The 230,686-nt window shown below is 68.5% G+C and carries 173 protein-coding genes and 7 pseudogenes (2 of these 180 running past the window's edge); 66 read left to right on the forward strand and 114 right to left on the reverse strand.

The window, feature by feature from the left end; all coding sequences use genetic code 11:
* Both BTH_RS08980 and BTH_RS08985 read left to right on the forward strand, forming a co-directional pair.
* Nucleotides 1–1,233, forward strand: the 3' portion of a protein-coding gene (locus BTH_RS08980) for an MFS transporter (protein ID WP_009897814.1). Its footprint begins 165 nt before the window's first position; only the last 1,233 of its 1,398 coding nucleotides appear in the window; its start codon lies off the left edge, out of view; the stop codon is at nt 1,231–1,233.
* A 456-nt stretch (nt 1,234–1,689) separates the two neighbouring features.
* On the forward strand, nt 1,690–2,901 hold the full coding sequence (locus BTH_RS08985) for a winged helix-turn-helix domain-containing protein (RefSeq protein WP_025404200.1): 1,212 nt from the start codon (nt 1,690–1,692) through the stop codon (nt 2,899–2,901).
* Nucleotides 2,902–3,148: 247 nt separating this feature from the next.
* Here BTH_RS08985 and BTH_RS08990 read toward each other — a convergent pair whose 3' ends face one another.
* The 6 genes from BTH_RS08990 to ftrA all read right to left on the reverse strand — a co-directional run bounded on the left by BTH_RS08990 (nt 3,149) and on the right by ftrA (nt 8,877).
* Nucleotides 3,149–3,367: a DUF1653 domain-containing protein gene (locus BTH_RS08990; RefSeq protein ID WP_009897817.1), complete on the reverse strand. Its 219-nt coding sequence runs from the start codon at nt 3,365–3,367 to the stop codon at nt 3,149–3,151.
* Nucleotides 3,368–3,457: 90 nt separating this feature from the next.
* On the reverse strand, nt 3,458–3,916 hold the full coding sequence (locus tag BTH_RS08995) for a GNAT family N-acetyltransferase (RefSeq protein ID WP_025369905.1): 459 nt from the start codon (nt 3,914–3,916) through the stop codon (nt 3,458–3,460).
* Between the two features lie 385 nt (nt 3,917–4,301).
* The gene (locus BTH_RS09000; RefSeq protein WP_009897821.1) at nt 4,302–4,886 is read right to left on the reverse strand and encodes an NnrU family protein; all 585 of its coding nucleotides are present in this window, start codon (nt 4,884–4,886) and stop codon (nt 4,302–4,304) included.
* Between the two features lie 433 nt (nt 4,887–5,319).
* Nucleotides 5,320–5,685 carry a TfoX/Sxy family protein gene (locus BTH_RS09005; RefSeq protein WP_009900842.1) on the reverse strand — a complete coding sequence of 122 codons (366 nt, stop codon included), beginning with the start codon at nt 5,683–5,685 and terminating at the stop codon, nt 5,320–5,322.
* Between the two features lie 109 nt (nt 5,686–5,794).
* On the reverse strand, nt 5,795–7,234 hold the full coding sequence (locus BTH_RS09010) for a M20 family metallopeptidase (RefSeq protein WP_009897826.1): 1,440 nt from the start codon (nt 7,232–7,234) through the stop codon (nt 5,795–5,797).
* Between the two features lie 686 nt (nt 7,235–7,920).
* Nucleotides 7,921–8,877 carry a transcriptional regulator FtrA gene (ftrA, locus tag BTH_RS09020; RefSeq protein WP_009897830.1) on the reverse strand — a complete coding sequence of 319 codons (957 nt, stop codon included), beginning with the start codon at nt 8,875–8,877 and terminating at the stop codon, nt 7,921–7,923.
* Nucleotides 8,878–8,998: 121 nt separating this feature from the next.
* On the opposite strand from ftrA, the gene BTH_RS09025 reads away from it, so the two are divergent.
* Both BTH_RS09025 and BTH_RS09030 read left to right on the forward strand, forming a co-directional pair.
* Nucleotides 8,999–9,400, forward strand: coding sequence for a rhodanese-like domain-containing protein (locus BTH_RS09025; protein WP_009897831.1), 402 nt, complete (start codon nt 8,999–9,001; stop codon nt 9,398–9,400).
* 155 nt (nt 9,401–9,555) lie between these two features.
* The gene (locus BTH_RS09030) at nt 9,556–9,882 is read left to right on the forward strand and encodes a superinfection immunity protein (protein ID WP_009897832.1); all 327 of its coding nucleotides are present in this window, start codon (nt 9,556–9,558) and stop codon (nt 9,880–9,882) included.
* 172 nt (nt 9,883–10,054) lie between these two features.
* Here the strand turns inward: BTH_RS09030 and BTH_RS09035 are convergent, their stop codons facing one another.
* Nucleotides 10,055–10,324, reverse strand: a complete 270-nt coding sequence (locus BTH_RS09035) for a YodC family protein (protein WP_009897833.1) — start codon at nt 10,322–10,324, stop codon at nt 10,055–10,057.
* Between BTH_RS09035 and BTH_RS35055 the strand changes: the two genes are divergently transcribed.
* A complete protein-coding gene (locus BTH_RS35055) occupies nt 10,301–10,573 on the forward strand; it encodes a hypothetical protein (protein ID WP_099005217.1) in 273 nt (90 codons plus the stop codon). The two genes, BTH_RS09035 and BTH_RS35055, sit on opposite strands and share 24 nt — an antisense overlap.
* A 134-nt stretch (nt 10,574–10,707) precedes the next feature.
* On the opposite strand, the gene BTH_RS09040 is transcribed toward BTH_RS35055, so the two are convergent.
* Nucleotides 10,708–11,568 (reverse strand): MurR/RpiR family transcriptional regulator, encoded by an 861-nt coding sequence (locus BTH_RS09040; protein WP_009897835.1) that lies wholly within the window; start codon nt 11,566–11,568, stop codon nt 10,708–10,710.
* 158 nt (nt 11,569–11,726) lie between these two features.
* Between BTH_RS09040 and BTH_RS09045 the strand changes: the two genes are divergently transcribed.
* Entirely contained in the window at nt 11,727–12,389 is a 663-nt protein-coding gene (locus BTH_RS09045) for a response regulator (RefSeq protein WP_009897837.1), read from the forward strand.
* Nucleotides 12,386–13,765, forward strand: coding sequence for an ATP-binding protein (locus BTH_RS09050; RefSeq protein WP_009897840.1), 1,380 nt, complete (start codon nt 12,386–12,388; stop codon nt 13,763–13,765). The genes BTH_RS09045 and BTH_RS09050 overlap by 4 nt, the downstream gene beginning before the upstream one ends.
* On the opposite strand, the gene BTH_RS09055 is transcribed toward BTH_RS09050, so the two are convergent.
* The 8 genes from BTH_RS09055 to BTH_RS09095 all read right to left on the reverse strand — a co-directional run bounded on the left by BTH_RS09055 (nt 13,731) and on the right by BTH_RS09095 (nt 25,934).
* Nucleotides 13,731–13,943, reverse strand: coding sequence for a hypothetical protein (locus tag BTH_RS09055; protein ID WP_009897842.1), 213 nt, complete (start codon nt 13,941–13,943; stop codon nt 13,731–13,733). The two genes, BTH_RS09050 and BTH_RS09055, sit on opposite strands and share 35 nt — an antisense overlap.
* Nucleotides 13,944–15,301: 1,358 nt before the next feature.
* Nucleotides 15,302–16,012 carry a DUF899 family protein gene (locus BTH_RS09060; RefSeq protein ID WP_009897845.1) on the reverse strand — a complete coding sequence of 237 codons (711 nt, stop codon included), beginning with the start codon at nt 16,010–16,012 and terminating at the stop codon, nt 15,302–15,304.
* Nucleotides 16,013–16,052: 40 nt separating this feature from the next.
* Nucleotides 16,053–16,712 (reverse strand): glutathione S-transferase family protein, encoded by a 660-nt coding sequence (locus BTH_RS09065; protein ID WP_009897847.1) that lies wholly within the window; start codon nt 16,710–16,712, stop codon nt 16,053–16,055.
* A 185-nt stretch (nt 16,713–16,897) separates the two neighbouring features.
* Nucleotides 16,898–17,374, reverse strand: a complete 477-nt coding sequence (locus tag BTH_RS09070) for a VOC family protein (protein ID WP_009897848.1) — start codon at nt 17,372–17,374, stop codon at nt 16,898–16,900.
* Nucleotides 17,375–17,816: 442 nt separating this feature from the next.
* Nucleotides 17,817–18,080 carry a hypothetical protein gene (locus tag BTH_RS09075; RefSeq protein ID WP_009897849.1) on the reverse strand — a complete coding sequence of 88 codons (264 nt, stop codon included), beginning with the start codon at nt 18,078–18,080 and terminating at the stop codon, nt 17,817–17,819.
* Between the two features lie 95 nt (nt 18,081–18,175).
* Entirely contained in the window at nt 18,176–20,452 is a 2,277-nt protein-coding gene (locus BTH_RS09080) for an amylo-alpha-1,6-glucosidase (protein WP_009897850.1), read from the reverse strand.
* A 93-nt stretch (nt 20,453–20,545) separates the two neighbouring features.
* A complete protein-coding gene (locus BTH_RS09085; RefSeq protein ID WP_009897851.1) occupies nt 20,546–20,713 on the reverse strand; it encodes a hypothetical protein in 168 nt (55 codons plus the stop codon).
* Nucleotides 20,714–21,407: 694 nt separating this feature from the next.
* Nucleotides 21,408–25,934 (reverse strand): autotransporter domain-containing protein, encoded by a 4,527-nt coding sequence (locus BTH_RS09095; RefSeq protein WP_011401383.1) that lies wholly within the window; start codon nt 25,932–25,934, stop codon nt 21,408–21,410.
* Nucleotides 25,935–26,682: 748 nt separating this feature from the next.
* On the opposite strand from BTH_RS09095, the gene BTH_RS09100 reads away from it, so the two are divergent.
* The 4 genes from BTH_RS09100 to BTH_RS09115 all read left to right on the forward strand — a co-directional run bounded on the left by BTH_RS09100 (nt 26,683) and on the right by BTH_RS09115 (nt 30,016).
* Complete coding sequence (locus BTH_RS09100) at nt 26,683–27,237, forward strand: hypothetical protein (protein ID WP_223297122.1); 555 nt, start codon at nt 26,683–26,685, stop codon at nt 27,235–27,237.
* A complete protein-coding gene (locus BTH_RS09105) occupies nt 27,234–27,662 on the forward strand; it encodes a hypothetical protein (protein WP_009897864.1) in 429 nt (142 codons plus the stop codon). The genes BTH_RS09100 and BTH_RS09105 overlap by 4 nt, the downstream gene beginning before the upstream one ends.
* Nucleotides 27,663–28,140: 478 nt before the next feature.
* Nucleotides 28,141–29,349: a hypothetical protein gene (locus tag BTH_RS09110; RefSeq protein WP_009897865.1), complete on the forward strand. Its 1,209-nt coding sequence runs from the start codon at nt 28,141–28,143 to the stop codon at nt 29,347–29,349.
* A gap of 49 nt (nt 29,350–29,398) precedes the next feature.
* Complete coding sequence (locus BTH_RS09115) at nt 29,399–30,016, forward strand: c-type cytochrome (RefSeq protein WP_009907921.1); 618 nt, start codon at nt 29,399–29,401, stop codon at nt 30,014–30,016.
* A gap of 41 nt (nt 30,017–30,057) precedes the next feature.
* Here the strand turns inward: BTH_RS09115 and BTH_RS09120 are convergent, their stop codons facing one another.
* Complete coding sequence (locus tag BTH_RS09120; protein WP_009897868.1) at nt 30,058–31,122, reverse strand: rod shape-determining protein; 1,065 nt, start codon at nt 31,120–31,122, stop codon at nt 30,058–30,060.
* A 294-nt stretch (nt 31,123–31,416) separates the two neighbouring features.
* On the opposite strand from BTH_RS09120, the gene BTH_RS09125 reads away from it, so the two are divergent.
* Nucleotides 31,417–33,975: a patatin-like phospholipase family protein gene (locus BTH_RS09125; RefSeq protein WP_011401388.1), complete on the forward strand. Its 2,559-nt coding sequence runs from the start codon at nt 31,417–31,419 to the stop codon at nt 33,973–33,975.
* Nucleotides 33,976–34,332: 357 nt separating this feature from the next.
* On the opposite strand, the gene BTH_RS09130 is transcribed toward BTH_RS09125, so the two are convergent.
* Nucleotides 34,333–35,448: an ATP-binding protein gene (locus tag BTH_RS09130; RefSeq protein WP_009897873.1), complete on the reverse strand. Its 1,116-nt coding sequence runs from the start codon at nt 35,446–35,448 to the stop codon at nt 34,333–34,335.
* Between the two features lie 343 nt (nt 35,449–35,791).
* The gene (locus BTH_RS09135) at nt 35,792–36,502 is read right to left on the reverse strand and encodes a response regulator (RefSeq protein WP_009897875.1); all 711 of its coding nucleotides are present in this window, start codon (nt 36,500–36,502) and stop codon (nt 35,792–35,794) included.
* A 339-nt stretch (nt 36,503–36,841) separates the two neighbouring features.
* Here BTH_RS09135 and BTH_RS35065 point away from each other — a divergent pair.
* The 3 genes and pseudogenes from BTH_RS35065 to BTH_RS34390 all read left to right on the forward strand — a co-directional run.
* Nucleotides 36,842–37,084, forward strand: a pseudogene (locus tag BTH_RS35065) (glutaminase); the annotation flags it as partial.
* 291 nt (nt 37,085–37,375) lie between these two features.
* Nucleotides 37,376–37,582, forward strand: a pseudogene (locus BTH_RS09145) (transposase); the annotation flags it as partial.
* A gap of 228 nt (nt 37,583–37,810) precedes the next feature.
* Complete coding sequence (locus BTH_RS34390) at nt 37,811–38,542, forward strand: immunity 52 family protein (RefSeq protein ID WP_041190066.1); 732 nt, start codon at nt 37,811–37,813, stop codon at nt 38,540–38,542.
* Between the two features lie 68 nt (nt 38,543–38,610).
* Here the strand turns inward: BTH_RS34390 and BTH_RS09155 are convergent.
* Nucleotides 38,611–38,883: pseudogene (locus BTH_RS09155) on the reverse strand (hypothetical protein); the annotation flags it as partial.
* Nucleotides 38,884–39,038: 155 nt separating this feature from the next.
* On the opposite strand from BTH_RS09155, the gene BTH_RS09160 reads away from it, so the two are divergent.
* Complete coding sequence (locus BTH_RS09160; protein ID WP_025369908.1) at nt 39,039–39,962, forward strand: glutaminase; 924 nt, start codon at nt 39,039–39,041, stop codon at nt 39,960–39,962.
* Nucleotides 39,963–40,146: 184 nt separating this feature from the next.
* Here the strand turns inward: BTH_RS09160 and BTH_RS09165 are convergent, their stop codons facing one another.
* From BTH_RS09165 to sfnG, 3 genes are all read right to left on the reverse strand, one after another.
* Nucleotides 40,147–40,593 carry a CysS/YqeB C-terminal domain-containing protein gene (locus BTH_RS09165; RefSeq protein ID WP_009897889.1) on the reverse strand — a complete coding sequence of 149 codons (447 nt, stop codon included), beginning with the start codon at nt 40,591–40,593 and terminating at the stop codon, nt 40,147–40,149.
* Nucleotides 40,594–40,746: 153 nt separating this feature from the next.
* Nucleotides 40,747–41,469 (reverse strand): ribonuclease T2, encoded by a 723-nt coding sequence (locus BTH_RS09170; RefSeq protein WP_009897892.1) that lies wholly within the window; start codon nt 41,467–41,469, stop codon nt 40,747–40,749.
* A gap of 347 nt (nt 41,470–41,816) precedes the next feature.
* A complete protein-coding gene (gene sfnG, locus BTH_RS09175) occupies nt 41,817–42,911 on the reverse strand; it encodes a dimethylsulfone monooxygenase SfnG (RefSeq protein ID WP_009897894.1) in 1,095 nt (364 codons plus the stop codon).
* A gap of 369 nt (nt 42,912–43,280) precedes the next feature.
* Here sfnG and BTH_RS09180 point away from each other — a divergent pair, with 369 nt between their 5' ends.
* The 6 genes and pseudogenes from BTH_RS09180 (at nt 43,281) to BTH_RS35075 (ending at nt 50,637) form a co-directional block, all read left to right on the forward strand.
* Complete coding sequence (locus tag BTH_RS09180; protein WP_009897899.1) at nt 43,281–44,483, forward strand: efflux RND transporter periplasmic adaptor subunit; 1,203 nt, start codon at nt 43,281–43,283, stop codon at nt 44,481–44,483.
* 2 nt (nt 44,484–44,485) lie between these two features.
* Nucleotides 44,486–46,447: a macrolide ABC transporter ATP-binding protein/permease MacB gene (gene macB / locus BTH_RS09185; RefSeq protein ID WP_009897901.1), complete on the forward strand. Its 1,962-nt coding sequence runs from the start codon at nt 44,486–44,488 to the stop codon at nt 46,445–46,447.
* 9 nt (nt 46,448–46,456) lie between these two features.
* Entirely contained in the window at nt 46,457–47,848 is a 1,392-nt protein-coding gene (locus BTH_RS09190; protein WP_009897903.1) for an efflux transporter outer membrane subunit, read from the forward strand.
* Between the two features lie 198 nt (nt 47,849–48,046).
* Nucleotides 48,047–48,592 carry a TetR/AcrR family transcriptional regulator gene (locus BTH_RS09195; RefSeq protein ID WP_196484522.1) on the forward strand — a complete coding sequence of 182 codons (546 nt, stop codon included), beginning with the start codon at nt 48,047–48,049 and terminating at the stop codon, nt 48,590–48,592.
* 42 nt (nt 48,593–48,634) lie between these two features.
* Nucleotides 48,635–48,886 (forward strand): annotated as a pseudogene (locus tag BTH_RS35460) (oxygenase MpaB family protein); the annotation flags it as partial.
* An 81-nt stretch (nt 48,887–48,967) separates the two neighbouring features.
* Nucleotides 48,968–50,637 (forward strand): annotated as a pseudogene (locus BTH_RS35075) (long-chain-fatty-acid--CoA ligase).
* Between the two features lie 114 nt (nt 50,638–50,751).
* On the opposite strand, the gene BTH_RS09215 reads toward BTH_RS35075, so the two are convergent.
* The 6 genes from BTH_RS09215 to BTH_RS09240 all read right to left on the reverse strand — a co-directional run bounded on the left by BTH_RS09215 (nt 50,752) and on the right by BTH_RS09240 (nt 58,344).
* Nucleotides 50,752–51,894, reverse strand: coding sequence for an enoyl-CoA hydratase/isomerase family protein (locus BTH_RS09215; RefSeq protein WP_009897913.1), 1,143 nt, complete (start codon nt 51,892–51,894; stop codon nt 50,752–50,754).
* Nucleotides 51,891–52,685, reverse strand: coding sequence for an enoyl-CoA hydratase (locus tag BTH_RS09220; RefSeq protein ID WP_009897915.1), 795 nt, complete (start codon nt 52,683–52,685; stop codon nt 51,891–51,893). The genes BTH_RS09215 and BTH_RS09220 overlap by 4 nt, the downstream gene beginning before the upstream one ends.
* Nucleotides 52,685–53,581, reverse strand: a complete 897-nt coding sequence (mmsB, locus tag BTH_RS09225; protein WP_009897916.1) for a 3-hydroxyisobutyrate dehydrogenase — start codon at nt 53,579–53,581, stop codon at nt 52,685–52,687. Before mmsB ends, BTH_RS09220 begins: the two co-directional genes overlap by 1 nt.
* Nucleotides 53,582–53,593: 12 nt before the next feature.
* Nucleotides 53,594–55,123 (reverse strand): CoA-acylating methylmalonate-semialdehyde dehydrogenase, encoded by a 1,530-nt coding sequence (locus BTH_RS09230; protein ID WP_009897918.1) that lies wholly within the window; start codon nt 55,121–55,123, stop codon nt 53,594–53,596.
* 78 nt (nt 55,124–55,201) lie between these two features.
* Nucleotides 55,202–56,905, reverse strand: coding sequence for an AMP-binding protein (locus BTH_RS09235; RefSeq protein WP_009897919.1), 1,704 nt, complete (start codon nt 56,903–56,905; stop codon nt 55,202–55,204).
* A 305-nt stretch (nt 56,906–57,210) separates the two neighbouring features.
* Nucleotides 57,211–58,344: an acyl-CoA dehydrogenase family protein gene (locus BTH_RS09240; RefSeq protein ID WP_009897921.1), complete on the reverse strand. Its 1,134-nt coding sequence runs from the start codon at nt 58,342–58,344 to the stop codon at nt 57,211–57,213.
* Nucleotides 58,345–58,443: 99 nt separating this feature from the next.
* Here BTH_RS09240 and BTH_RS09245 point away from each other — a divergent pair, with 99 nt between their 5' ends.
* The 7 genes from BTH_RS09245 to BTH_RS09275 all read left to right on the forward strand — a co-directional run bounded on the left by BTH_RS09245 (nt 58,444) and on the right by BTH_RS09275 (nt 66,896).
* Complete coding sequence (locus BTH_RS09245) at nt 58,444–59,571, forward strand: AraC family transcriptional regulator (protein ID WP_009897923.1); 1,128 nt, start codon at nt 58,444–58,446, stop codon at nt 59,569–59,571.
* 77 nt (nt 59,572–59,648) lie between these two features.
* On the forward strand, nt 59,649–61,151 hold the full coding sequence (locus BTH_RS09250) for an NfeD family protein (RefSeq protein ID WP_025988609.1): 1,503 nt from the start codon (nt 59,649–59,651) through the stop codon (nt 61,149–61,151).
* Entirely contained in the window at nt 61,148–61,918 is a 771-nt protein-coding gene (locus BTH_RS09255) for a slipin family protein (RefSeq protein WP_011401398.1), read from the forward strand. Before BTH_RS09250 ends, BTH_RS09255 begins: the two co-directional genes overlap by 4 nt.
* A 485-nt stretch (nt 61,919–62,403) precedes the next feature.
* Nucleotides 62,404–63,291, forward strand: a complete 888-nt coding sequence (locus BTH_RS09260) for a M24 family metallopeptidase (RefSeq protein ID WP_009897927.1) — start codon at nt 62,404–62,406, stop codon at nt 63,289–63,291.
* A 50-nt stretch (nt 63,292–63,341) separates the two neighbouring features.
* Nucleotides 63,342–65,132, forward strand: a complete 1,791-nt coding sequence (locus tag BTH_RS09265; protein ID WP_009897929.1) for an SDR family oxidoreductase — start codon at nt 63,342–63,344, stop codon at nt 65,130–65,132.
* A gap of 36 nt (nt 65,133–65,168) precedes the next feature.
* On the forward strand, nt 65,169–66,077 hold the full coding sequence (locus BTH_RS09270; protein WP_009897931.1) for a metal-dependent hydrolase: 909 nt from the start codon (nt 65,169–65,171) through the stop codon (nt 66,075–66,077).
* A gap of 432 nt (nt 66,078–66,509) precedes the next feature.
* Complete coding sequence (locus BTH_RS09275) at nt 66,510–66,896, forward strand: DUF2917 domain-containing protein (protein ID WP_009897932.1); 387 nt, start codon at nt 66,510–66,512, stop codon at nt 66,894–66,896.
* A gap of 588 nt (nt 66,897–67,484) precedes the next feature.
* Here BTH_RS09275 and BTH_RS09285 read toward each other — a convergent pair.
* The 3 genes from BTH_RS09285 to BTH_RS09290 form a co-directional block, all read right to left on the reverse strand.
* Complete coding sequence (locus BTH_RS09285) at nt 67,485–67,769, reverse strand: hypothetical protein (RefSeq protein WP_009897936.1); 285 nt, start codon at nt 67,767–67,769, stop codon at nt 67,485–67,487.
* A gap of 198 nt (nt 67,770–67,967) precedes the next feature.
* Entirely contained in the window at nt 67,968–68,165 is a 198-nt protein-coding gene (locus BTH_RS33430; protein WP_127446377.1) for a hypothetical protein, read from the reverse strand.
* 486 nt (nt 68,166–68,651) lie between these two features.
* On the reverse strand, nt 68,652–69,071 hold the full coding sequence (locus tag BTH_RS09290; protein ID WP_009897938.1) for a TIGR02594 family protein: 420 nt from the start codon (nt 69,069–69,071) through the stop codon (nt 68,652–68,654).
* A gap of 442 nt (nt 69,072–69,513) precedes the next feature.
* Between BTH_RS09290 and BTH_RS09295 the strand changes: the two genes are divergently transcribed.
* Nucleotides 69,514–70,815 carry an NCS2 family permease gene (locus tag BTH_RS09295; protein WP_009897941.1) on the forward strand — a complete coding sequence of 434 codons (1,302 nt, stop codon included), beginning with the start codon at nt 69,514–69,516 and terminating at the stop codon, nt 70,813–70,815.
* A gap of 406 nt (nt 70,816–71,221) precedes the next feature.
* Here the strand turns inward: BTH_RS09295 and BTH_RS09300 are convergent, their stop codons facing one another.
* The 3 genes from BTH_RS09300 to BTH_RS09310 form a co-directional block, all read right to left on the reverse strand.
* Nucleotides 71,222–71,509 carry a DUF1488 domain-containing protein gene (locus BTH_RS09300; protein WP_009897946.1) on the reverse strand — a complete coding sequence of 96 codons (288 nt, stop codon included), beginning with the start codon at nt 71,507–71,509 and terminating at the stop codon, nt 71,222–71,224.
* 144 nt (nt 71,510–71,653) lie between these two features.
* Nucleotides 71,654–71,947: a hypothetical protein gene (locus BTH_RS34395; RefSeq protein ID WP_009897947.1), complete on the reverse strand. Its 294-nt coding sequence runs from the start codon at nt 71,945–71,947 to the stop codon at nt 71,654–71,656.
* Nucleotides 71,948–72,098: 151 nt separating this feature from the next.
* Entirely contained in the window at nt 72,099–72,293 is a 195-nt protein-coding gene (locus tag BTH_RS09310) for a DUF2964 domain-containing protein (protein WP_009897949.1), read from the reverse strand.
* 269 nt (nt 72,294–72,562) lie between these two features.
* Here BTH_RS09310 and BTH_RS09315 point away from each other — a divergent pair, with 269 nt between their 5' ends.
* Both BTH_RS09315 and BTH_RS09325 read left to right on the forward strand, forming a co-directional pair.
* Nucleotides 72,563–74,518 (forward strand): sigma-54-dependent Fis family transcriptional regulator, encoded by a 1,956-nt coding sequence (locus BTH_RS09315; RefSeq protein ID WP_011401400.1) that lies wholly within the window; start codon nt 72,563–72,565, stop codon nt 74,516–74,518.
* A 484-nt stretch (nt 74,519–75,002) separates the two neighbouring features.
* Entirely contained in the window at nt 75,003–75,293 is a 291-nt protein-coding gene (locus BTH_RS09325; protein WP_009897957.1) for a 2Fe-2S iron-sulfur cluster-binding protein, read from the forward strand.
* A 64-nt stretch (nt 75,294–75,357) separates the two neighbouring features.
* Here BTH_RS09325 and BTH_RS09330 read toward each other — a convergent pair whose 3' ends face one another.
* The 11 genes from BTH_RS09330 to BTH_RS09380 all read right to left on the reverse strand — a co-directional run bounded on the left by BTH_RS09330 (nt 75,358) and on the right by BTH_RS09380 (nt 96,903).
* Complete coding sequence (locus BTH_RS09330; protein WP_009897958.1) at nt 75,358–76,605, reverse strand: RhtX/FptX family siderophore transporter; 1,248 nt, start codon at nt 76,603–76,605, stop codon at nt 75,358–75,360.
* Nucleotides 76,606–76,621: 16 nt separating this feature from the next.
* Nucleotides 76,622–78,136, reverse strand: a complete 1,515-nt coding sequence (locus BTH_RS09335) for a PepSY-associated TM helix domain-containing protein (RefSeq protein WP_009897959.1) — start codon at nt 78,134–78,136, stop codon at nt 76,622–76,624.
* A gap of 1 nt (nt 78,137) precedes the next feature.
* Nucleotides 78,138–78,401 carry a hypothetical protein gene (locus tag BTH_RS09340; RefSeq protein ID WP_009897961.1) on the reverse strand — a complete coding sequence of 88 codons (264 nt, stop codon included), beginning with the start codon at nt 78,399–78,401 and terminating at the stop codon, nt 78,138–78,140.
* Entirely contained in the window at nt 78,401–80,545 is a 2,145-nt protein-coding gene (locus tag BTH_RS09345) for a TonB-dependent siderophore receptor (RefSeq protein WP_009897963.1), read from the reverse strand. The genes BTH_RS09340 and BTH_RS09345 overlap by 1 nt, the downstream gene beginning before the upstream one ends.
* A gap of 175 nt (nt 80,546–80,720) precedes the next feature.
* Nucleotides 80,721–82,493, reverse strand: coding sequence for an ABC transporter ATP-binding protein (locus tag BTH_RS09350; protein WP_009897965.1), 1,773 nt, complete (start codon nt 82,491–82,493; stop codon nt 80,721–80,723).
* Complete coding sequence (locus tag BTH_RS09355) at nt 82,490–84,220, reverse strand: ABC transporter ATP-binding protein (RefSeq protein ID WP_011401403.1); 1,731 nt, start codon at nt 84,218–84,220, stop codon at nt 82,490–82,492. Before BTH_RS09355 ends, BTH_RS09350 begins: the two co-directional genes overlap by 4 nt.
* A complete protein-coding gene (locus tag BTH_RS09360) occupies nt 84,217–85,272 on the reverse strand; it encodes a Gfo/Idh/MocA family oxidoreductase (RefSeq protein WP_009897977.1) in 1,056 nt (351 codons plus the stop codon). The genes BTH_RS09355 and BTH_RS09360 overlap by 4 nt, the downstream gene beginning before the upstream one ends.
* Nucleotides 85,269–90,953 (reverse strand): non-ribosomal peptide synthetase, encoded by a 5,685-nt coding sequence (locus tag BTH_RS09365; protein WP_009897980.1) that lies wholly within the window; start codon nt 90,951–90,953, stop codon nt 85,269–85,271. The genes BTH_RS09360 and BTH_RS09365 overlap by 4 nt, the downstream gene beginning before the upstream one ends.
* Nucleotides 90,950–95,341: a non-ribosomal peptide synthetase gene (locus tag BTH_RS09370; RefSeq protein ID WP_011401404.1), complete on the reverse strand. Its 4,392-nt coding sequence runs from the start codon at nt 95,339–95,341 to the stop codon at nt 90,950–90,952. The genes BTH_RS09365 and BTH_RS09370 overlap by 4 nt, the downstream gene beginning before the upstream one ends.
* A 126-nt stretch (nt 95,342–95,467) precedes the next feature.
* A complete protein-coding gene (locus BTH_RS09375; protein ID WP_009897983.1) occupies nt 95,468–96,409 on the reverse strand; it encodes a helix-turn-helix domain-containing protein in 942 nt (313 codons plus the stop codon).
* A 296-nt stretch (nt 96,410–96,705) separates the two neighbouring features.
* On the reverse strand, nt 96,706–96,903 hold the full coding sequence (locus BTH_RS09380) for a hypothetical protein (protein ID WP_009897985.1): 198 nt from the start codon (nt 96,901–96,903) through the stop codon (nt 96,706–96,708).
* On the opposite strand from BTH_RS09380, the gene BTH_RS09385 reads away from it, so the two are divergent.
* Genes BTH_RS09385 through BTH_RS09400 form a run of 4 tightly spaced genes read left to right on the forward strand, consistent with a single transcriptional unit; the run spans nt 96,902 to nt 101,071 of the window.
* Complete coding sequence (locus BTH_RS09385) at nt 96,902–98,557, forward strand: (2,3-dihydroxybenzoyl)adenylate synthase (RefSeq protein WP_009897986.1); 1,656 nt, start codon at nt 96,902–96,904, stop codon at nt 98,555–98,557. The two genes, BTH_RS09380 and BTH_RS09385, sit on opposite strands and share 2 nt — an antisense overlap.
* Nucleotides 98,554–99,327 carry a thioesterase II family protein gene (locus tag BTH_RS09390; protein ID WP_009897988.1) on the forward strand — a complete coding sequence of 258 codons (774 nt, stop codon included), beginning with the start codon at nt 98,554–98,556 and terminating at the stop codon, nt 99,325–99,327. Before BTH_RS09385 ends, BTH_RS09390 begins: the two co-directional genes overlap by 4 nt.
* Nucleotides 99,324–99,629, forward strand: a complete 306-nt coding sequence (locus tag BTH_RS09395) for an isochorismate lyase (RefSeq protein ID WP_009897990.1) — start codon at nt 99,324–99,326, stop codon at nt 99,627–99,629. The genes BTH_RS09390 and BTH_RS09395 overlap by 4 nt, the downstream gene beginning before the upstream one ends.
* The gene (locus BTH_RS09400) at nt 99,626–101,071 is read left to right on the forward strand and encodes an isochorismate synthase (RefSeq protein ID WP_009897992.1); all 1,446 of its coding nucleotides are present in this window, start codon (nt 99,626–99,628) and stop codon (nt 101,069–101,071) included. Before BTH_RS09395 ends, BTH_RS09400 begins: the two co-directional genes overlap by 4 nt.
* Nucleotides 101,072–101,298: 227 nt before the next feature.
* Here BTH_RS09400 and BTH_RS09405 read toward each other — a convergent pair whose 3' ends face one another.
* From BTH_RS09405 to BTH_RS09430, 6 genes are all read right to left on the reverse strand, one after another.
* Nucleotides 101,299–102,573 carry a peptidoglycan DD-metalloendopeptidase family protein gene (locus BTH_RS09405; protein ID WP_025404201.1) on the reverse strand — a complete coding sequence of 425 codons (1,275 nt, stop codon included), beginning with the start codon at nt 102,571–102,573 and terminating at the stop codon, nt 101,299–101,301.
* A gap of 699 nt (nt 102,574–103,272) precedes the next feature.
* A complete protein-coding gene (locus BTH_RS09410) occupies nt 103,273–103,974 on the reverse strand; it encodes an ABC transporter ATP-binding protein (RefSeq protein WP_009897997.1) in 702 nt (233 codons plus the stop codon).
* Nucleotides 103,974–104,747 carry a high-affinity branched-chain amino acid ABC transporter ATP-binding protein LivG gene (livG, locus tag BTH_RS09415; protein WP_009897999.1) on the reverse strand — a complete coding sequence of 258 codons (774 nt, stop codon included), beginning with the start codon at nt 104,745–104,747 and terminating at the stop codon, nt 103,974–103,976. Before livG ends, BTH_RS09410 begins: the two co-directional genes overlap by 1 nt.
* A complete protein-coding gene (locus BTH_RS09420) occupies nt 104,744–106,015 on the reverse strand; it encodes a high-affinity branched-chain amino acid ABC transporter permease LivM (RefSeq protein ID WP_009898001.1) in 1,272 nt (423 codons plus the stop codon). The genes livG and BTH_RS09420 overlap by 4 nt, the downstream gene beginning before the upstream one ends.
* Nucleotides 106,016–106,023: 8 nt before the next feature.
* Nucleotides 106,024–106,950: a high-affinity branched-chain amino acid ABC transporter permease LivH gene (gene livH / locus BTH_RS09425; RefSeq protein ID WP_009907960.1), complete on the reverse strand. Its 927-nt coding sequence runs from the start codon at nt 106,948–106,950 to the stop codon at nt 106,024–106,026.
* Between the two features lie 190 nt (nt 106,951–107,140).
* Nucleotides 107,141–108,256: a branched-chain amino acid ABC transporter substrate-binding protein gene (locus tag BTH_RS09430; RefSeq protein ID WP_009907961.1), complete on the reverse strand. Its 1,116-nt coding sequence runs from the start codon at nt 108,254–108,256 to the stop codon at nt 107,141–107,143.
* Between the two features lie 438 nt (nt 108,257–108,694).
* Between BTH_RS09430 and BTH_RS33435 the strand changes: the two genes are divergently transcribed.
* The 5 genes from BTH_RS33435 to BTH_RS09450 all read left to right on the forward strand — a co-directional run bounded on the left by BTH_RS33435 (nt 108,695) and on the right by BTH_RS09450 (nt 113,130).
* Nucleotides 108,695–108,979 carry a hypothetical protein gene (locus BTH_RS33435; RefSeq protein WP_127446378.1) on the forward strand — a complete coding sequence of 95 codons (285 nt, stop codon included), beginning with the start codon at nt 108,695–108,697 and terminating at the stop codon, nt 108,977–108,979.
* A gap of 113 nt (nt 108,980–109,092) precedes the next feature.
* Nucleotides 109,093–110,337, forward strand: a complete 1,245-nt coding sequence (locus BTH_RS09435; protein ID WP_009898006.1) for an NAD(P)/FAD-dependent oxidoreductase — start codon at nt 109,093–109,095, stop codon at nt 110,335–110,337.
* Nucleotides 110,338–111,052: 715 nt separating this feature from the next.
* Nucleotides 111,053–111,343 carry a DUF3331 domain-containing protein gene (locus BTH_RS09440; RefSeq protein WP_011401409.1) on the forward strand — a complete coding sequence of 97 codons (291 nt, stop codon included), beginning with the start codon at nt 111,053–111,055 and terminating at the stop codon, nt 111,341–111,343.
* A 257-nt stretch (nt 111,344–111,600) separates the two neighbouring features.
* Entirely contained in the window at nt 111,601–112,587 is a 987-nt protein-coding gene (locus BTH_RS09445) for an oxidoreductase (RefSeq protein WP_009898009.1), read from the forward strand.
* Between the two features lie 231 nt (nt 112,588–112,818).
* On the forward strand, nt 112,819–113,130 hold the full coding sequence (locus BTH_RS09450) for a DUF4148 domain-containing protein (protein ID WP_009898012.1): 312 nt from the start codon (nt 112,819–112,821) through the stop codon (nt 113,128–113,130).
* 252 nt (nt 113,131–113,382) lie between these two features.
* Here BTH_RS09450 and BTH_RS33440 read toward each other — a convergent pair whose 3' ends face one another.
* From BTH_RS33440 to BTH_RS09475, 6 genes are all read right to left on the reverse strand, one after another.
* Nucleotides 113,383–113,634: a hypothetical protein gene (locus BTH_RS33440; RefSeq protein ID WP_127446379.1), complete on the reverse strand. Its 252-nt coding sequence runs from the start codon at nt 113,632–113,634 to the stop codon at nt 113,383–113,385.
* 98 nt (nt 113,635–113,732) lie between these two features.
* On the reverse strand, nt 113,733–114,689 hold the full coding sequence (locus tag BTH_RS09455) for an alpha/beta hydrolase (protein WP_009898015.1): 957 nt from the start codon (nt 114,687–114,689) through the stop codon (nt 113,733–113,735).
* A 36-nt stretch (nt 114,690–114,725) separates the two neighbouring features.
* Nucleotides 114,726–115,223 carry a thioesterase family protein gene (locus tag BTH_RS09460; protein WP_009898017.1) on the reverse strand — a complete coding sequence of 166 codons (498 nt, stop codon included), beginning with the start codon at nt 115,221–115,223 and terminating at the stop codon, nt 114,726–114,728.
* Nucleotides 115,224–115,225: 2 nt separating this feature from the next.
* Nucleotides 115,226–116,191, reverse strand: a complete 966-nt coding sequence (locus tag BTH_RS09465; RefSeq protein WP_009898019.1) for an L-carnitine dehydrogenase — start codon at nt 116,189–116,191, stop codon at nt 115,226–115,228.
* Between the two features lie 116 nt (nt 116,192–116,307).
* Nucleotides 116,308–117,237 carry a 3-keto-5-aminohexanoate cleavage protein gene (locus tag BTH_RS09470; RefSeq protein ID WP_011401411.1) on the reverse strand — a complete coding sequence of 310 codons (930 nt, stop codon included), beginning with the start codon at nt 117,235–117,237 and terminating at the stop codon, nt 116,308–116,310.
* Between the two features lie 87 nt (nt 117,238–117,324).
* The gene (locus BTH_RS09475; protein WP_009898022.1) at nt 117,325–118,275 is read right to left on the reverse strand and encodes a choline ABC transporter substrate-binding protein; all 951 of its coding nucleotides are present in this window, start codon (nt 118,273–118,275) and stop codon (nt 117,325–117,327) included.
* A 267-nt stretch (nt 118,276–118,542) separates the two neighbouring features.
* Here BTH_RS09475 and BTH_RS09480 point away from each other — a divergent pair, with 267 nt between their 5' ends.
* The 3 genes from BTH_RS09480 to BTH_RS09490 all read left to right on the forward strand — a co-directional run bounded on the left by BTH_RS09480 (nt 118,543) and on the right by BTH_RS09490 (nt 123,009).
* Complete coding sequence (locus BTH_RS09480; RefSeq protein ID WP_009898024.1) at nt 118,543–119,487, forward strand: GlxA family transcriptional regulator; 945 nt, start codon at nt 118,543–118,545, stop codon at nt 119,485–119,487.
* 473 nt (nt 119,488–119,960) lie between these two features.
* Nucleotides 119,961–121,664 carry a M36 family metallopeptidase gene (locus BTH_RS09485; RefSeq protein WP_009898026.1) on the forward strand — a complete coding sequence of 568 codons (1,704 nt, stop codon included), beginning with the start codon at nt 119,961–119,963 and terminating at the stop codon, nt 121,662–121,664.
* Between the two features lie 118 nt (nt 121,665–121,782).
* A complete protein-coding gene (locus tag BTH_RS09490; RefSeq protein ID WP_009898028.1) occupies nt 121,783–123,009 on the forward strand; it encodes a M28 family metallopeptidase in 1,227 nt (408 codons plus the stop codon).
* 58 nt (nt 123,010–123,067) lie between these two features.
* Here BTH_RS09490 and BTH_RS09495 read toward each other — a convergent pair whose 3' ends face one another.
* The 3 genes from BTH_RS09495 to betC form a co-directional block, all read right to left on the reverse strand.
* Nucleotides 123,068–124,210: a porin gene (locus tag BTH_RS09495; protein ID WP_009907969.1), complete on the reverse strand. Its 1,143-nt coding sequence runs from the start codon at nt 124,208–124,210 to the stop codon at nt 123,068–123,070.
* 227 nt (nt 124,211–124,437) lie between these two features.
* On the reverse strand, nt 124,438–125,436 hold the full coding sequence (gene choX, locus BTH_RS09500) for a choline ABC transporter substrate-binding protein (protein WP_009898032.1): 999 nt from the start codon (nt 125,434–125,436) through the stop codon (nt 124,438–124,440).
* A gap of 35 nt (nt 125,437–125,471) precedes the next feature.
* Nucleotides 125,472–127,025, reverse strand: a complete 1,554-nt coding sequence (betC, locus tag BTH_RS09505) for a choline-sulfatase (protein WP_009898034.1) — start codon at nt 127,023–127,025, stop codon at nt 125,472–125,474.
* A 162-nt stretch (nt 127,026–127,187) separates the two neighbouring features.
* Between betC and BTH_RS09510 the strand changes: the two genes are divergently transcribed.
* Nucleotides 127,188–128,060 carry a choline sulfate utilization transcriptional regulator gene (locus BTH_RS09510; protein WP_009898036.1) on the forward strand — a complete coding sequence of 291 codons (873 nt, stop codon included), beginning with the start codon at nt 127,188–127,190 and terminating at the stop codon, nt 128,058–128,060.
* A 143-nt stretch (nt 128,061–128,203) separates the two neighbouring features.
* Nucleotides 128,204–129,079, forward strand: coding sequence for a formyltetrahydrofolate deformylase (purU, locus tag BTH_RS09515; protein WP_009898038.1), 876 nt, complete (start codon nt 128,204–128,206; stop codon nt 129,077–129,079).
* 86 nt (nt 129,080–129,165) lie between these two features.
* On the opposite strand, the gene BTH_RS09520 is transcribed toward purU, so the two are convergent.
* The 11 genes from BTH_RS09520 to BTH_RS09570 all read right to left on the reverse strand — a co-directional run bounded on the left by BTH_RS09520 (nt 129,166) and on the right by BTH_RS09570 (nt 143,445).
* Entirely contained in the window at nt 129,166–130,821 is a 1,656-nt protein-coding gene (locus tag BTH_RS09520; protein WP_009898039.1) for an APC family permease, read from the reverse strand.
* A 179-nt stretch (nt 130,822–131,000) separates the two neighbouring features.
* Nucleotides 131,001–131,864 (reverse strand): glycine betaine ABC transporter substrate-binding protein, encoded by an 864-nt coding sequence (locus tag BTH_RS09525; RefSeq protein WP_009898041.1) that lies wholly within the window; start codon nt 131,862–131,864, stop codon nt 131,001–131,003.
* 109 nt (nt 131,865–131,973) lie between these two features.
* Nucleotides 131,974–133,113: a hybrid-cluster NAD(P)-dependent oxidoreductase gene (locus BTH_RS09530; RefSeq protein WP_009898043.1), complete on the reverse strand. Its 1,140-nt coding sequence runs from the start codon at nt 133,111–133,113 to the stop codon at nt 131,974–131,976.
* A gap of 20 nt (nt 133,114–133,133) precedes the next feature.
* On the reverse strand, nt 133,134–134,402 hold the full coding sequence (locus BTH_RS09535) for an aromatic ring-hydroxylating oxygenase subunit alpha (RefSeq protein ID WP_171462515.1): 1,269 nt from the start codon (nt 134,400–134,402) through the stop codon (nt 133,134–133,136).
* A 24-nt stretch (nt 134,403–134,426) separates the two neighbouring features.
* Nucleotides 134,427–135,212 (reverse strand): drug:proton antiporter, encoded by a 786-nt coding sequence (locus BTH_RS09540; RefSeq protein WP_009898046.1) that lies wholly within the window; start codon nt 135,210–135,212, stop codon nt 134,427–134,429.
* Entirely contained in the window at nt 135,209–136,390 is a 1,182-nt protein-coding gene (locus BTH_RS09545; RefSeq protein ID WP_009898048.1) for an electron transfer flavoprotein subunit alpha/FixB family protein, read from the reverse strand. The genes BTH_RS09540 and BTH_RS09545 overlap by 4 nt, the downstream gene beginning before the upstream one ends.
* A 4-nt stretch (nt 136,391–136,394) precedes the next feature.
* Nucleotides 136,395–138,320 carry a (Fe-S)-binding protein gene (locus BTH_RS09550; protein WP_009898050.1) on the reverse strand — a complete coding sequence of 642 codons (1,926 nt, stop codon included), beginning with the start codon at nt 138,318–138,320 and terminating at the stop codon, nt 136,395–136,397.
* A gap of 2 nt (nt 138,321–138,322) precedes the next feature.
* Nucleotides 138,323–140,386 (reverse strand): NADH:flavin oxidoreductase, encoded by a 2,064-nt coding sequence (locus BTH_RS09555; RefSeq protein WP_009898052.1) that lies wholly within the window; start codon nt 140,384–140,386, stop codon nt 138,323–138,325.
* 60 nt (nt 140,387–140,446) lie between these two features.
* Nucleotides 140,447–140,980, reverse strand: coding sequence for a DUF5943 domain-containing protein (locus BTH_RS09560; protein ID WP_009898053.1), 534 nt, complete (start codon nt 140,978–140,980; stop codon nt 140,447–140,449).
* 147 nt (nt 140,981–141,127) lie between these two features.
* The gene (locus BTH_RS09565; protein ID WP_009898055.1) at nt 141,128–142,099 is read right to left on the reverse strand and encodes a dipeptidase; all 972 of its coding nucleotides are present in this window, start codon (nt 142,097–142,099) and stop codon (nt 141,128–141,130) included.
* A 71-nt stretch (nt 142,100–142,170) separates the two neighbouring features.
* Nucleotides 142,171–143,445, reverse strand: coding sequence for a serine hydroxymethyltransferase (locus BTH_RS09570; protein WP_009898057.1), 1,275 nt, complete (start codon nt 143,443–143,445; stop codon nt 142,171–142,173).
* A gap of 408 nt (nt 143,446–143,853) precedes the next feature.
* Between BTH_RS09570 and BTH_RS09575 the strand changes: the two genes are divergently transcribed.
* Entirely contained in the window at nt 143,854–144,879 is a 1,026-nt protein-coding gene (locus tag BTH_RS09575; RefSeq protein WP_009898058.1) for a GlxA family transcriptional regulator, read from the forward strand.
* 185 nt (nt 144,880–145,064) lie between these two features.
* On the opposite strand, the gene fdhA is transcribed toward BTH_RS09575, so the two are convergent.
* Nucleotides 145,065–146,264, reverse strand: a complete 1,200-nt coding sequence (gene fdhA, locus BTH_RS09580; protein ID WP_009898059.1) for a formaldehyde dehydrogenase, glutathione-independent — start codon at nt 146,262–146,264, stop codon at nt 145,065–145,067.
* A gap of 345 nt (nt 146,265–146,609) precedes the next feature.
* The gene (locus tag BTH_RS09585) at nt 146,610–147,626 is read right to left on the reverse strand and encodes a substrate-binding domain-containing protein (protein WP_009900983.1); all 1,017 of its coding nucleotides are present in this window, start codon (nt 147,624–147,626) and stop codon (nt 146,610–146,612) included.
* A 273-nt stretch (nt 147,627–147,899) separates the two neighbouring features.
* Between BTH_RS09585 and BTH_RS09590 the strand changes: the two genes are divergently transcribed.
* A complete protein-coding gene (locus tag BTH_RS09590) occupies nt 147,900–149,384 on the forward strand; it encodes a glycoside hydrolase family 68 protein (protein ID WP_025404203.1) in 1,485 nt (494 codons plus the stop codon).
* 142 nt (nt 149,385–149,526) lie between these two features.
* Complete coding sequence (locus BTH_RS09595) at nt 149,527–151,176, forward strand: glycoside hydrolase family 32 protein (RefSeq protein ID WP_373365265.1); 1,650 nt, start codon at nt 149,527–149,529, stop codon at nt 151,174–151,176.
* A 451-nt stretch (nt 151,177–151,627) separates the two neighbouring features.
* Here the strand turns inward: BTH_RS09595 and BTH_RS09605 are convergent, their stop codons facing one another.
* The 5 genes from BTH_RS09605 to BTH_RS09625 form a co-directional block, all read right to left on the reverse strand.
* Nucleotides 151,628–152,896, reverse strand: a complete 1,269-nt coding sequence (locus BTH_RS09605; protein ID WP_025404204.1) for an efflux RND transporter periplasmic adaptor subunit — start codon at nt 152,894–152,896, stop codon at nt 151,628–151,630.
* A 194-nt stretch (nt 152,897–153,090) separates the two neighbouring features.
* Nucleotides 153,091–154,653, reverse strand: a complete 1,563-nt coding sequence (locus BTH_RS09610; RefSeq protein WP_025404178.1) for an efflux transporter outer membrane subunit — start codon at nt 154,651–154,653, stop codon at nt 153,091–153,093.
* 52 nt (nt 154,654–154,705) lie between these two features.
* Entirely contained in the window at nt 154,706–155,671 is a 966-nt protein-coding gene (locus BTH_RS09615; protein WP_009896566.1) for a glycosyltransferase family 2 protein, read from the reverse strand.
* Nucleotides 155,672–155,803: 132 nt separating this feature from the next.
* A complete protein-coding gene (locus BTH_RS09620) occupies nt 155,804–157,375 on the reverse strand; it encodes a DHA2 family efflux MFS transporter permease subunit (protein ID WP_009896564.1) in 1,572 nt (523 codons plus the stop codon).
* Nucleotides 157,372–158,649, reverse strand: a complete 1,278-nt coding sequence (locus tag BTH_RS09625) for a glycosyltransferase (protein WP_009896562.1) — start codon at nt 158,647–158,649, stop codon at nt 157,372–157,374. The genes BTH_RS09620 and BTH_RS09625 overlap by 4 nt, the downstream gene beginning before the upstream one ends.
* On the opposite strand from BTH_RS09625, the pseudogene BTH_RS35875 reads away from it, so the two are divergent.
* Nucleotides 158,539–158,869 (forward strand): annotated as a pseudogene (locus tag BTH_RS35875) (hypothetical protein). The gene BTH_RS09625 and the pseudogene BTH_RS35875 overlap by 111 nt on opposite strands.
* A 59-nt stretch (nt 158,870–158,928) precedes the next feature.
* On the opposite strand, the gene BTH_RS09630 reads toward BTH_RS35875, so the two are convergent.
* The 23 genes from BTH_RS09630 to BTH_RS09740 all read right to left on the reverse strand — a co-directional run bounded on the left by BTH_RS09630 (nt 158,929) and on the right by BTH_RS09740 (nt 191,355).
* Complete coding sequence (locus tag BTH_RS09630; protein WP_009896560.1) at nt 158,929–159,828, reverse strand: alpha/beta fold hydrolase; 900 nt, start codon at nt 159,826–159,828, stop codon at nt 158,929–158,931.
* A gap of 572 nt (nt 159,829–160,400) precedes the next feature.
* Nucleotides 160,401–160,676 carry a hypothetical protein gene (locus BTH_RS09635; RefSeq protein ID WP_009907980.1) on the reverse strand — a complete coding sequence of 92 codons (276 nt, stop codon included), beginning with the start codon at nt 160,674–160,676 and terminating at the stop codon, nt 160,401–160,403.
* 316 nt (nt 160,677–160,992) lie between these two features.
* On the reverse strand, nt 160,993–161,418 hold the full coding sequence (locus tag BTH_RS09640) for a hypothetical protein (protein ID WP_011401419.1): 426 nt from the start codon (nt 161,416–161,418) through the stop codon (nt 160,993–160,995).
* 22 nt (nt 161,419–161,440) lie between these two features.
* The gene (locus tag BTH_RS09645) at nt 161,441–161,800 is read right to left on the reverse strand and encodes a DUF6277 family protein (RefSeq protein WP_009893756.1); all 360 of its coding nucleotides are present in this window, start codon (nt 161,798–161,800) and stop codon (nt 161,441–161,443) included.
* 58 nt (nt 161,801–161,858) lie between these two features.
* Nucleotides 161,859–165,353, reverse strand: coding sequence for a type VI secretion system membrane subunit TssM (gene tssM, locus BTH_RS09650; protein WP_009893757.1), 3,495 nt, complete (start codon nt 165,351–165,353; stop codon nt 161,859–161,861).
* Nucleotides 165,350–167,077, reverse strand: a complete 1,728-nt coding sequence (gene icmH, locus BTH_RS09655; RefSeq protein ID WP_009893758.1) for a type IVB secretion system protein IcmH/DotU — start codon at nt 167,075–167,077, stop codon at nt 165,350–165,352. The genes tssM and icmH overlap by 4 nt, the downstream gene beginning before the upstream one ends.
* An 82-nt stretch (nt 167,078–167,159) precedes the next feature.
* Nucleotides 167,160–168,521 carry a type VI secretion system baseplate subunit TssK gene (tssK, locus tag BTH_RS09660; RefSeq protein ID WP_009893759.1) on the reverse strand — a complete coding sequence of 454 codons (1,362 nt, stop codon included), beginning with the start codon at nt 168,519–168,521 and terminating at the stop codon, nt 167,160–167,162.
* Nucleotides 168,518–169,111, reverse strand: coding sequence for a type VI secretion lipoprotein TssJ (locus BTH_RS09665; RefSeq protein ID WP_009893760.1), 594 nt, complete (start codon nt 169,109–169,111; stop codon nt 168,518–168,520). Before BTH_RS09665 ends, tssK begins: the two co-directional genes overlap by 4 nt.
* Before the next feature lie 5 nt (nt 169,112–169,116).
* Entirely contained in the window at nt 169,117–169,506 is a 390-nt protein-coding gene (locus tag BTH_RS09670; protein WP_009893761.1) for a DUF4150 domain-containing protein, read from the reverse strand.
* Between the two features lie 39 nt (nt 169,507–169,545).
* Entirely contained in the window at nt 169,546–170,262 is a 717-nt protein-coding gene (locus tag BTH_RS09675) for a DUF3540 domain-containing protein (RefSeq protein WP_009893763.1), read from the reverse strand.
* A 2-nt stretch (nt 170,263–170,264) separates the two neighbouring features.
* Nucleotides 170,265–171,335, reverse strand: a complete 1,071-nt coding sequence (locus BTH_RS09680) for a pentapeptide repeat-containing protein (protein ID WP_009893765.1) — start codon at nt 171,333–171,335, stop codon at nt 170,265–170,267.
* The gene (locus BTH_RS09685) at nt 171,335–173,551 is read right to left on the reverse strand and encodes a DUF2169 domain-containing protein (RefSeq protein WP_009893766.1); all 2,217 of its coding nucleotides are present in this window, start codon (nt 173,549–173,551) and stop codon (nt 171,335–171,337) included. The genes BTH_RS09680 and BTH_RS09685 overlap by 1 nt, the downstream gene beginning before the upstream one ends.
* Before the next feature lie 3 nt (nt 173,552–173,554).
* Nucleotides 173,555–175,843, reverse strand: a complete 2,289-nt coding sequence (locus tag BTH_RS09690; protein WP_009893768.1) for a type VI secretion system Vgr family protein — start codon at nt 175,841–175,843, stop codon at nt 173,555–173,557.
* Nucleotides 175,844–176,011: 168 nt separating this feature from the next.
* Entirely contained in the window at nt 176,012–178,303 is a 2,292-nt protein-coding gene (locus BTH_RS09695) for a type VI secretion system Vgr family protein (protein ID WP_011401423.1), read from the reverse strand.
* Nucleotides 178,294–181,137, reverse strand: coding sequence for a type VI secretion system ATPase TssH (tssH, locus tag BTH_RS09700; protein WP_009893771.1), 2,844 nt, complete (start codon nt 181,135–181,137; stop codon nt 178,294–178,296). The genes BTH_RS09695 and tssH overlap by 10 nt, the downstream gene beginning before the upstream one ends.
* Before the next feature lie 2 nt (nt 181,138–181,139).
* Nucleotides 181,140–182,129: a type VI secretion system baseplate subunit TssG gene (gene tssG / locus BTH_RS09705; RefSeq protein ID WP_009893772.1), complete on the reverse strand. Its 990-nt coding sequence runs from the start codon at nt 182,127–182,129 to the stop codon at nt 181,140–181,142.
* Entirely contained in the window at nt 182,126–183,988 is a 1,863-nt protein-coding gene (gene tssF, locus BTH_RS09710) for a type VI secretion system baseplate subunit TssF (RefSeq protein WP_009901011.1), read from the reverse strand. Before tssF ends, tssG begins: the two co-directional genes overlap by 4 nt.
* Before the next feature lie 13 nt (nt 183,989–184,001).
* Nucleotides 184,002–184,433: a GPW/gp25 family protein gene (locus BTH_RS09715; protein ID WP_009901012.1), complete on the reverse strand. Its 432-nt coding sequence runs from the start codon at nt 184,431–184,433 to the stop codon at nt 184,002–184,004.
* A 78-nt stretch (nt 184,434–184,511) separates the two neighbouring features.
* Complete coding sequence (locus tag BTH_RS09720) at nt 184,512–185,039, reverse strand: Hcp family type VI secretion system effector (RefSeq protein WP_009901013.1); 528 nt, start codon at nt 185,037–185,039, stop codon at nt 184,512–184,514.
* A 143-nt stretch (nt 185,040–185,182) separates the two neighbouring features.
* Nucleotides 185,183–186,688, reverse strand: a complete 1,506-nt coding sequence (gene tssC / locus BTH_RS09725) for a type VI secretion system contractile sheath large subunit (protein WP_009901014.1) — start codon at nt 186,686–186,688, stop codon at nt 185,183–185,185.
* A 2-nt stretch (nt 186,689–186,690) separates the two neighbouring features.
* On the reverse strand, nt 186,691–187,242 hold the full coding sequence (tssB, locus tag BTH_RS09730) for a type VI secretion system contractile sheath small subunit (protein ID WP_009901015.1): 552 nt from the start codon (nt 187,240–187,242) through the stop codon (nt 186,691–186,693).
* A 33-nt stretch (nt 187,243–187,275) separates the two neighbouring features.
* Nucleotides 187,276–188,220: an ImpA family type VI secretion system protein gene (locus tag BTH_RS09735; RefSeq protein ID WP_009907984.1), complete on the reverse strand. Its 945-nt coding sequence runs from the start codon at nt 188,218–188,220 to the stop codon at nt 187,276–187,278.
* 1,620 nt (nt 188,221–189,840) lie between these two features.
* Nucleotides 189,841–191,355: an acetyl-CoA hydrolase/transferase family protein gene (locus BTH_RS09740; protein ID WP_009893778.1), complete on the reverse strand. Its 1,515-nt coding sequence runs from the start codon at nt 191,353–191,355 to the stop codon at nt 189,841–189,843.
* Between the two features lie 362 nt (nt 191,356–191,717).
* On the opposite strand from BTH_RS09740, the gene BTH_RS09745 reads away from it, so the two are divergent.
* Genes BTH_RS09745 through BTH_RS09775 form a run of 7 tightly spaced genes read left to right on the forward strand, consistent with a single transcriptional unit; the run spans nt 191,718 to nt 198,932 of the window.
* Complete coding sequence (locus tag BTH_RS09745) at nt 191,718–192,413, forward strand: CDP-alcohol phosphatidyltransferase family protein (RefSeq protein ID WP_009893780.1); 696 nt, start codon at nt 191,718–191,720, stop codon at nt 192,411–192,413.
* Entirely contained in the window at nt 192,410–193,183 is a 774-nt protein-coding gene (locus tag BTH_RS09750) for a 2OG-Fe(II) oxygenase family protein (RefSeq protein WP_009893782.1), read from the forward strand. The genes BTH_RS09745 and BTH_RS09750 overlap by 4 nt, the downstream gene beginning before the upstream one ends.
* The gene (locus BTH_RS09755; RefSeq protein ID WP_009893783.1) at nt 193,180–194,181 is read left to right on the forward strand and encodes an HpnL family protein; all 1,002 of its coding nucleotides are present in this window, start codon (nt 193,180–193,182) and stop codon (nt 194,179–194,181) included. The genes BTH_RS09750 and BTH_RS09755 overlap by 4 nt, the downstream gene beginning before the upstream one ends.
* A 38-nt stretch (nt 194,182–194,219) precedes the next feature.
* Entirely contained in the window at nt 194,220–194,987 is a 768-nt protein-coding gene (locus tag BTH_RS09760; RefSeq protein WP_009893784.1) for an NTP transferase domain-containing protein, read from the forward strand.
* A complete protein-coding gene (aepX, locus tag BTH_RS09765; protein WP_009893785.1) occupies nt 194,984–196,672 on the forward strand; it encodes a phosphoenolpyruvate mutase in 1,689 nt (562 codons plus the stop codon). Before BTH_RS09760 ends, aepX begins: the two co-directional genes overlap by 4 nt.
* The gene (aepY, locus tag BTH_RS09770; protein WP_009893786.1) at nt 196,669–197,850 is read left to right on the forward strand and encodes a phosphonopyruvate decarboxylase; all 1,182 of its coding nucleotides are present in this window, start codon (nt 196,669–196,671) and stop codon (nt 197,848–197,850) included. Before aepX ends, aepY begins: the two co-directional genes overlap by 4 nt.
* A 14-nt stretch (nt 197,851–197,864) precedes the next feature.
* Complete coding sequence (locus BTH_RS09775; RefSeq protein ID WP_009893788.1) at nt 197,865–198,932, forward strand: 2-aminoethylphosphonate aminotransferase; 1,068 nt, start codon at nt 197,865–197,867, stop codon at nt 198,930–198,932.
* 129 nt (nt 198,933–199,061) lie between these two features.
* Here the strand turns inward: BTH_RS09775 and BTH_RS34775 are convergent, their stop codons facing one another.
* A complete protein-coding gene (locus tag BTH_RS34775; RefSeq protein ID WP_011401426.1) occupies nt 199,062–199,652 on the reverse strand; it encodes a DJ-1/PfpI family protein in 591 nt (196 codons plus the stop codon).
* On the opposite strand from BTH_RS34775, the pseudogene BTH_RS09785 reads away from it, so the two are divergent.
* The 3 genes and pseudogenes from BTH_RS09785 to BTH_RS09795 form a co-directional block, all read left to right on the forward strand.
* Nucleotides 199,570–200,229, forward strand: a pseudogene (locus BTH_RS09785) (GlxA family transcriptional regulator); the annotation flags it as partial. The gene BTH_RS34775 and the pseudogene BTH_RS09785 overlap by 83 nt on opposite strands.
* Before the next feature lie 247 nt (nt 200,230–200,476).
* Nucleotides 200,477–201,550 carry an FUSC family protein gene (locus BTH_RS09790; protein WP_009893792.1) on the forward strand — a complete coding sequence of 358 codons (1,074 nt, stop codon included), beginning with the start codon at nt 200,477–200,479 and terminating at the stop codon, nt 201,548–201,550.
* Nucleotides 201,551–201,904: 354 nt separating this feature from the next.
* Nucleotides 201,905–202,636: an alpha/beta fold hydrolase gene (locus BTH_RS09795; RefSeq protein WP_011401427.1), complete on the forward strand. Its 732-nt coding sequence runs from the start codon at nt 201,905–201,907 to the stop codon at nt 202,634–202,636.
* Nucleotides 202,637–202,822: 186 nt separating this feature from the next.
* Here BTH_RS09795 and BTH_RS09800 read toward each other — a convergent pair whose 3' ends face one another.
* A complete protein-coding gene (locus BTH_RS09800) occupies nt 202,823–204,058 on the reverse strand; it encodes a multidrug effflux MFS transporter (protein WP_011401428.1) in 1,236 nt (411 codons plus the stop codon).
* Between the two features lie 105 nt (nt 204,059–204,163).
* Here BTH_RS09800 and BTH_RS09805 point away from each other — a divergent pair, with 105 nt between their 5' ends.
* Nucleotides 204,164–205,666, forward strand: a complete 1,503-nt coding sequence (locus tag BTH_RS09805) for a PLP-dependent aminotransferase family protein (RefSeq protein ID WP_009893799.1) — start codon at nt 204,164–204,166, stop codon at nt 205,664–205,666.
* 133 nt (nt 205,667–205,799) lie between these two features.
* Here the strand turns inward: BTH_RS09805 and BTH_RS09810 are convergent, their stop codons facing one another.
* The 6 genes from BTH_RS09810 to BTH_RS09835 all read right to left on the reverse strand — a co-directional run bounded on the left by BTH_RS09810 (nt 205,800) and on the right by BTH_RS09835 (nt 216,704).
* Complete coding sequence (locus BTH_RS09810) at nt 205,800–206,837, reverse strand: transglutaminase family protein (protein ID WP_011401429.1); 1,038 nt, start codon at nt 206,835–206,837, stop codon at nt 205,800–205,802.
* A complete protein-coding gene (locus BTH_RS09815; RefSeq protein WP_009893802.1) occupies nt 206,828–209,434 on the reverse strand; it encodes a circularly permuted type 2 ATP-grasp protein in 2,607 nt (868 codons plus the stop codon). Before BTH_RS09815 ends, BTH_RS09810 begins: the two co-directional genes overlap by 10 nt.
* Before the next feature lie 291 nt (nt 209,435–209,725).
* On the reverse strand, nt 209,726–213,163 hold the full coding sequence (locus BTH_RS09820; RefSeq protein WP_009893803.1) for a DUF2126 domain-containing protein: 3,438 nt from the start codon (nt 213,161–213,163) through the stop codon (nt 209,726–209,728).
* A gap of 124 nt (nt 213,164–213,287) precedes the next feature.
* Nucleotides 213,288–214,244, reverse strand: a complete 957-nt coding sequence (locus BTH_RS09825; protein WP_009893804.1) for a transglutaminase family protein — start codon at nt 214,242–214,244, stop codon at nt 213,288–213,290.
* Nucleotides 214,245–214,252: 8 nt separating this feature from the next.
* Nucleotides 214,253–215,194: an alpha-E domain-containing protein gene (locus BTH_RS09830; RefSeq protein WP_009893805.1), complete on the reverse strand. Its 942-nt coding sequence runs from the start codon at nt 215,192–215,194 to the stop codon at nt 214,253–214,255.
* Nucleotides 215,195–215,288: 94 nt separating this feature from the next.
* Nucleotides 215,289–216,704: a circularly permuted type 2 ATP-grasp protein gene (locus tag BTH_RS09835; protein WP_011401430.1), complete on the reverse strand. Its 1,416-nt coding sequence runs from the start codon at nt 216,702–216,704 to the stop codon at nt 215,289–215,291.
* A gap of 729 nt (nt 216,705–217,433) precedes the next feature.
* On the opposite strand from BTH_RS09835, the gene BTH_RS09840 reads away from it, so the two are divergent.
* The 5 genes from BTH_RS09840 (at nt 217,434) to ahpF (ending at nt 222,624) form a co-directional block, all read left to right on the forward strand.
* Nucleotides 217,434–218,057: a nitroreductase family protein gene (locus BTH_RS09840; protein ID WP_009893809.1), complete on the forward strand. Its 624-nt coding sequence runs from the start codon at nt 217,434–217,436 to the stop codon at nt 218,055–218,057.
* A gap of 64 nt (nt 218,058–218,121) precedes the next feature.
* Nucleotides 218,122–218,607: a hypothetical protein gene (locus BTH_RS09845; RefSeq protein ID WP_009893811.1), complete on the forward strand. Its 486-nt coding sequence runs from the start codon at nt 218,122–218,124 to the stop codon at nt 218,605–218,607.
* A 352-nt stretch (nt 218,608–218,959) separates the two neighbouring features.
* A complete protein-coding gene (locus BTH_RS09850) occupies nt 218,960–220,057 on the forward strand; it encodes a lytic polysaccharide monooxygenase (protein WP_009901054.1) in 1,098 nt (365 codons plus the stop codon).
* A 255-nt stretch (nt 220,058–220,312) separates the two neighbouring features.
* Entirely contained in the window at nt 220,313–220,876 is a 564-nt protein-coding gene (ahpC, locus tag BTH_RS09855) for an alkyl hydroperoxide reductase subunit C (protein ID WP_009893815.1), read from the forward strand.
* A 140-nt stretch (nt 220,877–221,016) separates the two neighbouring features.
* Complete coding sequence (ahpF, locus tag BTH_RS09860) at nt 221,017–222,624, forward strand: alkyl hydroperoxide reductase subunit F (RefSeq protein WP_009893817.1); 1,608 nt, start codon at nt 221,017–221,019, stop codon at nt 222,622–222,624.
* Nucleotides 222,625–222,904: 280 nt separating this feature from the next.
* On the opposite strand, the gene BTH_RS09865 is transcribed toward ahpF, so the two are convergent.
* The 4 genes from BTH_RS09865 to BTH_RS09880 form a co-directional block, all read right to left on the reverse strand.
* Nucleotides 222,905–223,276 carry an MAPEG family protein gene (locus tag BTH_RS09865; RefSeq protein ID WP_011401433.1) on the reverse strand — a complete coding sequence of 124 codons (372 nt, stop codon included), beginning with the start codon at nt 223,274–223,276 and terminating at the stop codon, nt 222,905–222,907.
* 349 nt (nt 223,277–223,625) lie between these two features.
* Nucleotides 223,626–225,761 (reverse strand): hypothetical protein, encoded by a 2,136-nt coding sequence (locus BTH_RS09870; RefSeq protein ID WP_009893822.1) that lies wholly within the window; start codon nt 225,759–225,761, stop codon nt 223,626–223,628.
* Nucleotides 225,762–225,774: 13 nt separating this feature from the next.
* On the reverse strand, nt 225,775–229,674 hold the full coding sequence (locus BTH_RS09875) for an AMP-binding protein (protein WP_009893824.1): 3,900 nt from the start codon (nt 229,672–229,674) through the stop codon (nt 225,775–225,777).
* Between the two features lie 128 nt (nt 229,675–229,802).
* A protein-coding gene (locus BTH_RS09880; protein ID WP_009893825.1) for an MBL fold metallo-hydrolase crosses the window boundary here: on the reverse strand, nt 229,803–230,686 show its 3' portion. Its footprint extends 13 nt past the window's final position; only the last 884 of its 897 coding nucleotides appear in the window; its start codon lies beyond the right edge, outside the window; its stop codon occupies nt 229,803–229,805.

Raw genomic sequence — 230,686 nt, forward strand, 5'->3', positions numbered from 1 at the left:
GGCCTCGGCGTGTTCATCCCGATCTGCGGATGGCTCGCCGACCGCTTCGGCGCGCGCACCGTGTTCCGCACCGCGATCGGCATCTTCGTCGCCGGCTCGCTGCTGTGCGCGGCGTCGAACAATCTCGAGCTCTTCACGTTCGCGCGCTTCGTGCAAGGCGTCGGCGGCGCGATGATGGTGCCCGTCGGGCGCATCATCATCTTCCGCGCGGTGCCGCGCTCGGAGCTCGTGCGCGCGATGAACTACCTGAGCGTGCCCGCGCTCTTCGGGCCCGCGGCAGGGCCGCTCCTCGGCGGCTTCATCACGACGTACCTGCACTGGCGGCTGATCTTCTTCATCAACGTGCCGATCGGCATCCTCGGCATCTACCTCGCGAACAAGCACATCGCGAACACGCACGAACTCGATCCCGGCCCGCTCGACTGGTTCGGCTTCGTTCTGTCCGCCGCCGGTGCGGCGCTCCTGCTGATGGGCCTCACGCTGCTCGACGGCGCGCTCGTCACGCGCGGCGCCGCGCTCGCGATGGGCGCGACGGGCGCAGCGCTGCTCGGCGGCTACGTGCTGTATGCGCGGCGCGTCGAGCGGCCGGTGCTCGATCTGCGCTTCCTGCGCATCCCAACCTATCACGCGAGCGTCGTCGGCGGCTCGCTGTTCCGGATCGGCCTCGGCGCGGTGCCGTTCCTGCTGCCGCTCGCGCTGCAGGAAGGGCTCGGCATGAGCGCATTCCATTCCGGCGCGATCACCTGCGCGTCGGCCGTCGGCGGCGCGTTCACGCGGCTGCTCGCGCCGCGCACGCTCAAGCGTTTCGGCTTTCGCACGGTGCTGATGTACAACGCGGCGTTCGCCGGGCTCGCGATCGCCGCATACGGCGTGTTCCATCCCGGCATGCCGACGCTCGCGATCTGGCTCATCGTGCTGGTCGGCGGCGTGTTCCCCGCGCTGCAGTTCACGAGCCTCAATTCGATGATCTACGCGGAGATCGCGTCGCGCGACGCGGGCCGCGCAACGAGCCTCGGCAGCGTCGTCCAGCAGATGTCGCTCGGCCTCGGCGTGACGGTCGCGGCGCTCGTGCTGCACGTGTCGCATTGGGCGCAGGGGCATCCGACGATGGTCTGGTCGGACTTCTGGCCGGCGTTCGTCGTGGTCGGACTGTGCTCGTTCGCGTCGATTCCGATCACGCGCCGGCTGCCGCCGAACGCGGGCGACGAGGTGGCGCGCGGCAAGCGCGGCTGAAGCGAGCGGCGCGGCCGAAGCGCTCAGGAAAACGAAGCAAGTGGGAAAGCGTGCGGAAGTGATGCGCGGCGACGGACGGAATTGCCGGCTGGAATTGGGCCGCCGAAAATCCGTCGCCCCAAAAAAATCGGCGGACATCCACTCGGGGCCGGCTGAAAGCCGCATGGATGTCCGCTTGAACGGCTCCGGCCGCCTCGACGGGGGTGAGGCGCCCGGACTCGCTTCCTGCGTGCCATAGAGGTATCGTGCGTCGGAAGCAGAGTGCTGTGTCGATGAGACTATAAGGAAACTTCCGAAAGACTTCTGTCAACGATTGTCAGACGCCCGCGCGACAATGCTTCGCCGCGCACGGCGGCGCTTGGCGGCGCTTGGCGGCGCTTGGCGGCGCGCAGCGCGATGCGCCGATTCGCGCTACAGTGGCGCATCCGTTTCCACCCGCCCTTTCCTGCGCCGCTCGTGACCGCCCCGCTCTCGATCGCCTCCGCCCGCGCGCTGCACCTCGCCGCGCAGGGGCTCCTGACGCCGCCTCGCCGCAAGGCGGTCAAGGCCGACGTGCTCGCCGCCATCCGGCGGATGGCCCAGTTGCAGATCGACACGATCCACGTCGTCGCGCGCAGCCCGTATCTCGTGCTGTTCAGCCGGCTCGGCGCGTATGCGCCGCAATGGCTCGACGAGCATCTCGCCGATGCGAGACTGTTCGAATACTGGTCGCACGAAGCGTGCTTCCTGCCGATCGAGGATTTCGGGCTGATGCGCCACAAGATGCTCAACCCCGTCGGCATGGGTTGGAAATACGCGGCCGAGTGGCACGCGAAGCATCGCGACGCGATCGACGCGCTGCTCGCGCACGTCCGCGCGAGCAGCCCCGTGCGCTCCGCCGATTTCGCGCGCGGCGCCGGCAAGGGCAACGGCTGGTGGGACTGGAAGCCCGAGAAGCGGCATCTCGAAGTGCTGTTCTCGACCGGGCAATTGATGGTTGCCGAGCGGCGCAACTTCCAGCGCGTCTACGACGTCGCCGAGCGCGTGCTGCCGCACTGGGACGACGCGCGCGACCTGCCGCCGCGCGAAACGGTGCTGCCGCGCCTCGTCGGGAACACCTGCCGCGCGCTCGGCATCGTGCGCGCGGACTGGGTCGCCGATTATTACCGGCTGCCGAAGCGCTCGTATCGCGACGAATTGCATGCGCTCGCGAACGCGGGCGAGCTGCTGCCTGTCGCGGTCGAAGGCTGGAGCGCGGACGCGTTCGTGCATCGCGAGTTCGCGCCGCTCGTCGACGCCGCGCGCGACGGCGCGCTGCACCCGACGGTCACGACGCTGCTGTCGCCGTTCGATCCGGTCGTCTGGGACCGGCGGCGCGCGTCGGCGCTGTTCGGCTTCGACTACACGATCGAGTGCTACACACCCGCGCACAAGCGCCGCTACGGTTACTTCTGCCTGCCGATCCTGCACCGCGGGCGGCTCGTCGGGCGCATCGACGCGAAGGCGCATCGCGCGCAACGCGTGTTCGAGCTGAAGGCGGTGCACATCGAGCCGGGCGTGCGGGTCGGCGCGGGACTCGCGGCCGACGTCGGGCGCGCGATCCGCAAGCTCGCCGACTGGCACGAGACGCCCGTCGTCGAGGCCGGCAACGCACCGAAGGAGATCGCGCGGGCGATCGGTGCGGATTGAGTCATCGGGCTCAGGCAAGGACCGCGTGCGGCGAGCAGGCGTGAAGTCGCGCGCCGCCGCAGCAGCCACGCGAAGCGAAATGCGCGACGCAAGCGGCCGCGCGCGGCGACACGCAAATGAACGAGGCCCGGCGTGCCGCTACCGCCCCGGCTGCGCACGAACGCGCACGATCCGGCGCAGCGCGCGACATGCGTGCGCCGGCGGGCGCGTCGCGAATGCGCCGCAACGCACATGCCGATCCGCTCGCTCAGTCGCCCAACTTGCGAAAACGCGGCGTGCCGTCGGCGAGCGTCTCGTTGAACATCGCCTCGGGACGCACCCAGAGGCTGTGCTCCTTCGGCCACAGCTGTTCGTAGACGACGAGCCGCTCTTCCGTCTCCGAATGCCGCGCGACGCCGATCACGCGATACAGCCCGCCCTTGTAATGACGATGCGTCGCGATGCGCTCGGCTTCCTGCTCGGTCATGATGCGCTCCATGAAAATCAACGAGCGCGTATTGTATGCGCGGCGCGCCCGGCGCGGCGGCACGACGGCCGCGGCGCCCGACAGCCTCGCTCAGCGCGCGCACGCATGCGGCTGCGCATAGACGCCGGGCCGATGCAGCTCCATCCAGCGCTCAGGATGTGCGGGCGCGGTGAAACCGACCGTGCGATACAGCGCGTGCGCGTCGCTCGTGACGAGCGCGACGCGGCGCAGCGCGCGCACCGCGTCCTGCGCGAACACGTGGTCGATCAGCGCGCGGCCGTAGCCCTTGCCGCGATGCTCGCTTAGCACGAATACGTCGCACAGGTACGCGAACGTCGCGTGATCGGTGACGAGACGCGCGAAGCCGACGAGCCGTGCGTCGAGATACGCGCCGAAGCACAGCGATCCGGCGATCGCCCGCTCCACCACATCGCGCGGAATGCCCTTCGACCAGTGCGCCTCGTCGCGCAGGAATGCATGGATCGTGTCGATGTCGAGTTCGGCCTTGTCGGCCGAAAAGCGCAGCGCGGACGTCGATGAGGTGGACACGGCGGAGCTCCGAACGCAAAACGTCGATGGCGAATGTTTCCGACGATAGCGCGAAGCGGCCGCGTTCAACAAGAGGCGCCGCAACGCCATGCGTTTCGCGGCACGCCTCGCATGCGAAAACGCGCGGATGACGGGCCGCGCGCGATGCAGGCGCGCGGGCAGCGCGACGAGCACGACGAACACGACGATCCGCCGGGCCTGCGGCGAATCCCGCGAGAAGCCGGTCGCGCAACAGGCATGCCCGCGGGCCGCGGCGCCCGGCGACTCTCAGGCCTGCGTTGCGGACTGCGACTATCCGGGCAACCGCCATGCGGCCGATATCCCGTGCATCGGTCAGGGAACCGGCCACCACCTCGTCGCGCTTCGGCAGCCGCCGCCCGCGCCGTCATGCGAACGGGCGCACGCCGATCAGCCATCCGTGCAGCACGAACGCGAACAGCGCCCACGCGGCAAGGCCCACGACGATCGCGATGCCGTCGCGCACCGGCGAGCCGGCCGGATAGCGCACGCCGTCGCGCCGATCGCGCGCGCGCGACGCGATGAAATCGACGAACGCCCACACGAAGAACACGGCGAACAGCAGCTCCGCATGCAGCGTGCCGTTCGCGAGCAGATGCGCGCCCGCCCACACCATCACGCCCGCGAGCATCGGATGGCCGACGAGCGCCTTGATGCGCGTGCCCGGCACGTAAGCCGCCACGAGCAGCACGAATGCGATCGCGGTCAGGAGCGCCGTCAGATGCCGGATGCCGATCGGCGGAAACCACAGCGACGCCGTGTCCGCGCGCGCGAGCCCGTAGCCCCAGACGATCAGCGCGAATCCGACCACCGACGCGAGCGCATACATCCCCTTCCAGCGCGGCTCGCCGAGCGCCGCAATTTGCGCGGCGCGCCAATCGCCCGCGACCAGCCGAATCGAATGCGTACCCAGGAAGATCACCAAACCGAGAATCAGGACGAGCATGAACATGTCTCCAGGTGGGGAAATCTTGTTGTCGGTCGAACCGGCATATGCCGCCGTGCATCGTACACCGCATGCCGCACGCGTTTGCATCCTCCGTACCGTCGTGCGCCGTGTGCGCGGCGGCGCGGGCATCGCGCCCTTTGCGATCGATCGGCGCGCTCGACTGCGCGCTTGCGTCGCTCGCCCGCGCATGCCGCCGCCGGCTGCGCCGGCTTCGCGCGCGACCTGACGGCGGCGCTTGCATGCGCCGAAGCGGCTTGCGCACGCCCATCGAGACGCGGCGCGACGGCCGATGCCTGCGGTCTCGCGCTCAAGCGATCTCACGCGCGATCACGATGCCGTCCCGGCCGAGCCCGCGGCTTCGCCGCCTCGCCATCGCGCACACCGTACACCATTGCGCGCGCGGGCGCGCGTCGCGCGGCGGCGTGCCGCAGCCTCGCTACTTCCGCTTCGCGCGACGCGCGCCCGCGCCCGCGCGAACCGCCGCGCGATACGCGTCGCGACACCAGTCGCGCAGCATGCCGACGTCTTCGAGCACGTCGGCGGGCGTTTCGTAATAGCCGCCGACGACGACCGTGCGCGTGCGCCCCGGATACGAGAACGGCCGCATGCCCGCGCGCTCGAACGCCGCGCGAGTGTCGTCGTCGACGCGCAGAAACAGCGATCCTGCATGAACGAAGCCGAACAGCACGCCGTCGAGCCTGAGCGACGCGCCGCTGAAGAAACGCGCGACCCCGATCGGCCCGAGCGCGTCGAGCTGCTCGGCAAGCTCGTCCGCGCGCAGCTTTTCCGCTTTCCAGTTCATCGCAATCCGCGTCGCCGCGCCGCGCGCGAGCGAACGTCCATCGTCGCGCCGCCCGCCGTGCGCGACGATGCGACCGTCATCGGAAGAGGAAAAAGAATCGGCACGCGCGTCAACGCGCGGCGGCGATCACGTCGGCCACCGCGGCCGTCAGCTTCTTCGCGTACGGCACGTGCAGGAACTCGTTCGGCCCGTGCGCGTTCGATTTCGGGCCGAGCACGCCGCACACCATGAATTGAGCGGACGGAAAACCTTCGTGCAGCACGTTCATCAGCGGGATCGTGCCGCCGAGGCCCATGTACGCGCAGTCGGCGCCGAAGTGCCGGCGCGACGCGTCGTCGAGCGCCGCGCCGAGCCACGGCGCGACGTCCGGCGCATTCCAGCCGGTCGCCGCGCCCGCGTCGGGCTTGAACGTGACCTTCGCGTTGTACGGCGGATCGAGCTCGAGCAACGCCTTCAGGTGCTGCACCGCCTGCGCGGCGTCGACGAGCGGCGGCAGCCGCAGCGACAGCTTGAACGCGGTGCGCGGCCGCAGCACGTTGCCCGCGTTCTCGAGCGCAAGCAACCCCTGCGCGCCCGTGACGGACAGCGACGGCCGCCACGTCGAATTCAGAAGCGCCTCGCGCGGATCGGCCGTGGTCGGCAACACCGGCTTGCCGTCCTGCCCGCACGCCCACGGCAGCCCCTTCCACACGGCGTCGCCGAGAATCGACGCGGCCGCTTCGGTCTCGCGCAAGCGGCTCGCCGGCACCTCGCAGTGAAACGACGACGGCAGCAGATTGCCGGTCGCCGCGTCCTCGAGCCGCTCGAACAGTTGACGCATCACGCGGAAGCTCGACGGCGCGACCCCGCCGTACACGCCCGAATGCACACCCTCTTCGAGCACCTCGACCTGCAGATCGCCCGACACGAGCCCGCGCAGCGACGTCGTGAGCCAAAGCTGATCGTAATTGCCGGCGCCCGAATCGAGGCACACGACAAGGCTCACGTCGCCGAGCCGTGTGCGCAGCGCGTCGACGTACGGCAGCAGATCGTAGCTGCCCGACTCCTCGCAGGTCTCGATGAGGCCGACGCAGCGCGGCCGCCCGATGCCCTGCGCGTCGAGCGCGCCGAGCGCCGCGAGGCTCGCGTAGATCGCATAGCCGTCGTCCGCGCCGCCGCGGCCGTACAGCTTGCCGCCCTCGAACTTCGGCGTCCACGGGCCGAGATCCGCGCGCCAGCCGTCGAATTCGGGCTGCTTGTCGAGATGGCCGTACAGCAGGATCGTGTCGGTGCTGCCCGCGCGCGTCGCCGGCGTCTCGAAGAAGATCACCGGCGTGCGGCCGGCAAGCCGCACGATCTCGACCTTCAGCCCCTTCACCGGCTGCCGCTCGGCCCATTGCGCGGCGTCGACGACGACGCGCTCGATGTAGCCGTGCTTCGCCCAGCCGGGATCGAACGCGGGGCTTTTCGCGGGCACCGCGATGTAGTCGGTCAGCGCGTGCAGGATCTCGTCGTTCCATTTGCGCTCGATGAAATCGGCGAGGCGGTCGTGGTCGATGGCGGTGGTCATGGCGCGGAGCAGACGAACGGTCTGACGGATGTGAAGTGGCGATAATAGCGCCGATGCGCCCGGTTACGCACGCGTCGAGAAAGCGACCGGCGTTGTGCGATGCAACTCGAGCGGGCACCCGTCGCGCCGGGACGCGCGCCGATCTCGTGGAAGACGGCGTGATCGACTGCCAAGGCATCGCCGATCATCGCCGGGAACCCGTCGTGGCGATGCGTCGGGATTGCGTGAGATCGCGATAGCGTGTTCGGGGCGGGCGCGGTTGCAATCGGCGCCTGCCGCGCGAGCGCTTGCGACGCGCGCTCACCAAGTCCGTATTGACGGCGCGCGTGCCTGCGACATGCGTGTCTCGTGAAGTGCATTTGCGACGTGCGCGTTTGCGACGTGCGCGTTCGCGACGTGCGCGTTCGTGAAGCGTGCGTGCGCGACGCGAGCGTTCGGCATGCGTGCCCGCGATGACGCACTCGCAACGCACCTGTTTGCGACTTGCGAGCCTGCAACGCCCTCGCATGCCGGCAACGCGCTCAGGACGCCCGCGGCGCCGTCACGATGCCCTCCGCATTGCGCGCCACATACCGCGCGCCGCGCATCGAACGGCGCAGGCCGATCGCGCGGAATCAAGCGTGCCGCGCTCGTCGCCTGATCGCATCGGCCGCCACACACGTGCGCCCGCCACGCGCCGATGCGCATCAACCCGCATCGAAACTGCGGCGATACGCGGCCGGACTCGTCGCCGCGATGCGCCGGAAATGCCGGCGCATCGACTCCTCCGAGCCGAACCCCGCGAGCGCGACGACGCGCGCGATGGGCAGCGCGGGATCGCGCTCGATCATCTCCTTCGCGAGCCCGACCCGCTCGCGGATCAGCCACTCGTACGGGCCGAGCCCCGTCGCGTCGCGAAACTGCCGCTGCAACGTGCGCGGACTCATCGCCGCGCGCGCGGCGAGCGCGGCGAGCGTGTGCGGCTGCCCCGCATGCTCGCGCATCCAGTCGATCAGCTTCGCCAGCCGGTCGCCGCCGACGCTCGGCAGCGGCCGCGGCACGAACTGCGCCTGGCCGCCGTCGCGATGCGGCGGCAGCACGAGCCGCTGCGCGACGCGATTCGCGATCGCGCCGCCGTGATCGCGGCGCACGAGGTGCATCAGCATGTCGAGGCCCGCCGCCGAGCCCGCCGACGTGACGATCTGCCCTTCGTCGACGTAGAGCGCATCGGGATTCACGCGCAGCGACGGATAGCGCGCCCGCAGACGCTCGGCGTAACGCCAGTGCGTCGTGACGGTCACGCCGTCGAGCACGCCCGCCGCGGCGAGCACGAACACGCCCGAGCAGATCGAGCACAGCCGAGCGCCGCGCCGGTGGGCCGCGCGAATCTTCTTGAGCAGCGGCTCGGGCGGCGTTTCGTCCGGATCGCGCCAGCCGGGAATCACGATCGTATCCGCGCGATCCATCAGCGCGAGCCGATACGGCGCCTCGACCTTGATGCCGCCCGCCGCGCGCACGGGCCCCGGCTCGCTCGTGCAGACCGCGAAGCGATACCAGTCGACGCCGAGCTCCGGCCGCGCAAGCGCGAACAGTTCGACGACGCAGCCGAATTCGAAGGTGCAGAGCCGATCGTAGGCGAGCGCGACGACGAGATGATTGTGCATGGCGCGATGTTACCGCAAGTTGTCGATCGCGCCACTGTCGCGCTGCGCGGGCGCGCCGGATACTGAGGGCTCGTTCGCGGCCGTTGCCCAACCGCCGACTTTCACCCCGAGGAAAACAGGCATGTCCCACGTCACCGAGATTCCCGCCGCCGACAGCGCCGCCGCCGTCGCCCACTTCGCCGCATCGCTCGCCTTCGAGACCGATTGCTGGGACGTGCACGACGCGCTTGCGTCCGGCGCGCCCGACTTCGTGCTGCTCGACGTGCGCAGCCCCGAGCACTACGCGGCCGCGCACGTGCCCGGCGCACTCAACCTGCCGCACCGAAAAATCATTGAAAGCAGGCTATCCGAATTTGCGCGCGACGCGTGCTTCGTCGTCTATTGCGCCGGCCCGCATTGCAACGGCGCGGCCCGCGCGGCGCTCAGGCTCGCGCGCCTCGGCCGGCCGGTGAAGCTGATGCTCGGCGGCGTGACGGGCTGGCTCGACGAAGGATTCGCGCTCGCGCGCGGCAACGGCGCGTAATCGCGGCAAGACGGCGTAAGGCAATGTAAGGCGGGGAACGATCCGTTACGAAACCGCAATAATTTGTTGTCAGCACGACAGGCGAAAAAGCGCGACAATCAGTCCCATCGCACGTGCGACGTCAAGTCGCACCGCAGCACGGACGGAGAAGCACCATGCAGATGGAAATCCTGATCCAGATTGTTGGCTCGGTCGTCGCGATCGCGCTCTACTTTTTTCCGGCGGTCGTTGCCGATCGCCGCCGTCGCGACGACAGGCTGACGATCGCGCTGTTCAACGCGCTGTTCGGCTGGACAGGAATCGGCTGGCTGCTGACGCTGTACTGGGCGCTGCAGCCGAATGCGGCCGGCGACTTCGCCAGCGATGTGCGGCTCAAGCGCCGTGCGATCAGCATGAAAACGTTCTCGACGGGCCTGGTCGAACGCGTGCAGCGGCGAATCGCCGCGCAGGAGCAGTGGGCCGAAAAGCAAGGCACTCGCTGAGCTGCCCCCGCCGCGCCATGTCGCGCGGCGCTGCCGGCCGGCATGAGCGGCGGCGCGCATCGTCCCGGAAAACGCCGACGCCGCGCACCCGTTCGGGCCGCGGTGCCTTGTCCGGCGATCACACGCTCGCCGTCTTCCTGACAAATCCTTTACATTGAAAGCGCGCTTGGCGTCACGCCTGCATGCCGCCGCGCACCGACAGCGAGCGCATCCGCGCGAGCCCCGCCGAAATCGTCCGCGGCTCGAGCACGACCGTCTCGTTCGGGAACATCTCCTGGCGAAACTCGCCGTGCTCGTCGAACCATTGGCAGATCACCCACTCGCCCGTGTCGAACACGACCGGGCCGGCATACGTCACCGTCATTCGCGGACCGCCTGTCTTGAGCGTCACGACATCGCCGATCCGGAACGAAGTGGCATGCGTATCACGGTAAGTCGTCATGGTGGCCTTTTCTCGGAAATGATTTATTTATTCATTTTTCCGGATCTTCGATCCGGCTATTTGTTCATCTCCCGCAGATTAGCAATCGACAGAATAACCGGCAAGTCGCCATTAAAATTTTTTCGGATTCGAGTTAATAAGTCGCGGCATCGTTACGGCCCCTTGGCCGTTCCCGGACGCGGCGAATCCGCCTCCGAAGCGGCGCGCGGCGCCATTTCATTTGCGCCGCAACAATCGCCGCCGAGCTAAATCGGCGCATCGACATCTGGAAACGTTTCCAATTGTGGAGCGATTTTATATTCGAATTCGCCGCGAAAAATCGGCGCGCTCCGGATATTGCGGGGCGAAAGACATTCGCCATCCGCGCGCACGCGGATCGCGCGTCAGGCGACGTAGGCGCCCTTCGCGTGCAGTTCGGCCTCGGCTTGCTCGAGTGCCGCGATCGCGTCGCCGCCCTCGAGCGCGAGCAACTGTGCGACGAGCGCCTCCACGAGCGCGTGCGCGGCAACGAGCGACGGGAAGAACGACGGGCTGTCGTGCGTGAAGATCAGCTGCGCGTCCGCGTGCAACGCGATCGGCGACACCGCGCTGTCGGTGATCGCGACGATCTTGCCGCCGTGCGCGCGCGCCGCCTGCGCGACGCGCGTCGCCTCGGCCGAATACGGCGCGAAGCTGACGACCACGGTCACGCTGTTCTTCGCGATCGTCCGCAGTTCCATGTCGAGCGAGCCCGCGACGCCCGTGAGCAGCGACACTGTCGGCCGGAACAGCCGATAGCCGTAGACGAACCCGAACGCGACCGGGTAGCACGAGCGAAAACCGGCGACGTGCACGTGCGCGGCCTTGCGGATCAGCTTCGCCGCATCGGCGAGCGCCTGCGCATTCTGCGCGGCGCTCGCCTCGAGATTGTGCCGCTGCGCGGCGAGCAGATCGGCCGCGAGCGACGCCTTCGCATTCGGCTTCACCAGCGAGCGCGCGCGCTGCGTGAGCGGCTGCGGCCGCGTGCGCACGCGCGCGACGAACAGGTCGCGCAACTCGTTCCAGCCCGGAAAACCGAATTGCTGCGCGAGCCGCACGAGCGACGCCGGCTGCACGTTCGCGCGCTGCGCGACCTTGCGCATCGACGACACGGCCACCTCGTCGGGATGATCGAGCAGGAAGGCCGCGCCCACCTGGAACTGCGGGCTCAGCTCGGAGAATTGCGCCCGAATCAGGGACGCGAGTTCGTCGAAATCGGCGGGCATCGTCATCGCTAGAAAAATCGATCGGACATGGTATCACCCGCCTCGCGCGGGCGATGGCTCCGAAGCCGCGCTTTAAGCCCCCGCTAAGCCTCCACCGCTTATCATTCCCGCAAGCGGCCCGCACACGCACGCGCCGCACTCTGACGGAACCACCAAACATGCGCGTATTGCTCGTCGAAGACGATCCGCTCATCGGCAGCGGACTTGAACAAGGGCTGAAGCAGGAAGGCTTCGCGGTCGACTGGGTGCAAAACGGCGACGCGGCGACGCTCGCGCTGCGCACGACGTCGTACGGGCTGCTGCTGCTCGATCTCGGCCTGCCGGACAAGGACGGCCTCGCGGTGCTCGCCGCGCTGCGCCGGCGCGACGACGCGCTGCCCGTGATCGTCGTCACCGCGCGCGACGCGCTGCCCGACCGGATCGCCGGCCTCGACTGCGGCGCCGACGACTACCTCGTCAAGCCGTTCGCGCTCGAAGAGCTGCTCGCGCGCATCCGCGCGGTGAACCGCCGCCAGACCGGCCGCGCGCAGACAGTGCTCACGGTCGGCGCGCTGCGGCTCGATCCGGCGCGCCATCAGGTGTGGCGCGGCGGCGACGAAGTCGCGCTGTCGCCGAAGGAATTCGTGCTGCTGCACGAGCTGATGCGCGAGCCGGGCGCGGTGATCTCGCGCGAGCAGTTCGAAGAGCGGCTGTACAGCTGGGGCGAGGAAATCGAAAGCAACGCGGTGCAGGTTCACATTCACAACCTGCGCAAGAAGCTCGGCCACGACACGATTCTCACGGTGCGCGGCGTCGGCTACCGGATCGGAGACGGCGCATGACGGGCGCGCGCGGCTTCGCGCGGCGCATGACCGCGTCGCTGCGCGGGCGGCTGCTGATGTGGCTACTGCCCGCCGCGTGCGTCGTCGGCGTGCTCGCGAGCACGGGCACCTATTGGGGCGCGCTGCGCGAGCTCGACGATCTGCTCGACGATCAGATGCGCAGCATGTCGAAGCAGATTCAGGTCGACGACGCCGGCAAGCTGTCGATCGAAGGACGCGACAAGCTCGCCAAGCGCCATCCGGCCGACTACGATTCCGACGACGTGCTGCTGCAGGTATGGCGCGGCAGCAAGCTCGAATTCACGACCGATCCGGCCACGCAACTGCCGCCGCCCGATGCCGCCGGCTTCGTGACGCTCGATGCGGGCGGCCAGCGCTGGCACACGTACGTGCGCGAGAGCGCGGGCACGACGATCCGCGTCGCGCAGCCGCGCCAGGCGCGCTGGGAAGCGATCGCGGGCATCGCCGTGCATCTGCTGTGGCCGGTGCTGTCGCTGCTGCCGCTGCTCGCGATCGGGCTGTGGCTCGGCATCGGCTACGGGCTGCGGCCGCTCGGCGCGATCGCCGCGGGCCTGAAGCGCCGCCACGCGAACCGCCTCGATCCGCTCGACATCACGACCGTGCCGACCGAAGCGCAGCCGCTCGCCTCCGAGATCAACGATCTGCTCGAGCGGCTCGATCGCTCGTTCACGCTGCAGCGCGATTTCATCGCGGACGCCGCGCACGAGCTGCGCACGCCGATCATGGGGCTGTCGATCCAGACGCAACTGCTGCAACGCACGGCGAGCGCCGACGAGCGCGCGCGCATCCTCGCGCAGATCCAGGCCGGCACGACGCGCCTGTCGCATCTCGCCGAGCAGTTGCTGACGCTCGCGCGCCTCGAGCCCGAAACGCAATCGGCGCCGTTCGCCGAACTCGACCTCGCCGCGCTCGGCCGCTCGGTCGTCGCCGAGCGCGCGCGCATCGCGCTCGCGCAGCACGTCGATCTCGGCGCGGTCGGCACGGCCCCCGTTCGCGTGGCGGGCAACGCGGACACGCTGCGCGTGCTGCTCAACAATCTCGTCGACAACGCGATCCGTTATGCGGGAGCGGGCACGCGCGTCGACGTCGAAGCGCGCATCGACGCCGACGGCGCGCCGGTGCTAGAAGTGCGCGACAACGGCCCCGGCATTCCGCCCGCCGACCGCGAGCGCGTGTGGGAGCGCTTCTATCGCGGCGGCGGCGCGCAACTCGCGTCGGCGTCGGGCAGCGGGCTTGGGTTGTCGATCGTCAAGCGCATCGCCGAGCAGCATCACGCGCACGTGTTGCTCGGGACCGGCGCCGACGGGCGCGGGCTGACGGTCACGGTGCGCTTCGCGGCGGCGCGGGGGGCGTGATCCGGGCGGCGGCGCGGCGCATGCCGCGCATGCCGTTCGCGATCGACCGCGCGCCGGTGGGTGGCGCGCGGCGTTCCTGTCGTTCGCGCTGGCTGTGCGCGCCGCTCATGTCGCTCGGCGCCACCAGGCCGACTGCGCCGATCGAGCCAAGCGTACCGAGCCGTTCGTTGCGCGACATCCGCCGCGCTTGTCCACATTTTTTGTTGGCAAACTTGTGGACATCCTGCGCATCTCGCGATCAACGTCTTGATGCGACAGCGTTTTCTCATCGGTGTCACGAATGCGTCAATCGATGCCCGCATGCGCATCGCACGCGCGGCACGATACCGAATGCGGCGATCAGTTCGCATCGACGACTCGGATCGCACGCGCCGCGCATCGCCGATCGCGCTCGGCGAGCGCCGTCGTTATCCACATTTTTTGTTGGCAAGCTTGTGGAGATCCTGGGTGTGCCGCGCTCAAGCCGTTGATCCGCCGGGCTTTTTCCGGGCGTGTCAGGCGAGCGGCAATTGACGTCGAACGATGCCCCACCAGCACACCCCGGCGCGCTCACGCAAATCGGCCGAATGACGCTTGCCGCATTCCGCGCCGTCGGCGCGGCCGTTCGCCGAAGCGCTTGTCCACATTTTTTGTGGCCAAGCTTGTGGACATCCTGCGCATTCGGTGCGCAAGCCATTGATCCGGCGACATTTTCGTTGCCGGATCGATCAAGCGGCACATGACGTCGGCAAGCCCGCTTGCGCCGATGTCCACGCGCCGCGACGCTCGATATCCGGCGCCCGCCGCAGCGGCGCGCCGGCGGCAGACGACCGCCGCCTCCGCCGCCCTTCTTCGCCCCGCCCGAGCGCCGCCGTCTTTTCCACAAATTTTGTTGGCAAGCTTGTGGATAGGCTGAGCATCCGACACTCAACCCATTGATCCTTCGGCCATTTCCCGAACGCATCAAACAAGCGGCAACAGCCGGCATCGCGCGCGCGTCGCGCGCCCCGCCGACGATCGAACTCCGGACGCCGCGGGCCGCGCCGCGCGTCACATGCCGCGCATCCCGGCGATGCATCGGGCATCGCGCTCGCGCGCGACGTTTTCCACACTTTTTGTTGGCAAGCTTGTGGACATCCTGAGCATCCGTCATCCAACACATTGATCCGGCGGCATTTTCCCGGGACCGTCAGAAATGCGGCATCGCAGCGAAAATCGGTTCGCCGGGCGCACGCCGGATCTCGTCCGCCATCGAATCGGCCGGCATCGACGATCACAACGGCAACAATCCACAACGTCTTTGCGATGCAAGGGTTTTCCACAGTTTTTGTGCGCAAGCTTGTGGATATCTCGCGCCGCCGCGCGCCAAGCGATTGATCCGCCGAGACTTTTCCGAAATCCTCGTACCCTCGGCACAAAGCTCGTCCAGGCGTCGGCGATGCGATTCGATGCGCCGGCAAACGGCACGCGCGGCGCGCGGCGCGAATGGGCGCAGCGCGTGCCGGCCCGCCTGCGCGGCGCGCCGGCCGCCCACATCGCCGACGACGCACGCCGCCGTCAATCCGGATAGTCGAGCGACGGATACCAGTCGACACCGCGCCCTTCGGGCGTCATGTCGAGAATCGTCCACAGCGGCATCGGGTCGGGCGCGCCGCGCGGGTCCTGCCCGGGGTCGGCGCTCCAGCCGCCCATCTCGCCGCTCCAGAAGTGGCGGATCGTGCCGTCGCGGCGCGTGAACACGTTGATCGCCGGATCTTCGCCGCCGTCGGCGCCGATCGCGTGATAGTCGCGGCTGTAGCGGCCGTCGAGATCGCAATACAGCTTCAGGTCGCGCCAGCCGCGCTCGCGCTTGAACGCGACGAGCCGCTCGAGCGGCGAGCGCGCGACGACCGCGAGCGCGACGCGCTGCTCGATATCGCGCGCCTCGCCGTTCCACGCGCCGAGCAGCGACGTGCACATCGGACACGGCCGCTCGCGCTGCGGCCCGAACATGTAGCTGTAGACGACGAGCGTCTGCCTGTCGCCGAACAGCTGCGCGAAATCGCACGGGCCGCGCTCGCCCTCGAAACGATAATCGCCCGTCACCTCGCCGCCCGGCGGCAGCGCGCGCCGCAGCACGGCAACCCGCTCGACGCGCCGGCGCAGCTCGATCTCCTCGACGAGCAGCGCGTCGCGCGCACGGCGATAGGCATCGCTTTCGTTCGGCCACCGGGTCGTATTGCGCTTCACGAGCTCGGCGGCCGAAACCGGCATCGAATGCTCCGTCATGTCCATCTCCTGTCGATTGAACGCTCAGGGCCCGCTTCCGCTAATCCCGGTCGGGCGCGCCGAGCGGGAACAGATGCCGGTACGGACGCGCTTCGTCGACAGCCCGCGCGAACGACGCACGCGCGAGCAGCCGCTTGCGATACGCGATCACGCGCTGCAGCGACGGATCGATCGGATGCGCCCAGTCCGCATAGAACAGCGAAGGCGCGGCCGAGCAGTCGGCCAGGCTGAACGCTTCGCCCGCCGCCCAGCCGCGGCCATCGAGCGTGCGCTCGAGCCACGCATACGACGTGTCGAGCATCCGCCGCGCATCGGCCACGCCGCGCGCGTCGCGCTCGGCCTGCGGCCGCAGCGCATCGAACACGATCTTCTGCAACGGCGTCGACACATAGCAGTCGAAGAAGCGGTCCATCATCCGCACGTCGAGCGCCGCGCCCGCGTCGGCGGGCAGCAGCCGCACGGACGCCGGACGACGCAGGCCGAGGTATTCGATGAGGATCGTCGACTCGACGATCGTGCGATCGCCGTCGACGATCATCGGCATGTGCTTGAGCGGCCAACGCTCGGCGAACTCGGCGCTCGCCTGCGGCGTGTCGCCCGCGAGCAGGCGCCATTCGAACGGCACGTCGTACTCGTAAAGCGCGATCAGCACCTTCTGGCAATACAGCGAAAACGGATGCCCGTAGAACTTCAGGCTCATGACGTTCCTCCTCGATCGACGCGGCGCGCGCGACACGCGCACGCCGCTGGCCGCAGATCAAACGGCGGACGGCGAGTCTCGCCTCGCCGCTTCATCGCGCCGCCCCGCCGCCGCCGCCGACGACGACGCACGAGCACGCGCACCGTGCCCGCCGCGCACGCCGGCCACGGCCGCGCTCGTCGGGCTCATTGCCCGGGCGGCACGCAGTTCTCCATCCCTTCGCGAATCTGCTCGGGCGTCAAGTCCCGCTTGTGCGTCGCAACCGACCAGCGATGACCGAACGGGTCCTCGAGCTGGCCGTAGCGGTCGCCCCAGAACATGTCGGCGGGCGGCATCGTCAGCTTCGCGCCCGCTTCCACCGCGCGCGCGACAACCGCGTCGACGTCCGGCACGTACAGATGGATGAACACGGGCGAGCCCTTCAGCGCCCTCGGGCCGAGCGCGCCGCACTGCGCCGATTCGTCGACGAGCATCAGCGTCGAATCGCCGATCCTGACGGCCGCATGCATCAGCCTGCCGGCATCGCGCGACGGCAGCCGCGTGATCTCGACGGCGTCGAACGCTTTCTTGTAGAACTCGATCGCGGCGGCGGCGCCGTCGCAAATCAGATGAGGGGTCAGCGAATGCATCCCCTCGGGGATCGGTTTGACTGCGGTAGGCATGATCGCGGCTCCTTGGCTCCGAATGGGTTCATCGACCGAGCGCGCCGCTCGCGCGGCGTCGCTCTATCGCCACGACGAACGAGTCCCGCGGAAATCGACATGCGTCGCAAAATTATTTTTTGAAGAGGGCGACGTGCGACGGCTGCCATCGTCACCGCGCGTCGCGTCGCGGCGCGGCGAGGCGAGGCGAGGCGGGCCGAATCTTGCCGCCTCTTGCCGCACCGCGTCGCGCCGCGAAGTTCGTCGACCGTCCCCGCTTGCTCCACCGGGTCGCGCAAGCATCGGGCGGCGAACCGAAAGAAGGCGGGCACCCGAGCGCCGGTTATCAACAATTTCTGTCGACAAACGTGTGGATATCCTGCGCACGCACGCGCCAAGCCTTTGAAACCACGGCGCTTTCCGCACCGCGGCAAGGAACGGGCAGCGCGCCGGGCGCGCCGCGTCAGCGATTTTCGAGATTCGCCTTCAGCTCGTTCGCCTTGTCGCGCAGCGCCTCGTAGCCGGAGCGCGCGTGCTCGGGCAGGTCCGGATCGCCGACGAGCGCGCCGAGCGTCTCGATCAGGCTGAACAGGATGCCCTTCGCCGCGCCGACCGCGATGCTCCGCGACTGGATCGATTCGTGCAGATGGTCGACGGCCGCCTCGAGCTGTTCGAGCTTCGGCTCGTCGTCGTGCGGGCGGACGTCGTCAGGCTTCTGGTTCGTCATGGTGATGGCCTCCGATATCGGTTCGTTGCGAATCGTTGATCGATGCCGTCATTGTATGGCGCGCCGCGCGAAGCGCACGCGAGCGAGCGCAATCTTTACAGCACCGCGACGACGCGCGCGCCGCCCGGCTGGGCCGCCGCGACCACCTGCCCGTCGACGCGCCGGAACGTGAGCGACACGCTGTCGTCGCCGACGCGCAGATCGTCGACGCGCAGCCAGTCGACGCCCTCCGGCAGTTCCGGCCGCTCGACGCGCACCTCGCCGCGCGCCGCGTCGACCGAGATGCCGAGACACGCCTGCAGCATCATGAACGGCGCGCCCGCCGCCCACGCCTGCGGCAGGCACGCGACCGGGTATGCGGTCGGCGGCTCGCCGCGCCGGCGCGGGAAGCCGCAGAAGAGCTCGGGCAGCCGCATGTCGAAGCTCACGGCCGCCTCGAACAGCGCGCGCAACAGGTCGAGCACCGCGCGCTTGTCTCCGTAGCGCGCGAGGCCGCGCGCGGCAAGCGCATTGTCGTGCGGCCAGATCGAGCCGTTGTGATACGCCATCGGATTGAAGCGCGGCTGCCCGGCCGCGAGCGTGCGCACGCCCCAGCCGGTGCGAAACAGCGTCGAGCCGAGCACGCGCGCGACCGATTCGCCGCGGCTCTGCTCCGGCAAGCCGAACGCGAGCAGATGCGCGGCGTTCGACGCGAGCACGCGGCACAGCTCGCCGCGGCCGTCCACCGCGATGCCGTAGAAGCCCGCCTCCGGCATCCAGAACAGCGCCTCGACCTGCTCGCGCAGCAGCTTCGCGCGCTGCGCGTAGCGCACGGTGTCGGCCGCGTGGCCGCGCCGGCGGGAGAACGTCGCCATCGCGTCGAACGCCGCGCACGCGTACGCCTGCACTTCGACGAGCGCGATCGGGCCGACCGGAAAGCGGCCGTCCGCATGGAACACCGAATCCTGGCTGTCCTTCCAGCCCTGGTTCGCGAGCCCGCGCGCGGACGTGCGCTGGTAGTCGAGCAGCCCGCGCGGGTTGCGCTCGCACACGCTCGTCACCCACTGCGCGGCGCGCTCGAGCGCGGGCCACAGCTCGTCGATCAGCGATTCGTCGCCGGTGTGCTCGAGATACGCGCCCGCGAGCACGACGAACAGCGGCGTGGTGTCGACGCCGCCGTAGTACAGCGCGAACGGCACCTCGCCCGTGGCCGCCATCTCGCTCTTGCGGAACTCGTGCATGATCTTGCCCGGCTCCGCGTCGCGAAACGCCGACGTCTCGCGCGCCTGGTGCTCGGCGAGAAAACGCAGCACGCCGCGCGCGAGCGACGGCTGCAGCCACAGCATCTGCAGCGACGTGATCACCGCGTCGCGGCCGAACGGCGTCGAGAACCACGGGATTCCCGCGTACGGATACGGGCCGGTTTCGAGCGCCGTCGTGAGCAGGCCCAGGTCCGCGAGCGAGCGGTCGAGCCATGCGTTGAAGAGCGGATTGCTCGTGTGCACGCGCGCGATCGTGCGGCGACGCTCGCGCATCGCGCGGTGCACGTCGGCGAGCGCCTTGCGCAGCGCGCCGCGCCCCGGGGCGACGCACGGCCGCTGCGCGAACGCGTCGCCGCCGGCGGGCGCGGCGGCGACGCACGCCTCCACCGTCAGATACAGCGACACGCACGCCTGCGCGGCGATCGTCAACGTATAGTCGGCGCGATCGACGGCGAGCGTGTCGGGCGTCGGCTCGAAGCCGATCCGCACGCTGCGCTCGACCGCGTCGAGCCCGTCGTAGCGCAGCCTGACCGCCCCCGCCTCGACGCACGGCGGCGCGATCGTGCCGCGCCGCTCGCGCCGCGCGCCGCGCACTTCGAACATGTCCTTGAAGTCCGCGCCGAACGAGATCGACAACGGCACCTCGGCGTCGCTCGTGCCGTAGTTCGTCAGCGTGAGCGCCTCGTGCAGCACGTTGTCGGCAAGCACGCGCATCCGCTCGATGTGGATCACGCCCTCGGGCGTCTCGCGGCCGCCGAGCGGCGGCAGCGGGCGGTTCGTCAGGTGCGCGGTGAACGACGCGTTGTCCGCGCTCGTCGCGCCCGACAGCAGCGACGGCGCGCGGCCGCCGAACGTGAGCCGCCACTGCGACAGCACGCGCATGTCGTCGACGAACAGGCCGTCGTCGCGCCCGCCGATGTCGCCGAGCGCGTCGCTCACGACGAACGCGTCGCCCGCCTTCAGCACGAACTGGCTGCCGCGCACGGCCTTCTGCGCGTCGGGCTCGGGCGCGATGAACGCGGGCGCGGGCGGCGCCGGTTGCGGCGTCGCGGCGGGCGCGGACGAACGCGCGGATGCGGGCGCGTCGGCGTGCGGCGCGCGCGGGGAAGAAGGGTCGGCTTGCCTCGACATCGGAACTCCTGGGCTGGGCGCGGCGCGCCGGGTGCGCCGCGTTTTCCGCACAGGATAGGACAGAAAGCGCGACGCGCGCAGCGGGCGCGCCCGCTATCGCGCCGGCGGCTGCCCGCCGCGCGCGTCGATCCGGCTTCGCGTCTGCATGTCGACGATCTCGCGCGCCGCGCGCTCGCATTCGCCCCGCGGCGACAGGATCTCGTCGCGCAGCGGCGCTTCGAGCATGCGCGTGAGCGTCAGCGGATCGGCGCGCTCATGCACGCTTGTCGCGATGCGCGTCGGGACGGATCGCCGGCACGTCGCCGTGCGACGCTGCGCGGAAATCGCGGATCACGCGCATCTTCAGCACCTTCGGCAGGCCGGATGCGGGCGGCGCGCCGGCAAACGCAGCGGGCGATCGTGCACAGCCGCCGGCCGTGCACGGCGGCATCGGCGATGCGCTCGGCGCGGCCCGCCGGCGTATGCCCGCGCCTCAGCGCGCTTCAGGCGCTGCGCTTCACGCCGGAAATCGAGCCTCGCTTCGATCTGCCGAATGTCGATGTGATTGGATTGGGCGGCGCGCGTTTCGATGCGGCGGCGCGCGCGACATGCCCGCCAGGCGCGGCCGCGCGCGCCGGTTCGGGCACGGCGGGTTCGCGTCCCGTCGCGCGTTATGGCGCGTGGGTCCGGTGTTCGATGCGGCGAGTCGATAGCGCGCGCCGGCGCATCGAACGCGCAGAAGTCATGCGCGCGGCGGGAGCGTGCGCGCGTGCGATCAGCATGCAATCGGCATGCAATCGGCGGGCGGGCGGCCGCATCGCCGCCGACGCTTCTCGTGCGCGTCACGTCACGTCGCGTCACGTCGCCTCGCCCAGACGCGCGGCGGTGCCGTCCGGGAGCAGCATGCGTGTCCGGCGGCAGCGGCTCGCGCGGCCCCACCGCATTTCGCGCCAAGCCGCCGCCCATCACGCGCGAATCAGAACCGCCACAGCGCGTTGCCGAGCACCGCGTTGTCGCGCACGCCGCTGCCGTACTGCCCGCTGTACGACACGCCGAGCGTCAGGTTCTTCGTGACGCTCGCGTCGATGCCGAGCTCGAGCACCGCGCTGTCGCGCGCGATCGGCACGCCCGCGACCTGGAACGACGCGCCGCCGCGCGCGAACGCGAGCGTCGACGTCGGCCGCGCGCTGCCGAACGCATGCCGCCAGCCGGCCATCGCGTGCGCGCTCAGCGTGCCCTTCGCGAGCACGTCGAGCGCCGTCGCCGCGCGCACGCCGAGCGTCGAGAACGCGACGTTGCTCGTCTGCGCGCCGCTCTTCAGCGCGGCCGCGCCGCCGCTTTCCTGATAGCCGTCGGTGTGCAGGCTCACGTACGCGAGCCCGGCGAACGGCTCGAGCGCGAAGCGTCCGACCGGAATCGCATAGCCGACTTCGCCGAACACCTGGCCCGAGTTCGCGTCGTAGCCGGCCGAATCGTGATCGCGGAAGTTCGCGAACGCGGGCGAGCGGTCGGCGTTGATCCGGTACCACGTGTACACCGCGCCGCCGCGCACGCCCCACGCGCCGTACTGCGCGCCGCCGTAGAGCGCGACGTAGTAGCTGTTCAGCGATGCCGACGCATTCAGGTCGTTGTCGAGCGAGCTGTGCGTGACGCCCGCCGCGGCGCCCGCGCGCCAGCGGTCGTTCAGCGCGACGTCGGCACCGGCGATGAAGCCCGTCATGCTGCGATTGAGCGTCGACGCGTTGCCGTCGCTCGCGAGCCGGCTGCGGCCGCCGTACGCCTGCCCCCAGACGACGGGCCGATACGGCGTGCGGCCGACGCAACTGTCGCGCGAGCCGAGCCGCCGCTCGGGCGGCATCGCATCGTGACGCGCCGCGCCGCCGCCCGCGTCGTCGCACAGCGCGGCTCCGCCCGCGGACAGCGCCGCGAGCGGCCCCGAACCCGGCGCGAGCCCCTGGCGCACGCGGTCCGTCACCGCGTCGCGCACATAGCGGCTGTCGCTCAAGAGCATGCTCTGCAGGCTCGCGTTCAGTTCGCCGTCGAGCTGCGAGAACGCGCCGCGCGCGGTGGGCGCATCGGAGACGAGCACGGTGTCGAACAGCGGATTGCCCGCGCCGAGCGTGCCGAGCGCGCCCGCCACGGCCGTCTGGTTCTGCGTCGTCGCGACCGACGTGAACGCGTTGCCGTTTGGCGCGAGCCGCAGGAACACGTGGTTCGCGTCGTAGCCGAGCGTCGGCGTGACGAACGCGTACGTCGAATTCACGCCGGCGAACTGGCCCGCGACGCCCGCGTTCGCGCTCAGGATCGTGTACGTCGTGTTCGCCTGATAGCTCGCCTGGCTCGCGAGCACCTGCACGGTGCCGCCGTTCAGCGTCGCCGAGCCGGTTGCCGCGAGGCTGCCGCTTTGCTGCGGATTCGCGGCGACCTGCAGCGTCGAGCCCGCCTCGAACGTCACGTTGCCCGCGACGTTGAGCGCCTGCCCGGGCTGCGGCAGCGACGCGGTGCCGCCGCTCGCGACGATGAGCCCGCCGAGCGTGCCCGTGCCGGTGACCGTCGCGCCGTTTTGCACGGTCACCGTCGAATTCGCGAGCGAGCCGTCGACAGCGAGCGTGCCCGCCGCCACCGTCGTCGGCCCGGCGAGCGTGCTCGCGCCCGTGAGCGTCAGCACGCCGCTGCCCGCCTGCGTGAGCAAGCCCGAGCCCGAGATCGCGCCGCCATACGCGAGATTGGCCGCCTCGTTGAACACGAGCGCGCCGTTGTCGGCGACGTTGCCGGCGAGGCTGCCCGTCGTCCCGCCGTTGCCGATCTGCAGCGCGCCGCCGCTCGCGATCGTCGTGCCGCCCGTAAACGTGTTCGCGCCCGTCAACGTGAGCGGCGCGCCGCCCGACACGGCGAGCGAGCCGCCCCCCGTCAGCGCGCCGCCGAAGCTGCCGCCGCCCGTCACGGCGAGACTGCCGGCGCCGGTGTCGATCGTGCCGCCCGCCGCGCCGTTCAGCGTCGGCAGCGTCACACTCGAGCCGCCCAGCGACACGCCGCCGCCGTTCACCGTGAGGCCGCCCGTGCCGAGCGCGCTGCCGTTGCCGACGACGACCATGCCCGCGTTGACCGTCGTGCCGCCCGCATAGGTGTTCGCGCCGCCGAGCGTCAGCGTCGACGAGCCGTTCATCACGACGCCGCCCGGGCCGGACACGGCGCCCGACAGCGTCAGGCTCTGCGTGCCGCCAACCGTCGCGGTCGCGTTCAACGCAACCGCATTCGACAGGTTCACCGCGGAAGTCGTGTCGATCGTCGTCGGCGCGGCAACCGTCACCGCGCCCGTGCCCAGCGCGCCGCCGCTGCCGAGCGCGACGGTGCCGCCCGCGAGCGTCGTGCCGCCCGAGTAAGTGTTGTTGCCAGTGAGCGCCTGCGTGCCCGTGCCAGCGAACGTCAACCCACCCGTGCCGCCGATCGTGCCGCCGAACGTCGCGCTGCCGCTGCCGGCGAGCGTCAGCGAATTGCCGCCCAGCGCAACCGTCGTGCCCGCCGCGCCGGACAGCCCGCCGATCGTCTGGTTGCCCGTCGCGCCGCTGATGTCGAAGCCCGCGCCCGCGGCCGCGAGATTCACCGTCGTCGAGCCGGACAGGCCGCCGCCCGCGCCGAGCGCGAGCGTACCGGCGTTGACCGTCGTGCCGCCCGTGTACGTGTTCGCGCCCGTCAGCGTCTCGGTGCCCGTACCGTTCTTCACGATCCCGCCCGTGCCCGCGATGCTGCCGCCGAACGTCTGGTTCGCCGCACTGCCGAAGCCGAGCGTGTTCGCGCCGAGCGATATCGTCGTGCCCGCCACGCCCGATAGCGCGCCGATCGTCTGATTCGCGCCGGCCGCGCTGATATCGAGCGCCGCACCCGCGCCGGCGAGATTCACCGCGCCCGTCGCCGCGAGGCTGCCGCCCGCGCCGATCGCGAGCGTGCCTGCGTTGATCGTCGTGCCGCCCGTGTACGTGTTCGCGCCCGTCAGCGTCTCGACGCCCGCACCTTGCTTCGTCACGCCGCCCGTGCCGCCGATCGCGCCGGCGAACGTCTGGTTCGTGCCGTCGCCGAACGTCAGCCCGTTCGCGCCGAGGTTCACGTTCGTTCCCGCCACGCCCGACAACGCGCCGATCGTCTGATTCGCGCCGGCCGCGCTGATATCGAGCGCCGCACCCGCGCCGGCGAGATTCACCGCGCCCGTCGCCGCGAGGCTGCCGCCCGCGCCGATCGCGAGCGTGCCCGCGTTGATCGTCGTGCCGCCCGTGTATGTGTTCGCGCCCGTCAGCGTCAGCGTGCCGGTGTCATTCTTCGTCAACGCGCCGCTACCCGAGATCGCGCCCGACAGCGTGAGCCCCGTCGCGCCCTGCACCGTCAGCCCGCCCGCGCCGAGCGCGACGTTGTTGCTCACGTCGAGCCCTGCCGCGCCTGCCTGCAATGCGCCGCCATTGCCGGTGATCGCGCCCGTGCCGAGCGACGCGTTGTTGCCGATGATCGCAACGCCGCCCGACAGCGTCGCGTCCTGCGCGCTCGACGCACCGCTGATCGTCCACGCGCCGCTCGTCACGTCGAGGTGGTTGAAGTTGATGTAATTGTCGACGGCGATCGCGCCCGTCGCCGGACCGCCTGTCGCCTGCTGCAGCACGAGCGTATTGTTGCCGCCAGCGCCGCCGTCGACGATGCCCGTCGCCGCGAAACCGAGCGTCAGCGAGCCGACGCCGATGTTCAGCGACAGCCCGGTGCCGCCTGCCGCGCTGACGGTCGAGCCAGTCATCGCGGTGAACGTGTTCGTGCTGTTCGTGCCCATCGACACGCTGCCGTCGATCGTCCCCGAGTTGACGAACGTGTTGCCCTGCCCGGCCGTGCCGTTCGACTGGAACGCGACCCGGCCGGTGATCGTGCCGCTGTTGCTGAAGTTGACCTGCCCGCCGCCGTATGCGGCGACGACGGGAGAATCCGGCCCGAGCAGCGTCGCGCCGGCGAGCGGCGTCGAGCCGATCGTTCCCGTGTTCGTGATGTTCGATACGCCGCCCGTGCCGTTCTCGACCGCGAGCGCCATGCCGGTCAGCCCGCTGATCGACACGCCGGTCGAACCGTTCATCGTGCCGTTGTTCGTCACGGTGGTCGTGCTCGGCGACGCGTTGCCGACGACGGCGCCGCTCGACAGGACGCCGAGCCCGAAGCCCAGCACCGTCGGATCGATCGTGCCGTTGTTGGTGAGCGTGACGCCGCTGCCCGTCAGCGACAGGGCGGTGCCGCCGACGCCGAGCAGCACGCCGAGGCTTGCGCCGCTGTTGACCGTCACGCCGAGATTGTTGCCGCTGTTCGCGTAGCTCGGCGCGAGTGGGTCGGCGGCGCCCGAGCAGGTGACGGTCGTGCCCGCCGCCGTGCAGGTCGCGTGCGCCGGGACGATGCCGGCGCCGACGAGCGCGACGAGCACGCCCATCGACTGCGCGAGTTTCGGATGATCGTTGTTTTTTCTGTAACGCGTGCAGCTCATGTTGCCTCCTTCCTTGCTATCGAAAAACAGATGTCGAAGGAAAACTGCTTGGCATGACATGGAATGCAGCGACGAGCGGCAAATCGTCGAAACGAAGCAACGCTTCCGGCTGCTTCGGAAAACGAAAATCGGAAACAGGAACACCTCATGAAGACGCGAACGCTGATCGATCAGGCGAACGGCATGGCGACTCCCCCTTATGGCAGCGACGTCTCGAATTAGTCTAGTTAATGAAGATGACGACTTGACGAAAGGCTATATCAAACCATCGCGATACGCAAAAAATACGGAACGATCGCCGTCAATGTCCGCACTTCGGCATTCGAAGAAAAAACGCCTTCGGCCTTCATCGAAAACACCGCTGAAAATTCCATAAAACGAGAATCGTTCCGGCTGCGATCTCACCATCGCCGTAAGCAAAATATAAGTTCCCAAAACAAATCCGCATGGCCGGCATGTCGGGTAAAACGCGTCAAGCCCGTATCGGACGCCCCTGATTCGATCCGGCAACATGCAATCGCTTTGCCTCTATCATTTCCGGCGATTCATCCTATCATTTCATTCAAACCACTCTCAGGCTGACAAACTTCCAACTCCTTCACTTCTTAATTTTTTTGAGTTCATTTCGCATATCGAACAAATCCTCAGTACGCCGTTCCGATTGATCTGCCTCAACTTGGAAGGTCCGCCGTCCGACACGATGAAAGCGAAACCCGCCACACGAACGGAGGCCATGATGGAAATTTCAATGAGAGATTTGCTGACCGTGCTGCACGGCATGGGATTCGGTGCGTTGTTCATGCTCGCGTTTTCCGGCGCGATCGCCGAGTTCTACCGGATGTCCGCGCCGGGCGCGCCCGCCGTGCCCACGCCGCGCGAACATCGGCTGTTGATGATCTACCTGTCCACGATGGTGGTCCTCGCGTGGGCAACCGTGTTCTCCGGCGCATACGTCATCTATCCGTGGTATCGCGCCGTGCCGCCCGCCGGCCTGACCGATCTCGCGAACTACCCGCAGCGCCTGTTGATGTCGAGCCGCAACACGTCGGGCTGGCACAGTCTCGGAATGGAGTGGAAGGAACACGTCGCATGGCTCGCGCCGATCGCGATGACGATGGTCGCGTACGTGTTCGCCAAGTATGGCCCGGCGCTCAGCCGACAACGGCAGATTCGCAACGCCGTGCTGGCGTTCACCGTCGTCGCGTTCGTCGCGACCGGCATCGCGGGCGCATTCGGCGCGTTCCTGAACAAGTATGCGCCGGTGCGCGGCGGCACCGCCATCCACCTCATGACGGGAGAATGAACATGCATACCTCGCATCCGCGCACGGCCGGCGTCGAACAACATCAGTCATCCGTATCAAGCGAGCCAACAGCCGCATCGCGCACGAGCGAGCCCGCCTCATCCGGCGCGCCGCCGAACGGCGCGGCCGCCGCCGCGATTCTCGCGGCGGGCATCGGCTGCTTCGCCGTCGGACTCTTCGCGCTCGCCGGCGATGCGTTCGGCTCGATTGCGCATTTCTTCACGTTCTACACGCCCACCGGGCCGCTCTCGGGCGTGACGACGAGCGCGATCGTCGTCTGGCTGCTGTCGTGGGCGGTGCTGTCGCGCCGGTGGAACGCAATCTCGGTCGCACTCGGCCGAGTCTCGACCATCGCTTTCGTCCTGCTGGCGCTGGGCATCCTGCTGACCTTCCCGCCGTTCATGGATCTGCTGCAAGGCAAGTAGGCGCTCGCACGCCGAAGGCAGCGCGATGCGCCCTTCGGCGTGCGCAACGCTTCGAGCCGGGCGTTGCGCGGACGACGAATCGCGCACGCGGCGCCCTTCGTTGCTGATCCAAATCAATTTTCGAAATTATGGCGATCCTAGACTCGAATAATCGATATCGATCGATGCGTAAAAAGATTAATTAGCGTAACGACTCATTTCGAAAATTCGAAATGAAATCGAAAGAAATAAGGTTGCCTTAAACGTAAATCGGTATAAACACCAGCTTCAATACGCTATAAAAAAGCGGTTTCTTAGCGGAAACCAGATAGACGAGCCCTGACGACAAATCAAGAAGGGGGACGGTATGCTCGATCGTATCCGTCGTGGTCTCATTGCAATGCTTGCATGCGTAACCGGGGTACTCTGCCTGTCGAACGACGCCGCCGCGGTTCCGGCGTTCGCGAGACAAACCGGGCTCGCCTGCATCGCCTGTCACGTGAGCTTTCCCGAGCTCACGCCGTTCGGCCGCTTCTTCAAGCTGACGGGCTACACGCTATCGAACAAGTTCACGATTCCGCTCGCGGGCATGGTGCAGTTGTCGCAAACCAACACCCGCTCGATCGACAATCGCAATTACGACTTCGTCCGCAATCAGGATGTCGTGCTGCAGCAGGCCAGCCTCTTTTACGGCGGGCGCATCGCGGGCCCGGTCGGCGCGTTCGCGCAGTGGACATACGACGGCGTCGCGCACCACAGCGGCATCGACAACACCGACATCCGCGCGGCCGGGCACTTCACCCGCAACGACATCGACTTCATCTACGGCGTGACGGTCAACAACAACCCGACCGTCTCCGACGTCTGGAACAGCACACCGGCATTCGGCTATCCGTACGCGTCGAGCAGCGTGTCGCTCACGCCGGCGGCGAGCACGCTGATCGACGGCGGCCTCGCGCAGCAGGTCGCAGGCGCCGCGGCCTATGCGTTCTGGCAGCGCAGCCTCTACGCGGAAGTCGGTTTCTATCGGACAGCCGACGAGATGTTCTCGGTGTTCCGCACCGGCCAGGACATCAGCACGCCGGGCGGCGTGAAGCGCCTCAAGGGCGCGAATCCGTACTGGCGCGTCGCGTACAACCGCGAATGGGGCCCGCACTCGCTGATGCTCGGCACGTTCGGCATGATCGCCGACGTGTATCCGGACAACACGCTGCCCGCGACGCCGACCGATCGCTTCACCGATCTCGCGCTCGACGCGCAGTATCAATATCTGACGCTGTCGCACGCGTTCACCACGCAATTCACGTTCATCCACGAAAAGCAGAACTGGAGCGCGAGCTTCCCGAGCGGCGGCATCGGCGCGGGGCCGACGCCCGCCAACCCGACCGACCGGCTGAACACGTTCAAGGCGAAAGCTTCGTACTACTACCAGCGCAAGTACGGCGCGACGCTCGCGTACTTCTCGACGACGGGTACGACCGACGCCGGACTGTACGGGCCGACGCCCGTGACGGGCAGCGCGAACGGCAGCCCCGACTCGCGCGGCATCATCGCGGAGCTCGACTATCTGCCGCTCCCGCAAGTGAAGCTGTCGCTGCAGTACACATGGTTCCTCAAGTTCAACGGAGCGCGCTTCAACTATGACGGCAACGGCCGAAACGCGAGCGACAACAACACGCTGTACCTGCTCGCGTGGTTCGTGTTCTGACGTCGCCCGGACATTGACTCGCCCACCCGCCAGCCCCGCGAGAACGATCATGAGAAAGCTGCTTGCAGTACCGATGTCGGCCGCGGCGCTCGCCGCGGCGCTCGCCGGCTGGCCCGCCGGCTCCGCGCACGCGCAGGACGGCGCCCGGCTCGCCGCGCAGCTCTGCGCCGCTTGCCACGGCGCGCACGGCCGCAGCGAATCGCCGATGTTTCCGCGGCTCAACGCGCAGACGAAGGAATATCTGAGCGCGCAATTGAAGGGCTTTCGCGAGCACGCGCGCGGCGAGACCGACGCGCGCGCCTACATGTGGGCTATCGCATCGCAGCTCGACGACGCGACGATCGCATCGATCGCCGACTATTACTCGCACCAGGAACCGACGCACGGCGAGGCCGGCGACCCGGCGCTCATGGCGAAAGGACAGGACATCTTCGAGCACGGCGTGCCGGAGCAAGGCACGCCGGCGTGCGCGTCCTGCCACGGGCAGAACGGCCAAGGCGCGGGCACGTTCCCGCGGCTCGCGGGGCAGCACGCCGATTACTTGCTGCGGCAGATCGACGTCTTCAAGAACGGCACGCGCGGGAACGCGCCGGTGATGAGCGCCGTCGCGCATACGCTCAATAGCGACCAGGCAAAGGCCGTCGCGGCCTGGCTGCAGTCGCGCTAGCGCTCGCGGCGCGCGCACGGTCGCTCGACGGCGCGGGCGGATCAGCGATTCAAACCGAAATCGCCCGCGTCTTCGTCGCCTGCGTCGAACCCGCCCCGCCCCATCGCCTCGCCGGCGCCCCGCACCGCGCAGGTGAGCGGATCGTCGGCGACCCGCGCGGCGAGCCCCGTCTCGTCGTGAAGCCGCTTGCCGAGATCCGCGAGCAGCGCGCCGCCGCCCGTCAGCACGATCCCGCGATCCGCGATGTCGGTGATCAGCTCGGGCGGCGCGTTCTCGAGCGCGCTCTTCACCGCGCTCACCACCTGGTTCAGCGGCGCGGCGAGCGCGTCGGCGATGTCGTGATTGCTGAGCTCGATGGTGCGCGGCAGGCCGTCCGCGACGCTGCGCCCGACCGCGTGGATCGATTCCCGCGGCACCCGGCAGCTCGCGGTGCCGATCGCCTTCTTCACGTGCTCGGCCGTGTGCTCGCCGAGCAGCACGCCGTACAGGTTGCGGACGTGATTGACGATCGCCGCGTCGAACTGGTCGCCGCCGACGCGAATCGCCTCGCGATAGACGATCCCGCCGAGCGCGATCACCGCGACCTCGGTCGTGCCGCCGCCGATATCGACGACCATCGACCCGACCGCTTCCGATACCGGCAGGCCCGCGCCGAGCGCGGCCGCGAGCGGCTCGCTGATCAGGCTGACCCGCGACGCGCCCGCCGCGAGCGCCGCTTCGCGGATCGCGCGCTGCTCGACCGCCGTCGCGTTCGACGGCACGCAGATCGTGAACTCGATGCGCCGCCCGAACAGCGAGCGCGCATGCGACATGTCGACGAACTGCCGCATCATCTGCTCGGCCGCGTGATAGTTCGCGACGACGCCGTGCCTGAGCGGCCTGACGGCTTCCAGATGCTCGGGCGAGCGGCCGAGGAGCGCCTTCGCCTGCTCGCCGACCGCCTCGACGCGCGCCTTGTCGGCCGCGCCGCCCCGCTTGCGGAAGCAGACCACCGACGGCTGATTCAGCACGACGCCGCGATCGCGGACGTAGATCTGCGTGCTCGCCGTGCCGGGATCGACCGCGACGTTGTGCGCAAAGAACCTTCCGAGAAAGGGTGCCGCCATCGTGAAGCCTCTACTGAATCGGGTGGAAGGGTTCTGCGGATGCGTCGCCGGCCGCCCCCGGGCCGGTTGCCGGCGATGAGCACAATCCACTCAGTCGCTTAGCGGCAGGATGCCTGAATACTTTAGGAGATTTCATGAATTTTCTATAGCGCGGCAGATCGCTTTGCACCGCCCGGCCGGCGCGAATCGCGGCGGCGCTTGGTCGCGGCCCGACAAAAGCGGTACTCTCTCGCTTTTGCCGATTCCGGATCGACGCTTCCGACCGTTCAGTCCGACCACACCCAAGCAACGATGATGACGGCGCTCGCCTCTTCCGCCCGTCCGGGCCTTCGCGTTCCCGGCCTCGTGGCCGCCCTGCTGTTCGTCTGCATCGCGACGGGCCGGCCCGCGACCGCCGCGGCCGGCTCCGTGGCCACAACGGGCGCAACGAGCGCCTTGGCGGCGGCATCGGCAGTCGCCACCGCATCGGCGGCGGGCGTCGCTGCGTCGGCCGCGGCCGCTTCGTCCGCCGCCTCCGAAGCCACGCCCGACGCGGCCGCAGCGCCGGCGCCCGCCCTCGCGACGTCGGATGCGGCAGGCGCTACGGCATCCGCGCAAGCCGCGCCGGCGTCGGCCGCCACGGACGCGCCCGTTTGCACGCCGGACGGCGGCCGGCCGGGCCGGCCCGCGATCGGCCTCGTATTGTCGGGGGGCGGCGCGCGCGGCTACGCGCATCTCGGCGTGCTGAAGGTGCTCGAGGCGAACCGGATTCCGGTCGACTGCATCGCGGCGACGAGCATGGGCGCCGTCGTCGGCGGACTGTACGCGACCGGGATGACCGCGCAGGAGATGCAGCGGCGGCTGTCGCAGGTGAACCTCGCCGACATCGCGTTCGACGTGACCGAGCGCGCGGACCTGCCTCAGAAGAAGCGCGAGGACGAACGCCTCTACATCGACAGCCTCACGATCGGCTTCGATTCGAAGGGCTTCAAGGCGCCCGTCGGGCTCGTGCAGGGCAACCGGCTGCAGGCGCTCCTCGCGAACTGGACGGCCGCCGTGCCGACGAACCAGCCGTTCGACCGGCTGCCGATCCCGTTCCGCGCGATCGCGACCGATCTGCAGACCGGCCAGAAGGTCATGCTCGACCATGGCTCGCTGCCGCTCGCGATCCGCGCGAGCATGGCGCTGCCGGGCCTATTCTCGCCCGCCGAGATCGACGGCCGCGCGCTTGTGGACGGCGGGCTCGTCGGCAATCTGCCCGTCGACGCCGCGCGCAGGATGGGCGCGGACATCGTGATCGCGGTCGACATCGGCTCGCCGTTGCGCCCGCTGAATGCGCTCGCGTCGCCCGCCGACGTGATGCAGCAGATGATCGGCATCCTGATCCGGCAGAACGTCGCCGAGCAGCGCAAGCAGTTGACGCCGAACGACATCCTGCTGCAGCCGGACCTCGGCAAGCAGACATTCACCGATTTCCAGACCGCGAACCAGGCGATCGCCGCGGGCGAGGCGGCCGCCGTCGCCGCGCTGCCGCGGCTTGCGCGCTACGCGCTGTCGCCCGAGCAATACGACGCGTATCGGGCCGCGCACCGGCGGCCGCCACTGCAGCCAATCCGCATCACGTCGATCGACATCCACACCAACGGCGCGTCGGTGCCGAAGCGGGTCGTGCGCAACGCGCTGCACGTGAAGCCGGGCGACGTCTACGATCCGCAGGCGGTCAGCGCCGATCTGCTGTCGCTCACGACAAGCGGCAATTTCGAGAACGTCACGCAGCAGATCGTCAACGAAGGCGACGAGCACCGGCTCGTGATCGACGCGCAGGAGAAGTACTGGGGGCCGAACTTCCTGCTGTTCGGGCTCGGGATGTCGAGCAGCTCGACGGACGAAGGCGGCTTCCGATTGCATCTCGGCTACCGGCGGCCGTGGCTCACGCCGTCCGGCCTCGAGTTCCGCGCGGACACGACGCTCGGCAGCGATCTGCAGTCGGCGCACGTCGAACTGCGGCAGCCGCTGTCGAACAAGATCGGCTATTACATCGCGCCGTACGCGGATTACAAGCGGCGCTTCACGAACATCTACGATAGCGACACGGACATCAAGATCACGCAATACCGCTTCCAGACCAGCCGTGTCGGCCTTGATTTCGGGCTGCCGCTTGCGCGGCTCGGCGATTTCCGCATCGGTCTCGCTTATACGCACCTCTCGGCGTCGCCAACGTATAACATGCCGCTCGAGTGGTTCCTTCCGGACAACGTGTCGCTGCCCGGCACGCTGTTCCCGTCCGCCTACGGACACCAGGTGAGCGCGCGCGCCCGGCTCGTCATCGATCAGCTCGACGATCCGACTTTCCCGCGCAAGGGCTATTTCGTGGAAGCGCGCGCCGAGCGCTCGCTGTCGAAGAGCAGTGACACGTTGTTCGAAAGCGATGCGCCGTTCACCGACGTCTATGGGAAAGTGATGGTCGCTCAGCGGTTCGGCAGGCACAGCGTGAATGCGAGCATCGAAGCCGGCAAGAGCTTCGGCGGCACGAACTTCGGCAATCCGCTCGGCTACACGCTCGGCGGCTTCCAGCATCTGTCCGCGTACGCGGCCGATCAATTGAGCGGCAATGCGCTCCTCTATGGCCAGGTCACGTACATGAACCAACTGGCGACCTTCAACGCGTCGCCCATCAAGGCGCTTTACGTGGGTGCGAGCGCAGAAGCCGGTAACGTGTGGACACCCGGCACGCGAATCGGCAGCGGGTCGCTCAAACAAAGCTACACGTTCTTCACCAGTCTCACGACTGCGTTCGGGCCGGTATACGTCGGCGTTGCGCTCGCGCCCGGCGGCCGACGCAACATTTACTTCCAGCTCGGCCGCACGTATTGATTCGGGATTCGGGATTCGGGATTCGGGATTCGGGATTCGGGATTCGGGCATGATGCCGCGGCGCGGGCGCCGTCGGGGCGACGCGGCACGACGCGGCCGCCCCGGCGTGAATCTCGATCCGGCGTGCCGGCTCGGCCAGACGAATGCGCCTGCGGCGCGCCGGCTCGAAGACGAGTGCGCGGCGCGAGGTCGGGCCATGCGGTGACAACGCGGCGCGGGCTCCGGCCGCCGTCGCCCCCGGCCGCCGGCGCACGGCCTCCCGGCGGTGCGAATTGACGGCCGCGGATTGAAAGCGCGAATCGGAGCCGCGCATCCGTTCGCGCGCGATGCGCGACGAACGCGCGCCCTCGACGCGCGTCAGACCGGCCAGCTCATCTCGAAGCGCGCACCGGGCAGCAGCAGCGGATCGACGACGGCCACGCGCCCGTTGTGCGCCTGCAGCACCAGCCGCGTGATCGCGAGCCCCAGCCCGTAGCCGGCCGTATGGCGATCGAGCCGCACGAACGCCTCGAAGATCCGCTCGCGCTCGTCGGGCGGCACGCCGGGCCCGTCATCCTCGACATCGATCTCGATGTTGCCGTGGCGCATCCGCAGGCCGACGGCGATCCGGCCGCGCGCGTGCTTGCTCGCGTTGCGCAGCAGGTTGCGCATCGCATACGACATCAGCCGCTTGTCCATCTTCACGCGCAAGTCGGCGGGCAGCGCGACGCGCGCGTCGATCGTCTTGCTCGGATACAGCAGCGCGGCGTCGGCGACCTGCTTGTCGAACCATGCGACAAGCGCCGTCTGCTCGAGATTCGACTGCAGCGAACTGTACTCGAGCCGCGCGTACGTGAGGCTCATGTCGATCAGCTCGTCGAGCTCGGTCACGTCCTGCTCGATGCTGTCGATCGCGTTCTGATACTCGGCGGCCGACCCTGGCTCGCGCAGGCTCTCGAGCGCGAAGCGCACACGCGCGAGCGGCGTGCGCAACTCGTGCGAGATGCCGTTCGTCAGGTCGCGCTGCGCGGCGATCAGCCGTTCCATTCGCATCGCGAGCGCGTTCAGCGTGCGTGCGAGCGGCCCGATGATCACGCTGCGCGATTCGCGCGCGCGCGTGTTGAAGCGGCCGCCCGTGAAATCGATCGCGCGCTCGCGCACCATCACGAGATCCGACCACACGGGCCGCATCCACCGATAGCCGGCGAGCGCCGGCACCGCGAGCACGAACGCGGCGAGCGGCAGCGCGCCGCCCGGCAGCGCATCGAGCGCGCGCCACACCGCGCGTGGCCCGAGCGCCGAGCACAGCGCGGCGATCGTCCCGCCGACCGTCACCAGCACGAGGCCGACGAGATGCAGATAGGTCCGCAGATAAAGGCGCGACCAGCTCGGGACCCGGTCGGCGCGCGTGTCGGTCCACGAGCGCCGGAAATGCAGCCAGCGCCATTTGCAGTAGCGGAACGGGGATAATCGGTGCGCTTGCGTGCTGTTCATTTTCGAGTCGGGAATGTCGGAATTCGGTGCGTTGAATCATCGAGCGAAATCCGGCCGTGCCGGCGACGGACGCTCGCGGCGAGCCGACGGCGGGCGCGCGGCCGGCTCGTCGGCGACGCGGGCGGCGCGGCACGAACGCGGCGGCGTTTCATCACGTCGAACCGCGGGGAAAGTCGCATTGCGTCACGTCGCCCGGTGTCGTGTTGCATCGCGCATCGCCGCCGAGCATCACGGCGCGGCGGCGCACGGACGCACACATGGTCCGGCATCGACGGCGCGGCACACGCCGTTTCGAACCATGGAACGCGCGGCCGGCGCGACGCCGCGAATCTCGACGCGCAGCTTACTCCCAAGCGTTCTTGCTGAACTGATAACCCTTGCTGCGAATGGTCTTGATCCGCTGCGGGCTGCTCGCGTCGTCGCGCAACTTGCGGCGCAGCTTCGAGATCCGCCCGTCGATCGTCCGGTCGAGTCCGTCGAACTCGACGCCGCGCAACTGCAGCATCAGATCGTCGCGGCTCACGACCTCGCCCGCATGGCAGACGAGCACCCACAGCAGGTCGAACTCCGCCGACGTCAGCTCGGGCGCCGTGCCGTCGGGCAGATTGACGGTGCGGTTCGCGCGGTCGATCGTGAACTTGCCGAACGTGTAGCTCTCCGGCTGCCCGGGCGCGCCGTCCGTTTGCCGCACCGGCGCGCGGCGCAGTTGCGCCTTGATTCGCGCGAGCAGGATGCGCGGCTCGACCGGCTTGTGCACGTAGTCGTCCGCGCCGAATTCGAGGCCGAGCAGCTCGTCGAACGGCTCGTCGCGAGCCGTCACCATGATGATGACGCCGTCATAGTGCTCGCGCGCCTCACGACAGATCTCGAAGCCGTCCTTGCCGGGCAGGTTCACGTCGAGGATCACGAGATCGGGGCGCCCCGTCAGAATCGCGTCAACGGCGTCGTCGCCGTTCAGCACGGTATCGACGACGTATTCGTGCTTGCGCAGGTAGCCCGCGATCAGCGTGGAAAGGCGATTGTCGTCCTCGACGAGGAGAATCCGGAAAGGCATGGGCAAATCAGTCGATATGGAAGCCAAATGTTCTTTTGAAACAATCACTTAACGCGAACAGACGAAACTGACGCGCCTACTTTGTAAAATCCTGAAACATTTGGAATGATACTGCGACACGCGCCGGCAGACGAACCTCTTGCGTCGACGGCCCCGAGACGCCCGGCGCGACAGCCGTCGCGGATGCGGCGCGCGACACGCATCGCTAGGCGATCGGCCGCGGTCCGCGCGATCGTTCCCGCGCATGCATGACGCGCGCCACCGGTGCTTGACGAATTGGCGCCGAGAAGGTTCCGTACGGGCGCGCTTCACTCCCGCGGCGCGGCACGTACCGATTCGATGAAATACCAGCTCTCGAACGCAATCCACACCGAACTCGCGCCCTGAATCGGCGCAGGCCGCGTCGCAGACGACATCCCCGAATACATCCCCGAACTCGCGAAAGTGTCCGCCGAACGCTTCGGCATGGCCGTCGTCGCGATCAATCGCGGCATCCACACGGTCGGCGACGCGCGCGAGCGCGTCTCGGTCCAGAGGATATCGAAGCTGTTCGCGTGCACGCTCGCGTTCCAGCTGCTCGGCAGTATCAGTTGACCGCTCAGCGTCGGTACGACGTTGCGAAGCGTGTGCTTACGGTGGCGGGAAAAGCCTCCCAAGCTCCGCCATATCCGTCAAGCAGAGGCCAGCGTGGAAGTGGTGAAGCGGCTAAGTCCGCAGGGCCCATTTCCAGAACCATGGCTAGTCCGGCAGACGCGCATTCAAAAAAGCTCAGAAGCGCTCTTGGCGCTTGAGGCGGCTTCGAAACTGGTTGCGATGATCTGGGCGAGCCTGCTGCAACAGCGTTGCGCGCTCTAGCGGCGGTCTACACGACCAAACGCTATCGAGAGCATGCACATGCAGTTGCGCAAGATCGTCAAGAACCGCGGCCACTTCCCGAGCGACGAAGCCGCCAGCAAACTGCTGTATCTGGCCTTGCGCAACATCGAAAAGGATTGGAAGATGCCGCCTATCACTTGGCGGCAAGCAGTTAATCAGTTCGCCATTCTGTTCGGCGAGCGATTCACCTCCGCCATCAACTGAGACCTTTAACCGGCCTCAGCACACGAAATTCCTGACACGTCCACCGAAGCGCTTCTTCGCGGGTTTCTTCGATATGAGCGAGCAGATTTTGAATCAATCGATAGTCGTCAATTCGAATCCGCCGGCGCGGCTAATGTGGTACTTCGCAACTCCGAAGGCACGCACGTACATGCTGCCGACGCTGACCAGCGCCCGCGTGCAATCTGTCTATCAACCATGACGACGAACATGCAAATTGTCACCCTGTTTCGCGATGCCCCCGATTTTGCCGAGCCAGGCAATTTCGAGGCGCATCTTGTACGGTTGTGGTCCGTTATCGAGGCACTATCGGGCAAAGACGACCGACTCGGCCAGTGGTACTTGACGGGATCTACCGAGGAAGAAGCACTGCTCTACCCCGCCTTCGAAGCCTCGGGCGCACCGTCGACCGCACTGCTGGCGGTACTCAAAACCAAGTATCAAGGCAAACGGAATCGGGCAAAGGTAGTCGGGTTATGGAACGGGCATAACAACCCGACCGATGGCGCGACGTTGAAGCTCTCTATCGATACCGGCCCGCTACCGTCCGAGGTAGCAATCGATCCGCCCAAGCCACGTGACGCGGAAACGGGACTGGCACCGCTCGCAGCCATTCAGGGCATCGTTTCTTTGCTGGTAGCGACCTACGCCCCCGCCGTCGTCTCGGTCGCACCGATGGATTATTTCGAGAAAAAGGTGTTCGACGACAAGCCCGGCGTCGGCTGGATGCTCTACTTGCCGAAGGTCATTACGCAACAGCAGGTTCCGGAGGCCCGAGCGCTGATTCCCGTACCCGCCAAAGGCAAACAGACCGGCACGATCATCGTCAGCGTGACGGACGCCCCGTTCTCGGTCGACAATCCCGAGCACGTCGCGATCGCGAACCGCATCGAGATCCGGCTCGTCGATCAAGACCTGCTCCCCGCCTACGTCGATATCTGAGCAAGCCGGCGCGATTACCGCGCCGGGAGCGTTCGTCAAAACAACCCGGCCGGCTCCGCCCCATCGTCTCAACCGAGAATAATCAGTTCCCGACGCGCAACGCCCTTTCCGCCGCCTACCGTGCGCTGAATCGGCACGCTCTCGATATGCAAGCCGGCGACCACACACCGGCTCTCAGGGTGGTCGTTGAAGCCGACGATCGCGCGCCCCGCGATCGACCGCAGCCGCTCGGCCATCTTCTCGTTCTCCGCAAACGGAAACGCAACGCCGTACCCTTCGGTCTCGAAGCACGGCGGATCGAGGCAGAACAGCCCGTGCGGCCGATCGTAGCGATCGATGCAGGCTCCCATCTACGCCGGAACCCCGCCCGACGGCAAGCATGCGCCACCGTATCGCGGAAAGAGCCTCCATGCCGGAAATGCAGATGCGCAGCTTGAACGCCGATCTGCTGCGGTATCATCGCGGGCCGCGCTCAAGAGTTCTCGGACACGCATCCATGACCGAAACCAACTATCAGGAAATCCTCGAACGAATTCATTGCGACATCGAGCCGTTACGCACGGCGGGCCGCGTCGCCGACTACATCCCGGAGCTTGCCAGCGTGCCTGCCGAGCGCTTCGGCATGGCCGTCGTCACCCTCGACGGCCGCGTGTTCTCCGTCGGCGATGCGCGCGAACGGTTCTCGATCCAGAGCATCTCGAAACTCTTTGCGTGTACCCTCGCCTTTCAGTTGCTTGGCGACTCGCTTTGGAAACGGGTAGGCCGAGAGCCGTCGGGAACCGCTTTTAACTCGCTCGTCCAGCTTGAGAGCGAGCGCGGCATACCGCGCAATCCGTTCATCAATGCCGGGGCGCTCATCGTCACCGACGTCTTGTGCCGCCGGTTCGTCGGTGCTGAAACTGCGCTCGTCCAGTTCATGCGACGGCTGACCGGTGTCACAGACCTCGACTATAACCTCCGAGTCGCGAATTCCGAGCTTGCCCACGCCGAACGCAATCGCGCGATGGCACACTTCATGGCGAGCTTTGGCAATCTGCATATGCCGCCCGAGACGGTCATCGACGCCTATTGCCGCCAGTGCGCGATCGAAATGAACTGCATCGAGCTGGCGACCGCGGCCCTCTTTCTCGCCAATGCCGGCGTTGCCCCCGTTTCCGGCGAGCGCATTCTCGACGCCAGCTCAGCCAAACGCCTATCCGCCCTCATGCTGACGTGTGGCACATACGACGCGGCCGGCGACTTCGTATATCGCGTCGGCCTGCCCGCGAAAAGCGGCGTGGGCGGCGGTATCGTCGCCGTGCTACCGGGCGAGATGGCGGTGTGCGTCTGGTCGCCCGGACTCGACGCGAACGGCAACTCCGTCGCCGGCGTTCACGCGCTCGAACAGCTGACCACGCTTACCGGCCAGTCGATTTTTTGACGCCGGCCTCCTGCGTCATCGTCGGTTGATTTTCCCGAGCGCCGGCACGCTGGCCCTGCAATGGTTGGCGACCTATTCGGGGCAGCCGATCTTTTGAAGCTTCGGCAGCTTCCGCAGCTGCCGCAGCTTCCGAAGCGCCGAGATCGAGCGCGGCTGATCCGGCGCAACGCGCCGCCGGTTCATGTCAACGCGCGCAGCACGCCGAATGGAGCGCGCCTCGTTCGGCAGCAACCGAACCTGAATGGCCCGTGGAACTCGTCGAGAGCGGACGCTCGGTTCGGCACACATGCGAAGCGCATCCATCGCGCATACCTGTCGGATCGGCGGCAACGCCGATCAGGCGTTGCCCTTCCTTGCTGCCCTCGACCCGCCAGCCTCGCGCGCTCAACGTCCGCCGAATGTCATCGGCTTTTGCCCAGTTCCCTTCCGCCCTGTCCTGCTCGCGCTCGCCAAGCAATGCCCGGACGCTTTCCGGAATGTCGAACATCACCGGCTGCCAATCGCGCAACCCGAGGCTCGGCACAGTATCGAAGCCGTCCACGGTCGCCCTCAAGGTCGACGGCGGCAGGCTGCTCTTGACGAGTTCCCGGAGCACCGCAAGCGCCCTGGGCAGATTCAGGTCCTCGTTCACGTCGGCGTCGAATCGCGCGACGAAATCGGGATCGACGCGACCTCCGTCGGCCCGCCTGAATCCAGATGCCGCAGCCGGTTCAAGGCCGCCAGCGCCATTCGCATCGCCCGTCCGAACCGTCCTTCGCTCCGGACCGGGCGCGCGCAGCCGAGCCTACTTCGCGATATAAATCCCGGACGTCGGGCAGGTGCCCTGCGTGCCGGCATCGGTCACGAGCGACGCCGCGCTCGGGAACTGCGACGTCGCATCCGTCTTCACCGAAATCCACGCCTCGGTGAAATAGCTGACGTAGTTGACTTTCACGCACTTGAGCGAAACCGCGCCGCGCGTGTTGCTGCCGAACGCGCCTTCGAACGCGTTCAGCAATTGCGTGCGCGTCACGGTGCTGCCGGCGTTCGACTGGAGAAACGTGTTGAACGACGTCGTCGACAGGCGGCTCACCATCCCCGTCGCGCCATTCCAGTATGCGTCGGCCGACGGCGCCTGCGCGCAGGTGCCGTGCTTGTACCACTCGTGCTTGTCGAGGCACGACGCGACGCCCGGCATGTACGTCGACAGCGTCGCGAGCGTCGACGAGCCGACCGGGTACGCATCCATGCTGCACCACTGATGATTGTTGTCGAGGTCGATCTCGTTTTGCGGCACGCCGCAATAGAACGGCTGGTTGCCGTCGTAATTATTCGGCCACAGGCCGTGCAGCGACAGGTTCGTCGACGCGTACGAACCCGACAGCGCGCTGCATTCGGTCGCGCTGTGCGTTGCGCAGAAGCCCGGCTCCCACGACGTCGCGAGCAGCAGATAATCGTATGCGTTGGCGGTGTCGCAAGCCGACGCGACAGCAAGCGCGCACGCGGCGCGCGCGAAGGTACGAAGCATACCGGCCCCCCTCAGTATGAACGCGGCGGCCTCGCAGGAGACGCCGCGATGTTGGTGAACTGTCGGGTGCCTATTGTGCTTTCGCCAATATTGCAGCGGTGTGACTTCGTCAGCGAGCGCGCGATGAAGCCCGACGCGCGACGAAAACGCCGGCTCGGACCGGGACAAGCGATGGCGACGAGCACGCCCGTGATCGCTCGCACCGGCGCGAACGTTTCAAACGCCGAATTCAAACGGCCTGCGCCGGCTCGGCGCCGGCACATGCGTCGCCATCGACGGCGACATTCGTCGCATGCCTAACGATCGCGCGACCCGCCGCGCGCCGCATGGCCGAGCCGTTGCCCGCGTCAGGCCGGCTGTGCGTCGTGCCGCCGCTCCAGTTCGCGCACGAGCGGCAGCACGCGCTTGCCGAAATACTCGACGTCCTCCAGATAATGCAGGAATCCGCCAAGCACGAGATCGACGCCGATCGCCTTCAGCGCGACGATGCGCTCGGCGATCTGCTCGGGCGTGCCGATCAGGTTGGTCCTGAAGCCGTCGTTGTACTGAACGAGATCGGCGAACTTCGAATCGGCCCACATCCCTTGCCCTTCGGGCGCGGCCTTGCCCGCCTGCTTGACCGCGTGGCCGAACGCGTTGACCGCGTCGACATCCGCGTGGCGCACGATCTCGTCGAGCACGTCGCGCGCCTCGCGCTCGGTGTCGCGCGCGATGATGAACGCGTTGACGCCGAACTTCACCCGCCGCCCCTGCGCGGCCGCCGCCGCGCGGATCTCGTCGATCTGCGCGCGGTGGCCGTCGAGCGTGTTGCCGTTCATGAAGTACCAGTCGGACACGGCGGCCGCCATCCGGCGCGCGGCCGCCGAATTGCCGCCCTGGAAGACTTCCGGGTGCGGCTGCTGCAACGGCTTCGGCTTGAGCGTGTAGTCGTTGAACCGATAGAAGTCGCCCTTGAACGTGAAGCTGTCCTGCGTCCAGACGCCCTTCACCGCGCGAATGAATTCCTCGGAGCGGCGGTAGCGCTCGTCGTGCTCGAGCCACGGCTCGCCGATCGCGGTGAACTCGCCCTTGAACCAGCCGCTCACGACGTTGATCGCGACGCGCCCCTGGTTCAACTGGTCGATCGTCGCGAGCTGCTTCGCGACGACGGCCGGATGCCACGGCCCCGGCAGGATCGCGGCGATCACCTTCAGACGCTCGGTCGCCGCAAGCAGCGCATGGCTGAACGCGACGGACTCGTGCTGATACTCGGCGCCGTAGCCGGCCGTGAAGCGGATCTGCGACAACGCATAGTCGAAGCCGTTCTGCTCCGCGATGCGCGCGAGGCGGCGGTTGTAGTCGATATCCCAGCTCGTGCGCTGCTCGATCTTGCTGACGACGAGGCCGCCGCTGACGTTGGGCACCCAGTAGGCGAACTTGAGGGGGTCCGGCTCGTGACTCATCGGATCGTTCCTTGATGCGTGAAGGGGACGGTGAAAACCCGGCGGCGCGCGGCCGGCCGGTCGGCAATGGCCCTCGGACGCGCCGCTGCGCGCGGCGTTTGTCCCGGCGCATCGTAGGGCGGGCCGGCATGCCGGCCAACCAATGAATTCAGCTATCGATGCCCGCCGCCGCGAGATATGCAAATGACGCACGCGCGGCGTGCGCGGCGGCGGCGCGACGCCCGGCATGCCCGCGCGCCTGTGTCGAACTGTCGAAATATTGAGGAAATTTGTCGCTGCATTGAACCCGGCACACCTTTCCATATTCCAATGTCCAGTTTCATTTTCATTACAATTGCTCGCCTGCCACGCGTTACCGTTCCGTTTCCCATGAAAAAAACCCAACGCCGCTGGATCGCCGCAGCGGCCGGCGTCGTCGCGCTCGTCTCGCTCGCCGTGCTCTACCAACGCTTCGCCTCGAAAGACAAGGCGCCGCATTACCTCACCGCGAACGTCGCCCGCGCCGATCTCGAGAACGCTGTGCTCGCCACGGGCACGCTGCACGCGTTCAAGCAGGTCGACGTCGGCGCGCAAGTGTCCGGCCAACTGAAGTCGCTGAAGGTGAAGCTCGGCGACAAGGTGAAGAAGGATCAGTGGCTCGCCGAGATCGATCCGGTGATCTCCCAGAACGAGCTGCGCCAGGCCGAGGCGAACGTCGAGAACCTCGTCGCGCAGAAGCGCTCGACCACCGCGCAACTGAAGCAGGCCGAGCTCGCATTCAGGCGGCAGCAGCAGATGCTGCCCGACGACGCGACGTCGCGCCAGGACTACGAGGCCGCGGCCGCTTCGCTCGACGTGCAGCGCGCGAGCCTCGTCGCGCTCGATGCGCAGATCCGCGCGGCGCGCATCAAGATCGAGACCGCGCGCGCGAACCTCGGCTATACGCGCATCGTCGCGCCGATGGACGGCGAAGTGGTCGCGATCGTCACGCAGGAAGGCCAGACGGTGATCGCGCAGCAGCAGGCACCCGTGATCCTGAAACTCGCCCAACTCGACACGATGACGGTCAAGGCGCAGGTGTCGGAGGCGGACGTGATCCGCGTCCGCCCCGACCAGAGCGCGTATTTCACGATCCTCGGCGAGCCCGACAAGCGCTACTACGGCAAGCTGCGCGCAATCGAGCCCGCGCCGCAGAACTTCCTCGACACGCAAGGCGGCCTCGGCGGCATGGGCGGCGGCGGCTCGTCGAAAACGAACACCGCGGTCTTCTACAACGCGCTGTTCGAAGTGCCGAATCCCGGCCACCGGCTGCGCATCTCGATGACCGCTCAGGTGAACATCCTGCTCGACACCGCCCGCAACGCGCTCAATATCCCTGTCGCCGCGCTCGGCGCGAAGGACAAGGACGGCGCGTATGCGGTACGCGTCGTCGGCGCGGACGGCAAAGTCTCGACGCGCAAGGTGCGCACCGGCATCAACAACAACGTGAAGGTCGAAGTGCGCTCGGGCCTCGCCGACGGCGAGCGCGTGATCATCGGCGATGCGGCCGAGTCCGCCGGCGCCGGCGCGGCCGCGTCCGACGCGAGGAATTGACGATGGCCGAACCGCTGCTTCAACTCACGCGCGTCACGCGCCGCTTTCCCGCGGGCGACAAGGACGTCGTCGTGCTCGACGACGTGAGCCTGTCGATCGACGCGGGCGAGATCGTCGCCATCGTCGGCGCGTCCGGCTCGGGCAAATCGACACTGATGAACATCCTCGGCTGCCTCGACCATCCGAGCTCGGGCAGCTACCGGGTCGGCGCACGCGAGACGAGCGAGCTCGAAAGCGACGAGCTCGCGCGCCTGCGCCGCGAGCACTTCGGCTTCATCTTCCAGCGCTATCACCTGCTGCCGCATCTGTCCGCGGCCGAAAACGTCGAAATGCCCGCCGTCTACGCGGGCAGCGCGCAGGCGCAGCGCCGCGAGCGCGCGCTGATGCTGCTCGCGCGCCTGGGCCTGTCCGATCGCGCCGGCCACCGGCCGAGCCAGTTGTCGGGCGGCCAGCAGCAGCGCGTGAGCATCGCGCGCGCGCTGATGAACGGCGGCGAGGTGATCCTCGCCGACGAGCCGACGGGCGCGCTCGATTCGAAGAGCGGCCACGACGTGATCCGGGTCCTGCGCGAGCTGAACGCGCTCGGCCACACCGTCATCATCGTCACGCACGACGAAAACGTCGCCGCGCACGCGCGCCGCATCATCGAGATCAGCGACGGGCGCATCGTCGGCGACCGCCTCAATCCGCACGCGGACGGCGCCGACGCCGCGTCCGGCGCGAGCGGCGATGCGGGGCCGCAGCGCGCGCGCCGACTGTCGGCAGGCGTCGGCCGCTTCGCGGAAGCGTTCCGGATGGCATGGATCGCGCTCGTATCGCATCGGCTGCGCACACTGCTCACGATGCTCGGAATCATCATCGGGATCACGTCGGTCGTGTCGATCGTCGCGATCGGCGAAGGCGCGAAGCGCTACATGCTCGACGAGATCGGCAGCATCGGCACAAACACGATCAACGTCTACCCGGGCGCCGACTGGGGCGACAGCCGCGCGGACGCGATCCAGACGCTCGTGCCCGCCGACGCCGCCGCGCTCGCCGATCAGATCTACGTCGACAGCGCGACGCCCGAGACGTCGCGCAGCCTGCTGCTGCGCTATCGGAACATCGACGTCAACGCGCTCGTGAGCGGCGTCGGCGAGCGCTTCTTCCAGGTTCGCGGGATGAAGATGGCGCAAGGCATCGCATTCGGCCCCGACGAGGTGCGCCGCCAGGCGCAAGTCGCGGTGATCGACGAGAACACGCGCCGCAAGCTGTTCGGCGCGAACCCGAATCCGCTCGGCGAAGTGATCCTGATCGACAATCTGCCGTGCATCGTGATCGGCGTGACCGCGGCAAAGAAAAGCGCGTTCGGGGACACGAAGAATCTGAACGTCTGGGTGCCCTACACGACGGCGTCCGGACGCCTGTTCGGCCAGCGGCATCTCGACAGCATCACCGTGCGCGTGCGCGACGGCCAGCCGAGCGCCGCGGCCGAGCAAAGCCTGACGAAGCTGATGCTGCAGCGGCACGGCCGCAAAGATTTCTTCACGTACAACATGGACAGCGTCGTCAAGACGGTCGAGAAGACCGGGCAGTCGCTCACGCTGCTGCTGTCGCTGATCGCGGTGATCTCGCTCGTCGTGGGCGGAATCGGCGTGATGAACATCATGCTCGTGTCGGTGACCGAGCGCACGCGCGAGATCGGCATCCGGATGGCGGTCGGCGCGCGGCAGGCCGACATCATGCAGCAGTTCCTCGTCGAAGCCGTGACCGTCTGCCTGATGGGCGGCGCGATCGGCATCGTGCTGTCGTTGGGCATGAGTTTCGTGTTCTCGCTATTCGTCGACCAATGGAAAATGGTGTTCTCGGCCGGCTCGATCGTGTCGGCGTTCCTGTGCTCGACGCTGATCGGCGTCGTGTTCGGCTTCATGCCCGCGCGCAACGCGTCGCGGCTCGATCCGATCGATGCGCTCGCGCGCGATTGAGGTGACGCGATGACGATTCTCCCGACTCATCGTTTCGCCCGGCGCGCCGCCGCGCTCGCGTGCGCGGGCGCGCTGCTGTCCGCCTGCGCGACGCCGTCGCGCAACGCGCCGCCGCCCGCGGTCGAGCTGCCCGCGCAATGGGCCGCGCCCGTCGCGGGGCAGGCGAGCGCCACGCCCGACGGCTGGTGGCGCCGCTTCGGCGACCCGACGCTCGATCGCCTGATCGACGACGCGCTGCGCACGAACAACGATCTCGCGGCCGCCGCGATCCGCGTCTATCGCGCGCAATTGCAGGCCGGGCTCGCGGACACGAACCTGACGCCGAACGTGACGCTCGGCGCGACGGGCAACGTATCGCGCACGCTCGACACGCACCGGATGGGCCGCACGAGCGGCGTCACGGCTACGCTCGGCTACGAGCTCGACCTGTGGGGCAAGCTTGCCGCGCAGCGCGACGCCGCGCGCTGGGAACTCGAAGCAACGCAGGCCGACCGCGATGCGGCGCGGCTCTCGCTGATCGGCACGACGGCGGCACTGTACTGGCAGATCGCCTATCTGAATCAACTGATCGCGATCGGCGATGCGAACATCGCGTACGCGCGGCGCACGCTCGAGCTCGTGCAGTCGCGTCACGCGGCGGGCGCGACGTCCGGGCTCGACCTCGCGCAAGCCGAGCGCAACCTGTCCGCGCTGCGCGCGGACCAGACGCAACTGATCCAGCAACGCACCGAGAACCGCAACGCGCTTGCGATCCTGTTCGACCGTCCGCCGCAACGGCAAGCGGCCGAGCGCGACGCACTGCCCGCGGCGCCGCTTCCGGACATCGCCGCAGGCGTGCCGGCCGAGCTGCTCGGCCGCCGGCCCGATTTGCGCGCGGCCGAGTTCCGGCTGCGCGAATCGCTCGCGAACGTCGACGTGACGCGCACGAGCTTCTATCCGACATTCACGCTGACGGGCAACGTCGGCACCGCGAGCACGAGCCTCGAGCGCGTGCTGCAGAATCCCGTCGCGACGCTCGGCCTCGGGCTCGCGCTGCCGTTCATCCAGTGGAACACGATGCAGTTGCAGATCAAGGTGTCGAAATCGCAGTACGAGGAAGCCGTCGTCAATTTCCGGCAGAGCCTGTATCGCGCGCTCGGCGAAGTCGAGAACGCGCTGTCGGCGCGTGCGCAGCTCGAGGCCGAGGCCGACGAGCGCGCGCACGCGCTCGCGCAGGCGCAGCGCGCCGAAACGCTCGCGAAGGCGCGCTTCGCGGCCGGCGCGACGGGCGTGCAGCCATGGCTCGACGAACAGCAACGGCTGCGCGATGCGCAAAGCGCGCTCGCGCGCAATCAATTGGGACGGCTCAACAACCGGATGAGCCTGTACAAGGCGCTGGGCGGCGAGGACCGCCCCGCCTGAGCGCCTTCGACGGGCGGCCGCCTGCCGGCCCCCGCCGCCCGCCTGCGTTTTGAGTCCGCACTCGAATGAAACCGCTTGCCGAATTCCTACACCCTTGCATATCTTTCCTACGAACCTGAAGGAAATACGATGCAGGAACGCACTCGCGCCGCCCATTTGGGCCCCGAACGCAGACGGCCACTGGCACTGGACGCCGCCTTGCGCATTGCCGTCACGCGCGGATTGGCGAGCGTGTCGATGGAAGCGATCGCGCAGGCGCTCGGCGTCACGCGGCCGGTGGTCTACGCGTGCTTCGCGTCGCGCGAAGAACTGATCGACGCGCGGCTCGAACGCGAGGAGCGGCGTTTGTTCGACGGCGTGATTGCCGCATTGCCGCGCGAGCCGCAGTTCGGCGATCCGAAGCAATGGATGACGGCCGGATTCCAGGCGCTGCTGAAAGTCGTCGCCGCGCACGCCGATTCGTGGCGGCTCGTGCTCGCGGCGGATCACGATCGGGACACGGTCGAACGCTACGGCCACGCGCGCCGCCGCGTCGCCCAGCAGGTGCGCGCGCTGATGGGGCCGATGATGAAGAAAGCCGGCGTCCGGCAGATCGACAAGAAGCTGCCCGTTCTCGTCGAGATCTTCATGTCGCTCGGCGACGGCGCCGTGCGCGCGATGCTCGACGACGCGCAGCAATGGACGCCGGACGAACTCGGCGCATACGTGGGGCGGATCGTGCTGGGCGGCTTCATGAAAGCCTGACGATCGATTCTTCGATGGCGGATGCAAGCAGGAAGCGTTGCGATGAATTCGATTAGGAATATTGATCGTCAGGAACGAAAGCGTCGGGAGGACTACGGCTTCTTCGGCCCCGATTCCCCAACCTGGCGTGTCTGGACCTACCCCACCGCGCTCACGATCGGCTTTCAGCGCTCCGTCGTCATCGAGGAGCTCGATCCGTTCCTGCTCGCGGCCGTCCATTCACGGCGCGGCATCTACACGAATCCGAAGCTGCGCTACGACCGCACGATCCGGTATTTCGCGACGGTCGCGGTGGGCGACGCGCGCAGTGCGCTCGACGCGGCCGCCGCGACATCGCCGCGCGCCCATCGCGAAGATCACGGAGGAGACACGACAATGAACAGGATCTGGCTCACGGCCTATCCGCCCGGCGTGCCGGCCGACATCGACACGTCCCGCTATGCCTCGCTCGTCGCGCTGATGGAGGAGAGCTTCAGCAACTATCGCGCGCGCGGCGCATTCGCCTGCATGGGCAAATCGATCACGTACGGCGAGCTCGACACACTGTCGCGCAAGCTCGGCGCATAGTTCCAGTCGCGCGGCCTCGCGCGCGGCGCGCGGATCGCGATCATGCTGCCGAACGTGCTGCAGTACCCGGTGACGCTCGCGGCGAGCCTGCGCGCGGGCTACGTGGTCGTCAACGCGAACCCGCTCTATACGCCGCGCGAGCTCGAGCATCAGTTGAAGGACAGCGGCGCCGAGGCGATCGTGATCCTCGAGAATTTCGCGGCGACGCTGCAAGCGGTGATCGCGAGGACATCGGTCAGGCACGTCGTCGTCGCGGCGATGGGCGACCTGCTCGGCATGAAAGGCGTCGCCGTCAACTACGTCGTGCGCCGCGTGAAGAAGCGGGTGTCGGCATGGCGCCTGCCGTCATGCACGCGCTTCAACGCGGCACTCGCGCACGGCGCCCGGCATGCGCTTCGGCGCACCCCGATCGCGCCGGACGACATCGCGTTTCTGCAATACACGGGCGGCACCACCGGCGTGTCTAAAGGCGCGACGCTGCTGCACCGGAACATCGTCGCGAACGTGCTGCAGTCCGAAGCATGGCGCGCGCCCCTCCTCGCCGGCCGGCCGACGCGCAGTTCGTGACCGCGATCGCGCTGCCGTTCTATCACGTGTTCGCGCTGACCGTGTGCGGCTTCATGACGATTCACGCCGGCGGCCTCGGCGTGCTGATCCCGAATCCGCGCGACATCGGCGGCATGATCGCGGCGCTCGCGGGCTATCCGATTTCCGCGTTTCCGGCCGTCAACACGCTCTACAACGCGGTGCTGCATCATCCGGATTTCGGCAAGCTCGACTTCTCCAAGCTCGTGGTCGCGAACGGCGGCGGCATGGCGATTCAGGACGGCGTCGCGAAGCGCTGGCACGAACGCACGCGCGTGCCGATCGTCGAGGGCTACGGCCTGTCGGAAACCTCGCCGAGCGCGACCTGCAACCCGGTGACGATCGCCGAGCACACCGGCACCGTCGGCGTGCCCCTGCCTTCGACCGACATCGCGATCCGCGACGACGCCGGCCGCGACGTGCCGCTCGGTCAGCCCGGCGAGATCTGCATTCGCGGCCCGCAGGCGATGGCGGGCTACTGGAGGCGGCCGGACGAGACCGCGAAGGTGATGACGCAGGACGGCTTCTTCAAGTCCGGCGACATCGGCGTGTTGGACGAGCGCGGCTTCGTGAAGATCGTCGACCGCAAGAAGGACATGATTCTCGTATCGGGCTTCAACGTCTATCCGATCGAGATCGAAGACGTCGTCGCGTCGCATCCGGGCGTGTACGAAGTCGCGGCGGTCGGCGTGCCGGACGAGCGCTCCGGCGAGGCGGTGAAGCTCTTCGTCGTCAGGAAGGACCCGGCACTCACCGCCGGCGACGTGCTCGCGCACTGCAAGGAGCGCCTCACCCACGACAAGCGCCCGAAATACGTCGAGTTTCGCGACGATCTGCCGAAGAGCAACGTCGGCAAGATCTTGCGACGCGAGCTACGCGACACGGCGCGCTGAGCGCCGCATCCCGCATCCCGCATCCTTCGTCATCGCTTCGCCGCCGCTCGATGCGAGGCGGATCGGCCGGGCGCCGATCCGGGCGCGCCGGCCATCATGTCACGCCGCGCCGCGTCACGCCACGCCGAGATCGGCAAGCGGATGCGCTTCGCGCTTCCACGGCGACGTCAGGAAATGCAGCACGCGCTCTCGCTGCACCTCGACGAGCGTCGCGGGCGCCCAGCCCGGCTTGCGATCCTTGTCGACGAGATGCGCACGCACGCCTTCGCAGAAATCGCCTTCCTCGATCGCATGCGCGACGATGCCGAGCTCCATCCGGAACGCCTCGGCAAGCGTCGTCTGCCGGCCGCGCAACAACGCGTCGCGCGTGACCTCGAGCATCGTCGGCGAATGGCTCGTCAATGCCTCGAGCGTCGCCTGCAGCCATTGCCGATGCTCGCGCGACAGCTCGTCGCGCGTCAGGTCCTGCCGCAGCGTCGCGACGATTCGCTCGACGCCGGAGCGCTTGTCGAAGTGGCGAACGATCCACGGCATCTGGCTGTCGAGCGCCGCATGCGGGACGACGTTGCACGGCGGCGCGAACACCGCGCGCAATGCGCGCAACACGTCGCCCGACCAGTCGGCGCGTTCGAGCCGCGTCTCGAACGTATCGAGCCACGACGACGGCACCGACAGATCGGCGAGCTTCGCCGCGAGCGCGTCCGCGCCCGACAGCGTCACGCCCGTGAGGCCGACGTACAGCGACAGCTCGACCGGCAGCCGCGCGAGAAAATGCGTCGCGCCGACGTCGGGCACGAAGCCGATCCGCGTCTCGGGCATCGCGATCTTGCTGCGCTCGGTCGACACGCGCAACGCGGCGCCCTGCGCGAGCCCCATTCCGCCGCCCATCGTGACGCCGTCCATCAGCGCGACAACGGGCTTCGGGAACGTGTGGATCGCATAGTCGAGCCGGTATTCGTCGACGAAGAACGGCAGCCAGTCTCGGCCGCGCACCTTCGCCATTCCGTACAGCGCACGCACGTCGCCGCCCGCGCAGAAGCCCTTGTCGCCCGCGCCGCGCAGCACGACCGCAACGATCGAGCGATCGTCGCGGCAGCGTTCGAGCAAGGCGGCGAGCTCGCGCACCATGTCGTGCGACAGCGCGTTGAGCGCGGCCGGCCGGTTCAGCGTGATCAGCGCGACGCGGTTCACGACGCGCATCAGCACGTCGCGTGCGGCCGCCTCATGCGTGAGGTCGTGCATCATCGGCGTGCTCATCGCGGCCGCCCTCCGTCATCGGCTCGCCACTGCGGCTTGCGCTTGCCGAGAAACGCGGCGACGCCTTCGCGCGGCTCGCCGCCGTCGAACAGATCGACGAAGCGCTCGCGCTCGAGCGCGAGCGCCGCGCCGCGCGGCACGCCCTGCCGCGCGAGGCCGATCAGTTCCTTCGCGACGCCGACCGCGCGCGGGCCGAGCGCCACCGCGCCGCGCGCGAGCTCGAGCGCGGCGTCGCGCGCGCGGCCGGTATCGACGACATCCTCGACGAGACCGATGCGCAGCGCGGTTTGCGCGTCGACGCGCACGCCCGCGAGGATCATCCGCTTCGCCCAGCCCTCGCCGACGAGCCAGGGCAGCGTCTGCGTGCCGAGCCCGCACGGCGTGAGGCCGACCGACGGTTCGGGCAGCGCCATTTGCGCGTGCCGCTCGGCGATGCGCATGTCGCACGCGAGCGCGCATTCGAGGCCGCCGCCCATCGCATAGCCGTTGATCGCGGCGATCGTCGGAAAGCGCGCGTCGTGCAGCGCCTCGAACGCGGCGCCGAAGCGCGACGCCATCGTGCGCGCCATCGCGTGATCGCCGTCGGCGAACGCGTTCAGATCCGCGCCCGCGCTGAAGAACTTCGGGCCGTCGCCCGTGACGACGAGCGCGCGCACGCGGGAATCCGCTTCGAGCCGCTCGAGCGTGCGCTGCAATTCGAGAAGCCCGTCCGCGCTGAACGTGTTCGCGGACGGGCGCTTGAGCGTGACGAGCGCGATCGCGCCGTCGTCGGCGTAGTCGAGCTCGATCATCAGGCATCCTTCCCGAGCGGTCGGTACAGGCGGATCACCGCCGAGAAATCGAGCTTGCCGTCGCCGCGGCTGCTCATCGTCTGATACAGCTGCTGCGCGAGCGCGCCGAGGTAGACCGGCTGCCGCACCTGCTTCGCCGCGTCGTTCGCGAGGCCGAGATCCTTCAGCATCAGATCGGTGCCGAAGCCGCCCGTGTAGCCGCGCGACGACGGCGCCGTCTCGATCACGCCCGGATACGGGTTGTACGTGTCCGAGCTCCAGCAGCGGCCCGTCGACGTGTTGATGATGCCCGCGAGCACCTTCGGATCGATGCCGAGCGACGCGCCGAGCGCCATCGCCTCGGACACGCCCGCCATCGTGATCCCGAGCACGAGGTTGTTGCAGACCTTCGCGACCTGCCCCATCCCGGTCGCGCCGCAGTGCACGATGTTCTTGCCCATCGCCGCGAGCACGGGCTTCACGCGCGCGTAGTCGGCGTCGCTGCCGCCAACCATGAAGGTCAGCGTGCCCGCCGCCGCGCCGCCCGTGCCGCCCGACACCGGCGCGTCGACGAACGCGCCGCCGCCGCCGCGCACGAGCTCGCCGAACGCCTGCGCGCTCGCCGGATCGATGGTGCTCGAATCGATCACCATCGCGCCCGCGGCGAGGCCTGCGAGCACCCCGTTCTCCTGCGTGAGCACGCCGCGCACGTGCGCGGCCGCGGGCAGCATCGTGACGACGAACTCGGCGCCCGCCGCCGCCTCGCGCGGCGAGGCAGCAACCTGCGCGCCGCCGTCCTTCACGAGCCGCAGCGCATCCTCGCTCAGATCGAACGCGCGCACTTCATGGCCTGCCTTCAGCAGGTTGAGCGCCATCGGCGCGCCCATGTGCCCCAAGCCGATAAAACCGATCTTCATCGCGCCCTCCAGTCAGTGCAGACGAATCGTCGTGTTGACGGCGCCCGCCGTCGCGTCGTCGTCGAACCAGCGCGCGGTGACGGTCTTCGTCTGCGTGTAGAACTGCACGACCTGCTTGCCGTACGGGCCGAGATCGCCGAGCTTCGAGCCGCGCGAGCCCGTGAAGCTGAAGAACGGCACCGGCACCGGAATCGGGATGTTGATGCCGACCTGGCCGATGTCGATCTCGCTCTGGAACTTGCGCGCGGCCGCGCCGCTTTGCGTGAAGAGGCCGACGCCGTTGCCGAACGGATTCGCGTTGACGAGCGCGATCGCTTCGTCGAGCGTGTCGACCGACATCACGCACAGCACCGGGCCGAAGATCTCGTGCGTATAGACCGACATCTCCGGCTTCACGTCCGCAAAGATCGTCGGGCCGATGAAGTTGCCGTGCTCGTAGCCGGGCACGCTCACGTCGCGGCCGTCGAGCACGAGCTTCGCGCCCTCCTTCGCGCCGGTTTCGATGAGGCCGAGAATTCGCTGCTTCGCCGCGCGCGACACGACGGGGCCCACGTCGGTGCCCGCTTCCGCGCCCGCGTTGACCTTCAGCGTCTTCGCCTTCGCGACAATGTCGGGCAGCCAGTCGCGCGCCGCGCCGACGAGCACCGCGACCGACGTCGCCATGCAGCGCTGGCCCGCCGCGCCGAACGCCGCGCCGACGAGCGCGTTCACCGTCTGCTCGCGGTTCGCGTCGGGCAGGATCACCGCGTGGTTCTTCGCACCCATCATCGATTGCACGCGCTTGCCGTGCTCGCTGCCGAGCCGGTACACGTGCGTGCCGACGGCCGTCGAGCCGACGAACGAAATCGCCTTCACGAGCGGATGCGAGCACAGCGCGTCGACGACTTCCTTGCCGCCGTGCACGACGTTGAGCACGCCCTTCGGCACGCCCGCCTCGATCGCGAGCTCGACGAGCAGCATCGTCGACAGCGGGTCCTGCTCGGACGGCTTCAGCACGAACGTGTTGCCGCAGACGATCGCCATCGGGAACATCCACAGCGGAATCATCGCGGGGAAGTTGAACGGCGTGATGCCGACGCACACGCCAAGCGGCTGGCGCAGCGTGTACGTATCGACGCCGCCCGCGACGTTCTCCGCGAACTCGCCCAGCTGCAGCGTGCCGATCGAGCACGCGTGCTCGACCACCTCGAGGCCGCGGAACACGTCGCCCTCGGCGTCGGGCAGCGTCTTGCCCTGCTCGGCCGTCAGCGTCTTCGCGATCTGCGGCAGGTTCGCGCGCACGAGATCCTGGAACTTCAGCATGATGCGCATGCGCGCGGAGAGCGGCGTGCTCTTCCATTTCGCGAACGCGGCCTGCGCGGCTTCGACGGCCGCGTCGACCTCGGCCGCGGTCGCGAACGGCACGCGCGCGAGCAGTTCCTGCGTCGCCGGATTGACGATGTCACGCCACTCGGTCGCATGGGATTCGACGAATTCGCCGGCGATCAACAGCTTCACGGTCGGCACGTGATGTCCCTTCTGGGACGACGGAGTTGCGTTCATCGTGAGATTCTCCTGGCTATGGCCGGCGGCGCGCCGCGCGCGTCTGCGGCCGGTTGATGCAAGGCGGCATGCCGGGCGTCACTTGCCCTCGGCCGCGAAATCCTCTTCCCAATACTCGCCGGGCATCCGGCTCGACGTGTCGTCGCCGCGCTCGAGCTCGCGGCGGCGCAGCTCGACGCGGCGGATCTTGCCGGAGATCGTCTTCGGCAGCTCGGCGAACTGCAACCTCCGAATCCGCTTGTACGGCGCGAGCTTTTCGCGCGAGAAGCGAAAGATCTCGCGCGCGAGCGCCTCGCTCGGCTCATAGCCCGCGCGCAGCGTGACGAACGTCTTCGGCACCGACAGCCGCACCGGGTCCGGGCTCGGCACGACGGCCGCCTCGGCGATCGCCTCGTGCTCGATCAGCACGCTCTCGAGCTCGAACGGGCTCAGCCGGTAGTCGGACGACTTGAACACGTCGTCCGCGCGGCCGATGTAGACGAAGTAGCCGTCGTCGCGGCGCAGCGCGATGTCGGACGTGCGGTAATAGCCGTCGCGCATCGCGTGCGCGGTCGCGTCCGGATTGTTCGCGTAGCCCTTCATCAGGCCGACCGGACGCGCGACGTCCGGGCCGACCGGCAGCGCGATCTCGCCTTCGGTCGCGCTCGCGCCGTCCGGATCGAGCAGCTCGATCGCGTAGCCCGGCAGCGGCCGGCCCATGGAGCCCGGCACGACCGGCTGGCCCGGCGAGTTGCCGATCAGGCATGTCGTTTCGGTCTGCCCGTAGCCGTCGCGGATCGTCACGCCCCACGCCTTCTTCACGCGCTCGATGATCTCGGGATTGAGCGGCTCGCCCGCGCCGACGATCTCGCGCAGCTTCACCGCGAACGTCGAAAGCGGCTGCTGGACGAGCATCCGCCAGACGGTCGGCGGCGCGCACATCGTCGTCACTTCGTATTTGACGAGCGCGTCGAGCACCCCCTTCGGCTCGAAGCGCGCATAGTTGAACGCGAACACGCACGCCTGCGCGTTCCACGGCGCGTAGAAGCAGCTCCACGCGTGCTTCGCCCAGCCGGGCGAGCTGATGTTCCAGTGGACGTCGCCCGGCTGCAGGCCGACCCAGTACATCGTCGACAGACTGCCGACCGGATAGGTGCGGTGCGTGTGCTCGACGAGCTTCGGCTTCGACGTCGTGCCCGACGTGAAGTACAGCAGCATCGGATCGCTCGCGCGGGTGGCGCCGTCGGGCGCGAAGTCGGCCGGCGCCGCATAGCCGTCGGCGAGCGCGAGCCATCCGTCGCGCGGCGCGCCCGCGACGATCTTCGTCACGTCGAGCCCCGGCTGCTCGAACTTCGCGGCCTCGTTCTCGTCGACGATCGCATAGCGCGCGCCGCCGATCTGCACGCGCTCGCGCACGTCGTCGGCGGACAGTTGCGTCGTCGCGGGCAGCACGACCGCGCCCAGCTTCATCGCCGCGAGCATCGCGTCCCACAGCTCGACGCGATTCGGCAGCATCAGCAGAATCCGCTCGCCGCGCGCGACGCCGATTCCGCGCAGCCAGTTCGCGATCCGCGCGGAGCGCTCGGACATCTGCGTGAACGTGTACCGCGCGCCGTCGCCTGTCGCGGCATCGACGATCCATAGCGCGGGCTTGTCGTTGCCGCGCGCGATCGCGTCGAAGTAGTCGAGCGCCCAGTTGAATTCGTCGAGCGCCGGCCACTTGAAATCGCGATATGCGGTGTCGTAGTCGGTGCGGTGGCGCAGCAGGAAATCGCGTGCGTCGAGGAACGCCTGTGCCGTCATCGTGTCGTCTCCTGTCGATCGGAGTTAGCGCTTTAGCGCTTACTCCGATCCCATGCAAAGCTGTCGATCGGAGTTAGCGCTTTAGCGCTTACTCCGATCCCATGCAAAGCTGTCGATCGGCGTTGGCGCTTCAGCGCCTACCCCGATCCCATGCAAAGCTGTCGATCGGCGTTGACGCTTCAGCGCCTACCCCGATCCCATGCAAAGCCGTCGATCGGCGTTGGCGCTTCAGCGCCTTTCCCGATCCCATGCAAAGCCATTCATATTGCGAGCGAGCGCGCTTGCGGCGATTCGCGCGGCAGCGCTCACAGCTGCCGCGCGATCACCATTCTTTGCACTTCGCTGGTCCCCTCGTAGATCTGCGTGATCCGCGCATCGCGGTAATGGCGCTCGACCTCGTAATCGACGAGGAAACCGTAGCCGCCATGAATCTGGATCGCATCCGAGCACACCGCCTCGGCCATCTCGGACGCGAAGAGCTTCGCCTGCGACGCCTCCGACAGGCACGGCAGCCCCGCCGTGCGAAGCCGCGCCGCGTGATGCGTGAGCAGGCGCGCGGCGTTGATCTGCGTCGCCATGTTCGCGAGCTTCTCGGCGATCGCCTGATGCTCGGCGATCGGCTTGCCGAACTGGACGCGCTCGCGCGCATAGCGGCGCGCGCGGTCGAACGCGGCGCGCGCGATGCCCGTCGCCTGCGCGGCGATGCCGATGCGCCCGCCCTCGAGATTCGACAGTGCGATCTTCAGCCCCTCGCCGCGCTTGCCGAGCAGATTCTCCTGGGGAATCGCGCAGTTCTCGAGGGTGATCGGGCACGTGTCCGACGCGCGAATGCCCATCTTCTTCTCGGGCTTGCCGACGATGAAGCCCGGCGTATCGGTCGGCACGACGAACGCGGACAGCCCGCGCTTGCCCTCGTCCGGATCGGTCATGGCAAAAACGATCGCCAGGCCCGCGCGCGCGCCGTTCGTGACGAACTGCTTGCTGCCGTTCAGAATCCACTTGCCGTCGCGCAGCTCCGCGCGGGTGCGCAGGTTGTGCGCCTCGGAGCCCGCGTGCGGCTCGGTGAGGCTGAACGCGCCAACCGTCTTGCCGCTCGCGAGATCGCGCAGCCAGCGCTCCTTTTGCTCGGTCGTGCCGTAGTTCAGCACCGGGCCGCAGCCGACCGAGTTGTGCACGCTCACGAGCGTCGCGCACGACGCGCAGCCCGCCGCGATCTCCTCGAGCGCGAGCGCGTAGGCGACGTAATCCGTATACGATCCGCCCCAGTCGGCGGGCACGATCATGCCGAGGAAACCGAGCTCGCCCATCTGCGCGACGACCTCGTCGGGCAGATGCGATTCGCGGTCCCACTGGGCGGCGTTCGGCGCGAGCACCTCGGCGCAGAAGGCGCGCGCGGCGTCGAGGATCATCCGTTGATCTTCGGTGTAGAGATCGTCCATGGCTGCGTGTCTCCTGGGCGCCGCCGCGTCGCTCGCGCAGCGCGCCTCGTTCGTTCCGTGTCGATCAGTCAAGTGTAGGCAACGCGCGGCATCTGTTCGATGCTCGCTCCGCTCAATTACACTGATCGTTTTTGCCATACCGCACCGCGGCACGCTCCTGCGATGAAGCACGAAGAAAAGAAAGGCACCGTTTCGATCGAACTCGTCGAGTCGAGCCTCGCGCTGTCGCGGCGGCGCGGCGTCGACGACGCGCCGCTCCTCGCGCAGGCGGGCATTGCGGCCGCGTTGCTCGCGCAGCGCAACGCACGCGTGTCCGCGCGGCAGTACGGCGCGCTGTGGAACGCGATCGCGCGCGCGCTCGACGACGAATTCTTCGGCCAGGACTCGCACCCGATGCGCTGCGGCAGCTTCATCGCGATGAGCCAGGCGGCGCTCGGCGCGCGCAACGGGCTGCGCGCGCTCGCCCGCGCGGTCAACTTCATGCACTGCGTGCTCGACGATCTGCACGCCGAGATCGACGCGAACGCCGAGCGCGTGCGCCTGCGCTTCGTGCACCGCAACAGCGCGAATCCGCCGGAGATGTTCGCGTACGCAACCTATTTCATCATCGTCTACGGCCTCACGTGCTGGCTCATCGGACGGCGCATTCCGCTGCTGCACGCGGGCTTTCGCTGCGGCGAGCCTCGCGCGGTCCACGAATATCAGTTGATGTTCTGCGACGACATGCGCTTCGGCGAATCCGAATCGTATGTCGATTTCGATCCGGCGTTCGCCGCGCTGCCCGTCGTGCAGACGGCGAAGACGCTCAAGCCGTTCCTGCGCGACGCGCCCGCGAGCTTCATCGTCAAGTACCGCAACCCGCACGCGCTCGGCGGGCGCGTGCGCGCGGCGCTGCGCGCGCTGCCGCCCGCCGCTTGGCCCACCGCGCGGGCGCTCGCCGCGCGGCTGCATGTAGCCGAGGCGACGCTGCGCCGCAAGCTGAAGCAGGAAGGCCACTCGTACCAGACGATCAAGGACGCGCTGCGCCTCGATCTCGCGTGCGAGGCGCTCGCCGACCCGGCCCGCACGGTCGCCGACGTCGCCGCGGCGACCGGCTTCGCCGAGCCGAGCGCGTTCTACCGCGCGTTCCGCAAGTGGCGCGGGATGAGCCCCGCCGACTACCGCGACGCCGCGCTCGCCGCGCGCGCGGCCGCTTCGCGCTTTCGCCGGAAACCGCCTACTCTTTAAGCACCGGGCGCACGCCCTTCTCACGGCCCGGCTGCGGCGCCGCACCATGCGGCCGCGCGCCGCCGGCCGACACCGCGATGCAAACGCCCCATCCCTCGCCACGCCCGCCGCCGCGGCACGGCAGGCTTGCCGCTCGGCTCGCGCGCGCGGCCGTGCTGATCGGCCTGCTGCTTGCATGCGCGGCCGCCGCAGCGGCAACGCGCGCGCCCGTCGTCGTGATTCCGGTCACGGGCGCGATCGGCCCGGCGAGCGCCGATTTCATCGTCCGCGGCCTCGAGCGCGCCGCACGCGAGCGCGCGCAGCTCGCGATCGTCCAGCTCGACACGCCGGGCGGCCTCGATACGTCGATGCGGCAGATCATCAAGGCGATCGTCGGCTCGGGCGTGCCCGTCGCCGCGTTCGTCGCGCCGGGCGGCGCGCGCGCGGCGAGCGCCGGCACCTACATCGTCTACGCGAGCCATATCGCGGCGATGGCGCCCGGCACGAACCTCGGCGCGGCCTCGCCCGTGCAGCTCGGCATCGGCGGGCGGGCGCCGCCCGCCGCGCGGCGCGAACCCGGCGCCGCATCCGGCGCATCCGGCGCAGGCGCGGCCGACGCCGAATCGACCGAAACCCGCAAGGCGATGCAAGACGCGGCCGCGTACATCCGCGGCCTCGCGCAGTTGCGCGGGCGCAACGCCGACTGGGCGGAGCGCGCGGTGCGCGAGGCGGTGAGCCTGCCCGCGAGCGACGCGCTCGCGCAGCACGTCGTCGACCTGATCGCGAACGATCCGGCCGATCTCGCCGCGAAGCTCGACGGCCGCAAGGTCGTCACCGCAACGGGCGCGCACTGGCTCGACACCGCGCACGCGCCGATCGAGACGATCGAGCCCGACTGGCGCAGCCGGCTGCTCGCGACCGTCGCCGATCCGAGCGTCGCGCTCGTGCTCGTCACGCTCGGCATGTACGGGCTCTTCTTCGAATTCGCGAATCCCGGCTTCGTGCTGCCTGGCGTCGCGGGCGCGATCAGCCTGCTCGTCGGCCTGTTCGCGCTGCAGATGCTGCCGATCAGCTACGCGGGCCTCGCGCTCGTGCTGCTCGGCATCGCGTTCCTGATCGCCGAAGCGTTCCTGCCGACGTTCGGCACGCTCGGCGTGGGCGGCATCGTCGCGTTCGCGATCGGCGCGCTGATGCTGATCGACACCGACGTGCCCGGCTACGGCGTGCCGTGGCCCGTGATCGCGTCGCTCGCGGCCGCGGGCACGATCCTCGTGTTCGGCGTGTCGGGCTTCGCGCTGCGCGCGCGGCGGCGGCCCGTCGTCACCGGCGCGGAGGCGATCGTCGGCAGCATCGGCGAAGTGCTCGACGACGGTCTCGTTCCCGATCAGCCGCCGCAGGTCGGCCCGAGCGCGGACCCGGCCGCGCCGCTCGCGCCGTCCGCGGCCGGCTGGGCGCGCGTGCACGGCGAGCGCTGGCGCGTCGCGAGCGCGACGCCGATCGCGGCCGGCCGCCGCGTGCGCGTGACGGGCAGAAGCGGCCTCACGCTGACCGTCGCCCCGCTGTACGACCACACCGCCCCGACACAAGGAGAACCATCATGATGGGCTTCACGTTCGGCTTCAGCAGCCTGCTGTTCGTGCTCGCGCTGTTCGTGATCGCGTCGGCGATCCGCATCTTCCGCGAATACGAGCGCGGCGTCGTGTTCCTGCTCGGCCGCTTCTGGAAGGTCAAGGGGCCAGGGCTCGTGTTGATCGTGCCCGTCGTCCAGCAGGTGGTGCGGATCGATCTGCGCACCGTCGTGTTCGACGTGCCCGCGCAGGACGTGATCACGCGCGACAACGTGTCGGTGAAGGTCAGCGCGGTCGTGTATTTTCGCGTGGTCGATCCGGAAAAGGCGGTGATCCAGGTCCAGCGCTACTTCGACGCGACGAGCCAGCTCGCGCAGACGACGCTGCGCTCCGTGCTCGGCAAGCACGAGCTCGATGCGCTGCTCGCCGAGCGCGAGCAATTGAACGCCGACATCCAGAAGACGCTCGACGCGCAGACGGACGCGTGGGGGATCAAGGTGTCGGTGGTCGAGATCAAGCACGTCGACCTGAACGAGACGATGATCCGCGCGATCGCGCGCCAGGCGGAGGCCGAGCGCGAGCGGCGCGCGAAGGTGATCCACGCGGAAGGCGAGCTGCAGGCGTCCGAGCAGTTGCTGCAGGCCGCGCAGCGGCTCGCGCTGCAGCCGCAGGCGATGCAGCTGCGCTATCTGCAGACGCTCACGACGATCGCCGCGGACAAGAACTCGACGATCGTGTTCCCGCTGCCGATCGATCTGCTCAGCTCGGTGCTCGAACGCTTCGGGCGCACGCCGCAGTGATCCGCGGCGCCGGTTCCTGCGCGATGGCTGCATAGCGGTTCGACGAATCGACGACACGCCCGCACGCCGAATCGCCGAATCGGCAACTCGCGGGGCCGGCCGTCGGCCGACATGCGAACGCGCCGGGCCAACGACCCAGCGACACCCAATGGCCCGACGGCCCGTTGGCCCAATGGCCCGTTGGCCCGGCCGCGCAATCGTGCCGGGCGCCGCCGCTTCGCGTGCCCGATCTCCCGAGCCTGATCTCCCGCCGAGCCCGACGGCCTGCCGGATCATGCCCCGTTTCCTCCGATGCCGCCCGAGCGAAGCCCCTTCCCGCCGACGAATTAGGAGAAGTACTCATCACAAACGCACGCCCGGGCACGATTCATTGATATAAGATATTTACATTGACCAATGTCACATTTTCCGACGCGGTGCGCCGCCGGTCGAGCATCCGCGGCCGGCACCACCGTTCAGAACGACGAAGAAAGGGAGACGACGCCATGGCCGAGCATCCGCTGCCGGAAGTCCACATCGACGAGCTGAACCAGTTCCGCTCCGTCCAACAGCTCGCATACCGCTGCGTCGAGACCGTCGGCGACATGCTGTACCCGGGCATCACCGAGAAGCAGGCCGCGCGGCTGATGATCGAATGGGCGCAGGATCACGGCGTGCAGGACTGGCTGCACAAGCCGTTCGCGTGGTTCGGCGATCGCACCGCGTTCGAGGGCTTCTCGGGCCTCAAGCACCTGGGCGGCTTCAATCTCGCGTTCTTCCCGAGCAACCGCACGCTCGAGCCCGACATGCCGGTGATTCTCGACGTCGCGCCCGTCGTCGACGGCATCGTCGCCGACGTCGGCTACGCGACCTGCCTCGGCCACAATCCGATCCTCGAGCAATTGCAGGACGACCTGATCGCGCACCGCGACATGATCGTGAAGCTCGTCAAGGAGCGCCGCACGCTTGCCGAGGTCGCGCAGGAAGTGGACGCGCTGTGCCGCCGCCAAGGCGTCGAGCCGCGCCACAAGGCGTATCCGTTCAAGGTGCTCGCGCATCGCGTCGCAAAGCTGCACAAGCTGTCGAAGCCGCGCTTCGTCGCGCGCTTCGGCCTGAATTCGACGCGCAACCTGCTGCTCGAGCAGACGCGCGCGGGCAAGGAACAGGGCTGGTCGCCGCTCTGGTCGATCGACGCGCGCTCCGATCACGCGCCGACGCCCGGCCTCTGGGCGGTCGAGCCGCATCTCGGCTTCGCCGGCGTCGGCGCGAAGTTCGAGGAGCTGCTCGTCATCACCGAAGACGACGCGTACTGGCTCGACGACGATCTGCCGCACGTGCGCCGCGCGCGCGCGCGCGAGGCGAACAAGCCGCTCGCGCACGAACAGGCGGCGTGACGGCATCGCCGCGCGCCTTCCCTCTCCGCCCATCACACGAAAACATCACGATGCAGCCCCTTTCCGACGAAGCGCCGCTCGCGCTGTTCGAATCGGTTCATACCGAAACCGCAGTCGCGGCCGGCGACGTCACGCTCGCCGCGAAGACCTGGGGCGACGCGTCGCGTCCCGCCGTCGTGCTCGTTCACGGCTATCCGGACAGCAGCGAAGTCTGGCGCCGCGTCGCGCCCCTCCTCGCGAAGTCGTACTACGTGATCGCGTACGACGTGCGCGGCGCGGGCCTGTCGACGAAGCCCGCGCGCACGGCCGATTACCGGCTCGAGCGGCTCGTCGACGACTTCGTCGCGGTGATCGACGCGCTCGCGCCGAACCGCGCGGTACACGTGATCGGCCACGACTGGGGCTCGATCCAGGGCTGGGAGTTCGTCACCGAGCCGCGGCTCGCGGGGCGCATCCTGTCGTACACGTCGTGCTCCGGGCCGAATCTCGACCACGTCGGCTACTGGCTGCGCCAGCAGCTCGCGCGGCCGTCGCCCGCGTCGATCAGGCGGCTCGCCGGCCAGCTCGTGCGCTCGTGGTACGTGTACCTGTTTCACCTGCCGTTCATTCCCGAGCTCAACTGGCGCCTGTGGCTCGGCCGCGCGTGGCCCGCGCTGATGCGCCGCATCGAGCGCACCGACGTCGGCCCGCGCCCGACGCAGACCGAGGACGGCGTGCACGGCGTGCGCCTGTATCGCGCGAACTTCATCCGCCGCGTGTTCGCGCCGCGCGAACGCTACGCGCACGCGCCCGTGCAGGTCGTCGTGCCGCTGCGCGACAAGTTCGTGAGCCCCGCGCTGTCGGCCGACATCGCGCGCTGGGTGCCGACCTATTACCGCCGCGAGGTGGCCGAGCGGCACTGGCTGCCGATGTCGGACCCCGCACGCTTCGCGGCGCTCGCGCAGGAGTTGATCGAAGCGGTCGAGACGGGCGTTCAGCCGCCCGCGCTCGCGCATGCGCGCCGCTTGAGCGGCACCGGTCCGTTCGTCGGCAAGCGCGTCGTGATCACCGGCGCGGGCAGCGGGATCGGCCGCTGCGCGGCCGTCGAATTCGCGAAGCAAGGCGCGTCGATCGTCGCCGTCGACATCGACGAGCAGGCGGCCGAGCGCACCGCGCTCCTCGTGCGGCTGCTCGGCGCGCAGGCCGACGTGCGGCGCGTCGACGTCGGTTCGGCCGACGACATGGAAGCGCTCGCGAACTGGGTCGGCGAGGAGCTGGGCGGCGCGGACGTCGTCGTCAACAACGCCGGCATCGGCATGGCGGGCGGCATCCTCGACACGTCGGCCGCGCATTGGGAGCGCATCCTGCGCGTGAACCTGTGGGGCGTGATCCACGGCTCGCGCCTGTTCGCCAAGCAGATGGCCGCGCGCGGCGCGGGCGGCCACATCGTCAACACCGCGTCGGCGGCCGCGTTCGGCCCGTCGCGCGACCTGCCCGCGTACGCGACGACGAAGGCCGCGGTGCTGATGCTGAGCGAGTGCATGCGCGCGGAGCTCGCGGACCACGGGATCGGCGTGACGGCCGTCTGCCCCGGTTTCGCCGAGACGGGCATCATGGCGTCGACCCAATACGCGGCAGCAAAGAGCGCGCAGGACGAAGCGCGGCTGCGCAAGCGCGCGACGAAGCTCTACCAGATGCGCGGCCTGAAGCCGGAGAGCGTCGCGAAGGCGATGGTCGACGGCGTGCTGCAGAACAAGCCGGTTGTCGCGATCGGCGCGGAAGCGCACGCGATGCGCTTCGTCGGGCGCTTCGCGCCGTGGCTCGGCCGGATGATCGCCCGCGTCAGCATGGCGTCGCACTGAGCGGCGAAGCGCCCCCGACCGTTGAAGGAGACATCGATGAATGCCCCGGAAAATCACTATCTGATCAAGGCGCGCCACGTCAAGTTCGACTTCGCGAAGACGCCGATTCAGTGGATCGAAGGAGATCCCGAAAGCACGCACATCATCAACACGCTGAACCTTCTGTTCCCCGAAGGCGAGCTGTGGTTCTGCCGCGTGTACAACAAGGCGCTGCCGCTCATCACCGATGCGGCGCTGCGCGCCGACGCCGACGGCTTCCTGCGCCAGGAAGCCGTGCATTCGCGCTCGCACGGCGGCGTGCTCAAGCACTACTACGAGCGGCACGGGATCGACACGAAGCCGTTCACTCAGCGGATCAACTGGCTCTTCACGAAGGTGCTCGGCGAAAAGCCGCTCGGCCTGAAGATCGGCCACACGCGCTTCTGGCTGCGCCAGCAGCTCGCGGTGATCGCGTCGCTCGAGCACTTCTTCGGCTACCTCGGCAACTGGGTGCTGCACGCGCGCGGGCTCGACGACGGCCGCGCCGATCCGACGGTCGTCGACCTGCTGCGCTGGCACGGCGCGGAGGAAGTCGAACACCGGACTGTCGCGTTCGACATCTACCGGCATCTCGGCGGCAACTACGTCGAACGCTCGATCCACATGACGATCGTGATCATGATTCTGCTCTACTTCATCATGTCGGGCGCGAAATACATGTACGAGCGCGATCCCGGCACGGGCCGCTATCCGGGCTTCGTGCTGTCGTGGTGGCGCGGCTCGCGCCGCAATCACCTGCCGTCGTTCTGGAAGACGATCGGCGCGGCGCTGCGCTATTACCGGCCGAGCTACACGCCGCACGCCGAAGGCTCGACCGAGTTCGCGCTCGAATACCTCGCGCGCTCGCCGGCCGCGCAGGCGGCCTCGCACGGCGGCAACTGGGGCACGGAAAAGGCCGCGCCCTGACGTGACGGCGAACGGCTTGCGCGCGGGATGCGCGCGCCGCGCGCCTCATCGCGCCTCGCGTCGCGCGGCATGCGCAACGCCGCGGCGGCGCGAATGCTCGCGGCCGGCACCATCGCGCGTGTCGTGTCTCGTCGTGTGATCTCGCGTCGTGCCGCACCGGCGATCGACGCATCCGCGATGCGTCGCGCTTGTCACAAGATTGTCGTTGACAAGCCCCCCAAGGATGACGACACTCATCGGCATGGATACGCGCATGTACATCGCCGCAGTTGTTGCCCGCCCGCCAGTGAACGCCCGTTGTGGCGCATCACCGGGGGCACTCGTGCGTTAGCTATCCGTAACATCGGATGTCAAAGAGGCCCCCGCCGGTAACGGTCGGGGCCTTTTTCGTTGCGCTGCGCTCCTTCCGCCGGCTCTATTCAGGAGAAGACGATGGACCAGGCAAGCCGGCTGTTGTTTCGTCCCGACCCGACGCGGCACGATGGATACGACGCGATCCAGTTGCCGCGCATGACGCTTCACTTCGCGCTCGAGCCGCGCGCGTTGATGACGTGGCTTGCGCGCAGCCACACCGAAATCCGCGTGCTGGGTTCGCGCGTCTGGCTCACGCGCTCGTTCAGCGTCGACGATTACTGGCTGAAGCCGGGCGACGTGCTGCACGTGCCGCACGGCGAGCGCATCTGGCTGAGCGCCGACGGGCCGTCCGCCGCCGAGGTCTCGCTGACGACCGCGTACGTGCGCCGGCGCGGCTGGATCGGCCGCATGGTCGACGGGCTGCTCGACGTCGCCGCGGATCTGACGAGCCCTCGCCCGCGATGAAGCGCCATGCGGGCGGACATGCACGTATGCCGCGCCGGCTCGACGCGGCGACCGGCTTCGCGAAGCATCGGGCGTCCATCGCTGTGCTGTCGCGCACGGCGATGCACGCCGCGCGACAACATCGATGAGGCGCGATGCCGCATTGCCCGCGATTCGCCCGACCGTCTCGAACCTGATCGTCAGGATCGCTATTCATCGAGGCGGAGCGAAACGCGCCGCTCGCACGCAAGCGGTCGATGTCGGCACGTGCGCGGCGGCGTCGCCGATCGCACGACGGTCGCGAATACGACTCGCGCGGCATGCAGGCGCGCGGTCATCGTGTCGCGCGCGCCGTCTCGCATCGCTTTGTCGCGAGCGCGCGCGATCGTCACGACAATGCGCGGCGCAAATCAAGAGAAGGGCTGAACGTCGCGCGCATCGGTTCGGCGCATTCTCCGAACGGACGCACGCAACGCATGGATGGAGCAACGGCGCCCGGGCGATGAGCGGCGCGGCCGCAATGACGGGCAAGCGCGCGACGACGTACTCACGGCAAGCATCGCGACGGCACGGCATCCGCCGCGCGCCGCGAACCGTGCGTGCGACGCGTCACGTGCTCGCCGCGAGACGCGGGCCGGCCGCGCCGCGCGCGGCCGCGGCCGGCGCGTCGTCGGTCTTTTGCGCCTGCGCGCTTACCCACGGATCGATGCCTTGCTTCTGCACCTCTTCGAGAAACGACACGCGCGTGCGCCAGTAGTCGGCCTGCAGTTTCGCGTCGATCACGCGCTGCTCGGCGGTGAACAATTCCATCCGCGCGGTCACGAGCATCGACGCGGCGCTTTTCTCGGGAGTGGGGGCGTGACGCAACGCCCATCGGCTGATCCAGTTCAACATGCTTGCCTCCGTATTGCCGGATGAATTCGCGTGAGGCGATCCTGACCTGCAAGGCCCTGCCCCAGCACTTACCTTCGGCTGCCACTGCGAAATGCGTCGACGCCCGCGTCCGCTCCCCGCCCCGGACGTCGCCTGACGCGAGCATTGTCTCCATCCTAGTGAGAAAATTGCGTTAATGCGATGCCGGATTGCATTCTTTTACACTGCGGGCGTTATTGCAACACTTCCCAAAACAACAATATCCCGTTGATAAAAAAGACGAATACCGTTCCCTATATGAATAGGAACACCTATCTCTAAAATCGGCTTATATGTCGGCGGAATTGACGGAATTTCCGCATGGCGACTGTGCGGCAGCGCGTGCGCGACAGCAAAAAATGTTTCATCCATGCCCATGCATTTTTTCGTTTCATGCAATCCGTGCCGACATCGCACAAACACGGAACCGCCGAACTTGCTTTCCGTGCAATCCGCATGGAATCGCGCATGTCCGGCGAGTCGGCCGCGCCTTTCACCTGCACGCTTCGTGCATGCTCGAGAGATCGCCGCTGCGCGCACGACGATGGTGCGCCGCACGTCGCGGCGCACATGAACGCGCGCGCCCTTGCAGCATCGACCGTCACGTCTCAGCCAGCTCGCATCGAAGGAAACAGGCGGCCGCGCATGCCGCACTTTACGCCATGGCTTTCGAGGCGATTACGCTCCACACGCCGGACGATCGCGGCGATCCGCGTACGAAGCGATCCTATCCACGTGCTGCGTGCCGATGGGCCGCGATACGTGCTTGCGCGGCCGATCCGCGCGCGTCGTTCGTCGTTCGTCGCGCCTCTTGCCTTCGCATATGCCGCGCGCGTCGCTCGTCGGCGCACCGCGTTCCGCGAGTCAGCCCGGCCCGCGTTCGCCCGGCCACCGATACGCGAGCAGCCGCGAACGCGCGTAAGCATGCTCGCGCACCGCGCCGCGCTGATTGCCGCCGAACAGGTACACGCGCTCTTCGTCGTGCCGCAGATAAAAACCGACATGCCCTTTCCAGCTCGTCGGTCGATCGCGCATCAGCACGACGACGCATCCGTACGCCGGCTCGCTCAGCGTCCCCCCCCATTCGAGCCATGAACGCGCGAGCGCGGAGCCCGTTCCCGGTATCCCGACGCGCGAGAAACACCAGTTGATGAACGACGAGCACCACGAGACCTTGTCGTCGTAGCCGACGAGATTCGTGCAGCCGTTGTACTCGACGATGCGCGGATTGCTTTCGCCTCGACCGAAGCGCCGCACGCCCCGTTCGGCGAGCGCGACGGACATCCACGCGGGTTGGCCGATGCCGGCTTGAGGTTCGCCGCACGTCGGCACGATACGTCGCTCCGTTCGGGCAATCGATGTCAAGCTGTACTCCCCGGTTCGTGGATGGCGGCACGCCCGCGCAGGCAGCGTCGGAAACGCCCGTTCGCGAGCGCTATCGGCAACGCGCGCGACAGGCGTCGCCCGACGCCGGCAATCGGCCATTTTAGCGATCCGTCGGCAAACGCGCGCCGGCGGCTCCACGCTACGCCGGCGAAACGGGGCTTGCGGGCGGCAAAGCCCGATCGTCGCCGATGCGCCGCAAATATATCGTCCGGTCTATGTCCGCTATTACAATCCGCCGATAGCCGCCCAATAGTGGCTGGTTACAGTACGACCGCCCCGCGCGGCAATACAACGCACAAAGCACTCGGCAACACGACTACTCGACCGGAGAATCGCCCACATGGAATCGATCAAACGGTATTTCGGCTTCGCGGAAGCCGGAACCGACTTGCGCACCGAAATACTCGCGGGCGTCACCACGTTCCTGACGATGGCCTACATCATCTTCGTCAACCCCGCGATCCTCGGCGACGCGGGCATGCCGAAGGAATCCGTCTTCGTCGCTACCTGCCTCGTCGCCGCGCTCGCGTCGCTCATCATGGGCCTGTACGCGAACTACCCGATCGCGTGCGCGCCGGGCATGGGCCTCAACGCCTATTTCGCGTATACCGTGGTCAAGGGCATGGGCTTCACGTGGCAGGCGGCGCTCGGCGCCGTCTTCATCTCCGGGTGCCTGTTCCTGCTCGTCACGCTGTTGCGCGTGCGCGAGGTGATCGTCAACGGCATTCCCAAATCGCTGCGCATCGCGATCACCGCGGGCATCGGCCTCTTTCTCGGAATCATCTCGCTGAAGACGGCGGGCGTGATCGTCGGCAGCCCGGCGACGCTCGTCACGCTCGGCGACCTGCACAAGCCAACCACGGTCCTCGCGATCGTCGGCTTCTTCGCGATCGTCACGCTCGATTACCTGCGCGTGCGCGGCGCGATCCTGATCGGCATCATCGGCGTGACGATCCTGTCGTTCTTCTTCGGCGGCAATCAGTTTCACGGCATCTTCTCGGCGCCGCCGTCGATCGACGCGACGCTGTTCAAGCTCGACATCGGCGCCGCGCTGTCGACGGGCATCGTCAACGTGATCCTCGTGTTCTTCCTCGTCGAGCTGTTCGACGCGACGGGCACGCTGATGGGCGTCGCGAACCGCGCGGGGCTCCTCGTCGAGGGCAAGATGCACCGGCTGAACAAGGCGCTGCTCGCCGACAGCAGCGCGATCGTCGCGGGCTCGCTGCTCGGCACGTCGTCGACGACCGCATACATCGAAAGCGCATCCGGCGTGCAGGCGGGCGGGCGCACCGGCATGACCGCGATCACCGTCGCCGTGCTGTTCATCGCGTGCCTGTTCATCGCGCCGCTCGCGGGCGTCGTGCCCGGCTACGCGACCGCGCCGGCTCTGCTCTACGTGTCGTGCCTGATGCTGCGCGACATGGTCGACGTGCCGTGGGACGACGCGACGGAAGCCGTGCCCGCCGCGCTCACCGCGCTGCTGATGCCGTTCACGTACTCGATCGCGAACGGCGTCGCGTTCGGCTTCATCGCATACGGCGGCCTGAAGCTGCTGACGGGCCACGCAAAGCGGGTGAAGCCCATCGTGTGGATCATCGCCGCGATCTTCCTGTTCCGCTACTTCTACCTCGGCGCCGAATGAACGGCGCGACGCGCGGCGGCGGCGAATGCGCGGGCGATCCGCGCCGCTGACGGTTTCGCTTGTGCTTCGGAGCGCGGGGAGCGCACGTAGACAACGCTGCCGCATCGGACAGTGGCATCGGCGGCACGCGATAGCGGCGACGGCCCGATCAAAGCAATCCGATGCGAACACGGCCGACGCTCATGCAAACCCGAATGCGCGATTCGTCACCCGTCCAATCCGCTATCGCCCCGGCGAGACCGAACGAAACGCGGCGGCAAACGCGCGATCCGTCTTGACGTTCGCCGTCGCGATGCCGCCGGCAAGCACGCCGCACGAAAACCGCCTCCGCCGTTGAATCGGTTCGAGCGGCACAAAAAAACGAGCGCTACCCCCGGGCAGCGCTCGTTCGCGACGCCGGCGCGATCTAGCGCCAGTTCGCCTCGTAAAACCTGACGTACCCGCTTCTCAGCACCACGCACTGCGCGCGCGTCTCCGACAGCAGGCGCCGCGCAGCGGCCTCGATGCGGGGCCGGTGCGTATCGAATGCGCCCACCATATCCTCGAAGCGCGGCGAGGCGGCGCCGAAATGATCCTCGAGCGCCTCGGCGGTGATATGGCATTGAACCGGCTCGCCGTCGACCATCGCCATGAACGCGAGCGTCAATTCGCGTCCCGAATATTCGGGCGCATCGTTCGTGAACTGGATCTGCATCGGAACCGCCTTTGCCGTAGCGCGAGAATGCAAGAAACCGCGCGCCGCCGGAAGCGTTCGCCGGCCGCAGACGCGCGGGCTGACCGGAGCGGATGCCGCGCGGCGGGCGCCTCGCGCCTGCCGGATGCTCCGGTTGACTTCACTTTAGTCGCTTTCCGGCACGACACAAGATTTCGTCAAAAAACCCTGCGCGCGCGCAGGCGCTTGCGCATTCTTCTGGTCATTGACGACGGATCGGCCTGACTGCGCCGCCGATCGGACGATGATTCGTCGAGGGAATCGCATGCCGGATTCGACCGCGAATCGCCATGTTCGGGCATTCGCGAGCCTGCCGGGCGCGACGGCGGCGATGCCTCGCGCCGCGCGATTCGGCCGCAGGCCGGCCGCGCGCACGCGGTCGGCGCCTTGCACGCCAGCGCCCGCCGCGCTTGCCGGCATCGGCTCACCACGGCGCCCGCCGTTCGCGGCCCGCGTGCCGCGGCGTCCGCAGCGCGCGTCTCGCGCGCGACCGAATGCGTCCGCGCTGGCCCGAGCGTGCGCCGCGATCAGGCCCCGCGATGCGGCAAACGCACCGGCTTCCGGCCGCCCGTCACTTCTTTTCGTCCTTCGGCCAGACGTTGAGCGCCACGGCGCAGGTCGTCACGCCGATCGCGATCGCCGCCGCGCCATATCGCAGCGCGGCATTCTGGTCGAACAACAATCCGTGGATCGCCACGGCGATGCCGGCCAGCACGACGAACGTCGCGATCGCGGCCAGCACCACTCTCAGTTCCGTCCGAACCATGATGATTCTCCCCGAACGGATGCATGTCGCGGCGCATGCTGAACGGCGAGGACCGTCGATGATTTCCGCACCGGTCCGGGCGAGGCGCGGCGCGTGCGCGCCCTGTTTCCATCATTGCAGGCCGGTGTCCAAAAGCAAGGGAAATTCGATTTGCGGTCGCACATCGCGCGCGGCGCTTGTATGATGGGACGTGCCCGCGCCGCCACGTCAACCGCTGCGCCGGTCGAGCGGAGAACGCACTCCGCCGGCGGGCCTCCTGGAGACAAGTCATGCCGCAATCTTCCGTGCTGCCCGCCGCGGCGAGCCGCGTCGACCTGCTCGCGCAAGCGCACGCCCGCTCGCTGTCGGTCGGCCTGCGCGCGTCCGAGCCGCCCGATTTCTCGCCGCTGTCGCGCACCGCTCTGCGCGAGCTGATCGACGGCAGCCAATCGCTGTACACGCACGCGCGTCCGGTGATGGACACGCTGCACGCGCAGATCGCCGACACGCAAAGCCTCGTGCTGCTGACCGACCGCGACGGCGTGATCCTGCACAGCGTCGGCGACGCCGATTTCGTCGAGAAGGCGAACCGGGTCGCGCTCTGCCCCGGCGTGTCGTGGGCCGAGGACGCGCGCGGCACGAATGCGATCGGCACCGCGCTGATCGCGGGCCAGGCGCTCGCCGTGCACGGCGCCGAGCACTTCCTGCGCGCGAACCACGTGCTCACCTGTTCGTGCGCGCCAATCGTCGATCCGTTCGGCCGCATCCTCGGCGCGCTCGACGTGAGCGGCGACCCGCGGGGCTTCAGCCCGCATACGCTCGCGCTCGTGAAGATGTCCGCGCAGCTGATCGAAAACCACCTGTTCGCGAACCAGTGCGCGGACGCGCTGCGCGTGCGCTTTCACGCGCACGACGAATTCGTCGACTCGCTGTTCGCGGGCCTCGTCGCGTTCAGCCCGAGCGGCGCGCTGCTCGCCGCGAACCGCAGCGCGCAATTCCAGCTCGGCGCGAATCTCGACGCGCTGCAACAACGCGGTTGCGACGAACTGTTCGGCCTGTCTTTCGCGAAGCTTGCGCAGCATGCGGCGCGCGAGCCGCTCGCGTGCTTCACGCTGACGCTCGGCACGGGCGTGCGCGTGCGCGCGCGCTGCGAATTCGCGGATGCGCAGCGCACGGCCGTTCCGGTGACGGCGCGCGTCACGGCGCTCCGCGCCGCCGAAGCGACGCGCGACGACGATCCCGACGCGATCACGTTCGCGACGCTCGACACGGGCGACGCGCGGATGACCGCCGTCCTGCAGCGCGTCGGCAAGGTGCGCGGCCGGGACCTGCCGGTGCTCGTGCTCGGCGAGACCGGCACCGGCAAGGAGTGGCTCGCGCGAGCGCTGCATCACGCGTCGCCGCGCCGCGACGGCCCGTTCGTCGCGGTCAACTGCGCGGCGCTGCCGGATTCGCTGATCGAAGCGGAGCTGTTCGGCTACGAGGACGGCGCGTTCACCGGCGCACGCAAGCGCGGCAGCCCCGGCAAGATTGCTCAGGCGGACGGCGGCACGCTGTTTCTCGACGAAATCGGCGACATGCCGCTCGCGCAACAGGTCCGGCTGATGCGCGTGCTCCAGGAGCGCGCGGTGATGCCGCTCGGCGGAGCGCGCGCGGTGCCGGTGGACGTGCGGGTCGTCTGCGCGACGCACCGCGATCTGCGCGCGATGATCGCGGCCGGCACGTTTCGCGAGGATCTGTTCTACCGGATCAACGGCCTGGCGGTCACGCTGCCGCCGCTTGCCGAGCGCTCGGATCTCGAGACGCTCGTCTCCCGCGTGCTCGCGCGGCTCGGTCGCGGCGAGCCGATGCCGGCGACGGTATCGGCGGCGGTGCTCGCCGCGTTCGCGCGCTGCCGGTGGCCGGGCAATCTGCGTCAAATGACGAACGTGCTGCGCACAGCGGGGATGCTCGCGGAAGGCGAAGCCCGGATCGACGTCGAGCATCTGCCTGACGATTTCTGGCTCGACTGCCCCGCGCTCGCGCGGGACGCGCAGGGGCGCACGGATGCCGCCGCGGCAGGCGCGACGAGGGCCGATACGGCGGCGGCCCCCTGCGCTGCGGCGACGCTGCAGGACCATCAGGCGGCGTTGATCGACGGCGCGCTCGACCGGCATCGCGGCAACGTGTCGGCGGCCGCGCGCGAGCTCGGGCTCGCGCGCAACACCGTTTATCGGCACTTGCGTAGGCGGCGGACGGGGACGTGATTGTCGCGGTCGGTTTCCGGTTTCCAGCGACCGGTTCTCGGTTCTCGGTTCTCGGTTCTCGGTTCTCGGTTCTCGGTTCTCGGTTCTCGGTTCTCGGTTCTCGGTTCTCGGCGACCGGCGACCAATGGTCGATTGCCGGCCTTCGACTATCACAGATCGACTTCCGGCTGTCGGCCGCTGACTGCCGATCGCTGGCGGCTGACCATGGACCGTCCGCCGCCGAAGCGCAACCGTCACCGACTGCGATCGCCGAGCGCCGACAGGCAACCGCCGCGAATCGCCACCGCCGGCTGGCGCACCGACAAGCGACGTCGCGACCGGAGGCCCGCCTTCGACGGGCGACTGACGGCGGGCGCGGCGCGCGACATCGCGCCTCAGTCGCCATGTCGCGCCGACACGAACCGCAGCGCGCCGAAACGCTAGACCGCATCGGGTATCCTTGCGGCTTCGCTGACCACGACGCCGCATCGCCGTCCACAATCGCATGACCGAAGAACGTTCGCACTGGGTGCGGGTCGAGCCGCTCGGCGCAGGCTTCGACGCGCCCGAGTCGCTGTCGCTGCTCGAAGCCGCGGGCTTCGCCGGCGTGTCGCTGCCCCGCTCGTGCCGCAACGGCACGTGCCGGACCTGTCTGTGCCGTCTGCGCGAAGGCTCGGTCGCCTATCGGATCGAATGGCCCGGCGTGAGCGCCGAGGAAAAGGCCGAAGGCTACATCCTGCCGTGCGTCGCGATCGCGCAGTCCGATCTCGTCATCGAGGTGCCGGACGCCGAATGAGCCGACGCGCGCGGCGATCGCCCGCATGTCCGCGCCGCTCCATCGAGCGCAGCCGAACCCGGCATCACGCGAGCGCATCCCCCGAAGGCCACTGCGCGCGCCCGGCCTCCCGCCGCCTCAGCCGCGCCGCGATCAGCGCCGCCAGCACGGCGAGCGCCGCGCCCGCGAGAAAGCCGCCGGTATAGCCGACCTTCGACGTCAGCGTCAGCATCATCGATGACGCGATCAGCTCGCCGAGATCGCGCGTGCTCTGCACCGCTGTGACGTCGGTGCCCGCCTGATCGCCGCTGCCCGCGAAGCGCATGCCGGCCGTCATGATCGATACCGACGTGATGCCCGTCGACAGCGATCCGAGCACCGTGCACAGCCACACCCAATGCGGCGCGGTCGCGAGCCACCCGTTCGCCTGCGCGAACCACAGCAGCGCGCCGGCGCCCGCGCAACTCACGCCCGCCGAAAACGCGCGCCACAGGCCGAGCCGCCGCACGAGCCACGCGCCGCCGCCGCAACCGAGCACGACGGTCACGAGGCCGCCCGCCATGCCGAGCCGGCCGATCGCGTCGAGCGTCCAGCCCGCATCGTTGAGGAACAGCTTCGACAGCCCGAAGCCGGACACGGCCGTCATCGCCGACAGCAACGCGAGCGCCAGCAACGACAGCGACCACGGCCGCCTCGCGAAGCGCGCGAGGCTCGCGTCGTGCGCGCTCGGCGTGCCCGGCCGGTCGGCGTCGCGCGGCATCAGCCACAGCACGCACGCAAGGCTCGCGAGCGGCACCGCCGCGAGCGCGAGAAACGCGGCCCGCTGGCCGAACAGGCCGATCAGCGTGAGCGCGCCCGCGCCGCCGCCGAAGAAGCCGATCATCACGCCCGCGATCTGGATCGCATTGATCTTCGCGAGCGCGCCGCCCTGAAAATGCTCGGCGGCCATGCCGTCGTTCGCGATGTCCTGCGTCGCGCTCGCGAGCGACGCGATGGCCAGCAGGCCGACCGCCCAGCCCGCCGTCGCGACTGTCATCCCGATTTGCGCGAGGCTCGCGAGACACAGCACGACGACGCACTGCATCGGCAGCATCCAGCTGCGGCGGCGGCCGATCCGCGCGGACCAGCGATTGTCGACGACGGGCGCCCACAGGAACTTGACGACCCACGGCAGCCCGACGAGCGGCAGGAACGCGAGCGCGTGCAGCGGCGCGCCGTCGTGGCGCAGCAAGGTAGGCATCGCGTCCATCGCGATGCCGATCGGGATGCCCTGCGACAGATAAAGCAGCGTGATGGTGATCACGAGGCGGCGATGTTCGAGCAAATCGCGCATGAAGTCTCCAGTAGCGTTAAGGAAGTTCGGAACGCGGCGGCGGCAGGCCGGCGGGCGGCGCCGCGACGCGGCGAGGACGCCGCGCCGCGCGCAGCAGCAATGCGCCGAGGCAGGCGAGCGCGGCATCGACGTGTGCGTAGACGGGTGCGCCCGCGCCGAGCAGCGCGATCGACAGATGCGCGGCGCCGGCGAGCAGATACGCGGCGCCCGCCGCCCCCATCAGCGCGCGCACGAGCGCGGCGCGATCGCGCACGCGCGCGGCGAGCAACGCGCTGCCGAGCCAGGTCGACCAGAACAGCGCGGCGAGCGCGTCGTCGGCGCGCGCGCCGGGCGGCAGCACGCGCCCCGCGAACAGCAGCACGCCGCCCGCGAGCACAAGGCCGCCGCACACGCCCGCACCAAGCGCCGCGAGCGTGCGGGCGCGGGCGTCGCGCTGCGCGTGCCGTCGCTCGATCCACAGAACGAGCCCCGTCGCGCACAGCACGCAGGCAGCCACGCCCATCAGAAAGTGAAGCGCGCGCAGACTGCCGCCCGCCGCGCCGCTCCAGCCGTACCGCGCGAAATGCAGCGGCTGGACCGCGATGAACGCGCGCAGCCAGAAGCCCCGGCCGCGCGATGTCGCGTCCGCGAGCCACTGCCCGTCGGCCGCGCGATACAGATGGCGCTCGAACAGCGCGGTGCTCGGCAGGCCCGCCGCCGTGCCGGCGATCTCGACGCTCGCGTTCGCATCGCCCCAGTGGTGCAGCGCGACGACTTCGGGACGAAATGCCGGCGCACGCGCGGCGTCGCGCCGGAGCAGTGCGTCGAGATCCGGTGCGCGCGACCACGGCTTGTCGACCGCCGCGGGCGGCGGCGCGCCCATCAGCGCCGCGAACGCCCGTTGCGGCTGCCCCGGAAACGCGACCGGCGCGAGCGATACCGTGCCAAGCGCGCCGAGCCCGGACAGCGCGCCCGTGAGCGCGAACAGCACGAGCCACGGCGCGCCCCAGAGGCCGATCCATCCGTGCAGGTCGAAGAGCGCGATGCGCACGCCCCGGTCGCGCCGCACGCGCGCCGAATCGGGCCAGTGGCGCCGGTGCAGCACGAGCCCCGCGACGATCAGCACGAGCAGCGCGATACCCCACAGGCTCACGAAGATCCGGCCGGGAAAGCCGGCGAACATCGTCTTGTGCAGCGTGACGAGCGGCATGGCGCGCGCCGCCTCCGCGAGCGGCTCCCCCGTCGCCGGATTCAGCGCGAGCGCGCAGACCTGCCGCGCCGAGCAGAACCGGACCGCCGGATCGCTCGGCTGCGGCAGCACGATGCGCGCATCGCGCAGCGAAAACCCGAGCGCCGCCGCGCGCGCGGCAAGCCGCTCGAGCGGCAGCGGCGGCCCGGCGACGGCAAGCGCCGGCGGCCGCCACCAGCCCTGCATCGATTCCTGCGCGAGACTCCACGTGCCCGTGAACAGGATGACGAACAGCACGACGCCGAACAGCGCGCCCGCCCCGCGATGGACAGCGCGCCAGCGCGATCGCAGCGATGCGTCCATGTCAGCGGCCTCCGTAGAGCCAGACGCACGGCGTCAACACCGCGAGCCACGCGCACGCGCGCCACGCGGCCTGCCGAGCGTCGCGCGCGACCAGCGCCCACAGCAGCACGGCGACGCCCGAAACCAGCGCGACGAGCACCGCCGCATAAAGCCGGTTCAGCCCGTTGGCCGGATAGTGGCGGGCGAGCGCCACCGCGAATTCGATCGCGCCCAGCGCGGCGCCGCCCACCGCGACGCCCGCCCGCGCGAGCCAGCCGCCCGCCATCAGAACTGCCCGCGCACGGTCAGCATCACGTTGCGCGGCTCCCCATAGCGATTGTTCCAGCCGGGCTGGCTGAGACTCTGGTAGTAAGTGCGGTCGAACAGGTTGTTGACGTTGAGCGCGGCGCTCCATTGCCTGTCGTAGCGATAGCCGAGCCGCACGCTCGCGAGCGCGTAGCCGCCCTGTCGCATCGTGACGCCGTTCGACGCCGCCGAGAAATCGCTCTGCACCTGCACGCCGCCGCCGATGCTCCAGCGGCGTTCCTGCCACGGCAGGTCGTAGTTCGTCCACAAGCGCAGCAGGTGGCGCGGCGTGAGCTCCGCCGCGAACGCGCCGCCGTTGGCGACGTCCTTCGCATAGCGGATCGTGTCGAACGTGTAGCTCGCCCACACGCTCCACCACGGCGTGATGCGCCCGTTCGCCTCGAATTCGAAGCCCTGGCTGCGCACGCTGCCGCCGTTCACGTAGTAGCAGCTCCGCCCGGCGCATGGATGTGCGGCATCGACCTGCGGATTGTTATCGAGATCGATGCGAAACGCCGCGAGCGACACGTTGAGCTTGCCGCCCGACAGCTCGCCCTTGATACCGGTCTCGTAGGTGCGGCCCTTCACCGGCGTCAGGATGCTGCCGTCCCAGGTCGGCTTGGTCTGCGGCTGGAACACTTCCGCATAGCTCGCGTACCACGACCAGTCGCGCGCGACATCCCAGATCAGCCCGCCATACGGCGTGAACTGGCGGCCCGCGTTGTAGTGCGCGCCGAGGCTGTCCTGGCTCCACCAGCTCACGCGCCCGCCCAGCACGAGCGTGACCGGCTGCGCGAGCTTGATGCGGCCGAGGCCGTAGACGCCCTTTTGCGAGATGTCGTTCTGCATGTCCTGCCGGTACGGCCCGATACCCGGCTCCGGCACGCTGTCCGGATTCCAGCGGTACACGTTCACCGGCGTGCCGGCGCCCGCCAGCAGCGGCGCGCTGAGCTGCCCGTTGCTGCTGCTCGCGTAGGTTGCGCCGAACAGCAGTTCGTGCGCGAGCCCGAACGCGCGCACCGGGCCCTGCACGTTCGCATCGACGCTGCGGCTATAGCCGCTGAACTGGTATGCGCCTCCCATCAGCGTGCCGCCCGCACCCGTGGCCCGATCGATCGCGCCGTACGAGCCCGCGTATTTCAGGTCGGAGCGCACCGCCTGATACTCGCCGCTCACCAGTGCCTTCCAGCCGCCGCCGAGCTTCTGCTCGACCGAGCCGAACGCGCGCGTCGTATCCCAGTCGAAGTGGCCCCAGCCGACGTCGAGGAATGTCGATCGCGACAGGCCGAGGCTCGAGCCGTCGCGCGCCATCGGCACGCCGGACATGTCGGGCACCGACGCGACCGACTGGTATTGCGCGCCGACCGTGACGAGCGTGTCGCGCGTCACGTCGATCTCGGCGATGCCGTAGATCGAGCGCGTATCCTGCTTCGCGCGATCGTAAAAGAAGCCGCGGTCCTCGTACGCGGCGACGAGCCGCCCGCGCACCGTGCCCGCCGGGTTCAGCGGCCCGCCGATGTCGGCCTGCGCTCGGTAGCGCCCCCAACTGCCGATGCTCGCGCTCGCGTTCGCGGCAAACTGATATTGCGGCCGCTTGCGCACCAGATTGACGGTCGCGGCCGGATTGCCCGAGCCGTGCAGCAAGCCGTTCGCGCCGCGCAGGATCTCCACCCGCTCGTACACCGACATGTCCTGCGGCGAGCTCGCCATGTCGCCGAGCACGACGGGCACGCCGTCGAGCTCGAACGAATCCACCTTGAAGCCGCGCACGAAGTACGCGGTCGTCAGCAGCACGTATGGCTGCACGGTCACGCCGGCCGACTGCTGCATCACGTCGTCGAGGCTGAACAGGTTCTGCTGCTCGATCCGCTCGCGCGTCGTCACACTGACCGATTGCGCAATCTCCCGCAGCGCGAGCGGCATCTTGCCGACAGTCGCGATCGACGGGTCGTCCGCCGCATCCTTCGACGCGCTTACCGAAATCGCCTTCAACTCGCCGCCGGCCGGCCGTGCGCCGGCGGCTCGCTGCCGCGTGCCTTCCTGCACGCTCTCGTTCTTTTGCGTGTCGCTCTTCGCGGCCGTGCCGGCAAGCGCCGCCGCACCGGGGTGGGCCGCGATCAGCATGCCCAGGCAAAGCGACGAACGCCACCGCCTTCCCCCGAAACGCCCAACCGGCGCGGCCACGCGCCGCGATCTCTCAGGTCCCGCCACCTCGTACTGCATGAAAGCCCCCGCATTTGATAATCATTCTCATTATCAAATAGAAGGGGGACCGTTTTTTTCGATTGCGTGCCTTTCTCTATCGATGCCCGGCGCGCGCTCGACGCTTGCCTGCCGGGGAACCGGTTTCGGCCGCGGCGGCGTCCGGCGCCTCGCGTTCGAGCTCGGCACGGGCGAACTCCGCGTACCACGCGTCGCTCGCGACGAGCTGAGCATGCGTGCCGCGCGCCCGCACGCGGCCGGCCTCGAGCACGACGATCTCGTCCGCGGCGCGCGCGAGCGCCGGATGGTGCGTGACGACGATACGCGTGCGCCGCCCTCGCATGCCGACGAGGCTGTCCCGCACGCGTCGCGCGCTCAGCGCGTCGAGGCTCGCGGTCGGCTCGTCGAGCAGCAGCAGCGGCGCCTTCGCGAGCAGCCCGCGCGCGATGCACGCGCGCTGGCGCTGCCCGCCCGACAGCAGTTCACCGCCCGGCCCGACGTCGGTATCGAGCCCGTGCGGCAGACGCTCGACGTCGCGCGACAGTCCGACCGCATCCAGCACCGCGGCAAGCGCCGCGTCGGACGCGTCGGGGCAGCTCATCCGCAGATTCCATGCGAGGCTGCCGCGAAACAGGCCGCTGTCCTGAAACACGACGTTGCGCGCGCCGGCGAGCGCCGTCTCGCTCAAGCGCCGCAAGTCGACGTTGCCGAACAGCACGCGGCCGCTCGACGGATCGTCGAGCCGCGCGAGCAAGCCGAGCAGCGTGCTCTTGCCCGCGCCCGTCGGACCGACGATCGCGACGAAGCCGCCCGCCGGGCAGCGCAGATCGACGTGATCGAGCAGCGTCGCGCCCGTATTCGACCGGTAGCTAACCCGCACCGCCGCGACGCTCGCGTCCTGCGGCCGCGGGCCGCGCTCGGGGCTTTCGAAGCGCGGCGCGCGCAGCACCGTCAGCACCGCATCGAGCGCGCGCCAGCCGCCGCGCAGCGCCTGGTCGAGCTGCGTCAGTTGCGCGAGCGGCTCGATGAAGCGCACGAGCAGCACGAGCACCGCGACGACGGTCGCCGGATCGAGCCGGCCAGTCGCGACCGCCCACGCGCCGCCCGCCAGCATCGCGACGAACACCGCCTGCACCGCGCCCGCGAAGCCGAGCTCGATCGGCAGCGAACGCCGCATCAGCGCGCGGGTGCGTCGATGGCGCTCGTCGAGCGCGCGCTGCAGCGCCGCGCGTCCGTCGCCGTCCTGCCCGGCAAAGCGCAGCAGCCCTTGATGCGCGGCGAACACCTGGAGCTGCCCGGCCATGTCGCGCTCGCCCGCCGCGCGCGCCTCCTCGAGCGCGAGCGTGCGCGCGCCGCTCCAGTTCAGCAGCGCGAACAGCAGCGCGGCCGCCGCGGCGAGGCACAGCGCGATTCGCCAATCGATATACGCGAGCCCGGCGATCACCGCGAGCGGCGTGACCACCGCGCCGATCAGCGGCCCGAGCAGATGCGCGGGAATGCCCATCGCCTGCATCACGGGGCCGCGCAGCAAGCCCTCCGGATGGCTGTCGCGCACGGCCCGCGGCGCGCCGATGCGCGGCAGATGGCGCACCAGGCGATCGACGAGCCCGGCCGCGAGCGCGCCGCCCGCGCGATAGCCGCGAAGTTGCGCGACGTACAGCACGAGCGCGTGGCCGAGCGTCAGCGCGACGAGCGCCGCCGCCCAGTGCAGCAGCGCGCCGCCCGAGAACCATGCGCGGATCAGCGGCACCAGCAGCACGCCGCACAGGCCGTCGAGCAGCGCGGCGGCCACCGCCCAGCCGACGCCGCGATACAGCGCCCGCCGCGTATCGCCCGGCAGGCATTGCAATCGCGCAAGCAGGGTTTTCATCGTGTCGCCTCCTCGGCCGGGCGATCGCGCTCGGCCCAAAGTCTCGCGTACAGGCCGCGCGCATCGAGCAGCGCGCGGTGCGTGCCGCGTTCGACGATGCGCCCCCGATCCATCACGAGGATCTGATCCGCTTGCCGGACGGCCGCGAGATCGTGGCTGACGATCACGCGCGTGCGCGCGCCGCCGTGCAGCGCATTGCGCAGCGCGCGCCCGGTTTGCGGATCGAGCGCGGACGCCGGCTCGTCGAGCAGCAGCAGCGGCGCGTGCGACAACAGCGCGCGCGCGATCGCGAGCCGCTGCAGCTCGCCGCCGGAAAAACGCGCGTCGCGCCCGTGGACGCAGTCGTAGCCGCCCGGCAGCGCGTCGATGCGATCGGCAAGACACGCGGCGCGCGCGGCCGCGCGGATCTCGTCGCGGCTCGCATCGGGCCGATACAGCGCGATGTTCTCGGCGATCGACACGTCGAGCGCCACCGCCTGCTGAAACACCATCGCGACCTGATCGCGCAGCACGCGCTGCGGCAGCGCGCGCAAGTCGGCGCCGCCGAGCAGCACGTCGCCGCGATCCGGGTCCATGAAACGCGCGAGCAGCGTGAGCAGCGTGCTCTTGCCCGCCCCGGACGGCCCGACGATCGCGGTGGTCGTGCCGGCCCCGATCGTCGCGTCGATGTCGTGCAGAATTCGCGTGCCGTCGAAATCGACGCACACGCCGCGGATCGCGATCGATGCGTCGCGCGGCGCCGGCGGCGCTTGCGCGCCGTCGGGCGGCTGCGGCAAGCCGGGCAGCGCGAGCAGCGCGTCGAGCCGCGTGGCGGCCGCGCGCGCTTCGCGCAATGCGTCCGCGCCGTGGCCGAGCGCGCGCACCGGCGCCGCGACGGCCCAGATCAGCAGCGCGAACACGCAGAGCTCGCCGATCGGCGAGCGCGCGAGCGCGACCCCCATCGCGCCGAGCACGACCCACGCGAGCAGCAGCGGCGTGCCGAGCAACACCTGCGTGCACGCGCCGAGCCCGCCGATGCGGCCGACCCATGCCGAGAACGCGCGCTCGAAGCGCGCGACCGAATCGAGCACGACCGCCTCGATCCCCGCCCCCGGGTACTGGCGCACGAGCGCCGGGTTCCGCGCGAACTCCGCGTAGTCGCCCATCAGCTTCTCGAGCGCCGCGTTCCGGTCCGCGAACGCGGGCACGAAGCGCGCCGAGCGCATCCGGCGGAACAGCGCCGCGCCGAGCACGAGCGGCGCGAGCGCGAACGCGAGCAGCGCCGGATTCAGATAAAGCAGGCACGCGAGCGCCGCGCCCGGCACGACGATCAATTGCGTGACGTCGGCCGGCGCATGCGCGACGAGCTGATGCAGCGCGCGCACGTCCTGATCGACGTAGCGCGCGATCCGGTCGCTGCCCGTTCGCGCGAACCAGGTGAGCGGCAGCCGCTGCAAGTGATCGGCGAGGCGCTTGCGCAGCCGGTCGCTCAGATCGGCGTCGACGCGGTGCGTGAGATGCAATGCGATCGTCTGGCCGGACAGCCAGCACACGCCGGCCGCGACCGCCGCCGCGAGCCACTCGCGCGCCGCGCCGTCGAGGTCGGCCGCGATGCGCCAGTGCTCGGCGATCCGGCCGAGCGCGAGCCACGGCACGAGCGACGCGACGCCCGCGAGCGCCTGCAGCGCGACCGCGGCGGCGAGCGGCGCCGCGAACGGGCGCAACATCCGGGAAAGCGGCGCGTTCATGCGGCGCGCTCCAGCAACGCCTCCAGCGTGTCGGCCGACGCATCGCCCGGCGGCTGATCCGGAAAGCCGAGCAGCGTCGTCAGATGCTGCCAGACACGCGTCACCTCGACGCTGCGCTGATTGCTCGCCGCGAGGCCGTCGCCCGACGCGAGCCGGTCGACCGCGCGCACCGCCGCCCGCGGCCAGTGCCGCGCATGAATCACATCCCACGCGAGCGGCTCGGCGTCGTAGAGCTGCACGTTCGGCAGGCCGCGCGGCGGCCCGTCGTCGCCGAAGATCGGGAACAGCCCGTCGCGGTCGGCTCGCGGCTCGCGCAGCGCCGGCTCCCACGCGAGCGGGCCGTGCGGCGACGCGAGCGTCCACGTGCCGTGATCCGTCATCAGCGCGATCCGGAACAGCAGGTGCATCCGTCCGTCGTCGGCGGCCGCCATTTCGTTGTGCACGCGCAGCGCGACGGGCGTTTGCGCAAGCACCATCGCGCATTCGCGCATCGACGGGCACACCGGTTGCGCGGGTTCGATCGACCATGGCCCGACGCCTTGCAGCGCGCTCGCGAGCACGTCGAGCGCCGCGAAGCTCGCCTGCACCGAGCACGCGAGCTCGACGTGCAGCGGGGAGCCGATCCGGCGCAGCCGCTGCGCGACGTCGATGAAGCGCGCGACGGCGGGCAGATGCGGATAGAAGCTGTTCAGCAGGCAGCGGCGTCCGCTGCGCGCCGCGGTGCGCAGCACCGCGTCCCATTCGGCGGGCAGCAGCGGGTGCTCGATCAGCACGTCGATGCCGCGCTCGAGAAGCCGGCACGCGAGCGCGGCGCCCTGCGCGCCGCGCACCGCGCCGCCAACCGCGACGCACGCGATGCGCACGTCGTCCGGCAACGCGCCGGGCTCCGGGAAGACGGGCGCGCCGACCCGCCGCGCGAGCGCGGCCGTGCGTGCGCTGCCCTGCCCCAGGATGCCTGCGATGCGATACGCATCCGACGCGGCGAGCCCCGCCGCGTAGAACTGGCCGAAACGGGAACCGGCCACGACGACCGGCAACGGACGAGTGCTCATCGTGCCTCCTTCAAATGCAGATCGACGAATGCGGCGCTCAGGCAGTCGAAATGGCCGCCGGGAATATCGACGAGCGCGATGCCGCCGAGCGCCTGGTCGCGCCAGTAATCGAACAGCACCGCGCGCTGCTGCGGAATCAACGGATTGCAGCGCTCCGGGACGAACAGGCGCAGCGGCCCCGCGTACGGCGCATGGCCGGCCCAGTGGCTCGCGTGCACCGAGTGCATGAAGAGCCGGTACAGGCGCTCGCGCTCGTCGACGAGCGGGTGCGGCCCGTCGCCGTCCGCGGGCAACCCGGCCGCCACGCGCAGCACGCGCCGACGCAGCGTATCGAGCGGCGTGCAGCGATCGCCGAAGACTTCGAGCTGCGCCTGGATGCCGCCGGGCGCGATGCGCTCGGGGTCGGCCTTCAGCGCGTCGGCGAGCGCATCGGCGAGCAGGTGCGCGGCCGGGAAGCCGAGCGCGTCGAGCGGCAGGCCGAGCGTCGCCGCGAAGTTGAACAGCACGAGCCGCTCGTCGTCGATCAGATACGGAATGCGGTAGCTCGACACGATGTCGAGCGAGCGCACCGCGACGCCGAGCTGCACGAGCGCCTTCGCCATTTCCAGCGCGACCAGCCCGCCCGAGCAGTAGCCAAGCACGTCGACTTCGCCGATGCCTTCGCGCGACAACGCCTGCGCGTAGCGCGCGCCGAGCGTCGCGTTCAGGTGTTGCGCGGGCAAGTCGAGATAGTCCTGCGCGTCGCGCACCGCGAAGCCCACCACCGGCCCGAGCCGCGCGAGCGCCGGCATGATCGGCCGATACGCGTGCACGGTGCCGAGCCCTTCGTGAACGATCACGCGCGGCACGCCGACGCCCGCCGCGAGCCGCAGCGGCTGCACGTCGATCCGGCCGCGCAGCGCCGGCGCGTGCACGACCGACGAAGCGCGCGCGGCGGCGGCGCGCGGCGGCGCGGCGGCGCCCGATCGCGATTGCGGCTGTGACGGCGGCTGTGCATGCGCGTCGCGCAGACATTGCGCGAGCCCGGCCGGCGTCGGCTGCGCGAGCGCCCAGCGCAGCAGCCGATCGAACGGATGCGCGTGCGCGAGCGGCTCCTCGGCGCGCACGCGCGACACGAGTTGTGCGATCAGCAGCGAATCGCCGCCCGCCGCGAAGAAATCCTGATCTGCGCTCACGCCCTGCGTGTCGAGCACCGCTTCCCACAATCCGATCAGACGCGCGAGCAGCGGGTCCGCGTCGCGCGGACGAACCGCCGGGCCGCTCGCCGCCTGCGGCTCGTGAATGCCGGCGATTCCCGCGAGCGCGCGCCGGTCGATCTTGCCGTTCGCGGTGACGGGCAGGCGCTCGAGCGCGCGCAACTGCGACGGCACCATGTAGCGCGGCACGCGCTCGGCGACGAACGCGTGCAGTTCCGCGGCGTCAAGGCGCGCGGCGCCCGTTTTCATGCGCGCGAGCAGGATGTCGTAGCCGAGCGCGTCGAGCGGGCTGCCCGGCTCCACGCAGCCGAGCGCGCGGTCGCCCGCCGCCTGAAGCCATTCGAGCCATTGCGCGCGATGCACGAACAGTTGATGCGAGTTCGCGCGCGCGTCGCCGGGCGGCTCCATCATCAGGCCCTGGCTGATGCTGATCTCCGGATGCTCGGCGGTCAGTTCCTGGATCACCCACCACGCGTCGGCCGACGACAGCGCGCGCAGACCGGCGACGAGCGCGACGGTGTCGCGCGCGTTGTTCAGCGCGCCCGAGCTGACGATCACGTCGACTGAATGCGGCGCGACGCCTTGCGCGTCGAGCGGCGCGTTCATGTCGAAGCGGATGAAGCGCATCCACGGATGGGCGGCGAAGCGCTCGCGCGCCGCCGCGAGGAAATAGCTCGACACGTCGCTGAACAGATAGTCGATCCGCACGCCCGATTCGACGTGCGGCGCGAGCGCCTCGACGATCGCGCGCGTCGCGGCGGCCGTGCCCGCGCCGATCTCGAGGATGCGCCACGCGCGCTGCGGCTCGCGCGCGACGATGCCGGACACCGCCTCGGCCATCGCGCGATGCAGCGCGCGCGCGTGCACGCCGTCGCTGTACATCGCTTCGGCGATATGCGAAGCGCCTTGCGGAAACATCAGCGCGGCGGGCGACACGCGATCGTCCACCTGCTCGCCGAGACTGGCCGCGCTCGCGCGAAAATAGTCGATCAGCACGGCAGGCCATAGCGCCGGCGACGCGTCGCGCGCGAATGCCGCCCAGCGGGCGTCGGCGGTTGCGTCGGCGGTTGCGTCGGCGGTTGCGTCGGCGGTTGCGTCGGCGGTTGCGTCGGCGGTTGCGTCGGCGGTTGCGTCGGCGGTGCCGGCCAAGTCGGCCGCATCGAGCGCGTCGGGGCGTGTGACGCGCCAGCCAACGGTCGAGGCCATCGCATCGGCAGCATCGGCCGCCCCCGTCGAAGCCGTCGGGTTCGCTAAATCCATCGCGCCGGCCCCCCCCGCCGAACCGACCGATTCCGCGCACAGCACGCCCCGCGCCTCGAGCAGCACGAGCCAGTGCCGCAGCAGCCTACGGCGCGCGGGCGGCACGTGCAGCCGCTCGGCCAGCGTCGCGAAATCGACCGACGCGTCGCGCGTCAAGCCTCCCGCCCGCACGATCCAGCACGCAAGCGACGCGGTGCACGCCGCGTCGAGCTGCGCGACCGAGCGCCGGATCTCGGCGTGCGCCGGCCACTGCTCGGCCGCGAACGCGTCGCGCACGCGCTGCGCGATCGCGTGCAGCGCCGCGTCCCGCCGCCGCGGATCGGGCACCTCGCCGTGCAGCGTGACGAAGCTCGCGAGCCGGCGCTCCGCCGCGTCGCCAAGCAGGATCGTCGCGGCCGCGGCGACGCCCGGATGCGCGCTCAGCGCCGCATCGATCTCCGCGAGCTCGATCCGATAGCCGCGAATCTTCACCTGATCGTCCTCGCGGCCGAGGAATTCGAGCGAGCCGTCGTCGCGATAGCGGCCCAGATCGCCCGTGCGGTACAGCCGGCGCCCGTCCGCATGCCGAATGAAGCGCTCGGCGGTGCGCGCCGGATCGTTCGCATAGCCCGCCGCAAGCCCGACGCCGCCGATGTGGATCTCGCCGCGCACGCCGGGCGGGCACGGCCGCCCGAGCGCGTCGAGCACTTCCATCGTCTGCCCGGTCAGCGCGCGGCCGTACGGAATGCTCGCGAGCTGCGTGTCTTCCGGCCGGATCGGATGCTCGATCGACCAGATCGACGCCTCGGTCGCGCCGCCCAGGCTGAACAGTCGGCTGTCCGGCCAGCGGCGCCACCAGCGGGTCGGCAGGCTCACCGGAATCCAGTCGCCCGACCACATCACGCAGCGCGGGCCGGGCACCGCGCGGGCCGGCTCGCTTTCGAGATAGTCGACGAGCATCTGCCCCTGCGCGGGCACCGAATTCCACAGCGTGACGCCGTGGCGCGCGATCAGATCGGCCCAGTGCGACGGGTCGTTGCCGCGCGCCGGGTCGGGCAGCACGACGCGCGCGCCGCGCGCGGTCGCGCCGAACAGATCGTAGACGGACAGATCGAAGCTCAGCTCGGCGAGCCCGAGCACCGCGTCGCGCGCGCCCACCGCGTAGCGCGCGTTGATGTCGGCAAGCGTGTTGCAGACGGCCGCGTGGCTCACCATCACGCCCTTGGGCTCGCCCGTCGAGCCCGACGTGTAGATCACGTACGCGAGCGCGTCGCCGTCTAGCGGATGCGCGTCGCGCGGCGGCCACTGCGGATCGGGCGGCAATCGGTCGACATCGATGCGCGCGCAACCATCCGGATCGCAGTCGAGCGCGCGCTCCGTCACGATCGCGCCGACCCGCGCGCTGCGCAGGATCGTTCGCCGCCTCAGCGCGGGCTGCCGACAGTCGACCGGCACGTACGCGGCGCCCGCCTGCACGATGCCGAGCACCGCGACGAGCTGGTTCGCGCCCTTCGGCATCAGCACCGCGACCTTGTCGCCCGGCGCGACGCCCGCGCGCTCGAGCGCGGCGCGCACCGCCGCCGCGCGTTGCGCGACGTCGCGATAAGTACGCGCGCCCGCCGCCTCGATCACGACGGTCGCATCGGGCGTGCGCAGCGCCTGCGCGGCGAAGCCCGCCGCGATGTGGCGGCCGGCCTCCGGATGCGCGCGCGCGACGGGCGGCTCGGACGGCAGCACGATGTCGCCCGGGCGCGTCCACCACGCGGCATCGCTCGCGAGCCGCGCGAGCAGCGCGACATACGCGTCGAACATCGCGGCCGGCATGCCGGCGGGGAACAGGTCGTCGCGCACGTCCCAGCCGATCTCGAGGCCGCCGAACTGGTCGGTGACCTGGCAGTCGAGCCAGACCTGCGGCGTCTGGCTGACCATGTAGCGCGGCGGCGCCGAGCGCGCGCCGTGCTCGCCGAGCAGTCGCCCGACGCTGCCGATGCCGCTCGTGAACACCACGGGCATCAGCGCGGCGTCCTTGCCCCGACGCCGCGCGAGCTCGCGCATCACCTCGACGCCCGTGAACGCGCGATGGTCGAGATCGTCGAACATCTGCGTGCCGATCGCGCGCGCGCGCCCGGCGAAATCGCGCCCTTTGGCGGCGTCGACGGCGAGCAGGCTCAATGCGGTGAAATCGCCGAGCACCGCGTCGATCTGCGGATGCACGGGCGGCCGATTCAGCACCGTGAGATTCAGGCAGAACGCGGGCGACTGGCTCCAGCGGCCGATCACCTCGGCGAACGCGGCGAGCGCGACGCCCGCCGGGCTCAGCCCGAAGCGGCTCGCGCATGCGCTCAGCGCGTCCCATTGCGCACGGTCGAGCCGCGCGTGCCGATGCGTGAAGCGCGGTTGCGCATCGGCGCGGCCATCCGACGGCACCGACGGCACCGGCAGGTCGGGACGCCCGGGCAGGCCGTCGATGCGCGCGAGCCACCACGCGGCGTCGCGCGCATGCTGAGCGCGCCGGCCGGCGCGCGCTTCGTTGACGACGTAGTCGCGAAACGTCACGTCGAGCGGCGCGGGCCTCCATTGCGGATCGTCGTAGCGGCGACGCCATTCGGCGAGCAGCAGTTGCAGGCTCGCGTAATCGATCAGCGTGAAATCGACGGACAGGTGCAGCACCGCGCCGTCGGGCCCCAGGCTCACCTCCGGCTGCAGCACGGGCCAGCGATCGAGCGCATGCACCGCGTGATCGAGACGCTCGCGCACGCGGCTCACGTGCGCGTCGAAGGCGGCCGCGTCCGCGTCGCGCAGGTCGTGCGCCGCGAGCGTCTGCCACGGCACGTCGGGCAGGATGCGTTGCCACGCGTTGTCCTCGACGATCGCGCGCAGCATCGGGTGGCGCGCGACGCACGCGTTCCACGCCGCCTCGAAGCGCCTCACGTCGAGATCGGCGCGCTCGCGGTATTCGACGTATAGATGACACGCGCTGCCGCCGAATTCGAACGCCGCGTGGCGGCCGAGCACGTAGGCGGCCTGCACGGGCGTCAGCGCGAATCGCTCGTGCGCGTGCTGCGGCTCGCTGCGCCACGCGCCGTCGCGCAGGAAGCGCACGAACGCGTCGCGCTGCGCCTTGATGCGCGCGGCGAGCGTCGCATCGAGCGCGCCCGCCGGCGCGCGGTAGCGCAGTTGCTCGCCGTCGCACCACAATTCGATCCGCCGCTCGCGGCAGAGGTCGAGCACGTCTTGGAAGCTCATAGCACGCCCTCCTCCATCGCCGCGGCATCCGCCGCGAGGTCCTCGCGCATGGCCGGCGCCGCGTCGCCCAGTTTCGCCGCGAGGCCCGCGAGCGTCGGCTCGCGGTAGAACTCGGCCATGCCGATCCGCACGCCGAGCTGCTCGCGCAATTGCGCGAGCAGCCGCGTCGCGAGCAGGCTGTCGCCGCCGAGCGCGAAGAACGTCGCATCGCGCGCGTTGGCGCAACGGCCAAGCGCCTGTTCCCAGCACGCAAGCAGCGCCGCCTGCCGATCGTCGGCGGGCACGAACGCGTCGCGTGGGGCGGGCGCGTCGCCTAGCATTCGCGACAGCGCATCGGCGATCGCGCGCCGATCGATCTTGCCGTTGCCGTTGAGCGGCCAGCGCGGCGCGCACCAGAGCCGGTCGGGGCGCATCGCGTCCGGCAGACGCTCGCGCAGCCAATCGGCGAGACGCGCGTGCGTGATCGGCTCGCCGCTCGCGCGCGCGGCGATACATGCGAACGCATCCGAGCGCCAGCTGTGCGCATCGGGCGCGAAGCCGCACGCACGCGCGGCCGCCGCGAGCGCGTCGCCGGAAACGAGACGAGGCGGCGGCGCATCGCCGAGCAGCGCGGCCGTCAGCTCGCGCAGCGGCGAATCGCGCAGCACGTCCGCGACGAGCACCCGCCCGCCCCGCGCGAGCAATGCGGCCGCGAGCCGGAACGTATCGCGTGCGGCGTCGTGAAGGTGCGCGGCGGCAAAGCTCACGACGCAATCGAATTGGCCCAGGTATCGAGCCGGCAGCAAGCCGTCCGGCATCGCCTGAATGGCGGGCGACGTTCGCGCGAAGCGGGATTGCGTGTCGCGCAGCAGCCCCGGCGACGCGTCGAACAGCGTGAGCTCGAAGCGCGGATCGTCGAGCAGCCGAAGCCCGTGCGCGAACGGCTGCCCGGCGCGCGCGTCGAGCACCGCGACGCGCAACGCGCGAGCGTGCGCGCCGGCGAGCGCCTGCAGCGCCGCGCCGATCTGCTCGATCGCGCGCGCGCCGTCCGGCAGGCTCAATGCGAGCGCCTGCGGCGCGAGCTGCGCGTCGAACGGCACGCGCGACGCGGCGCTGTCAGGATCGTCGACGAGCGCGCGCAGCGACGCCGCGCATGCGTCGAGCTGCTCGGCTTGCCAGCCGAGGGCGTCGAGCGCGGCCTCGATCGAGATCGGTAGCGGCGTCTGCGCGCGCGCGAGCCACGTGTCCCAATGCGCGCGCACGCGCGCCGGCACGTGCGCGCCGCCGTCGAGCACGCGGCGCAGGACCGCGCGCGTCACCGCGGCCTCCGCCTGCCCGGTGTCCGCCGTCGGCCGATACGCCAGCGCGACGGCCGACGCCGGGTCGAGCGCGGCGTCGGCCGGCACGAACGCCGCGACGACCCGCGCGGCGTCGCCCGGCGCGACGCTCACGCACGCGCCGTCCACCTGCGGATGCGCGCTCAGCGCGGCCTCGATCTCGCCGAGCTCGATCCGGTGGCCGCGCACCTTCACCTGCCGGTCCGCGCGGCCGAGAAACTCCAGCGTGCCGTCCGGCCAATAGCGGCCGCGATCGCCCGTGCGATACCAGCGGCCCGCGCCGGATTCGACGAAGCGCGCCGCGGTCAGCGCCGGATCGTTCCGGTAGCCGCGCGCGAGGCTCGCGCCGCCGATCAGCAGTTCGCCCGCGACGTAGTCGGGCGCATCGCGGCCGGCTTCGTCGACGACGCGATACGCCTGCCCCGGCAGCGGCCGGCCGTAGGGAATCGAGCGCCAGTGCGGCGGCACCGCATCGACCGTCTGCACGTTCGACCAGATGCCGGCCTCCGTCGCGCCGCCGAGCGCGTGGAACGCGCACGCGCGGCCGCAGCGCTCGCGCAATCGCGCCGGCAGATCGAGCGCGATCCAGTCGCCGGACACGAGCGCCGCGCGAACGCTGCGGCACGCGCCGTCCGCGGCGGGCGCGGCAAGCGCCATCTCGAGCAGCGCCGGCGCCGAATTCCACAACGTCACGCGATGCCGCTCGATCAATTCGATCCAGCGCGCCGCGTCGCGCGCTTCGTCCTGTGTCGGCAACACGAGGCCGCCGCCCGCGCCGAGCACGCCGAACAGGTCGTACACCGACAGATCGAAATCGAGCGCCGATACCGCGAGTAGCCGGTCGTCGGCGTTCGCGCCGAGCAGCGGATTGATCGCGTCGATCGTGTTCATCGCCGCCTCGTGCGTCATCTCGACGCCCTTCGGCACGCCCGTCGAGCCCGACGTGTAGATCACGTAAGCGGTGCCCTGCGGCGCGACCGGCAGCGGCGCGGCAAGCGGCGCGCTGCGCGCGAGCGCGGCCACGCCGAAATGCGGCGTCTCGGCGTCGGGCGCGGGCGCCTCGCCGATCGCCGCGCGGATGCCCGCCGCCCGCTCGATCAACGCGCGGCGCGCCGGCGGCTGCGCGATGTCGACGGGCACATAGCATGCGCCCGCCGCGAGCACGCCGAACGCCGCGGCGATCTGCTCCGGGCCGCGCGGCAAACGGATCTCGACTGCATCGCCATGGCCGACGCCCGCCGCGCGCAAGCCTCCCGCGATCGCGAGCGCCTGCGCGGCGAGTTCGCCGCGCGTGAGCGCGCGCTCGCCGCACCACAGCGCGACGGCCCCGGGCTCGCGCGCGGCGAGCGCGAAGAAATCGCCGTGCAGCGTGCGCGGGCGGCCGCACGCCGGTACCGCGTTGAGCGTGTCGCGCACGCGGCGCTGCGCCGGCGGCAGCGCGATCGCCGCCGGCTGCCGCCAGTCGCGCTCGCACAGCGCCTGCACGAGCGAGACGTACGCGTCGAACATCGCATCGAGCATGCCGTCGGGAAACAGGCCGTCGACGCTATCCCACGCGAGCAGCACGCCGTCCGTCACGCGGTAGAGCTGATGGTCGAGCCACACTTGCGGCGTCTGCGAAATCATGTCGTGCAGATCGCCGAACACGTCGCGGAACGCATCCGGCACGAACAGCTCGTCGCCGAGATTGCTCGAGAACACGACAGGCGCCGCGCGCGGCGTGCCCTGGCGGCGCGCGTCGCGCAGCACTTCGAGCGCCGGGTACGCGGCGTGCGCGATCGCGCCGTGCAAACGCGCCTGGAACGCGCGCACCGCATCGGCGACGCACGCATCCGGCCGCACGTCGCATTCGACGAGCAGCAGCGTCGTGAAATCCGCGATCATCGCGCCGAGATCGGGCGCATCGCCATGGCGGTCGAACAGCGGCACGTTCAGCAGGAACGCGTGCTGACCGCTCCAGCGCGCGAGCACCGCGGCAAACGCATAGCCGAATACCGACGGCAGCGTCACGCGATGCTGCGCGGCGCGCCGCTGCAGACGCGCGAGCTCGGCGGCGCTCAGCGTATGCGCGAGCCGGCTGAAGCGCGGCGCGCGTATCGATTCGGGCGCGCACGCGAGCGGCAGCGCGGGCCCGTTTGGCAAATCCGCGAGCCGCGCGTGCCAGTGCGCGCGCGCGGCCAAGCGGGCGGCGTGCGTATCGGCCGCGCGTTGCGCGAGATAGGCCGGGAACCACGTTGCCGGCGCGACGGGCAGCGATGCCGGCGACGCATACGCGGCGCCGATCTCCTTCATCACGAGCCGCACGCTGTCGACGTCGGCGGCGAGCAAATCGATGCTGAGCCACACGCGATCCTCGCCGTCCGGCATCTGCGCGAGCCCGGCGATGAAGACCTGCGCGCGCGCGACGTCGAGACATTCGTGCGAGCGAAACTCGCGCAGCGCGGCCCATTCGGCTTCGGCTTGCCGCGGCGTCCTGCCGCGCCAGTCGCGGTAATCGAATGCCGGCGCATCCGGCGCGGCGACGATCTGCTGCCGGCCGCCGACGAAGCGCGCGCGCAGCATCGGGTGACGATCGCGCACGAGCCGGCACGCGGCGGCGAGCCGCTCCGGCTCGATCCCGCGGCTGCGGAATTCGAGGAACGCGTGGCAGCTCACGTCGCCGAGCACCTCGCCCGCGCCGCGCCCGAGCCAGTAAGCCTGCTGCACGGCGGACAGCTCGAACTCCGCGTGCACGTCGACGTCGGCGCGCGCGGCGCCGTCTGGCGCGGCCGGCGCGACGCGCGCCGCCTGCGCGAGCAGCGCGGTCCATGCGCCGAGGGTCGGCGTGCGCGCGAGCGCGTCGAACGTGAGCGCATAGCCCATCCGGTTCACGCGCGTTTGCATGTACATCAGGCGGATCGAATCGACGCCGTAGCTCAGCAGATCCTCGTCGTCGCCGAGCGCGGCGATCGCGTCGGCGGGCTCGTCGAGCAATTCGGCGAGCAGCGCGACGAGCTGGGAACGGAGATGGGAAATGACGTCGGAAGAAGAAGCGGAAAGTTCGATGGTGGAATCAACAGCAGACTGACTCATGGGCGCGCCTTGTATAGGTCGTTCGAGGGCTTGGCCGCCTGCGGCGGGCGGCGACACGCAAATGAGAATCTATCTCATTCGCACCCATGAGCCAGGTCGATTGCTTTAGGTTTCCGGTCTGTTTGTTTAGATTGCGGCGCACACCGGACCGGCGTCGCCGTGCGCGTTCGGCGCGGCCCGGATATCGCTCGGCGAAACGCCGTAGCGCTTGCGAAACGCGATCGAGAAATGCGCGGGACTGTAGCCCACCCGGTACGCGACGGTCGACACGTTCGCGTCCTCCGCGCACAGCATCTCGTGCGCGGTCCGCAGCCGGTACTCCTGCAGATACGCGTACACGCTCGCGCCGAACACCTTGCGAAACCCCGCGGTCAGCTTGCGCGGATTCATGCCGATCCGCGCGGAGAGCGCGTCGAGCGTCGGCGGCGCCTGGAGGTCGCGCGTCAGGATGTCGCTCGCCGCATAGACGCGCTCGATGTCCGACGACGTGATGCGCACGTCGATCGACGCCGGCGCGCGCTGCGTCGACAGCAGTTGCGCGCTGAGCGCGGTCAGCTCGAACGCCTTGCCCGTCAGATAGTAGTCGCGCACCGCGCCTTCGAACGGACAGGTCGCGATCTGCGCGGCGAGCGCCTGCAGCGCCTTCGACGCCGGGCAGCTGACGATGCGCGGATCGCCGCCCGTCGGCGCGAGCAGCGTCTCGGGCAGCAGGCTCGGGCCGCGATCGAGCGCGTCGAGGCCCAGCTGCACGATCGTGTAGCGCAGCGGCGCGTCCCAGCTATAGATCTGCTGCGTCGTGAATTCGCCGTCGTTCGCGATGAGGCAGAGGCCCGGCCCCTTGATGCACTGCTCCGGCTGGCCAGGCACGCGGCAGCGCAACTGGCCGCTCTGCACGAGGACGAGCTTCAGCCCTTTTTCGAGCGGCTCCTCGTACCAGTCGCGACTCTCCGAACAGAGGGTGCCGCTCAGGAGTTTCATGCCGGCATCGACGTGCACGACGCCGGGATGGTTGCCGGGCATCAGCACCGCCGGCTTGCGTCGTGACGAGGCTAAGGAAGTCGAGGTCATCAGAGGTCCGTTGGTTGGCAGCGGGCGCACGTCGCGCGAGCCGTCGCGGGCCGGACGGCGGCCGGCCGCGCCCCTGCATCGGGCCAGACGGCCGGTTGCGGGCGCACCGTGCACCCGGTCGAATGAAATTGCCGGGATATCAAAAGAAGTTGCGTTGAAATGCTTACTCGGGCGAATTGATAATACATCTCATTTACATTTATTGACAACTTGCCGACACGGGGTAAGCGCATGACTTCCTCATCCACCGCCGCCGACTGGCGCACCGATCCGCGCGCCGAGCGGCACGCCGATTCCTATGCCGGCTCACACGCCGAGTCACACTCCGGCTCGCGCTCCGATTCACGCTCCGATTCACGCTCCGATTCACGCTCCGATTCACGCTCCGATTCGCGCTCCGATTCGCCGACCGTTTCGCCAACCGATTCGCCCGCGGATTCGCCGGCCGCTTCTTCCGCTTCTTCCTCCTCCCCCGCCGCTTCGCCGGCGGTCATGCCGACGGATTCGCCCGCCGCCGCGCGAGCCGGCGCATCGAGCGACGCGCCCGATTGGCCCGACGACTTCGCGCGCCGCTACCGCGACGCCGGCTACTGGCGAGACGAGACCTTCTATGGCGCGCTCGCCGAGCGCGCGCGGCGCAGCCACGCCGCGACCGCATTCGTCGACGGCGAACGCCGCGTGAGTTACCGCGAATTGCTCGAACGCATCCGGCGTCTCGCCGGCGGCTTGCGCCGCCTCGGCCTCGCACGCGGCGACACGGCCGTCGTGCATCTGCCGAACAGCGCGCGCTTCATCGAAGCGTGCTTCGCGCTGTTCCAGCTCGGCGTGCGCCCTGTGCTCGCGCTGCCCGCGCACCGGCAGCACGAGATCGGCGCGTTCTGCCGCTTCACGAACGCCCGCGCGTATCTCGGCGCGGCCCGGCTCGGCGACTTCGACTGCCGTCCGCTCGCGGGCGCGCTGCAGGCGAGCTGTCCGACGCTCGAGCACGTGATCGTCGCGGGCGACGATCACGCGTTCGTGCATTTCGATTCGCTGTACGACGCACCGCCCATCGACGGCTGCGCGGCACGCGCGGACGACATCGCATGCTTTCAGCTATCGGGCGGCACGACGGGCACGCCGAAGCTGATTCCGCGCCGCCATCGCGAGTACCTGTACAACGTGCGCGCGTGCTCGGACGCGAGCGGCTTCGGCGCCGACACCGTCTATCTCGCCGCGCTGCCGATGGCGCACAACTTCACGCTGTGCTGCCCCGGCGTGATCGGCGCGCTGCTCGCGGGCGGCCGCGTCGTCGCGACCGAGCGCCCCGAGCCGGAGCGCAGCTTCGCGCTGATCGCGCGCGAGCGGATCACGCATACGGCGCTCGTCCCGCCGCTCGCGCTGCTGTGGCTCGACGAGCAGGCGCAGCGTCAGGCGGACCTGTCGAGCCTGCGCGTGCTGCAGGTCGGCGGCGCGCGGCTGATGGACCACGCGGCCGAACGCGTGACGCCCGTCCTCGGCTGCCGGCTGCAGCAGGTGTTCGGCATGGCCGAAGGCCTCATCTGCTGCACGCGGCTCGACGATCCGCCCGCGCGCATCGCGCGAACGCAAGGCCGGCCGGTGTCGCCCGCCGACGAAGTGCGCATCGTCGACGACGCGGGCCACCCCGTCGCGCCGGGCGAGATCGGCGAATTGCAGGTGCGCGGGCCGTATACGATCCGCGGCTACTACCGGCTCGCCGAGCACCATGCGGCCGCGTTCACGGCCGACGGTTTCTATCGCAGCGGCGACCGCGTGCGCCGCACCGAAGAAGGCGACCTCGTCGTCGAGGGCCGCGACAAGGACCAGATCAATCGCGGCGGCGAAAAAGTGTCCGCCGAGGAAGTCGAGAACCTGCTGCTCGCGCATTCGCAAGTTCGCGACGCGGCGGTCGTCGCGATGCCCGATCCGCTGCTCGGCGAACGCACGTGCGCGTTCGTCGTCGCGCGCGCGCCCGCGCCAAGCTCGCTCGCGCTGAAACGGCATTTGCGCGACCAGGGGCTCGCCGCGTTCAAGATCCCCGATCGCATCGAATTCGTGCCGAGCTTTCCGGAAACCGGCATCGGCAAGACCAGCAAGAAATCGCTGCGCGATCTGCTGCGCCGCCAGCTGGCGGCGGCAAACGCATGACGCCGCCGCGTCCGCACGCCGGCTGGGTCCGGGAACTCAGGCTGTCGCCCTGCCCGCGCGCGCAACTCGTCTGCTTCCCGCACGCCGGCGGCACCGCGAGTTTTTTTCGCGGCTGGGCTCGCGCGCTGCCATGGGATCTCGATCTGCTCGCGCTTCAGTACCCGGGCCGCGAGGACCGCTTCGGCGAACCCTGCGCGCGCTCGATCGACGCGCTCGCCGGCCCGGCCGCCGATGCGCTCGTCGATTACGCGCGCAAGCCGCTCGTGCTGTTCGGCCACAGCCTGGGCGCCGCGCTCGCATACGAAGTCGCGCTGCGCCTCGAGCGTCGCGGCGCGGCGCCGCTGTACGTCGCGGTGTCGTCGCAGCCGCCGCCGCACCGGCAGCGCGCATCGAACCTGCATCGGCAATCCGACGAAGCGCTGCTGAACGACGTCGCGCGCCTGTCCGGCGAGCACGCGGCGCTGCTCGCCGATCCGGAGCTGCGCGCGATCTACTTGCCGATGATCCGCGACGACTATCGCGCGATCGAGACCTATCGGCGCGAGCGGCCCCCGATGCTCGGCGCGCCGCTCGGCGTGATGCTGCCGCTCGCCGATCCCGAGCTCGATCGCGACGAGGCACACGCATGGCAGGACGTCGCGTGCCGGCCGATTCGCGTGACGACGTTCGACGGCGACCATTTCTATCTGCGTCGCGAATACCCGGCGCTGATCGCGCACATCGTCGAACAGATCGACTTCTCTCTCCGCCCGCACAAGGAACACTCATGAAGACACCGGATGAATGCACCAGCCTCGCCGACATCCGCGAAGCCATCGACCGCCTCGACGCCGACATCATCGCCGCGCTCGGCGCGCGCATGCAGTACGTGAAGGCCGCATCGCGCTTCAAGCCGACCGAGGCGAGCATCGCGGCGCCGGAACGCGTCGCGGCGATGCTGCCCGAGCGGCGCCGCTGGGCCGAGCAGGCCGGACTCGACGGCGCGTTCGTCGAGACGCTGTATGCGCGGATCATCGCGTGGTACATCGAACAGCAAACGCAGCATTGGCGCAGCGAACGGGGGCTCGCATGAACGCCCGCTTCTCGGTGCTGCTCGACACCTTCGCACGCGCGGCGCGCCGCGCGGCCGACACCGGCGAGCCCGTGCTCGCCGCCGCATCGTTTCCGCTGCGGCCGCTGAAACTGTTCGACCTGATCGCGAGCTGGGACGACGGCGCGACCCCGTGGTGCTTCGTCGAAGCCGGCGACGAGCCGGGCGCGCCGGACCGGCCGGCCGCACTGTTCGGCTGGGACTGCGCGCTCGATCTGAACGAGCCGGGCGATGCGCGATTCGCCCGGCTCGACGCGCGCTGGCGCGCGCTCGCCCGCGCGGCGGTCGTCGCCGGGCCACAGCCGCCGCGCATCGTCGGCGGCTTTCGCTTCGATCCGCGCGGGCCCCGGCATGCGCACTGGCAAGCGTTTCCCGATGCGAGCCTGACGCTCGCGAAGATGCTGATCGTTCGAGAAGGGGATGCGTATTGGGCGGTCTGCCAGCGTGTCGTCTCCGCGCACGACGATTGCGCCGCGCTCGCGCGCGAATGCGACGCGCGAATCGGCATGCTCGCGGCGCTCGCGCCCGCCATTGACGACGATGCGCCGCGCCTGCTGCACGTCCACGCGCTGCAAGCCGCCGAATGGCAGCACAAGGCGCGACGCGCGGTCGACGCGATTCGCCGCGACGCATTCAGCAAGGTCGTGCTCGCGCGCGACGTGCTGCAACAGTACGCGCAGCCCGTCGCAATCGGACCGCTGCTGCGCCGGCTCAGGCTGCGCGACGCGCGCGCGCATCTGTTCGCGGTCCGCCGGCGCGAGGGCTGCTTCGTCGGCGCGACGCCGGAACGCCTCGTGCGCGTCGCGCACGGCCACGCGCAAACGCACGCGCTCGCCGGCACGATCGCGCGCGGCGACGATCGCGATCACGACCGCGCACTCGGCGCGCAGTTGATGGCGTCGGCGAAGGAGCGCCTCGAACACGCGCTCGTCGTCGATGCGATCCGCGACGCGCTCGCGCCGCTGTCGCGCACGATCGACGTGCCGGCCGAGCCGTCGCTGTTGCGCCTGCCGCGCCTGCAACACCTGAGCACGCCGATCGCCGCGACGCTGAACGCGGACGCGACGCTGCTGCAGGCCGTCGCGGCGCTGCATCCGACGCCCGCCGTCGCCGGCTATCCGCGCGCCGCCGCGCTCGAGCACATTCGCGCACACGAAGGCTTCGATCGGGGCTGGTACGCCGGCCCGATCGGCTGGATCGACGCGCACGGCAACGGCGACTTCGTCGTCGCGCTGCGCTCGGCGCTGATCTCGGCAGGCGCTTGCCGGCTGTTCGCCGGCTGCGGGATCGTCGCCGAGTCGGAGCCGGCGCGCGAGTATCGCGAGACGAACCTCAAGCTGTCGGGCATGCGGGCGGCGATCGAGGCACGCGACGCCGCCGCCAACCTGCGCACGGTCGCGCCGATGCCTGCCGCCGCACACTGATTCGCACGCACGCCGCACGCGCACGACGCGCCGCGCGCCGTGAATCGCGCAACACGCAGGAAAAGCCGGGCGCGGCCCGGCCGCCGACGATCACATCGTCGCGAGACACGCGCAACCGTGAATCGAGCGCGCCTCGCGCGGCATTCGGCACCACGACGCGCGCGCGTTGAACCGCGCCGATGCCGCGCAGGCCCGGCGCCAGCGCGCACCGCGACACGTCGACGCCGTCAATTCGCGCATGCCGACACGACCGGATCGTTGCTCCCCGTATAGACGAATCCGTCCGATACCCATCGATTCGAGTCGAGCCGATACCAGAGCCGCGTCGCGCCCCAGTTGCCCTGCACCGTGTCGCCGTACGCATAGCACGCAAGCTGCACCGTCGCGCCGTTCGACACCGTGCCGACAACCGACGCGGACAGCGACGGCGCGCTGCGCAGATTCACGGGCCCCGGCGACTGCACGGTCGCCTTCACGGGCCGCGACGGCTCGGTCGGCCCGCCGCTGTCGTCGGAGCCGTAGTTGGTCAGCGACGCCTGCACGGACACGCGCCGCTGATTGCGCACCGCATAGCCCGAATACGCGTTGCTCCCTTCGAAGAACTGCCAGCCGCCGATCGTCTTGCCGTTCACCGGCACGTCGCTGCCGCCCTGGCTCAACGCAAAATGCACATGCGGCCCGGTGGTCTGCCCGCCGCACGGCAGCCCATTGCCGACCCGCCCGAGATATTGCCCCTGACGCACGCGCGTGCCGCTGCCCGCCTGCGTCAGTTGAACCATGTGGTAGTACGTGGTCGTATAGCCGTTGTCGTGAACGATCTTGACGATCGCGCTGCCGTTGCGCTCGCAGCTCTTGTAGAGCGTGCCGTCGCGGGCGGCGAGCACTTGGCCGTTGCCGCCGGAGAAGTCGAGCGAGTTGAACGGCCGGCTGTCGCCGCTCCAGCCGTGCGCGCCGCCCGTCCAGTACCACGCGGCGCCCTGCTGCCACGGCAGCGCGAGCCCCGTCTGCGCGGGCGCCGCCTTCCGTTGCGGCGCGCCCGGCGCGCGGCCGGCGTTGAGGTGCGCGCGCTCGTCGTCGGCGATCAGCTTCGCCGGCGCCGCGGCGGCGAGCGCGTGAAACGCATCGGTGCCCTCGATGCCGACGACCCATCCTTCGTTCGCACGCCGCGCGACGAAGAGCTTCGTGACGGGATAAGCAGGCGTGTCGTTCGGAACGACCTGCGTGATCGTGCCGAGCACCCATCCGGCGTCCGGGTCCGACTTGACCGACTCGATCACGTCGTCACGCACGGCGGGTGCGGCCGGTCCTTGTTTGCCGAGCCGCGCGGAGAAAGCCTGCCGGACCGCATGCTGCAGGTCCGGTATATCGACGGGCGCCGCAAGCGCGGCGCCGGACAGGCCTGCCGCGATCAACGGCGCGGCCAGCAAACGCGTGATCGGATCGGATGCAATACGCCAGACCATCGGGCCCATGAAAACGCCTCCCTCATCAGTGAACGTCATCGTTTCGACGGACGGGACCGGCCGCGGCCCGATGCGGCCTCGTCGGCCGACATCGCAGCAGCGGTCCCACTGTGAACCTTGGCAGCTCGATTCGCATTCCTTAGCAGCTTGATCAAGCCGACAAAGCCCTTACGCCACGGGAATCATAGTGATTTTTTTGTAAAAGTAAACCTTGCGCGGGATAAAGCGAATTGGTAACAAAGTGTATTTTTCACGATCACTTATCGGATATTGCCGCAACCAATGTGCATTGAAACGGAGATTGTTTCGAAACGTCGCCCAGGAATCATCCTAGACTCCATGATCAAATTGCAAAGGAATCCGAATAATCTCAGCAGCCGAAGCGCTCGCTCAAGCCGATTGCGCCGACGCGCGCACAGATGATGAAAAGTCGATCGATTTCAGCCACTTATCGCCGCACATGCGGGCAAGCATGACGCGCCCGCGCAATCGCCGGACGCGTCAACCGATTCAAGCGCGCGCGAGATTGGCTGCACGCTTTCACACGCCGATAAGATGCGGCGGTTTAAAATGAATACGTCGCTTGCATGAAGCGACGCGAATGTCAGGATATGTATCCTGAAGCACATTCGCCTGAATTCGAGAATGCGAACGAACGCGCGATATTGCTATTTTCGTCGACGCACGCTCGCCCGCTTTACGTTTGACGCGGACGTCGAGCCCGCGACAACCGCCGTCCTATCCGCCGAGATACGCGGCCCTGATCCGGTCGTTCTCGAGCAGGTTCGCGCCGGTGTCGGCGAGCACGACGCGCCCGGTTTCGAGCACGTAACCGCGATCGGCAACCTGCAGCGCCTTGTGAGCGTTCTGCTCGACGAGAAACACCGTCACGCCCTCGTCGCGAATCGTGCGGATGATGTCGAAGATCTGCGCGATCACGAGCGGCGCCAAGCCGAGCGTCGGCTCGTCGAGCAGCAGCAGGCGCGGCCGGCTCATCAGCGCGCGGCCGATCGCGAGCATCTGCTGCTCGCCGCCCGACATCGTGCCCGCGCGCTGCGCGGAGCGCTCCTTGAGCCGTGGAAACAGCCGATACACATGCTCGACGCCTTCGTCGATCTCGTGGCGGCTGGCAAAGAAGCCGCCCATCTTCAGGTTCTCGAGCACGGTCAGGCTCGGAAACACGCGGCGCCCTTCCGGCGAGATCGCGAGCCCCTGGCGCATGATTTCGTGCGTCGGCATCGCGGTGATGTCGTCGCCTTCGAACAGCACGCGCCCGCTCGAGGCGCGCGGCGTGCCGCACACGGTCATCATCAGCGTCGTCTTGCCCGCGCCGTTGCTGCCGATCAGCGTGACGATCTCGCCCTTCTTCACCTCGATCGACACGCCCGACAGCGCCTCGATCGCGCCGTAATGCGTGTGGACCCTCTCCAGCTTCAGCATCACTCCTCTCCCAGATAGGCCTTGATCACGCGCGGATCGTTGCGCACTTCGTCGGGCTTGCCGATCGTGATCGGCCGGCCGTGCTCCATCACCAGAATGCGATCCGAGACGCCCATCACGAGACTCATGTCGTGCTCGATCAGCAGCACCGAAATGCCGAACTCGCGGCGCAGCCGGTCGATCAGTTGCTGCAGTTCGACCTTCTCCTGCGGATTGAGGCCCGCCGCCGGCTCGTCGAGCATCAGCAGCCGCGGGTTCGTGATCATGCAGCGCGCGATCTCGACGCGGCGCTGATGACCATACGAGAGCGTGCCCGCGGGCCGGTTCGCGACCGCCGTCAGATTCATCCGCTCGAGCCACATCGCCGCGCGCTCGAGCGCGTCGCGCTCCGCGCGCCGATACGCGGGGGTCGCGAAAAGGCCGTGCAGGAGCCCCGATTTCACTTGCCGATGCTGCGCGACGAGCAGGTTCTCGACGACCGTCAGCGACTTGAACAGCCGAATGTTCTGGAACGTGCGCACGAGCCCCTTGCGCGCGACGAGATGGCTCGTCAGGCCGCCGATCGAATGGCCGTCGAGCACGACGCTGCCCGCCGTCGGCCGATAGAACCCGCCGATGCAGTTGAACACCGTCGTCTTGCCCGCGCCGTTCGGGCCGATGATCGCGAACACCTCGTCGCGGCGCACGTCGAAATCGATCCCGTCCACCGCGAGCAGGCCGCCGAAGCGCATCTGCAGCGCGGACACCTTCAACATTTCCGTCGTCGCGCTCATTGCGGCAGCTCCACGTGGGGACGGCTCGCGGGCAGCAGGCCCTGCGGACGCCACATCATCATCAACACCATCACGAGGCCGAACATCAGCATCCGGTATTCGGCGAAGCCGCGTGCGACTTCGGGCAGCACGGTCAGCAGGATCGCCGCGAGGATCACGCCGAGCTGCGAGCCCATCCCGCCCAGCACGACGATCGCGAGAATCAGCGCGGATTCGATGAACGTGAACGACTCGGGATTCACGAGCCCCTGGCGCGCCGCGAAGAACGCGCCGCCGATGCCGGCGAACGACGCGCCGAGCGTGAACGCCGACAGCTTGATGCGCGTCGGGTTGAGGCCGAGCGAGCGGCACGCGATCTCGTCGTCGCGCAGCGCCTCCCACGCACGCCCCATCGGCATGCGGATCAGCCGGCTCGTCACGAACAGCGTGAAGCAGACGAGCACGAGCGCGATCAGGTACAGGAAGATCACGACGTGCTTGCCGCTGTACTCGATCCCGATCAACTCGTGGAACGTCTTCGCGCCCTCGACGCTCGCGCTTCGCGCCATCTCGAAGCCGAACACGGTCGGCTTCGGAATGCTGGAAATGCCGTCCGGGCCGCCCGTGATGCTCGTCAGGTTGTTCGCGAGCAGCCGGATGATCTCGCCGAAGCCGAGCGTGACGATCGCGAGATAGTCGCCGCGCAGCCGCAGCACAGGAAAGCCGAGCAGGAAGCCGAACGTCGCCGAAGCAAGGGCCGACAGCGGCAGGCATTCCCAGAACGTGAGGCCGAAATACTGGTTGAGCAGCGCGTACGTGTAGCCGCCGACCGCGTAGAAGCCGACGTAGCCGAGATCGAGCAGGCCCGCGAAGCCGACGACGATATTCAGGCCGAGACCGAGAATCACGTAGATGAGCGCAAGCGTCGCGATGTCGATCGCGCCGCGCGAGCCGATGAACGGCCACACGAAGCCGAGCGCGACGAGCGCCCAGACGATCGCGCGCTGCTCGCGCGCGCCGAGCGGCGCGATCGCGGGCATGCGCACGGCGGCCTTCGCGCGCAGCAGCGCGGGCTTGAAGAGCTGAAACAGGAACACGGCGGCCACGGCGATCCAGACGGGCCGCCAGTGCGCCTCGAGCACGACCTGATAGCCGTCGAGCTTCAACTGAAGGCCGAGGATCGGCACCGTGAGGATCGCGGTCAGCACGGCGGCCGTCACCGCGTGCTTGAGCGACTGGACGGCCGGCGCGCTGGCCGTCGTGTGAACGGAAGTCATCGCTTGATTCATGAGCGGCCTCACACCTTTTCGATATCCGACTTGCCGAGCAGGCCCGTCGGACGGAACAGCAGGATCAGCACGAGAAGGCCGAAGGCCACCACGTCCTTGTACTCGGTGGGCATGTAGCCGGACGCGAAGGTCTCGGCAAGGCCGAGCAGCACGCCGCCCAGCATCGCGCCGGGAATGCTGCCGATGCCGCCCAGCACCGCGGCCGTGAACGCCTTGATGCCCGCGACGAAGCCGATGTACGGATTGAGCTTGCCGATCGTGAGCCCGATCAGCACGCCGCCCACCGCGGCGAGCATCGCGCCCAGCACGAACGTGAACGAGATCACGCGGTTCGTGTCGATGCCGAGCAGGTTCGCCATGCGCATGTCCTCCGCGCACGCGCGGCATGCACGGCCCATCCGCGAGTGCGAGATGAACAGCGTGAGCGCGATCATCAGCACGATCGTCACGCAGACGATCAACAGGCGCGCATACGGCACCGTCACGTCGAAGTCGCCGCCGAGGCGGATGTCGAACGCACCGGAAATCAGCACGGGCACCGACATGTCGCGCGCGCCCTGACCGATCTGTACGTAGTTCTGAAGAAAGATCGACATGCCGATCGCGGAGATGAGCGGCACGAGCCGCGGCCCGCCGCGCAGCGGCCGGTACGCGACGCGCTCGACCGCGAACCCGTAGAGCCCCGTGACGATGACCGACACGACGAGCGCCGCGCCAAGCACGAGCGGCAACGGATAGCCCGCCGACGTGCCGATCGCGGTCAGCGTGACGAGGCCGATGTACGCGCCGAGCATGTAGATCTCGCCGTGGGCGAAGTTGATCATGCCGATGATCCCGTAGACCATCGAATAGCCGATCGCGATCAGCGCGTAGATCGCGCCCAGCGTGAGGCCGTTGACCAGTTGCTGGGCGAATTGAGGAAAGAATTCATTCATGCGGGAAGCCCCCGTTCGCGCCGGCGCGCGCGCCGGCGCACTTGAAAGAAACGGCGCACGCCGCGCACGGGCGTCCGATCTCGACACGCCCGCCGCCCGGCGCCCCGGGTGTTCCCGCGGCGGCGCCGGGCCAATGCGGCCCGCCCCGCTCGAACGTGCAGCGGGGCGGGCAGGCGGGCAGATACTCCGGTTAGTTGGCGGCCGTCTTGGTCGCGTCCTTGTGCCACTTGTAGACGACGAACTTGAACGACTTCAGGTCGCCCTGCGCGTCGTACGACACCTTGCCGATCGGCGTGTCGAAGGTGTGCTGGTGCATGTATGCGGCGACCTTCGCCGGATCGGTCGACTTCGCGCCCGCGATCGAATCGGCGATGATCTTCACGCCGGAATACGCGGGCATCTGGAACGTGCCGTTCGGATCGCGCTTCTTCTGCGCGAACGCCTTCATCACGGCCGCGTTCGCCGGATCGACCGTGAAGTCCGCCGGCAACGTGACGAGCATCCCCTCGGAAGCGGGCCCCGCGATCGCCGTCACGTCCTTGTTGCCGACGCCCTCGGGCCCCATGAACACGGCCTTCAAGCCCTGTTCGCGCGCCTGACGCATCAGCAGCCCCATTTCCGGGTGATAGCCGCCGAAATAGACGAAGTCGACGCCCTGCGACTTCAGCTTCGTGATGATCGCCGAGTAATCGGAGTCGCCCGCGTTGATGCCTTCGAAGATCACGACAGGCACCTTCGCCGCGTCAAGCTCCTTTTTCACCGCCGACGCGATGCCCTGGCCGTACGACTGCTTGTCATGCAGCACGGCGACCTTCTTCGGCTTGACCTTGCCGATGATGTATTGCGCGGCGGCCGGCCCCTGCTGATCGTCGCGGCCGATCGTGCGGAAGATGAACTTGCGCTTCTTGCCTTCGGTGAGCTGCGGCGCGGTTGCGGACGGCGTGATCATCACGACGCCCTCGTTCTCGTAGATGTCCGACGCCGGGATCGTCGAGCCCGAGCACACATGGCCGATCACGAACTTGATCTTCTGGCTGACGATCTTGTTCGCGACCGCGACCGCCTGCTTCGGCTCGCACGCATCGTCCATCATCACCGCCTCGAGCTTGTTGCCGCCCGCGCCGCCTGCTGCATTGACCTGCTCGATCGCCGTCAGCGCGCCGGCCTTGACCATGTCGCCGTATTGCGCGACCGAGCCGCTCATCGGGCCGGCGATGGCGATCTTCACGGTTTCCGCATGAGCGGCGGCGCCGGCTGCAACGAGCATCGCGGCAAGGGAAACGGACGTAAGACGGGACAGCATCATCAGGAGCTCCTCGATTATGTTTAGTCATACGGGCAAGGCGGCATGACTTGCGCAATCGAACAACACCCGTGGACGAAACGACTTGGAGCACGCCCGAGACGGATTGACGGACCTGCAGATGGAACAGCGCTTGCGGGGCCCGGCAGTGTCAGCCGCCGTCGAGAGCGACGGAGACCTTGGTTCGGAAAGACAACGTGATGCGTCTTGTATTGCGCAAGCGATTCGCCTGCCCCGCTTACCTCACTGCTCATCGGACGGATCTGCCGACAGCCGTTGGCAAGGCAGCCGAAATTATAGGATCGTTTTTCATCCGTCTGACCACAATTAACGGATGAATCAGGGAAAATACGCAGTCCGCGCGATGTCCGGCACGCGCGGTTGCACCGGGTTTGCGCGTGTTGCACCGCACCCGGATACGACCGCCGGACGCCCTTTCGCGTGAGCGCGACGCGCAATTCCTCTTTCGCGACGGACATTTACCGCGACGCTGCGGCGCACCGCGATGCGCGCCGCCCGCGCCGGCGCCGGCGAGACGACGGCGCGCCGTCCCGCAGCCGGGCCCGGGTGCAACCGCGCGGGCGCGCGCGCCAACTCGACAGCGATGCAATGTCCACCCGCAAACTCGCCTATATCGGCAGTTTCATCGGGGGCATGCAAGCACTTTGGAATTTCGGTGAAATAATGCGGCTGCGCGTTCAGCTTGCCGCACCTTTCGTTCGTTAGCCGATCCGGCCCGCTTCGGCGGCCCGCGCCGGCCGCGGGCGTCGCTCGTCGTGCGAACCTCGATCGACGCGAATCGCCGGCCGTCCACGCTCCACATCATTTGGGCTCGGTTCATGGATTTCGATGTCATCGTTCTCGGCGCAGGAATCATCGGCGTATCGGCGGCGCTGCACCTGCAGGATCGCGGCCGCCGGGTCGCGCTCCTCGACCGCGGCGCGCCAGGCGACGGCACGAGCTTCGGCAACGCCGGGCTCATCGAGCGCTCGTCGGTCGCGCCGTACGCGTTCGCGCGCAGCCCGCTCGCGCTGTTGCGCTACGCGGCGAACCGCTCGACCGAGCTCTATTGGGATCGCGCATCGCTGCCCTCGTTCGCGCCGTGGCTCGCGCGCTTCTGGTGGGAATCGTCGCCGCGCCGCCACGCGGCCGCCGCGCGCGACATGCTGCCCCTCATCGAACGCAGCGTCGCCGAGCACGACGCGCTGATCGCGCGCGCCGACGCAGGCGAGCTCGTGCGCGCATGCGGCTGGATCGAGGCCTATCGGACGCCGGCCCGCCTCGAGCGCGCAACGCGCGACGCGCTGCGCAACGCAAGCCGGCACGGGCTGCGCGTGACGCCGCTCGACGCGTCCGCGCTCGCCGCGCAAGAGCCCGCGCTCGGCCCGGGCTTCTGCGGCGCGCTGCATTGGCTCGATCCGAAGAGCGTCGTCGATCCGGGCGCGCTCGTCAAAGCGTATGCCCAGCTCTTCGCGCGCGACGGCGGCACGCTGCTCGAAGGCGACGCGGCGAGCGTCAAAGCGAGCGGCAACGGCTGGCGCGTGCGCACCGCCGACGGCGTCGCGGCGGCGCGCGACGTCGTCGTCGCGCTCGGCCCGTGGTCGGATACGGTGTTCGCCAAGCTCGGCTACCGGCTTCCGTTGCGCGAGAAGCGCGGCTACCACATGCACTACGCGCCGCCGGACGGCGCGCCGCTCACCGCGCCCGTCGTCGATCTCGAGCATGGCTATGTCGTCGCGCCGATGCGTCGCGGGCTGCGGCTCACGACGGGCGTCGAGATCGCCGCGCGCACGCTGCCGCCGACGGGCGTGCAGCTCGCGCGCGCGGAACGCGTCGCGCAACCGACGTTCAGGCTCGGCCACCGGCTCGATCCGGCGCCGTGGCTCGGCTTGCGGCCGTGCACGCCGGACATGCGGCCCGTGATCGGCGCCGCGCCGCGGCACCGCGGCATGTGGTTCGCGTTCGGGCACAACCATCACGGGCTCACGCTCGGCCCCATTACAGGGCGCCTGCTCGCGGAAATGATGTGCGGCGAGCCGACCGTCGCGGACGTCGCGCCGTTTCGCGCGGAGCGGTTTCTCTGATCCGATCCGGGCGAGCGTATCGGCGGCGAAGCAACACCGGCGCGCCGCCGAATCGCCGATGCGATTCATCCGATTCCGGGCACGTGATTTTCCTCATTCCACACCGGCGATTTTCTTCGATCGGCTAAACAACGGTGCGAGCTTGCAATCGATAATCGCGCCGTCCGCGATCGGCTCGCCGCCGCTTCACCGACGAATCACCGCACATTGAACGAACAGTGCTTTGCAATTTTCACAACGAATGTCGGCGATGCCGATCGATGCGGCCAGTCGAGTGCGGGATTAACCCAATCTGCACGCGAACGCGCGGTCGTCATTCGGCAATCGAGATTGGAGATTGCACGCGCCTCCTTGTCGACGCGGCCGACCTTGACACGCGACGAAACATCGTGACAAAGCGCGCGCCGACGCGTGCCCGCGTGCGGTTTCACTTGCGAACGGCACGCCGCCGCGCGCTCCGAACGCGGTATCGCTGGCTTCGAGCGCCCTTTCATGCACCATTCGAGGGAACGATTTCGCACTTCGCTTTTGCCCGCTAATGAAAATCGATTGTTTCTAAATCGGCAAAAAGTAATTTGAGCCAGACAGGATGTTTTTTCCTTGCGAGCGCGCTTACATTTAGCGCACCCTCTAATGCAAATCGCTACGGAATCGACGGAAAGCAGTTGCAATAACTGCCTAGGCCGATACCGCACGAGCTTTAGGAAACGGCCAAATGAAGTCCTCCAAATCCCAGCCTGTGCTCGATCCCGCTGACGTTCACGTCGAAATCCTCGAACGCTCCGACACCCTGCTCGTCGTCCGTTGGGTCGAACCCGGCCGCTGCCACTACGGCGAGCAGCGCTGGCGCCGTCGCTTCGCACAGCGCACCGGCACCTGCGCGCTGTCGCGCCAGGTGATTCATCGCGGCGACGAGGTATTCCGCCCCGCCGAGCGCCCGGCCCCCGCCAACGCCGGCGCGATGATCTCCGCCGCGGAAGTGCTCGGACATGCGAGCGCCAAATGACGCCCGCTCGCCACGCCGTCCGCTCAGGGCCCGTTCACGCGCATGACGGGCTTGCCCAAGCCCTAGAGTGCCGTCTCTAGCCTGCCCCTTGTCTTTGCCGCGCCGCGTCACTACTGTTACATCGATCAATGTAAAGGTTTGTGGGGCGCGAACGTCCTAACCCGCCGCCGCTCCATCGCACCGCCCCAGAGCCCGTCCGCGCATACGACGGGTTCGCAAACGCGCCGCCCGACGGCGCGCCATCGATGGAGACGAAGATGCATGCCTGGAGCGCGCAACACGTGCCGCCGCAAGGTGGAAAAGTCGCGGTCGTCACGGGGGCCAACAGCGGCCTCGGCTGGCAGATCGCGCAGACGCTCGCCGCCAAGGGCGCGCAGGTCGTGATGGGCTGCCGGGATACGGCAAAGGGCGAGTTGGCCGCGCATGCGATCCGCACCCGTTATCCGCGCGCCCGGATCGAAGTCGAGGCGCTCGATCTCGCCGACCTCGCATCCGTATGCCGTTTCGCCGACGCTGTCGCCGATCGCCACGGCCGCGTCGATATCCTCTGCAACAACGCGGGCGTGATGTTCCTGCCGCTGCGCCGCACGCGCGACGGCTTCGAAATGCAGATGGGCACGAACCATCTCGGCCATTTCGCGCTGACGGGCCTGCTGCTGCCCGCGTTGCGCGCGTCGCACCGCGCGCGCGTCGTGACGATGTCGAGCGGCTTCAACCGGCTCGGCAAGATCCGTCTCGACAACATGCTCGCCGAGCGCGGCTACAACAAGTACCGCGCGTATTGCGACAGCAAGCTCGCGAACCTGATGTTCACGCTCGAACTGCAGCGCCGCTTCGATCACGCGGGCCTGTCGATGCGGAGCATCGCCGCGCACCCGGGCTACGCGGCCACCAATCTGCAGTTTGCGGGGCCCGTCATGGAAAACTCGTCGCTCGGCTCGTTCGCGATGCGCCTGTCGAACCGGCTCGTCGCGCAGCCGGCCGACGTCGGCGCGCTGCCCGCGATCCATGCGGCGACGGCGGTCGACATCGAAGGCGGCGCATACATCGGCCCCGCCCACCTCTGCGAGACCCGCGGCTATCCCGCCAACGCGCGCATCCCGCACCAGGCGCGCGACGTGCGGATGGGCAAGCGCCTGTGGGAAAAGTCCGAACAACTGACCGGCGTACGCTATCTCGACACGCCGCCGCCCGGTTCGCGCCGCGGCGCGTCGCGCTACGACGCGACGTTCCGCGCGCTCTGAAGCATTTCGCCAAGCCCGGACTCGCCGCTTCGGCCGCCGCAGTGCGCGGCGGTCGAGCGGCCTTTTTTCGTGCCGCGACGCCCCGCCGCTTGCCAATTGCGATTCTTGCAATTTTCGAAAAGATATTTCGCCAAACCGAGCGTTTACCCGTAGGAATCCGACGACTACGATGTAACCAATCGCTTAAGACATGGTGTCGAAAGCGAAGTCGATAAAACATCGGAGGTTCTCATGAAATCGCTCGTTTATGCTGTCGTCGCCGCTTCCGCCCTGACCGCCTCGTTCGGTGCGTTCGCGCAATCCAGCCAGCCGCTGACCCGTGCACAAGTGCGCGCGGAACTGGTCCAGCTCGAAAAGGCCGGCTATCAACCGGGCTTGTCGAGCCCGTACTATCCGGAAGACATCCAGGCTGCCCAGGCCCGCGTGCAAGGCGCGGCCGACACGAGCGGCTACGGTGCGCAGGCCGTGCCTGTCGCGCACGTCGGCGCGCCGGCCGCAGCGGCTCCCCGCTCGCCGCGCGAATCGATCTACTTCGGTCAGTAATGCAGCACACCGGCTGCGCGGCCCGGCTGAATCCGGCGGCCGCGCAGCCTGAAATCCGCACGGCGAACCAGCCGTTTCGGCTCGCCGTCGCTCCCCATTCGGGCCCCTAACCTCCGCCGCTCCGCATGGAGCGGCTTAGCCTGGGCGCCTGGCGCCCGGGCGCTTTTTCGGCTTGAGGCGCATGTCCGCCGCCGCCGCGGCTCGCGAATGGAAACAGCGTCGATCCTTACAAAATACGTAAGGATCGATTTTTTATTTCCTGCGCTTCCGGATGCCGTGCGTGTGTCGACGTCGGCGCGTCCGCTGTTCATGACGCCCAAGCAGCGCATCTCCGGTTTCAAGCAGCGCGCGCGCCGATCCCGGCCGCATACGGCCAGCGATGCATTCGCGATCCAGTTGCCGAATGTCGGCGCCGTTGTCGCGCCGCCCGGATGCGTCGGCTTCCCGCGCGGCCGCCGATGCGCGAACGCGCGCCGCGCGCCCGCGTTGCTCGGCGATTCTCATCGCCCGTCGCTTTTCCCTTCGGCGAGTGAGGCCCCCGCAAACGCCGCCTCCAGAGCATCTCCAGCCCGGCCCTGACGAGCGCGGCGCGCACACCGGGTTCATCCGCCGGGCGCTAGCAGGAATGCGCACACGATTCGATGCATGCGCGCCGCTTGCGCACTCGTATCGAGCGCCCGCCAGCAGCCGTGAACGAGCCCGTCGCCGCGCCAGAATTGCGCGGCGCCGCCTGCCGAGCGAATCCGTTCGACATAGACGCGCGCGTCGTCGCACAACGGATCGTGCTCCGCGCCGATCGCGAGCACGGGCGGCAAGCCGTCGAAGCGCGGCGCATCGAGCGGCAGCGCGCCCGGCGGCGGCCCGGCATCGCCCCAATAGAGGCGGCGGTACGCGCGAACGTCGGCGAGCGTGAGCATCGGCGCATTCGCCCGCGTGTCGCGCGCGGGCAACTGCGGCTCGAAACCGAGCATCGGATAAACGAGCGCGACCGCGCAAACGCCGCCGCGCGTTTCGCGGCCGTCGCCGTGCCCGCTGCGCCCGCCGTCGCGCAACGCGGCCGCCACCGACGCCGCGAGCGTGCCGCCCGCGCTATCGCCGGCAAGCCGCAGCGGCAGCGCGATCGATTCGAACGGCAGCCGGCCGTCGAGCGCGGCGACAGCGGCCTCCAGACAGTCGTCGAATGCGGCCGGCGCGCGATGCTCGGGCGCGAGCCGATAGTCGACGGCGATCACGTCGAGCCCGGTATCCGCCGCGATCCGCGCCGTCAAGAGCGCGTGGCTGTCGAGCGACCCGACGACGAAGCCGCCGCCGTGAAAGAACAGCACCGTCCCGCGCGAGGCGGATCGTCGCGACCGGTAGCGCCGCAGGCGGATCTCGCGGCCGTCCGCCGCGACGATGCGCGCGTCGCATGTGTCGACGTCCGCCGGCAGCGCGGGCGTCCATGCCGCGGCGAAACGCTCGTAGAGCGCGCGCTGCTCGACGATCGGCCGCGCGGCCGCGTCGTCCGGATACCATGCGGCGACGCGCGCGACGAACGCCTCGATTGCCGGCTCCAGCATCTTGCCCCCAACGTCGATTCGCCGATTCGCGCCGCCTCAGCGGCGCGCGGGCAGGCCGATCACGCGTCCGGCATGGGCCGGCGCGGGATACGCGCGCTGCAGCGCATGCAGATTCGCGATCCGCTCGGCGATGTCGGCATCGAACGGCGCGGCCTTCGGCCCACTCGTATCGACATGCAACAGCATTTGCTCGCTCGCCGACACCGCGCCGTCGATTCCCGCCGCGAACATCTCGAGATACAGATGCAGCCGCTTCGCGTCGTGCGCGAGCACGCGCGCATCGATCCGCACGCGCGTGCCCTCCTTGATCTCGTGCAGATAGTTGACGTGCGCTTCGAGCGTGTAAACAGAGCGGCCGCGCGCGCGCCGCGCCGCGTCGTCGAGACCGATCGCGTCGAGCAACGCGTCGCTCGCGAAGCTGAAGATAAGCAGATAGAACGCATCGCGCAGGTGCCCGTTGTAGTCGACCCATTCCGCGCGCACCGTGTCGCGGTGTATCGTCAGTTCCGTCGCCTGCATCTCGGCCGTCGTCATCGTCAGTCCTCGTAGCGCATTCCGTGGCGCGCCTTCACCGCGGCGACCGCCGCGATCACTTCGGCGATGCATTCGTCCCGATAGCGTTCGAGCGCCTTGATGCTTCGGGGTCCTTGCTGCTCGGCGGTGCCCTCGACGACGCGCTCGATCAGCGCGTCGGTCAGCTTCGGCGCGACGAGCTTGGTCCACGGCAGCTCCAGCGCGGGGCCGAACTGCCGCATGAAGTGACGCATGCCGGCCTCGCCGCCCGCCAGTGTATACGTCAGGAAGGTGCCCATGAACGACCAGCGGATGCCCGCGCCGAAACGGATCGCGTCGTCGATCTCGCCCGTCGTCGCAACGCCTTCGTCGACGAGGTGCAGCGCCTCGCGCCACAACGCTTCGAGCAGACGATCGGCAATGAAACCCGGCACTTCCTTGCGCACGCGCAGCGGCCGCATGCCGAGCGCGCGATAGATGTCGATCGCCGCGTCGACGGTCTCGGGCGCGGTGCGCTCGCCGCCCAGCACTTCGACGAGCGGCAGCAGATAGACCGGATTGAACGGATGCCCGACGATGCAGCGCTCGGGGCGATGCGCGCGCGCATAGAAATCCGTCGGCAGCAGGCCGGACGTCGACGACGCGACGATCGCATCGGGCTTCGCCGCGCGACTGATCCGCTCGTGCAGTTCGAGCTTCAAGGCCACGCGCTCGGGCGCGCTTTCCTGGATGAAATCCGCGTCGGCGACGCACGCTTCGATCGTCGACACGAAACGCAGGCGCGCCGGCGACGCGCCTGGCGCCAATCCGGCGCGCTCGAGCGCGGGCCACGCGTTTTCGACGTTCGCGCGCAACTGCCGTTGCGCGCCGTCGGCGGGGTCCCACGCAAGCACGTCGAGTCCGTTCGCGAGCGCGCGCGCGACCCAACCGCTGCCGATGACGCCCGCGCCGATCGCCGCGAACGTGTCGATTTTGGTGATGACAGCCATGTACTTTCGATCCTTGAACGAGAAGATCACGCGAAGGAGCCGATTTCGCGCGCCGCTGACGCGCGCCCGGCCGCTTTCGCCACGTTGTGCGGCAATGAGTGCGTTGCGATGTCGCGCTACGCATATCCGGCGATCGCGCGCCGCTCGAGCGGCCGCTCGCCGCGCGGCGGCAAGCCGAGCTTGCGGCGCCCTTCGGCAGGCGCCAGCACGCGCGCGCCGAGACGCTCCGCGATTTCCCGCGCGCGCTCGACGAGCGAGCCGTTCGTCGCGTGCACGCCGCGATCGAGCCATAGGTTGTCTTCGAGGCCGACGCGCACGTGGCCGCCGAGCAGCATCGCCTGCGCGACCATCGGCATCTGCATCCGGCCGATCCCGAAGCCCGCCCAATGCGCGCCGGGCGGCAGGTTGTCGACCATCGCCTTCATCGTGCCGGTGTCCGCGGGCGCGCCCCACGGAATGCCGAGGCACAACTGGAAGAGCGGCGGATCGTCGAGGAGTCCTTCTTTCAGCAGTTGCTTCGCGAACCACAAGTGTCCCGTGTCGAAGATCTCTAGCTCGGGCTTCACGCCCAGTTCGCGGATTCGCTTCGCGCCCGCGCGCAACTGCGCGGGCGTCGATACGTAGATGTAGTCGCCGTCGCCGAAATTCAGCGTGCCGCAATCGAGCGTGCAAATCTCGGGCAGCAGTTCCTCGACATGCGCGAGCCGCGTCAGACCGCCGACGAGGTCCGTGCCCTGGCCGAAGCGCATCGGGTCCTCGCCGGCGCCGATCTCGAGGTCGCCGCCCATGCCGGCCGTCAGATTGATGATGATGTCGACGTCGGCCGAGCGGATCCGGTCGACCACTTCGCGATACAGCCTCGGATCGCGGCTGCCGCGCCCCGTCAGCGGATCGCGCACGTGGCAGTGCGCGACCGTCGCGCCCGCCTTCGCGGCCTCGATCGCCGCGTCGGCGATCTGCTTCGGCGTGACGGGTATCGCCGGATGCTTGCCGACGGTGTCGCCCGCGCCCGTCACCGCGCACGTCACAATGACTTCCTGATTCATCGCTGTCGCCTCGTTCAGATTCAAAGTCGGATTCGAATGCGCATCGTCTTGCCCGGGCGTCGAGCGCCCGGCGTCGAGCCGTCCGGGTCAGAGCCCGAGATAAGCCTTCACCGCCGCCAGCCCGTCCTTGCCGTCGTAGGTCTTCACGCCGGCGAGCCACGCGTCGAGCACCTGCGGGTTTTTCCTGATGTACGCCTTCGCCGCTTCCGCGGGTTTCACCTTGTTCATCACCGCCTGCATCAGCTGGTTTTCCATTTGCGTCGTGAAGCGCAGATTGCCGACGAGCTTGCCCGCGTTCGGGCAGCGCGCCATGTAGTCGGGCGAAGTCAGCGTGTACACGCGCGCTTCGCCATAGTTCGGGCCGAACGCCGCGTCGCCGCCCGACAGGTAGTTCATGCTGATCTGGATGTTCATCGGATGCGGCTCCCAGCCGAGGAACACGACCCACTTCTTGTCGCGGATCGCACGATCGACCGTGACGAGCATGCCGGCCTCGCTCGACTCGACGAGCTTGAAGCCGCCGAGCCCGTACTGGTTCGTGTCGATCATCTTCTGGATCGTCGCGTTCGCGCTGCTGCCGGGCTCGATTCCGTAGATCTTGCCGTCGAGCTCGGCGCGGTGCTTCGCGATGTCGTCGAACGACTTCAGCCCCGCCTGGTACACGTAGCTCGGCACCGCGAGCGTCGCCTTCGCGCCCGACAGGTTCGGCGGCTCGACCAGCGAAATCGACTTCGAATCGAGGAACGGCTGCAATTGATGCTGCTGCACCGGCCACCAGTAGCCGAGCGATACGTCGAGCTGCTTGTTCTTCAGTCCTGCGAACGAAATCGGAACGGAGGAAATCGTTGTCGTCGGCTTGTAGCCGAGACCATCGAACAGCAGCGACGCGAGCGCCGTCGTCGACGTGATGTCGGTCCAGCCGATGTCCGCGAAGCGCACGTTGCGGCATGCGGCCGAGTCCTGCGCGAAGGACTGAGACGGCAGCGCGCACGCCGCGGCAAGCGCCGCGCCGAGTACGAGTGTCGTGGTGAAATTCATGGTTGCCTCCCTGTTCGACGGATTCCGCAGGCGAGTTCAAGGGGACGACGCAGCCTGCACCGTGGGCTCAAAGGTAACGGGCCATATTCGCGGGAAGGCGACCGACGGCGACCTTTTCTTGCCTGTTTGCGACTATGCGTAAAAACCATTAGATCGACGAATCCTCAGGCGTGGCGCGCCCTCGCCGCCGGACGCCGCACCGCGCGGCTTGCCTGCTTGCGCCTGGCTTGCTACGCTCGGCCAATCGTCTCTCCAGCGCATGCGCCCATGCCGGAAGAATTCCATTTCATGCTGATGCCCGGCTTCTCCGCGCTCGGCTTCATGTCAGCCGTCGAGCCGTTGCGCGTCGCGAACCGCTTCAGGCCGAATCTGTATCGCTGGCGCATCGTGAGCCGAGACGGCGCACCCGTCGTCGCGAGCAACGGCATCTCGCTGAACGCGGACACCGCGTTCGCGCAGGTCGAGCACGCGCACACGATCTTCGTGATCGCCGGCTTCGATCCGCTCGCGTGCTACACGCGTGCGCTCGGCGACTGGCTCAAGCGCGAGTATCAGCGCGGCGCGACGGCGGGCGGCATCGACACCGGCAGCTTCGTGCTCGCCGAGGCGGGACTCTTCGACGCGTCGCATGCGCTGACGCTGCACTGGGAAGCGCTCGCCGCATTCCAGGAACGCTACCCGCACCTGAAGACGACGCAGGAACTGTTCGAGATCGACGCGCGACGCATCACCTGCGCAGGCGGCACCGCGTCGATCGACATGATGCTCGACCTGATCGGCCGCCGGCACGGCGCCGATCTCGCCGCGACGATCTCCGAGCAGTTCGTGCTGAGCCGAATCCGCCAGCGCTCCGACCGTCAGCGCCTCGAGATCGCCGCGCGCTACGGCGTGCACAACCGCAAGCTGATCCAGGTGATCGGCACGATGGAGCACCAGATCGAAAGCCCGCTGTCGTCCGACGCGCTCGCGCGCGAGGTCGGCATCACGCGCCGCCAGCTCGAGCGGCTGTTCAGCACGATTCTCGACGATACGCCGGCTCGTTTCCATTTGCGGCTGCGGCTCGATCGCGCGCGCGAGCTTCTTCAGCAGACCGACATGACGGTCGCGGCCATATGCGCGGCGTGCGGCTTCGAATCGCCTTCGCATTTTTCCCGCACTTATCGCGCGCAATTCGGCGTGAGCCCGAGAAGCGACCGGCACGCGCAGCGCTGAGCCGGTTGCGAAAGCGCGGCGGCCGACGATTGCGGCGGTGCAAGATCGTATGCTGCGCAGCCGTTTTCGCCTATGGAACCGCTCCTCGAAAATTATTCGAAATAACATTGAAAATATTCTGTAACATGTTCTAAAAATAGATAGGCAGACTAACGACGCGACATTCCAGTGCAACCGTTTGTTTGCCGAATAGAAAAGCAGCATTCCAAATATTTATTCCGAGGGGTTTGTAATGACGATGCTCATTCAGCCATCGCGGTGCTTGCCGTTTGTTTCGCCTGCCGTTCTCTGGCGTTTCCGCCTCCCCCCACCTCGCCCGCTCAGCGCGCGCTGATTCTTCGCGGCGTCGCGCCGCCTCCGTTGTTGTTCCGTCCGATTGCATCGGCTCATCGAGGCCGGCGCACGGACCGGGTCGTCCCTGCGGTTCCCGTGGTTTCGCTTGACATCCCAACCTTTGAAGACGAGGACAATCTATGCAGACATCCCGTAAAGCACTGCCGCTCGCACTGAGTCTCGCCATCGGTCTCGGCGCCGCGCTGCCCGCGTGGGCGGATTCGAAGGCGCCGAACCCGCAGGAGGAAAGCCGGCGCGCGAGCCTCACGCGCGGCGTCGTGCCGCCTTCGGAAAAGGCGGACAAGACCGGGCAGTTCCGCCCCGGAACCGTCGCCGTCACGCTGGCGAGCCCGGCGTTCCACGCGAAGAAGGCCGACGCGGCAGCGATGGCGCGCGAGTTCATCACCGCGCGGGCGACGCAACTCGGCCTCGACAAGGCCGCGCTCGCGAATCTCGTCGTCGCGTCCGAACGCGCCGACGCCACGTTCACCGTCGTACGCTTTCAGCAGCGCGCGGCGGGGCTGCCCGTCTACGACAGCGACATCGCGATCACGGTCGCTCCGGACGGCCGCGTGCTCTACGTCGCGAGCAAGGCGGTGAACGGCGTCGCGGCCGTGTCGAGCAAGACGCAGGCGGTCGACGAGCAGCAGGCCCTCGACCGCGCGCGCGCGTATCTCGGCGTCAGCGGCTTCGCGAGCGTGCAATCGCAACTCGTCGCGTTCGTCGACGGCACGGGCACGCATACCGCGTGGAAAGTGCGCGGCAGGCCGCAGGACAGCCTGCGCGGCGACTGGGAACTGATCATCGACGCCAACAGCGGCGAAGTGCTGCGCGCCGAAGACAAGGCATCCTATGCAACGGACGGGACCGGGCTCGTGTTCCGGCCGGACCCGCTGTCGCCGACCAAAAGCAGCTACGGCAGCACCGGCTTCAAGGACAACAACGACGCGGACTCGCCGCAACTGAGCGCCGCGCGCGTGCGCGTGACGCTCAAGGATCTGACGCAGACGAGCGGCGGCTACAAGCTCGCCGGCCCGTACGCGTCGTGTGTCGATTTCGATGCGCCGTTCGACAAGGCATGTCCGGTTCAGCCTTCGCCGACCTTCGATTTCACACGCTCGAACCTGTACTTCGAGGCCGTGAACGCGTACTACCACATCGATACGTTCCTGCGCTACGTGAACCTGACGCTCGGCATCAAGGCGTTGCCGTATCAGTACTCGGGCGGCGTGCAGTACGACCCGCACGGCGAATCCGGCGACGACAACTCGTCGTACTCGTCGGGCTCCGGCAGGTTGTCGTTCGGGCAAGGCGGCGTGGACGACGCGGAAGATGCGGACGTCGTGATTCACGAACTCGGCCACGGCATCCACGACTGGATCACCAACGGCGGGCTCTCGCAGGTCGAGGGGCTGTCCGAGGGCACGGGCGATTACCTCGCGGCCGCGTACAGCCGCGACTTCAACCAGTGGAGCCCTTCCGACGCGCAATATCACTGGGTCTACAACTGGGACGGCCACAACGAATTCTGGCCCGGCCGCGTGACGAACTACAACGTCGGCCGCACGTACGCGCAAGTCCGCAATTCCGAGATCCACACGGCCGGCCAATACTGGGCGTCGTGCAACATGGTCGCGCGCGACGCGATCGGCGGCGCGGCGATGGACAAGGCGTTCCTGAAAGGGCTGTCGATGACGAACGGCTCGACGAATCAGAAGGCCGCGGCCCAGGCGGTGCTGACCGCGGCGGCCGCGCTCGGCTACAGCAGCGCGCAGCTCAACGCGATCGGCAACGCGTACAACAAGAGCTGCACGTACGGCGTGACCGTGCCGCAGAAGCTGTAATCGGCGTCACCCGCATCAAGAAGAAGACGTCATCGACAACGTACGCGGGGCGCGCGGCACGATCTGACGCGCGCCCGTCCCCTCGACCGCATCTCCGCTCACCCTGAGGAGATCGAATATGTCCAAGCTCCAACAAGCCGCCGCCGCGATCTGCGGCGCTCTTTGCATGTCGACCGTCCACGCCGCGCCGGTGTGGATCACGCTCGCCGACCCCGCCTTGCACGAACTGCGTCTGATCGATCCCGCCGCGACGAGCCGCTACAGCACGGCGGTCGCCACCGGCGACGCGAAGCGCACCGAAACGGTCCACGTCGCGCAGGTCGACGATTCGCTGCTCGAATCGCTGTCGCAGGCAATTCGCCGCACGCGCGGCCACGCCCCCGGCTTCTTCGTGCACGCGACGTTCGAAGACGCGCGCGCATCGCTTCAGCCGAGCGCCGCGAAGCAGGCAGCCGCGATTGACTACCCGATCACCAACTCGCAACAGGTCCGAAACTGGATCTCGCAACTGCAGGCGAGCAACATCGTCAGCACGATCGTGTCGCTGTCCGGCTTCACGAACCGCTATTACACGACGTCGCACGGCGTGGCCGCGTCCGACTGGATCGCGCAGCAATGGAAGCAGCTCGCCGGCTCACGCACCGACGTGACGGTCGAGCAGTTCACGCACACCGGCTGGCCGCAGAAATCGGTGATCCTGACGATCAAGGGCAGCGATCCGGCGGCGGGCGTCGTCGTGATCGGCGGCCATCTCGATTCGACGGTCGGCCGCATGACCGAGAACGCGCGCGCGCCTGGCGCGGACGACAACGCGTCCGGCATCGCGAGCCTCACGGAGGCGCTGCGCGTGCTGCTCGCGAACCGGTATCAGCCGAAGCGCACGCTGAAGTTCATCGGCTACGCGGCGGAAGAGGCGGGCCTCCTCGGCTCGCAGGCGATCGCGAAGCAGTTCAGGGCGCAGAACGTGAACGTCGTCGGCGCGTTTCAGCTGGACATGACGAACTACAAGGGAGATCCGAGGGATATCTATCTGATCAGCGACTATACGAACTCGACGCAGAACACGTATCTCGCGAACCTCGCGAAAGCCTATCTGCCCGAGCTCTCGGTCGGCACGTCGCGATGCGGCTATGCGTGCTCCGATCACGCGTCGTGGAACGCGCAAGGCTATCCGGCATCGTTCCCGTTCGAAGCGGATCAGAACGACAATCCGTACATTCACTCCACGTATGACACGCTCGAGCGGTCGGACTCGCAAGGCAATCACGCGCTGAAGTTCGGCAAGCTCGCGCTCGCGTACGCGGCGGAGCTGGGCGGCGGGCTGAGCGCGTCCGCGAAGCGGTAAGCGACATCGGCGGCGGCGCGCCACGCGCCGCTGCCGATTCGCGACGCATCGCCGTCGATCAGAACGAGTGACGCATCCCGATGCGGATGTCCGCTTGCGTCTGCGTGGTGGACGGCGTGAAGCTGTAGCCGATCACCGCATCGACGCCGTTCGACGCGCGCAGGTAGTCGCCGGAAAGGTAGACATCCGTGCGCTTCGACAGCAGGTAGTGGACGCCCGCCGATCCCTGATTCCAGTGATGGCCTTCGAAGCGCGTGTGCTGATAGCCCGCGACGAAGCTCAACGCCGGCGTGAACTGATACAGGCCGCCGCCTTCGTAGACTTGCATGTGCGACGTATTGCCGAAGCCCTTGATCGTCGAATACGTGAAATTGCCGGATAGCGTCAGCTTGTCGATCGTGTAGCTCGCGCCGACGCCGAACGTGCCCTGGCTGTCGACATTCATCGGCGTATTCGCGAACAGGTCGGTGACCTTGCCCGTCGCCGGATCGACGCTGACCGTCGGCTGCCCGAGGAAGGTTCGCGTGCCGATCATCGCATACGGATCGAACGCGTAGATGCCAGACGGATTGTTCAACTGCGTATAGGCCGCGCCCACCGACAGATCGCCGTGCGTGTAGTTCGCGCCCGCGCTCCACGCGCTGTTGCGATGGAAGTCGCCCGCGACGTTGCCGAACGAATACATCGCGCCGAACCGCAAGCCGCTGAAATCGTTCGACAGGAACTTCACCGAGTTCGGCAGGCGGTCGCCGTTGAAGCGGTCGAAGTCGCCCTGGTGGATCGCGTAGCCGCTCGCCCATGCGGAGATGTTGTTCAGATAGACCATCTCCTCGGTCATGTCGAGCTGATTGCCGAACGACAGCGTCCCCCAGTTGTTCTGCAATCCGACGTAAGCCTGGCGGCCGAACTCCGCGCCGCCGAAACCGAGCTGGCCGTTGCCCAGGCGAAAACCGCTCTCGAGCACGAAGACCGCCTTCAGCCCGCCGCCAAGATCCTCAGTGCCCTTGAAGCCGATCCGGTTGCCGTACGACACGCCGTCGTCGAACTTGAAGACGTGCGAGCCGCCGGTGTTGTTGACGTACGTAATACCGGCATCGAGAATCCCGTATAACGTAACGCTGCTCTGCGCGCGGCTTGCGCCCGGCGCGACTCCGATCGCGAGCGCAATCGCGCTCATCACGGCAACATTCGATTTCTTCATTGTCGGCACCCCACCCTGCTCACTCGATAAGAAAAGAGATTCCCGCGTTGCGCACGCGAATCCGCGACTATTTCTGAAACGACGCACCACTCCGACGACCGTTGCGCATCCCGCGCACAATCGGATGCCGTTGGCGAAAAATACAAACCCATTTTTCGCGCTACCCGTCACTAAACGACGTTGAATGGTCACGATGCGACGGACCGCGCCGATGCCGATGTCGGCCGTCACCGCGCGTCGAGTGCCGCACGCACGGCAGGCAAGCCCGGCGCGCCGTTCGCGGTGGTCACGCCGTCGAGCCATGCATCGACGAGCGACGGGTTCGCACGCAGCGCGTGTTGCGCGGCATCCACAGCGGAGCGCTTGTCCCGCAGCATCGCGGCGATCATTCCGTTCTCCAGATCGACGGTGAACGTCATTTGTCGGAACAGCCGCGTGAGATTCGTGCACTGGTTCGCGAAATCCGCGCGCGCGACCGTGTTGACGGTCGCGCCGCCGTAGTTCGGCCCGAAATACGCGTCGCCGCCCGACAGATAAACGAGATGGAACTTCGTGTTCATCAGATGCGGCTCCCAGCCGAGAAACACGATCCACTGGTGCTCGCGCACCGCGCGCTCGACCTGCGTCAGCATCCCTGTCTCGCTCGATTCGACGAGTTGCCAGTTCGCCGGCCCGAGCGCCTTGTCGGCGAGCATCCGCGAGATGCTCTGATTGGCCGGCGCGCCCGGCTCGATGCCGTAGATCTTCGCGCCGAAGCGCTGCGCGTACTTCGCGAGGTCGGCGAACGAATGCACGCCCGCTGCCGCCACGTAGTCCGGCACCGCGAGCGTGAATTTCGCATGGCTCAGGTTCGCGTGGAGCACGTCGATCGTGCGCGCGTCGACGAACGGCTTGACGAGCGGCGCCTGCGCCGGCATCCAGTTGCCGAGAAACACGTCGATCTGCCCTTTCTTCAGACCTTGATACGTGATCGGCACCGACAGGTTCGACACGCTCTGCCGGTAACCGAGCGCCTTCAGCACGACGCCCGCGAGCGCGTTCGTCGCTTCGATGTCGGTCCAGCCCGGGCCGGCCATCCGCACGTCGCGGCAGGCGGCCGGCTCCGCCGCGGCTGCCGGGGTCGTGGCGGTGGCCGCCGTGGCGCACCATGACAACGTCGCGAACGCCGGCAATGCGGCTGCCGCGCGGCGCGCGAGCCGCCGCGCAATGGATTCGTATCGCTTCATCGCTTGCTCCATTTGAAAGTGCGTAACGCCGGGCGTCACGCGTGCGGACGGGGAAAACGCGCGGTCGCCTCGAGCGCGTCGAGCTCGAGGTGATTGCGCATGTAACGCTGGCTCGCATCCTGGAACGGCTGCCAGTCCCACGACCGAATCCGCCCCGTGGTCGTCGCCTTGAAATGGAAGCGCCGCCTGCGCTGGCTCGCGAGCACCTGTTGATGCAGCGCATCGAGATCCCAGCGTGCGGCGCACTCCGCGCGAAACGCAACGACACGCGCTGCCTCGGTGGGCGCGTTCGCGAGGTTGTCGAGCTCGCTCGGATCATTCTTCAGATCGAAGAGCTGATCAGGGTCCGCAGGCGAATGGATGTACTTGTGGTTGCCGCGGCGAATCATCACGATCGGCGCGATCGCGCCTTCGGCCAGGTATTCGCCGAACGCCTCGTCATGGCCGCCCTCGCCGCGCAGATGCGGAACGAGGCTGCGGCCGTCGACAGCGTCGGGCCAGTCGGCGCGGCGCTCGCCCGTCGCGAGTTCGACGAGCGTCGGCAGCAGATCGACGTGCGACACGGCCGCCGGCACGCGCGCGGCAGAAAACCGGCCCGGCGCGTGCACGATGAGCGGCACGCGACATGCGCCTTCGAAGAACGTCATCTTGTACCAGAGGCCGCGCTCGCCGAGCATGTCGCCGTGATCCGCGGTGACGATCACGATCGTGTCGTCGGCGAGCCCGCATTGCTCGAGCGCCGCGAGCAGCGCGCCGAACTGCGCGTCGACATAGGACGTCGCGCCGTAGTACGCGCGCCGCGCGCGCCGGATTTGCAAGTCGTCCGGCGGCGTGCGATCGACCTCGCATACGGCGCGCAGGCGCCGTGAATGCGGGTCGCTCGCGTCGAAATCCATCCGCACGGCGGGCAGATCGATATCCTCGTCCCGGTACAGATCCCAGTATTCGCGTGTGATCGCATACGGATCGTGCGGATGCGTGAGCGACACGACCATGCAGAACGGCCGCGCGTCCCGGCCGGCCGCGCGCTCGCGCGCGACGTCGAAGATCTTCTGACGCGCCGCGAACGTCGCATCGTCGTCGAAATCGAGCTGGTTGGTCCGCACGCACGGGCCGGCGTCGAGCACCGAGCTCATGTTGTGATACCAGCTCGGCCGCTCGGCGGGACGCGTCCAGTCCGGCACCCAGCCGAAATCGGCCGGATAGATGTCGGTCGTGAGCCGTTCCTCGAAGCCGTGCAACTGATCGGGCCCGCAGAAGTGCATTTTGCCCGACAGCATCGTCCGGTAGCCGGCCGCGCGCAGGTAGTGCGCGAACGTCAGCGTTTGCGCCGGCAATTCGGCGGCGTTATCGTAAGCGCCGAGCGCCGACGGCAGCTTGCCCGCCATCAGCGCGAAGCGCGACGGCGCGCAGAGCGGGCTCGCGCAGTAGGCGGCATCGAAGACGACGCCCCCGGCGGCGAGCCGATCGATCGTCGGCGTGCGCGTCGCGCGATGGCCGTACGCGCGCAACGCGAACGGCGTGAGCTGGTCGGCCATCAGGACGAGAATGTTCGGCTGGATATCGGTGGAATCGGCGGTATCGGGCATCGCTTGGGCGCTCAGGTGGAATCGTCGGATCGAAACGGCGGCGTGACAGGCTGCCGCCGCCGGCCGGATCTCACTATTGCCGGCCGTAATGCGGCCGTGAAGGCGTCGAATGCTTATGAGCCATTAGAGGTGCTTATGACGAGACCAGACCGTCTGCCGCCGATGCAGACCTTGTCCGCGTTCGAAGCGGCCGCGCGCCTCGCGAGCTTCACGGCCGCCGCGCGCGAGCTCGGCTCGACGCAGCCGGCCGTCAGCCAGCGCGTCGTTCAGCTCGAAGAGGATCTCGGCACGCCGCTCTTCGAGCGCGGGCGGCGCGGCGTCACGCTGACCGAAGACGGCGCGCGGCTCTTCGCGGCGGTCCGCCAGAGCCTCGACGCGCTGCGCGTCGCGACGGCGGACATCCGCAGCCGCCGCGCGAACGGCACGCTCACGCTCGTCACCGATTTCGGCTTCGCCACCTACTGGCTGATGCCGCGCCTCGACGATCTGAAGCGCGCGATGCCCGGCGTCGACGTGCGCGTCGTCACGTCTCAGGACATCGATCCGCAGCGCGACCACGCCGACGTCGCGATCCTGTTCGGCGCCGGCGACTGGCCGGGCTGCACATCGACGCGGCTCTTTCAGGAGCGCGTGACGCCCGTGTGCTCGCCCGCGTTTCGCGCCGCGCATGCCGATATCGCGCAGCCGGCCGACCTGTTGCGCGCGCCGCTGCTGCACGTGCAGCCGACGCGCCCCGAGCGCTGGCTCGCGTGGCGCGATTGGTTCGACGCGCATGGGCTCGCCGCGCCGCCCGAGCCGCACGGGCTCACGTTCAACAGCTACTCGCTCGTGATTCAAGCGGCGCTGATGAATCAGGGCGTCGCGCTCGGCTGGGCGCCGCTCGTCGACACGCCGGTCGCAGCTGGCCAGCTCGTGCGGCTCGTCGACGCGCCCGTCGTCACGCCGCGCGGCTACTACCTCGTCCGGCCGCCCGCGCGGCCGGAGGCGCGCGCGGTGCCGCTCTTTCGCCGCTGGCTGCTCGGCGCGTGCGCGTGACGCGCCGGACGTTGGCGCGCCGATTCCAGCAGCGCGGCGATTCGGTTCTATCCTCACGCGATCTGGCTTGATTAACTTGTGCATCGCCTCGCACGTCCGGCATCCGCGCCGTGCGCGGGGCGCCATCGAGTCAGAGGAAATCCATGTCCGCTCCACAACGTCCCCATCAGTTCGTGCTGACGCTGTCGTGCCCGAGCGCGGCCGGCCAGGTCGCCGCCGTCGTCGGCCTGCTCGACCGGCATCGCTGCTACGTCGACGAGCTGACCGTCTTCGACGACGATCTCAGCGCGCGCTTCTTTGTGCGCTGCGTGTTCCATGCAACGGACGACGCCGATTCGCTGCGCGTCGATGCGCTGCGGCGCGAGTTCGAGCCGATCGCCGAGCGCTTCCGGATGCAATGGGCGATCCACGACGTCGCCGCGCGGCCGAAGGTGCTGATCATGGTGTCGAAGCTCGAGCATTGCCTCGCCGATCTGCTGTTCCGCTGGAAGATGGGCGAGCTGAAGATGGACATCGTCGGGATCGCGTCGAATCATCCGGATTTGGAGCCGCTCGCCGCGCAGCACGGACTGCCGTTCAGGCACTTCCCGATCACGGCCGACACGAAGGCGCAGCAGGAAGCGCAGTGGCTCGACGTGTTCGAGACGAGCGGCGCCGAGCTCGTGATCCTCGCGCGCTACATGCAGGTGCTGTCGCCGGAAACGAGCGCGAAGCTCGCGAATCGCGCGATCAACATCCACCATTCGTTCCTGCCGGGATTCAAGGGCGCGAAACCCTATCATCAGGCGCATGCGCGCGGCGTGAAGCTGATCGGCGCAACCGCGCACTTCGTCACCGACGATCTCGACGAAGGACCGATCATCGAGCAAGTGGTCGAGCGCGTCGATCACTCGTACCGGCCGGAGCAGTTGCTCGCGGTGGGGCGCGACGTCGAGTGCATCACGCTTGCACGCGCGGTAAAGGCGTTCATCGAGCGGCGCGTGTTCCTGAACGGCGATCGCACCGTCGTGTTCCAGTAACGGGCGCGCGGCAAGCGCAGGCTTCGACGTTTCGCTTCGGCCCGGATGCGGCGACGCATCTGGGCATCCGCGCGGGCGCACGCCGGCTATCGCATCCAGGCGAGGTAATACGACACCGCGATCGTCAGGGCGGCGGCCGCGAGCGCCGCATACGGCGCCATGTTCAGCCACACGCTGCGCGCCGGCACGACGAGCTCCATGTCGCTTCGCATCTGCGCGGGGAAGCGGCCGCGATCCTGCCAGTAGTGGCGATAGACGAACACCGGCACGATCAGCAGCATCGCGATGAGCCCGTTGCGCAGCGTGCCCGCGCCTTGCAGATCCGCGCCCGCGCCGACATAGACGAGGTTCGCATAGCCGCAGATCGAACCGAGCACGAGGAGCCATGTCGGGCAGCGAAACGGCCGCTGCCATTGCCCGCGATCCATCCGATGAATCCAGCCGGACTGCAAGTTCAGGAAAACGAACAACATGTAGCAGACGTTCGAGATCGACAGCACCGTCATGTAATCCGACATCAGCAGCAGCACGAGATTGAAGCCGAGATCGGTCCACATCGCGCGCGTCGGCGAACCGTGCTCGTTCACGTGCGACAGGTACTTCGGCAGCCAGCCGTCGACCGACGCCTGATACAGCGTGCGCGACGAACCCATCATCGACGTCATCACGATCAGGAGGATCGACAGCATCAGCATCACGACGATCGCGTTCGCGACCCACGCGCCGCCGCCGACGATCTTCGCCATCGCGGCCGCGACGCCCGTGCCGTCGCCGATGCGCGGATCGAGCATCGCCGCGGTGCCGAGCGCGCCCTGGAACGCCATCGGCACGAGCGTCATCACGACCAGGCAGAGGGCCCCCGACCAGAAGATCGCTTTCGCGGTGTCGCGGCGCGGATCGCGGAACTCGCGCGTGTAGCAGACGGCCGTCTCGAAGCCGTACGACGCCCAGCCCGCCATGAACATCGCCCCGAGCGCCATCACGACGCCCTGCCCGTTCCAGTTGCCGAATGTGGCGGCGGTGAGATTGCCTTGCGCATCGTGACCGAGCGGCAAGAGCGGCAGGAGATTCGACATCGGCACGTCGCCCGTGACGAACGGCACGATGCCGACGATGAGAAGCGGCGTCAGCGACGCAATGCCGAGAATGCGCTGCGTGCGCGCGGCTTTTGATGCGCCGCTGTGCTGCAGCTTGAACGTGATCAGCAACAGGATCGTCGCGATCACGAAGGTGGCGTTGACCCGCAGGGTCAGGCCGGGCTTGATGAAGCCGAGATCGGCGAGCGTCCACTGCCAGTGCAGGATCGCTGCGTCCGCCGGAAACAGGCTGGTGAGCGCGTAGCTTGCCGCGAGGCCACAGCCGAGCGCGAGCATCGGCGACCACGCGAGCCAGTTGCACCACACGGAAACGGGCGCGATCAACTTGCCGTATCGCACCCAGCCGATCGCACCGTACACCGATGCGCCGCCCGATTTATGAGGAAATAGCCCGGAAATTTCCGCATAAGTCGCGCTTTGAATCAAACCCATCGTGATTGCGGCGATCCACACCGCCCACGCGGGCTGGCCGATCGTCGCGCATACGCCGCCGATCGTGAACAGCACGCCTGCCGGCACGCCGCTCGTTACCCAAAATGCGTCCTTCCAACTGAGGCCACGATGCAGGGTGTGGCCTCTTTCTTCATGTGAGATGGTTGCCTCGATCTCGCTGGTGCTGCGCGCGCGCAGTCCTGCTTGACTCATCCAAAATCCTCCGTTGAAGACTCCGCACAAGGGTACATTCTAACAACACTTCGTTGTGCGAGTCGAAAAAACATCGAAAATTCTGCGGGAAAACCCGCTTTTTTCTCCAATTAGTTCGGATAACTTCGAATTTTCAACCACGCCTCAGGCCCGCGTGCACGGGCCTGAGCGGTCGAAATTCACTGCGCGGAGCCGAGCCATTCGCCCACGCGATCGCCATGTGCGGCGATCCACGCATCGGCCGCCGCCGCGGGCTTCGATCCGCTCTGGATCGAGAGCATCACGCCGTCGATCTCGCCCGGCTTCCACTGGAATTTCTTCAGGAACGCGACGACAGGCTTCGCCTTGGTCTCGAGCGCCGGATTCACGACGCTGTCGACATGCTCGGCCTCGCCGTACACCTTCTTCGGATCGTCGAGGAAACGCAGCTTCCACTTCGCGAACATCCAATGGGGCGCCCAGCCCGTGACGACGACGGCCTTGTTCGCATGGATCGAGCGCGCGAGCTCCGCGGTCATCGCGCTGCCCGAGCTCGGCATCAGCGAATAGTTCAGGCCGTATGCCTTGATCGCGTCGTCGGTCTTGCGCATCACGCCCGCGCCGGCGTCGATGCCGACGATGCGTCCGGCGAACTCGTCCTTCTCCGCGTTGAGATCGGCGATCGTCTTCGCCTTCACGTAGTTGGGCACGATGAGGCCGATCTTCGCATCGGGGAAATTGGTGCCGAGATCGACGACCTTCGTCTTGAACTGCTCCCAGTACGCGCCCTGCGTGACAGGCAGCCACGCGGACAGCGTCGCGTCGAGATCGCCGCGCGCGACGCCCTGCCACATCACGCCGGCCGCAACCGGCACGAGTTGAACCGGATAGCCGAGCTTCGTCTCGATGATGCGCGCGGCGACGTTCGACGTCGCGACGCTGTCGTCCCAACCTTCGACGTAGCCGATCTTCAGCGTCGGTTTCGTATCGGCCTGCACCGGCGCGGCGGCGGCGAGCATCATCGACAGCACGCCGCAGCCCATGAGCTTCGTGAGGAATTTCATGATCGATCTCCTTGAGGTTGTCGAAAAGCAAGGGGCCTCTCTAGGTTCTTCAACCACAATTCCCCGTTATCGTTCTTTTACGACACGTTCTTGCGCAGCGGCGACGCGCTCATTTGTCGACGACGAGATCGGACAGCGGCTTGCTGCAGCAAAGCAGCACCATCCCCTGATCGATTTCGCGCTGACGAATGCCGCCGTTGTGCTTCATGTCGACCTGACCGGACACGAGCTTCACCTTGCAGGTGCCGCACATGCCCTGCGTGCACGATGCGGGCAAGCGCACGCCCGCTCGACGCGCGGCGTCGAGCACGTGCTCGTCCGCGCCGCATGCGATCTCGCGATTGCTTTTCGCGAACGCGACCGTGTGCCGGCGCGCTTGCGCGTCGCTCGCGGCGTCGCCCGCCGGCGCTTCGGTCCGCACGTCGCTTTGCGCGAGCGTCTCGAACGAGAAGCTCTCTTCGTGGTAGCGGCCGCGATCGAAGCCGGCTTCGGCGAGCAGGTCGCGCACCGCTTTCATGTATGGCGCGGGGCCGCACGTGAAAATCTCGCGTTCGAGGAAATCCGGCGCGATCAGCTTCAGGAGCAGCAACGACAGGAAGCCCGTCACGCCGTGCCAGTTCGTGCGCGCGCCAAGCCGCTCGCACACGAATGCGGTGCGGAAGTTCGCGTGCGTCGACGCAATCAGATCGAGCTCCCGCGCGAAGATGATGTCGTCCGGCGTGCGTGCGCTGTGAACGAACACGATGTCGCGATCCTCCGCGAGATCGTGGTGCGCGCGGCTCATCGACATCAGCGGCGTCACGCCCGAGCCGGCGGACAGGAACAGGTATTTGCGCGCCGGATGCCGCGCACACGTGAATTCGCCCGCGGGGCCCAGCACGCGCAGCGGCGCGCCCGGACGCAGATTGTCGTGCAGCCAGTTCGATACCTTGCCGCCCGGCACGCGCTTGACCGTGATCGAGATCGTGTGCGGCCGCGCGGGCGACGACGAGATCGTGTAGCAGCGATTGATCGTCTCGCCGTCGATGTCGAGCTCGAGCGTGACGAACTGCCCGGGCTCGAACGAAAACGCGCGCCCCTGCGGCGATCGGAAGAAAAAGCTCTTCACGTCGTGCGTTTCCTGTCGCACGTGGCAACACACGAGCGTCTCCTCGACGTCGCTCGTCCAGCGCTCCGGCAGCGCCTGCCAGAACGCGGGGCGCGTCACGCGGCTGTCGGCCGGTTCGAAATTCGCGGCATCTCGCATCATTGTTGCGCTCCGTCTTCGTGCTATGCGCCGATATGCGCGGCCAGCCGGCCGACGTACCACTCGCAGAACTTCTCGACGAGCCCTTCGGTGTACGGAGAATACGGGCCCGGCTCGTACGCGCTGCTCGCCGCACCGCGCTGCGAGAATTCGACGAGCGCGCGATCCTGGTCGTTCGTCGCGTTCCAGACGGCCGTCAGGTTCTTCACGTCGTAATCGATGCCTTCCTTCGCGTCCTTGTGAACGAGCCATTTCGTGCGCACGAGCGTCTCGCCCGCCGACAGCGGGATCACCGAGAACGTGACGATATGGTCGCTCATGAAGTGATGCCACGAATTCGGCTGCGTCCAGAACGACAGCCCGCCGAGGTCCGCCTGGCGGAATTCGCCGAGCAGCTTCTTCGACGCGACCTTCGCGTCGAGCGTTTGCGATTCGCCGCTGCGATCGAGCGGCAGCCGCTGCGTGCGAAAGCCCGTCACGTCGGTCAGGCGCTCCACTTCGACGGACGGCAGATCCAGCGCTTCCCATTGTGCGGCGCGCTCGACGCAGGTGCGCTCGAACGCGGCCATTCCCTCGGCGTTCGCGGGCGAAGGCTGATAGCCGAAGCCGTATTCGTATAACGAAATGGTCAGCTCCGGATGGTTCGCGACGCAGTGATAGCACTCGCGATTGTTCTCCATCGTCAGCTTCCAGTTGCCTTTCTCGATGATGTCGACCTGCGCGGCGATCTTCGTGTTCGGCAGATCGTGCGGCAGCAGATACGGCTCCATCGCCGCGCGCATCGTCGCGAAATCGACGGGCGGCTCGTCGGCGAGGCATACGAACAGCAGCCCCGCGAGATTCTCCAGATGAACGGGCTTCAGGCTGTGCTTGCAGCGGTCGAACTTCTCGCCCATGTGCTCGGCGAACATCAATTGGCCCGTCAGGTTGTAGGTCCAGCTGTGATACGGGCACACGATGTTGCCGACCGACCCTTTTTCCTCGTTGCACAAGCGCGCGCCGCGATGGCGGCAGACGTTGTGAAATGCACGGACCTGCATGTCGTCGTCGCGCACGATCAGGATCGAATCGGCGCCGAGCTGCACCGTCACGTAATCGCCCGGCTCGGGCACGTCCGGCTCGACGCCCACCTGAATCCAGTGCCGCCGGAAGATCGCGTCCATGTCGAGCGCAAAGATCTCGTCACTCAGATAAAACGGGGCTTCGAGGCTGTAGCCTGCCTTGCGGCGCGCCACCAGCGCGCGGATGTCTGCCGATACCTTCATCGTTTGCTCCGGATTCCTTGCATCCATGGTGTTGTTGCCGACAGGCTTCATTCAGTAGTCGATGAGCTGATGCTCGCGCAAATACGCGAGGATCACTTGTGCTTTTTCGACCGAACTCCCTTCAATTACGACGTTTCCGCCGCGGCTTTCGGTCGTGGTCGCGGACAGCATCCGTGCGTGGCCGGAGCGCTTGTCGGCCGCCGCGAGCTTCACGGGCTTGTGCTCGGCCGCGCGCGTCGACCATTGACCGGCGTCCGCCGCCGCGCGGGTCGCGACGCGCGTCGCGCGCACGTCGCCCGCGCGCAGCCGCGCATACGCGTAGCGCGGCTGCGCGTTCGCGAGCGGATGCACGGCGACGACGGCCGGCAATGCGGCCTCGACACGCCTGCGAACGCCTTTCGGCAAGAATTGCCGCAGCGTCGCGCGCGCAGCGTCGACGCTCACGTCCACGGCCGCGCCGGCGAACCGCCAGCCGAGCGCCGCCGCGACGCGGTAAGGCAGCATGCCCGTGTCGTAGGCGCCTTCGGCGCGCGTGCCCGTCAACACGAGATCGTGATCGCGCACGCGCTCGGCGAGCGCGGCGGCCGCGTCGTCGCCGTCCGTGCACTCGAGCACTTCGACGCTCGCCGCGCCGAGCGCGAGGTAGTCGGCGAGCGCGGCGTTGCGCGGATCGCCTGCGTGAATCACGTCGAGCCGCGCGCGATGCTCGGCGGCCAATGTGCGGCCGATCTCGAGCGCGGCCGCGTCGTTGCGGCTATAGCGCGGCGTGCCCGACACCGGATGGCGCCCGACCGACACCAGCACCGCGATGCTGTTCAGCTTGCGATTCGCGTTCATGCGGCGGCTCCCATGTACTCGCGCTCCGTCAATGCCGCGCCCGATCGCGCATGCGCGGCGCGGGCCGCGCTCACCTCGTCGATCAGCGCGGCGATCGTCGCCTGCGCGTCGCCGACGATCGTCAGGTTCGCGCGCTTGGCGATCGGCGCGCTGCCGTCGAGATTCACCGCGATCACGTGGCGGCAATCCTTGATCCCTTGCAGATGCTGCACCGCGCCCGAGATCCCGAACGCGATGTAGACGCTTGCATCGACCGTCTTGCCCGTCGCGCCTACCTGCTTGTCGCGCGTGAAGTGACCGTTGTCGACCGCGACGCGGCTCGCGCCGATCGCCGCGCCGAACGTCGCCGCGAGCTTCTCGAACGCGGCGACGTCGGTCACGCCGTTGCCGGCCGACACGATGAAGTCCGCTTCCTCGAGCGCGACCTGCGCGGCATCGATCTCTTCGAGGCGGAGGTCGCGGTAGTTGTCGCCACGGTCGTCGCCGCGGCTCTGGCGCGTATCGAAGGCGTCGAGCGTGCGCTCGAGCGCCGCGCCGACGAACGGCAATTTCGGATCGACCGCGTTGTGCGCAAGCAGCACGACGTCGGGCAACGAGCGCGTCGCGAAGCCGCGCTTCGCGTCGACGTGCACGCCGACGTGGTCCGCCGCGATTTCGACGACCTGCGTCGCGACGCTCGCATTCGCCGCCGCCGCGAAACGGCGGCCGAGATCGCCGTCGCCCGTCGCGTTGTCCGGGAAGAACACGTGCTGCGGCGATAACGCGGCCGCGCACGCGCGCAGCGCGTCGAGCTCTCGCTCGGGCGCGAACGCGCGACGGTCGAAATCGCGCAGCACGATCAGCGTGTCCGCGCCGAGCGCGCCCGCATCGTCGTTCAGTTCTCCGAACACGACGAGCGCGACTTCGGTCTGCGCATCGGCGAGCAGCGCGGCGGCCGCGAGGGTCTGGCGCGCATGGTCGTCGAGCGCGCCGCGCTCGCTGTGCGCGGCGACGAGAAACACGCGCGCGGCTTCCCGCACGACGCGCACCGGCTTCGCGGCCGCCGCGCCGTGCGCGTGCGGCGCCCATCGCGCGGCGTCGCCGGGCGCGCTGCCCGTCTCGCCGAGCGTGATGCGCTTCAGTCCCGCCGCGGTCACGATGAACGGCCGGCGCGGATCGATTCGTTTGAGCGTGGTCATCGGTTCACTCCAGCGAAGCGGCGACGAGTTCGGCGACGTCGAGCACGTCGGGCCGCGGGCCGACGACGCCTTCGAGCATCGCGGTGCAGTTCGGGCAACCGACCGCGACGACGTCCGCGCCCACCGCGCGCGCGTCCGCGATCCGGATGTCGGGAATCCGCTGCTTGCCCGGGATGTCGGTGAGCGGCGCGCCGCCGCCCCCGCCGCAGCAACGGCCACGCATCCCGTGCCGCTCCATCTCGACGACCTGGATGCCGATCGTCCTCAAGAGCTTGCGCGGCGCTTCGGTTTCGCCGTTGTAGCGGCCCAGATAGCACGGGTCGTGATACGTGATGCGCTTCTCGCGCAGCGCGTCGGCTGCCTGCGGCCTGATCTTGCCGGCCGCGACGAGCTCCGCGATGAACGCCGTGTGATGCTTGACCGCGTAACGGCCGCCGAGCGCGCGGTACTCGTTGCGCAGGCTGTGCATCACGTGCGGATCGGCCGTCACGATCTGCTTGAACGACAGTGCGCCGAGCGTGCCGATCAGGCGCTTGCCCAACTGCTGGAACGTCGCCTCGTCGCCGAGCCTGCGCGCGACGTCACCGGTATCCGTTTCGGCGCGGCCGAGCACCGCGTAATCGACGCCCGCATGATTGAGCACCTTCAGGAGCGCGCGCAACGTGCGCTGGTAGCGCATGTCGAACGCGCCTTCGCCGGCGACGATCAGCACGTCGACGGCACGCCCCGGCTGCGCGACGGGCGCGCTGAGGTCGACCGACCAGTCGTAGCGAGCGGCCGTGTCATAGCCGCCCATCGTGCCCGTCTCGCGCAGGTTCGCGAGCACTTCCGCCCCCTTGCCGGGCACCGCGCCGTGCACGAGCGTCTGGTTGCGGCGCATGTCGACGATCGCGTCGACGTGCTCGATCAGCATCGGGCACTCCTGCACGCACGCCCGGCACGTCGTGCACGACCACAGTGTGTCGGCCTCGATCAGCGACGACACGATCGGGCGCTGCGGATCGCCGCCGTGCTTGCCGACGTCAATGCCCGGCGTCGGGCTGCCCGCATACGCGGCGTCGGTGCCGCCCGCCATTCCGACGACGAGATCCTGGATCAGCTTCTTCGGATTGAGGGGCTGGCCCGATGCGAACGCGGGGCAAGCGGCCTCGCACTTGCCGCACTGCACGCACGCGTCGAAGCTCAGTAGCTGGTTCCAGCGGAATTCGGCCGGCTTCGCGACGCCGTATTCGTCGTGCTCGACGTCGGAGGGCTTGAGCGCGGTCGGCGGCGTCGCGCCGCCGTTGCCCGTGTACGCTTCACGCGTTGCCGCGAAGCGCTCCTGACGCGGATGAAACGCGAGATGCAGCAAGCCCGCGATCGCGTGCTTCATCGGTCCGCCCTTCGCCGCGCCGAGCGTCATCGCGAACGCGCCCACACCGATCAGCACCGCGCAGAGCACCGCGAACGCGCCCGACATCGCGGCCGTCGGCACGAGCATGAACAGCACGAGGCCGAGCGCGAATGCGCCGAGCAGCCACGGCAGCGTATTCCACGGCCCGCGCGACAGCCGGGCGGGCACGTCCTTCGCATGACGGCGGCGCCAGACGAACACCGCGCCGACGAGCATCGCGAGCGCCGCGAGCAGGATCAGCTTGTCGAGCCACGGCGAGTAGATCGCGAGCCCGTAATTGACGAATACGAGCGCGAGCGCGGCGAGCGCGCCGCCCGCCGTCGCGACGTGCGTCTTCGCGATGTACGGATCGCGCGCGACCACATGGTGCAGATCGACGAAGTAACGCTTCGGAATCGCAAGCAGATTCGCGAGCCCGAAGGTGCCGGGCGCGCTCGCGCGGCCGAGCCGCCAGTACGACGAACGTTTTGCGACCGCGAACGCGAGGCCCGCGACCGACAACCACAGCAACGCGGTAATCAGGATGGCCGGATTCATCGTCAGAAATCCTTCACGAGACGCAGCGCGTCATAGATCGCGCCATGGATGTTGTGCATCGAGATGCAGTCGCCGACGCGAAACAGCAGGAAGCGCCCGTTGCCGAGCGCCTCCGAGAGGCACGGCTGCGGCTCGGCGGCGAACAGCTTGTGCACGTCGATCTGGCCGCGGTTGACCGATTCGGGCTTCAGCCTCCAGTACAGCGCGTCGTTCGGCGTGATGCCGTTCTCGATCACGACCTGATCGACCGCGCGCTCCTCCTGCTCCTCCGTGTATTCGTTGCGCAGCACCGCGATCTTCTTGCCGTCCTCTTCATAGACGCGATCGAGCCAGTGGTTCGGCGTGTGAATCACGCCCTGCGCGTAGAGCCGGCGATAGAAGATCGGGAACGTCGTGCCGCCGCAGTCGTCGGCAACCTTCACGTCCGGCGTGACGATCTCGACGTTCGAGCCCCGGCTCGCGATGAAGTCCGCGACGCCCGCGCCCGCATGCGTGCTGACGCCGTCGTAGACGAGCACGTTCTTGCCCGGCTCGACGCGGCCCGACAGGATGTCCCACGAACTGACCGCGAGCCCGTCTGCGACGCCCCAGTCCGGCACCTGATCGGTGAAGCTGCGCCCGCCCGTGGCGAGCACGATGATGTCCGGCTTCTCCGCCAGGATCGTCTTTTCGTCCGCCTCGACGCCAAGCCGCCTGTCGACGCCGAGCCGCTTCGTCTCCATGTCGAACCAGCGCACGATGCCCGCCATCTGCTCGCGCTGCGGCGCTTTCGCCGCGAGCATGATCTGCCCGCCGACTTCGCGGTTCTTCTCGAACAACACGACCTCGTGCCCGCGCGAACGCGCGACGCGCGCCGCCTCCAGGCCCGCGGGGCCCGCGCCGACCACGACGACCTTGCGCTTCGGCCCGCGCGTCTTCTCGATCACGTGCGGCATCGTCGCCTCGCGCGACGTCGCCGCGTTCTGCACGCACAGCACGTCGAGCCCGTTGTACTGGCGGTCGATGCAGTAGTTCGCGCCGACGCACTGCTTGATCTCGTCCTCGCGGCCGTCGCGGATCTTGATCACCATGTGCGGATCGGCGATCTGCGCGCGCGTCATGCCGACGAGGTCGACCATCCCGTTCGCGAGCAGACGCTCGGCCTGGCCCGCGTCGCGAATGCTCTGCGCATGCATCACCGGAATCTTGACGACCGACTTGATGCCCGCCGCGAGATGCACGAACGGCTCGGGCGGCAGCGCCATCGGCGGCATGCAGTTCGCGAGCGTGTTGTGCGTGTCCGCGCCCGAGCCGATCACGCCGAGGTAATCGATCAGGCCCGTCTCGGACATCGCCTGCGCGATTTCCTTCAGTTGCTCGTGGTCGAGGCCGTCCTCGTGGAATTCGTCGCCGCACATCCGCAGGCCGACGCAGAAATCGCGGCCGACCGCCTCGCGCACCGCCTTCAGCACTTCCACGCCGAAGCGCAAGCGGTTCTCGAGGCTGCCGCCCCATTCGTCGGCGCGGAAGTTCGTGCGCGGGCTCCAGAACTGGTCGATCAGATGCTGGTGCGCGGCAGAGATCTCGATGCCGTCCATCCCCGCATCCTTCACGCGCTTCGCGGCGGCCGCGAAATCGCCGATGATCCTGCGGATTTCCTCGACCTCGATGATCTTCGCGTTGCCGCGGTGCACGGGCTCGCGCACGCCCGACGGCGACATCAGGTGCGGCCAGTGCTCGCCGTGGAATGCCGAGCGGCGGCCCATGTGCGTCGCCTGGATCATGATCTTCGCGCCGTGGCGATGCATCGCCTCGGCAAGCCGCGCGAGCGGATCGACGATCTTGTCGGTCGACAGGTTCACCGATTTCCACCAGCCCTGAGGGCTATCGATCGACACGGGGCTCGACCCGCCGCACACCGCGAGTCCGACGCCGCCCTTCGCCTTCTCTTCGTAGTAGCGGATATAGCGATCGCCCGGCAGGCCGCCCGGCTCCGCGTACACCTCCGCGTGCGCGGTGCTGACGATCCGGTTGCGCAGCGTCAGCTGGTTCAGCTGCAGGGGTTTGAACAGGTGGGGATAACGCATCGCAGGCGACCTCTGGCGTTCGAATGTCTGGTGTTGCGGGTGTGGTTCCGTGTCGGCGTATCAGCGAGCGATCGGCGACACTTCGAAAACGCAGTGGTCATGGCCCTCGGCCGCGCACCGCACTTCCCTCGACTGCGCGCGCGGCGCATCGCGGCCCTCCGGCGTCGTGTCGTTGACCCAGTCCAGCGCGCCCGCGAACCAGCCGGCGAACATGTAGCAGAGCTTGCCTTCCTTGCCCGGCTGCGCGAGCACGAACGACGAATGGCGCAGCTCGATCTTCGCGCGCGCGGCGGCCGGGTCGGCCTCGACGATCGAGAACAGGCCCCAGCCGCGCTGCGACAGGCGCTTCAGGTAATGCTCGAACACCGCCATCCCGGCGATCCCGTGCTGCTTCGCTTCCTTGTCGCACCAGTGGTACGCCGACTTGTAGCCGGCCTTGTAGAGGATGTCCGCGTAGACGTCGCGGCCGAGCGCCTCTTCCACCGCCGCATGGTTGTTCGTGAAGAAATGGCGCGGCACGTACAGCATCGGCAGCGCGTCGGTGGTCCAGACGCCGGTGTTCGGATCGACGTCGATCGGCAGTTGCGGTTGCATCGTGTGGCTCCGTGGGGTAAATCGCGCGGCGTCCGGGCGCGCGCGCGGCATCGTCCGCGCGCCGACGCTCGTCGAGCCGGCGCGTGATGAATCGGATCGGTTGTGAACGGGCTGAAAGCGAGGAATGCGGACTTGGGATACGAACGTTTACGCGCCCCAGACCTCCTTGAACACCCGCACCCAGTTCTCACCCATGATCTTGCGGATGCGCGATTCCTTCCAGCCGGCGCGCTCCATCGCGGCCGTCAGGTTCGGGAACTCGCCGATCGTCCGGATGCCTTCGGGATTCACGACCTTGCCGAAATTCGTGAGCCGGCGGTAGCGGCCCTTGTCGTGCGTGAGCCAGTCGAAGAAGTCGACGCTGTAGCCCTGCGTGAAATCGGTGCCGATGCCCACCGCGTCCTCGCCGATCAGGTTCACGACGTAGTCGATCGCCTCGATGTAATCGTCGATCGTCGCATCGATCCCGCGCTTGAGGAACGGCGCGAACATCGTCACGCCGACGAAGCCGCCCGCATCCGCGATTTCCTTCAACTGCTCGTCGCTCTTGTTGCGCGGATGCTCCTTCAGGCCCGACGGCAGACAGTGCGAGTAGCAAACGGGCTTCTTCGAGAACGCGATCGCCTCCGACGACGTGTTGCCGCCGACGTGCGACAGGTCGACCATGATCCCGACGCGGTTCATCTCGGCGATCACTTCGCGGCCGAAATCCGACAGCCCGCCGTCGCGCTCGTAGCACCCGGTGCCGACGAGGTTCTGCGTGTTGTAGCAAAGCTGCACGACGCGCACGCCCAGGTCGGCGAACGCCTCGACGTAGCCCAGGTTGTCCTCGAACGCGTGCGCGTTCTGGAAGCCGAGGATCACGCCCATCCTGCCCTCCCTCTTCGCGCGAGCGATGTCGTCGGTCGTGCGCACGAGCGTCAGCAGTTCGCCGTTCTCGCGGATCTGCCTTTTCATCAGCGCGATGTTGTCGACCGTCTTCGTGAAGTTCTCCCACACGGATACCGTGCAGTTCGCGGCCGTCACGCCGCCTTTGCGCATGTCTTCGAACACCGTGCGTTCGAACTTCGAAATGTTCAGGCCATCGATGATGATGCTGTCCTGGTGCAGCGTGCTCATGGATTCTCCAGTCTTGTCGGCGCGTGGGCCGGTCGTCGTGCGAAGGCTCGGCGTTCGTTCGGTTCGGCGGCTCAGTAGATCGGGAAGCGCTCGCAGAGCGCGAAGATCTCGCGGCGCACGCGCTGTTCGGTCGCGTGATCGCCTGCCGGGTTCGTGCGCAGCGCGTCGAACACCTCGAGAATCAGCCGGCCGACCTCGCGGAACTCCGCCGCGCCGAAGCCGCGCGTCGTGCCCGCCGGCGTGCCGAGGCGGATGCCCGACGTGATCGTCGGCTTCTCGGCGTCGAACGGGATGCCGTTCTTGTTGCACGTGATGCCCGAGCGCTCGAGCGCCTGCTCGACCTGCGCGCCCTTCAGGCCCTTCGGGCGCAGGTCGACGAGCAGCAGATGGTTGTCGGTGCCGCCCGTCACGAGATCGACGCCGCCCGCCTTCAGCACGTCGCCGAGCGCCTGCGCGTTCGCGAGCACGCGGTCGATATAGGTCTTGAAGTCGTCCGTGAGCGCCTCGCCGAACGCGACCGCCTTGCCGGCGATCACGTGCATCAGCGGGCCGCCCTGCAGCCCGGGGAACACCGCCGAATTGATCTTCTTCGCGATTTCCTCGTCGTTGGTCAGCACGAAGCCGCCGCGCGGGCCGCGCAGCGTCTTGTGCGTCGTCGACGTGACGACGTGCGCGTGCTCGACCGGGTTCGCGTGGCGGCCCGCGGCGATCACGCCCGCGATGTGCGCCATGTCGACCATCAGCTTCGCCCCCACCGAATCGGCGATCGCGCGAAACCGCGCGAAGTCGAGCTTGCGCGGATACGCGGAGAAGCCGGCGATGATGAGGCTCGGCTTGTGCTGCTGCGCGAGTTCCTCGACCTGGTCGTAATCGATCAGCATCGTGTCGCGGCTCACGCCGTACTGGACGGCGTTGAACCACTTGCCGGACAGCGCGGGCTTCGCGCCGTGCGTGAGGTGCCCGCCCGCGTCGAGCGACATCCCGAGCACCGTGTCGCCCGGCTTCGCGAGCGCAAGCATCACCGCGCCGTTCGCCTGCGCGCCGGAGTGCGGCTGCACGTTCGCGTGGCCGGCGTTGAAGATTTGCTTCACGCGATCGATCGCGAGCGCCTCGACTTCGTCGGCAAACTCGCAGCCGCCGTAATAGCGCTTGCCCGGATAGCCTTCCGCATACTTGTTCGTCAGCACCGAGCCCTGCGCGTCGAGCACCGCGCGCGACACGATGTTCTCCGACGCGATCAGCTCGACTTGCGACTGCTGGCGTTCGAGTTCCTTGAGGATCGCGCCGCGCACGGACGCGTCGCGCTCGGCGAGCGATTGCGAAAAGAAGGGGTTGGCGTTCGACATAAGGCGTCTCGTCACTGGATTTCGAGGGGCTCCGGGGCGGGCCCGCGGGCCCTTCGCACGGCGTTTTGGCGTTCCGCCGCAGCGGCTGCCGACGGCTCTATTCTTGTCGTTCGGATTTTTAGCCGATTGATGAATTCAGACGCTTTCTTTCCCTTTTCCGACATGTTCGTCACTTTTGAACAAGTGACCGGTCGTGCGTTTTCGCGGCGGCGGCACCGGCACGGTGCCGCCGCCGCACTCGCGCTGCGCAGCCGCTCACGGTTACGGTGCGGTGCAGCGAAAGGCGACCGACAGGAGGCTCCGCCGATCTAGGGTTTAGCCGTATGGCACGCTAGTTGCGCTCGATTTCACAATACGCGGGCCGAGCGCCCCGGCCGCATCAAGATCAGATCCAAGGAACGCTTCCCCATGTCGCCCGACCGCACCGCGTCGCTGTCTCATTTCGCGTTCATGCCGCTGCCCAACTTCACGATGATCGCGTTCACGAACGCGATCGAAGTGCTCAGGATGGCAAACTACCTGAGCGGGCAGCCGCTGTACCGCTGGTCGATCATCAGCCCTGAAGGCGGCATGGTCACGGCGAGCAACGGGCTCGCGGTCGACACTGGCCCGGCGGAATGCGCCGGGCAGCCGGACATCGTGTTCGTGTGCGGCGGCGTGGACGTGCAGCGCGCGACGCAACCCGGGCATCTCGCGGCGCTGCGCCGCTTCGCGCGCGCGGGCGTCGCGCTCGGCAGCCTCTGCACCGGCACTTATGCGCTCGCGAAGGCAGGGCTCCTCGCCGGCTACGCCTGTGCGATCCATTGGGAAAATCTGTCGGCGCTCAAGGAGGAATTTCCCGAGACGCGCTTCCTCAAGGAACTGTTCGTGATCGATCGCGATCGCGTGACCTGCACGGGCGGCGTCGCGCCGCTCGACATGATGCTGAACCTGATCGCGTCGCGCATCGGCACCGCGCGCGTCACGCAGATCGCCGAGCAGTTCATCGTCGAGCACGTGCGCGACACGAGCGCGCAGCAGCGGATGCCGCTCGTCGCTCGGCTCGGCTCGGCGAACAAGTCGCTGTTCGAAGTGATCGCGCTGATGGAGAACAACATCGAGGAGCCGCTGTCGCGCGAGGAGCTCGCGCGGCTCGCGAACATGTCGCAGCGGCAGTTGCAGCGCCTCTTTCGCGAGCATCTCGGGATGACGCCGACGCATTACTACCTGACGCTGCGCCTGCGCCGCGCGCGCGAGCTGCTGCTGCAGACCGACATGTCGATCATGCACATCACGATGGCGTGCGGCTTCCAGTCCGCATGCCACTTCAGCAAGAGCTACCGCGACGCGTTCGGCACCGCGCCCACCCGCGAGCGCCGCAAGCAGGTCGCGCCGCTCGCGCAGCCGTCGATGCCGGGCGGCGCGAGCGCGCCGTCGATGATGCTGCACGCGTGAGTCTCGCCGCCGCGCCGTGCTGAGCGCCGCGCACGGGCGTCCGCGGAAACCGGAACTCGAAACCGGCCCCCGAAATCGCACACCGAAACGAACGGCCCGCCGGTTCGCGAAAACCGGCGGGCCGCATCGCTGCGCGCGCGTGGTGTCGGCGCGAAACCGCACCCGCGCGCGTCTGCGTGTGCGCGTCAGGCCGCCTTCAGCATCCCGTGCGGATCGATGACGAATTTGCGCGGCGCGCCGCCGTCGAACTTCCTGTAGCCTTCCGGCGCATCGTCGAGCGAAATCACCGTCACGTTGACGATCTGCGCGATCGGCAGCCGGTCGAACAGGATCGCTTGCATCAGATTGCGGCTGTACTTGAGCACGGGCGTCTGGCCGGTATGGAACGAGTGCGACTTCGCCCAACCGAGGCCGAAGCGGATGCTCAGGCTGCCGTGCTTCGCGGCGGCGTCGGCGGCGCCCGGATCGTCGGTCACGTACAGGCCGGGAATGCCGATCGCGCCCGCGGGCCGCGTGATCTCCATCAGCGAGTTCAGCACCGTTGCGGGCGCCTCCTCCGCGTGACCGGACGAACCGTGCCCGTGCGCCTCGAAGCCGACGCAGTCGACTGCGCAATCGATCTCCGGCTTGCCCAGAATCTGCTCGATCTGCTCGCCGAGCGTCGCGTCCTTCGACAGATCGACAACTTCGAAGCCCATCGCCTTCGCGTGCGCGAGACGTTCGGCGTTCATGTCGCCGACGATCGTGCACGCGGCGCCGAGCAGGCGCGCCGACGCGGCGGCCGCCATCCCGACCGGGCCCGCGCCCGCGACGTAGACCGTCGAGCCGGGCTTCACGCCGGCCGTGACCGCGCCGTGATAGCCGGTCGGCAAGATGTCCGACAGACACGTGAGATCGCGGATCTTCGTCATGGCCCGATCGCGATCGGGGAATTTCAGCAGGTTGAAGTCGGCGTACGGCACGAGCACGTATTCGGCCTGACCGCCGATCCAGCCGCCCATGTCGACGTAGCCGTACGCGCCGCCCGCGCGCGACGGATTCACGTTCAGGCACACGCCCGTGTGCTGCTCCTTGCACATCGCGCAGCGGCCGCACGCGACGTTGAACGGCACCGACACCAGATCGCCGATCCTCAGCGTCTCGACGTCGCGGCCCACCTCGACCACCTCGCCCGTAATCTCGTGGCCGAGCACGAGACCGACAGGCGCCGTCGTGCGGCCGCGCACCATGTGCTGATCGGAGCCGCAGATATTCGTGCTGACGACCTTCAGGATCACGCCGTGGCCGATCGCGCGGCCGCTCGGATCAACCATCTTCGGATAGTCGATCTTCTGCACCTCGACCTTGCCCGGCCCCTGATACACGACACCTCGGTTGCTGCTCATCGCTTCGTCTCCATGTCTCGTTGGCGGTGCGCCGCGCGTCGCCCGGCCCGCGCGTACGCGCATCGGCCTGACTTGCAGCGAGCCTTCCGAGGGTAGTCCGCGAGCCAGGGGGGCGAGCGTCCAAAAACCGACATCGGCTTGGCCGCGACCGACATGCGATGGAAACGGCCGCGCCGACGCGCCATCGGCACCATAGGCACAATCGGCGACAGCGGCGATCCGCGCGACGCGCAAGCCGCACCTGCGGACACCGCTTCGCAGCGTGTCGTGAAGGCTCGCGCGACATCCGTGATGTACGCGGCGTGCGCGGCGTGCAGAGCCCTTGCGAGAATGGAGAAATGCGCATCAGCCGCCGCGCGGGCCGTCCGTGTCGCCCGGCTCGACGACGGGCGACGCGAGCCGATGCGCGACGTCGGCCGGATGCGCGATGGCGCCGAGCATCAGCTCGGCGATCGCGCGGCCGGACGCATGCCCGGTAGGCTGCAGCACCGCGCTCGCCTTGTACGGAAACGAAATGTCGGGCGATACGCCGTCATAGACGATCAGCGATACGTCGCGAACGAAGCGCCTGCCGCTCTCGACGATCGCCCGGAACACGCCCGCGCCGGCGATGTTGTTGTCGACGACGATCGCGCTCGGCGGGTTCGCGAGCGCGAGCAGCGTTTGTGCCGCGCTATAGCCGCCGTCGCGCGTAAACGCGCATTCGCTGATCAGCGCGGCATCGCGTGCGATCCCCGCGTCGCGCAGCGCGCGCTCGAAGCCCGCGCGCCGCTGCGCGGCGAAATTCAGCGTCTGCGGCGCGCAAACGAGCGCGATGCGCCGATGCCCGAATGCGATCAGCCGTTGCGCGGCAGCCTGCATGCCCGCCTCGTTGTCGAAGTCGAACCATGTGTACGGCTTCGCGCTCGCGGTCCGGCCATAGGCGACGAACGGAAATTCGCGTTCCTGAAGAAAACGGATGCGCGGATCGTCGACGAGCGTGCGCGCGACGATCAGCCCGTCAACGAGCCTGCCGTCGACGAGCCGCCGGTACGTGTCAAGCTCCGCGTTCGGCCGCGCGGACACGATGAAGAAATCGCGGCCGCTCTCCCCCAGGCGCTCCGTGACGCCCGCGACAACCTCGGCGAAGCGCGGATCGCCGAGGTCGCCGGCGCCGAACGGATAGACGATGCCGACCGCGTCTGCGCGCCCGGTCGCGAGCCGGCGCGCGGTCGGATCGGCGACGTAGCCGAGCTCGCGCGCCGCCTGCATCACACGCTCGCGCGTGGCTTCGCTCACGTCGTCGTAGCCGTTCAGCGCGCGGCTCACCGTCGTGCGCGACAGGCCGAGCGCCTCCGACAACGCCTTCAGATTCACTTTCACAGTCTCACCTCGGAGGGTCTCCCTGCATTCGGCCGGCGCCGCCGGCCACTGTTTCCCAATCGCGGGGCATTCCGTCAAATAAATTACTTTTGACGACCAAACCGGTTTGAATTAGCATCCAAACCGGTTTGGATATCCACTTCTCAACGTGGCGCCGCCACAAACTTACTGACTGACGACACGCTCATGACATATTCCCAACAAATCGTTTCCCGCCGGCGCAAACGTTTGGCGTCGTCCGCAGCGGTGACGGCGCTCGCCGCGACCGCTTGCCTGTCCGCCCACGCGCAGAGCTACGGCGCCGGCCCCGCGCCGACGCCGCACACGCAGCAGGCTTACGATCCCGAAAGCAATTTCACGATGCGCTGGACACGCGCGGACATGCGCCAGATCGTCAAGCAATCGCACACGGCGGGCGCGGACAAGAACTCGCTGCCGCTCGCGCTGTCGATGCCGGACATTGCGCAGAACTTCCCGCTCATCAATTCGAACGTGTGGGTATGGGACACGTGGCCGCTCGCCGACATGCGCGCGAACCAGTTGAGCTACAAAGGCTGGGAAGTGATCTTCTCGCTGAGCGCCGATCCGCACGCGGGCTACACGTTCGACGATCGCCACGTGCACGCGCGCATCGGCTTCTTCTATCGCCGCGCGGGCATTCCGGCGTCGCAGCGTCCGGCCAACGGCGGCTGGACCTGGGGCGGCCATCTGTTCCCGGACGGCGCGAGCGCGAAGGTGTTCGGCACCGCGCCGATGACGAACAACGCCGAGTGGTCCGGCTCCGCGCGGCTCACGCACGGCGACAACGTGAGCCTTTACTACACCGCGCTGTCGTTCAATCGCTCCGCGCCGGGCGGCGCCGACATCACGCCGCCGATCGCGATCATCACGCGTGCGGACGGTCACATCCACGCGGACGACAAGCACGTGTGGTTCTCGGGATTCGACGATCACAAGGCGCTGCTGCAGCCTGACGGGAAGATGTACCAGACGGGTCAGCAGAACACGTACTACTCGTTCCGCGATCCGTTCGTGTTCACCGATCCCGCGCATCCGGGCAAAACGTACATGGTGTTCGAGGGCAACACGGGCGGCCCGCGCGGCGCGCGCACCTGCACCGAAGCCGATCTCGGCTACGCGCCGAACGATCCGTATCGCGAGGATCTGAACGCGGTGATGAACATGGGCGCAGTGTATCAGAAGGCCAATGTCGGCCTCGCGATCGCGACGAACCCGCAACTGACCGAATGGAAGTTCCTGCCGCCGCTGCTATCGGCGAACTGCGTCGACGATCAGACCGAGCGTCCGCAGATCTACCTGAAGGACGGCAAGTACTACCTGTTCACGATCAGCCACCGGACGACGATGGCGGCGGGCGTCGACGGCCCGGACGGCGTGTACGGCTTCGTCGGCAACGGCATCCGCAGCGATTTCCTGCCGCTGAACGGCGGCAGCGGCCTCGTGCTCGGCAACCCGACCGACTTCTCCGCGCCCGCCGGCGCGCCGTACGCGCAGGACCCGAACCAGAACCCGCGCGCGTTCCAGTCGTACTCGCACTACGTGATGCCGGGCGGACGCGTCGAGTCGTTCATCGACGCGATCGGCGCGCGGCGCGGCGGCTCGCTCGCGCCGACAGTGAAGATCGACATCAACGGCGAATCGACGACGGTCGACCGCGCGTACGGCGTGGGCGGCCTCGGCGGTTACGGCGACATTCCCGCGAACCAGCCGGCCGTGGGCGCGGGCCACAACGACTGACGCGGCGGCAACGAGCGGCGAACCTAGCGTCCGCTCCCGCGCGAGGGCGGGCGAACCCCATGTGCGCCGTGCGCGCCATGCCCGCCCGTCCTCGCGCATCGCGCCGCGCGCGTCGCGCATGCATTCAAGCAGGATTCCTCAGATGTCCCTTCTCCGATCACGCCTTGCGCCCGTCTTGCCCGGCTTTGTCGCGCTTGCCGCGTGCTTTGCCGCGCACGCGGCAGGCACGCCGTGCGCGCCGCTGCCCGCGGCGTCCGCCCACGGCACGCCGCAATGGCGCCCCGCGCTGCACTACACGCCGCGGCGCAACTGGATGAACGACCCGAACGGCCTCGTCTACGACGACGGCGTCTATCACTTGTTCTATCAATACAACCCGCACGGCAACTTCTGGGGCGACATGTCGTGGGGACATGCGACGAGCCGGGACCTCGTGCACTGGGACGAACAGCCGGTGGCGATGACGGCGAATGCGCGCGAGGAGATTTTCTCCGGCTCGATCGTCGCGGATGCGCGCAACACGTCGGGCCTCGGCAGCGCGAATGCGCCGCCGCTTGTTGCGCTCTACACGAGCGTCTACAAGGCCGGCTCCGGCCATGCGCCCGGCACGCAAGCGCAATCGCTCGCATACAGTCTCGATCAGGGCAAGACGTGGCGGCCGTATGCACGCAATCCGGTGCTGACGCTCGAGCCCGAATCGCAGCATTTCCGCGATCCGAAAGTGACGTGGTACGCGCCGGGCGGCTACTGGATGATGACGGCCGTCGTCGCGGACGCACACGTCGTCAAGCTGTATCGGTCGGGCGACCTGATTCACTGGGATTTCCTCAGTGACTTCACGCTGCCCGGCGTCCCGCATCGCGGCGCACTGTGGGAAATGCCCGAGTTGCTGCCAATGCCGCTCGACGGCGACGCATCACGCACGAAGTGGGTGATGATCGTCAACGTCAATCCGTGGTCGATCGCGGGCGGCTCGGGCGCGATGTATTTCGTCGGCAACTTCGACGGCAGGACATTCACGCCCGATCGCGTCGCGCCGGCGAACGCCGATCCCGCGCAATACGCATGGCTCGACCACGGCGCCGACTACTACGCGGCCGGCACGTTCGCGAACGCGCCGGGCGGCCGGCCAATCGCGATCGCGTGGATGAGCAATTGGGACTATGCCGACCGCATTCCGACGACGCCGTGGAAAGGCACGATGGCGCTGCCGCGCGAGCTCGCGATGAAGACGATCGACGGCCGGCCGCAACTGACGTTCGCGCCCGCGCGATCGTTCGACGCGTTCGCACGCAGCCGGCCGGCAGTGCGTGTCGGCTCGCTTGCGGTGGCGTCGTCGCTGCGCGAGCTCGGCGCCGAGATGCGCGGCGACGTGCAGCGCATCACGCTCACGATCGAGCCGCGCTCGGCGCGCCGCGCCGGGCTGATCGTGCGACGGTCGGCGGACGGCCGCGCCGGCGTGCGGATCGTCTACGACACGGTGGCGCGCACGCTGAGCGTCGATCGCTCGGTATCCGGCGAGACCAACTTCTCGAACGCGTTCAGCAAGCAGCACATCGTCGCGCTGCCGCTCGTGAACGGGAAATTGCGGCTCGACGTGATCGTCGATCGCGCTTCGGTGGAAGTATTCGACGGCGACGGCCGGACCGTCGTCACGGATCTCGTGTTTCCGTCGCCGGCCGACGACCGGGTCGCCGTGTTCGCCGAAGGCGGCGACGCGACGTTCGGCGATATCGTGGTGACGAAGCTCGACGAGAATGCCGGTACGCGGCGGACCTGCTCGAAATCGTAGGGATCGCTGACGAATTCGCGGTGGATACGGTTCACGCACGACGTTGCAGGCGGGCATGCCGATCGCGTTCGAGACGAACGATGCCGATTCGCTTCGTTCGTCTTGCGATCACGCTGACGGGCCGCCGTTCACGTCGCATGTCCGCGCTTTTCGGCCCGCGCATCCTTTCGCGGCGTCACGTCGTTCTCGCTTCGTCATGAAGGCAACCGTGAACCGTGCCAGCCCGCATCGCTCGACGAGCAAGCCGCTGCGATCATGAGTCTGCGATGATTGCAAAAGTAGCGCGATCGCGCCCGGCGCACAGTCGCCCTTCCTGCGATTCGATTGCCTGCCCGCGCCTTTTGTCGTGATGTCATCGCGCTGCGACGCCATCCCGATCCCGCCGCAACGCGGCGGATGCGATCGCCGAGCGTGCGCGGCACGGAATCGCTCGCGATCCCGCAACCGCCCGTCACCTGCGGCCGTCATTCTCCCGAATCACTGCCGAAGCCGCGGCCTCGGCCTCGCCCGCCTGCGCTTCGTGCACCCGCGTGCGCAGCCCCGGCAGCGGCGCGTCGCCGTCGAGCAGGCGGCCGCCACGCACCTTCGTCTCCACCGTCGCGCGCATCGACAGCCCCACCCGCAGCGGGTGCGCCGCCAGCTCCAACGGCTCCAGCGAGATCACCACCGGCAGGCGCTGCACCACCTTGATCCAGTTCCCCGCCGCGTTCTGCGACGGCAGCATCGAGAACGCGCTGCCCGTGCCCGCCGAGAACCCCTCCACCCGGCCGTGGTACGTCACCCGCGCGCCGTACAGGTCCGATTCGAGCCGCACCGGCTGGCCCACCCGCATGTGCCGGATCTGCCCTTCCTTGAAGTTCGCCTCCACCCACACCTGCCGCAACTGCACCACCGACATCAGCGGCACCCCCGGCCCCACCTGCTGACCGATCTGCACCGACCGCTGACCGACCGTGCCGTCCACCGGCGACACGATCGTCGTGCGCCTCAGGTTCCGGTACGCCAGCTTGAACTGCGCGGCCGCCTGCTGCACCGCCGGGTTCTGCTCGACCGGCCGCTCGCTGCCCAGCGCGCGCGCCGCCTCCAGCTGCGCCTGCGCCCCCGCCAGCGCCGCCTGCGCGTTCGCCAGCGACGACTTCGCCCGCGCCAGTTCCTCCGGCGCGACCACCTCCACCGAGGCCCCCGCTCGCGCCCGATACGCCTGCTGCGCAAGCTTCAGGTCCGCCTCGCGCGCCTTCACCGTCTCCTCGTACATCCCCATCGAGAGCCGCGTGTTCGCCACCTGCCGCACCGCCTGCGCGAGCTGCGCCCGCGCCTGCGCGAACGCCGCCGACGCGTCCGCGTCGTCGAGCTTCACCAGCGCCTGCCCCGCCTTCACCTGCTGCGTGTCCGCCACCAGCACGTCGGTCACCGTCCCCTGGATCTGCGCGGCGATCTGCACCACGTTGCCGGCCACGTACGCGTCGTCCGTCTCCTCGCTGAAGCGCCCGGCGACGAACCAGTAGAGCCCCGCGGCCAGCGCGGCCAGCGCCAGCAGCCCGAAGAACAGCGCGAAGCGCCGGCGGCGCGTCGCGCGGCGCGCGGCGAGCGTCGCCGCGGCTTCCGGCGGCGGAGGCGATCCGCGCTCGTGCGCCGGCACGGGCTGCGCGTGCGCGCCGTCGAGGGCGGCCGGATCGGTGGGCGCCTTCGCGCGCGGGGTATCGGTGGCGGTATCGTTCAAGGTCTTCGCGTGCGTGATGTCGGTGGCGCCGGCCGGCAACGGCCGGGCCGGCCCGCAAGCCGTCGCGGATCGGCCCGACGGGCTTCGATGCTCGGGGGCGGTGTCGGTTGAATCGCTCGTGTACACGGTGAAGGTGGCGTTGGTGTCGGTGTCTTCGGGTGTCGGTGGCTTCGGGCCGCATGCGTGCGTGCCGCTCAATCGGGCGGCCTGTCGCTCGCCGCCGCGAACGGCTTGCCCTGCGCGAGCGGCGCGCCGCCCGCCGGCCGCGCGTCGAAGCCGCCGCCCAGCGCCCCGATCAGCCCCACCCGCAGCGTCCGCCGCCGCGCCTGCAGCTCGATCACGTGCGCACGCTCGTCCAGCAGCGTCAGCTTCGCCACGTTCACGTCCTTGCGCATCCCCATCCCCCGCCGGTGCCGGTCCTGCGCCAGCGCCACCATCCGCTGCGCCGAGCGCACCGCCTGCTGCTGCGCCTCGAGCAGCGCATCCACCGTCGACAGCGACGTCAACTGCCGCGCCACCTCGCCCAGCGCCGCATCCACCGTCTGGTTGTACAGCGCCAGCGCCACGTCCGCGTTCGCCACGTCGCCCCCCAGCTTCGCCTTCAGCCGGCCGCGATCGAAGATCGGCAGCGACAGCGCCGGACCGATCGAGCCCCCCAGCGCATCGTGCTTGAACAGCGACGCCGGCGTGAGCGCGAACAGCCCGCCCAGCGCCGCCAGGTTCACGTCCGGGTAGAACGACGCGCGCGTGCCGTCGATCGCCGCGTACGCCGCCTCCACCCGCAGCCGCGCCGCGACGATGTCCGGCCGCCGCCCCAGCAGCCCGGCCGGCAGCCGCGCCGGCAGCGGCGCGTCCGCGAGCGGCGCGAGCTTCGGCCGCGCGAGCGACAGCCCGCGCTCCGGCCCCCGCCCGCTCAGCACCCCCAGTTGCAGCTTCTGCAACTGGATCTGCTCGTCGGTCAGCGCGAGCTGCTCGAGCAGCTTGCCCCGCTTGAGCGCCGCGTCGTCCGCATCGTAGCCGTTGTCGATCCCGCGCGCCGCGCGCTCGCGCAGCACCGTCTCCACCTGCTCGCTCGCGCGGCGCTTCTGCTGCAGCAGCTCGCGCAGCGCATACGCGCGGTCCAGCTCGCCGTACAGCGTCACGATCGCCACCGACAGCGCGAGCCGCGCCTGCTCGGCCTCCACGCGCGCCGCATCGCGCATCGACAGCAGCCCGCGCGTGGCCGCCGCGTTCTTGCCCCACAGGTCCAGCTGATAGTTCAGCCCGACGAACAGCGACGACGACGACACCACCGATTCGCCGACGAGCGGCACCGACACCGGCAAGCCGTTGAACGTCGTATTGATGGTGCCGCCCGAGCGCGGCACGTGCGCCTTGGAGAGCGACGCGCCCGCCGTCGCGGTGAGCCCCGTCAGCGATTCGAACTGCTGCAGCTGCGACTGCGCGACGCCGATGCGCGCCTGCGCGGCCTGCAGCGTCGGGTTCTGCCGCAGCGCCTCGTCGACGAGCGCGTCGAGTTGCGGATCGCCGAGCTGCCGGACCCAGTCGGGGCTCGGCCATGCGCCGTGCGCGGCGCCCCCCGCCGTGTGCGCGAGCGCGTCGTCGCCCGGCGTGCGCGGCGCGAGCGCCGGCTCGAAGCCCGACGGCACGCAGCCGGCGAGCGCCCACGCGAGCGCGGCTGCCGCGAGCCGGCGCGCCGCGCGGCTTCCTGTCGCGATCATCGCGCGAGTGGCTGCTTGCGTTGCTGTCTGCGTCATTCGTATGATGCGTCCTTCTTGCTTTCCGGTATCCCGCCGCGGCCCGTTCCGTTCATTCCTGCCGCACCGGCTCGCGCGCCGCCGCGCCCGCGCGCGCATCGTCGAACGATCCCAGCCGCCCGAACAGGCCGTCGAGCACGCCCAGCGCGATCCCGCGCAGCTTCGCGCCCTTCTCCCGCTCGCACAGCACCACCTGGATCACCTGCCATATCGTCAGCAGATTCGGCACCAGCGCCACCGGAAACCGCAAGCCGTACTGCAGCCCCAGTTGCATCGCGTTGCGCGCGCCGTAGTATCGGCGCAACCACCCGTGATGCATCGCCGTCAGCTCGAACGGCCCCACCTTGTGCCGGCGCCGCGCGCCGATCCGGTGCGTCAGCACGAGCGGCGGCACCACGTACAGCGGCACGTTGTGCGCGAGCGCGCGCAGGCAATACTCGGTGTCGACGTGATCGATGAACAGCGCCTCGTCGAATCGACCGAGCCGCGCGTACGCGGCCCGCGAAATCACGCTGCCCGACGAGATCAGGAACGCGCAGCGCTGCGGCGCCGTCTCGCCCTCCACCCGCACGCGGCGCACCGTCACCCCGCTCGTCATCAGCTCCGGCAGGAAGCGCTGCTCGTTCGCGTCGTAGATCCGCGGGCCCGCGATGAACGCGCCCGCGTGCGCGCCCGGTTGCTCACCCAGTTGCGCGCACGCCTCGCGCATCCGCTCGAAGTACCCGGCCGGCACCGTCGAGTCCTGGTCGAACAGCGCGACCGCCTCGACGCCCTGCGCGAACAGCACCGACAGCCCCGCGTTGTACCCGCCCGCGACCCCGCCCCGGTTGCCGTGGTGTCGCCACACCGTGTTCGTCCGCGCCGACAGCGCACGCACCCGCTCGCGCGCCGCCGCGTGCTCGTGCGGCGTGTTGTCCACGACCACGAGCGCGTCGCTGTCGCGCGCGAGCGCCTCCAGCCCCGACAACTGCTCGTCCGTCGGGTCGTACAGAATCACCAGCGCCCCCAGGATCGTCATCGCTCTTCCCTTTGGTGGTTCGGAATGCCGAAATGCCCGCTTCGTTGCCGCATCGACGCGCCGCGTCCCCAGGACTTCGGCGCATCGCCCTTCTCCTTCGCCTTCGTCATGCGGGGCGCGACATGCCTCGCCTCAGTGCCCGAGCGCCGCCGCCGCGCCCCGCTTCGGCCGCGTCAGCCACATCAGCCCCGCCAGCAGCAGGCACGTCGCGCTCGCCATGTAGAACATGTCGTTCGTCGCCATCATGTACGCCTGCTGCCGCACCACCTGGTGCAGCGAGCTCAGCTCCCGCGCGCCGTGCAGCCCCATCGCGTGCAGCGCGTCCACGTACCGCTGCGTGTTCTCCGAGGCGCGCGTCACCGATTGCGACACCACCGCGTAGTGGTACGTCGCCCGGTTGTCCCACCACGTCACGCTCAGCGCCGTGCCGAACGCCGCCGACAGCGTCCGCAGGAAGTTCGACAGGCTCGACGCCGCCGCCAGCTTCTCGTCCGGCACCCGCGACAGCGTCGCCGCCGTCAGCGGTATGAAGAAGCACGGCAGCCCCATCCCCTGAATCAGCCGCGGCGTCACCACCTGCGCGAACGTCATCGACAGCGTGAAGTGCGTGCTCCACCACATCACCGCCGCAAACACCCCGAACCCGAACGTCACCAGCACCCGCGCGTCCACCCGGCTCGCGTACAGCCCCACCAGGATCGAGAACACCAGCGCCAGCACCCCCATCGACGCCGTCGCCAGCCCCGCCTGGTACGCCGTGTATCCCATCACCGCCTGCAGCCACAGCGGAAACACCACCCCCACCACCGAGAAGCTCATCATCCCCAGCGAGATGATCACCACGCAGAACGTGAAGGTCCGCTCCCGGAACAGGCTCAGATCCACCACCGGATGCGCCTCGCCCAGCTCCCAGATCAGCAGCGACACGAGCGACACCCCCGCCGCGATCGCCAGCGCCGTGATCAGCGGCGAATCGAACCAGCCCCGGTCGTGCCCCAGGTCCAGCATCGCCTGCAGCGAGCCCACCCCGATCACCAGCAGCACGATCCCCGGCGCGTCGATCGGGCTCGCCTCGCCGCGCTGCGCCTGCGGGCGCAGCATCAGCGTGCACACCGCGAACGAGAACAGCCCGATCGGCAGGTTGATCAGGAAGATCCACGGCCACGAGAAGTTGTCGATCAGCCAGCCGCCCACCACCGGCCCGAAGATCGGCGCGAGCAGCACCGTCATCCCCCACAGCGCCAGCGCCAGCGTGCGCCGCGCCGGCGGGAACGCGCGCATCAGGATCGTCTGCGACAGCGGCACCATCGGCCCCGAGAACAGCCCCTGCAGCGCCCGGCACGCAACCAGCACCTCCAGGTCCCGCGCGAGCCCGCACAGCAGCGACGTCAGCGTGAACAGGATCACCGACGCCACGAACAGCCTCAGCTCGCCCACGCGCCGCGCAAGCCACCCCGTCAGCGGCACCGCGATCGCCGCGGCCACCGAGTACGAGCTGATCACCCACGTGCCCTGGCTGTTCGACACCCCGAGGCTGCCCGAGATCGCCGGCACCGCCACGTTCGCCACCGTCGAATCCAGCACTTCGATGAACGTCGCGAGCGACAGCGCGAACGTCAGCAGCGCGAGCTTCGCGCCGCGCAGCGGGGCGGCCGCCGGCGGCGCAACGCCCGCCTGATCCGCCGACATCGCCTGCGCGCTCATGCCGGCTGCGCCCGCCGCGCCGCGACGCCCGGCGCGAAGCGCTCGATGAAGCGCGCCGCCGCGTCGCAGCCGTTCGGCTCCGCCGCCATCCGCGCGCGCACCTGCGCGCAGCGCGCCGCCATCGCCGCGTCGCCCAGCACCTGCGCCAGCGCCCGCGCGAGCGGCTCGCCGCGCACCGGCGCGTCCAGCCGCACCCCGCAGCCGCTCGCCGCCACCCGCTGCGCGTTGTCGAACTGGTCGTGCGCGAACGGCGTCACCACCTGCGGCACCCCCGCCGCGTACGCGAGCGACGCCGTCCCGATCCCCCCGTGGTGCACCAGCGCCCGGCAGCGCGGCAGCAACGCCGCGAGCGGCACGTAGCGGCGCTTGAGCAGCGCCGCCCCGTCCGATGCCGCCGGCGCATCCGGCGCATCCGGCGCGAGCAGAATCCCCCGCACCCCCGTGGCCTGCAGCACCTGCGTCACCGCGTGCTCATACGTGCGGCCGTCCACCAGCGTCGAGCCCGCCGTGAACACCACCGGCGCCTCGCCCGACGCGACGAACGCCTCCAGCTCCGCATCCGCCTGCGCCGGACCCGCGTCGTTGAACAGCGGAAACCCGCTTTGCAGGTGGTTCGCCGGCCAGTCCGGCTGCGCCGGCGCGAACCACGACGGAAACAGGCACAGCACCCCGTCCGTCGAATGCAGCCACCGGCCCAGGATCCGCTTCGCCGGCGCCAGGCCCAGCGCCTGCCGCGCCGCGTTCAGCTCCGGGCCGCACACCCGGTCCAGCACCTGCCGCTCGATCAGCGTCATCAGCCCCGCCTTCACCGCCAGCGGCAGGCCCTTCGGGATCGTCAGCCGCTTGTGCGTCGGCGGCGCATGCGCCGACAGCAGCGTCGACGGCGACACCTGCACCGACACGTACCGCGTGCCGAAGCGCTCCTGCATCAGCCGCGCCGAGAACGCCCACAGCGTGCCCACCAGCACCGTGTCCGCGTCGCTCAGCGCGCGCAGCACCTCGAAGTGCGGCCTCACCACCGGCGCGATCACCCGCCACAGCGTCTTGAACGACGTGCGCGGATCCCACAGCGCCGGGTCCGCCATCGCCCGCACGTAGTCCTCGGCCGTGCCCACCGGCACGAACGCGAAGCCGCTCGCGCGCACCGCCGCCTCGAACGGCGCATGCGTGCAGAACACCACCTCGTGGCCCCGCGCCGACAGCGCCCGGCTCACCCCCAGCAACGGGTGCACGTCGCCCGCCGACCCGATCGCCGTCACGATTACTTTAGCCATCGCCTCGTCATTCCATCCCGCGCGGCAGTCGACGGAACCGTTCGCCGCAGCCCTGTTCGAACCGGATCGTCCATCGCCGGCCGGGGCTCGTCCGCCTGCCGCCAGGGCCGCCGCCGAACAACGGGCCCGTGACGCGAACGCTTCCGTCATGCCGATGCGCCCCGCCGCCGCCGCGTCATGCAGCCCGATCCGGCCCGCATCCATCCGCCTGCCTGTTTGAAGGAGCCTCGACCGCCCGGCGCGCGCCTCGCGCCCGCGCGGCCCGGCCACGGCGCGCCGCTACGACAGCGCCGGCAACTGACCGAGCGGCGCGAGCGTCTCGTCCTGCGCGTCGTCGCGCGCCGCGCTCGCCCGCTCGTCGCCGAAGAAGCCCAGGATCGCCGCGCGAAGCTGCTCCTGCTGCTGACGCCCCTCGAGGTCCAGGAAGTGCCCCGCCTGCCGGATCGTCGCGAACTCCGCGCGCCGCACGTAGGCCGCCAGCCGCCGCACGTCCGACGCCGTCGTGTACTCGTCCAGCTCGCCGTTGATGAACTTCACCGCGCAGCCGATCTGGCGGAATTCCGGCAGGTACTGCTCCGGCCGCATCGACAGGATCTGGTCGACGTGGAACGCCACCTGGTCCTGCTCGGTGCGCGGCAGCTTCGTCAGATACCGGTAGTTGTACAGCTTCATGATCCGCGGCAGGTAGCGCCCCACCGTGTCGTTGAGCAACTGCGCCGCCTTCAGGTTCTCCCCCGCCGCGATGTGATCGCGCGCGCGCGTCACGTAATCCGTCATCGCGTCGTTCAGGAACGGCGAGAACGACGCGATCACCGCCCGCCGCACGCTCGCGCACCCCCGCGCCAGCGCGAACAGCGACGCCACCCCGCCCCACGACACCGACAGCAGGAAACTCGGCTCGAACCGCTCGGCCAGGTGCAGCAGAATCTCCACCTCGTCGTCCTTCGTCAGAATGTACTCGCCCGGATTGTGCTGGCGCGACTGGCCCGCGTACGGCAAGTCGAAGCACACCGCGTTCACGCGTTCGCCCAGGTAGCGAATCGTCTGGCCGAACGACGCGGTCGTCGCCAGCGCGCCGTTCACGAGGATGACCGTCTCGAAGGCCGGATCGAACACATGACGCTCGACGTGGACCTTCAGTCCGCTCGGCAGCGCTACCACCTGTTTCTCGATAGGCATGGCGTATCTCCCGCATCTGCTCGGCAAATGAGCTGATCCCGCGCCCTTGATGGACGCCTCCACGTAGCCGCCCGCCCTCCCGCGCGATCTGCCCGCCCTGCCTCGCGCGCGCCGCAGCGGCTACCCACTCGCCGGAACCGCGCATCGCCTCGCCCCTTCTCCGGCCGACAATACGCTCCCCCCGGGCACAACGCGGTCACCCCGCCGTCTTCCGCCCGTGGTCTCCAGCGCCTCTCGCTCTCATGACGCCTCTTGAAGGATTAACTGCTTCCCGGCGTCTTGCCGCCCGAATTACACCGTGCGGCGACGCGTCTTATTGAACCGAGGATTCTGCGATGCAGCATAAGATATCGAATCCTAAATGTAAACATTTTTAAATCGATTTTCGATTTTTGAAGCGGGTTTCAAAAATGAACCCGCTTGTTCCCATCATGTCGATATGCGATTTTCGGATAAGCTTAATCGGTCATTTACGGACCCGCAGGCCGGAAAACGATATCGCCCTCTTATCGCTATCCGTCGCCGCGCGACGAACCGTTCCGGCCGCCGCTGCATCGGCGCGCCCGCCGGGATCAACGCCCGACGCCGGCCAGCCCCACGTATGCCACGCGGCCGTTGTCCGTCGGATCGATCATCACCCGCACCCGCTCGCCGACGCGCGGGATATTCCCCAAATCGATGAATTGCTTGATCGTCACGTCCCACGATGCTCCATTGTGGTGAATGCGCAACTCGATCCGCATCATCGGCACGTTATTCAACGTCACGCCGGTTTGTCCGATGCTCAAGACATCGGCCACCGCCTCATAACCGTTCTTCGCGACGGTTTGAGCCTGAACCGACGACATGACCGTCGACAAAGTCTTTGTCGTCGTCACTACCACGAAAATCAAGACAATCGCCACCAATACGCCGACGATGCTGATTATCGAAGTCTGAAACATGAATACGCTCCCTTTCCGTCAATAAAACACTCCAGGTTGATTTCGAGAAGAGTCTCGATTACTGCACACGCAAACCGATGTTTATACGATAGTTTTACGCTGATTCAAGCGGCTTTCGCGACGAGCACGCCAAGCGCCGCACGTCGCGCGTCGCGAAAGCCGTCCGGCATGCCGCCGCCAACCGCACGACGGCCGCCTGCCGGCACGGCGCAGCCGGCCGTTACTTGCGCGCCTCGCTCAGCGTCGCGTCATTCGTCTCCTCGGCCGCCGAAGGCGAAGTCGACGTAGCCGCGGCGGCCGACGAAGGCGAGCGCACCGAGTTGATCGCCTTGCGCGTGCGCGACGAGGTGGCCTGCACCGCCTCGTCGGTCGCCGAGCGCACGCCCTGGTTCACCTGCGACGTCGCCGCCTGCGTCACCTGCTCCTTCACCGACTGGAACAACTGCCCCAGTTGCGCATGGCTGCTCATCGACACGAGCCCCGCCACGATCCCTGCCACGATTTGCTTGTTCATCAGCATTGCTCCATTGCTCACAAAAGATTGAAACGGGCGCGCCGGCGCGCGCCCGGAATTCGCCTGTGCATCGCCAGGCGTCGCGCGGCGCGCGACGACGCCCGCGCGCGAAGCGCGCTGACGCCGACGCAACTGCCCACGCAACCGAAACGCATCACTTGCCGGTCCTGAACGGCGCGAAGAAGATCGACGGCATCTCCTCCGGGAAACCGACCGCGTTGGTCGGGCGCAGGTCCCGCATGTCGACGTTGAAGTCGTAGGTCTTCTGACGCTGCTGGTTGTCCTGATGGATCATCACTTGCTTGTCGACCGCCGACTTGATCGACGACATGTGCTCGAGCATCTTCGAGCCGACCTCCTGCACGTTGCCGATCAGGTTGCTCGCGTTGCTCGACGACGCCGTCGACAGATTCGGGATCGAATCCATGAACGGCTTGGCCATCGAGCCGCTCGCGTCCTGCCCGTACTGGTGCGCGTTGTTGCATGCGGCGAAGATTTCCTTCGGATCAATCATGTCTTGCTCCTTTCCAGTGTGCGCGCCCTGCGGCGCATGAATACCGATGCTCGACGCATCACGACGGACACCTGAACGACTGCAGGATGCCCGACCATATCGGCGACGGCAGCGTGAGCGCCTGCCATTCGATCCGGACCGTGCCGAGGCTCGTCTGATAGAGCCGCTCGCGCCGGTCCGCCGTGCCCGTGCCGCCCACCGCCTGTCCCGCGTCGAAGAAGCGGAACAGCGCCCACGGCCCGTCGAACTGCAGCGTCGTCATCCGGCCGTCGACGGACTTCAGCTGCAGCTTGATCGCGAGCTGCGTGTTCTGATTGGTCCAGTCGACCCGGTGCGGCGACGTCACGCCGTGCGCGAAGCGCACTGTCTGGCCGGCGACGCTCAACTGCGCTTCGGACAACTGCGAATCCATGTCGATGAAGCGCAGCACGGTCGACACGCGCAGGTGCCCCGAATCGTCGAGCATCGCGCCGCGGATGCGATCTGCCGTCTCGTACGAGTTCAGGACGGACTGACTGACCATCCCGTTCGGCCCGCCGTTCGAGCGCAGCGCCTGCCACGGCTTCGCGGACGTGTCGACATACGCGGCGAGGTGATCGCGGAAGTACGTCGCCATCAGCCCTTGCGCGCTGAACAATCGTTCGAAGTCCTCGACGCCCGCATCCGCCTGCGCGTTGCGGCGCATCGGATAGCGGCCCGTGAAGCCCTGATCGCAGACCATCTTCGTCGCGCCCGCCGCGCCGCGATTGAGCAGCGCGCCCGATTCGCGCGTCGTCATCGTGCTGCCGCTGCTCACGAGGTCGAGCATGATCCCGCGCACGGGCTCCGGCTGACGCGCGGCCGTCTCCTTGAGCCGCGAGAACGCGTCGTACTGCGCGGGCAGCACCTGGCCCGCCTGCAGCGCGCCGTTGACGAGCCCGAGCTGCCGGTACAGCGGCTCGAACAGGCGCGACAGCGGATTGTTCGCAATCGTGTTGTTGCGGTTCAACTGCGCGGCGAGCTGGCGGATCGCCTGGAAGTGCTCCTCGACCACGTGCTCCGGCAGCAGCACCGTGCGGTAATGCTGCCCGCTCAGCTCGCCGACGATCTGCCGCCGCCCCTTCTCGAAGCGGTACTTCTGGCGATCGATCCAGCTGTCGATGTTGCCCTCGTCGCTCGCGCCCGTGAGCGTCGTCTCGCGCGCGGCGAAGCGCAGCAGGTTCGCGAGCGGCGATTGCGCCTCCATCATCGCGGCCGCGAGCTGCGACGCGTCGTCGAGGCCCGTCACGCCGCGCACCGTCACGTCGTTCAGGAAGTTCTGCCATGCGGAGATGTAATCCTGAAGGAACTGGTTGCGCGCCGAATCGGCGAGCTTCTGCACGAGTCCGTCGATCTGGAAGCTGTTGCCCGACAGCGTCTCGTCGCGCAGCACCCAGCTCTCCTCCTCGAGCATCGCGCGCGCGCTCTTCTGCAGGCGCGGCAGGAACACATCCGTGTAGCCGGCGCGCGTGAACCAGCCGGAGACCGCGGTGTCCGTCGACGGCACGTTGCTGCGCATGCGCAGGCTCATCGACGCCTCGAAGCCCGCCGCGCGCGACAGCGAGATGTCGTTGACCTGCTGCGGCAGCCCCTGCGCATGGATGTGCTGCAGCACGCGCGTGACGAGCGGGATCTGCGCGGCCTTCGCACGCGCCGAGCGCACGAGGTTCGCGTCCTCCGGCGTCGCCGGCACGTTCTTCAGCGACATCAGCGTGCGCACATGCCCAAGCAGCGAGCGGCGGTCGTCGTCCGAATACTGGCCGCCCGATAGCGCGTCCCACCGGCCGTCGAGCCAGCGCACGACGTCGTCCGCCGAGCGTCGATCAGGACGGCAGAGCATCAGGTAGACCTTCAGCGTCTGATAGATGTCGCCCGGGGTGCCGTCGACCTGCGACACGAGCGTGCGCCGCACCTCGTTGTACAGCTCCGGCATCAGCATCTTCTGTAAGTGCCGGTAGTAGGTCTCGCGCGCGGTCTCGGCGACGAGCCCGTGCTCGAAGTACGGCGTGGCCATCCCCTGCGCGGCGTCCTCGGCCTGCAACTGCGCGTAGCGCATCTGGTTCGCGATCTCGATGAGCGCCGAGCCGCCGTCGTTGCCGTAGGACGCCTCGGCCTGCGCGAGCCGCTTCGCCTCGGTGAACTGCGCCCACACGCCGTCCAGATAATCGCGCTCGGTGACGTAGCCCCAGCCGAACCACAGCAGGAGGCTCAGCGCGACGAGGGGCACCGCGCCCCATCGCAGCGCCTCGCCCAGGCGGCCGCGCCACGACTTCGGGCCGCTCGGGCGCACCGCATCGCGCTCGAGCGACACCTGCCGGATGAGCGGCGTCCACAGCTCGCTGAGCGGCCGGGACGGCACGGGAAGCTCCGACGAGCCGACGCCCGCCGGATGCGCCTCCGCGAGCTCGGCCATCGAACCGAGCCACACGCCGCGCAGCCGCGCGGCCGTGTGCGGCTCGCCCGGCGCGAGCGCGACGTGCAGCCACGCGACGAGCGCCTTCTGCAGCCGGCTGAGCGTCTCGACGAAGCGCAGTTGCGCGTGGTTCATCGACACCTCGGTCGCGGCCGGCGCCGAATACAGCACTTGCTGCTGCACACGCTGCTGCAGCCCTTGCAGCGCGTGCTGCCAGTTCGCGTCCGCGCGCGCCGCGTCGGCTTCCGCGCCGTCGTCGGGCAGGCTGAAGCCGACGCCCTTCGCCCACTTCGACGCGTCGAGCAGCGACAGCGTCGACACCGCGCCGTCGAGCCGGTCGAGCCCGTTCAGCGCGACATACACCTGCACCTGCTGGCCGAACGCCTCGCGCATTTCCTCGAGCCGCGCGCGCACCGAATCGGCCAGGCGCTTGCGCGCGTCGAGCGGCGCATCGACCATGTCGAGGCCGTCGACGCACAGCACGACGCCGCTGATCGGGGCGCCCTTGCGCAGCCGCCTCATCCCGCGCAGCAGCTTGCGCCACGCGTCGAACTCGGCCTCGTCCGCGCCCGCACGCAGGCTCCAGCGGCCGCCGACGTCGAACCACACGGCCTCGCGCGTGATCCGGAAGTTGAAGTCGTCGCCGCGCCCGTAGGTCGCGTCCGAGCCGAGTACGCGATCCTGCAGCGAGCCGGACACGCTGACCGCCTTCGCGACGAGGCTCGTCTTGCCGCTGCCCTCGGAGCCGAGCACCAGATACCACGGCAGCATCGCGCGATGCTCGCGCGTGAGCGTGCCGACCCAGCGCTTCCAGCGGCCGCGCGGCTCCTTGCGCCAGCGTTCCTTCAACTGCTGGTCGAGGTTGCGCAGATGCTTGTCGACGAAATCGAGCTGCTTCGTCTTCGGCGCGACCTTCACCTGCCGCGGGCTCATCGCGAGCCGCGCCCAGAGCCGCGCGAGCGTCGGCCAGAAGCCCCAGATCAGCACGAGCGCGACGAGGATCTCGCGCACCCACACGGGGCCGAGCGGGTGATAGATGCCGAACGCGAAGAGCGGCCCCACCCACCAGATCAGGATCGCGATCAGAATCGCCGCGAATACTCTCAAGCTCGTGCGGATCATGGCTGACGGCCCTCCGTGGTCGGTCCCGTTGCTGGCGTCGGTGCTGGTGTCGGCACCGGTGTCGGTGCTTGCTTCGTGGTTGGCATCGTGGTCGGCGTCGCGGTCGTGATCTCCGTGGTCGCATACGGCAATTGCCCTTCAGGCGCGATCTCGACGCCTTCCGGCATCGCCGGACGCATCGGCACTTGGCCGGGCTTCTCCGGCTGCTGCAGATTCAGGCTGCGGCCCGGTTGCGACGCACCGTCTGGAATCACCTTCCACAGCACGTCGACGCGGCGGTTGCGCTCGTACGCGGCGGCCGTCTTCGCGGTGTCGATCGGTTGCGCGTCGCCGCGCCCCGAATACTCGATGTTGCGCTGCACCGCGTTCTCCGGCGCACGCGCGCCGCCCGGCAGCGCGGTCGCGCGCAGCTCGTCGGCCACCGTGCGCGCCCGCGCCTCCGACAGCGCCTGGTTGTCCGGGAACTCGCTCGTGCGGATCGGCCGCGAATCGGTGTGGCCGATCACCTCGAGGTCGCCCGGCCAGGGCGCGAACGCGAGGCCGAGCCGCTCGATGTTGTGCATGAAGTCCGGCCGGACCTTCGCCTTGCCGACGTCGAACGCGCCGTCGCTCTTGAACACGAGCAGCCATCCCTGCGGATGCTTGTACGCGGTGAGCCACCCTTCGGTGAGGATCTGCGGCAGCGGCGGCGGCAGCGTCTCGGCGATGTTGATCGTGCGCGTCGGCGGCATCCACGCGGCGAGCGCGTTGCGGATCGGCCGCCCCTGCGAATCGAGCCAGAGGCTGATCGCGCCGTACGCGAGCACGAGCACGCCGAGCGCGACGGCCGCCGCGCGGCCGGCCGTCCACCACGAACGGCGCCGTTTCGCGGGCGTCGCGAGATCGGTGCCGAGCGGCTCGGGCGGCACGTGATGCCAGATCAGCGCGTGCAGTTGCGAGCGCAGATCCTGCAGCAGCACGTCGCCGCGGTCGAGCACGCGGTAGCGCCCCTGCCAGCCGAGCGACAGGATCAGTTCGTAGAACGACAGAAGCGGAATCGGCGGCTGGTCCGCCTTCATCCAGCGCGACAGGTCGGCGAACGCATCCTCGCCGCCCCATGCGTCGTCGTGAAACTCGACGAGCAGACTGCGCTCGCCGTCATAGACGACCTGCGAATGCTCGCGCGCCGAATCGTTGACGGTCTCGTCGAGATACGTGCACAACAGGTACGACGCATCGCGGATCTGCTCCCATTCGCAGCCGGAGCCGGCGAGCCGCTCGCGGTAGAGCCGCACTTCGAGCCCGAGCTGCGTGCGAATCGCGGCCTGATTGAGCGGCCCGGCCGCGAGATGCCGCTGCAACTGCAGCACGGCGGGCAGCGCGTGCGACACGAACGGATTGTTCCAGCTCGCCTGCTGCAGGCCCGCCTTCATGATCGCGGCCTGCTCGCCCTGCGCGCTGTAGACGACGGGTGCCGCGTCCCGCGCGTCGGCAGGCGCATGCGCGCCGCCCGGCACCGGAAATTGCAGCACCGCCGGATTGCGGGGCGCACCGTCGGCATGCGGCACGTCGGCGGCCGGATATGCGCCCGGCACGCCCATGCCCGACGCAGCGCCACCCGACGCAGCCACGTTCGTCGTGCCGGTGGTCGATACGGCGGAGCTCGTCATCGCCGCGCTGGTCAGCGACGACAGCGTCGGAACGCGCGTCACGAGATCCGGATTCGCCGCCGCGCGATCGAGCATGTTGGATGCCATCGATACGCGGCGCAGCGTGGAGGAGAGGTTTCGTAGCAGGCTCATAGCAGATTGCGTCTCATGTCGTGGGTCACGCCACCTTGCCGTCTCTCAGCCCCCAGGCTTCGAAGCGAAGATCCGGGAAATCGCCGACGATGCGCAGCGCCATCGCCGAGCCGGCGAGGGTCTGCTTCCAGAACGGATCGGTCGATTCCACTTCGAAGTACGTACTTTGGGCGTAGTAGGGAATCTGGCGTGGGGGATTGGGCAGCGCGTTCAGGCGCGCGCCCGGCAGTTGCAGGTCCACGAGCTTCTGGATCTGCTCGACGGCGCCCAGCTTCGTCTGCTGCGGCAGCAGTTGCCGCAGCTTCTCCGCCGGCATCGCGGCCGAAAACGCGAAAATCAGTTTCTTCAGGTTCCACTGCTTGTCGACGATGCAGATGTGCACCTGATCGCCGCGATCCTCGAAGCGCAGCGGCAGCACCGGCGTCTCGATCACGCGCGCGAGCGCCTGGCGCAGCATCATCGCGAGCGGCTCGAAGCTCGTCTGCAGATCGTCGTGGTCGTAGCCGAGCTCGCGGTCGGCCAGTTCCTCGTCCACGCCCGGCAGCACGCTCAGGCGCCCGAGCAGGCCGACGAGCTCGTGATACAGCATCGCGGGCGGCAGCGGGTCGAACGCGTCGAGGTTCGCGAGGCGCATCCGGTACTCGGCGATCGCCTGGCGCAGCAGCAGCTCGATCAGATCGGCCACGCCGCCGCCCGTCGACAGCACGCGTTGCGCGGACGTGCTCGCGAGCCGCACGCGCAGCGTGCTCTGCAGCTCGTCGATCAGCGAGCGCAGCACGAGGTGCGCGCGCGTGTCGAGCAGCGGCGGAATGAAGCGCGGATCGAGCGACACGGTGCGGCTCGCGTTGCGGCCCGCGACGCGCGCGATCGGCAGCGCGACTTCGTCGGAGCGCAACTGCGACTTCCAGCAAAGGCGCGTGATGAGCTGGCCCGTCTCGATCGTCAGACGCCGCGGCGTGCCGGGCGCGTCGAGGCCGACCGCGAGATCGGGCACTTCGGTCGACACCGCGCGATAGCGCGACGCGGACGCGACGTCGCCGAACGCCATCTCGGGCCCGCCCGTGCGCGCGGCCTGCAGCGCGAGGCACGCGACGTCGCCCGCCTGCGCGAGCTCGGTCTCGAGCGGCGGCGGCAGCGGATCGTCGGACGGCAGCGAGAACGCGGTGCCGTCCTGGAACACGCCGCGCGCGTGGCGCAGCCCGAGCCTGCCGAGCCCGAGGCCGTCCTGATCGAGATCGAGCAGCGTGAAGCCCCAGCCGTGATTCGACGTCTGACCGAGCCGCAGCGCGGCCTGATGCGCGAGATGCCGCTCGAGCTGCTGGAAGTGCTGCGTCTCGATCAGCATGCCGTCGCTCCACGCGACCGGTCCTACCGGCAGACTACTCATTGCCTGCTTCTCCTTATCCCATAGGTGGTTTTCGTTCTGCGCTCGGGCGGCGGCTCGTCGGTGCGGATCGCCGATGCGGCGATCGCGCCGCCGACGGGCACGGGCCCCGGCAACAACGCGTTGTAGATGCCGTCGCGGTCAAGCCAGACAGCCATGTGAATCAATCCGCGGCCCTCGATGCGCACGCGCAGCGGCCCGTAGTTCGCCGGCCGGCGCGCGTAGTCGGCGTCGGCGACGAGCCAGATGTCGCCGGAGCGCGGCAGGTTCAGCGAGAACTGCAGCACCTGGTTCGGCGCGATCACGTGACGCGAGTCGGCGACGACCGTGCTGTCCTGCCCGCGCGACGCGCACGACGAATCGTCGCCGCCTTGCGTGGGCAGCCAGTCCGCCGCCGTCACGACATACACGCACGTCTGGATCGGACGCGCCTCGCCCGTCGGCGCGGCGTTCAGCCGGCTGCCGCCGACGAGCGTCACGTGCAACTGCCGCGGCTCTTCCGGCTTCGATGACGAAAACGCGGAGCAGCCCGCGAGCACGCCGAGCGCGAGCGCCGCCACGAACGATTTGAAGGGGCCCATCTTGCGACGCACGATGTTCAGCTGAGCGTCATCGTGATCGTCTGAGACGGAACGGCGGAAAAGCCGGCCGTGTTCTGGTTGTTCGGCAGGTTGGTGTCCGTGAGGCGTGTTTCCGGCGCGCCCTGGATCATCACCTTGCTCGAGCCTTTCGCGTGCCTCGACGGCCCCGACACGGTGCCCGACGCAACGCCGCCCATCGATCCCCCTTCGTCGCTGTGCGTGACTGGGATGATCGTGTTCATGTTGTGAGCCGGTCCGCCGTTGATCAGAATGTTCGGCACGTTCGGCACGGCCTCCGGCTTGTTCGCGATGTTCGGATACGGAATGGGAATCGCGAGAGGCGGCGTCTTGCAGACGTCGTTCCCCGGCGCGATCGCCATCCCTCCCGCTGAGCAGTTTGCAAACATGACTACCTCCTTCTAGAAACCGGGCGCGAGCGACGACGCTCAGCCCATGTGAATCTGGCCCGCGTCGATCTTCAGCAGCGACGCCGCGGTGACGACCGCGCTCTTCGCGTGCATCGCCAGGTGCCGCTCGGTATGGACGAGCGTGCTGCCCGCGTGCGTCGCGTCGGTGCCGCTCACGTGCGTCTGGCGCTCGGCCGCCGCCTGCGTCACCACCTGCGCGCGGCTCGCGAGCTGCGCGGCCTCGAGCGACAAACGATCGCGCGCCTCGACGCGCACGTCGCGCGCGCGAAGCGCGACGTGCGCGTCGCCAAAATCCAGCGTCACCTCGTCAGTCGTCTTGTCGTTCGTTTCGTCACCCGCCGCGTCGCGCTCGAGCACCGCGAGCACCCAGCAGCGCTCGCCTTCGCGGCAGATCTGCACGAGATCGCCCGCCTGCGGCGCGACAACGCAGCTCACCGCTTTCTTCGCGCGCAGCACGACGTCCGGGCGCAGCGCGACGCGCCATTCGCCCGCCGCCGTGCGCTCGCCTTCGATGCGCGCGAGCAGGGTCGCCGCGGCGGCGTTCGCCGGCAGCGCCGGCTCGCGCACCCACTCGCGCGCGGACATGTCCGCGGGCAACGCATGCGCGCCTGCCTCGGCATCGCTGCCGCGCGCACCGCCCTTCATGATTCGCGTCAGCGCGCGACGCGACGCCGAATCGTCATCCCCTTCGTACGCAAGCGCGTCGTGCGCGACAGCCATTTCCCGCATGCTCATCGTCAAACTCCTCTTGCTCCGGGTTGCACTCGCTGCCACCAGAGCCGATCGTCGGCACTCGTGGCTTCCTCGAAAACCGCGTCCCGCGTATCGGCCGCCGCCCACGTCTGGCGAAGCTGGCCGACCAGATTGCCGCTGCGGCAATCGGCGCCGCGCAAGTCGACGCGCTCCAGACGCACGCCGCGCGCGTCGAGCTGCTGCAATTGCGCGCCCGCGAGGTTCACGCGCGTGAGCCATGCGTCGCGCAACGCGATGCGCGGCGCGCGCACGCCTTGCAGCGCGCTGTCCGCCACGCTCGCGCTGTCGAAGATCGCCTGCGGCAATTCGCTGTTCGTCACCGTCAGGCCGTTGACGCTCGCGTGATCGAAGCTCGCGATCGGCAGCCGGCTCGCGTGGATCTCGCCCGTCGCCCATGTGCTGTGCGACCAGGCAGCCTGCTTCAGCTCGCAGCCTTGAACGGTCATCCGCTCGATCCGGGAATCGATCCAGCGTACGTTGATCCCGCGGCATTCGACGAGCACCGCGCGCTCGAAGCCGCTTTGCCCGGCGATCAGATTCTCGAGCCCGACCGATTCGAGCCGCAGATCGACGAGCCGGCTGCCGATCCACGACGTGTCGCTCCAGTGGCCGCCGCGCAGCGTGACGCCCGCGTATTCGCCCGCGACGAGCGACACGTGCGCGCCGCGCACGGCGTCGAACGTCCAGGCGCCGCCCTTCGACTGCGAGCACACGACGTCCTTCAGCAGGCAGCCCGCCCACGCGCCCCCGTCGATCTCGCACTCGTTGAACGACACGCGCTGCAACGCGCTTTGCGTCCACGCGCCCTCGCGGACCCGGCTCGATTCGTACGAGAGCTTCTCGAGCTCGCATCGATCGAAGCGGTTCGCATCGAACGTGCAGTTCACGAAGCGCAGGTTCGACAGCCGGCAGCCGGTCCATTCGACGCGCTCGAAGTGGCAATCGACGAACAGCGTGTCGGCGAGCGCGACGTCGCGCTGCGCAGACACGTAGCGCTGCCCCTCGACGATCTCGGGCAGCGGCGGCGGCGGCACCGCCGAGCGGATCTTGCTCATCACACCCTCCTCGGTACGTCGAGCTGGCCTGCGTTCAGATTGCCGCGCCACGCGCCCGCTTCCGGCGGATGGATCCACGACGTGCGGACCCGAACGAGATTGCAGTCGCGCATCCGCGTCTGCCGCATGTCGGCGCCATAGAACATCGCCTCCTTCAGCGAGCAGCGGTCGAACGACGTGCCCGTCAGCTGCGCATGCATCACGTTCGCGCCGTCGAGTACCGTGCGGCTCCAGTGCGACTGTTGCGCATGCAGGTGTTGCGCGTTCAGTTGCATGAACGAACAGTGATCGACCTGCACGCGGTCCGCGCGCAGCTCCTGCAGGCTCGACGACTTGAACACGCAATCGGTGAGCCGCGCGCCGTTGATCGACGTGCCGTGCGACAGCACCGCGAACGTCAGCATGCTGCGTTGCCAGACGCTCGCGGACAAATCGGTGAGCAGGATGCTCGGCTTCGCGAGCGTGCACTGCGACACCGTGAGGCCGGCCATTGCGCACTCGACGATCGCAAGATCGTCGGCCCGCACGCGCGTCCAGGTCCAGCCGGGCGCGCTCACCTCGGACCACGACACCGAATTCCATTGGACATCCTGAACGTCGCCGCGCACGCCGCCGCGCCCCTGCACCGACAGCATCGACCACGATCCGCCCGCGACCTTCAGATCGTCGAGCCGGCACTCGTCGAGCGAGATTCGCTCGATCTCGACGTTCAGCCATGCGCTGCGCTCGAGATTGCACCGCTGGAGCTTGCCGCCCTTCCACCAGCCGTCGCTCATCTTCACGTCGGCGAACGAGCAATCGACCGCATGCACCTGATTGAGCCGGCAGTTCGTCCATTCGCTGCGATCGAGCGTGCAGCGCTCGAAGCGCACGTCGTCGAACTTCCAGCCGTCGAAGCGCAGCGACGACAGATCGGCGTCGCGAATCGTCACGTTCGCGAGCTCGGGCGTCTTCGCCTGACGCAGCCGCGTGCGCCAGTTTTCGCCGCCGCGCGGCGCGCCCGGCAGCTTCGCGTTGCGATTCGCTTCCTCGAACGCCGAAAGCCGCTCGCTCGCGTCGCGCGCCTCGACCAGATCGCGGCGGTTCTGCTCGACCCGCGCACGGACTTCTTCATAGCCGCGCGGCGCCGGAGCGAAGCGCGGGTGGTCTTCCGTGTCGAGGATCATCTCCCAGGTCCAGCCCTTCGCAACGGCGGGCATCAGTTCGTGATCCGCCTGCTGCAGCGGATCGGTGCAGTTCAGATCGGCGCGCTGATCGGCGAACTTCATCAGCGCGTCGACGTCGATCCGCTCGGCGTCGTCCTTGAATGCGATCACGAGCATCGTCGGGCTGTCGTCGAGCAGGAAGTCGAGCGCCACCGCGCCGTTCCACCACAGCACGCCGATGCCGCGATCGGGCAGGAACCACACCGTCTGCTGCTTGAACGTCGGGCGCTCGATCCCCGGCCTGCCGTTGCGCGTCACGAGCGCGACCGGCGCAAGACGCGGCAACTCGCCCGCGAAGCCTTCGCCCCGCGGCCCGAAGCCGTTCAGCTCGAAACGCGCGCCGGGCATCCAGCATTCGCCGCGCGCCCATTGATCGGGCGCGGCCTGCTGGAAGAAGCGCAGGTCGACGTCCGCAGGCCAGCCCATGTGCGTGCCGTCCTGCGCCATCGCGTCGACCGTGCCCGGCCGCGTCGGCATCCACTGCATGCGCTCCGGCCAGTCGCAGCCGATCGCGCCCATCGCCGCGAGCGGCGCGGGGCCGACGCCGAACGAACGCAGTTGCTGCAGCGGCGGCGTGCCGGACGCCATGCCGAACGGGTTTTCCTGCGCGCCGCCCGCCGCCGCGTGCCGGTGATCGATCGCGACGCGCACGCAGCCGCCGGGCTCATGCTCGTCGCCCAACTGCGTCGCGCACGAAACGATCTTGCGCACGCCGTCGAGCTCGACCCAAGCGGTCCAATCGATGTCCCGCGAACGCGTGCCGCCTCCAACCGCATGCACCGAGTGGCCGGCGAGCAGCCATTCGGCGCGCTGCTTCGGCAACGCGGCTTCATACAGCGGCAGCGAAGGCGCGGCCGCCTTCAGCGCCTCCCAGACGGCCGCTTCGTGCACGAGGATCGACGGCTGATCGAGCCGGAAACCCATTCCGACGCTGATCCCGAGCATCGGCTGCGCGCCGATCTGCGTGTTGGTCGTGGCCACGAGGGCCGCTTGTGGTTTGATATGTCGCATAGGTCAGTTCTTCGTCTGCATCCCGAGCTTCTTCAGATCAATGCCCACGTCCGAGTAGCTCGCGCCGATGTACGAGAAGCTGAATCCCGTCACCGACATGCTGCTGCCCGTCGTCGATACGCTCGAACCCGTCGTGCTCACCGAGCTGCCGGTGGCCGACATGCTCGATCCCGTCGTGCCCACCGAGCTGCCCGTCGTCGACATCGACGTGCCCGTGATGCTCGTCGAGCTGCCCGTGTTCGACATCGACGTGCCCGTGATGCTCGTCGACGTGCCCGTCACCGACGTGCTCGTGCCCGTCATGCTGTTCGACGTGCCCGTGTACGACAGCGATACGCCCGTGATGCTCTGCGACTGCCCGGTCGTCGACATGCTGACGTCGGTCCACGACGACGAGATGCCCGTCATGCTGTTCGACACGCCCGTCACGGAATTCTTGGAGCCCGTGATGCTGGTTGACACACCGACGAATCCCGTGCTGATGCCGGTGAAGCTCGTATCGACGCCGACGAACGAAGTCGACACGCCGGTGAAGCCCGTGGTCACGCCGGTAAACGACGTCGACACGCCGGTGAAGCTCGTGCTCACGCCGGTAAACGATGTGCTCACGCCGGTGAAGCTCGCCGATACGCCCGTGAAGCTCACCGACAGCCCTGTGTACGACACCGAGATCCCGGTGAAGCTGACCTTGATGCCGATGACCGACGTCGACGTACCGTTCACCGACAGATTCAGGTCCTGCGCGATCGACGTGGAGCTGTTGCGCTCGACCGTCTGCTGCAAGTCGCGCTCCGCGTGGATCATCACGCGCTCCGCGCCGTGCTGATCGTCGAACGTCAACTGGCTCGCATTCGGAATGCCGCCCGCGCGCTTGATCGAGCGCGTGACGAGGCCCGTGTAGCGGATGTCCTTCGGCAGGTCGTAAGGCGTCGGGTTTTCGCCGTTGTAGACGATGCCCGTCGCAAGCGGGCGATCGAGATCGCCGTCGACATACACGACGATCACTTCCTGCCCGACCCGCGGCATCGCGAGCACACCCCAGCCCTTGCCGGCCCACGCCTGCGTCACGCGAATCCAGCACGAGGCGTCCGCTTCGGTCGTCTTGTAGCGGTCCCAGTGGAAGTGCACGCGGATGCGCCCGAGCTTGTCGGTATGCACCTCCGACATCTCTGGCCCCACCACCGTCGCGCTCTGGATGCCCGGCACGCGCGGCCGCTTGGTGACGAGCAGCGGCCGATACGGCCGATCGTCGGCGAGCGCGCGGAACTTCACCGCGACGTTGCGCCCCTGCGACGTGCTGTCCGGCCCGTCCTGAATGAACGTCAGCTCGCTGTTCGTCACGTAGTACCGACGATTGCGGCTCAGCGCCGGATGCCCAACCAGCGTGAACGCGCGACCCACCGCGAGCGCGCGTGCGTTCGCCTCGCCCCCGAGCGCGTGTGCATCGGCCTGAATCGCTTCAAGCCGCAGCCGCGCCAGGCGCTCGCCTTGCTCGGGATCGCGGTAGCCGGCCGCGTAGTCGTAGTACTCGAGCGGAATGCCGCCGAGACTCTGCTGCTCGATCTGCGCGTCGCTGTCCAGTTGCTTCGACGGCGCGTGATAGTCGAAGTCGCGCAGCGCGACGTTGCTCGCCTTGATCCGGCGCGTGCGCTGCAGCCGCTGCACGCCTTCGCGCCCCTGGATCGCCCGCGATTCCTCACCGTCCGGCAAATACTCGAGCGTTTCGTTCGGCAGCGGCAGATCCTCGAAGCGCTGCGTGTCCGAAATCACCACGACATGCCGATCCGGCTCGTGCTCGACCCAGAAATAGATCCCTTCGTCCTCCAGCAACCGCTTCACGAAGTTCAGATCCGTTTCCTGGAACTGCACGCAGTACTCGCGCGGCTCGTACGTGCCTTCCAGTTCGAACCGGTAGCCGTTGCGCTGATGGCCCTGGAACACCTGCTCGACGATCTGCGGCACGCTCAAGTCCTGGAAGATCCGGCTGTTGCGGTTCTCCGCGAGAAACGACAGCCAGCTCCGCAGCTCCAGCGTGTACGTGTACTGCCCGCTCATCTGCCCCGTGTCGTGGCCGCCGAACACGTGCGTGTTGAACGTCCGGATGTCGCCGCCGCCCAGATCGATGTCGGCCGACAGCGTCGAGCCGAGCAGTTCGTCGAAGTCCAGATTCGGATCGCGGCTCAGCAAGTCGAGCTGATACGACGGTTCCTGCGACAGGTTCTCGTGCACCACGAAGCTCAGCGCAACGACGTCCGGGTCCAGGAGCGGACTGCGTAGTTCGATCAGACGCATATGGCCCCTCCGTCTGCATTCGCATTCGCAGAAGCCCATGCCTCGATGCGGCCGCGGGCATCGACCGGCGCCGCGCGCTCGGGCGCCGCGATGCTGCCGATCCGGACGCAGATCCGCACCGCGGCTTCAGTGGCGAAAAGCGATGATGGTGTGATATCGCGCATAGAATCAGCTCTTCACTTGCATGCCGACCTTCTTCAGGTCGATGCCCACGTCCGAGTAGCTCGCCCCGGTGTACGAGAAGCTGAATCCCGTCGTCGACACGCTGCTGCCCGTCGTCGATACGCTCGAACCCGTCGTGCTCACCGAGCTGCCGGTCGTCGACACGCTGGAGCCGGTGATGCTCGTCGAGCTGCCCGTCGTCGACATCGACGTGCCCGTGATGCTCGTCGAGCTGCCCGTGTTCGACATCGACGTGCCCGTGATGCTCGTCGACGTGCCCGTCACCGACGTGCTCGTGCCCGTCATGCTGTTCGACGTGCCCGTGTACGACAGCGATACGCCGGTCATGCTCTGCGACTGCCCGGTCGTCGACATGCTGACGTCGGTCCACGACGACGAGATGCCCGTCATGCTGTTCGACACGCCCGTCACGGAATTGCTGGAACCCACGACGCTGGTCGAGACACCGATCATCGCCGTCGACACGCCCTTGAAGCCTGTATCGACACCGGTAAACGACGTCGACACGCCGATGAAGCTCGTGCTCACGCCGGTAAACGACGTCGACACGCCGGTGAAACTCGTGCTCACGCCGGTAAACGATGTGCTCACGCCGGTGAAACTCGCCGATACGCCCGTGAAGCTCACCGACAGCCCCGTGTACGACACCGAGATGCCCGTGAAGCTGACCGAGATCCCGACGACCGACGTCGCCGTGCCCTTCACCGACAGATTCAAGTCCTGCGCGATCGACGTGGAGCTGTTGCGCTCGACCGTCTGCTGCATGTCGCGCTCCGCGTGGATCATCACGCGCTCCGCGCCGCGCTGATCGTCGAACGTGATCTGGCTTGCGTTCTGGTAGCCGCCGGCGCGCTTGATCGAACGTGAAACGAGACCCGTGTAGCGGATGTCTTTCGGCAAATCGTAAGGCGTCGGGTTTTCGCCGTTGTAGACGATGCCCGTCACGAGCGGACGGTCGAGATCGCCGTCGACGTACGTGATCAGCACTTCCTGCCCGACCCGCGGCATCGCGATCACGCCCCAGCCCTTGCCGGCCCACGCCTGCGACACGCGAATCCAGCACGAGGCGTCCGCTTCGGTCGTCTTGTAGCGGTCCCAGTGGAAGTGCACGCGGATGCGCCCGAGCTTGTCGGTATGCACCTCCGACATCTCCGGCCCCACCACCGTCGCGCTCTGGATGCCCGGCACCTCGGGGCGCGGCGTCGTCAAGAGCGGCCGATACGGCTGATCGTCGGCGAGCGCGCGGAACTTCACCGCGACGTTGCGCCCCTGCGACGTGCTGTCCGGCCCGTCCTGAATGAACGTCAGCTCGCTGTTCGTCACGTAGTACCGACGATTGCGGCCCAGCGCCGGATGCCCGATCAGCGTGAACGCCCGGCCCGTCGCCAGCGCGCGCGCGTTCGCCTCGCCGACGAGCATGTGCGAATCCGCCTGGATCGCTTCGAGCCGCAGCCGCGCGAGACGCTCCCCTTGCTCCGGCTCGCGGTAGCCGGCCGCATAGTCGTAGTACTCGAGCGGAATCCCTTCGAGATTCGGCGGCGACACCAGCTGTGCGTCGCTGTCGAGCTTGTTCGACGGCGCGTGATAGTCGAAGTCGCGCAGCGCGACGTTGCTTGCCTTGATCCGGCGCGTGCGCTGCAGCCGCTGCACGCCTTCGCGCCCCTGGATCGCCCGCGATTCCTCGCCGTCCGGCAAATACTCGAGCGTTTCGTTCGGCAGCGGCAGATCCTCGAAGCGCTGCGTGTCCGAAATCACCACGACATGCCGATCCGGCTCGTGCTCGACCCAGAAATAGATCCCTTCGTCCTCCAGCAATCGCTTCACGAAGTTCAGATCCGTTTCCTGGAACTGCACGCAGTACTCGCGCGGCTCGTACGTGCCTTCCAGTTCGAACCGGTAGCCGTTGCGCTGATGGCCCTGGAACACCTGCTCGACGATCTGCGGCACGCTCATGTTCTGGAAGATCCGGCTGTTGCGGTTCTCCGCGAGAAACGACAGCCAGCTCCGCAGCTCCAGCGTGTACGTGTACTGCCCGCTCATCTGCCCCGTGTCGTGGCCGCCGAACACGTGCGTGTTGAACGTCCGGATGTCGCCGCCGCCCAGATCGATGTCGGCCGACAGTGTCGAGCCGAGCAGCGCGTCGAAGTCCAGATCCGGGTCGTGACTCAGCAAGTCGAGCTGATACGACGGTTCCTGCGACAGGTTCTCGTGCACCACGAAGCTCAGCGCCACAGCATCCGGGTCCAGCAGGGGACTACGCAGTTCGATCAGACGCATGACGGTTCTCCCGTCGTGCCGGCGTTCGCCGAGGTCGTTTCGTCGGGATGATGCGCATCGGCCGGACGTTCGTCGTCCGCTTCGGCACGCATGTCGCCGTTCGCTTCATGCACGTCACGCGACTCAGGTGCGTCATGCGCTTCGGGTGCGCCGTGCGCCGCAGCGGACGCCGCAGCCTCGCGCGCCGCCGCCTCCGCCTGCTCGCCGAGCGAGGCCGCATCGGTGCCGCCGATCTCCAGCGCATCCTCGTCGAACACGAGCGACAGCTTCTCGTGCGCGGACAGCCGCACGGTCTTCAGCGCGCGCCCTTCGGCCCGCGCGGCGAGCACGCCGCGCGCGACGGCCGGCATCACGTGCTGGCGCAGCAGGTCGCGCACCGCGCGCCCGTTCGCCGGATGCTGCGACACCGCGTGCGCGACCCACGACGCGACGCCTTCGTCCGCGCGCCATTGCAGATCGTTCTCCGCGAGGCGCTCGCCGAGTTCGTCGAGCGCCTGCGTCGCGATGCCGGTCAGCGCGTCGACGTCGAGCGGACGGAACGCGACGAGCTGAATCCGCGCGAGCAGCGCGGGCGAGAAGCGCCCCTGCAGCCGTTCGCCGACGAGCTTGTCGAGCTTCGCCTGCGAAATCTGCGGATCGGCCTTGCACGCCGCTTCGATCTCGACGTCGCCGAGATTGCTCGTCAACAGGATCAGGCAGTTGCGGAAGCTGATCCGACGGCCCTCGCCATCCTCCATCCAGCCCTGATCGAAGACTTGATAGAACACCTCATGAATGTCCGGATGCGCGCGGTCGAATTCGTCGAGCAGCAGCACGCTGTACGGCTTCTTGCGAACCGCCTCGGTCAAGCGCCCGCCCTTGCCGTAACCGACGTATCCGGGCGGCGCGCCCTTGAGCGTCGACACCGTGTGCGCTTCCTGAAACTCGTTCATGTTGAACTGCAGCAGGTTGCGCTCGCCGCCGAACAGCAGCTCGGCGAGCTTCGCCGCGGCCTGGCTCTTGCCGGTGCCGGTCGGGCCGGCGAGCAGCATCACGCCGAGCGGCCGGCGCGGATCGTTGAGCCCCGAATGCGACACCTGCAGCGCCTGCGCGATCGAGCGCATCGCGCCCGTCTGCCCGTGGATGCCCGCATTGAGCGCCCCCTCGAGCTCGACCACGCGCTGCGCGTCGTCCTGCGCGAGCTGCGCGACGGGCACGCCCGTCCACTCGGCGAGCACCTCCGACACGACGTGCTCGTCGACCCACGGCCGCACCCAGCGATTCGCGCCGATGCGCGCGGCGAACGAATCGCCGTCGCTGTCGGCAGACACATGCGTCTCGTCGTTCAGACGCGCGAGCCACGAACGCACTTCGTCGCGCTGCGCGTCGACGACCGTCTCGAGCGTGGCCGCCTGCTGGACGAGGCTCGCCTGGCGGCCCTCGAGCTCGGCTTCGTCGCCCGGCGTGCGCACGCCCATGCGGCGGTCGCTCGCACGCCAATCGAGCGTCTGGCCGATCGCGAACGCCTGATGCTGCAAGCGCTCGAGCTCGGCGGGCGCGCAGTTCTGACTCATCGCGACGCGCGCGCACGCGGTGTCGAGCAGGCTGATCGCCTTGTCCGGCAACTGCCGCGCGGGCAGATAGCGGCGCGACAGCTCGACCGCGCCGCGCAGCGCCGAATCCACGATCCGCACGCCGTGGTGCGCCGCGAAGCGCGGCGCGATCGTGCGCAGCATGTCGACCGCCGCGTCGTCGCTCGGCTCGTCGACCGGAACAGCCTGGAAGCGCCGCACGAGCGCCGCATCCGGCTCGATGTACTGCTTGTATTCGGACCACGTCGTCGCGGCGACCATCCGCAACTGGCCGCGCGCGAGCATCGGCTTGATCAGGTTCGCCGCGTCGCCCGTGCCGGCCGCGCCGCCCGCGCCGATCAGCGTATGCGTCTCGTCGCAGAACAGGATGATCGGCGCGGCCGACGCGATCACCGCGTCGATCAGCGATTTCAGGCGCTGCTCGAACTCGCCGCGCACGCCCGCGCCCGCCTGCATCCGCGCCAGATCGAGCGCCCACACCTGCGCGCCGATGAGGCCCGGCGGCACCGCGCCCGCGTGGATCTTCTGCGCGAGCGCCTCGACGACGGCCGTCTTGCCCACGCCTGCCTCGCCGACGAGAATCGGGTTGTTCTGGCGGCGGCGCGACAGGATGTCGATCACCGTGCGCAATTCATCGTCGCGGCCGACCACGGGATCGAGCTCGCCGCGCGCGGCCTGCTCGGTCACGCACGTCGCCCATTTCGCGAGCGCGTCGCTCGTGCCGTCGGCGCCGGCCTCGCCCGCTTCCGCGCCAAGCGCGCCGCCGTCGAGCGCCGCGGGCGCTTCGTCGGTTTCCGTCCAGCCGGGCGCGAGCGCCTCATAGCGCTTCACCACCTCGTCGAGCGCGACCGACGTGATGCCGTTCGGCACGCGCTGCTGCAACCAGCGGCGCGTCAGATCCTCGTCGAGCCACGCGAGCAACAGGTGGCCGGAGCGCACCTTGCCCGCGCGCGCCGCGATCTGGCTCCAGATGACGGCCGGCCCGACGCTGCGCTCGAGCGAGCTGGAGATGTCGCGCAGCGAGTCGCCGCTCACGTCGAAGCCGTCCAGCGCCTTCTCCATCCGGCGCTTCGCTTCGCCGACATCGCTGCCGAACTGCTCGAACAGCCGCGCGAGATCGCTCTGCTCGCGCTGCAGCAGGCACAGTGCCCAGTGATCGAGATCGATGAAGGCATGCCGACGGGATCGGCCTAGCGCCGTCGCATCGACAAGGGCCGCATAGGTCGTGCGGCCGAGACAGTTGAATATGCGTTCGCGATTCACGTCTAGTCCCGAAAAGATTCAAAGACAGTCAGGGTGCGCAGCGCCCGATTCGGCCGTGACCACGCGTCGACGCCGACGCGCATGCACCCAACCCTTCCTGCGAGTTCAGGGCGCGTCCACACCTGAACCTTGATGACGGGGTAAATTCGTCCGTCGACGAAATCCGTCACGACCGCGGACAGCGCCATCACTGCCGCCGCGCGGCGTTGCCACCGGTAGAACTCGTCGGCCTCGATCGGACCGACGACGATCTCGACCGAATGCTGCACGTCCCAGATCCGCGCGCCGAGCCGCCATCCGCCAAGCCGCCGCGCATGGCTCTGCGCGGCCGGCACCGGCACCCAGCGGCCGTGGCGCGGCACGACCTGCAGCGCGACGCCGAAGTACGCGCACAGCATCCGCTGCAGATCGGCAAGCGAGCGGCGCGGCGCGCAGTAAATGCCCGGAAACGCACGCCGGCATGCGAGCGCGTGCTGCTCGAACGGCTCGCCGCCCTCCTGCTGCGCGCGGCGCGCATCGGCGAGCGCCGTCACGCGCTCGACGAACGGATTGCGCGCACGCTCGTAGCCGAGCACCGGATGCATCGACGACCACGCCGAGTAATGCAGCCATGCGAGATCGCCGCACACGACGTTGACGAAGCGCTCGAACGCGGCGTTGCGCTCGAAGCGCTTCTCCTGCATCGCGTGCTCGGTCACGTGCAGCGGCAGCGGCCCATACGGCGCGAACAACCCGAAGTGACGCTGGACCACCGTGACCTGCGGGTGATCGTCGTCCTCGATGAAGCGCGCGAGCGCCACGTGCACGCGCTCGACTTCCGTGCTCGCGAAATGCATCTCCGCCGGCTGCTCGATGCGCAACCACTTCGGCATCCGGCGCTTACGCGCCAAACGCTTGTCGTGCTTGCGCTGCAGCGCTTCGACGCGCCGCATCAGCTCGAAGAACGTGCGGCGCGGCGTCAGCGCTCGGCTCACGCGCTCGAGCGTCGTCATGCGAGCCTCCCGTCGCGCGCCGCGACGTTCGTGTGCGTGCTCGCCGCCTCGCCGTCGAGGCGCACGACGATCTCGATGCCGTCATTGAGCGTCGCGGCCTCGGCGAGCGCCTGCGCGAGCAGCCGCCCGAACAGCCAGCCGCCGCGATCCGCATGCAGCGATTCGGCGATATCGATCTCGACTTGCGTCGCGCGCACGAGCGCGGTGGGCGTCGCCCGGCCCGCCGCGACGAAGCGCGAGCGCAGCAGGACCGAGCGCAGGCTCTCGAGCCGTTGCCGGTCGAGCGCATCGTCCTTGTCGATCGCGAGCAGCAGTTGCTCGACGATGCGCGCCGTCACGTCCTGCTGTTGCGACGCGTGCAGCGCGAGCGGATTGCGGCCGACGTGCGACACGGCTTCCCAGCACGCGTCGACGCTCGGCTTGCCGCGCGGCGCGCTCGCCGGCCACAGGCACTCGATACGCTTGACGGCGGTCGGATCGAGCAGTTGCAGGTCGGCGTCGAGCAGCCCGGTCGGACGCCAGTCGCGATCGGCCACGAGCGCGCGGCCCGTGATCGTCGCGACGTCGTCCGGGTCGAGCGTGTCGTCGACCATCGAGACGGCGATCAGGTCGTGGCTCGCGAGCGGATCGAACCGATCACGCCGCACGCCGTCGACGAGCAGCGCATCCTCGCGCCGCATGCCGTAGCGGATCGAGCCCTCGTGGCCCTCATAGCCCGCCGTCTCGAGCACCGAGCGCGCGCGATGCGCTCGACCGTTGGTCTCGCACACGAACACCTCGGTCAGCGCCCACAGGTGATGCGCGGCGGGCCGCATCCGGTCGACGGGAATCCACTGCTCGGGCTGATTCGCGTCGTAGGGCACCGGATCGAAACGTTTGGAATACAGATTGATCGCCGGCGTCGCGAACAGGCGGAACTGGCTCGCGTCAACGTCGCCGACCAGATCGCCCGGTGCGTCGCGTAATGCGAAGAACAGCTCGAACGCCCGCGCCGACGGCGCCTTGGCGGCGATCGCCGCCAGCGCGTCGACGTAGACGCCGAGCAGACGCGTCGGCTGCGCGAAGTACTCGCGCAGCAGCCGCAGGCCGGGCAAGCCGCCGAACTCCTCCGGCAGCAGCGCCTCCGCATCGTCGACGCCGGACAGCCGGATGCCCGACATCGGCAACGTCAGCACCTCGTCGCCGCGATTGGTCGACACGAGCGCATACCACGCGGTCGTATCGGCGAGCATCGCGCGATGCAGCGCATAGGCGCGCGGCAGATCGCCCGCGAGACTCAGATGCAGCGGCTTGAAACCCTCGTCCTCGCGCGCGAGCTCCGCGATCGACGCGCCGCCTTCGACCTCGAACCTGAAGCGCAGCACCGCATGCGACGATGCCAGCCGCTGCGAGAGCAGCGACGGCAGCCCGGTGATGCTGCGGCTGCACTCGACCGACGCCAGACGCAGCGGCAGCAGCGTGACGTCGCGCGCGGTCGAGAACATCACCGGCAGCTTGCGGCCCGGCAGATGCGCGGCGACGAGCGAGCCGCGCGGCAGCGTATTGCCGCGAAACGCGTCGGGCGAGCCGAGATCCGGATGGAACGCGAACGTCGAGATCGCGGGCGTCGACGCCATGTAGAGCGGGCAGATGCGCCCGAGCGCCTGCTGCGCGAACTCGGCGCACTCGCGATCGAGCCGCTTCTGCACGCGCGCCGACAGATACGCGACGCCCTCGAGCAACCGCTCGACGAACGGATCGGTGACCGCATCGGGATGCAGCCCGAGCGCCGACGCGACCTGCGGGTGCTCTTTCGCAAAGCGCGCGCCGGCATCGCGCAGCTGGCGCAATTCGTCGTTGTAGTGATCGAGGAAATTCATCGCAGCTCGCCGCTCAATGGTCGTCCGCCAGGCTGAAATAGCCGCTCAGGTAATCGAGCGCGAGGCTCGCCCTGAGCTCGGCTCCGTCTTCGCGCGCCTTCATCGATACATCGAAATAGATCGTCTGCGCGAGGCGCTTGCGGCTCTCGGTCCGAGGTTTGACCGTCGTGGCAACGGGATCCACGCGCGGCTCGAAGCGACGAATCACCTCGCAGATGTGCGCGGCCGCGTGAACCGGATTGATCTTCGTCGCGCCGGCCATCTGCATCGGCGGACAGCCGAAGTTCAACACCGAATGCGCGGCCGGGCTGTCGTCCGCGATGCGCATGCGCGCACCGCGGATCGCGTGATTCATCAGATCGACCAAGTGATCGGCCACGACCTCTTGAAGCGAATGGCGACGAATCCGTCTCGACAGCTTGTTGTAGAGTTGAAGATCGCTCACGTGCGTGTTCCCGAGTGTTGTGGCGCGAGGCCACAACACTGCCCAAGGTTAGCCTGGAAACTAGAACCTTCCGACGGGTTAGATCGGGGCGTTCTGCTTGAGGTCGTATCCGGCCTTGATCACTGCGCCCATCGTGCCGTCGTTGCGCTGCTCGCGGTACTCGAACTCGATCTGGGCGAAGTTGATCCGGATCTGGTCGGTCGGCAGCACGCCGTCGACTTCGCCGCTAGCGTGGCCGAGCTGCGAGATCGGCATGTTGCCGAGCGTGCGGAACGACGAGACGAGGCCGCTCGCGAACGAGATCGTCAGGAATTCCTGCTGGCCCTTGCCCGACTTGCGGCAGATCAGCTTCGCGTTCTGGATGTGCTCACCCGTCGCACACATCAGGAACAGCTTCGGCGAAGCCTTGTTCGACACCATGCGGAACTCGAAGTCCTTCATCTCGACCTTGCCCGCGCCGCCGCCGCTGCCGAAGCCCCAGCGGCCCGAGTTCTCTTCCGCCCACTGCCAGCTCTGAATCTGGATCAGACCGGGATATTGCGAATCGGTCGACTCACCCTCGACGCCGTCGATCTGCAAGAAGTAATCAACCAAAGCATTTGCCATGCTATGAACTCCTAATTAGTTATAACAAGACCATATCGAAAAGACCGCTGTTGAATCTGCTACGGAACGGTTCGACTCCGTCCCGCAGCGCCTCGAACACCTCCTTCTTTAAGCGAAACCGCAACCGGCCCGGTAGTCGCGGCTCAGGTCGTCACCTCTTGCTTGGTCGACGGAAGCTTCGAAACCAGCCGGAGAGAAACGGTCAAACCCTCCAGTTGGAAATGGGGGCGCAGGAAAAACTGCGCGCGATAGTAGCCGGGGTTCTCCGGAATCTCGTCGACGACCACTTCCGCCGCCGACAGCGGACGCTGCGATTTCGTCACCTCGCTCGAGATGCTCGGGTCGCCGTCCACGTAGTTCATCAGCCAGTCGTTGAGCCAACGCTGCGTGTCCTCGGCCGACTTGAACGAACCGATCTTGTCGCGCACGATGCACTTCAGGTAGTGCGCGAAGCGGCACGTCGCGAAGATGTACGGCAGCCGCGACGACAGATTCGAGTTCGCGGTCGCGTCGTCGTCCTCGTAGATTGCCGGACGGTGCACGGTCTTCGCGCCGATGAACGCAGCCGTATCCGAGTTCTTCCGATACACGAGCGGCATCAGGCCGGATTCCGACAGCTCGTGCTCGCGGCGGTCCGAGATCGCGATTTCGGTCGGGCAGTGCAGATCGACTTCGCGATCCTGCGACGGCAGCACGAACTTCGGCAGCACCTCGACCGCGCCGCCCGACTCGACGCCGCGAATCTTCGTGCACCAGCCGTAGGTCTTGAACGCGCGCGTGATGTTCGCGCCCATCGCATAGGCGGAGTTCGCCCAGCAGAAGTCCTCGGCGCGGTTCGGATCGACCTTCTCCTCGAATCCGAACTCTTCGACGGGCTGCGTCTTCGGGCCATACGGCACGCGCGCGAGAAAGCGCGGCAGCGTGAGCGCGAGGTAGCGCGAGTCGTTGCTCTCGCGCAGGCGCCGCCAGAACGCGTATTCGGTCGCGGTAAAGATCTTCGACACGTCGCGCGGATTCGACAGCTCGCTCCAGTCGTCCATCTGCAGCAGGCCCGGCGCCGCGGCCGCGATGAACGGCGCGTGCGCGGCCGCCGAGATCTTCGACATCTCGGTGAGGATCGACACGTCCTGCATGCTGTGGTCGAAGTAGAAGTCACCGATCAGGCAGCCGAACGGCTCGCCGCCGAACTGGCCGTACTCCTGCTCGTAGATCATCTTGAAAATCGGACTCTGGTCCCACACGACGCCCTTGAAGCGCCGCAGCGTCTTGCCGAGATCCGCTTTCGAGATGTTCAGGTAGCGGATCTTCAGGTTCTCGCTCGTGTCGGTGTTCGACACGAGGTAGTGCAATCCGCGCCATGCGCCTTCGAGACTCTGGAAGCGCTTGTTGTGCAGCACGAGCGTCAGTTGCTCGGAAATCTTCTTGTCGAGCTCGGCAACCAACTGCTCGATCGTCTGCGCGACATCCTCGCGAACCACGACGCGGCTGCGCCGCGCATACGTGAGCAGGGTCTCGACGGCGTTCTGCACCGCCTCGGCCGCCTCGTTGGTGCGCGGCCGAAACGAGCGGCGCAGGATGTCCTTCAGATCCTCGTTGACATTGTTCTGATCGACGACCACCTTCTCGGCAGACGATTCAAGCTGCTGCATACTCATTTCGCACCCTCTTCCGGTTGGTGGTCTGCGCCTTCACCGGCACCGCCGGATTGCTCCGGCGCCGCGTCGGCCTCGTTTGCCCACTGCGGGCTCTTCAGCAATTCCTGAATCACGTCCTCGGCCGCCGCCTTGCCGTCCATGTAGGTCAGCAATTCCTTCAGACGGTTGCGCGCCTCGAGCAGCGTCGATAGCTCGGGAATGCGCTTGACGACAGCCGCGGGCTCGAACGATTCCATCGACGTAAACGTGAGATCGATCGGAATCAGCGTGCCGTCGTTGGTGAGCACGTTCTTCACGTGATAGCTGAGCGACGGCGCGATCTGCGCCATCCGCTCGTCGAAGTTCTCGACGTCGACCTCCTGGAAGCGGCGATCCTCGACGGGGCCGAGCGGCTCGGTGTTGTCGCCCGACAGGTCCGCCATCACGCCCGCGACGAACGGCAGTTCGACCTTCTTCTGCGATCCGTACACCTCGACGTCGTATTCAATCTGCACGCGGGGCGCACGACTCTCCCCGATGAATTTCTGTCCATCCTTTTGTCGAACCATGATGAGCAAACCCTCTACACGAAGTTGTTCACGTTACTTGATGGAGCTCTGCGGCCGGTTCAGCTGGGCCACGAGAGATGCCGCCTCGGGATAGAGCTCCGCCATCACCTCCTCGAAACCCGCACCCAGCATTCGTTGAATCCGCGACAGGAAGATCGGCGCCGGATGGCTCGGCTCATGCAAGCGGAAGTACTCGACGATCCGCTCGAGCGCCACCCCGACTTCCTGCCTCGATCTCAGCGCGCCGCCCGGCCCCGCGGCCGGCTGCTGCGGGTCGGGTGCCGGCGAGAAGCCGGCCTCGGCATGGGCCGGCTTCTCGCCGGCGACGCTTTCGCTTTCCGCACGCCCCGCGTCCGTCCGCGCGAGCCGCGACGCCGCAACGCTCAACAGGTCGAGCGAGCGCGACAGGTTGAGCTCTTGCTCTACCACTGCGACTGATTCCCTGATTCGCGATAAGGAATCCTTAATGTCATGTACAAGAGTATTCGCTCTAACGCAGTAGTCGCGATCCTCCACGATCGCGGCGGCACGCCCGCCGATCAGATCGTTGAGCGTCGCGTCGCGGTCTTCGAACCGCGAACTGCCGAGCTGATGCAGAAACTGCGGCCCCGCAAGCCAGCCGAGATGAATCAGCAGTGTTTCGCCGGGCGACTCGTCAGGCAGCGCGCGAGGATGCAATTCCTCGACGGGCGCGCTCATCAGCTCGGCCAGCAACCGAACGCCATCGGCCAACCCACTTAATCCGCGCCGCGCGATGCAGGCGCGCAGATACCAAATGGCGACCCGAACGTCCTTTGCCTTTTTCAATAGAGCAAGACATGCCGTTTCAACGGAGGCCCACTGGAACGCGCTCTCTCCTTTGCGTTGTGGCGCGTGACCGACGGAATCGTATTCGCAGATAGCTGCGTCGATTTTGATAAAATCCTCGTCGAAATCCAGCAAGTCCGTCGAATGGACTGGCAGTGCATCGTCGTTCATGGTCTATCCACAAATCACAGGCGTTAGGTACCGACTTCGCAAAACCAGATTAGCTTGCGTCTTGTCAAAATACCCGAACTTATTTCTTCGAATGTATTAGCGACCACATAACTCGATGCCGACCATCAGTCAAAGCGGCGTGGGGAATTAGATTAGTACTAGCCGGAAAAAGGCAAACAAACGCCCGCGGCGTCCGGGAAAATATTCCACGGAAACCGTTTACGCTGCTGTTTTTTTCTCAGTGGTATTAACCCACCCCTTCCGCCCAGCCCGATCCCTGCGAGTCGGCATACGCCGGCTTCCGCAACGGCAATCGGTAAGATGCACTCCCGCTAAATCAAATACCGCACGCGCATAAATCGATGCGCCGTCGCGATCGCGGCGGAAATAACATCCAAGCACCGGGTTTATCTGAAGCGTCACACCTTAGTGGCCCTCAACGACAACGGCGTGACAATCGTTCATATCGTTACAGTCTACGCTGTAAACTTATAGAACGCTCGTAAATTTGGCAAGCGGAAATAATTTTTTCTTACAAACAGAACTGTAAGTTTGATTCAATGAATTTGAAATAGGAGGATTGTCTCCGAAGCGGAGCGAGTATCGAACGACGTGGAGATTTTTATCTTGGGCGATCCTTGCGGGCTACATTCCTTCTCCCGACCGCCAATTTACTCAATCACTACTTCATAGTGCGCAGGTCGGGTTTCCAAGACTACTTAATATGTATTCGCAATCGTTTGCGCGACCTGTTGCCCCACAATAAACCCACCTCGAAGGAATTGCAACCCGGTCGAAAATATCCGCCGCATGCGAACCGAAGCCGCATGTGTGAGCGGGCACCCCGAATGCGCGCCGGAATGCCCGACGAAACATCTTTGTTACATTAGGCTCAATTTAACCCACACGGGAGACAACTTTTCCGCGCGCACACCCGCGCGTCCGCCAAATGATCAAAATAGATGCGATAACGATTGAATCAACAAGGCCAGCACAAGCCATCCCGGCCGATGCGTGTTGATTAGGCGCCTGCTCCCGGCACAACGGCGGCGAAGTTCATCCGGCGAGACCGGTTGCCGCCGAATTCAGTAGGATGTCGAACTGTTTTAGAGAGGATTGTGTGGCGGCGGTTTCTCGACGAATCCGAGCACCCCCTCGAAAAATCCGTCGCGCGAGCTTTGCGCGGTGCGGAGCTCGGGCGACGCGGACTTCTCTATATATAGATACGCCAAAGTGCGCCGTCCCGACTGCCCGCGCAAACGCATCGCCCCGCAATCACATCTCCGCAGCGCCGTCGGCTCGCTCGACTCGATAATGCGGAGGCGAATCTGGCGCGCCCGTTTCACATTCTTTCAAACGGACGGCAAGACGAACGGCGTCGCCTCGTGTCACTGTACCGACACACATCCGGCGCCGATCGCAAGCACGGCGCGCGCCCGCGCATCCGTGCGCGTTGCGGCATGGCGTCCCGCGCGCAATGCCGCCCTTCGTCTGCCGCTCGGCGCACGGCGACGCGCAACGACGCCAACACGAAACGGCGCGGCCGCCTTCCGGTGCCGCGCCGTTGCCTCCGCGTGCCCGAGCGGCAACTGTCACCCGGCTCCCGGGCGCGCCGGGGCGTCAGGCCTTCATTGATCCGGTCCGCACATAGCGCTCGTGCCACGACAGCGCTTCGCCGAGCAGATGCGGCGTCTGCTTGCCGAAGCTCTCGCGGCTCGCGCGCTCGAAGTAGTCTTCGAGCATCGGCCGGTAATCGGGATGCGCGCAATTCGCAATGACCTTGCGTGCACGCTGCTTCGGCGACAGCCCGCGCAGATCCGCGAGCCCCTGCTCGGTCACGACGACCGCGACGTCGTGCTCGGTATGGTCGACGTGGCTCGCCATCGGCACGATCCGCGAAATCGCGCCGCCCTTCGCGGTGCTCGCCGACATGAAGCACGACAGATAGCCATTGCGCGCGAAATCGCCGGAGCCGCCGATCCCGTTCTGGATCTTCGTGCCCATCACGTGCGTCGAGTTCACGTTGCCGTAGATGTCCGCCTCGATCATCCCGTTCATCGCGACGATGCCCAGACGCCGCACGAGTTCCGGATGGTTGCTGATCTCCTGCGGCCGCAGCACGATCTTCGAGCGGAATGTGTCGATCTCGTCGGCGAAGCGCTTCACCGCGTCCGGGCTCAGCGACAGTGCGGTCGCCGACGCGAAGCTCAGCGTGCCGTTCGCGAGCAGATCGAGCATGCCGTCCTGGATCACTTCCGTGTATGCGGTCAGATTCGAGAAGCCGCCTTCGCCGAGGCCGGCGAGCACCGCGTTCGTGATGTTGCCGACGCCCGACTGCAGCGGCAGCAGGTTTTCGGGCAGGCGGCCGCGCTTGATCTCGTGACGCAGGAAATCGATCAGGAGTCCGGCGATCTGCTTCGACGTCTCGTCCGGCGCGGCGAACGCATTGCTGCGGTCGGGCGCGTCGGTCTCGACGATCGCGACGATCTTCTCGGCCGGGCAGCGCAGATACGGCTCGCCGATCCGGTCGTCGCTCTTCACGAGCGGGATCGGCTTGCGGTTCGGCGGCAACGCGGTGCCGTAATAGATGTCGTGCATCCCGTCGAGGCCGAGCGGCTGGCGCGCGTTCACTTCGAGGATCACGCGCTTGGCCTGGTCGAGCCACGTCTTGTTGTTGCCGACCGACGCCGACGGAATCAGGCGCCCGTCCTCGCGAATGCCCGCGACCTCGACGATCGCGACATCCAGCTCGCCGAACAGGCCGAACCACGCGTACTGCGCGACGTGGCTCAGGTGGATGTCCTGGTAGTCGAGCTCGCCCGCATTGATCTTGTCGCGCAGCGTCGGATCGGACTGGTACGGCAGCCGCATCGAGATGCCGTCCGCCTTCGCGAGCGCGCCGTCCAGCTCGGGCGCGGTCGACGCGCCCGTCAGCACGTTGATGCGGAAATCTTCGCCGCGCGCGTGGGAAGCCGCGATTCGCGCGGCGAGCGCGGCCGGCACCGCTTTCGGATAGCCGGAACCGGTGAAGCCGCTCATCGCGACGGTCATGTTCGGGCCGATCAGCGCGGCGGCCTCGTCGGCGGTGCGGACGAGGGAGCGCAGACTGGGGGCGAGGATACGAGAGGTTGGCATGGCTGAATGTCGAACGGTTGTATTAGATCTGGCGACGCAGCGCCGCAGGGGTGTCTCCGGAGTGGCGCGCGCTCCCGGCGCCGGCGGCAATCGCAAGCGGGCGGTGGAAGCACGGCCGGAGTATCGCAGACCGCACCGCCGCGTAGTGTCCACCCCGTGCAAAAGTACCTTGCCGGATTTGCTGGATATTTGCCCGAAATCAAATCCGGGTGCGACTCGCCGCGCGCCCCGGCCGACGCTCGGGGGGTGCGGCGGCTGCGTCGAGCCGACGCCAAATCTTACATTTTTCTTTCTGTTGTGCGCGATCAGCACATTCCAGTCATGAAAAAGCAACAAATTACAATTCCGTATATATTTCGCCGATGGACCCAAGAAAAACCGCCGCCAACCGCATTCCGAGCCCACCGCCGCGCACCTGGGACGCCCGGCTCGCACGCCGGCTCGTCACGCCGCTCGTCGGCACGCCGGTCACCCCGAATCACCTCACCACGCTGCGCCTGGCGATCGGCCTCGCCGGCGCCTGGTGCCTCGCGCAGCCGGGCTTCGGCTGGATCAACGCGGGTGCATTGCTAATCGTGCTGTCCAACTTCGTCGATCACACCGACGGCGAACTCGCGCGAATCAGCGGCCAGTCGAGCAAGCTCGGCCATTTCTACGATCTCGCGAGCGACGCGCTCGTCACGGTCGCGCTCTTCGTCAGCATGGGCGTCGGCGTCGTGGCCGGGGGCGGCCAGATGGCCGCGTCGCCCGTGCTGCTCGGCACCGTCGCGGGCGCGGCCGTCGCGCTCATCTTCTTCCTGCGGATGCGCATCGAGTCGCTCGCCGGCAAGGCGGGCACGAAGCAGGCGTTCGTCGGCGGCTTCGAGACCGAGGACGTGCTGTATCTGCTGCCCGTCGTCACGCTGCTCGACGGCGTCGAGCCGTTCCTGCTCGCGGCATCGATCGGCGCGCCGCTGTTCGCCGCGTGGGTGGTGATCGACTACTGGCGCATCGTGCGCCGCAGCGGCGGCGCCGGCTCCGGCGCGCCCAACTCAACCGAAATCCAGCCCTCGAAATGATGATGGACCTCGAAGCACCGGCGGCGCACGGTTCGGCTGACGCCGCCGTCGCCGCGCGCGTGGCCGCGCTCGACCGCGCGCGGCTGCGCAGCGATTTCATGCGCCAGGATGCGTTCCTCTATCTGGACGAATTCCTGCCGAAGGATCTCGCTGGCCGCGTCGCCGACTGCGCCCGCGCGCTCGTGCCGCAGATCAACCGCAACTATCTGCCGGGCCACAAGCAAGGCGGCAGCGTGAGCCGCCACACGATCGACGAGAAGGCGCCGCTCATTGCCGAGCTTTACCGCTCGAAGGCGCTCGTCGGGTTCCTCGAGACGCTGACGGGCGACAAGCTGCTGCCGTCGCCGGACGACGATCCGCACGCGTACGCGCTCTATTACTACACGAAGCCGGGTGATCACATCGGCTGGCACTACGACACGTCGTACTACGACGGCCGCCGCTACACGCTGCTCTTCGGCGTGATCGACGATTCGACGAGCCGGCTCGACTACGAGCTGCACACGCGCAATCCGGACGTGCCCGACGAGCCGGGTTCGGTGCAGATCGCGCACGGCGGCATCGTGTTCTTCGACGGCGACAAGCTGCGCCACCGCGTGACGCCGCTCGGCGAAAACGAGTTCCGCGTGTCGCTCACGTTCGAGTACGTGACCGACCCGGGCATGCGCCCGTGGAAGCGCTTCGTGTCGAACATGAAGGACGCGATCGCGTATTTCGGCTTCCGTCAGGTATTCAAGCAAACGGCGACACGCCGCCCGTCGCGCTCATGACGCGCGCCGGCATGATCCTGCTGTCGCTCGGAACGGCGGCGTTCGTCGCCCTTCTCGCGTGGCAGGGCCTCGGCGCGGTCGCGGCGACGCTCGCCTCGGCCGGCTGGGGGCTCGCGCTCGTCGCGGCGTTCCATCTGGTGCCGCTCGTCGTCGACGCGACGGCGATCGCGGTGATGTTCCGCGCCGGCGAGCCCGGCAGCCGGTTGGGCGACGCGCTGCGCGCGCGCTGGGTCGGCGAATCGGTGAACAGCCTGCTGCCCGCCGGGCAGATCGGCGGGCCCGTGCTGATGGTCCGCTATCTCGCGCAGCGCGGCGCGCGCCTGGCCGACGCGGCGGCGTCGATCACGGTCAGCACGACGATGCAGGCGCTCGCGCAGATGGTGTTCGCGCTCGTCGGCATCGCGGCGTTCAGCGCGTACGCGACGCACGGCGCCGCCTCGCATCTGCGCACGCCGGCGCTCGTCGCCACCGCGGTGCTGGGCGGCTGCGCCGCGCTCTTCTATTTCGCGCAGCGCCGCGGCCTGTTCGGGCGCGGATTGCGCGCGGCGTCGAAGCTGCTCGGCCCGCGCGACTGGTCGTCGCTCGCGACGCGCGCGGACGCGATCGACGACGCGATCGGCCGGCTGTACCGCGAGCGCGCGAAGGTCCGCGCGACGTTCGTGCTGAGCTTCGTCGGCTGGGTCGTCGGCACGGCGGAAGTGTGGCTCGCGCTGCGCTTCCTCGACCACCCGGTAAGCTGGCTCGACGCGCTGCTGCTCGAGAGCGTCGGGCAGGCGATCCGCGGCGCGGCGTTCGCGATCCCCGGCTCGCTCGGCGCGCAGGAAGGCGGCTACCTGCTGCTCGCGCCACTCGTCGGCCTGCCGCCCGACGCGGCGCTCGCGCTGTCGCTCGCCAAGCGCGCGCGCGAGCTCGCGCTCGGCCTGCCCGGCCTCCTGTACCTGCATTTCAGTGAAAGAAACTGGCAGCGGCGGCGCGCGCCGCTGCCGATCGCCGACTGATCCGACGTGACGGTCGGCGTCCTTTGCGTGGAGAACTCATGCGAGCCATCATTCTTGCGGCGGGCTTAGGCCTGCGCCTGCAACTGCCTCCCGAGGCTCAATTCCCGAAGTGCCTGCTGCGCTTCGACGACACGTCGCTTCTCGAGCGGCACCTGCGCGTGCTCGACGCGGCGGGCGTCGACGAGATCGTGCTCGCGCTCGGCTTCCAGTCCGAGAAAGTCGAGGCCGAGCTCGCGCGGCTGAACCGCCGGGCCGAGATCGTGCTCAACCCGCGCTACGACCTCGGCAGCGTGCTGACCGTCCACACGGCCGCCGACGCGCTCACGCGCGGCGGCGACGTGCTGCTGATGGACGCCGACGTGCTCTATGACGACGCCATCCTGCACGCGCTCGTCGCCGATCCGTCGCGCGCGATCGACCGCCTGCTGATCGACCGCGATTTCGAAGCGGGCGACGAGCCCGTCAAGCTGTGCGTGAAGGACGGCGTGCCGGTCGAGTTGCGCAAGCAGGTGGCCGCGGGCCTCGAATACGACACGATCGGCGAATCGGTGGGCTTTTTCCGCTTCAGCGAAGGCACCGCGCGGCGGTTGGCCGAGATCGTCGCGGGCTACGTCGAAGGCGGCCGCGCGAACATGCCGCACGAAGAGGCAGTGCGCGACCTGCTGCTCGAGGGCGGCCGCACGTTCGACATCGCCGACGTGACGGGCTCGCCGTGGATCGAAATCGATTTCCCGGGCGACGTCGCGCGCGCGCGCGACGAAGTCCTGCCGCACATCCAACAACGCACGATAGGGGCCATCCGATGAATGCACGCGAACCGAACTTCACCGAATCGCGCAGCGCGCGGCTGCGGCGGATGCTGACGAGCCCGTCGCTCGAATTCCTGATGGAGGCGCACAACGGCCTGTCCGCGCGCATCGTCCGCGAGGCGGGCTTCAAGGGCATCTGGGCGTCGGGGCTCGCGATCTCCGCGCAATTCGGCGTGCGCGACAACAACGAGGCGAGCTGGACGCAGGTGGTGGACGTGCTCGAGTTCATGGCCGACGCGAGCGACCTGCCGATCCTGCTCGACGGCGACACCGGCTACGGCAACTTCAACAACGTGCGCCGGCTCGTGAAGAAGCTCGAGCAGCGCGGCATCGCCGGCGTGTGCATCGAGGACAAGCAGTTTCCGAAGACCAACAGCTTCATCGACGGCGAGCGCCAGCCGCTCGCCGAGATCGACGAGTTCTGCGGCAAGATCAAGGCCGGCAAGGATTCGCAGAGCGATCCGGATTTCTCGATCGTCGCGCGCGTCGAGGCGCTGATCGCGGGCTGGGGAATGGACGAGGCGCTGCGCCGCGCGGACGCTTATGCGGAAGCGGGTGCCGACGCGATCCTGATTCACAGCAAGCTGTCGCGGCCCGACGAGATCCTGCAGTTCGCGCGCGAATGGAGCGGCCGCGCGCCGCTCGTGATCGTGCCGACCAAGTACTACAGCACGCCGACCGACGCATTCCGCCAGGCGGGCATCAGCACCGTGATCTGGGCGAACCATCTGATCCGCGCATCCGCTTCCGCGATGCAGGCGGTCGCGCGCGAAATCCAGGAAAGCGAAACGCTCGTCAACGTCGAGGAGCGCGTCGCGAGCGTCAACGAGATCTTCCGGCTGCAGGACGCCGACGAATACTCGGCCGCCGAGCGGATCTACCTGTCGTCGAGCTCGCGCGCGTCGAACGCGGCGCTCGTGCTCGCGGCGAGCCGCGGCAACGGGCTCGAGGCCGTCACCGGGGACAAGCCGAAGGTGATGCTGCCGATCGCCGGCAAGCCGCTGTTGCGCTGGCTCGTCGACGGCTTCAAGAAGCAGGGCGTGAACGACATCACGGTCGTCGGCGGTTATCGCGCCGATGCGATCGACACGTCCGGCGTGAAACTCGTCGTCAACGAGCGGCACGCGCAAACCGGCGAGCTCGCGTCGCTCGCCTGCGCGGCCGAGCGTCTCACGGGCGACACCATCGTCTCGTACGGCGATCTGCTGTTCCGCAGCTACATCCTGCGCGACCTCGCCGAGAGCGAGGCCGAGTTCAGCGTCGTCGTCGATTCCTCGCAGACGCAGCCGTCGAACCAGAGCGTGCGCGATTTCGCGTTCTGCTCGGCCGCCGACGACCGCGGGCTGTTCGGCCAGAAAGTGCATTTGCGCCGCGTGTCGAGCGATGCGAGCGAAGCCGCGCCGCACGGCCGCTGGATCGGCCTGCTGAACGTGCGCGGCGCGGGCGTCGCGCGGCTGAAGGCGATGCTCGGCACGCTGAAGGCGCGCGACGATTTCGATTCGCTCGATCTGCCGGCCCTCCTGAACGCGCTCGTCGACGCGGGCGAGCGGATCGAGGTGCAATACGTGCACGGCCACTGGCGAGGCGTCAACGATCTCGACGATTTCCGCCGCGCGGGCGACTTCGCGCACGGCCAGACGCCGTACGCGGAGCAGAACACGGGCAACGGGGGCGCGCGATGATCGAAGCCGCGCAGTTCGTCGAGGCGGCGCGCGAGCGCGGCTTCGACTGGTACGCGGGCGTGCCCTGCTCGTACCTGACGCCGTTCATCAATTACGTGCTGCAGGACCCGGCGCTCCATTACGTATCGGCGGCGAACGAGGGCGATGCGGTCGCGCTCGTCGCGGGCGCGACGCTCGGCGGCCGGCGCGGGATCGCGATGATGCAGAACTCGGGGCTCGGCAACGCGGTGAGCCCGCTCACGTCGCTCACGTGGACGTTCCGTCTGCCGCAGCTCCTGATCGTCACGTGGCGCGGCCAGCCTGGCGTGCCCGACGAGCCGCAGCACGCGCTGATGGGCCCGATCACGCCCGCGATGCTCGACACGATGGAAATCCCGTGGGAAACGTTCCCGACGCAAGCCGGCGCGATCGCCCCGGCGCTCGACCGCGCGATCGCGCACATGGACGCGACGGGCCGCCCGTACGCGCTCGTGATGCAGAAAGGCAGCGTCGCGCCGTACGCGCTCGATCATGCGGCGATGCCCGAGCGCCGCGCGCACGCCGCCGCGCGCGCGACGCCGCGCGCCGCTTCACCCTCGGCATGGCCAACGCGCCATGACGCGCTCGCGCGAATCGTCGCGCGCACGCCGGCCGATTCGACGGTCGTGCTCGCCTCGACGGGTTTCTGCGGCCGCGAGCTGTACGCGCTCGACGATCGTCCGAACCAGCTCTACATGGTCGGCTCGATGGGCTGCGTGACGCCGCTCGCGCTCGGCCTCGCGCTCGCGCGGCCGGACCTGACCGTCGTCGCGCTCGACGGCGACGGCGCCGCGCTGATGCGCATGGGCGCGTTCGCGACGCTCGGCGCGTACGGGCCGTCGAACCTCGTGCATCTGCTGCTCGACAACGGCGCGCACGAATCGACGGGCGGCCAGGCGACGGTGTCGCAATACGTGTCGTTCGCGGGCGTCGCGGCCGCGTGCGGCTACGCCACGGCGCTCGAAGGCGACGACCTCGGCGTGCTCGACGCGGCGCTCGATGCGGCGCGCGCGGGCGCGCACGCGCTCCCGCACGGCGGCGCGCACTTCGCGCGCCTGTCGATCCGCCCGGGCGTGCCCGACGGCCTGCCCCGCCCGACGGTGACGCCCGTCGACGTGAAAACGCGCCTGATGCGCCACATCGGCGCGACGCCGGCCTGACAAGGAGTACGAAGATGCTGTTGCTGAACCCCGGTCCCGTGACGCTGACCGAGCGCGTGCGCCAAAGCCTGCTGCAGCCGGACCTGTGCCATCGCGAAAGCGAGTTCTTCGATCTGCAGGACGAGGCGCGCGCGAGGCTCGTCGCCGCGTACGCGCTCGATCCGGCCGAATGGAGCGCGGTGCTGATGACAGGCTCCGGCACGGCCGCGGTCGAAAGCATGATCGCCGCGCTCGTGCCCGAGAGCGGCAAGCTGCTCGTGATCGAGAACGGCGTGTACGGCGAGCGGATCACGCAAATCGCGACGCAGTACCGGATCGCGCACGACGTGCTGAAACATGACTGGATGCAGGCGCCGGATCTCGCGCGCATCGCCGAAAAGCTCGACGCGGATCGCGCGATCACGCACGTCGCGGTGATTCATCACGAAACGACGACGGGCCGCCTGAACGACCTCGACGCGCTTGCCGCCGTGTGCCGCGCGCGCGGCGTGCGGATGCTCGTCGACGGCGTGAGCAGCTTCGGCGCGGAGGCGATCGATTTCGCGGGCGGCGACATCGACGCGCTCGCCGCGACCGCGAACAAGTGCCTGCACGGCGTGCCGGGCGCGGCGTTCGTGATCGTGCGCCGCCGTGCGCTCGCATCGGCCGCGAGCCGCACGTACTATCTGGATCTCGGTCGGCTCGCGAAGCTGCAGGACGCGCGCAACACGCCGTTTACGCCATCGGTGCATGCGTATTACGCGCTCGTCGAGGCGCTGCGCGAGTTCGACGAAGCGGGCGGCTGGCGCGCGCGCCACGTGCGTTACGCGGCGCTCGCCGAGCAGGTGCGCGCGGGCCTCGCCGCGCGCGGGATGCCGCCCGTGCTGCCGGAGGGCGAATCGTCGGTCGTGCTGCGCGCGTACCGGCTGCCCGCCGGCGTCACTTACGAGCAACTGCACGACGGCCTCAAGGCGCGCGGCTTCGTGATCTACGCGGGCCAGGGCGGGCTGTCGAGCGCGTTGTTCCGGATCTCGACGATGGGCGCGATCGCCGCCGCCGACGTCGATCGGCTGCTCGACGGATTCGCGGCGTTGACGCGCTGACGCCTCGCTTGGCGGCGTCGCGCCCGAACCGCGCGGCGCCGCTTTCTTCCGCACATTCGCTTCTTTCCGCGATCGCGCGGCCGCCGGCCCGGGCGCATCGCGCGTCCGCATCGCCCGCTCAGTTTCCGCTCAACGCCCGCGCTCGTACGCCGCCCTCGCCGCGTCCTTGCACGGCTCGAAGAACCACGCATGCGCGGTCAGCACCTCGTTCGTCAGCGCCGGGCCGGCGAGCGCCGGCGTGCCGACGCCGAACGGCGCGCGCGGGTGATATTCGATCGTCAGCTCGACGTGCTTCGCCTGCTCGACGCCGCGCAGCTCGGGCAGCACGAGCAGCGCCGCCTCGAAGCCGCCCGTCGCGGGGCCCGCCGTATACAGATTGCCGTCGATCACCACTTCGCCGCCGCCGACGGGCCGCGCGCCGAGATCGGCAAGCGCGTCGAGCACGTGGAAATTGGTCGTCGCGCGGCGGCCGTTCAGCAGGCCCGCCGCGCCGAGCAGCAGCACGCCGCCGCAAATGCCGATCACGTAGCGCGCGCGGCCCGCTTGCCGCCGCACGAACGCGATCACATCGTCGTCGGCGATCACGTCGGCCGGCACCGCGCCGACGACGAATGCGTCGAGATCGTCCGGACAGTCGGCGAAGGTCGTCGTGGCGGCGATCGGAAACGGCGCGTTCCTGCTCGCCGCATGCGGGCTGCTCGACGGCCGCCGCGCGGTCACGCACTGGCAATGCTGCGACGAGCTCGCGCGACGCCATCCGCAGGTGCGCGTCGAGCATGCGCCAATCTTCGTGCAGGACGGACCGATCTGGACATCGGCGGGCGTCACGGCCGGCATCGACCTGTGCCTGCGTCTCGTCTCCAACGACTGCGGCCACACGCTCGCACTCGCGCTCGCGCGCCATCTCGTCGTGTTCCTCGTGCGGCCGGGCAGCCAGGCGCAGTTCAGCGCGTCGATCGAGCTGCAAAGCGCGTCCGGGCGGTTCGCCGATCTCCACGCGTGGGTTCGGCGCCATCTGAGCGCCGATCTGTCGGTGCCGACGCTCGCCGCCCGCGTGAACATGAGCGAGCGCAGCTTCGTGCGCCATTACCGGAACGCGTTCGGCACGACGCCCGCGAAGGCAGTCGAGCGCATCCGGATCGAGACCGCGCGCAACCTGCTCGGCGAAACTGCGCTGCCCGTCAAGCAGATCGCGCTGCGCTGCGGATTCGGCAGCGTCGCGACGCTGCGCCGGAGCTTCGCGCGCGCGTTCGACACGTCGCTGCACGAATATCGCGAGCGGTTCCGCAATGCGTGACGCGCGAGCCGGATCGCGCCGGCGTCGCACGGCTCGATCGGATGTCGAACCGATTCGCGACGGCCGCGACGGCGGGCGCCGGCCGTCGCGCCGCGCGCCGGCGGACACCGGCCCGCGTGCAAACGATCCTCCGCACTGCGCGCTCGCCGCGATGGACAGCGCATCATGCTTAGGTTAGCGTAACGATCGATCCCGCCGCGGCGCGCATCGCGCGCGGCGGTCGGCTTTTCGCCTACACCGCTGTGTCATGACGTCGACCTTACAATCCCGCCTGCCCGGCTTTGCCCGCAACGCATTGCGTCCGGTGCTCGATCCCTATCGCCGCTATCGGCACGCGAAGCTGATCCATGCGGCGCGCGTCGCGCTGAGCGTGCTCGCGTCGATCGCGCTGACCACCGGCCTGCGCGTTCCGCACGGCGAATGGGCGACGATCACGGTGCTGATCGTGATCGGCGGGCTCCAGCATCACGGCAACATCCGCAAGAAGGCCGCCGAGCGCGCGCTCGGCACGCTGATCGGCGCGATCGCCGGCCTGTCGCTGATCCTGCTGCAAACCACCGTGCATCTGTCGCCGCTCACGTTTCTCGTGATGAGCGCCGCATGCGGCGTCTGCGCGTATCACGCGATCGGCAAGGCCGGCTACATCGCGCTCCTGTCCGCGATCACGATGGTGATCGTCGCGGGCCACGGCGACAACGAGATCGCCGACGGCCTCTGGCGCGCGGTCAACGTGCTGGTCGGCATCGTGATCGCGCTCGCGTTCTCGTTCGCGCTGCCTCTGTACGCGACCTACTCGTGGCGCTACAGGCTCGCCGACGCGCTGCGCGGCTGCGCGGCCGTCCACGCGCGAATCGCGGGCGAGCGCTACGTGAGCGACAGCGAGCACCTGAAGGACATGGCGAAGCTCAACGCGCTGCTCGTGCAGCTCCGTTCGCTGATGCCTTCGGTTTCGAAAGAGATCTCCGTGTCGATGCCGCAGCTCGAGGCGATCCAGCGCGGCCTGCGCCTGTGCATGAGCTCGCTCGAAATCCTGTCGAGCCTGCAGCCCCGCGCCGACGACGAAGCCGGCAGGCGCTTCGTCCAGCTCCGGATGAAGGCGGACAACCGGCGGATTCAGGAGATGCTCGTCGGCGCCGGGCGCGCGCTGAAGTTCGGCACGCTGAGCCGGCTCGGGCCGCTGCACGGGCCGGCGCTGCCAGCCGGCGAGCCGGCGCCGCCCACGCACTTGTCCGGCTATGTCTCGCTGACGGCGAAGCTCTCGCACGAAATCGAGCAGCTCAGGCAGCGGCTGCACGATACCGCGCCGCAATGGAATATCTGAGCGCGCCGTGCCGCCCCCCGCGGCACGCCCGCTACCGGAAACGCCGCATGCATCGTATCGGCGAACATGTCGAGGCAGCCGACGAATGCCGAATGCCCGCGCGTCGTTCTCGACGGAGCCGTCCGCGCATTCCGCGAGTAACGGCGACGCCTGCGCCCGTCAGCGCGAAAGCTGCGGCGGGATCGACTGACGGGCTGCGGCGCCCGCGACGGCATGCGATGAACGACGCTCGAAGAACGCATACTCGAACTGCTCGATCATGACCGCACGCCTTGCCCCGAACTCGACGAAGCTCGATAAATTCAGCGCGGAGCCGAACCAGGCTACCGCGCCCCATCGACATCAGGAATGCTCATGAGCGCCTCGCCGCCCGTCATCTTCGTCCACGGATTCATCGGCCGCGTCGGCACTCATGGCCGCGCGCCGCAGCGTATCGCGCCCGACCTGCTCGGTTACGGCGAGCATCGCGCCGCGCCGCCCGAATCGATCACGCTCGGCGCGCAAGTCGATCATCTGCGCGCATTCGTCGATACGCATTTCGGCGCGACGCCCGTCGACATGGTCGGGCACTCGGTCGGCGGCGCGATCGCCATGCTGTTCGCACATGCGCATCCGGCACGCGTTCGGCGCATCGTCAACATCGAAGGCAACTTCACGCTGGCCGACGCGTTTTGGTCGGCGTCGGTCGGCCGGATGAGCGAGACCGACGCGCAAGCGATGCTCGACGGCTTTCGCGCCGATCCGCTCGCATGGCTCGGCGGCGCGATCGATGTGCCCACGCCCACGATGCGGGAGACGGCGATCCGCTGGCTCGATCATCAGCCCGCGTCGACGCTTCGCGCGATGGGGCGATCGGTCGTTGAAACGACCGGCGATGCCGGCTATCTCGCCGCGCTCGCGCAGGTGTTCGAACGCCATCCGGTGCATTTGATCGCAGGCGAACGCTCGCGCGCCGGGTGGAACGCGCCGGATTGGGCATTCGCGCAATGCGCGAGCCATCGCGTCGTCGACGGTTGCGGCCATCTGATGATGATCGAGCGGCCCGACGCATTCTCGACATTGATCGATCGGTGTCTCGCGCCCTGACGATCGCGAGGTGGCGCCACACGCCCCCCGGGAACACGTTGCGCGTCGCCGCGTAGATCGCGGTGACGGCGAGCGGACCGTCTGCGCCCGATCGCGTAGCAGCCGACTCCGCATGGCGAATGCGCTCGCCGCGCAGTTGCGAGACGCGCGCTCGCCGCGAGCCCGCGCGCGATCGCGCGCCGCTCGTCAGCTCCGGCCTCGCGACAGCCTGCGCTTGAGCGACGGCCCGCCCTCGCGCGACCGGCAGCACACCACGACGGCCGCGAACGCAGCGCTCGATGCCGCGGTGACGACGGCCATCGGCCGCGAGGAGCCGTCGGACAGCCCGCTCAGTATCCCGCCGCACGCGGCCGTCATCGCCATCTGAATGAAGAAGAACAACCCGGATGCGGTGCCCGCGATCTTCGCGAACGGCTGCAGCACCGCAAACTGACACGCCGGAATCGAGACGCCGACGGACACCATGACGAAGAACATCGGCAAAGCGATCGACCAGACGGATGGCGGTGCGGCGAACGTCCAGATCCACAGCGCGGCCGCGCCGAACAGATTGACGACGGCGGCCGACGCGATGATCGCGTCGACTCCGAATCGGCTGCCGGCCCGGCGAAACACGTTCGAACCGATCAGATAGCCGAGCACCGTGATTCCGAATATCGCCGCATAGACGGTGGCGGATACGCGAAGTGTCCGTTGAAACAGCGTCGACGATTCGGCGATGAACGGAAAATACGTGCAATAGACGAAGCCGATCGCGAGTGAGTAGCGAACGAACCGGCGATCGCGAAGCAGCGACGCGTAGCGCTTCAGCAGACCCGCGTCGCGCTCGCTTTCCGTCGCGCGCACGCGCGTTTCCGGCAGGTAACGATGCACCATCAGCGCGGCCGCCGCCCCGCCGAACGCGAGCGCTCCGAAAACGCCGCGCCAGCCGAGCCACTGCGCGACGACTTGGCCGGCGAGCGGCGCGACGATGGGCGACAACGCCATGCCCGCCGATATCCGGCTGAGCATCGTCGCTTGCATCGCCATATCGAAGCGCTCCCGGACAACGACGCGGCCGATCACCGTGCCGCAGCAGCCGCCCAGCGCCTGGCAGACCCGCGCGGCGACGATGGCCGGAATGCTCGTCGCCATCGCGCACGCGACGGTCGCACCGAAATAGACGAGCATGCCGGCGAGCAGCACCGGCCTGCGCCCGTAACGGTCGGACAGCGGACCGGATATCAGCATCGACAGCGCGTAGCCGGCCATGTACATCGTCAGCGTCAGCTGAATCTGCGCGTCGGTGCCGTGCAGCGCGTCCGCCATCGCGGGCAGCGACGGCAGATATGCGTCGATCGTCGCGCGCGGCAGGCAGACGACGAGCATCAGCAGGCATAGCCATCCCAACTCGGGCAACGTGTCTCCAACGGTCGTGTTCATTCGGGCAAGCTCCACGCGGCCCGGATCGAATGGCCGCAGGCCAGAATTTAAAGGCGATGTGGTATAAGCCGAAGAACCACTTGATCGAATTCCGAATAGACCACTATGGCACGAGGGAAGACCGCGATCCCGCTCGACCTGCCGCGCCCGCCGGGCTTGTCCGGCCGCTCCGCGCAATCGAAGCAGGACTGCATCGGCGACGCGCTTCGCGACGCGATCTTGCGCAAGCTGCTGCCGGGCGGCAGCCTGCTGCCTTCCACCCGCACGCTCGCCGCGCGATGGGGCGTCGCGCGCGGCACGGTCGAGGCGGCATTCGACCGCCTCTGCGCGGAAGGCTACATCGCCCGCATGCGCGGCTCGGGCACGCGCGTGAGCGCCGTCGTCCCCGACGACTATCTGGCTTCGGCGCAACGCCCGGCGAAGCCCGCGTCCCGTCCGCGCGGCGAGCCGGCGGCCCACGTCGCGCGCAAGCGCGCGGCCGAGCCGGACGGTTTGGTCCGCGCCGGCGTGCCGTTCGTCGCGCGGCTGGCCGATCCCGCGCTGCTGCCGATGCGCACCTGGAAGCGGCACGTCTGCAAAGGTCTGTCCGACGCGACGCCGGCCGCGCTCTGCACCCTGTCGCCTCAGGGCGCCGAGCCGCTGCGCGCGCGGATCGCCGACTATCTCGGCCAATATCGCGGCATCGCGTGCAGTGCGGCCGACATCTTCATCACGACCGGCATCCGGCATTCGATCGATCTGATTGCCCGCACGATCGTCGGCGACGACAGCCGGATCGCGCTCGAGGAACCCGGCTATCGAGCCGCACGGCGGATTTTCGAGCTGGCCGGCGCCGAATCGATCGGCGTTCCGGTCGACCCGGAAGGCATCGACACGAACGCACTGAGCGCGCATCGCCGTGTCGCGGCCGCGTACGTGACGCCCGCGCATCAAGCCCCGCTCGGCGTGACGATGTCGGTCTCGCGGCGCCTCGATCTGCTCGATTGGGCGTATGCGCGGCACGCGTGGGTGATCGAGGACGACTACGACGGCGAATTCGGCTATCAGTCCGCACCGCTGCCGGCGCTGAAATCGCTCGACGTGCGCGATCGCGTGATCTACTGCGGCTCGTTCAACAAGACGCTTTTTTCGGGGATGCGCGTGGGCTTCATGGTCGCGCCGGCGGCGCTGCGCGCGTCGATATCGGCGCTCTCGCACGTTGCCGGGCGCTCGGTCGGCACGGTGGAGCAACTCGCGCTCGCAAGCTTCGTCGGCAGCGGCGATTTCGCGAAGCATCTGCGCACGAGCCGCCACGCGTACCTGCAGCGCCGCGATGCGGTGCTCGAGCAGCTCCGCCGGCACGCCGACGGCCGGTACGCGATTTCCGGCGAGCACGCCGGATTTCATTTCGTGCTGTGGCTCGGACGCGGGATCGACGAACGCGCGTTCGTCGAGGAGGCGGCGAAGGCCGGCCTCGTGCTCGAGCCGCTGCGCGCGTTCTCGACGCGCACGGCGCTGCCCGCCGGCGTCGTCGTCGGCTATTCGGCGTTGAGCGTCGCGCAAGCGCGTTATGCGGGGAAAAAGCTCGGGCAGTTGCTCGCCGGCATGCGGCGCGGCGGCGCCGCGTGACCGATCGGCCGCGCGGCGCTCGATGTTTCGGCACCCGATGTTTCGGCGATCGTTCGCCGCACATGTCGGACGGCGTCGCGTCCCGACACTTCGCCGACCATCCTGCGCGGGACATCCGGCCGGCGCGCGCCGTTCACTCGGATCGCGACGCCGGATCGAGCGGCTCCACCGTCACGCCGACCGTCAGCACCTGATCGGCGCCGCCGCCGCGAATGACGCCGCGCAACGGCGTCACGTCCGCGTAATCGCGGCCGATCGACAGCATCACGTAATCGTCGCCGGGCGCGCGATCGTTGGTCGGATCGAGCTGCAGCCAGCCGCCGTCCTCGGGCCAGGCCGGATCGTAGACCTCGACCCACGCATGCGACGCGTCCGCGCCGATCAGGCGCGGCTGTCCCGGCGGCGGCTGCGTCAGCAGATAGCCGCTCACGTAGCGCGCGGCGAGCCCGAGCGAGCGCAGCGCGCCGATCATCACGTGAGCGAAGTCCTGGCACACGCCCTTGCGCAGCGCGAGCGCGTCGAGCGCGGTCGTGCCGACGTCGGTGCTGTTCGGCGCATACGCGAAATCCGCGTGAATGCGGCGCATCAGCTCCCACGCGCCCTGCACGAGCGGCCGGCCCGGCGTGAAGCTCGGCGCCGCATAGGCGGCGAGATCCGGATGGCACGCGGCGTGCGGCGACGCGAACGTGAATTCGCTCGCCGGATCGAACGGCCGTCCCGCGCGAAACGTCAGGCACTCGCGCACGGCTTCCCACGCGCTCGCGCTCCCGTCGCGCGGCGCGGCGATCGCGGGCGGCGGCTCGCCGCGCTTGCCCGCCGACAGCGCAGGCGGCGTGATGCGCACGACGCTGCGGCTGCGCACGAACAGTTCTTCGTGCGGCTGGTTGAGCGCGAACGACGTGCGCTCGTTGCCGAACGAATCGGTATCGACAACCAGCCCTTCGGCGCGCGGATCGATTTCGAGCGAGAACTCGAGCACGCGCTGCCGCGGCGTCCCGAGCGGCCGCAAGCGCGCCTGATGCTGCGCGGACTCGACGCGCGCCGCGTAGCGATAGCGCGTGTCGTGCGTGACGCGCAGCAGCGCACCGCGCGCCGGCTCCGCGCGCACGGCCGCCTTGCGCGTGCGTTCGCCCGCCCTCGGGTTCGCCGGCGAGCGCGTCGTCATCCCCATAGCGATCTGCCCGCGTCGCGCACGTGGCTGAAATAGCGCTCGCCAATCCGGTTCGACACATCCCACGCCGCCTTGCCGCACGCTTGCAGGCGCGCGAGCAGCGCCGCATGACGGCCGTCGCCGTCCGTCTCGCACAGCACGTGCAGCGGCCAGCCGGCGATGTCCGGAATCCCGTCGGCAAGTTCCGACAGCGCATAGCCTTCGCCGCGCTCGACCTTCGACAGCCGGCCCCGCAGCGCCTGCGCGACCCACGCGAGCGAACGCGGATTGTCGGTATCGAGCACGACGAGCGACAGCAACGGCGCGACGTCGAAGCAGCGCTGGAAGCGCGAGCGGAACGTGATGCCGCTGTCGAACAGTTCGAGCACGAGCTCGAAACCCTCCTGCTTGTGGATCGCGCCGCCGTCGAACGCGTGGCCGAGCACGCCGCCCAGGAATTCAAGGCGATCGATCTGGCGGCCGATCGACAGCAGGCGCCAGCCGTCGTCGCGCGTCATGTTGTCGGTCTGCGCGCCGGTGATCGCCGACAGCAGCAGATTCAGCCGCTCGAGCCGCTGCAGCGCGTCGTTGCCGAGCTGCTCCTCGGGCTCGACGTCGTCGCCGCCTTCGTCGAACAGTTGCGTCGCGTCGTCGATCAGCCGCCATTGCTCGCGCGACAGCCGCTCGCGTATCGCCGCCGCCGCGCCGCGCATCCCGAACAGGCACGACGCAATCCCCATCGAGCGATCCGCGCGCGGCGTGAGCGAGCGCGTGAGCGCCTGCTGGAACGCGCGCGGCGCATCGACGGCCGGCGGCGCATCGGCGGGCAACAGACCGTTGTCGCGGCACAATGCGTCGAGCAAATGCAGATGGACAGGCGTCTCGACGTCGTCCTCGCCGCGCAGCCGTTCGAGCGCCGCACGCGCGAGCCGCGTCAGATTCGTCGCGCGCTCCGTGTAGCGGCCCAGCCAGAACAGGTTCTCGGCCGCGCGGCTCGCGATCGCGCGCGATCGTTCCTGCAAGTCGTCCGGGCCCAGATGCGTCTGCAACAGCGTCGTCGGATCGACCGCGCCCTCCGTCATCACCCATGTGTCGACGCTGCTGCCGCCGCGCGGCATCGGCGCGTTGAACAGTTCGTCGCGCGTGCCGACGCGCGCGAGGCCGCCCGGCAGCACGCGCCACGAGCGCGCGCCGTCCGCGAGCGCGAACACGCGCAGCAGCAGCGGCCGCGGCACGATCCGCGCGCCGCCGTCGCCCATGCCCGCGCCGAGCGCCCATGTCGGCGCCTGCGACAGCGGCAGGTCCGCCTGGATCGTGTAGTGCGCGGGTTGCGCGGCGATCCGCGCGCGCCATTCGGCGAGCTGCTGCGGTGAAAGCCGCGCGCCGATCACCGGCTCGAACGCGCCGCCCGCCTGCACGCTCGCGGGAAACGTCGGCTTCACGATGCTGCGCGCGAGAAGCGGCAGCGCTTCGTCGCACGCCGCCTGCTCACCGCACCACCACGAAGGCACCGCGGGCAGCGACAACGTCTCGCCGAGCAGGCTCTGCGCGAGGCGCGGCAGGAAGCCGAGGATGCCGGGAGATTCGAGAAAGCCCGAGCCCGGCAGGTTCGCGAGCAGCACGTTGCCCGCGCGCACCGCCTGCATCAGGCCCGGCACGCCGAGCAGCGAATCGGGGCGCAATTCGAGCGGGTCGAGCCATTCGTCGTCGACGCGCCGCAGGATTCCATGCACCGGTTCGAGTCCGCGCAGCGTCTTCAGATAGACGCGCTGGTCGCGCGCCGTCAGATCGCCGCCTTCGACGAGCGTGAGGCCCAGGTAGCGCGCGAGATACGCATGCTCGAAATAGGCCGCCGCGTGCGGGCCCGGCGTCAGCAGCACGATGCGCGAGTTCTTCCGCTCGGGGCTCAGCGCCTGCATGCTCTGCAGCAACGCGCGATAGCTCGCGGCGAGCCGCTGCACGTGCAGGCCGCGAAACGCGCGCGGGAAGAGCCGCGACACGATCAGCCGATTCTCCAGAAGATAGCCGAGCCCCGACGGGCCCTGCGCGTGCTGCGCCATCAGCCGCCACGCGCCGTCCGGCCCGCGCGCGAGATCGAACGCGACGACATGCAGCCACGTGCCGCCCGGCGCGCGGGCGCCGCACATCGGCCGAAGATAGCCGGGATGCCCGGTAACGAGCGCGGGCGGCAGCAGCCCGCGGCGCAGAATCGTCTGTTCTCCGTAAAGATCGGCGAGGATCGCGTTGAGCAGACGCACGCGCTGCAACACGCCGCGCTCGATCGCCGCCCAATCGTCGGGCGCGATGATGAGCGGCAGCAGGTCGAGCGACCACGGCCGCACCGCGCCGCCGCCCGCCGCGCGCTCGTGCGGATGATAGGCGAGCCCGTTCTCGCGCATCCGGCGCTGCAGCGCTTCGGCGCGACGGTCGAGATCGGCGAAGCCGACGCTGCCGAGCTGCGTGAAGAATGCGCGCCACGCGGGCGCAAGGCACGCGCTCGGCAGCGCGGCCGCGCCGCCGCGCAGTTCGTCGTAGCGGCCCGTGATCGCGGGCGCGGCGAGCGCCGCGCCGAGCTCGGCCGCGTCTTGCTGGGAACCCGTGTCGAATAGCGTCTGCATCGCGTCGGCGGCCAGATCGTCGGAGGAAAGTGAAAGCACGATTCGATTTTTCAGAGGCGGCGGCGCCGAGCCGCCGCCGCGACGCGAACGCCGCACGCGCGCCGTCCGTCGATGTCGAATCCTAACATTCCCGCCCCCCGGCGCCGCCCGCGCGGCGCGCGCCGCGCGGATGCCGATGCCGCCGCTGCCGCCCTCGGCGCACCCCGCCCCCGCCCCCGCCCCCGCTCATGCTCATGCTCATGCTCATGCTCATGCTCATGCTCATGCTCATGCTCATGCTCGCGCATTCGCTCAGCCACGCCGCAAATCCAGCGTAAACGGAAACTCGCGGCTCGGTGCGGCCGGCTCGACCGTCATCATGCCCGGCGTATGTCCCATCGACACGAAGCGCGCGAGGCGCCGGCTCTCGGCTTCGTATGCGTTCACCGGGAACGTGTCGTAGTTGCGGCCGCCCGGATGCGCGACGTGATACCGGCAGCCGCCGAGCGAGCGCCGCAGCCAGGTGTCGACGATATCGAACGTGAGCGGCGCGTGCACGCCGATGGTCGGATGCAGCGCCGAAGGCGGCGCCCATGCCTTGTAGCGAACGCCCGCGACGTATTCGCCGGCCGTGCCCGTCGGCTGCAGCGGCAACGCGCGGCCGTTGACGGTCACGACGTAGCGGCTGTCGTTCAGCCCGCTCACCCGGACTTCGAGCCGCTCGAGCGACGAATCGACGTAGCGCACGGTGCCGCCGATCGCGCCCTCCTCGCCCATCACGTGCCACGGCTCGAGCGCACCGCGCAGCGCGAGCGCGACGCCGCGCGCCGCGACCTGCCCGAACAGCGGAAAGCGGAATTCGAAGTGCGGCGCGAACCATGCCGAATCGAACGCGAAGCCCGCCTCGCGCATCTCGGTCAGCACGTCGTCGAAATCCAGCCTGACGAAGGTCGGCAGCAAGAAGCGATCGTGCAGCGCGGTGCCCCAGCGCGCGAGCGGCATCGTGTACGGCGCGCGCCAGAAGCGCGCGATCAGCGCGCGCAGCAGCAGTTGCTGGACGATGCTCATTCGCGCGTGCGGCGGCATTTCGAACGCGCGCAACTCGAGCAGGCCGAGACGCCCCGTCGGCGAATCCGGCGAATAGAGCTTGTCGATGCAAAATTCGCTGCGATGCGTGTTGCCCGTCACGTCGATCAGCAGATTGCGCAGCATGCGGTCGACGAGCCACGGCGGCATGTCCTCGCCGTGGCGCAGCTTGCTGCGGCGAATCTCGGCTAACGCGACGTCGAGCTCGTAGACCTGATCGTCGCGCGCCTCGTCGACGCGCGGCGCCTGGCTCGTCGGGCCGATGAAGAGCCCCGCGAACAGATAGGATAGCGACGGATGGTTGTGCCAATACGCGATCAGGCTCGCAAGCAGATCGGGGCGGCGCAGGAACGGGCTGTCCGCGGGCGTCGCGCCGCCGAGCACGACGTGATTGCCGCCGCCCGTGCCGACGTGCCGCCCGTCGACCATGAACTTCTCGCTCGACAGCCGCGACCGATACGCGGCGTCGTACAGGAATTCGGTGTGCTGAACGAGCTCGTCGAAATCGTGCGCGGGATGGATGTTCACTTCGATCACGCCCGGATCGGGCGTCACTTGCAGCATCTTCAGCCGCGCGTCGCGCGGCGGCGGATAGCCTTCCAGCACGAGCTTCGCGTCGAGCGATTCGGCCGTCAGCTCGATCGCGGTCAGCAGATCGAGATAGTCTTCGAGCGCCGCGATCGGCGGCATGAACACGTAGAGCACGCCGTCGCGCGCCTCGACGCACAGCGCGGTGCGCGTGATCCACGCGGCGGACTCGAAGCGCTGCGGAAAGCGCGCGGCATCGGCCGCGCCCGCCTGCGCCGCGCCGGCCGGCTGCGCGAGCGCGTGTTCGCCGATGCGCGCCTGCATCACGGTCCGCGCGGGCGCGGCGGCGTCGCGCGCGGCCGCGCCCGGATCGCGAGGTGCGCCGAGGCCGCCGCCAACATGGCGCGCGCGCAACGCATCCGCATCGGGCAGCGCGTCCCGCGGCGAGAACGGATCGCGCTCGACGAGATACGGATAGTCGCCGCGGCTCACCCACGGCAGCGAATCGAGCGGCAGACGATAGCCCATCGGCGAATCGCCCGGCACCAGATACATTCGCTCGTCGCGGAAGAACCACGGGCCCGTCTCCCAGCGCGGCCCCGCGAGCGCGGGATTCGGCACGAGCGGCTTGAGCGGCAGCACGTAGCCGATCACGCTATCCAGCTGCTGCGAGAACACCTTGCGCAGGCGCGCGCGCTCGAGCTCGTCGTCGAGCCGCGCGTCGAACGGATCGACGTTCACGGGCAGCCGCCGCTCGCGCCACAGGTAGTACCAGACGTCTTCGTAGCCCGGCGTCACGTAGTCGCCCGTCACGCCGAGACGCGTCGCGAGCGCGCGGATGAAGCGCTCGGCGTCCGCGCTCGTGTACGCGGACGGCTCGCGCGCGTCGGCGAAGCGCGCGGGATCGCGCCAGACGGGCTCGCCGTCCGCGCGCCAGAATATCGACAGCGCCCAGCGCGGCAATTGCTCACCCGGATACCACTTGCCCTGGCCGAAGTGCAGGAAGCCGCCCGCGCCGTACTCGGCGCGCAGCTTCTGCACGAGCGACGTCGCGTAGCCGCGTTTCGTCGGCCCGAGCGCATCGGTGTTCCATTCGGCTCCGTCGCGCTCGTCGATCGACACGAACGTCGGCTCGCCGCCCTGCGTGAGCCGCACGTCGCCCGCCTTCAAGTCGGCGTCGACCTGCGCGCCGAGCCGCAGCACGCGCTGCCACGCGTCATCCGTGTACGGCTTCGTCACGCGCGGCGATTCGTAGATCCGCGTCACGCGCATCTCGTGCTCGAACTCGACCTCGCATTCGTCGACGAGCCCCTCGACGGGCGCGGCGCTCGTCGGCTGCGGCGTCGCGGCGAGCGGAATGTGCCCCTCGCCCGCGAGCAGCCCCGACGTCGGATCGAGGCCGATCCAGCCCGCGCCCGGCAGATACACTTCGCACCACGCGTGCAGATCGGTGAAGTCGACCTCGGCGCCGCTCGGGCCGTCGAGCGACTTCACGTCGGGCGTCAGCTGAATCAGATAGCCGGACACGAAGCGCGCGGCGAGGCCGAGATGGCGGCACAACTGAACGAGCAGCCAGCCGCTGTCGCGGCACGAGCCCGACGCGAGCGCGAGCGTCTCTTCGGGCGTCTGCACGCCCGGCTCGAGCCGCACGACGTAGCGGATGTCGCGCTGCAGCCGCCGGTTCAGCGCGACGAGGAAATCGACGGTGCCCGCCGGCGCGCGGTCGATCGATTCGACATACGAACGAAATGCGTCGGACGCGCTCGTCTGCGGGTCGCAGGCGAGATACGGCGCGAGCTCGCGGCGCAGCGCGTCGCCGTAGTCGAACGGAAAGGCTTGCGCGCGCTCTTCGAGGAAGAAGTCGAACGGGTTGTAGACCGACATCTCGGCGACGAGATCGATCGCGATCTCGAACGTGCGCGTGCACTCGGGAAACACGAGCCGCGCCATGTAGTTCGCGAACGGGTCCTGCTGCCAGTTGACGAAGTGCTGCGCGGGTTCGGCCGTCATCGAGTACGACAGGATCGGCGTGCGGCAATGCGGCGCGGGCCGCAGGCGCACGATCTGCGGCCCGAGCTGGACGAGCCTGTCGTAGCGGTAGCGGGTGACGTGGTGAAGCGCGACGTGAATGGACATGGCGTGGGCCGTTCTGTGCGGTTGCGGGGACGGTCGGGATGCGACGCGCGGCGGCGCGGCGACGCGGCGGCGTCGCGAGCCGCGCGCCCCGCCGTTCGCCGCGCCGCCGCGCGCATCGCTCCCGTCAGACGAGCTCCGGGGTCTGGATCACGCTGATCTCGACGCCGACCGGCTTCGCGCCCGGGCCGTATACCGACATCGCGTCGCGATAGTCGAGACCCGCCGCGATGCGCACGTAGCGCTCGTCCGGACAGCGGTTCATGAACGGATCGAAGCCGACCCAGCCGAGCCCTTCGACGTATGCTTCGGCCCATGCGTGGCCCGATTGCGGTTGCGTCTCGACCGAGGCTTCCTGCATCGCGACGCTTGTCTGGCGCGATGCATCGCCCGGCGTCTCGTGCACGCCGTGCGCGCCGTGCGCGTCGTGCCGCATCTGCATCGCCTGCTGCGCGACGCCGCTTGCCTGATGAAGCGCCTGCGCGATCCGTTGCATCGCGCCGTCCGTCAGCAGATAGCCGGACACGTAGCGCGCCGGAATCTGCAGCGCCCGCGCCGCCGCGACGAACACGTGCGCATGGTCGCGGCTCGTGCCCACGCCGCTTCGCAGCGCGGTTTCCGCGTCGCGCGGCGCCGGCTGCGCGTGCGGTTCGTAGGCGACGCGGCCGTGCACCTCGGTCATCAGCCAGTGCAGCGCGTCGAGGCTCTTGTGCTCGATCGGCAGCGCATCGGCGAGCGAGCGAATCGCGTCGCCCGCGCGCGTCAGATCGGTCGTGCGCTCGTAGATCCAGGGCGGCGCATACGAGTCGACGTCGCCGAGAATGCCGGCGCGATCCTGCGTCTCGACGACGCCTGCCGCGACGATCGCGAACTCCGGCTTGCCGCGCTCGTGCCGCACGAGGTCGACGCGATTGCTGAGGCCGTCCGCGTAGGTGAGCGTCGGCTCGACGCCGTCGATCGTCACCTGCCACGCGCGCACGGTCTGGCAAGGGCCGCTTTGCGGGCGCAGCCGCAGGCGCTGCAGCACGTGCGGCGCATGTTCGTCGAATTGGAAGCGCGAGATGTGTCGGATGGCAAGGCGCATGGCTGACCTCAATCGAAGTTGTAGGCTTGGGCGATTTCGAGGCCGAGACTGTTGTTCTTGGCGATGAAATCCGTCAGAAACTCGTGCAGCCCGCTCTTGAAGACGCGTTCGACCGTGTTGTCCTCGAGCGACCGCTTGATGTTGGCGGCGGTTTCGTGACAACCGTGCGTGAGCCCGTAATCCTTCGCGAGATGCTCGAGACTCGACACGACGCGCCCGTAGCAATAACGCAGCGAGCGAGGCATCCGTCCGTTGAGGATCAGATAGTCGGCGATGTTCAGCGGCTTGTACTGGACGTCGTAGACCCAGCGGTACGACCGGTGCGCGGCGACGCAGCGCAGGATCGATTCCCACTGGTAGTTGTCGAGGATCGTGCCGACGTGCGACACCGACGGCAGCAGCAGGTGATATTTGACGTCGAGAATCCGCGCGGTGTTGTCCGCGCGCTCGACGAACGCGCCGATCTGCGCGAAATCGAAGATCTCGTTGCGCAGCATCGTGCTGTAGAAGCTGCCGAGGATCAGCGCGGTCTCGCGCTTGATCTCGTCGAGGATCGCGGGCAGCGCGCTCGCGCGGATCGGCTGCGCGAGCGCCCGCTTGATCGCGAGCCACGCGCCGTTCACGCTCTCCCAAGCCTCGCGCGTGAGCGCCGTGCGCACCATCCGCGCATTCGAGCGCGCGCATTCGATGCACGACAGCACGCTCGACGGGTTGTCGCGATCGCGCAGCAGATAATCGGCGACCGTGTCCGCCGCGTATGTTTCGTATTTCCGCCGATAGCCGTCGTCCGCGCCCGAGCTGACGAGCACGGACGACCATTCCGCCGGCGCGTCGGACGTGCGCGTGAGCGCCATCCGCAAGCCGGCGTCGACGATGCGCGCGGTGTTTTCCGCGCGCTCGATATAGCGGTACATCCAGTAAAGACCGCTTGCTGTGCGTCCGAGAAGCATGTTTGCCGTCCACTCCGATCGTTGTTCGGTGCGGCGCGCGCGAACGCATCGCGCGCATGCGCGCGTTCGCGCGAGCGCCGCCGTGCGCGTGCGCTCAGTCGGCGAGCACCCAGGTGTCCTTGGTGCCGCCCCCCTGACTGGAATTGACGACGAGCGAACCCTCCTTCAGCGCGACTCTCGTGAGGCCGCCCGGCGTGATGCGAATCCGGTCCGACACGAGCACGAACGGCCGCAGATCGACGTGGCGCGGCGCGAGCCCGCGCTCGGTCAGGATCGGCGTCGTCGACAGCGCGAGCGTCGGCTGCGCGATGTAGTTCGACGGCTTCGCGCGCAGCTTCGCCGCGAACGCGTCGCGCTCGGCCTTCGACGCGGCGGGGCCGACGAGCATCCCGTAGCCGCCCGAGCCGTGCACCTCCTTCACGACGAGTTCCTCGAGATGCTCGAGCACGTACTTGAGGCTATCCGCTTCCGCGCAGCGCCAGGTCGGCACGTTCTCCAGCATCGCGCGGCGGCCGGTGTAGAACTCGACGATCTCGGGCATGTACGAGTAGATCGCCTTGTCGTCGGCGATGCCGGTGCCGGGCGCATTCGCGATCGTCACGTTGCCCGCGCGGTAGACGTCCATGATGCCGGCCACGCCCAGCACCGAATCCGGCCGGAACGTGAGCGGATCGAGGAACGCATCGTCGAGGCGGCGGTACAGCACGTCGATCGGCCGGAAGCCTTCGGTCGTGCGCATCGCGACGCGATCGCCGATCACCTGCAGATCGCTGCCCTCGACGAGATGCACGCCCATCTGGTCGGCGAGGAACGCGTGCTCGTAGTACGCGGAGTTGTGAATGCCCGGCGTGAGCACCGCGACGGTCGGATTGTCCGCGTTGCCGCCGGGCGGGCAGACGGCCGCGAGCGACTGGCGCAGCAGTTGCGGATAAGTCTCGACGGGCCGCACCTTCACCTGCTGGAACAGCTCGGGAAAGAGCTGCATCATCGTCTCGCGGTTCTCGAGCATGTACGACACGCCGGACGGCGTGCGCGCATTGTCTTCCAGCACGTAGAACTGATTTTCTGCGGTCCGGACGATGTCGACGCCGATGATGTGCGTGTAAACGTTACCGGGCGGCCGAAAGTCGATCATCTCCGGCAGGAACGCGTCGTTGTGCGAGATCAGGTGCTTCGGCACGATGCCCGCGCGCACGATCTCCTGGCGGTGGTAGATGTCGTCGAGGAACGCATTGAGCGCCATCACGCGCTGCTCGATCCCCTGCGACAGCCGGTTCCATTCGCGTCCCGAAATGATTCTCGGCACGATGTCGAACGGAATCAATCGCTCGGCGGCCTCGGCGTCGCCGTACACGGCGAACGTGATGCCGGTCTTGCGGAACACACCCTCGGCGTCGTGCGCCTTCTGGGCCAGGCTCGCGGGGTCCTGTGTATCGAGCCATTGCTTCAAGCGCTCATACGGCGCTCGTACGGTATCGCCGGGTTGCAGCATTTCGTCGAACGGCTTCATCGAAAAGTTCTCCATCCATCATTCACTCGGCATCCCTCCATGCCGAACCGGCGCAATGACTAACGAGCAAAGAGCGTGCCTTGCTGGAATCCTCAGGCCTCCCGACTGATTTGGCACTTTCGCGCGGCACGCCGCACCACGACGGTGCGAAGGCCGGACGCCAGCATGTGCCGATTCGGCGCAGCCGGCATCGCCCGCGCGGCTAGCGTGGCAGATTTGCGCCGCGTCTGTCTATGCGGGCGATCACTTCGGTATCCGATCGACTCGTCGGTCAATTCCGGATTAACTGGATAGTTATGAACAGACGAACCGGGGCACGACGGGCGCCCGAGCCGCATTCCGTGCGGCGGCGAAGGCCGCTCGTCCGATGGATCGCATATAACGCGCCGCCGAACGCGCGCATCAGGCGATGCGCAATCGCGGCCGGTCGCACGGCAGCCGGCATCGCGATAACGCACTTCCAGGAAGCAATGAGCCGATACACCGCCCCAACCCTCCTTACGCGCACGAATTGAGGACGTGCGCCGCAGACGGCGGATCGGGGAGCGGCACGCGCCCCATTGCCCGCCGCCGAATTCCGCGAATCGCCCGGCCGACGGTGACCCGCAGCTCCATTCGGATCACTGCGCGGCCATCGAATCACCCCACTCGCGAATGCGAATCGTTTGCATTTAAGGCGAAACTGGCCGATGATGTATCCGCTCATCGCCCGATACCGGAACCTCGACCATGAATGCCATCGCCTCCTCGGTGCCCGCCCGCGCCACTGTCGCCGACACCCCGCGCGGCTTGCTGGGGGACCTGCTGTCGCGCCGCTCCCGTTGGCCGCTGACCGAACCCGCGCCCGGCCCGCACGAACTCGATGCGATCTTCGATGCGGCTCTGCGCGCGCCCGATCACGGCAACCTGCGACCGTGGCGATTCGTCGTGATCCGCGGCGCGGCTCGCCACGCGTTCGGCGATCTGCTCGTCGAGCTCGCCGATGCGCGCGCGCCCGACGATCCTCCCGGTTCGCACGAGCACCGAAGAGCCAAGGCGCTCGCGGCGCCGCTCATCATCGCGCTCGGCGCGGCGTTGAACCCTACGTCGAAGGTGCCGGAGATCGAGCAGTTGCTCGCCGTCGGCGCGGCCGCGATGAACATGCTGAACGCGATCCATCAGCTCGGCTACGGCGGCTTCTGGGCAACGGGCGTCGATTCGTACGAGCCGGCGATGCACGACACGCTCGGCTTCGGTGCCGACGAACGGCTGGTCGGCTTCCTGTTCGTCGGCACGCCGGCCACGCCCGCGAACGACACGCGGCGTCCGGATCGCGACGCGCACGTGCGCGAATGGCTCGGGCCCGCACGCTGACGGCCGCGCCGACATCCATGCGCCCCGCCGATCGCGCGACGCATCGAACCCCGGAGGTTTCGCCATGCATTTCCGTCAAGCCGCCCTGAGCGGCGCACCGCTCGCCGAAGCCGATGTCGAACCGCGCGACATCGACGCGGCGCGGATCGTGCTGACCGCGATTCGCCGCTGGCTGCATCCGTGCGCGGACGACGACGCGCGATGCCGCCCGCAATCGTGGCGCGACGTGCTGGCTTCGGCCGGCTTGCGCGCCGATGGTCTCGTGCATTTCGACATGCTGATGCGCTTCCTGACGTGCGACGCATGCCACCCGCTCGATGCGCACTGCCGCTGCGCGAGCGGGCCCGCGAGCGACGAGGCGCGGCTTCTGCAGGCGCTCGCCCATCTGCAATCGACGCGCAGCGAAGCGGCGCTGCGCGCGCTCGCCGACTGGCTGCCGCGCTGCGCGGACAGCGGCGTGCTGAAGATCGCCCGCTGGTTCTCGATCGCGCTGCTCGACGCAGGGCTCGCGATTCGCGCGCCGGCGCAGTCCGCCGCGTACATGCACTGACGCGCGCGACGCTAGAACGGCCGCGTGCGTCGCCGGTCAACCTCCCAAGTTTCGTGGTAACGCTCACCTCCGCGCTGACGATAGGCTGCGATCTCTTTGCTTGCGACGTTTCCACTCGAGCGAATCGGGCAGCCTGCATGCCGCCTGTCGTCCCGAACGCCCGGCATCGCGCGAACTCGCCGCGCCTGCCATTTTTGGTAGGCCGCGCCGGCGCGCGGCGTCATCTACCATCGTGACGGAATCCTCGGACGAATGCGCGAGCGCCAGACATTTCGACATCCAAAACAATCGACGCATCTCCACCACGCTGCGGAACGCGAACCGTGTCACTTCTCACCTGGAGGAACGCTACATGAAGTCGCACTTCGACGCGCCGTCATCCCGACCGCGCGCACGCGCCGCGCTCACGCTCGGCGCAGCCGCCACGCTGACCGCTTCGTTCGCCGCGCTGCTCGCGCCCGTGGACGCCGACGCGCACGGCGCGGTCGGTTTTCCGATCGCGCGTCAGTATCAATGCCGTCTCGAGGGCGGCTACTGGGACCCGCCCAACGGCTCGGCGATTCCGCATGACGATTGCCGCGCCGCCTATCGCGCCGGCAACAATTCGGCCTACCCTTTCACGCAATGGAACGAGGTGTCCGCGAACCCGGTCGGCCAGGGCAACGATCTCGCGCAACTGAAGGCCGCGGTGCCCGACGGCTTGCTGTGCGCGGGCGGCGACACGTCGAAGGCTGGGCTCGACAAGGCGCCGGCGTCGGTCTGGCGCAAGACGCAACTGACGCCGCGCAACGGCCACATCGAGCTTCAGTGGGAAAACACGACGGCACACAATCCGGCGCGCATGCGCGTGTTCATCTCGAAGCCGTCGTACGATCGGTCGCGGCCGCTGCGCTGGGACGATCTTCAGCAGATCTACGACGCGCCGGCCCCCGCGCCCGTGCCCGCGAACGGCGCGGGCCATCTGCCGGGCTCGATCCAGTCGTTCTACAAGCTGGACGTGACGCTGCCCGCGGGCCGCACCGGCGATGCGGTGCTGTACAGCTACTGGCAGCGCATCGACGCCGGCAATGAAGGCTTCTTCAACTGCAGCGACGTGACGATCGCCTCCGACGAGCGCGCGTCGGGCTTCCCGTGGGTCGCGACGCGCGCGTTCGTCGAGCCCGGCATCGCGCCGCAAGCCGGCCAGCAGGTCCGCTTCCGCGTGATGGGCGCGGACGCGCGCGGCGCGGAAATCGTCGACGTGCGCCAGCCGATCACGCCGTACAACGCCGATCGCAGCGTGTGGGCGAAACAGATCGCCGATCAGGTCAACGGCCGCTACGGCAGCGTCGCGAAAATCGGCGTGCGCTCGGGCAACACGATCTATTTCGATACGGCGAACCTGAACGCGAACAAGGTCTGGCTGCAGCCGAACTACAGCAGCGCGCTCGGCGTCGTCGGCGCGAAATAGCCAACTGACGGGCGATGCGCCGCACGCCTGCGCGCGCTTCGCCTCACATGGCGTGCTTGCGGATATTCCCTCGATATCCGCATTGGGCGACGCATCTCGACTCGATGCGCCGCCTTTTTTTTCGCCGCGCGGCCGGGCCGCGGGGCGAGATAGGAAATACCGATTCCGATCATTGAAACATGCAATTTCACAGAATCGGGCCCCATCGCCATACTGGCGCTTCCTGATCACACACCGATTCAAGAGGAAGCGCAAATGCCGATCATCAACAGCCAGATCAAACCGTTCAAGGCCACCGCATATCACAACGGCGACTTCGTGCAGGTCAGCGACGAGACCCTGAAGGGTAAGTGGTCCGTCGTCGTGTTCTATCCCGCCGACTTCACGTTCGTATGCCCGACCGAGCTCGGCGATCTGGCCGAGCGCTACGCCGAATTCCAGAAGCTCGGCGTCGAGATCTACGCGGTGTCGACCGACACGCACTTCACCCACAAGGCATGGCACGACACGTCGGACACGATCTCGAAGATCAAGTATCCAATGATCGGCGATCCGACGCTCGCGATCTCGCGCAACTTCGACGTGCTGATCGAAGAGGAAGGGCTCGCGCTGCGCGGCACGTTCGTGATCAACCCGCAGGGCGAGATCAAGCTGTGCGAGATCCACGACAACGGCATCGGCCGCGACGCGGGCGAACTGCTGCGCAAGGTCCAGGCCGCGCAATACATCGCCGCGCACCCGGGCGAAGTCTGCCCCGCGAAGTGGACGCCGGGCGCCGACACGCTCACGCCGTCGCTCGACCTGATCGGCAAGATCTGACGCCGCACGGCGGCACCGCCGCCGTATGCGCCGCGCGGCGCCGCGTCGTTCGCGGCCCGCTCCCCGCGCCGCTCGCCCCACGTCCGCCCCGCCCGCATACGGCGGGACAGTACCTCCTTCGCTACGGAATCCGAATCGTCATGCTGGATGCCAATCTCAAGACTCAGTTGAAATCGTACCTTGAACGGATCACGCGTCCCGTCGAGCTCGTCGCATCGCTCGACGACGGCGACAAGTCGCGCGAGCTGCGCGCGCTGCTCGACGAGATCGCGTCGCTGTCGCCGCAAGTTTTCGTCGTCGAGCGCCGCGACGAGGCCGAGCGCGCGCCGTCGTTCTCGGTCGGCGAGCCGGGCGAAGCCGCGCGCATTCGCTTCGCCGGGATACCGATGGGCCATGAATTCACGTCGCTCGTGCTCGCGCTGCTGCAAACGGGCGGCCATCCGGTGAAGCTCGACGACGCGACGATCGAGCAAATTCGCGCGCTCGACGGCGACTACACGTTCGAGACGTATATCTCGCTCACCTGTCAGAACTGCCCGGAAGTCGTGCAGGCGCTCAACGTGATGGCGCTCGTCAACCCGCGCATCCGCCACGTGATGATCGACGGTGCGTTGTTCCAGGACGAAGTCGACGCGCGCCGGATCATGGCCGTGCCGACGATCTTCCTGAATGGCGAGACGTTCGGCCAGGGCCGCAGCAGCGTGAGGGAAATCCTCGCGAAGCTCGATAGCGGCGCGAGCCGGCGCGCGGCGCAGGCGCTCGCGGCAAAGCCCGTGTTCGACATGCTGATCGTCGGCGGCGGCCCCGCCGGCGCGGCCGCCGCGATCTACGCGGCGCGCAAGGGCATCTCGACGGGCGTCGTCGCCGAGCGCTTCGGCGGCCAGGTGCTCGACACGATGGCGATCGAGAATTTCGTGTCGGTGACGGAAACCGAAGGGCCGAAGTTCGCGACCGCGCTCGAGCAGCACGTGAAGCAATACGAAGTCGACGTGATCGACGTGCAGCGCGCCGACCGGCTCGTGCCGGGCAGTCTCCATGAAATCCGTCTCGCGAGCGGCGCGGTGCTGAAAGCGAAGGCCGTCGTGCTCGCCACGGGCGCGCGCTGGCGGGAGATCGGCGTGCCCGGCGAGCGCGAGTATCGCAACCGCGGCGTCGCGTACTGCCCGCATTGCGACGGGCCGCTTTTCAAGGGCAAGCGCGTCGCGGTGGTCGGCGGCGGCAACTCGGGCGTCGAGGCGGCGATCGATCTCGCCGGCATCGTCAGTGAAGTGACGCTGATCGAATACGGCGCGCAACTGCGCGCGGACGAGGTGCTGCAACGCAAGCTGCGCAGCCTCCCGAACGTGACGGTGCTCACGCACGCGCGCACGACCGAGCTCGCGGGCGACGGCGCGAGGCTCAACGCGCTCGTCTACGAGGACATGCGCACGGGCGAAACGAAGCGCATCGCGCTCGAAGGCGTGTTCGTGCAGATCGGCCTCGTGCCGAACACCGAATGGCTGAAGGGAACGGTCGAGCTGTCGAAACACGGCGAGATCGTCGTCGACGCGCGCGGCGCGACGTCGGTGCCCGGGGTGTTCGCCGCCGGCGACGTGACGACCGTGCCGTACAAGCAGATCGTGATCGCGGTCGGCGAAGGCGCGAAGGCGTCGCTCGGCGCGTTCGACTACCTGATCCGAAGCGACGCGGATGCGGTGCAGCCGGCGGACGCCGACGCCCCGGCAAGCGCCGAAGTGGTGGCCGCCTGATCCGCGAACCGGCTTTTCAACCGGCTACCGTTGGCCCTCGTCGCGATGTGGAGAGCATCGTGACGAGGGCGTTTTTTGTTTCCTCGCCCATTTCCCGGAAATGCGGCGCAAGCCTTCGAGAATGCGCCGTCGCCAACGCACGCCCGCCGCCCGGCTCCGTCATGCATGACGCCGGCGCGACGCCCTCACGCCGCGATGCCGCCGGTGGCGGACCGGCGGTTGAATGCGAAGCCGGCGTGAGTCGGCGAACGTCGGTTCGCCTTTTTCGCATGCAGGCCGATCACGGCGCGGCGAAGAACAGCCAGACCACGCAAACGAGGCCGACCGTCCACGCGAGCGAGCGCAGCGTCGCCCAGTTCAGCAGATAGAGCACGCCATGCAGCACGCGGGAGGCGACGAAGACGATCGCGAGCTGATCGACGCGCTGCACGTTCGCGCCGTTGTGCCATGCGACGACGAGCGCCGCGGTGAACAGCGCGAGCGCTTCCCATGAATTCTGATGCGCGGCGAACGCGCGCGCGCGCCAGCCCTCGAGCTGCCCCAGATAGCGGCGCGGCTCGCGGTTGTCGTACCGGTTGCTCGACTTCGCGCACATCGTCCAGACGAACGGCATCAGTACTGTGATAAGCAGGCAAGTTTGCGACACGGTCATGCGTCTCCTCCCTTATGGATTTTTGCGAACTGGTTCGATCGTCGTGATCGACGCGCGGCGGACTCCGCCCGCCGCCGCGCCAGCCGCACTATACGGCATCGCCTCGGCGTGAAAGCCGGAACGGCGAGCCGTTTGGAGAGGATCGCGCCGAAACTGACGTCGAATACGAAGTCTAGATGTCGCGCGGGCGATGTCGCATGCGGCATCGCATGTTGCACTGCATATCACGCACCGCAACATGCGGTTCGAGCGGGCGTCCGTCAGGCGCGCCGCCTGGATGCCGCCCTCTGACGGGCGATGCCCGCATCACGCGCGCCGCGCGCCCGCCGGGGCCGGCGGGCAGACCGCATCACGCATGCGCGGCGTCGTAAGCGACGTAGTCGGCGATGCTGAAGAACCGGTATTCGTTCAGCAGATCCGGGCCGGGAAAGCCCTCGGGATGGATGCGCCCGTGAATCGCATCGCGCGGGCTCAATCCCGCGATGCACATCGCGAGCATGAATTCGTCGAACGGCGCCATGAACTGCCGCGACAGGAAGTGCATTCCCCAGTTGAACACGGACGGCAGCTGCTCGGTCCGCGTCCAGCGGCCGGGCTCGGCCACCGCGTCGTCGAGCAGGCTCGCGGCCCACGGGCTGTGCCCTTCGACGACGAGGAAGCCGTGCTTCGCGTGCGGCCTCCAGCGCGCGACGAAGTCGATCAGGTCGGCGGCCGCGACGTATCCGGGCACGAGCCCTTCGGCATCGCTGTACGCGACGCGGAATGCGCGCTTGAGCGCATCGAGCGGAACCGGCAGCGCCGCATGGTCGGAAACCGTCAGTTGCCCCGGAAAGTAACGTTCGGCGACGCTGCGCAGATGCGCGCGATCGACCTGCCGCAAATAGCGCTCGAGGATCGCGTCGGCGGCATCGCCGCGGCGCACGCCGAGACGGCGGTTGTGCACGAGGAACATGAACGTGTGCAGCAGATCGCTCAGGCGCGCCGCGCGATGACTGCCGTCCGGCCCCTTCACGGTCAGGCCGCTCGCGGCCACCGCTTCGTCGTAACGGTCGGGCTGCGAAATGTCCGCGTCGATCACGCGCACGTGCACGCCCGGCACGCCGCTCAGCGCGGCGAGCGTATCCGCCGCGCGGCTGCGCGCCGATTCGTTGTAGTCCGCGCCGATCACGATGAGCGGATAGTCGGCGAGATGCCGGCCGCGCCGCGTCGATTCGATCACGTATTGCGCGAGTCGCCTGAGCGCGCTGCCGTCGCCGCAGCCCATGTCGGAAATGCCGGCCGGCTGCTGGTCGAGCGGCGTCTCGTCGAACAGGCGCCGGATGATCTTCGTCGTGATCTCCTTCGACGCCGGGCCCGAGCCCGCGCCACTCGACGCGTACACGTTCATCACGCGATCGATGTGCCCGTCGCGATCGATGTCGAGCGGATCGGGATCGCCGAACAGCAATTCGTCTAGCAGCGCATACGAGCGCAGATACGATGCGGCGAGCCCCGCATACGGCGCGGCGATCGGCCGATGGATACGCCCTGCCTCGTTGAGCCGCACGCTCGAGCCGCCGGCCTCGACGTCGGCCATGCCCGCGTGGCGCAGCAGCGCCCACGCGGCGTCCAGCACGACGCGATCCGCGTGCGGCCACGCGTCGCCGATCGCGACGCCGTCGCGGCGCGCGTCGAGTGCTTCGAAGAAGCTCGCCGCGACCTTGCCTTGCTGCGTGCCCTGCTTCTCGAACACCGGCATGTCGAGCGCGACCCACGTCGGGCCGAGCAACAGCCCGTCCATCGCGGTGCGAAGCTGCGCGTCGACGTGCCGTTCGAGATCGTTGCACGCGTCCGGCAGCGGCCATCCGTCGATGCAGGCTCGCACGAGCGCCGCGTAGCCCGCGCTCTCGTCGGCGTTCTCGCGCCGGCGATGGGCCAGCGCATGCAGGTGCTGCAGCAGCGAAGCCGCGTCGGCCAGGCGCGTGAAAAGCGGCCGCTGCGCGTTCACGCATTCGACGACGCGCGCGCCGGCGGCCGTCAGCGCATAGTCGGCGTTCTCGTCGCCGCTGCCGAGCGTCACCCAGCCGGCTAGGCCGAGCAGGTTCAGCGCGCCCCACAGCAGCCCGAGGTTGCGCGTCGGATCGGTCTTGCGCGTGGCGGCGAACGCGCGCATCGCGCGCGGCTCGCCGGCCTTCAGGCCGTCGAACGCACCCGCGAGCACGAGACGCGTGAGCGTCGGCACGAGCACGACGCCGTTCGCCCAGTTGCAACTGCGCGTGTAGGCCATCACGCGCTGCGCGTCGCCGCGGCCGATGCGCAGCGTCGCCTCGCGGTCGTCGCGGCGGGTTTCGATCGGCGCGCCGGCATCGGCGATCTCGACGCGCAGCGGCGTGCCGAGCGGCAGGCCGAGCAGCTTGCAGCTGTCGTCGGCATGCGAGCGGAGATAGTTTTCGAGCTGCGCGGTCAGGGTGCCGGCAGACGTGGCAAGTTCACAAAGCGACTGCATGATCGGGTGCGCCTCACAAGGAAGAAGAAGGGGCGGACGAAGCCGCGGCCGCTTGCGCGGGCGCGTGCCGGTCCATTCGGGCGGCGAGATGCGTCGCCAATGCGTCGATCGACGCGTAATCCCAGACGGCGGACGCGTCGACGGTCGTGCGGAACGCGTCGCCGAACGCCATCGTCAGCTCGACGGCGAGGATCGAATCGAGGCCGATGTCGGCGAAGGTCGTCTCGGCCGTCAACGCGATCCGGCGATTGCGCAGACGCTCGCCGAGCCATGTCAGCAGCCAGCGCTCGATCTCGCGCTTCAGCTCGGGGTCGGCCTGCACGGCGGACACGGGCGCGGGCTCGGGCGAGACGTCCGCGGCGGGCGGCGGCTCGTCGGCGGCCGGCGCAGCGCCAATGTCGGACGGCGGCGCGTGCATGTCGTATTCGGCGCGCAGCAGCGGATCGATCCGCTGCTGCGCACCAGGCACCGTCTGCTCGATCGGACCGATCTCGCGCTCGACGCGCTGCCCCCATTCGGCGAGCTGCGCGGCGCTCGACAGCACGCGCCGCCGGCCGACCTGACGCTGCGCCGCCTCGACCGCGAGTTCGTACTGGCTCTGCGCCCATTCGAGCGTCGCGCCGTCGACGCCGCGCCGTTTCGCCGCCTGCTCGACGACGGCCAGCAGCAGCGCCCATTGCGCGACGCTGCCGAGCCAGTAGTTGACCCAGTTCGCCGCGTGCGCGGCGCCGCCGAGCGCGTCCGCGTTCGCGAGGCCTTCCCCGAGCAGTTGCTCGCCGAGCCCGCGCAGCTCGGCGGCCAGCGCGCCCGCGCCCGTGCGCTCGCCCAGATAGCCGAGCAGATCGTCGCCGCCGTTCAGCAGGCGGCTGCCCAGATGCGCGAGCAGCGTCTCGGTCGGCCCCTCGAAGATGCGCGGCAACCGCGCATCGCGGAAGATCTGCGGCGCGACGTTCGTTTCGATGTAGCCGCGCCCGCCCAGGATCTGCATCAATTCGTCGGACGTTTGCGACAGGCACTCCGAGCCCAGAATCTTCGCGATCAAGAGGCCGTCTTCCGGCGCGGCGCGTCCCGCGTCGAAATCGGCCGCCAGTTGCTCGATCAGCGCGCTCAATCCGTCGATCCGATGCCGCAGGTCGCCGATACGCTGCCGCGCGAGCGGATGGTCGAGCAGCAGGCCCGTGCCGATCCGGCGCCGCGCCGCATAGCGATGCATCAGTTGCGCGCAGCGCTTCATCGCGCCGACGCACACCGCGCCGATGCCGAGGCGCGCGAAGTTCATCGTCTGCTGCGCGACGGCCATCCCCTGCCCGGGCGAGCCGAGCCGGCACGCGTCGCTCACGCGCGCGCGATCGAGATGGAGCGTGTTCTGGATCATCCCGCGCACGCCCATCGTCAGGTCTTCCGCGCCGATCCGCAGGCCGGGCGTGCCTTGTCTGACCGCGAGCCCGACCATGCCGGCGCCGTCCGCCTGCTTCGCGAACACGTTGATCACGCCCGCCCATGCCGACGATCCGCTCCAGCTCTTCTGGCCGCTGACGAGCCATTGATCGCCGTCGACGCGCTGCGCGACCGACGTGATCGCGCGCACGTTCGAGCCCGCGGCCGGCTCGGTCAGCGCGAACGCGGCGAGCGTGCGGCCCGTCGCGAGCAGCGGCAGCAGTTCGTCGCGCAGCGCGGGCTGCGCGTGCAGCATGATCGGCCGGATGCCGAGCGTGTTGTTCAGGCCGACGAAGAACGCGAGCGTCGAATCGATCGTCGCGAGCTGCGCCACCACTTGCAGCATCTCGCGATTCGTGAAGCCGAGGCCTCCGTATGCACGGTCGATCTGCATGCCGAGCAACCCTTCGTTGCCGAAGTCGAGCACGATGTGAGGCGCGATGGTCCGGCGCTCGTCGATGGTTCGCGAATCGATCCGCGTGCGCGCGTAGTGGCGCAACCAATCCTTGAGCTGTTCGACCTTCGCCGCGTTCGGCGAAGCGGCGCCGCCCGCATCAGCCGCGTCGGCTGCCTTGGCTTTGCCGGCCGGCGCGGCGCACGACGCCTGCGACGCCTGCGACGCCGGTGACGCCGGTGACGCCGGTGACGCCGGTGACGCCGGCGAAGTCGACGATGCCGGCGCCGCCGCGGCGCCCCGCGTCGCCGCGGCGGTCAGATCGTCCGCGTCCCAGCGCGCGAGCACCGTCAGCTCGCCGTCGCGCAACCGCTTGCGGCATTCGCTGCGCCGCACCTTGCCGCTCGACGTCTTCGGCACGCTGCCGGGCGACACCAGCAGCACCGCGCCCGGACTGATGTCGTGGCGCAGCCAGATCGCTTCGCGAATGCCCTTGAGCAGCGCGTCGAGATCGCCCTTGCGATGCGTGCGCTCGATCTCCGCGACGACGACGAGCCGCTCCTCGTCGCCCGCGTCGACCGTAAACGCCGCGCAGCCGTTCGGCACCAGCTCGGGCCGGCTGCCGATCACCGCGTACTCGACATCTTCCGAGTAGTAGTTGCGCCCCGCGATGATGATCATGTCCTTCAGGCGGCCGGTGACGTACAGGTCGCCGCGATGATAGAAGCCGAGGTCGCCCGTGCCGGCGAATTCCTGCCCGGCCTCGCCGCCGATGCCGCGCTGGAACGTCGCGAGCGTCTGTTCGTACTGCTGCCAGTAGCCGGGCGCGACGCTCGCGCCCGCGACGCAGATCTCGCCGATTTCATCGTCCGCGCAGCGCTCATTCGTATTCAGATCGCGCACGACGACCCGCTGCTCGCCGATCGGCACGCCGACGCTGACGAGCACGCGCTCGCCGTCGCGCTCGTCCGTCTGCGGCGCGAGCCCCTCGAACGCGCGCCGGATCACGACCTTCTGCTGCTGCAGCGCCGCCTGGTCGACGCACACCGTGCGCAGCGGCCGCGGCGCGCTGCGCCCCGCGACGAGCAGCGTGCATTCGGCAAGGCCGTAGCACGGCTTGAAGCGCAGCGGATCGAAGCCCGCCGGCGCAAAGCGCTGCGCGAATTCCGCGAGCGTGCCGTAACGGACCGATTCCGCGCCGCTGTACGCGGTCTTCAAACAACTCAGGTCGAGCGTCGCGAGCTGCTCGTCGGGCACGCGGCGGCTGCACATCCGGTAGGCGAAATCGGGCGCGCCCGTCACGTCCGCGCGGTAGTCGCTGATCGCGCGCAGCCACAGGAACGGATGCTGGATGAAGCGCTCCGGCGCCATCAGCACACAGCGAAAGCCGCCGAACAGCGAAGTCAGGATGCCGCCGATCAGCCCCATGTCGTGGTACGGCGGCAGCCAGCTGACCATCGTGCTCTCTTCGTGATATCCCATCCACTCGCCGATCAGCGCGAGGTTGTGGATCAGGTTGCCGTGCGTGACCATCACGCCTTTCGGCTTGCCGGTCGTGCCCGACGTGTACTGCAGGAACGCGATGTGCGACGGCGCGACGTCGGCCGGCTCGAACGTCGCGTCGAGCGGCTTCGCCGCGTCGAGGTCGAGCAGCGCGACGTGCGACGCCGCCGTATCCTCCAGCAGCTTCGTGCAGCGCGCGAAATCGTCGCCTGTGGACAGGATCGCCTTCGCGCCCGCGCTCTCGACGATGCCGACGACGCGGCTCGCGTGCTGCCGGTTGCGCGGCGGATACGCGGGCACGGCGACCGCGCCCGCGTACAGGCAGCCGAGGAAGCCCGCGATGTAGTCGAGGCCCGGCCGGCACAGCAGCAGCACGCGCTCGCCGATGCCGACCGACTGCCGTTGCAGCATCAGCGCGACGCGGCGTGCGCTCAGCTCGAGTTCCGCGAACGTGATCGACTGCCGCTGCTCGTCGTCGGGCTGACCGCTCAGGAACAGATACGCGACTTTCTCGCCTCTCGTCGCCGCGCGCACGCGCAGCAACTCGTTGATCGTCTTCGGCAGATTGGTGGTGGTCATGACGTCATCCGACAGGAAATGAAACCCACGGTCGTGGTGGTTGCGTTCGGCGGCCGGCGCCGAAGATCTCACGCGAGCCGGCCGGTGGGGCGTTCGGCGCGAGCCGTCGCCCGCGCCGGCGTTCGCGCCTACGCGGCGCGCTGGAACAGGTCGATCATTCGCTCCATGCTCTTCAGATGCAGCGCGCGCGGCACCACTTTCTCGCTGCGCGCCGCATAGCGCTCGGTCCATTGCTGCGCGAGCGCGCGTGTCGCGTTCGCGTCGCCGCGCGCCGCACGCGCTTCGTCGCCGCGCGCGGCAAGGCCGTCGCGCGCGTGCCGGACCGCGTGCCGCGCGACGTCGCCGCCGACGATGCCGTGATGGCCGAGCGCGATCCGCGATGCGTGCCGCCGCTCGATCTCGTCGAGCGACTGCCGGTACGCGGGCAGATCCTGGAACACGAGTGGCAGCCATTGCGTCGGCGCGTGGTATTCGCCGAGCGCGTCCGACACGAACAGCAGATCGAGCTGCGGGCAGTGATAGCCGAGCAGGCAGGCACTGTGGCCCGGCAGCGCGACCGCGCGCATCCGCATCCCTTCGCCGATGTCGAGCGCCCTGCCCGCGTTGAGCGGATACAGCGGAATATCGGACAGGTCGGCAAGATCGGCGTCGGCAACCGGCTCCCACGCATCGGATGCCTGAGCATCGAGCTTGCGAATCGTCCGGCGCGCGGACGGGCTCTGCAGCGCGTCGGCGGTCTCGGGCGAGCCGACGATGTGCAGCCACGGCATGCGCGGCGCGAGCGTGCCGAGCAGGCTGCAATGGTCGTAGTGCGAATGCGTGATCAGCCAGTAGCGCAGGTGCCGGATGCCGCCGTAGTCCTTCAGCAGGTCGTGAAGCTGCCGCCACACGAGCCCGGTCATCCCGCTCAGCCCGCCTTCGACGAGCGTCGCCGCTTCGTCGTTGACGACTACGTACAGCGGCACGTCGGCGGTGCCGACGATGGCGAGCTGCGAGTCGATCCAGCCTGGAG

Source organism: Burkholderia thailandensis E264 (assembly GCF_000012365.1).
Lineage (GTDB): Bacteria > Pseudomonadota > Gammaproteobacteria > Burkholderiales > Burkholderiaceae > Burkholderia > Burkholderia thailandensis.

What these genes read in the sequence shown, in the direction of transcription:
- BTH_RS09345 (WP_009897963.1), bottom strand. Translation starts at nt 80,545, where the DNA reads ATGCTGATCGCGGCCCACCCCGGTGCGGCGGCGCTTGCCGGCACGGCC.
- livH (WP_009907960.1), bottom strand. Translation starts at nt 106,950, where the DNA reads ATGAATGAATTCTTTCCTCAATTCGCCCAGCAACTGGTCAACGGCCTC.
- livG (WP_009897999.1), bottom strand. Translation starts at nt 104,747, where the DNA reads ATGAGCGCGACGACGGAAATGTTGAAGGTGTCCGCGCTGCAGATGCGC.
- BTH_RS09690 (WP_009893768.1), bottom strand. Translation starts at nt 175,843, where the DNA reads ATGCGTCTGATCGAACTACGCAGTCCGCTCCTGGACCCGGACGTCGTT.
- BTH_RS09310 (WP_009897949.1), bottom strand. Translation starts at nt 72,293, where the DNA reads ATGGTTCGGACGGAACTGAGAGTGGTGCTGGCCGCGATCGCGACGTTC.
- BTH_RS09800 (WP_011401428.1), bottom strand. Translation starts at nt 204,058, where the DNA reads ATGAACACGACCGTTGGAGACACGTTGCCCGAGTTGGGATGGCTATGC.
- BTH_RS09675 (WP_009893763.1), bottom strand. Translation starts at nt 170,262, where the DNA reads ATGAGCATGCGGGAAATGGCTGTCGCGCACGACGCGCTTGCGTACGAA.
- BTH_RS09170 (WP_009897892.1), bottom strand. Translation starts at nt 41,469, where the DNA reads ATGCTTCGTACCTTCGCGCGCGCCGCGTGCGCGCTTGCTGTCGCGTCG.
- BTH_RS09045 (WP_009897837.1), top strand. Translation starts at nt 11,727, where the DNA reads ATGCGCGTATTGCTCGTCGAAGACGATCCGCTCATCGGCAGCGGACTT.
- BTH_RS33430 (WP_127446377.1), bottom strand. Translation starts at nt 68,165, where the DNA reads ATGGGCATGGATGAAACATTTTTTGCTGTCGCGCACGCGCTGCCGCAC.
- BTH_RS09805 (WP_009893799.1), top strand. Translation starts at nt 204,164, where the DNA reads ATGGCACGAGGGAAGACCGCGATCCCGCTCGACCTGCCGCGCCCGCCG.
- BTH_RS09215 (WP_009897913.1), bottom strand. Translation starts at nt 51,894, where the DNA reads ATGAGCACGCCGATGATGCACGACCTCACGCATGAGGCGGCCGCACGC.
- BTH_RS09130 (WP_009897873.1), bottom strand. Translation starts at nt 35,448, where the DNA reads ATGAACAGCACGCAAGCGCACCGATTATCCCCGTTCCGCTACTGCAAA.
- BTH_RS09160 (WP_025369908.1), top strand. Translation starts at nt 39,039, where the DNA reads ATGACCGAAACCAACTATCAGGAAATCCTCGAACGAATTCATTGCGAC.
- BTH_RS09265 (WP_009897929.1), top strand. Translation starts at nt 63,342, where the DNA reads ATGCAGCCCCTTTCCGACGAAGCGCCGCTCGCGCTGTTCGAATCGGTT.
- BTH_RS09340 (WP_009897961.1), bottom strand. Translation starts at nt 78,401, where the DNA reads ATGGCGGGCGGCTGGCTCGCGCGGGCGGGCGTCGCGGTGGGCGGCGCC.
- BTH_RS09450 (WP_009898012.1), top strand. Translation starts at nt 112,819, where the DNA reads ATGAAATCGCTCGTTTATGCTGTCGTCGCCGCTTCCGCCCTGACCGCC.
- BTH_RS09540 (WP_009898046.1), bottom strand. Translation starts at nt 135,212, where the DNA reads ATGAACGCGAATCGCAAGCTGAACAGCATCGCGGTGCTGGTGTCGGTC.
- BTH_RS09530 (WP_009898043.1), bottom strand. Translation starts at nt 133,113, where the DNA reads ATGATGCGAGATGCCGCGAATTTCGAACCGGCCGACAGCCGCGTGACG.
- BTH_RS09295 (WP_009897941.1), top strand. Translation starts at nt 69,514, where the DNA reads ATGGAATCGATCAAACGGTATTTCGGCTTCGCGGAAGCCGGAACCGAC.
- BTH_RS09445 (WP_009898009.1), top strand. Translation starts at nt 111,601, where the DNA reads ATGCATGCCTGGAGCGCGCAACACGTGCCGCCGCAAGGTGGAAAAGTC.
- BTH_RS09845 (WP_009893811.1), top strand. Translation starts at nt 218,122, where the DNA reads ATGCATTTCCGTCAAGCCGCCCTGAGCGGCGCACCGCTCGCCGAAGCC.
- BTH_RS09825 (WP_009893804.1), bottom strand. Translation starts at nt 214,244, where the DNA reads ATGCGCCTTGCCATCCGACACATCTCGCGCTTCCAATTCGACGAACAT.
- BTH_RS09575 (WP_009898058.1), top strand. Translation starts at nt 143,854, where the DNA reads ATGTCGCCCGACCGCACCGCGTCGCTGTCTCATTTCGCGTTCATGCCG.
- BTH_RS09010 (WP_009897826.1), bottom strand. Translation starts at nt 7,234, where the DNA reads ATGACCACCGCCATCGACCACGACCGCCTCGCCGATTTCATCGAGCGC.
- BTH_RS09000 (WP_009897821.1), bottom strand. Translation starts at nt 4,886, where the DNA reads ATGTTCATGCTCGTCCTGATTCTCGGTTTGGTGATCTTCCTGGGTACG.
- BTH_RS09315 (WP_011401400.1), top strand. Translation starts at nt 72,563, where the DNA reads ATGCCGCAATCTTCCGTGCTGCCCGCCGCGGCGAGCCGCGTCGACCTG.
- BTH_RS09685 (WP_009893766.1), bottom strand. Translation starts at nt 173,551, where the DNA reads ATGCGACATATCAAACCACAAGCGGCCCTCGTGGCCACGACCAACACG.
- BTH_RS09850 (WP_009901054.1), top strand. Translation starts at nt 218,960, where the DNA reads ATGAAGTCGCACTTCGACGCGCCGTCATCCCGACCGCGCGCACGCGCC.
- BTH_RS08990 (WP_009897817.1), bottom strand. Translation starts at nt 3,367, where the DNA reads ATGACCGAGCAGGAAGCCGAGCGCATCGCGACGCATCGTCATTACAAG.
- BTH_RS09115 (WP_009907921.1), top strand. Translation starts at nt 29,399, where the DNA reads ATGAGAAAGCTGCTTGCAGTACCGATGTCGGCCGCGGCGCTCGCCGCG.
- tssK (WP_009893759.1), bottom strand. Translation starts at nt 168,521, where the DNA reads ATGAGTAGTCTGCCGGTAGGACCGGTCGCGTGGAGCGACGGCATGCTG.
- BTH_RS09395 (WP_009897990.1), top strand. Translation starts at nt 99,324, where the DNA reads ATGAAGACACCGGATGAATGCACCAGCCTCGCCGACATCCGCGAAGCC.
- BTH_RS09870 (WP_009893822.1), bottom strand. Translation starts at nt 225,761, where the DNA reads ATGCAGTCGCTTTGTGAACTTGCCACGTCTGCCGGCACCCTGACCGCG.
- BTH_RS09235 (WP_009897919.1), bottom strand. Translation starts at nt 56,905, where the DNA reads ATGACGGCACAGGCGTTCCTCGACGCACGCGATTTCCTGCTGCGCCAC.
- BTH_RS09610 (WP_025404178.1), bottom strand. Translation starts at nt 154,653, where the DNA reads ATGACGCAGACAGCAACGCAAGCAGCCACTCGCGCGATGATCGCGACA.
- BTH_RS09465 (WP_009898019.1), bottom strand. Translation starts at nt 116,191, where the DNA reads ATGGCTGTCATCACCAAAATCGACACGTTCGCGGCGATCGGCGCGGGC.
- BTH_RS09335 (WP_009897959.1), bottom strand. Translation starts at nt 78,136, where the DNA reads ATGGACGCATCGCTGCGATCGCGCTGGCGCGCTGTCCATCGCGGGGCG.
- BTH_RS09865 (WP_011401433.1), bottom strand. Translation starts at nt 223,276, where the DNA reads ATGACCGTGTCGCAAACTTGCCTGCTTATCACAGTACTGATGCCGTTC.
- BTH_RS09095 (WP_011401383.1), bottom strand. Translation starts at nt 25,934, where the DNA reads ATGAGCTGCACGCGTTACAGAAAAAACAACGATCATCCGAAACTCGCG.
- tssB (WP_009901015.1), bottom strand. Translation starts at nt 187,242, where the DNA reads ATGGTTCGACAAAAGGATGGACAGAAATTCATCGGGGAGAGTCGTGCG.
- sfnG (WP_009897894.1), bottom strand. Translation starts at nt 42,911, where the DNA reads ATGAGTCACGAGCCGGACCCCCTCAAGTTCGCCTACTGGGTGCCCAAC.
- BTH_RS09630 (WP_009896560.1), bottom strand. Translation starts at nt 159,828, where the DNA reads ATGCCTATCGAGAAACAGGTGGTAGCGCTGCCGAGCGGACTGAAGGTC.
- BTH_RS09570 (WP_009898057.1), bottom strand. Translation starts at nt 143,445, where the DNA reads ATGTCGAACGCCAACCCCTTCTTTTCGCAATCGCTCGCCGAGCGCGAC.
- BTH_RS09275 (WP_009897932.1), top strand. Translation starts at nt 66,510, where the DNA reads ATGGACCAGGCAAGCCGGCTGTTGTTTCGTCCCGACCCGACGCGGCAC.
- BTH_RS09285 (WP_009897936.1), bottom strand. Translation starts at nt 67,769, where the DNA reads ATGTTGAACTGGATCAGCCGATGGGCGTTGCGTCACGCCCCCACTCCC.
- ahpC (WP_009893815.1), top strand. Translation starts at nt 220,313, where the DNA reads ATGCCGATCATCAACAGCCAGATCAAACCGTTCAAGGCCACCGCATAT.
- BTH_RS09695 (WP_011401423.1), bottom strand. Translation starts at nt 178,303, where the DNA reads ATGCGTCTGATCGAACTGCGTAGTCCCCTGCTGGACCCGGATGCTGTG.
- BTH_RS09485 (WP_009898026.1), top strand. Translation starts at nt 119,961, where the DNA reads ATGCAGACATCCCGTAAAGCACTGCCGCTCGCACTGAGTCTCGCCATC.
- BTH_RS09790 (WP_009893792.1), top strand. Translation starts at nt 200,477, where the DNA reads ATGACGTCGACCTTACAATCCCGCCTGCCCGGCTTTGCCCGCAACGCA.
- BTH_RS09030 (WP_009897832.1), top strand. Translation starts at nt 9,556, where the DNA reads ATGCAGATGGAAATCCTGATCCAGATTGTTGGCTCGGTCGTCGCGATC.
- BTH_RS09775 (WP_009893788.1), top strand. Translation starts at nt 197,865, where the DNA reads ATGCTGTTGCTGAACCCCGGTCCCGTGACGCTGACCGAGCGCGTGCGC.
- BTH_RS09190 (WP_009897903.1), top strand. Translation starts at nt 46,457, where the DNA reads ATGACGATTCTCCCGACTCATCGTTTCGCCCGGCGCGCCGCCGCGCTC.
- BTH_RS09365 (WP_009897980.1), bottom strand. Translation starts at nt 90,953, where the DNA reads ATGAGCTTCCAAGACGTGCTCGACCTCTGCCGCGAGCGGCGGATCGAA.
- BTH_RS09120 (WP_009897868.1), bottom strand. Translation starts at nt 31,122, where the DNA reads ATGGCGGCACCCTTTCTCGGAAGGTTCTTTGCGCACAACGTCGCGGTC.
- BTH_RS09750 (WP_009893782.1), top strand. Translation starts at nt 192,410, where the DNA reads ATGATGATGGACCTCGAAGCACCGGCGGCGCACGGTTCGGCTGACGCC.
- BTH_RS09255 (WP_011401398.1), top strand. Translation starts at nt 61,148, where the DNA reads ATGATGGGCTTCACGTTCGGCTTCAGCAGCCTGCTGTTCGTGCTCGCG.
- BTH_RS09525 (WP_009898041.1), bottom strand. Translation starts at nt 131,864, where the DNA reads ATGAAATTCCTCACGAAGCTCATGGGCTGCGGCGTGCTGTCGATGATG.
- BTH_RS09180 (WP_009897899.1), top strand. Translation starts at nt 43,281, where the DNA reads ATGAAAAAAACCCAACGCCGCTGGATCGCCGCAGCGGCCGGCGTCGTC.
- ftrA (WP_009897830.1), bottom strand. Translation starts at nt 8,877, where the DNA reads ATGCACAATCATCTCGTCGTCGCGCTCGCCTACGATCGGCTCTGCACC.
- BTH_RS09755 (WP_009893783.1), top strand. Translation starts at nt 193,180, where the DNA reads ATGACGCGCGCCGGCATGATCCTGCTGTCGCTCGGAACGGCGGCGTTC.
- mmsB (WP_009897916.1), bottom strand. Translation starts at nt 53,581, where the DNA reads ATGAAGATCGGTTTTATCGGCTTGGGGCACATGGGCGCGCCGATGGCG.
- BTH_RS09740 (WP_009893778.1), bottom strand. Translation starts at nt 191,355, where the DNA reads ATGCCAACCTCTCGTATCCTCGCCCCCAGTCTGCGCTCCCTCGTCCGC.
- BTH_RS09050 (WP_009897840.1), top strand. Translation starts at nt 12,386, where the DNA reads ATGACGGGCGCGCGCGGCTTCGCGCGGCGCATGACCGCGTCGCTGCGC.
- BTH_RS09490 (WP_009898028.1), top strand. Translation starts at nt 121,783, where the DNA reads ATGTCCAAGCTCCAACAAGCCGCCGCCGCGATCTGCGGCGCTCTTTGC.
- BTH_RS34395 (WP_009897947.1), bottom strand. Translation starts at nt 71,947, where the DNA reads ATGCCGGCAAGCGCGGCGGGCGCTGGCGTGCAAGGCGCCGACCGCGTG.
- BTH_RS09480 (WP_009898024.1), top strand. Translation starts at nt 118,543, where the DNA reads ATGCCGGAAGAATTCCATTTCATGCTGATGCCCGGCTTCTCCGCGCTC.
- BTH_RS09595 (WP_373365265.1), top strand. Translation starts at nt 149,527, where the DNA reads ATGTCCCTTCTCCGATCACGCCTTGCGCCCGTCTTGCCCGGCTTTGTC.
- BTH_RS33440 (WP_127446379.1), bottom strand. Translation starts at nt 113,634, where the DNA reads ATGAGAATCGCCGAGCAACGCGGGCGCGCGGCGCGCGTTCGCGCATCG.
- BTH_RS09810 (WP_011401429.1), bottom strand. Translation starts at nt 206,837, where the DNA reads ATGGGGATGACGACGCGCTCGCCGGCGAACCCGAGGGCGGGCGAACGC.
- BTH_RS09100 (WP_223297122.1), top strand. Translation starts at nt 26,683, where the DNA reads ATGAGAGATTTGCTGACCGTGCTGCACGGCATGGGATTCGGTGCGTTG.
- BTH_RS09290 (WP_009897938.1), bottom strand. Translation starts at nt 69,071, where the DNA reads ATGTCCGTCGCGCTCGCCGAACGGGGCGTGCGGCGCTTCGGTCGAGGC.
- macB (WP_009897901.1), top strand. Translation starts at nt 44,486, where the DNA reads ATGGCCGAACCGCTGCTTCAACTCACGCGCGTCACGCGCCGCTTTCCC.
- BTH_RS09820 (WP_009893803.1), bottom strand. Translation starts at nt 213,163, where the DNA reads ATGTCCATTCACGTCGCGCTTCACCACGTCACCCGCTACCGCTACGAC.
- BTH_RS09330 (WP_009897958.1), bottom strand. Translation starts at nt 76,605, where the DNA reads ATGCGCGATTTGCTCGAACATCGCCGCCTCGTGATCACCATCACGCTG.
- betC (WP_009898034.1), bottom strand. Translation starts at nt 127,025, where the DNA reads ATGCCCGATACCGCCGATTCCACCGATATCCAGCCGAACATTCTCGTC.
- BTH_RS09460 (WP_009898017.1), bottom strand. Translation starts at nt 115,223, where the DNA reads ATGACGACGGCCGAGATGCAGGCGACGGAACTGACGATACACCGCGAC.
- choX (WP_009898032.1), bottom strand. Translation starts at nt 125,436, where the DNA reads ATGAAGCGATACGAATCCATTGCGCGGCGGCTCGCGCGCCGCGCGGCA.
- BTH_RS09510 (WP_009898036.1), top strand. Translation starts at nt 127,188, where the DNA reads ATGCAGACCTTGTCCGCGTTCGAAGCGGCCGCGCGCCTCGCGAGCTTC.
- BTH_RS09240 (WP_009897921.1), bottom strand. Translation starts at nt 58,344, where the DNA reads ATGGACGATCTCTACACCGAAGATCAACGGATGATCCTCGACGCCGCG.
- BTH_RS09390 (WP_009897988.1), top strand. Translation starts at nt 98,554, where the DNA reads ATGACGCCGCCGCGTCCGCACGCCGGCTGGGTCCGGGAACTCAGGCTG.
- BTH_RS09720 (WP_009901013.1), bottom strand. Translation starts at nt 185,039, where the DNA reads ATGGCAAATGCTTTGGTTGATTACTTCTTGCAGATCGACGGCGTCGAG.
- BTH_RS09055 (WP_009897842.1), bottom strand. Translation starts at nt 13,943, where the DNA reads ATGTCGCGCAACGAACGGCTCGGTACGCTTGGCTCGATCGGCGCAGTC.
- BTH_RS09470 (WP_011401411.1), bottom strand. Translation starts at nt 117,237, where the DNA reads ATGAATCAGGAAGTCATTGTGACGTGCGCGGTGACGGGCGCGGGCGAC.
- BTH_RS09065 (WP_009897847.1), bottom strand. Translation starts at nt 16,712, where the DNA reads ATGAGCCTGAAGTTCTACGGGCATCCGTTTTCGCTGTATTGCCAGAAG.
- BTH_RS09475 (WP_009898022.1), bottom strand. Translation starts at nt 118,275, where the DNA reads ATGAATTTCACCACGACACTCGTACTCGGCGCGGCGCTTGCCGCGGCG.
- BTH_RS34390 (WP_041190066.1), top strand. Translation starts at nt 37,811, where the DNA reads ATGCAAATTGTCACCCTGTTTCGCGATGCCCCCGATTTTGCCGAGCCA.
- purU (WP_009898038.1), top strand. Translation starts at nt 128,204, where the DNA reads ATGTCCGCTCCACAACGTCCCCATCAGTTCGTGCTGACGCTGTCGTGC.
- fdhA (WP_009898059.1), bottom strand. Translation starts at nt 146,264, where the DNA reads ATGAGCAGCAACCGAGGTGTCGTGTATCAGGGGCCGGGCAAGGTCGAG.
- BTH_RS09105 (WP_009897864.1), top strand. Translation starts at nt 27,234, where the DNA reads ATGAACATGCATACCTCGCATCCGCGCACGGCCGGCGTCGAACAACAT.
- BTH_RS09400 (WP_009897992.1), top strand. Translation starts at nt 99,626, where the DNA reads ATGAACGCCCGCTTCTCGGTGCTGCTCGACACCTTCGCACGCGCGGCG.
- tssF (WP_009901011.1), bottom strand. Translation starts at nt 183,988, where the DNA reads ATGAATTTCCTCGATCACTACAACGACGAATTGCGCCAGCTGCGCGAT.
- BTH_RS09555 (WP_009898052.1), bottom strand. Translation starts at nt 140,386, where the DNA reads ATGCGTTATCCCCACCTGTTCAAACCCCTGCAGCTGAACCAGCTGACG.
- aepX (WP_009893785.1), top strand. Translation starts at nt 194,984, where the DNA reads ATGAATGCACGCGAACCGAACTTCACCGAATCGCGCAGCGCGCGGCTG.
- BTH_RS09405 (WP_025404201.1), bottom strand. Translation starts at nt 102,573, where the DNA reads ATGACGTTCACTGATGAGGGAGGCGTTTTCATGGGCCCGATGGTCTGG.
- BTH_RS09645 (WP_009893756.1), bottom strand. Translation starts at nt 161,800, where the DNA reads ATGATTGATCCGAAGGAAATCTTCGCCGCATGCAACAACGCGCACCAG.
- BTH_RS09760 (WP_009893784.1), top strand. Translation starts at nt 194,220, where the DNA reads ATGCGAGCCATCATTCTTGCGGCGGGCTTAGGCCTGCGCCTGCAACTG.
- BTH_RS09875 (WP_009893824.1), bottom strand. Translation starts at nt 229,674, where the DNA reads ATGACCACCACCAATCTGCCGAAGACGATCAACGAGTTGCTGCGCGTG.
- BTH_RS09005 (WP_009900842.1), bottom strand. Translation starts at nt 5,685, where the DNA reads ATGAACTGGAAAGCGGAAAAGCTGCGCGCGGACGAGCTTGCCGAGCAG.
- BTH_RS09375 (WP_009897983.1), bottom strand. Translation starts at nt 96,409, where the DNA reads ATGACCTCGACTTCCTTAGCCTCGTCACGACGCAAGCCGGCGGTGCTG.
- BTH_RS09815 (WP_009893802.1), bottom strand. Translation starts at nt 209,434, where the DNA reads ATGCAGACGCTATTCGACACGGGTTCCCAGCAAGACGCGGCCGAGCTC.
- BTH_RS09125 (WP_011401388.1), top strand. Translation starts at nt 31,417, where the DNA reads ATGACGGCGCTCGCCTCTTCCGCCCGTCCGGGCCTTCGCGTTCCCGGC.
- tssG (WP_009893772.1), bottom strand. Translation starts at nt 182,129, where the DNA reads ATGACGACGCTCGAGCGCGTGAGCCGAGCGCTGACGCCGCGCCGCACG.
- BTH_RS09325 (WP_009897957.1), top strand. Translation starts at nt 75,003, where the DNA reads ATGACCGAAGAACGTTCGCACTGGGTGCGGGTCGAGCCGCTCGGCGCA.
- BTH_RS09440 (WP_011401409.1), top strand. Translation starts at nt 111,053, where the DNA reads ATGAAGTCCTCCAAATCCCAGCCTGTGCTCGATCCCGCTGACGTTCAC.
- BTH_RS09680 (WP_009893765.1), bottom strand. Translation starts at nt 171,335, where the DNA reads ATGAGCAAGATCCGCTCGGCGGTGCCGCCGCCGCCGCTGCCCGAGATC.
- icmH (WP_009893758.1), bottom strand. Translation starts at nt 167,077, where the DNA reads ATGCTCGATCGCGCGGCGGCGAATCCGGATCTCGTGACGCGCGTTCCG.
- BTH_RS09070 (WP_009897848.1), bottom strand. Translation starts at nt 17,374, where the DNA reads ATGCCTACCGCAGTCAAACCGATCCCCGAGGGGATGCATTCGCTGACC.
- BTH_RS09300 (WP_009897946.1), bottom strand. Translation starts at nt 71,509, where the DNA reads ATGCAGATCCAGTTCACGAACGATGCGCCCGAATATTCGGGACGCGAA.
- BTH_RS09520 (WP_009898039.1), bottom strand. Translation starts at nt 130,821, where the DNA reads ATGAGTCAAGCAGGACTGCGCGCGCGCAGCACCAGCGAGATCGAGGCA.
- BTH_RS09035 (WP_009897833.1), bottom strand. Translation starts at nt 10,324, where the DNA reads ATGACGACTTACCGTGATACGCATGCCACTTCGTTCCGGATCGGCGAT.
- BTH_RS09545 (WP_009898048.1), bottom strand. Translation starts at nt 136,390, where the DNA reads ATGACCACGCTCAAACGAATCGATCCGCGCCGGCCGTTCATCGTGACC.
- BTH_RS09410 (WP_009897997.1), bottom strand. Translation starts at nt 103,974, where the DNA reads ATGCTGAAGCTGGAGAGGGTCCACACGCATTACGGCGCGATCGAGGCG.
- BTH_RS09370 (WP_011401404.1), bottom strand. Translation starts at nt 95,341, where the DNA reads ATGAGTCAGTCTGCTGTTGATTCCACCATCGAACTTTCCGCTTCTTCT.
- BTH_RS09025 (WP_009897831.1), top strand. Translation starts at nt 8,999, where the DNA reads ATGTCCCACGTCACCGAGATTCCCGCCGCCGACAGCGCCGCCGCCGTC.
- BTH_RS09380 (WP_009897985.1), bottom strand. Translation starts at nt 96,903, where the DNA reads ATGACCGCCGGCGAAGCGGCGGGGGAGGAGGAAGAAGCGGAAGAAGCG.
- BTH_RS09535 (WP_171462515.1), bottom strand. Translation starts at nt 134,402, where the DNA reads ATGGATGCAAGGAATCCGGAGCAAACGATGAAGGTATCGGCAGACATC.
- BTH_RS09230 (WP_009897918.1), bottom strand. Translation starts at nt 55,123, where the DNA reads ATGAACGCAACTCCGTCGTCCCAGAAGGGACATCACGTGCCGACCGTG.
- BTH_RS09080 (WP_009897850.1), bottom strand. Translation starts at nt 20,452, where the DNA reads ATGTCGAGGCAAGCCGACCCTTCTTCCCCGCGCGCGCCGCACGCCGAC.
- BTH_RS09615 (WP_009896566.1), bottom strand. Translation starts at nt 155,671, where the DNA reads ATGACGATCCTGGGGGCGCTGGTGATTCTGTACGACCCGACGGACGAG.
- BTH_RS09420 (WP_009898001.1), bottom strand. Translation starts at nt 106,015, where the DNA reads ATGAATCAAGCGATGACTTCCGTTCACACGACGGCCAGCGCGCCGGCC.
- BTH_RS09635 (WP_009907980.1), bottom strand. Translation starts at nt 160,676, where the DNA reads ATGTCGTCGGTTCAGGCTCAAACCGTCGCGAAGAACGGTTATGAGGCG.
- BTH_RS09670 (WP_009893761.1), bottom strand. Translation starts at nt 169,506, where the DNA reads ATGTTTGCAAACTGCTCAGCGGGAGGGATGGCGATCGCGCCGGGGAAC.
- BTH_RS09360 (WP_009897977.1), bottom strand. Translation starts at nt 85,272, where the DNA reads ATGAGCACTCGTCCGTTGCCGGTCGTCGTGGCCGGTTCCCGTTTCGGC.
- BTH_RS09620 (WP_009896564.1), bottom strand. Translation starts at nt 157,375, where the DNA reads ATGAGCGCGCAGGCGATGTCGGCGGATCAGGCGGGCGTTGCGCCGCCG.
- BTH_RS09565 (WP_009898055.1), bottom strand. Translation starts at nt 142,099, where the DNA reads ATGAGCACGCTGCACCAGGACAGCATCATCATCGATGGCCTGAACATT.
- BTH_RS09550 (WP_009898050.1), bottom strand. Translation starts at nt 138,320, where the DNA reads ATGAATCCGGCCATCCTGATTACCGCGTTGCTGTGGTTGTCGGTCGCG.
- BTH_RS09560 (WP_009898053.1), bottom strand. Translation starts at nt 140,980, where the DNA reads ATGCAACCGCAACTGCCGATCGACGTCGATCCGAACACCGGCGTCTGG.
- BTH_RS09495 (WP_009907969.1), bottom strand. Translation starts at nt 124,210, where the DNA reads ATGAAGAAATCGAATGTTGCCGTGATGAGCGCGATTGCGCTCGCGATC.
- BTH_RS09830 (WP_009893805.1), bottom strand. Translation starts at nt 215,194, where the DNA reads ATGCTTCTCGGACGCACAGCAAGCGGTCTTTACTGGATGTACCGCTAT.
- BTH_RS09455 (WP_009898015.1), bottom strand. Translation starts at nt 114,689, where the DNA reads ATGCTGGAGCCGGCAATCGAGGCGTTCGTCGCGCGCGTCGCCGCATGG.
- tssC (WP_009901014.1), bottom strand. Translation starts at nt 186,688, where the DNA reads ATGCAGCAGCTTGAATCGTCTGCCGAGAAGGTGGTCGTCGATCAGAAC.
- BTH_RS09245 (WP_009897923.1), top strand. Translation starts at nt 58,444, where the DNA reads ATGCTCGCTCCGCTCAATTACACTGATCGTTTTTGCCATACCGCACCG.
- BTH_RS09430 (WP_009907961.1), bottom strand. Translation starts at nt 108,256, where the DNA reads ATGATGCTGTCCCGTCTTACGTCCGTTTCCCTTGCCGCGATGCTCGTT.
- BTH_RS09060 (WP_009897845.1), bottom strand. Translation starts at nt 16,012, where the DNA reads ATGACGGAGCATTCGATGCCGGTTTCGGCCGCCGAGCTCGTGAAGCGC.
- ahpF (WP_009893817.1), top strand. Translation starts at nt 221,017, where the DNA reads ATGCTGGATGCCAATCTCAAGACTCAGTTGAAATCGTACCTTGAACGG.
- BTH_RS09625 (WP_009896562.1), bottom strand. Translation starts at nt 158,649, where the DNA reads ATGGCTAAAGTAATCGTGACGGCGATCGGGTCGGCGGGCGACGTGCAC.
- BTH_RS09745 (WP_009893780.1), top strand. Translation starts at nt 191,718, where the DNA reads ATGGACCCAAGAAAAACCGCCGCCAACCGCATTCCGAGCCCACCGCCG.
- BTH_RS09260 (WP_009897927.1), top strand. Translation starts at nt 62,404, where the DNA reads ATGGCCGAGCATCCGCTGCCGGAAGTCCACATCGACGAGCTGAACCAG.
- BTH_RS09040 (WP_009897835.1), bottom strand. Translation starts at nt 11,568, where the DNA reads ATGCCCGCCGATTTCGACGAACTCGCGTCCCTGATTCGGGCGCAATTC.
- BTH_RS09735 (WP_009907984.1), bottom strand. Translation starts at nt 188,220, where the DNA reads ATGAACGACGATGCACTGCCAGTCCATTCGACGGACTTGCTGGATTTC.
- BTH_RS09075 (WP_009897849.1), bottom strand. Translation starts at nt 18,080, where the DNA reads ATGACGAACCAGAAGCCTGACGACGTCCGCCCGCACGACGACGAGCCG.
- tssM (WP_009893757.1), bottom strand. Translation starts at nt 165,353, where the DNA reads ATGATCCGCACGAGCTTGAGAGTATTCGCGGCGATTCTGATCGCGATC.
- BTH_RS35055 (WP_099005217.1), top strand. Translation starts at nt 10,301, where the DNA reads ATGCGTATCACGGTAAGTCGTCATGGTGGCCTTTTCTCGGAAATGATT.
- BTH_RS09350 (WP_009897965.1), bottom strand. Translation starts at nt 82,493, where the DNA reads ATGAAAACCCTGCTTGCGCGATTGCAATGCCTGCCGGGCGATACGCGG.
- BTH_RS09435 (WP_009898006.1), top strand. Translation starts at nt 109,093, where the DNA reads ATGGATTTCGATGTCATCGTTCTCGGCGCAGGAATCATCGGCGTATCG.
- BTH_RS09385 (WP_009897986.1), top strand. Translation starts at nt 96,902, where the DNA reads ATGCCGACGGATTCGCCCGCCGCCGCGCGAGCCGGCGCATCGAGCGAC.
- BTH_RS09355 (WP_011401403.1), bottom strand. Translation starts at nt 84,220, where the DNA reads ATGAACGCGCCGCTTTCCCGGATGTTGCGCCCGTTCGCGGCGCCGCTC.
- aepY (WP_009893786.1), top strand. Translation starts at nt 196,669, where the DNA reads ATGATCGAAGCCGCGCAGTTCGTCGAGGCGGCGCGCGAGCGCGGCTTC.
- BTH_RS09795 (WP_011401427.1), top strand. Translation starts at nt 201,905, where the DNA reads ATGAGCGCCTCGCCGCCCGTCATCTTCGTCCACGGATTCATCGGCCGC.
- BTH_RS09270 (WP_009897931.1), top strand. Translation starts at nt 65,169, where the DNA reads ATGAATGCCCCGGAAAATCACTATCTGATCAAGGCGCGCCACGTCAAG.
- BTH_RS09220 (WP_009897915.1), bottom strand. Translation starts at nt 52,685, where the DNA reads ATGATCGAGCTCGACTACGCCGACGACGGCGCGATCGCGCTCGTCACG.
- BTH_RS09840 (WP_009893809.1), top strand. Translation starts at nt 217,434, where the DNA reads ATGAATGCCATCGCCTCCTCGGTGCCCGCCCGCGCCACTGTCGCCGAC.
- BTH_RS09835 (WP_011401430.1), bottom strand. Translation starts at nt 216,704, where the DNA reads ATGAAGCCGTTCGACGAAATGCTGCAACCCGGCGATACCGTACGAGCG.
- BTH_RS09135 (WP_009897875.1), bottom strand. Translation starts at nt 36,502, where the DNA reads ATGCCTTTCCGGATTCTCCTCGTCGAGGACGACAATCGCCTTTCCACG.
- BTH_RS09250 (WP_025988609.1), top strand. Translation starts at nt 59,649, where the DNA reads ATGCAAACGCCCCATCCCTCGCCACGCCCGCCGCCGCGGCACGGCAGG.